The organism is Dethiosulfatarculus sandiegensis, assembly GCF_000931935.2.
Lineage (GTDB): Bacteria > Desulfobacterota > Desulfarculia > Desulfarculales > Desulfarculaceae > Dethiosulfatarculus > Dethiosulfatarculus sandiegensis.
This window is the reverse complement of the sequence record NZ_AZAC01000034.1, coordinates 57,672-288,357: the sequence shown is the minus strand read 5'-3', so window position 1 is coordinate 288,357 and position 230,686 is coordinate 57,672. Positions and strand designations below refer to the sequence as shown.

The following is a 230,686-nucleotide window of genomic DNA, read 5'->3' as shown; positions in this document are numbered from 1 at the left end:
CCAGATCAGGCGTAAGGCCCCCTGCCTGGAGTTGACTTCAGGCTTCGGGCTCATATCCACCGGCACAGGCAGCACCTCGGACTTGGCTTGTATTACTTTCGCGGCGTCTTTCAAGCCAAAATCAGGCACGGAAAACATAAGCTCATCCACAGCCCCCAGGAATTGATCTCTGTGAAAGCGGGAGTTGAAGACGACTATATCCGCAGCCAGGGCGCTGGTTATATTGGAAACGCCCAAAAACAGGTCCTTTTTTTTCTGCTCCTGGTCAACGCCTCCCGGAGCGGGATAGGTGAGCTGATTTTCATGAAAATAAACCAGGCTGGGCAGGCCTGCCAACCAGGGAGCCAACCCCTTAAGCTCCGCCAGGTTAAGCATGGAGGAGCAAATAAGGCCGTCTGCCTCGGGTCTTTTTTTGCCAAGCTCGCCTGCCAGGCAGGCCGCGCCTCCCCGCATGCGCCAGCGGAAAAAACGCCCCGGCATGGCCCAGATCTGCCACCTGGCCCTGACATGCCTGGTAAGCCCGGAGATAAGGGCCTTGTGCGAGGCGGCCAGATATGGCTCCAGAAAAAGCAAACGCGGCCCGTCATGGCCGGACCGCGTTGTGATAAATCCCTTTTCAGGTGGCATTTTTAGCGGATAATGGTTCTGGGCTTGTGATATCCGCCCTTGACCGAGGAGCAGGGAGAAACCATGGATCTTTTACCCATCACGGTTCCGGGATTGGTTACCGTGTTGCAGCCGGTCTCCACCTTGTCTCCCAAAATAGCCCCGAACTTGCGCCGCTTGATCACATAAAGTTCATCCCCCACGGTTATGCGGTAAGGCTTCTCCAGGATCTTCAAGTTGGCCAGCTTGGTGCCAGCGCCAAGGTTGACTTCCCTGCCCAGGATTGAATCCCCCAGGTAGGCGAAATGACCGGCCTTGGCTCCGTCGAGCATGACGGAGTTCTTGATCTCCGTGGTGTGCCCCACCACGCAGGAGCTGCCCACCAGGCAACCGCCGCGCAAATAAGCGCCCTGGCGCACCTCTGTGCCGGGACCGATAAAACTGGGGCCTTTCAGCAATGCACCCGGCTCCACCTTGCAGCCCGGAGCCAGATGGACCCGGTTATCCATAAAGGTCGCTCCCTGGTAAACCACCGCAGCGTCCGTCACTTCCTTATCACCCAAGCGCACCTTCATGGTGAATTTGGTGGGGTCTCCGCCCAAAAGTTCAAATCCCGAATCATGCACCACACCCTCATGAATCACCACAGTATCCGCCAATACCACACCGTTTCTGGTCAAGGCTTCGGGCAAGGAACCGGCCTCTTCCACACAGCGGATAGTATATTCCTTGATATGGTCCAAGGCGTCCCAGACCAGATCGACTCCCTGGAAAAGAGATCTGTGGCTAAGGCCGTCCAATTCAAACAGGTCTTTGGGTGCAATCATGATTATTCCCTACCAAAACCGTCTGATAGCTATACCCGCGCCATGCAGGTGGTCTTTGATTTGCTTTACCGTATATTCACCGTAATGGGTCATGGAGGCGATGAGCGCGGCGTCGGCCGAGCCCTTGGTGAGCACCTCTGCCAGATGCTCGGGCCTGCCCGCCCCGCCGGAGGCGATCACCGGGATCTCAACCGCCCGGCTTATAAGGCTGGTGAGCTCCAGTTCATACCCTTCCTTGGTGCCGTCCGCGTCTATGCTGTTTAAGCAGATCTCGCCTGCTCCCAGCTCCTGGCCCCTCTTGGCCCAGGCCAGGGCATCCAAGCCCATGGGCTTTCTGCCTCCGTGGATCACCACCTCATAACCGCTGGGGATGGTTGCCGAGACCGGCACCTTAAGCACATCCATGCCCAAAACCACGCACTGGTTGCCAAAGGCATTTGCCCCCTGGCTGATGATCTCAGGTGTTTTCACCGCAGCCGAGTTGACGCTTATCTTCTCGGCTCCGGCCAATAAAACGGCCCGCATATCTTCCAGGTTTCTTATGCCGCCGCCCACGGAAAAGGGGATAAATATGGTGCCGGCCACCTTTTCCACAACCTCGAGCATGATATTTCTGTGGTCCGAACTGGCGGTTATGTCATAAAACACCAATTCATCAGCGCCCTGATCATAGTAGAACTTGGCCATCTCCACCGGGTCGCCTATATCCACGTTGCCCTTGAACTTGATGCCTTTGGTGAGTTTGCCGTCCCTTACGTCCAGGCAAGGGATTATGCGCTTTGATAGCACTTTCTAAACCTCCTTGCCGTCCCAGGAAAGAAAATTGGAGAGAATGACAAGCCCGGCCCGACCGGATTTTTCCGCATGAAACTGGACCGCGGCCAGAGAGCCCTTGGCTACCGCCGAGGCAAAGGTAAGGCCGTATTCCGTTGTACCCAGGACGTGTTCCGGATCTTGAGGGACCGGATAATAGGAGTGCACAAAATAGAACTGGTCCTGATTCTGGAGTCCCTTGAAAACCGGATGGGACTTTCGCCAGGTCACCTGGTTCCAGCCCATATGGGGCACCTTGATCGGCTTTTGCTCCTTTGTGAGCAAAGATGAGTCGAAACGTTTCACTTTACCGGGGATCAAACCCAGGCAAGGTGTCTGCCCTTCTTCGCTGTGCTCAAAAATAATCTGGCACCCCACGCAGATACCCAAAACCGGCTTACCCTGATGCACGGCCCGGCCAAGGGCCTTGTCCAGCCCCAGTCTATGCAAGTTCTCCATGGACGCGGCTGCGGCCCCCACTCCTGGAAAAATTATTCTTTCGGCCCGATCCACTTCACCGGGGTCGTCTGTGATGCGGCATGACGCGCCCAGGTGCCTGACCGCCCGTTCCACGCTGGTCAGGTTACCGGCTTTGTAATCCACGATGGCTAACACTTGTATCTCCTATAAAGGACGGCGCGCCCGGCGTTTAAAGCCGGGCCATTTTTTCCCGATCAGCCCATGACCGGAAAACGGGGTGAAGCCGGATAAACCCTATCCGGCTTCACCCTTGATATCAACTGATGCGATTTACAAAAAGTCGCCCGTGACTTTTTTACAATCAAGTTGCCAAAAATAAATTTCAACAACTTACTTGCATTTTTTTAGGGCTGCTTAGCGGGCCGTTCATGACCCGTCGGCAACCAGCCCGCTTTAGTACTGGTAAAAACCTCTGCCGGTTTTGCGGCCCAGCCAGCCTTGATCCACATATTTACGCAAGAGCGGGCAAGGACGATACTTGGTGTCCCCCATACCGGTATGCAGAACCTCCATGATCGCCAGGCAGGTGTCCAGGCCGATCAGGTCCGCCAGGGCCAGGGGGCCCATGGGATGGTTCATGCCGAGCTTCATGACCTGGTCAATATCCTCGGGCTCGCCCACGCCTTCCATTACGCAGTAAACCGCCTCGTTGATCATCGGCATGAGGATGCGGTTGGCGATAAATCCGGGATAGTCGTTGGCAGGCACCGGTATTTTCTTCATCTGTTTGGCAAGATCAAAGGTGAGCTGGTTGGTCTCTTCACTGGTGGCCAGCCCCTTGATAACCTCAACCAGCTTCATCATCGGCACCGGATTCATGAAATGCATGCCGATAACCTTGTCAGGACGCTTGGTGGCGCCTGCTATCTTGGTAATTGAAATGGAGCTGGTGTTACTGGAAAGGATAACGCCCTCAGGGCAGATCTCATCCAACTGGCGGAAGATGTTCAGTTTGAGCTCAACGTTTTCCGTGGCAGCTTCCACCACGAAATCAGCCTTCGCCATATTCGCGATATCGGTGGTGGTGTCAATACGCCCTAAAATCGCCTTTTGGTCGTCGGCTGTGATTTTTTCCTTTTTCACCAAGCGGCTCAAGCTCTTTTCAATTGTGGCCACACCGCGTTGGCAGAACTCCTCCTTGATATCGCTCATGATTACCGAGTAACCGGCAGCGGCAGCCACCTGAGCTATACCGTTTCCCATCTGTCCCGCGCCAACAACACCAATAGTCTTGATATCCATGATTCCTCCCGATCACAGTCTTGTAAGACAACGGCAAAAGCAAGATTCACTTCAGGAATCCCGCGCGAATTCTATTTTATTTAATTATTTATCAAAGGGGCCAAAGGCCCCGACCCGAAAAAACGGGTTAACCTCCCTTGGTGGCGCTGTATAAAAAGGCCTTGGCTTCTTCCAGATCAGGGTTCAGGTCAAGGGCCTTGCGCAGGGCCTTGGCCGCCTGCTCCTTGCTGCCCCCTTCAAAAAGGGCCCTGCCCAGGTTGAACCAAAGGTTCTCGTCGTTTTGGGTGATGGCTAAAGCCTTGCGGTAATGCATAACCGCCTCTTTATACATGCCCAGCTTGCGCAGCTGAATTCCGAAATCATTGAATATGTGTTTATGCCTGGGGCTGGTGACATCGTCTATGTTCACCAGTTTTTTAAAGATGTCCTTGGCTTTTTTAACCTCGCCCGTGGCCATGTAGGTCTGACCCAGGCCATAGTTGGCGCGTACGTTTTTGTCATCGACCTTGAGCGCGTTGCCAAACTCAAACTCGGCGGAGAGAAATTCCTTTTGCCTGAGGTGACGCTCGGCCCGGGCGGTTATTTTTTCGGCCTGGGCCTCTCTCATCACCTGGGCCCTGGGCTGGTAATTCTCCTGGAGCTTGAAGCGGCGATGAAATTCCTTTTCATCCACCTCTTCGCAATAGGTGGTTGGCTGATCATGTATATCCAGAAGCTGCACCTTTATTCGGCCGTCTTCAAGCGGTGTAGCCTGATAAAAATTCTCCATGCTGGCATCCTTGGCAGTATCGCCGGTGCCCACCTTGCTCTTTATGGACTCCAGGTAAATTCCCCCTGGCACTACTTTTAAAACGCCCATGGCGTCAACTCCTCTTTTTCAGGTCCACATGCCCGCATGCCAGTCCCGGAAATAGCGAAATTCCGCGGCCAGCCCCAGAAGCAAACCCAGGTATATGGCGAATTTGGAAAACATCTCCAGGGGAACAAACCCCAGCCAATTGGCAATAATGACAAAACCAAGGCCAAAGGCCAAGCAGAAAGTCTTATATTTACCCAGGCGGTTGGGTTTTACGGCCGGTGGCGGGAAAAGGCTTTTCCCGGCCCTTTTGCGCTGGATCACAACCAGCAAGGGAATGCCTAAGGTGTGAACCTCGGTTAAAAGAAGGCTCAACAAAAGATAAACATTCACCCAACCTTGATGCCAAAGGATAAAAGCCAGAATAAGGGCAAAAATCTTGTCGCCCAAGGGGTCTAAAAAGGCCCCCAATTTGGTGACCTGGCCCCTCTGCCTGGCCAGAGCGCCGTCCAACAGGTCTGAAAATCCGCTTACCAGGCCCAGGAGGATTATAAGCCCCATGCTAAGATCAGTCAGTTCCAGGGCGAGCATGGCAAAGGAAGATAGTATGCGCACATAAGTGAGGTGATTAGGTGTCACCCAGGCTGGAAACATACTGTCCGCCCAGACTCCCAGGGTGTCTTTTTGCATGTGATTTATCTGGTTCATGGTGGGGATCACTCACCCTCTAAAGTCGGCTTGGTTAATCAAAAACAAACAGGCCCTTGCCCGAAAATTTGGATGAAAAACCTTTTACCTATCCGCCTTTTCCTTGTATTGCCAACCTTTTTACAAAAAGACTCAAAATGGAAAGCGCAGCCGGGGTCACTCCGCTTATACGCCCGGCCTGTCCCAGGCTCACCGGACGCACCCGGTCAAGCTTCTCCTGCACCTCCCGGCTCAGGCCGGGCAGGGAAAGATAATCCAGATCCTCGGGCAGGCGAACCGCCTCCCTTTTACTGAACTGTTCCACCCTTTGCCTTTCCCGCTCCACATAACCCTGATAATGGGCCCTGATGGAAAGCTCCTCCTGCACCTGGGGGGAAAGCAGGGGCAGATCCTGCCAGGCCGGATGCAGTCCAGCCACCTTCTCCAGGGAAAGTTCGGGACGCCTCAAAAAATCAGTGCCGTCCATGGGCCTGCGCAAGGGGGCAGTTCCAAGCTCCTTCATCAAAAGGTTATTGGCCTCTGTGGGCATTACCTTTTCCGTGGCAAGCCTCTCCCAGGCATTTTCCAGCTCCGCTTTTTTAGCCTGAAAAATCTGCCAGCGCAGGTCATCGACCAGCCCCATTTCCCTGCCCAGGGCGGTAAGCCGCAAGTCTGCGTTATCCTCTCTGAGGCTCAGGCGGTATTCAGCCCGGGAGGTGAACATGCGGTAAGGCTCCCTGGTGCCCTTGGTGACCAGATCATCTACTAAAACGCCAATATAAGCCTGGGACCGGTCCAGCACAAAGGGTTCCGCGCCAAGGGCCGACCTGGCGGCGCTCAAGCCTGCCACCAGCCCCTGGGCCGCCGCCTCCTCATAGCCGCTGGTGCCGTTTATCTGTCCGGCCAGAAAAAGGCCGGGCAGCAGACGGGATTCCAGGCTGGGGGTCAGGTCCCTGGGGTCTGCGTAATCATATTCTATGGCATAACCCGGCCGGGCGATAAAGGCCCCTTCACAGCCCGGCATGGAGCGCACCATTTGTTTCTGCACAGCCAGAGGCAGGCTGGTGGGGATGCCGTTGGGATACACCAGGTTGCTGTCAAGCCCCTGGGGCTCAAGGAAGATCTGATGGCTTTCCTTGTCCGGAAAACGCACCACCTTGTCTTCAACCGAAGGGCAGTAGCGGGCCCCCACCCCGGTTATCACGCCTGCGTACATGGGGGCCTGGTCCAGATTGGCCCTGATTATCTCGTGGGTCTTGGGCGTGGTTTTGGTGAGCCAGCAATGGACCTGCTTCAAAACAGGCTTGGAATCCAGAAAGCTGAACATGCGGGGATCCGGGTCGCCGGGCTGTTGAACCAGCCCCTCCAGATCAAGGCTTGATATGTCGAGCCGGGGCGTGGTGCCTGTCTTTAAACGCCCCAGGGAGAATCCCAGTTCCTCAAGCTGACGGCTCAAGGCATTGGCCGGGGGATCACCCATGCGCCCCGCCGGAGTCTGGGTCAGCCCCACATGAATGACGCCTCTTAAAAAGGTGCCTGCCGTGAGGATTACATAATCCGACTCAAGGCGCTGGCCATGTCCGGTCACAACTCCGTCCACGCGTCCGTTTTTAAGCAAAAGCCCTTGGACTTCATCATCCATAAGCCACAAGTTGGGCTGATTTATCAGGGCTTTTTGCATATTGCGGGGATAAAGATCCATATCGACCTGGGCCCGGCTGGACCAGACCGCCCTGCCCTTGCCCCGGTTCAAAACCCTGAACTGAATGCCGCTGGCATCGGTGGTAAGCCCCATTTGGCCGCCCAGGGCGTCTATTTCCCGAACCAGGTGACCTTTGGCCAGTCCCCCCACTGCCGGATTACAGCTCAAGGCGGCTATGTGATCCAGGTTAATGGTAAGCAAAAGACAGGACACGCCCATGCGGGCCGCAGCCAGGGCGGCCTCGCAACCGGCGTGACCGCCTCCGGCCACAATAACCTGAAATCTATCCGGCGGTGAATTTGAAGCCATGTCTTCCGTTTCATGAAAAAGCCCGAAAAGATAACCGGGCATGAAAAATGTATAAACCAAAAAGTACGGGCCCCTGAACGGGCCAGTATCGCGAAGAAACTAAAAAATTACCACGCAGATTGACGGTGGGCAAGACAAGGGCCTGATCAGGTGCTATTTACCGGGAGCTTCGGGGCTTTCCTCCGCCCAAAAACCTTTGAGCCATAGCCAGGCCAGGCCCATATATTCATGCAATGCCTCCTGGCTCATGATAAGCCCCTTGGCTCCGGGGACAAACCTCTCAATGCCAAAATCCAGGTCAACTGTGCTGAAATCCGTGGGGCAGGAAACCGGATTAAGCCCTTTTCCCCTGAACAAGGTTATGGCCCTCGGCATGTGGCAGGCTGAGGTGACCAAAAAAAAGGGTTCTTTACCTAGTTTACTTACCAACAATTCAGCCTGCTCCTCGGTGTTCCAGGATTCAGTCTCCAACACCAGGGCATCATCGGGAACCCCCATGAACCGGGCCAGATCCGCCATTCCCCGGGCCACTGAGTTCTTTTTCATCAGGGCCCCGCCGGACAGATACAAATGGGCAGAAGGATTTTGCCTCCACAAGCGCACGCCTTCCATGGTGCGGAATGCGGAAGAGCTGCTCAAACGGTCCGTCACCGGACGCGAGCCTGTACGCCGCGCCCCGCTCAAGACCACTATGGCCTTTATGCCCTTTGCTTTTATTTGCTCGGGTCCGGCATAGGAACCAGCCTCTGACTCCAGCCCCCAAAGCAGCAGCCACCCGGTAATGGGAAGGGAAAAAACCAGCAGGACCAAAAGCCCCAAGCTAATCATAAAGGGTCCCATCCGGGATCTGGGATTCCTCTTCCAGAGAAAGGAGCCCAATAGTCCCAGCCAGAGTGTAACGCCCACAGGATATAGGGAGTGACTTACAATAAGCCTTGCTATAAAGGCCAGCGCGTCCATGTTTATCTTGCACCTGCACCTGAGCCTGCCGGATAAGGCGGCGCACGGAGAGCCGCCGAAAAAGGAGTCGGCAGGGTAAATAAAAAGCAAAAAAAACACCTCTAATTAGGCAGTTGACATCAATATCCCACAAAGAGAAGGGTAATGCCAACCGCAAAAGACGCTTTTCAATTACCGACTTTATAAAGTATGGTTCAAATATGGCGACCAAGGCAAAAATCGGCCGCCTTTTACGATATAAAGCAAAATCAAATAAAAAGGATTTTTCATGCCATTACCGGACCCAGGCCTGAAGCAGGCCCTTTGGGAAGCCGCTGAACAGATGCCGGTGGCGCTTTCCATTATCGACCTTGAGGGAAACCTGGTTTATTACAATGAATATGCAACCAAGATACTTGAGAGAAAACCTTCTCTTTTGGGCAAGAACATAAGGAATTGCCATAAGCTCAAAACCAGCAACCAGAAAATAGATTCTATTCTTAACCAATACCGACAAGGCAGTCTCCAGGAGCACACCTGGAGCGTGGCCAGGGACGGCAAAAGGTTTTCCATAAGGGTGGCTCCCTTGATCCAAAAAGGCGAAACCAAGGGCCTTATCCATACAGCCATGCTCCTGGGCCCGGACTTTGACTGACCTTATCCGACAAATGAGACAATCCACTTAAAAAGGTGAAGAAATGGAGCTCTTGACCCTGGAGAACCTGGCCGCCCTCCTGGCTCTTACCGGCCTGGAGATTGTCCTTGGCATAGACAATATTGTTTTTATTGCCCTGGTGACCAGTCGCCTGCCGCTGAAGAGCCAGGCCTCGGCCAGACGCTGGGGCCTTTTACTGGCCATGGGCACCAGGATTTTGCTTCTCTTGACCTTGAAATGGACCATGAGCCTGGTCGGCCCCTTGTTCTCGCTTTGGAATCATGCCTTTTCGGGCAGGGACCTGATATTGTTTTTTGGCGGCCTTTTTCTGCTGGTCAAATCCACCAGGGAAATACACAAGCTCACGGAGCACAAAGAAGAAGAACATCACCTTAAAGGCAAAAAGGTCTCCTATCTGGGAGTATTGTTTGAAATCGCCCTTTTGGATGTGATTTTTTCCCTGGACTCGGTCGTCACCGCCGTAGGCATGGCCAGGGAAATTCTGATAATGGTGGCGGCGATAGTAATTGCAATTTTTGTAATGATCACCTTTTCCAACCTGATCTGCGATTTTATCGAAAACCACCCCACCTTGAAAATGCTGGCGCTTGCCTTTTTACTCATGGTGGGGGTGATGCTGATTGTGGAGGGCATGGGAAAACATATTGAAAAGGGCTACCTCTATTTCGCCATGGCCTTCTCATTGGGGGTGGAAATCCTGAATATCCGGGCCAAGAAGAAGAAAGGACAAACAACAGAAGCGGTTTAACCGGCTTTCTTAAAGAATTCGCTGAAGGTTTTACAAGTGTCTGTCAGGGACGGCTTTTGCTAAACTTAATTAGAACAAAGCCAAAACCAAGCCTTTTTCAGAACGAGCCGCTATGGATTATCAGTCTGACTCCCGCATAGTAATGACCCTGGACGCAGGCGGCACCAATCTGGTCTTTGCGGCCATGCAGGCGGGCGGGCTGGTTAATGAACCCTTTGCCTTTTCCAGCCGGGGAAAAGACCTGGAACACATTCTCACCTCGATCATAAAGGGCTTTGAAAAGGTGCGCGCAAGCCTTGCCGAATCCCCCTGCGCAATTAGCTTTGCCTTTCCCGGTCCTGCGGAGTTCGGTCCCGGCATTATCGGCGACCTGGAAAACCTGCAGGCCTTCAGGGGCGGCGTGGCCCTGGGCCCCATGTTGAAAGGCCATTTCAACTTGCCTGTTTTCATAAATAACGATGGTGATCTTTTTGCCTTTGGCGAAGCCAGGGCAGGTCTTTTGCCCTGGGTCAACAAGATTTTGGCCCAAAAGAACAGCCCTAAAAGATTTAAAAACCTCCTGGGCGTCACCCTGGGCACGGGTTTCGGGGCGGGCATAGTGCATAAAGGCGAGCTTTTCCGCGGTGACAACTGGGCAAGCGGAGAAATAAACCGCATGAGCAACCACCTGAATCCGCGCTTCACCGTGGAGGAGACAGTCTCGATCAGAGGGGTCAGAAACACCTATGCCCGGCTGACCGGGATCACCCCTGAGCAGGCGCCCTCGCCCAAGGAGATATACCTTGTGGCCAAGGGGCGGGTCCCTGGCGATCAAAAAGCGGCCCGTGAATCATTTAGCGAGTTGGCCCATGTGCTGGCCGACGCCCTGGCCAATGCGGCCACCCTGGTGGATGGGCTGATCGTCATAGGCGGAGGTCTGGGCAGGGCCCATGACCTTTTTCTGGACCAGGTGGTCAGGCAAATGAACCGGCCCTTTGACAGGCCGGGGCAAAAGGATGTTCCCCGGTTGGAATCAAAGGTCTTCAACCTGGAAGACCCGGATCAGCTGACCCGTTTTTGCGAGGGGGATCTCAGGACCATTTCAATTCCTTTCAGCTCCCAAACCATTGCCTATGATCCCCTTAAAAGGCTGGGTGTGGGAGTGACCAGGCTCGGAACCGCCAAGGCGGTGAGCCTGGGCGCTTATATTTACGCGCTTAACCAATTGGACAATAACTAAGCCGGAGGGTTCATGGCCCGGGAGAATAAGGCTAAAACAAGCCCCATGGTCCTGGTGGTGGCCATGGTGGCCGCTTTAAGCGGTCTTTTGTTCGGGTTTGACACCGGAGTTATATCGGGCGCGCTGTTATTTCTGAAAAAGGATTTTCAACTAACCGCTTGGGGTCAGGAAAGCCTGGTCAGCGCTGTTTTGGTGGGGTGTATTCTGGGAGTGGCGGCCAGTGGCAAACTCTGTGACCGCTTGGGCAGGCGCAGGGTTTTGATGGGCTGCGCCGCTGTTTTCCTGGTAGGCTCGGCAACCACGGCCCTGGCCAACAGCCTGGCTTTTCTAACCTGGGGCAGGCTGGTGGTGGGTGTGGGCATTGGTGTTGCCTCTTTTGCGGCCCCGCTTTACATCTCGGAAATTGCCCCGGCCAAAGTCAGGGGCGCCCTTGTCTCCTTAAACCAGCTCATGATCACAATCGGAATTGTGGTCTCCTATTTAACGGATGACCTTTTCGCCGGTCTGGATCAAGGTTGGCGCTACATGTTCCTCATGGGCGCGATCCCGGCCCTGATCCTGGGTGGAGGCATGCTTTTTTTGCCTGCCAGCCCCAGATGGCTGGTCTTCCGCGGGGAAGAAGAAAAGGCCAGGGAAGTGTTGGCCAGGCTTAATCCGGACAAAGCGGCCGAAAAGGAGTTGGAGGCCATAAAGCAAACCGCCCATAACCAGCCCGGTGGAACCTGGTCCGAACTGGGCGAACCCTGGGTCAGGCCCGCCCTCTTGGTGGGGGTGGGAATCATGTTTGTGCAACAGGCCACCGGCATAAACACAGTTATCTATTATGCGCCAACCATATTCCAGATGGCCGGATTCGCATCAGACACAGCGGCGATCACCGCCACCCTGGGAGTGGGCCTGGTTAATGTGCTCTTTACCGTGGTCTCCATACGGCTCATTGACCGGGTGGGACGCAAGCCGCTTTTGTCCTGGGGCCTTATCTGCATGGTCATAAGCCTTTTTGCACTGGGTGGGGCCTTTTGGCTGGCTAAAATCCTGGGGCCTTCCCTGCGTTGGATAGCGGTTGCCAGCCTTTTTATTTACATTGCCGGATTTGCGGTGAGCCTTGGCCCGGTGGCCTGGCTTTTAATAACCGAGATATATCCCCTGAAAATAAGGGGTTTGGCCATGAGCCTGGCCACTTTAAGCAACTGGGTCTTCAACCTGGCCATTGCCATGAGCTTTTTGACTATCACCGAAACCCTGGGCAAGGCCCAGACCTTTTGGCTCTACGCCCTGGTGGGGCTGGGCGGCTGGTTCTTCTGCAGGATGCTGGTGCCGGAGACCAAGGGTTCCAGCCTGGAAGTGATTGAGGCCAATTTAAGGGCCGGGAAGCCACCCAGGGATATGGGCGAGCCCTTGCCCTGATAAAACAGGGCAAGGGCCGGACCCGGCAGTTTAGGGCCTCTTGCACTCGTTAATTATCTCCAGGAGCATTACGCTGGTCTTAACGACTAGGTCAGTGCATTTTTCCAGATCAGGCCGCCCGTTTGTCTCGTGGAGCAGTCCGGCGCAGTTGCAGGTGCCGAACTCGTCAATAAAGCGCCTGCGGAATTCCACCGCCGGTTTCTCCACCCTGTCCCATTTTTCCTTGGCGCTGTCCCTTCCCCATAGATAGCCCAGGGCCAAAAGCCCTCCGCTTACCGCGCCACAGGTCTCTTTCAAGCTTCTGGCCATTCCGCCCCCAAAGGCTGTGGCTGTTCTGGGAGCGGTGCAGCCGTGATCGGGCGCGCAGATATCCAAAACACACTTGGCCACCGTCTCTGCGCAGTTTAGACCCTCTTTCATCATCTGTCTGGCCTGCCCCTCTAGTTGGCTCTGCTCCATTTTATTCTCCCTTTTTTGACTGGTCATGATTTCGCCTGTTTGTTACCCATGTCTTTTATTCATAAATTTTGATATCATCAGCTATCTATCAAAACAAACGATTTATTTCGATGTTATGCATCAGGGTTTCCGATAAAAGGAACGTTCATGGAAATAAGGAACTTAAAGACCTTTGCCACGGTCTGCGAAGTGCAGAGTTTCCAAAAGGCCTCCCAAATCCTGAATTATGCTCAGTCCACAGTCTCCACCCAAATTCAGGCCCTGGAGCAGGAGCTTGGCGCCCGGCTCTTTGACCGCCTGGGCAGGCGGATATTGATCACCGAAGCAGGGGAAAAACTCCTGGACTATGCCCGCAAACTACTGGACCTGGAACAGGAGGCCTATGCCGCCTTAAGCGATGAATCGGAACTTAAGGGATCTTTGGTCATAAGGGTTCCGGAGAGCCTTGTCACCAACCGGCTGGGACCGGTGATAGCCCGATTTCACAAGGCCCATCCCAAAGTTAGGCTTGAATTCATAACCTGTGCCGTGATGAGCCTTAAACGGGACCTGCGCAAAGGATTTGTGGATCTGGCCTTTTTGATCACCAACACTATTGTCACTAAGGATCTGAAGGTCCAGGCCCTGGCCATGGAGCCCCTGGTCCTGGTGGCAGGCCCCGGTCACCCCCTGGCCCAAACAAAAGGCATAAGCCTTAAACAACTAAAAGGCCTGCCCCTGGTTTTGACCAAGGTGGATTGTTCTTACCGCTATTTTCTGGAAGAGCCGCTAAGGAAAACTCCGGGTCCGGAATGCCCGGTGCTGGAAATGCAAAGCATTGCAGGAGCCAAAAAATGCCTGGCTCAAGACGTGGGGCTAAGCCTGATGCCCCTGGCCTCGGTTTCCGCTGAATTGAAAACAGGGGAGCTGGTGCAGCTTGATTGGGAATTAGGGACCCTGGAGACGGCGGTCTTGATGATATGGCACCAGGAGAAATGGCTCTCCCCCGCCCTTAAGAGTTTTATGGAAATGTGCCGACAGGAAATTACTTAAAAGGGATCAAATGGCCACCGTTGACAAGGCGTTTTTGAACGGGCCGGGCAAGACAAACGGCATTCGGCAATTTTTTTCAAAAATCATGAAGCCCGGGAGAACTTCCGGGCTTCATGATCAATTCCGGCCACAACTAAAAACTATCACCGGCTTCGAGTAGTTCAGACCTGGGCTGAACTGTCTTGGCCTTGCCTCCTGACTGCTCCCGGATCAGGGCATCCGCCTTTTTGGAGCCATTGACCATCACCGAAAGGCTGTTGGTCATCTGGTGCATATTCTTGGACTGGGCAGCCAGCTCCTCACTGGCTGCGGCAGATTCTTCCGCGTTTGCCGCCACCTGTTGGGTCACCTGATCCATCTGCAGGGCGGCCTTGTTGATCTGGTCCACGCCATGGGCCTGCTCCTGATTTGCTGCCGCAATCTCGGTCACCAGCTCAGCCACCTTGCCCGCACTCTCTCCCACCTGGGAAAAAGCTTCACCTGCGGACTTGGCCAGATCTGCTCCGCGTTCTATGTTTGACAGGCTCCCTTGGATCAAATCCTGGGTGGTTCTGGCAGCCTCAGCCGCCCGCATGGCCAAGCTGCGCACCTCGTCGGCCACCACGGCAAAACCGGCTCCCGCATCCCCTGCCCTGGCAGCCTCCACCGCCGCGTTCAAGGCCAGCAGATTGGTTTGAAAAGCGATTTCATCAATAGTTTTGATCACCCCGGCAGTCTCGGCGCTGGAAGATGAGACCTTGCCCATTGCTTCGGCCAGATCCTGCATGGAGTGGTCTGCCTGATCAACCACATCCCTGGCATGTCCCATGAGGTGATTTGCCTCATTTGCCTTGTCTGCGTTAAGCTTGGCCGTGGAAGCCATCTCTTCCAGAGAGGAAGATGTTTCTTCCAGGGAGGCCGCCTGTTCCGAAGCTTCTTGAGCCAGGGACTGACTGGAGTCCGAAACCTGCGAAGCAGCGTTGTTTATCTCACCGGCTCCCTGGAAAAGACCTGTGGAAACATGTCTCAGGGTTACGGCCATTTTGCGGACGGTAATCAGGTTCAGGGTTATAACCGCCAGGATGAACAAACCGGCTATGACGCTTATCACCAAAACCATATTTAAAAGCCGTTTCGCAGCCACGGATTCAGCGACAACCTCTATCTCATCCAGTTCAGCCAAAATCCCCCATTTATGGCCCAAAATTTCCACCGGCGCGTAAGAGGAGAGCACCGGGTTCCCCAAATAGTCTGTGATGATGCCCTGACCGGTGTTACCCCTTAAAGCAGCCCTGGCGGCTTCGGTATCCACTTTGCCCTTCCCGGGATTGGCAAATGAGGCGGCTACCGTATGGTTTTGAGGGTCTAAGTACGAATCCGAGCGCATCAGCATATCCGCTCCAACCAGATAGGTCTCGCCGGATTTTCCCATGCCGGTGCGCTCCTGCATAATCTGGTTTATGGCTTTTAAGGAAACCTGCAGGGCAACTATCATCTCCACCTTATCGTCATGCACAAGCGGCTCAGCTAGAAAAGCGGCAGGCTCACCCTTGCTGGGGGCGTAGGGCTTAAAATCGGCCATGGCAAAGGAGTGGCTTTGCTTTACCTGGCGGACAAGCTCTCCCAGATTGGATGAACTGAATTTACCGTTTATAAGATTGGTCTGATAATCAGCCTCTTTGGCCACTGAATAAAAGCAATATCCGTCCGGATTGATTAAAAAGAGGTCATAGTAACCGTAATTTTTTTGATATTGCTCAAAAAACTGATTTCCTTTTAAATCTTCAGGGGAAAACGCCTCGGCCACATCTATCTCGGCCAATAGAGCCCAATTGAGCCCGGATATTTTGAAAGGAGAATAACTGGATAAAACCGGATTGCCATTGTAGTCGATCACTACCTTTTCTGCGGTCTCACCCAGAAGGGCCTGTTTGCTGGCCAGGGTCTTGACCCCGTTCTTTTCCACTGTTCCCAAAAATGAAGCTTCAATGGAACGATTTTTCGGATCCAGAAATGAATTACTCCTTAGCCTGTAATCAGAACCGACCAGATAGGCTTCACCTGTTTTTCCCATGCCTTTTCTATTCATCATAATCTTGTTGATCATCTCAGGAGAAAAGGCAAAGCAAATCACTCCCAAAAGATCTTCTCCCTGTTTCACCGGCGCGGCGGCAAAGGCCACAGGGGTCTCTCCCAAAGGTTTGTAAAGGGAAAAGTCCTCCAGCCAGGCTTCCTTGCTGCCTTGGTAAAAAGCGCGAGCCAAACCGGTTTCAGCCATTTGCCCCTGGGAAAGGTCCTCACCCGGCGCTTTGGCGCTCCCGGTGTTGAATGCCAGCTTTCCCTCGGCAGATATCACATATATTTCCGGCAGGTGATGGCTCTTGGCGTATCTTCCCAGCCAGGATTTCAGTTCCGCGCCTGCTGACTCCGCATAAGTCGAATTTCCAGCATCCCCCAAAGAGGCCCCGGTAATCTTCCGCACTCCTTCCATAACGAAAGGGCTTTCAGCAAGATCCTTAATTTGGGTAAGTTTTTCAGTGAGATATGTTTCAAGCTGTTCTTGCCTGGAAGTGCGCACAATAAGCAATTTTTCAAAAGCGTCCCGCCTCAGCACTCCGGCGGTCTCGACCAGGGAGGCCATATCGTGCTCACGGTCTTGAAAATACTTTTCAATCTGCCTCTTTTTGATGATTTTTACAGAATCCAGTTGGCTGAAACGATCCTCAATAAATGAGTCCTGGGCCGTAGTTACTGAAAAATAGGCCAAAACCGCAAAGGGCGCCAAGGCTGCCAGGGCCAGCAGCACAGTTGAGATAGTTAACTTTTTGGTGATGGATAGAGACATGGGCAGGCCTCCGGGGAATGTTACAATTAAATTAAGTTATCATATGGAAATAATTTAACTATCGAATGTTAGAGCCGTACCCCAAATCTGTCAAACAACCCAACCTCATTAACAGAGTTTGAAATAAACTGGCAAAATAAATAGCCTGCGGTTAAAGTCTGGATTCGACTCAAAAGCCTTTTGCTTAAATTGAGAAACAGCCCATGCCCGGAGCCCCAAATGGAAAAGACCCAGAACCTGACCAAGCAGCCTGTTTCGAAACTGATTCGCGGTCTGGCGATTCCCTATAGCGTGGGCTTTTTCTTCAACACTCTTTTCAACCTGGTTGACACTTATTTCGCGGGCCTGATCTCCACAGAGGCCCTGGCGGCGCTCTCCCTTTCCTTTGGCATGTTTTTTCTGATTATTTCCCTGTGCAACGGTCTGGCAACCGGAGCAACCGCCCTGATTGGATCAGCCCTGGGCGGTGAGATGCCTCATCAAGCCCGGGCCTTTTGCTTACAAGGCATTGTTCTGGGCTGGATTCTCTCTGTTTGCCTCACATTCTTCGGTTTATGGGCATCGCCCTATCTTTTTAAATTCCTGGGCGCAGAAGGCGCTTACCTCGACACCTGTCTGGAATACATGGATGTGATGTTTTACGGGGCCGTTGTCTTTCAGACAGTGCACATGCTTAACGCCGTCCTGACCTCTCAGGGGCTGACCAAACCCTTTCGCAATTTTTTGATCTTCGGCTTTTTCCTGAATGTGGTGTTGGATCCCTGGTTTGTGCTGGGCGGCTTTTTCCTGCCGGCCATGGGGGTGAGAGGTGTGGCCCTGGCCACTGTCTTGATTCACCTGGCAGGCTGTATTTACCTGGGTTTCAGGGCTAAGAACACCGAACTGCTGAACCGCCCCATTAAGATGGAAGAACTCATCCCGAGAATCAAGACCTGCCTGGAGATATGCCGCCAAGGCGTTCCCGCAACCATAAACATGGTCACCATGGGGCTCGGTATTTTTGTGATCAACTACTTTGTGGGGATCTTTGGCAAGGAAGGTGTGGCAGCCTATGGCATTGCCACCCGCATAGAGCAGATAGTCCTTTTGCTGACCATTGGGCTGAATACCGCCACCTTGACCATTGTAGCCCAGAATTACGGCGCCGGGCTGCTGGACAGGGTCAGGCAGACGGTCCGCTCCGCCCTGGCCCACGGCGCGGTGGCCATGGGCGCGGGCGGTGTGTTTGTTTTCTTTATGGCCGCTCCCCTGATGAGGCTTTTCACGGACGACCCCCTGGTGGTGAAGGCCGGGGTCGATTATTTAAGCATCTCGGCCTGGGCCTTGTACGCCTACGTGATCCTATATGTGAACATCTCGGCCATGCAGGGCATTAAAAAGCCGGCCCTGGCCGTATGGATCGGCATCTTCCGCCAGATATTCGCACCGGGCCTGATCTTTTACCTTTGCGCCCATTTTTTCAAAACCGGCCTCATCGGCATCTGGTGGGGAATCTTCGGCGTTACCTGGCTGGCAGCGCTTATGGCCTTTTTTTATGCCAGAGGCAAACTCAAAAAGCTCACGCCGGAACCGGGAAAATCCTAAACAGCCCCGCCGGATTTCAGCCCAAGGCAAACCTGACGGCATCCCTGGCATGTAGTTCGGTTGAGTCCAAAAGCGGCACCTTGGTCTTGTCCTGCTTGATAAGAAGGGGCAACTCAGTGCACCCCAGAACCACGGCCTGAGCCCCTTTGGCAGCAAGCTCCTCCACCATGGCCAGGCATTTTTCCGCGGAATCGTTATTAATTTTCCCCAGGCAAAGCTCCTCGAATATCACCCGGTTTATCTCCCGGCGCTCGGGAGCATCGGGTGCCAGAACCGTAAGTCCGTGCTCTTGTTTCAGCCTGCTCTGGTAGAGATCCTTTTCCATGGTGAAGCTGGTGCCCAAAAGCCCGACTTTCTGAGCGCCGAGCTCCCTGGCCGCCCGGCCCACGCTGTCTGCAATATGCAAGACAGGTATATTCAAAACTTCCGAAACTCTAGGGGCAACCAAATGGGTGGTGTTGCTGGCCAAAAGCATGCAGTCAGCGCCTGCGGCCTCAAGGCGCGAGGCCTGCTCGGCCATCAAATCGCCCAGTTCATCCCATTTGTCTGTGCGCATCAATTCTTCCAAGGGGGCAAAATCAAAGGAATGAAGGTAAATGGAGCCTGAATGCAAACCGCCCAGATTTTCTTTAACCATCTCGTTGATCAGGCGGTAGTACTCAATTGTGGATTCCCAGCTTGTGCCTCCCAATATGCCGATATTCTTCATCATATACTCCTATCTAATCAACGGGCGCGATATAGTGTCCTTTATTTGGAGATGCCCGCTTGGCCTTTTGGCTTACAAAGGTTTAAAATCCTGGTAACAACATATCACTCAGATAGCAAAAACAGGTCAATTTTTCACCTATAAAACCAACCCGGCATTTCACCGAAAGCATGCCACTTACCCGGCTCAGGAGAAAAAAACATGCTGAAAATAGACCTCAGATCAGACACAGTGACAAAACCCAGCGTCCCCATGCGCAGCGCCATGGCCGAGGCTGAAGTGGGTGACGATGTTTTTGGAGAAGACCCCAGTATAAACAGGTTGCAGCAAATCGCCGCCGAGATGCTGGGCAAGGAGGCGGCTCTTTTTACACCCAGCGGCACCATGGCCAACCAGATCTGCCTGAGGCTTTTGACCAGACCCGGCGATGAGGTTATATGCCACCAATGGGCTCATCTTTACCGCTTTGAAGGCTCGGCGGCCCAGACCCTTTCCGGGCTTTCCTTTTTCCCCATACCCCACCCGCGCGGAATTTTATCTCCCGACCTGGTGAAACCCGCAATTCTGGAATCAAACATCCACTATCCCGTTACCAGGGTCCTGGCCCTGGAAAACACCAGCAACAAGGGAAACGGGGCGGTGTATCCCTTGGAAAATGTAAAAGAGCTTGCTCAATTAGCCAGGGAAAACGGGCTATATTTGCATTTGGACGGGGCCCGCATGTTCAACGCTTGCCTGGCGGGGGGCTATTCACCCAAGGAGCTGGCTTCCTCTTTTGACACTATCAGCTTTTGCCTTTCCAAGGGGCTCGGCGCGCCGGTTGGTTCCATGGTTGTCTCCACCCGGGAGAATATAGAAAAAGCCATCCGTATAAGGAAAAGGTTGGGCGGCGGCATGCGCCAAGCCGGTTTTCTGGCTGCCGCGGGCATTTTTGCCCTTGAGAACAATATAGACCGTCTGGCCAGGGATCATGAGCGGGCCCAAAAGCTGGCCCGCGCATTGGCCGAGTTGAAGGGGGTTCTTATCGACCCGTCTGATATTCAAACCAACATTGTGATCTTTGACATAACCCCCAGCGGCCTTTCCCCGGAGCAAGCCTTGAGCAGACTGGGCCAACTGGGGCTCGGTGTGGTTCCTTTTGGAGGCAACCTTTTGCGGGCGGTGTTGCATTTGGAAATCTCAGACCAGGACGTAGAAGAGGCTATTTCCATTTTGCAGGAAGTTTTTCAATAATGGACTATATGAATACAGTGTTGGGAAGGTTTATTTAAGTGAATCGACGAACAGACTGATTGAGCAATCCGTAAAGTATCAAACAAATTGATAATGCGACTTATTCTTCTGAAAAAAATCAACTTTCTCGCCCCCCAAAGAAGATCAGTTCTTTTGGGGGGCGTTTAAAACCCTGGTTTTATAAGGCAGTTAAAATGAAAATTAAATTTCATCCTTTGAAGCGAGACTGTTTCACAGAACTCCATAAAACGTATAGCTACTTATAAATACAATCTTTAAATCAATCCGGCGAATACCCTACTCACCCAATTAAACAAAATGATACTGGTCTTTTCATCCTATGCTTTACGCTTGTACGCGGATCTTTGCTTTGCTATTATTTAGCGCTGATACCAGGAGTTACACCTGGTATTATTTTCATTTAAAGCAAAGCCAACTCGAGCATAACCGGTAGAATAGATTTTATACACGACGAGCAGTTCCGATTTGGCTTCAAGGTGCGGCCATGCTGTAGTTCATACGCCCCATTTCTCCGCGCTCTTGAGACGAACTTACTGTTTTAGCTTATATTTTTTTGAGAATCAGGTTGGACCGACAGCCCGCTTGAGCCCAGAGTGGCGGAGATTTTTTTTTAAATGGACTTAAAACCCAATACAAAACTTTTTAACATGTCTCTTGAAATAGCCAGACAGGTCCTGCCTTTCATGGGCAAGCATTCTATTCCGGCAACACCTGAAAATTACATGATTTTTTATCTTTATTTCGAGGGAAGCCGTCCCTTGGTCAACGAAACGGTGAACGACTTCCTGCATTCTGATGAATCATGGACCGAGGAGACCACCAACCGGGTTTTTGAGCAGCTCTTCAGCCCCCGGGCCAACCTAAGGATGATGAGGCTGAATGAAGAGATAGTCCGCCAGGTGCGGGACACCACCAGAGTAATCATTGAAGAAACCAAGGCTGCCGCTGAACTGGCCCACCGCACCAGTCAGCGAATGGACACCTCCCTCAAAGAAGCCGACCGGATGAACGTGGATTCAGCCATCAGCCAATGGTTTGCCAGCACCCTTAAAGACGTTCGCCTGATTAACGAGGCCAACCGGAACTTGGGAGGCAGTCTGCGTTCCAAGGGCGAGGATTTGGAAGCGGTTACCGCGACCCTGGCCAAGATGGAAACCATGGCCCTGACTGATGAACTGACCCAGCTTGCCAATCGCAGGGCCTGGGATCAGCGTCTGGCCAGCGAATTTGAACGCTATATGTTAAACGGCTCCCCCTGCTCTTTAATGCTTGTGGATGTGGATGATTTTAAAAACATAAACGACAACCACGGCCATATGGTGGGAGATCAGGCGCTCAAGGAAGTCGCCAGACTTATGGTTAACAGTCTCAGGCCCTCTGACTTTTCCGCCCGCTACGGAGGAGACGAGTTCGTTTTTTTACTGACCAGAACGAAGTTGGAAGATGCCTACAAACTGGCTGAGCAGGCCAGAAAAGTCATCCAAAGCGCAAACTTCACCATCAGGGGGAAAAGGCGGCCCATAACGGCTTCCATCGGCATTTCATGCTTCCACACCTCGGATCCCAAAGCAGACGCCGCTTTGGAAAGGGCGGACAAGGCAATGTATCTGGCCAAATCCAGAGGCAAAAACTCTATCTGCAGCGAAAACGATCCGGACTTGGGCAAGATATAACGGCAATTAATTTCCTTATTTATTTCAACTTTCACAATAAGGTCGGAGCATATTTGTTCTTTTTCGTACTACAGGGTGCGTCTTAGCAGACAATTTCCCGAATAACCGCCGAGGGTGCCTCTGATTGCCGTCCGGGGCACAATCCGCTATAGTCTTTTCACTAACAGAGAGGTACAGGGAGGCAATTCAGCAAAAGCTCAATTTGGATCGGGCATTTAAGGTTCTTTGGAATATATTAATACAGTTAGAGAAAACACATTTACTATTGCCAGTTTATAAGTTCTATCAGTTTTAAGACAGTTGTGTTGTTGCTCTAATTTAAACTGGATTTCACATGCAGTTATATGAACAGTTACTGGCCCTTCTCTCAGGAGGACTGTGCCAGATTGACTCCAACCTGAAAATCATCTCAGCCAATCAGGCATTCCGAAACCTTGTCCAGTTGAACGATGAAGCTGTTTTAGGCAATGAAATCTGTTCCTTCTTTGATCTGTCCAGTCAAAAAAAGCTTAGAAACGCAGTTAATTACACCACCCTTGACCAGATTCCGGTCAAAAACCTCCGTCTGATGATGACAGGTGCGAATAACGGAGTGAAACTGGTGGATGTATCCATTTCGCCGCTTACCAGCCTGGGAAACGGCTCCCCGGGCCACATGGTGCTGATGCGTGATGTAACTGATCTGGAACGTTCCAAAAGCGCCATGGAGGAAGTCCAAGGGAAATATCAGGAACTTTTTGAAAACGCTTCGGAACTATTTTTTGTACACGACTTTGAGGGCAAATTTACAGAACTCAACCGGGCCTTTCGCCGTTTTATCGGCACCATTTCAGCCAAAACCGAAGAAATCAAGGTGGTGGACCTTCTGCAGCCGGGGCAGAGAAGTTCTTTTGATAACTATATCAAACAAATAATCTCCACCGGCGAAGCCTGCGGCACCATTGAGTTCGTAACCCGCAAGGGGCAGAAGCGGCTGGTGGAATACACCAACACCCTGATCAAAGACAGGAGAGGACGCTCCGTGGGTGTTCGGGGAGCGGCCAGGGATATAACTCAGCGCAAAATCTCCGAGCAGGCCCTGCGCCACAGCCAGGCGAGCCTGATCAGAAGCCAAAAAATGGCACACATGGGCAACTGGGAATTGGACCTCAACTCAGGGGTGATGACCTGTTCCGAAGAAGTCTTGAACATTCTGGGGCTTCCCAAAGGCAACTCCCCGGGCAACATGGCCGAGTACCTGGATTTGGTCCACCCGAAAGACAGAAGAAAAGTCAGAAGTGACATGGACGAGGCCCTGTGCTGCCAGGGGGCTGTTCACCAGGAACACCGCATAATAAGGCCGGACGGCAAGGAACGCATATTGCACACCATCTTTGAGGGGCTGAAAGGCCCCCACGGCAGGGCCGCCGTACTTTCGGGCGTTTTGCAGGACATCACCCAGCGACGCCTTTCCGAACAAAGGGTCAGACTTTTGGCCAGGGCCTTTGAAAACGCCCTGGACGGCATGATCATCACTAATGAAAATGGGGTGATTCAGATGGTCAACCCCGGTTTCACAGCCATCACGGGTTACTCTGCCCAAGAGGCTATTGGCCGCAATCCGTCCATACTGCGATCCAACCGCACCTCGGCCAAATTGCACAAGGCCATGTGGGAATCGATTCAAAAAACCGGCTTCTGGCAGGGGGAAATTTTCAACCGCCGCAAAAACGGTCAAACCTATCCCCAATGGCTCTCCATAAGGGCGATTAAAAATGAAATCGGCAAGGTAAGTCACTATGTGGGAGCCTTGCACGACTTAACCGAGCTTAAACAGGGCGAGGCAAAAATAGCCCACCAAGCCCTGCATGACGCCTTGACCGGCCTGCCCAACCGCATATTTTTCAACGAACGCCTGGCCGACGCCATGCGTGAAGTCTCCAAGCACAACGGCAAACTGGCCCTGCTTTTTCTGGATCTTGACAACTTTAAAAACATCAACGACAGCCTGGGTCACGCGGTGGGGGACAAACTTTTAAGTGCAACCGCCGAAAGGCTTTTGAGTCTGGTAAGGGATCAGGATACCGTGGCCCGCCTGGGGGGCGACGAGTTCATCATGATCTTGAAGGATCCGGGCAGCAAAGACCAGGCTACGGGCGCAGCCAACCGCATAATCAAGGCCATGAGCCAGCCCTTCTGGATCAACGAACGGGAAATGTACATCACCGCCAGTATTGGCATCACCATTTATCCCGACGACGGCGAAGACTTGGAAGCCCTGGTCTCAAACGCGGATATGGCCATGTACCAGGCCAAGGACGTGGGTAAAAACACCACCCGTATATTTACCAGGGACCTAAACACCCGTATCAAAAGGCGCATGTCTTTAGAGGAAAGCCTACGCAACGCCATTAAAAACGAAGAACTTGAGGTTTATTTCCAACCGAAAGTGGATCTTCGCACCGGTTCCATGGCCGGAGCCGAGGCCTTGGTAAGATGGAATCACCCTGACAAGGGGCTGATCGGTCCGGATGAGTTCATTCCCCTGGCAGAGGAAACCGGGCTTATTATCCCCCTGGGCAGGTGGGTTTTGAGAAACTCCTGCCGGACGGCCAAGGCCTGGATGAACCATGGCCATCAATGCATGCAGATTTCGGTCAATCTTTCGCCCAAGCAGTTCACTCAAAAGGACCTTCCCCAAATGGTCGGAAACACCCTTTCCGATACGGGTCTGCCGCCCTATGCCCTGGAACTTGAGCTCACTGAAAACATGGTGATGCAAAATGTTGACGAAGCAATCAACACCATGCACCGATTGAGCAATCTGGGAATTCAACTTTCCTTGGACGACTTTGGCCGGGGCTACTCCTCGCTTTATTACCTGAAGCGCTTTCCCATGAACGAACTGAAAATCGACCGCTCTTTTGTGGACGACATTCCCAGCGACCCGGACAATGCTTCCATTGTGAACACAATCATCTCCATGGGCAGGAGCCTTAACCTGAGGGTTGTTGCCGAAGGAGTGGAGACCAAAGAACAACTTTCCTTTCTCAAGAAAAATAATTGCGATCAGATGCAGGGATATTTTTTCCAGGCCCCGATTCCCGCCCTGGATCTGCTCAGGCTGTTGCAACGGGGCAAAAGCCTGATTTTTTCTTGAGAAATACTTTGCACGCAAGTAATTTTTTTACCGGTCTGACCGGTGGACAACTTAAAACAACAGCGTTTTTTTTACTTTGACCGAAGTTACAGACCTGAAACAGTGTTCCATTTCTTCTGGGATTTTGATCGCCTTTTTGTTATGGTGCCCTGGAGGCCGAAAACTGAATTCAAGGCAGGCTCAAGCGCTCTTTTTTCGGGCGGAAAAGCTGGGGAATACTTTTATATTTTCTTAACTATTCCCGGCCAAAGGTCTTTTTCCCGCCTTGAAGCCAGACAAGGGTCGTTTTTGTCCGAGCGGGGGCTAAAAAAACAACCATCAGGATGAAAATATGACCTTCCGGCTTAAATCCACACTAAAACCGCTACTCATGTAGCTCTCATTGCCGCTGACTCTCTCCGGTTTGGCTTCGGATCCCAGGGGAGATTTCCCGTTCCCAAAGGAGGATGCACCATGAGAATAGACCTCAACTGTGATATGGGCGAAAGCTTTGGCAACTATAAAATCGGCATGGACGAAGAGGTGATGAAATACATCACCAGCGCCAACATTGCATGCGGATTTCATGCCAGTGATCCCTTAGTCATGGACCGCACGGTGGCCATGGCCAAGGAAAACAATGTGGGTGTGGGCGCGCACCCCGGTTTCCCAGACCTGATGGGTTTTGGCCGCCGCAACATGGACTGCACTCCGGCTGAACTTAAGGCCTACGTCACCTACCAGATCGGTGCGCTGGAGGCCTTTTGCAAGGTGTACGGCGTCAAGATGGCTCACGTTAAACCCCACGGCAACCTCTATCTCACCGCAGTGGAAAAAGAAGATGTGGCCCGGGCCGTGGCGGAAGCCATTGTCAGAGTGAACCCTGAACTGCACTATGTGGCCCTGGCCGGCAAAAAAGGCGCCATGATGACCCAAATAGGCCGGGAAGTGGGGCTCAAGGTGGTGTACGAGGCTTTCCCGGACCGGGCCTACACCAAAGAGGGGACCCTGGTTCCCCGCCGCCAGGAAGGCGCTGTGATCCATGATCCGGAAGTGGTTTCCCAAAGAGCCCTTTTGATGGCCAAAGAAGGCAAGGTCATTTCCATAGACGGTACGGAGATCGACCTTGAAGTGCAGACCCTTTGCGTGCATGGAGACAATGCCACCGCAGTGGAACTGGTCAAGGGTATCAGAGAGACCCTCACCAAAGAAGGTGTGGAAGTAAAACCCATGTTGGATTGATCTTGTTGATCCTGGAGACGATCAAGGCCGGGGCTTATGGACCGCCAAATTGCGAGCCTTTCCTAAGGTGAGCAATTCGAGCCGCTTGCTGAAACCGCGCTTTTGCCAAGCGGCATCTGACCAAATCCGGGATGACTTAATCAGCAAGCTGAGCCGGGCCAGACCGGCCCGGCTTTCACCTAAAAAAGCCGGGAGTCTTAAAAACATGGGACTTTTTGAAAAACCTCTCTTACGCATGATGGGCGACAGGGGATTTCTGGTGGAGTTGGGCGATGAGATCGCCCCTCTTATCAACCGCAAAGTGCGGATGCTCACCTCTGCCCTGGACCAGGATGTTCCCGAAGGTGTTTTGGAGATTGTTCCCACCTACCGCTCCATCCTGATGATCTACGATCCCTTGCTCACCACCCCCGCCAAATTGGAAAAAGAGATCTCAATCCTTTTGGACCGCCTGGACTCCATACAAATCCCGGAGCCCACAGTAGTTCATATTCCGGTATGTTACGGCGGTGAGCACGGCCCCGACCTCGAGCATGTGGCCAAGACCCACGATCTCTCCACCGAAGAGGTCATTCGCATCCATTCCGAGCCTGAATACCTTATCTACATGATCGGCTTTACGCCCGGATTTCCCTTTTTGGGAGGCCTCCCCGAAATCCTCACCACTCCCAGGCTGGAGAGCCCCAGGGTGCTTGTGCCCGCGGGCAGCGTGGGCATTGCCAACAACCAAACCGGTATGTATTCCATTGACAGCCCGGGAGGCTGGCAGTTGATCGGGCGTTCGCCGCTCAAACCTTTCCAGCCGGAAAAGGAAAACCCGTTTTTATACCAGGCAGGGGATTATCTGAAGTTTGACCCCATCCCGCCTGAGGAATATGACCGGATCAGGGCGGAAGTGGAGGCAGGCAAATGAATGTATTTAAAGTAGTGGATCCCGGCCCGCTCTCACTTATTCAAGACCTGGGGCGATTCGGTTACGGTAGATATGGAGTGCCGGTTTCCGGTGCACTGGACCCATTTTCCGCCACTGTGGCCAACCTTTTGGTGGGCAATCCGGCCAATGCCGCGGTTATGGAACTAACCTTCATGGGTCCCAGGCTGGAGGCCCTGGCCCAGACCAAAATGGCGGTGACAGGCGCACAGATGGGAATGACCATAAACGGAGATCCTGCTCCGGACTGGTCTTGCCTTGACATTTCACCGGGTGACAAGCTGGCCTTTAAACCCGCCCAAAAGGGGATACGCTGCTATCTGGCAGTGGCCGGAGGATTTGACGTGCCGGCCATGATGGCCAGCAGATCCACCTATGTCGGGGCTAAACTGGGTGGTTTTGAAGGACGCCCTTTAAAGAAAGGCGACATCCTTTCCGCCGGAGAACCTCTTGGGGCCCCCTCCACCCAAAGCATCCCCCCGGAGCTTCGTCCGGAATTAAACCCCACAATCACCCTGCGGGCCATTTTAGGGCCTCAGGATGATTACTTTGACCAGGGCCTGGAAGTGCTTTTTTCCTCGGAATACAAGGTGACCAGCAAAGCGGACCGCATGGGCTATCGCCTGGAAGGTCCCAAGGTGGAACAGATTCCCGGCAAACCGCAGAGCATCATCAGCGAACCCAGTCTGCCCGGCGCAGTTCAAATTCCGCCGGACGGCCTGCCGATTGTACTTTTGGTGGAACAGACCGTCGGGGGATACACCAAGCCGGTCACGGTTATAACCAGTGATCTGGGTCAGGTGGCCCAGGCCAGGCCCGGTGACACGGTGAAATTTAAAAAGGTGGATCTTAAAGAGGCTCACCAGGCCTATGCAGATTATCAGGCCAAGCTGACTGAGATTGAAGAGCTTCTCAGCTGAGAAAACGTTATAAACAGGAAAAGCGCTTGGGTTAATCCCGAGCGCTTTTTGTTGCCAAAAGCCAAATCGGCCCTTACCCTTGATAAGTTGGATTAAGGGTTTTCTTGACCATGCCCAAGAAACGGTCCACCCGAACCGGTGTGTTAAGCCAACCGGCCACTTTTAAACCGTTCATATTGTCATTGAAATCATCCTGAGTCTTTTTGGAGCCCAAAAAGATGAATTTGGCTCGAGGGTAAATATCCTGCAGGGTCTCCATACTGGCCAGGCCTGCACCGGTCAGGGTGACCATATCGGAGATAACCAAATCCGGGGCAAAGGAGCTGGCTGCCTTAAGAGCCTGTTCCCCTGTCCTGGCTTGGGCCACATGACAACCCATCTCGCCCAGGGTGCGGGTCAAAAGCCCCCTGATCACGACAGAATTATCCAGCACCAGGATCTTTTTATCTTCAAGGCTGTCCTTGGCCTGTTCAAAGGTGACATTAAAAACCAGCCAGCCCATGCTCAGATTCAGGATGATGACAAAGGCCTCTGTATGCAGTTTTTTATGGGTGTGCAACCCCACATCCAACAGTGGTTTCGGCGCTTGGGCGGAGACCTTAACCCCCATCTCCAGCCACCTTTCCATGGTGACCGAGACAACCTCCTGCATGAACTCGGCCAGTATATCCATGGCCTGGTCATGCAGCATGCAGACCGGCGGCAGGCCCCTTTTTTCGGAGATGGCCGAGGCCAAAAGCACAGCGTTGATTTCTTCCTGAAAACCCAAGGTGAATTGACCGGTGAAATCCCTGGCATCATCATGGTAGCTGGTTACCAAGGCCAGGGCATAGCGGTCCAAGAGCCGTTGCTCTCTTTTGGTCACCAGCTCCACCACCTTGGTGTCTGACATTTCCTCAAAGACACTTTTGGCGGATTCCGCCATTATTCCCAGATAATTGGAAAACAAAACCCCTCCCGGAAACATTAACCGCAACTTTTCATATTACTATGAGCGGCATCAAAAGCGCTGCGCCCTTAGATAATCACCCCTGAAATAATACTACTTTTTACAGAGGTATCCATCTAGACCCTCACCTTAAAGGCAAAGACGGATTTTCCGTGGCCTCAAGGCAGGGGAGAATCAGCGCTGATACATATTTTTCCAGGAGGATTGGCGTTTTTTCAGGCAATCCCTGATCGCCGCACGCAAGGTGGCGGCAGCCAGGGCCGCGCAATGGCGATGCTCGCGGGGCAATTTACCCAGAACATCTTCCAGGTCCTTGGCTGTAATACAGCTGGCCTGATCCAGGGTCTTATCCTTGACCAGAGTCGTCAGCACACTTCCGCAGGCCACGGTGTGAGCACAGCCCTCGGGCATGTATCTGGCGTCTTTTATCACATCCCCATCCACCTTTAAAAACAGTTCGATATAGTCGCCACAAGAGCCCTGGGGTTTGGCGTATCCGTCCGGATTGGGAAGCATGCCCACATTCTGGGGAGTCATGGCGTGAATTATAAAGGCTTCGGTGGTGCCCAGTTGTTTAGCAGCCTCGGCCATTACTTCCGGGTCTTTAAGTAATTCTTCATCCACTTTTTGTGCCTCGCGAAGGTTCGGTGAATAGCGCGATCAACTCTGCTATGAACATGGTTTTTGTCCTTTACTCCCGATTTGAAATTTAAGAACCAAAACCAGATAAGTCAAGCCCGTAAGTGGAGATTTTTCCGTCTGCCGATGAACAGCCTTCCTCCATGCGGGTCATGGTACGCCCCTCAATGGAGGCAATGACGGCCAGGTGAATTGAGCGACTGTCTTATAGGCTGGAACTTGACGCAAAACCCGAGTCTTCACCAAAGTGCGTCTGACAAAATCCGAAAAGGGATCCGTCAGCAAACACCCCGCACCGGTTTTAAAGGTGCGGGGTGTCATGTTTTTAAAAAAGCCCGGGCGGAGTTAATCCAGTCGGATCAGTTCAAAGTGCGAATGCTGTAGTAGGCGTCGCCCTTTTGGTGAGTTCTTTCCACCATGCCCTGACTGGCCATCTCCTGCAGGCTCTCCACCACGCTTCCCACATCCGTATCCAGAGAAGCGGCCAGATCGCCGGCCTTCTGGGGTTCTGCGGCACTGGCCAAGAGATTGGCCACCCTGCCCTTGGTGAATTCTTCAACCACAACTTCAAGAAGGTTCTGGTCGTAATCCATGGCATTGTGCTGATCTCCGGGGAAGCCCTCTTCCCAGGGCCTGCGCAGGCTGGCGCCAAGCACCCAACGCACCCTGGCGTTCTTGACCGCCAGGTACATGGCCTGGAGCCGCTCTTCCACCTGGGGTGTGCGGTTGATGGGACCAAGTTCATTTATGCGGGCGGTGTAGGCCTCCACAGTGCGGATGAACTCTTCGGGTTCGTTCATGTCGGCGTGGGCCAGGACAATGCGCCTTCTGTCCAGTCCGGCCAGCTCAAGAAGCTTCCTCATCAGGTTGACCCTGCTCCAGGTGTGGTCCAGGCCAAATGAATGATGACAGGCTTCGGGAGCGCAGCCCACCAGAAGCAGACCGTTCGCACCGGAAATAAAGGCCTTGGCCATTACCGAGGGGTCCAACTGGCCAATGCAGCCGACCCTCAGCATATGCACGCTGGGACCGTAATGCATGCCCTTGACGCCCGCGATATCCGCAGCCGCGAAACCGCCCCACCTGCAACCAAAGGCGGGAATTTCGCCAGGAGCCATGGCCTTGCTCAAGGCCTCGATCCTGGCCTCCCTTTGATCATTGGTGTTGTTCTTCAGACTCAAGGCGCCATAAGGGCAGGCCGCGGCGCAGGTTCCACCGCCGGTGCACTGCATGGGGTCCACCCGCCTGGGGATGTTTCCTCCCATGCCTTCAACCGCCTCAATGCCGCCGCACTCGCAGATTTCGCGGCACAGCCCGCAACCGATGCATTTTTCCGGGTCCACCGAACAGATCATGGCGGGAGCGTAAAGTTCACCGGCATTGGCCTTGCCCACCAGTTCCGCCGCTTCCTCGGCGATCTTGCGTCCCATGCGCAGGGACTCGCGCAGATCACAAGGGGTCAGGGCGCTTCCGGCCAGCTCCGGCTTGACAAACTCACCTCCGCTCAAGTGCAGGCCCAGGGCCTGGGCGGTCTGGGTGGCCTTGGTCCCCACAATACGCACCGGGGAGACAACCAGGGTTTCAAAGTGAAGCTCTTCTTCCAGGTGAGTCACCGGGTCGCAGTAGGTCAGGTTTTTGGCCTGGACCGTGGTGGTGAAACCGGGGCTGTAGGGCTGCCACTTGATGGCGAGTTTTCTGGACAAGACCCTTTCCTGACCGGAGAGAGGCACCCGCATCTCGTGGTTATACAAAATGGTTATATTCGCGGTTGCCGACGCGTCGCGCACCTGCTGAGCCATGGCCCAGGCCGACTTGGCCGAGAGATAGGAGAACTCAGGGGTGCCTGCATCATGGTCATTTACCCAGAAGACCACATCACCGGGCATGACGTGCTGCTCAAGGAGCCTCTCCTGAGCCTCGTTTAAGCTGATCACACTTATGCCGTCATAACCGAACCTGGTATCCGGCCTCCTGAACTCACCGTCCAGACAGGCCAGGACAAGACCGGCCTTGATCATCTTGGCTTCGCCTTCGGCATAGGGCGCAAAGGTGACTTCATATTCACCCACCCTGCCCATGAGCGAGACCACGTCACCGACGGTCTCTTTGCTCACCAGGGGATGATTGTCCACAAACTCGACCAGGCGGCCGTAACGCTCGTGGTACATAACCTCGCCGGGATAACGCTGATGCATGCGGGTGACCATGTCATCATTCTCACCCGGAGGCAAGGCGATCACAGACTCCACATTGCGTTCAGCCAGATACTTGGCCGCGGCAAAACCGGCCACGCCGCCGCCCACGATCAGGACCGGGCCATTGATATCCACCTGCTCCCGCTCCAAGGGAACAAAGGCATCCATACCGGCGACGGCCGCGTTGATCAGCTTGAGGCCTTTTTCAGCCATCTGCTCGCGATCAAGGTCATGGACATTGGCCACATGGTCCCTTAAGTTGACCATGTCTATGGAGCCCTCCACCAGGCCCACCTGAGCCAGCTCACGCTCCATTTTGCCGAGCATGATGCGGGCCGCACAACCGGCGATCACAACCCTGTTCAGGCCCTTTTCAGTGATGACCCGGCGCATGGTTTCCAGACCGGGGGTCATGCAGGGGAAGGGCTCAATGGAGACATGCTCCACCAGGGGGTTTTGCGAAACCTTTTCCTCAAGCCCCTTAAGATCCACTTTGGGATCAATGCGTTGGCCGCATTGGCAGAGGAAGACACCTATCTTTTTGTTATTAGTCATGATCTGTATCCTCCTTTATCGCCCTGACCGAAGCAGTTTAACCTTGGGTTCGCCCCGCACCTTGTCGATGCGGGCGGCCATGGCTCCGGTGGGGCAGACAGTCAGGCAGGAACCGCAGGCCACACAGGCATCGGCAGGCACCATGTAAGGCGCTCCAATGGCCTTGTGCACACCCCGGCCCACAGTGGTGATGGCATCGGCCCCCACCACCTCGGCGCACACCCGCACACAAAGACCGCAAAGAATACACTGTCCTTCAGGGTCTTTTTCGGCAAAGCGGGTGGTGTTAACGCCATACTCCTTGGCCAGCGCTCTGATTTCCTCGCTTGCCGGGCACTCAGAGATAAGCATCTCTAAAATCCAGCGCCTGACATTGGTTACACGCTCACTGTCCGTATATACGTTCAGCCCCTCCTGCACCGGATACATGCAGGAGATGACTACCTTGGACCAATCCCCATCTTTCAGCTCCACCACGCACAACCTACAGGCTCCGCTGGGCTCCACGGCCTCGTGATAGCAAAGAGTGGGTATATGTATTCCATAGTGACGGGCGGTCTCCAGTACGGTCCAACCGGGCTGGGCCTCCACCTCTTGGTCGTTGATCTTGAATTTGACCATGGCAATGCCTCCTTATGGCCTGTCCTACTGGACCAAAACCGCATCAAACTTGCAGGATTCCATACAAATTCCGCAGCGGATGCACTTGTCTTCCATAATGGTGTGCGGTTTCTTTTTCTCACCCGTGACTGCGTCCTGGGGGCAGGCCCTGGAACAGGCCCCGCAGCCCGTGCATTTTTCCGGGTCAATGCTGTAGGTGATGAGGTCCTTGCACACACCGGCCGGGCATTTCTGGTTTTCAATATGCTCCAGGTACTCTTGCCCAAAGTACTGCATGGTTGTAAGAACCGGGTTCGGCGCGCTGCCGCCCAAGGCGCATAAGGAGCCGTCCTGAATGGCCTTGGCCAGGCTTTTCAAGTCTTCCAGGTCCTGGGCCGAGCCTTTTCCCTGGCTGAAATCATCGAGCATCTCGCGCATGCGGGTCACGCCCAAACGGCAGGGGATGCATTTGCCGCAGGATTCCTCTTCCAGAAAACGCAGGAAGTAGCGGGCCACATCGACCATGCAGTCCCTGTCGTCCATAACAATCATGCCGCCGGAGCCCATCATGGAACCGGCCTTGATCAGGGAGTCGAAATCAACCGGCGTATCCTTCATGTCATAGGGCAGGCAGCCGCCTGAAGGTCCGCCGGTCTGCACGGCCTTGAATTTCTTGCCGCCCGGCACGCCGCCGCCGATCTCTTCCACAATTTTCTTGAGAGGCACGCCCATGGGGACTTCCACCAGGCCCACATTGTTGACCTTGCCCACCAGGGAGAAGACCTTGGTGCCGGTGCTGTGGGGCACGCCCACACCGGCGAACCAATCGCCGCCCTTTTCAATGACCCGGGGCACGTTGGCCCAGGTCTCCACGTTATTCAGAACCGTGGGACGGCCCCAGAGGCCCTCTTCCACGCTGCGTACGTATTTGGGCCTGGGCTCTCCGGCCCTGCCCTCAATGGAGGTGAACAAGGCGGTGGACTCGCCGCAGACAAAAGCGCCTGCGCCGCGGTTGATCTGCACGTCAAAGTTGAACCCGGAGCCCAGGATGTTCTCACCCAAAAGGCCCAGTTCCCTTGCCTGTTCCATGGCCAGGGACAAGTGCTTGATGGCCAGCGGGTATTCAGCGCGCACATACATGTAGCCCTGTTCCGCGCCCAAGGCGTATGCACCTATGATAAAGCCCTCCAGGAGCAAATGGGGATCGCCTTCCATGATGTTGCCGTCCATGAAAGCGCCGGGGTCACCCTCGTCTCCGTTGACCACCACATAGACCGGACCGCCTTTTTTCTCCTTGGCGGCCAGAGCGCCCCGCCACTTGCGGCCGGTGGGGAAACCCGCTCCGCCCCGGCCCCTTAAGCCGGACTTTTCAACCTCCTGAACCACCTCTTCAGGGGTCATGGTGAAAAGTGCCTTGGCCAGGGATTTGTAACCGCCCCTGGCCAGGGTGTCGTTTATGTCGGTGGGATCCACGTAGCCGATATCCCTCAGGACCACCCTCTCCTGCATGTTGTAATAGGGGATGTCATCCACTGTGGGGAGAATCTCGTCCGTGTCCGGATCCTTATAGAGCAGGCGTTCGACTTTTTCGCCGTTTACCAGGGTCTGGTTTACGATATCCTCGGCATCCTTGGGGCTGACCTTCTGATAGAAGATCCCGCCGGGCTCAATAATCACCAAAGGGCCCCTGGAACAGCAGCCGTGACAGCCCGTGGCCTTTACCAAAGGCTTTACATTGGCATCCAGCCCTGCGCCTTCAATGGCTTTTTCCAGGGCACTGGCCACATCGGGGCTGTTGTTGGCCAAACAGCCCTTGCCATGACAGACGATGACCTGGGTCTGGTTGGGGTCTATACTTTCTATAATTTCCTGACGAAAGGCTTCCAGTTCCTCGGTGGAAGTAAGGCGCCTTTTCTCAAATTCAGGTGCTGTGCTTGCCTGTGTCATCATGGCCCCCTATTCCTGGGTGAGTTGCTTAAGCATTTTGTTGATCTTCTGGCTGGTCACCGTGGGATGATACTCTTCATCCGCCACCATCACCGGAGCCAGGGCGCAGGCGCCTAAGCAGTTGACCGTCTCAAGGGTGAAGCTTAAGTCTTCGGTTGTGTGTCCGGCCTCTACGCCAAGCCGTCTCTCCAGGTCTTCCACAATACGGCCGCTGCCTTTCAAGTGACAGGCAGTGCCCATGCAGACCCTGATTTCATGCTCACCCTTGGGTTCCAAGCTGAAGGACTGATAGAAAGTCGCCACCGCATAGACCCGGCTCAAAGGCACGCCTGTGTGATCAGCCACCAGCTGCATGGCCTCGGGGGAGACGTAGTTATACTCTGCCTGAATATCCTGAAGTAAAAAAATAAGATACTCAGGTTGACCGGGATAACGATCTATAATCGTATCCACATTTGTTACTGTATCGCTCAAGATCGGCCTCCTTGTTACAGCAGTGAGCTGATCATGGTAACCTGTTACAGCCCAAGGGGCTTTGGTTCTTTCCCTGCTTTATAGCAAAAATCGTGCCTAAGCTAGTAACTATTTGATTTAATTTCCTTTTTAAAAAATTTACCCCACCAAAACCTAATGGTTTTGCTGGGGTAAAACTAAAAATATTTACCGATAATCAGCTATCCAATTTTTATTTATCTAAGTTTAGTGTTTGATATCATGATACAATCTATTCTTTATTATTTTAATCATATTTATATGGTTCATCATTGAAACAATCTGAAACAAATGAAACATTTGAAACATATTGCAACTATTTGAAACCAAATTGAAACATTATTGAAACAGTAGCTTTTCCTTGAAACAAACCTGTATTTAAGCAGGATAAAACAGATGAACTTACACTTAAAGATTGGAATTATAGCAGATTGAGCGCCTTCATGCGGCGCCAGAGCGAGGTGCGGCTGATGCCGAGGTCCCTGGCCGCCTGGGCCCTTCTGCCCCCGGACTTTTCCAGGGCCTTCAGGATATGGGCCCTTTCATGGCTCTTAAGGGAATCATAAGGCGAAATCCCCGGCTCAGGCGCAGGTGAACCTCCAGGCGGCGAAGTCGCGGCCAAGAGCTCATCCAAGGCAGGCAGGTTTCTTTTGAAGATCAAAGGCCCTTTCACGAAGACAAAGGCGTGCTCCAGCACCCTCTCCAGTTCGCGCACATTGCCGGGCCAATGGTAGTTCTGAAAAATATTCAGAACTTTCGGATCAACCCCCCTGACATTCTTGCCATAGAGTCGGTTGAATTTTTTGATAAAGTGATTCACCAGAAGCGGCAGGTCGCCCGCCCGATCCCTGAGGGGCGGCAAATCCATCGGCACGGTGCGCAATCTATAATAGAGGTCATCCCTTAGATCGCCGGTGTAAAGTGCGTCCTTAAGGTCCCGATTGGTGGCGCTTATGATGCGGGCATCCATTACAATCTGCCTGGTTCCCCCCACCCTTTCAAAGACCTGCTGTTCCAGCACCCTCAACAGTTTCACCTGTAGCTGAGGTTTCAACTCGCCGATCTCGTCCAGAAACAGGGTTCCGCCCTTGGCCAGCTCAAACCGGCCCGGCTTGGCATAGGCCGCACCGGTAAAGGCCCCTTTTTCGTGACCAAAAAGCTCTGATTCCAAGAGGCTTTCCGAAAGGGCCGAACAGTTCACCGCCACAAAAGGTCCGTGGCGTCTGGGGGAGTTGTAATGGATGGCCCGGGCAAAGAGCTCCTTGCCGGTGCCGCTCTCCCCGGTCAAGAGCACACTGGCCTGGGAACCGGCCACATCGGGCAACATTTCAAAAAGCCTTTGCATGGGCTCGCTTTGGCCCACAATATCGGAAAGGCTGAGGCGGGATTCGCTATGTCCCTCGGGGAGCATGGAAATCTGCTGAGGCCTCAAGGTCTCCACAGCGCCGACCACATTCCCCACCTTGTCTTTCAGGACACTGGTGTTGACCAAAAGTTCCAGCCGCTTGCCGCTGCTGGTTGTGATGCGCATATCCTGATCAAGCTGGGTGTCGCCGGTCTCAAGGGTCTTGCGCAAGGGGCATCCGGCCTCGCAGAGATCTGAGCGGAAAACCTCCCAGCAATGCCTGCCGAGCACCTGGTCTCTGGTGTGCCCGGTGATCTTTTCCGCTGTGTGATTAAAGGAGGTTATGCGCCAACGGGTGTTGACTGTAAAAACGCCTTCGGCCATGTGGTCGAATAACGCCTGATACCCCATCACCTGACGGTTCATCAAATGTTCCCCCGGAGCGATCCGGCTGGAGCGCATGGGAGTGAATTCACTGTCCCTTAAAGTGATCAAAAGGCCCATAACCTTGTGGTCGGAGCCAAAAGTGGGGCTGACCAGACAGACGGCCGGAAATGTTTCTTTTTTAAAATCAAAGAGTTTTGCCTGGAAATGATTACTGGGCGCGCCTTTTTGCAAGGCCTTTTGCACGGCTTTACTGAAAAAGTCCAGATGATCCGGCGAAACCAGGAGTTCCAACTTGAGACGCCGGCCCATCTCGGGCAGTCCCGCCACCAGCATGCGCCCAGTTGTATTGCAACCCACCAGGTGCAGGCCCTGATCCAGAACCAGGACCGCCTCTCCGCCGGTGCGGGAAAAGGCCTGGTCCGGTTGCATATCAAGTTGGCGGGGCTCTATCATCACGTATCCTGTCCGAAGAATTCCACATCAAGGGGCCAGGGGAGACCCCCACGGATCCAGGTTGTCAGTCTATTTTCAAGAAGGGATCTCATTAGCCCCATATACCTTAATCTACTATTTTTTTTCGGATTTTGCAATGATCCCGGCCCGGACTGAAGGGGACGCCAAGAACAAACGGAGACTATATATGCAGGACAATTGAGAATATTGCAAGTGAATCCGTGGAATTGATTCGGCGCCAATTCCACGGATTCCAAATTTACCAAAACCCGGTATTATTGATCCAGCTTTTCGGCCAAGGCCAAAATCCGATTCCAGATCTCGGTCAATTTCACAGCTGTTTTACCTTCCGGCGCGTATTCGCTGATGATACGGCCCTGAACCAATGCTTCAACAAACTGGGGATCAAAATCAAGACACCCTAAAAAGGCCAGATCCTGCTCATGGCAATAGGTCTCGAACTCCTTGGTTATGTCTGGATTCAAATCCGCCTTATTCACCAACACCGCGGCCGGGATCTTGAAATGGCCGCACAGATCCAAAACCCTGAGCAGGTCATGACGCCCGCTGGGAGTGGGCTCTGTCACTATTACCGCGAAATTGACACCTGAAAGCGAGGCAATAACCGGACATCCAATGCCGGGGGTGCCGTCACACAAAATCAGGTCATGCCCTCTTTCTTCGGCCAGTTCCCTTGCCTCCTGGCGCAAAAGGCTCACCAGGCGGCCCGAGTTCTCGGCCCCGGGAAAGAGCTGGGCGTGGACCATGGGGCCGAACCTGGTTTCGCTGGCATACCAGGTTCCGCAATGGGCTTCGGGGAAGTCTATCGCCTCTTCCGGACACATGGCCACGCAAAGTTTACATCCCTCGCAGGCAATGGGGTCCACATAGGCCGGCTTATCACCTTCCTGGGTTATGGCGTCAAAAGAGCAATACTCCGTGCAGACCCCGCAGGCCACGCAGTCCTCCTGGCGGACCTCGGCTTCATGTCCCGAATAAAAGGCCTCTTCCCTGAAGGGCTTGGGGTCCAAAAGGATGTGCATATCCGGGGCGTCCACATCCAGGTCCACCAGCATCTTGTTCTTGGCCAAAGCCGCCAGGGCCGCTGTGATGGAGGTCTTGCCTGTGCCGCCTTTTCCGCTGATTATCAGAAATTCTTTCATGCGAGGCCCTCCTCTCTGCGCTCCCTTACCATCTGTTCCAGACGACCGTGGGCATTGAGGAGTTTTTCCGTCACATGGGGAGCGGCCTGAATCAGGCGCTCGCCCCTGGAATAGGCCTTGGCGATTTTTTCGTCGTATTCAATACTGGCCAAGATTTCCAGCCCCTCGTTTTGGCAGTACTCATGCACCTTTTCATAGCCCAGTCCGGCCCGGTTGATCACCACGCCCATTGGCTTGTTCAAAGGCTTTATAGCCTCGACCGCCAGGCGGAAATCATGCAGGCCAAAGGGAGTGGGCTCTGTCACCAGAAGCACTGCCTCGGCAGATTGCTGGGCCGTCATCATGGGGCAGGAGGTGCCCGGAGGGGCATCTATTATTATCTGCCGCGAACGGTCCATTTTCTCCATCACCTGGCGCATCAAAGGCGGACTCATGGCCTCGCCTATGCGCAACCTGCCCATCAAAAGGTCCAGGTTTTTTTCGACTCCCGCTTTTCCCCAGCTTATCTCCCCCAATTCCCTGGAGGACTTTTCAATGCATTTTTCAGGGCATACGGTCCAACAGGCTCCGCAGCCATGGCAAAGCGGGGGAAAAGTGATAATGGTTTTGCCCAAAAGCGCAATGGCTTTGAACTGACAGATATCACTACACGCACCGCAACGGGTGCAGGCATCCTCATCAACCTGGGGAACCGGCAGAGAGGCGATGTCCTCTCCCTCAAAATCAGGTTCCAGAAACAGATGGGAGTTGGGGGCCTCTACATCGAGATCCACCAGGGTGACCTTTTCCTTGGCGGCCAGGGCACAGGCCATGGAGACCGCTATTGTGGTCTTGCCTGTGCCCCCCTTGCCGCTGGCAATAGCCAGTATCACTTTCTGCCTCCGCCCATGCCGCGGCCACCGCCGCCGCCCATGCCGCGGCCGCCGCCGCCACCCATGCCGCGGCCGCCACCGCCGCCCATGGGGGCCTGGTTCGTGTGCATCATGCCCTGAGGCTCCTGGGAGGTTTTCAGCTTGCCGTTTTTATAGTCTTCCACAGCCTCGGCCACAGTGCCCCTGGCATCCTGAATAATCGCCACACCGGCGGCTTCCAGGGCGCTCCAGGCCTTGGGCCCCACCACGCCGCTCAAAAGGGCGGTGGCGCCGGCCTTGGAAACCATCTCTGCCGCCTGGATGCCCGCGCCATGGCTCATGCCCCTGGTCTGGGTGTTGTCGAGAACCACAAAATCCATACTGTCAGTGTCCACCACCAGAAAATAGGCGGCCCGGCCGAAACGGGGATCAACCTGGCTCTCCAGTTCCTTGCCTTGACTGCTAACTGCCACTTTACTCATAATTTTTCTCCCTTATGCCGCGTGCTTTTAAGGCGCGCTCCCTTGGGTGGAACACCAAGCCGCGGTTGGTTACAATTTGTTTCTTGCCACCGGAAACCGGTTTCAAGCCTGTGCCCCACTATATAGCCATATTCGTGCCAGGATGATTAAATTTTTTAAAAAATGTATGTTTTCAATAACTTATCTAACTTACTGCAAAAAGCACAATTCAGCTCTTATTTCAATTTGAAATAATTGTGTTTCAGCCTGAAATATAATGAAATGTTTTTCAGACCAGACCGTAATGCTTAAGACGTCGCCAAAGGGTGGTGGTGGAAATCCCCAACTCAGCCGCCGTCCTGCCCCGGCTACCCCGGTTTCTACTAAGGGCCGCCTCGATAGCCTTGCGCTCCTGGTCTGCCAGGCTCACCCCGCCCGACTCGGCCTGGGCCTGTTTTTGAATGGAATTCGGCAAATGGGCGGGCTCAATCTCCCGGCCTGCGGCCAGCACCAGGGCATGCTCTATGGCGTTTTGCAGCTGGCGTACATTGCCCGGCCAGGGATGGTCCAGCAAAAGGGCCAGGGCTTCGCTGGAGACCCGTGAAACCGGCTGTCCCCTTTCCGCGGCCAGGCTTTCCAAAAAGTAGTCCACCAAAATGGGGATATCCTCTTTGCGCTCGTTCAACGGGGGGAGCTCAAGGTTCAGCACGTTAAGCCTATAGTAAAGGTCCGGCCTGAAGTTGCCCTGAGCCATCTCCTCTTCCAGGTTGCGGTTGGTCGCCGCAACCACCCGGGCCGAAGCCGTCAGGGGCAGGTTGGCACCCAGGGGAGTGAACTCGCCGGAATCCAACACGCGCAAAAGCTTTACCTGTACACTTAGGGGAAGCTCTCCCACCTCGTCGAGGAACAGGGTCCCCCCGCCCGCCGCTTCAAAGCGGCCCTTTCTGTCCCGGTCCGCCCCGGTGAAAGAACCTTTTTTGTGGCCGAAAAGCTCACTTTCCAAAAGCGCCTCCGGAATGGAGCCGCAGTTAACCGCCACAAAAGGTCCCTCGTGATAGGGAGAAAGATCGTGTATGGCCCTGGCCACCAGTTCCTTGCCCGTGCCGCTGGGTCCGGTGATTAGCACATTGGAGTGATTCGCCGCCACCTGGGGCAAAACTGCGAAGATGCGCTTCATGGCAGGGGATTTACCCTTGATATCGCAGAAGGTGTACTCGCCGGTGAGCCTTTTTATAAGATGCTTGACTTCGCTCATGTCCCGGAAGGTCTCAACCCCGCCGACTAGTTTTCCGTCCGAGTCCCGCAAGGCCGCCGTGCGGATACGCACCCATATGGGCTTATTCCCGGCGCCTTTCATCTCCACTTCCATTTCCCGGGAGGGCTCGCCGGTTTCCATGGAGCGGAGCATGGGGCAGGCCTCCAGGCAAAGTGGGGCTCCGGCTCCTTTTTGCATGACCTTATGGCATTTTTTACCCAAAGCCTGTTCAGCTGAAATTCCGGTTATCTTTTCCGCGGCCCGGTTAAAGCTGAGAAGGTTCATCTCCGGGTCAACCGTAAAAACCCCTTCGGTAATGGAATCCAGGATCAACTCGGTAAGATCCGCCTTGCCGGGCTCTTTTCGGGTTTTTGAGGTCAAGGTGGGGTGCTCCTTAAAAGTCGGTCAACAGAGGAAATATTCATAATGAATAACTGTATCCGAATGTCTCCAAACTATGGCAGAGCCAAACCGGAAATTCAAGGCGTCCGAAAAAGGTAAAATATGCATAACCCCGCAACAATTCGACTCATCGAAAAAGTCACTCCGGAGTTTCATCACTCCATGGCTATATTTTTACCCGGTTGACATTCATACAATTGTTTGATACAAACGTATGAATTAAATATATCTTTTTCAAAGGAACTAATTTTGCCTGCTCCTGAACACCAAAATGATCAGACAAAAGAAAGACTTCTGGAGGAGGCGGAACGCCTTTTCGCAGAGCATGGCTATGAAGCGGTAAGTGTGCGGGTTATTACCAAGTCCGCCGGCTGTAACCTGGGGGCGGTTAACTACCACTTTGGAAGCAAACAAAACCTTTACAAAGCCGTTTTTATGGAACGTTGGATTCCCAGGGCCAGAAAAATCCATAACCTGTTGGAGGACCTCGAAAAAAAAGGAGACACTCCACCGGATAAAGTCATCTATACAATCACTTCGGCCTATATGGAGCTTTTTTCCTGCAACGAAGCCCTGACCTTGCATCACAAGCTGATTGTCAGGGAGATGATGAATCCTTCCGAAATTTTTGAAATGGTGGCGCAAAAGGCAATGCTCCCCACCCTGGAACTGCTCTTGAAGCTGTTTAAGCCCCACATGCCCGAAAAGCTATTTGAAACAAGGGGCGTTCTTTTTGCACTCAGCATATTTGCCCAGGTGCTTTACTTTAATTTCGCCCGCTTTCCGATCTCTTCCGCCACAGGCAGGGAGTATGACGACGAATTCAAGGACCTACTGGCCAGGCACTTGACTGACTTCAGTCTGCACGGCCTTTTGCATGCCTCGGAAATCAAGGAGAGTACCAATTGAAACCCCGAACCTTATTAACTCTGCTCCTCGTGTTCCTTCTTGGCGCCTCCTATGGCTGTGCCAAGATGGGGCCTGATTTTGCCCCTCCCCGGGCTCCGGACGGCGGCATCAATACCTACCAGCATATCGACGGAAATAAGGGGCCCTATGACAAAAAAGGCAGGTGGTGGGAGACATTCGGCGACCCCAAGTTAAACAGCCTGGTGGAAAAGGCAATCGCGGAAAACTATAACATCAAGAAAGCCGCGGCCAAGGTGCTGGAAGTGAGGGCCTTGTTCACCCAGACCGAAAGCAGCCTTTACCCCTCCTTGGACGCCTCGGGCAAGGCCGCCAGACGCCAGGTTGCGGCTCCGGCCTTGAACCGCAGATATGAAACCTATGACCTTTCTTTAGCCGCTTCCTATGAAGTGGATCTGTGGGGCCGTTTGCAAAGAGCCACCGAAGCGGCCCGGGCAGACCTGCTTCAGGCGGAGGAGAATCGCCTCACCGTGGTTCAGTCCATTGTGGCAGAAGTGGCAAGCGCCTATCTCAACGTGGAGGCCCTGGAGCGTCGGCTGGAAGTGGCAAAACGCAGTATCGAGGCTTTCCGCAGCAGCCTGGAGTTGGTGGAATACCGCTATGAAAGGGGATTGGTAAGCGTTCTGGACCTGCGCCAGGCCAGGCGCTCCCTGGCCCAGAACCTGGCTGTGGTTCCCCAGTTGCGCCTGGAGCTGGGCAAGCAGCAACAAAAACTCTCTATCCTGACCGGATCCTATCCCAAAACGGAAAAGGCCAGAAAACAGCCTGACAATTACTTCCCCAATTTAAAGCCGGTTCCGGCCGGTCTGCCTTCGGAACTTTTGTTGCGTAGGCCGGACTTGCGGGCTACCCTGGCAAGCCTCAAGGCCCTGAATGCCAGGGTGGGGCAGGCAATGGCCGAACGTTTCCCCAAAATCACTCTGACCGGCGGCTTTGGTTACACATCAAACGCCCTGGGGGACCTCTTCCGCCCGGACTCGCAGATCTACAACCTTTCCGGCGGGCTCATGCAATCGCTCTTTGACGCGGGCGCTCTAGAGGCCAGACAAAAAGCAGCCGAGGCACGCTATGAAGAAGGCCTGGCTGATTTTGCCCAAAAATCACTCAACGCCTTTTCCGAGGTGGAAGGTGCGCTTTTGACCAGGAAGGAACTTCTGGAAAAAAGGGAGCTGACCCGCCAATCCCTGGCCGAAGCCAGAGCCACCAGGGATGTGGCCTGGAAAAGATATCAGCACGGGCTTACCGACTATCTTCAGGTCTTAGATGCCCAAAAAACCTATTTCCAGGTGGAGGACAACCTGGTTTTAACTGAACAGGCCATACTCACCAACCGGGTCACCCTGCATAAGGTGCTCGGCGGAGACTGGGGATCGGACCTTAACCCGAACATCCAAAAGGCGGCTGATTAGATTATGCGCAAAACCAGCAAAATTCTGATCCAACTATTATTAGTGCTTATCCTGGTCGGCGCGGGCGCTTTGGGCTTTTATGCGCTCAAGGCCAGCAAAAAGCCGGTGGCCAAAAAAAAGCCCCAGATTTTAGCTCCCCTGGTGCGAGTGGTCAAAGCCGTGCCGCAAACCATGGCCTCCGAGGTGATGGGCGAAGGCACTGTAAGCATGGCCAGGAAAAGCAGCCTTTCCGCGGAAGTCGGCGGCAGGGTGGTTTTTGTCTCCCCAGGCCTGGTGGCGGGCGGGCAATTTAAAAAGGGCATGCCGCTCTTAAGCATCGATCCCAGCAACTACGAAATCCAAGTCACCCTGGCCAAGGCAAAGATAAAAGAGGCGGAAACCCTTCTTAAAACCGCGCGGGAAGAAGCGGTCGTGGCCAAAGAGGAATGGCGCAGGCTTTTGTCTGGCCAAAGACAAAAAGAGCCTTCTCCCCTTGTGCTCAGGGAACCGCAAATGGAAGAGGCGCAGGCCAGGCTTCAAGCTGCCAGGGCATCTTTAGAAAAGGCCCGGCTTGATCTTTCACGATGTATGATCAAGGCCCCCTTTGACGGTATTGTGGAGGCCAAACACGCGGATTTAGGCCAATACCTGAATATGGGGGCCAAGGTGGCGGATCTTTACGGCACAGATTCGGCCGAGATTGTTGTGCCTCTGGAGAACAAGGACCTGGCCTGGATCTCGGTCCCCCACCTGACCCCTAATTCGGAGTCCGGCTCCCCCGCCCTGGTCAGCGCCGCTTTTGCAGGCAAAGAACACACCTGGCAGGGACGGGTGGTCAGGGCCGAGGCTTTGCTGGACCCCGCCACCAGGCTGGTGCCTGTGGTGGTCGAGGTTAAAAAACCCTATGCCAAGCTGCCGCCCTTGGCCTCCGGGCTGTTTGTCACTGTGGCCATCAAGGGAAAAACCCTGAACAATGTCTATTTGATTCCCAGGACAGCCGTCAAGCAAGGCAACATAGCCTGGGTGACCGGGAAAGACGGTGTGTTGCGCTTTAAAAAGCTCACCATAGCCCGTTTCCAGGGCAACCAGGCCGTGGTTTCCCAAGGGCTTGAAAACGGGGATCTGGTCATAACAAGCCATTTGCAGGCGGTGAGTGACGGCATGAAGGTGCGCACTGTACTCAACCAGGAGGAGAAAAACCTATGAATAAGGTCATCTCCTGGTTCGCCGAAAATCATGTGGCGGCAAACCTCTTGATGTTTTTCTTTGTGTTGGGGGGCATACTCACCATCAACACAATAAAAATCGAATTTTTCCCGGAGACCAGCCTGGACAAGGTCTCCATCTCGGTGGTCTATCCCGGAGCTTCCCCCGCTGAGATTGAAGAATCAGTTGTTACAAGAATAGAGGAAAACATAGCCGGGCTCACCGGCATCCGGCGCATTGATTCCCAGGCCTTTGAAGGCATGGGCACCATAACCGTGGAAGCTTTGCAGGGCTGGGACATCCAGAAGCTCACAGACGATGTAAAGGCGGAGGTGGACCGCATAACCACTCTGCCCGAAGAGGCGGAAAAGCCCACTGTGCGTCAGATAATCCAAAAGGCCCAGGTCCTTTGGGTGGCGGTCTATGGAGATGCGCCCGAAGCCACCCTGAAAAGCCTGGCCGAGACCCTGCAGGACGAGCTCACCGACCTGCCCGGAGTGACCCAGGTGGAGCTGTTCGGGGTGCGTAAGGGCGAGATTCAGATAGAGATCAGCGAAAGCACCCTGAGGCGTCATGACCTCACCCTGGGCAAGGTGGGCCAGGCCATTCGCCGGGCCAGTCTGGACCTGCCTGCGGGCAGCATCAAGACCAGGGGCAGCGAGATCATGCTCCGGGCCAAGGGCAGACGCTATCATGCAAAGGATTACGCGGATATACCTATCCTGACCAAGCCGGACGGAAGCCTTCTCACCTTGGGGAGCATCGCCACTTTGGTGGACGGGTTTGAGGATTCAAACCTGATGGCCCGCTTTCAGCGGAAACCGGCCTGTCTTATAGAAGTTTTCAGGGTTGCCGACCAAAGCGCCTTGGATGTGGCCCAAAAAGTGAAAGACTATGTGGAGGTGCGCAAGGCAAGCATGCCCCATGGCACCGGCCTGGATATCTTCGGCGACCGCTCCATAATGCTGAAAAGCAGGTTGAACCTGCTTTTGAAAAATATGGCCATGGGCCTCGTCCTGGTGGCCTGTGTGCTCTGGATATTCCTTGAGGTGCGGCTGGCCTTTTGGGTCACCCTGGGCATTCCCATATCCTTTTTAATTGCCATCTGTTTTTTGCCTCAAATTGAGATCTCCATAAATATGATCTCCTTGTTCGCCTTTATCCTGGTCCTGGGTATTGTGGTGGATGACGCCATTGTGGTGGGCGAAAACGTATTTAAAAAAAGGGAACAGGGGATGCCCCACCTGAAGGCCGCCATCCAGGGAACCCTGGAGGTGGGCCCGCCGGTGATATTCAGCGTGCTTACCACGGTGGCGGCCTTTGCCCCGCTCATGATGGGCACGGGCACCATGGGCAAGGTGATGCGCAATATCCCGGCGGTGGTTATTCTGGTGCTTTTGGGTTCTTTGGTGGAATCTTTGTTCATACTTCCCGCCCACCTGGCCCGCAGTAACAGCCGCAACAAAGTGGGAAAAACCAAGGAAAAAATAACCTCGCGCATACTGCAGAAATTTATTCAGGGTCCCTATAAAAGGTTTTTAAAGTTCTGCCTTGCCTGGCGTTACGCAGTGGTCGCCCTGGGGCTCGGCTTCCTGCTTCTTGCCCTGGGGGTTATGGCCGGCGGCTGGGTCAAGTTCACTCTCTTCCCCAAAGTGGAAAGCGATATGCTGATGGCCCACCTGGCCATGGCACCGGGCACCTCCCAGGAAAGGACCACAGAGGTGGTGACCCATCTCGGCAAGAGCGCGGTAAAGGCCATGGCAGAGGTGGACGCCGAGATGCCGCCCGGTACAGAGCCTGTTTTGAAACACACAGCCTCCCTGGTCGGCTTGAGCATCAACCCCGGCCATGGAGGAGGATTTGAAACCGGCAGCCATCTGGCCACGGTTTTTGCCCAACTGATTGAAGGAGAAAAAAGAAAAGCCCCGGCCCAGATGCTGAACACCCGTTGGCGCGAGGCCTCAGGCAAGATCGCCGGAGCCGAGACCCTGACATTTCAGAGTGAACTTTTTAACGCGGGAAACCCGGTGGAGGTGCACCTTTCGGCTCCCCGGCAAGAAGAGGTTTTGGCAGCCACTGCCTGGCTCAAGGAGCAGCTTGCCGTCTTTAAGGGTGTATTTGATATTACAGACAGCTTTGTGGCCGGAAAAGACGAACTGCAGATGGACCTGAAACCCAGGGGCCGCACCCTGGGGCTCACCCTGGAGGATATATCCCAACAGGTGCGCCATGCCTTTTACGGCGCAGAGGCCTTGCGTCTGCAAAGAAACAAGGACGAAGTCAAGGTGATGGTGCTTTATCCCCTCAGCCAAAGGCGCTCCCTGGCCAACATAGAGGACATGCGCATCAGAACCCCACAGGGAGACGAAGTGCCCTTCCGCCAGGTGGCTGAAGTAAAGATCACCAAAGGCTACAACTCCATTATACGATCCCAGAGGCGCAAGGTGATTATTGTCTCGGCCGATGTGGATGAGACCATAACCAACGCAAATGAGGTGCGCCAGAAACTGGAAGCCGATATCCTGCCCAAAATGAAGGAGCGCTTTCCCAACACCCGCTATGACATGGAAGGCGAAGGCAGGGAGCAAAAGGAATCCATGGAAGACGTGATCCAAGGCTTTATCCTGGCCTTGTTTTTGATCTACGTTCTTTTGGCCGTGCCTTTCAAATCCTTCAGCCAACCCCTTATCGTCATGGCCGCCATTCCCTTTGGCATTGTGGGAGCCTTGGCCGGTCATCTCCTAATGGGCATGAATATGAGTCTGTTGAGCCTTTTTGGCATTGTGGGCCTAAGTGGTGTGGTGGTGAATGATTCACTTTTAATGGTGCACTCGGCCAACCGTATGCGCGACCAGGGAGCTTCTCCCTGGCAAGCGATCATGCAGGCCGGTCCTTTGCGCTTCCGACCCATTCTACTTACTTCCGTGACCACCTTTGCCGGGCTCACTCCCATAATCCTGGAGAAGAGCATGCAGGCCCAGTTTTTGATTCCCATGGCTGTCAGCCTGGGCTTTGGGGTTCTCTTTGCCACCGGCATCACCCTGCTTCTGATCCCTTGCGGGTATCTGATTCAAGACGATATGGTGCGGGGCTTGAAAGCCCTAAGGGGAATCTTCAGCCTGCGGAGCACAAGTAAATAGAGGCCGGGCTCACAAATACAATTTCTACTCCGTTTAAAAAAGCGCCGCCGGGATGCAAAATCCCGGCGGCGCTTTAAGCCAATCTCAAAATCAAGGCTTACGGGTTATTTTTTTTGATTAAAAATTTCAGCGGGTTTTTTTGTGCTGCCGGTAGCTCCGGGATAATCTTCGGCCACATAGGCCTTTTGATTTTCCTTAATCAGATGGTTTGCCTGTTTCATGAAATGGACATAGCGCTTTTTACATTCATAAAACCCATGCCACCAGGCATAGTCAGGGGCCATCATGGCAGCGCCCATGCGCGCCCTTCTGCCCTCGTGGTGCCATAATTCATAAAACTCCACAAAAATGGGCGCCTTGAAAAAGGCGTCCTTGGGCAGAAGCCCCTTTTTCTTAAGTTCGCCCAGTTTGGCTTTGGCGGGCTTGAAATAGGTTTCATTGTAGAGGGCAACCGCACCGTCCATCTGATCATAATGGTTCTTGACCCAGAGTTCACCGTGACACTGCTTGCAGACCTCTTGCATTTTTTTGCGTTCGGTTTTCCAATCCAAAGGAGAGGGGAAAGGCTTAAACTCCTGGGGCCTGATCGTCAGGGGCGCTTGCAGCTCCCAGGAAAGCCTTTCGGTCACATCATGGGTGGTGAGAACCGGGCCCGAACCGGACATATGGCATCCGGCGCAGGTGGGGGTTCGATAGTCCACCCCCGCGGTCCAGGTGCCGGGAGCAGAAGTCCAGTTCCAGGAGGCTCCTTCTGAATGATAGATAGCCCCGTGCTTGGATTCGTTCCATATCTCAAGCTGGGGGTGATCCGGACCAAGGTGGCATTGGCCGCAAGTCTCGGGTTTTCTGGCCTCTGCCACGCTGAAGCGGTGCCTGGTGTGGCAACTGGCGCAGGAGCCAAGGCTGCCGTCAAAATTCACCCTGCCCACCCCGACATTGGGCCAGGTCATGGGGTCCAGCTCCCCGTTTTTCAGCTTAAGCACGGTGCCGTGGCAATGCAGGCACCCGGTTAACCTTTCAAAATCACTGTTCTGGCCGGCATTGAGCCAGGGGTCCAGCTTCCAAATAATCTCAATGGTGTTGGCGTGTTTGCTTTTGGCGTACTGTTTGGCTTCATCAGGGTGACAGCGGGAGCAATCCTTGGGCGTCACCGCCGCGGCTACCGGCGCCCGGTAATCACTCACCCCCCATTTATTATCGCTGCGCTCATACTGCTTGAAATGCCTCTGGCTTATGTCCTTGTCCGCGGGATCTGCGAGGTGACAGTCAATACAGGTGATATTGGCGCTGGCATGCCTGCTGTGGGCCCAGTCCGCAAAAAGGCCGGGACTTTCCTTTTTATGGCACTCAATACAGGCCAGGGCCTTTTGAGAAATGCTCCTCTCGATGCGATAAGCCTTTTCCTTGGCCTGGTTGGGAGCCGCCTGATCCTGGGCCGGGGCCGGATTGACCACGCAAACCAGGATAAAGGCGGCTAAGCCGCCCTTGAAAAACTTCTTGCCCATTCATCCCCTCCCTTAATCTGAAAAGACCTATGTCCTTATTCCGCAGAATAAAAAGGCTTCAAACCGCTTTTCCCTGTTTTTCCCGACCCCCCTTGACGAATTTTTTGTCCGGCCTGCCTGTCAAGAGCCCATTTGGGCGTAGTCGTAAAAAGGTTTGGGCTTATGCACCAAGTTTTCATGACAGTCCAGGCATTTCTTTTCATAGCCCGGCCTGGCATAAAGCACATCCCTGTGGGCCAGCATGGCTCCTCTTTTATTGGGAATGTAAAGCAGGTTTCTGTGGCATTTCAGGCATTGATCGTTTTTTATGCTTTTCCTGGCCTGAATCACCATGGCGCTGCGGTCATAGGGTTCTCCCAGAAAATGCACCACCACATCCTTTATGCCGTGAAAGGTCTTGGCATAAAAAAACTCATAAGTATCGTGGGGCGCGGGCAGATGGCAATCCATGCAATCGGCCACAAAACCTTTTTCATTGGCGGCATGGGAAGAGGTTTTCCATTGGTTATAGGCTGGTTCTATTTCATGGCAGGAGCTGCAGAACTCGGGGGTGGAGGTCCGCACCATGGTGAAATAGGTCATGCTGAAAAGGGGAAACCCCAGCACCACCCCGGCCACCACCAGTAAAAGGGAAAAATAAAGAACCTTCTTTTTGGACTGGGGAGCTTTTTTTTGCTCATGCGCCTTGTCCATGGGCCTTCTTCACTTTTATCTGCGGTTCTGTTACTATCTTGTGGAATTATGGTCGGAGGAAGTTATTAATCAGACTAACAGGTACCTAAATAACAAGTCAAACACCAAATGTTGACCTACCGGCTTCCCTTTTAAGACCCTTTGGCCTGATCCCGGGGATGCAATCAAGGAGGTCCCCATGCCAGGGATTATAAAAGTATCCGAAGCGTCATCCATTGCCATTCACGCCATGGTTCTTTTGGCTGCGGTAGAAAACAAGGTAATGCCGGCCTCGACCATGGCTCAAAACCTGAAAGTTTCCCAAGCCCACCTCGCCAAGGTAATGCAAAAGCTGGCCAGGACCGGATTGGTCAAATCCACTCGTGGCCCGGCCGGAGGATTCAGCCTGTCTAAGCCAAAGGAAAAAACCAACCTCCTTGAAATCTACGAAACCATGGAAGGCCCCCAGCAAAATACCGGTTGTCTTTTGGATGCTGATGTCTGCCCGGGCTCGGCCTGCATCCTGGGCAGGGCCTTGCATGATATCAACCTGAAGGTATTGGAACTGTTTTCCGAGCACACCCTGGCCGACCTGGTGGATTCTCCCTTGGGTCGAAACGTGAAAAACCAAGCAGCCTGAAAGTTTCACAAAATGGCTTTCAAGAAAAACCTGGGAGGACAAGCCGTTATCCACAACACTCCGTAACTACCAACTTAAAATCCAAAAGGTTAAAGAACACTTTTTGAAAGCCTGCTTAGAGCTCTTTAAAAACACAGTCAAATCGCCCAATACGCCCGGACGATCTACGGGTGCGGCTTGGCAGCACTTTGTTTTCTCAGGTAGCCACATCATTTTTTCAAACTTTTCATCTTGAAATCAATTATTTAAGTAAGTCACACTTAAAAAACCAACTAAAAATGTAGTTTTTACTTGACGCTGTTTTATATTTAAGTATATTGGTACTTAAATACCTAATTAATAGTCGAGAAGCGATGAACTCATTTTTACGCATATCAGAGGCAGCCGCCCTGGCCCTACACACCATGGGGCTCTTGGCTACAGACCCGGAGAGGGTCTTTGCCAACAAGGAATTGGCTGCCGGTTTCCAGGCTTCAGAAGCTCACCTGGCCAAGGTGATGCAGCGTCTGACCAAGGCGGGTTTGGTGCATTCCAGGCGAGGCCCCAAAGGCGGATTCTCCCTGGCTACAGATCCCGAACGAACCAGCCTGCTTGAGGTTTACGAGGCGGCGGAAGGCCCCATGGAGATAAGCCATTGCCTGTTTGGGCAGCCGGTCTGCCGCAACGGATGCATAATGGGCGGTTTTCTGGAGGGTATCAGCCGACAAGTGATTGAGTATCTGAAAAAAACCAAACTCTCCGAGATCAGCCCCATATTGAAAAATCAAATCCGGAAGGACACTTAAATGAACCAGGTCAGAAACATAATCGAGATTGACGAGGAACTCTGCAACGGTTGCGGCCAATGCATTTTAGATTGCGCCGAGGGAGCCCTGGAGCTGGTTGAAGGTAAGGCCAAACTGGTGAGAGAAATTTTTTGTGACGGCTTAGGCGCCTGCATAGGCTCCTGCCCCACCGGAGCCCTAACCATAACCCAGCGTCAAGCCGAAGATTTTGACGAAAAGGCAGTGGAAGAGAGGCTCTCGAAACTTAAAAGCAAAGGGCAGGCTCCAGCGCCTGAAATTCCCGAGATTCCGGCCTGTGGCTGCCCCTCCTCGGAGTCCAGGGTTTTGTCTCCGGTCGAGCCTTCCAGGCCTGGCCAGGGAGAAGAGGTCTCGACCCTGGGACATTGGCCTATCAAGTTGCAACTTTTACAACCGGGCGCACCTTTCCTGAAAAACGCAGACCTGATCCTGTTGGCAGACTGCGCGGCAGCCTCCCTGCCTGACCTGCATAGCCGTTTTCTACCGGGAAAGGCCATTGCCCTGGCCTGCCCCAAACTGGACAACCCCCAGGCTCATGTTGAAAAGTTGACCCAGCTCCTGGAAGGCGCACGGCCCCAAAGCGTGACCGTGGTGCATATGGAGGTGCCCTGTTGCAAGGGACTGGAATTTATCTTGCAAAAGGCCCTGGAAAAGACAGATGCCGAACCAAGGCTGGGCAGCATTAAGATCGCCAGGGACGGGTCCATTCTCGAGGCCCTGAACGTGCCTTGGAATCTTTAAGGAAAAGGCGCTTTATGCAGCTTGGTTCAAACAAGGCGGATCAAAACCAAACAGACCTTGCAATGGTGAATATAACGGCCTGCAAGGGGGTGACCGGGTGCTGCCCGCAAACGCTTTTACCGGAGGCGGATTGGGTCAAACTCATGGAAACCTGGTTAAGCTCGGCAAAAGTCCAAGAACGCCTGGCCCAAAGGAACGCCCTGAAGAGCGCCAGAGCACATAAAGGCCTGAAAATTGCCTTGAGCGGCTGCCCTAATGGTTGCGCCAGGCATCAGGTGGCTGATCTGGCCGTGGTGGGGATGATGGCCCCGCTATTTAACGAAGAAGCCTGCATTGCCTGCGGTGTGTGTGTGCCTGAATGCCCGGATCGAGCGCTTGACCTCAAAAACAACCGCCTGATCCGGCAAGATCACAAATGCCAAGGTTGCTTCACCTGCTCCGGCATTTGCCCGGAAGAGGCCTTTAAGCCGGCAATCCGACAGGTTGGAATCCTGGCCGGGGGAAGGCTGGGCAGGCATCCGGCCTGGGCCAGGGAGGTCGCCCGCATAGAGTCACCTGAAAAGGCCATGCAGGTCATCAGCGATCTTTTTGAAAAGTTCCTCAGCACTTCCGAACCAGCCGCCCGCTTTGGCCACTGGTTCCAAGAACAGGGAAAAGGAGGCGCGTGAAATGGGAAACACCATGTGCCCGGGACAGGACACCTCATTTTGGAGGCCTGACGACATATTTGAAGTCCCTTGCGGCAACTGCGGCCATGAGGTGGAGTTTTTCAAGGACGACGCCACCCGCCGTTGCAAAAGCTGCGGGACTTTGGTGAAAAACCCCAAGCTGAACCTGGGCTGCGCCCAATGGTGCGAGCATGCCAAGGATTGCCTGGGATATGACCCCAAGGAAAAGCTGGCCCAGGCGGAATCGGGCGACACCTCGCTGACCGACAAGCTCATCGAGGCTGTCAAGGCGGTGTTTGGCAATGATCAAAAAGAGATCGACCACAGCCTCAAGGTTCTTGATTATGCGCGAGAGCTGATCAAAAAAGAGCCCGCCGACCCCCAGGTGGTGATGGCCGCCGCCATTTTGCACGATATCGGCAAACCCCTGGCCCAGGTCAAGCACGGCTCCGCGGCAGGAGCTTTCCATGAGATGGAAGGCCCTCTGGTTGCTAAGGAAATCCTGCAGGATCTGGGGCTCAAGGCTGAGGTCATTGACCATATATGCCGGATCATTGCCAACCATCATACAGCCAAGGGGATAGATACACCGGAGTTCCGCCTGGTCTGGGATGCAGACTGGCTGGCCAATATTCCAAGGGATTTCAGTGAGCTGACCCCGGAGAAAATGGAAAAACTCATAACCAAGGTTTTTAAGACCAAAACCGCCAGCAAAAAGGCCGAAAGACTTTTCTTATAAAAATCGGAGGGATTATCCATGTTTTGTTATCAATGCGAGCAAACAGCCAGAGGCCAGGGATGCACAGTCAAGGGAGTCTGCGGCAAGGAGCCTTCCACCGCGGCTCTACAGGACCTCTTGACCTATGCTGTTCAAGGTCTGGGAATCGTCGCCCATGAGGCCCGGCAAAAAGGGGTTAATAACAACCAGGCCAACCGGTTTACCTCAGAAGCCCTGTTCAGCACCCTGACCAATGTGGATTTTGATGACAGCCGTTTTGTTCCTCTTATCAAAAAGGCTGTGGAATTGCGCGAAGCTATCCGGGAAAAGGCGGGCTTGGCCCCGGCCGCGGATGGCCCTGCCGCCTTTACTCCGGCCGATGACCTGGAAGGCCTGGTGGCCCAGGGCGAGGCCCATGGGCTTAAACAACAGGATGTGGACCCTGATGTCGAATCCTTGCGTCACCTGATTCTCTTCGGCTTAAGGGGCGTGGCCGCCTATGCCGATCACGCAGCCATCCTGGGTCAGGAAGATGACCAGGTGTATGCCTTTGTTCACGAGGCCCTGGCTTCCATGTGGGACAAAAGCCTGGGGGTGAACGACTATGTGGGCCTGGCCCTTAAGGCCGGTGAGATCAACCTGCGCACCATGGAGCTTCTGGACGCGGGCAACACAGGTGTATATGGTCATCCCGCACCGACCGAGGTGCCTTTGGGGCACAAGGCCGGCAAGGCGATTTTAGTCTCGGGTCACGATCTCAAGGATCTGGCCCAACTTTTGGAGCAGACCAGGGACAAGGGCATATACATCTATACCCACGGTGAAATGCTGCCCACCCACGGATATCCCGAGCTTAAGAAATACGAACATTTCTACGGGCACTATGGCACTGCCTGGCAGAACCAGGGCAAGGAATTCCCCCTTTTCCCGGGTGCCATTCTCATGACCACCAACTGTATTCAAAGGCCCAAGGGAGACACCCCGGACAAGATCTTCACCACCGGCCTGGTGGGTTGGCCCGGCGTGCCCCACATAGCCGAGGAAAACGGCAAAAAGGATTTCACAAAGGTGATCGAAAAGGCCCTTGCCCTGCCCGGCTTCCAGGAAGATGAAAACAAGGATTCGGTCATGGTCGGCTTTGCCAGAAATGCGGTAATGGGCGTGGCCGACAAGGTGATCGAGGCGGTGAAGGCCGGAGCCATCAAGCATTTCTTCCTGGTCGGCGGCTGCGACGGAGCCAAGCCGGGCCGGGATTATTACACCGAGTTTGTGGAAAAGACCCCCAGTGACACGGTTATTCTGACCCTGGCCTGCGGCAAGTTCCGCTTTTTTGACAAAAAGTTGGGCGACATAGGCGGCATCCCCAGGCTCCTGGATGTGGGGCAGTGCAATGACGCCTACTCGGCGATTCAGATCGCCGTGGCGCTCTCCAAGGCCTTTGACTGCGGGGTCAATGACCTACCGCTTTCCATGATCCTTTCCTGGTACGAGCAAAAGGCCTGCGCCATTTTGCTCACCCTGCTTTACCTGGGCATCAAGGATATAAGGTTGGGCCCCTCCCTGCCTGCCTTTGTCAGCCCCAATGTGCTTAAGGTATTGGTTGAGAACTTCAACATCATGCCGATAACCACTCCGGACAAGGATCTGGAGGCTATTTTGGGTTAATTCCTCCCCTAACACATCAAAAAACCGCGGGCCGCCCATGGCCCGCGGTTTTATTGTTCAGCCGACGGAGAAAATATTTTCAGATAAATGCTGTGCAGAAAAGCCAAGCCGGTCAGGCCAAGGCCAAACCAAGTCGCCATTTTAAAGGGGGTTGCCGGGCTATCGGCAAACCAGGCTCCAGCCAGGGAATCAAGCACCAAAGGTGAAAGAAACTGGCCCAGGTAAAGCAGGGAAGTAACCAGGGCCATGGCAGAAACCAGCCGGGCGGGTCCTGCCGAGAGCCTGGTCAGCTGAAAAACCAGAGGTGAGATAAATCCCAGCCCCGCCCCCACCAGGGTCAGTCCACAGAAGATCGCGGCCAGATGAGTTGACTGGCCCAGAACAAACATACCCAGGGCTATCACCCCTGCTCCGGCAGGCATGGAATAGCAGCCGAACAGCTTATGCAGCCTGTGAAAGGAAAGGCCGAGCAAAAATGCGGTCAGATTAAGCCAGGCGCTGGCCGCGCCACTGGTGGCCGGAGAACCCATGCCCTGGTTCTCTATGAACAAAGAAATATTAACCGGCACTACATAAAAAACCATCATGGTCACCAACATGACCAGGGCATAAAAAACAACCGGCAAGGGGAACTTCTGACGCCTCTTTTCGTTGGGGGCTGATCTCCTCTCCGGCTCGGGCAGATAAAAGTGAACCAGAATAATAGCCGCCAGGGCCACCCCATAGGAACCAAAGGAGTAACGCCAGGAAACAGCGGCCAATACGCCGCTCAGAAGCTGGCCGCAGATCCCGCCCACCTGGCTCGAGGCGCTAACCCACCCCATCATGCGCGCAGCCTTATCCGCCTGGTAGAAATCGGAAACCAGGGCATTGGCCAAGGGCATGATTATTCCCACCGAGATTCCCAGAAAAGCTCGGCAAATCAGCAAAAACTCAATTGAGCCTGCCAGCCCCCCGCCCACGCCGGAAACCAGGTAGAGAACCAATCCCAAAAGCAGGGTTTTCTTTTTTCCCCAGGTTCGGGTGAGGCGATTGGTAAAAAACGCAAAAGGAATCACCATCAGGGCGGGAAGGGTAAGCACAAGTTTTATGCTGCTGCCCGAGGCCAGGGGAAAGGCCCGGGCAATACTGGCTATGGCGGGAGCCACAACCGCTCCGGCCATAATGGTGAGCAAGGCCACAGTCAATATGGCCGGGGTGATCATCCTATCCTGGGTTTTCATCCACGAGCTCCTGCATATTGCGGATAACCTGCCGCAGCACATCTTTGCAAACCACCATGTCTGTGGGGTCTATGTTTCGGGCCGCCTGTTTTAAGTTCAGTTTGGCCAAAGCGATCAATTCGGTTTGCAGGGCTCTTCCTTTTTCGGTGAGAACGATGCGTTTCAATCTGCGATCTGCGGGGTCCAATTTTCTCACCACCATTTCCCGCCTTTCCAACCCGTCTATGAGCTTCACCACCGACACCTTGTTTTTACAGGTCCTATTGGCTAGTTCCTGTTGGGTCAGCTTCTCTTGATCCCAGAGAACAATCAGGATTTTCCATTGCTCCACTGTGATTCCCCTGGGCATTAACTTCCGGTTTAAAACAAACCGATAAAACTGGGAGCCCACATCAAGCAGCATCCCCAGGGAATCTTGAATATCGTATTCAACGGTATTGGCCATGGATTCTCATCCCAAAATAGATATAGATTTGACCGTTAACTTTATAACGATTTTCCTAAACCCATCCACCTCCCCCGGGCCTCAAAAACAGATAATTTGCGGATCAGCAGCCCGCCGAACGCTTGAGCCTAAGCTATTTTGGACTTTTGTTCAGATCCGCCTCCTAGGCCAGAAGATCCAGGGCCGCCCTCACAAACAGCTCTGTTCCCAACGGCAGGATCTCCGGCCGGGGTGCAAATCCGGCATTGTGCAAAGGCGCGACCCCGGGGTATCCGGCCCCTAAAAAGAAGAAGCATCCCGGCACTTTTTCCAGGAAATAGGACATATCCTCTCCACCCATGGTGGGTTCGAATTCAAGCACTTGATCCTGGCCCACCACTTGGGCTGCGCATTTCCCAACCAGCTCGGTTATGGCCGCATCATTGATTGTGGGCGGATAACCCGGGCTGAAATCAAAACCATAGGAAGCACCCATGGACTCGCAGACTCCCTTGACCACCTTTTCCAGACGTTCTGGCCAGGACTTCCAGATATCCCGGTCAAAGGTGCGGGTGGTTCCGGCCATTTCCACCTGGTCTGCGATAACGTTAAAGGCGGTTCCGCCCTTAATCTGGCCTATGGTCACCACCGTGGGGCTTAAGGGGCTCATGTGACGGCTTGTGATGCGCTGCAAGGCGGAAATAACCTGGGAAGCGGTATCCACCGGATCTATACAGGTATGGGGCAAGGCGCCGTGTCCGCCCTTGCCTATCACCTTGATATCAAAGCGGTCCATGGCGGCCATCACCGGGCCGGGGGCCACGGAAACAGTGCCGCTTAGCGCTCCGGGCCAGACATGGCAGCCAAGGGCATAATCCACTGGGGGGTCTTTAAGCACGCCCTCTTCCATCATGGGCTTGGCTCCGCCGGGAAACTCCTCGGCAGGCTGGAAAACAAATTTCACCTGACCCTTTATTTTTTCTCTCATGCCCGTAAGAACCCGGGCCGCGCCCAGAGCCATGGCCATATGGCAGTCGTGACCGCAGGCGTGCATCACTCCCTCGTGTGTAGAGGCAAAGGAAAGACCGGTCTCTTCCTTAACAGGCAGGGCATCCATATCCGCCCGGATCATAACGGTCTTGCCCGGGATCTCTCCCTCAACAAGCCCCACAACACCGGTTTTAGCCACTTTTTCCCTTACCAAAAGCCCCATCTCTTTGAGGCAGTCGGCCACATAGGCCGCTGTTTTTTCTTCGGTGAATGCCACCTCGGGAATCTTATGCAATTCTTCACGGTCCTTTTTGATTCGGGCCGCATTATCCTTAATTACTTCTTTCAGTTCAGCCATTTATCACCTCGTGCATGCTGAGTGCCTAAAAAACCGGATTCGCCCAGCCTAGCAGCAGGCAAGGGTAAAAAGCCAGAACAAACCAACTGCTCCCTGGGTTATGAAGCAAATTAAAACCTCAGCAGACCAGCCCTTTCAAAAACAAAAAATCGCCCCGGCCTGATTAAGCCGGGGCGATAACTTACTGAAAAGATCTTGTCTTTATTTATCTGATTACACTTAAAGCCGGCTAGGCAGCCAGGGCCGCCTGATCAGCCTTTTGCCTGGGCCTTTGTAAAACCCACATAAGGCCATAGACCACAATACCCATACTGATCACCAGGTCAGGGCTAATCTCATTTATGCCAACCAGAGAAGCGGAGCCTTCCGGCCTCAGAATCATGAAGGTAATCAACAAAAAGACCACGCCTTCATACCACTTGTTTCTGGCTATGAAATATCCCTGGGTTGCACAGGCAAAGGCGAACATGGCCAGAACTCCCGTTATGAAAATCCAGATCGCCTCCAGCCAGGTATGCACCCCAATCAAGAGCAGACGCTCATTGAAGATAAACATAAAGGGCAAAATGGCCGTGCGGATATCATACATAAAGCCCTGCACGCCGGTTGGGATGGGGTCTGACTTGGCTATGGCAGCAGCGGCATAAGCCGCCAACCCCACCGGTGGGGTGTCGTCCGCCAATATGCCGAAGAAGAACACAAACAAATGAGCGCTGATCAGGTGAACCTCAAGCCCGGCATCCGGAGCCAGCTCGGTTATCACCTTGGCGGTCAAAGAGGCCATGACAATATAGTTGGCCGTGGTGGGAAGCCCCATGCCCAAAAGCAGGCAGGCAACGGCTGTTATGATCAGAAGCAGATACAGGTTTCCGCCTGAGATCACATCCACCACCTCGGTGATGAGTCCGCCGAGCCCCATGGTTACAACGCCCACGATGATGCCCGCGGCACTCACCGCCACACCGATGCCCATCATGTTGCGGCCGCCGGCCACTAAAGATTCCCAGATGGTGACCAGAGCCACCTTAATGCCCCAGACCCAATCCTTGCCTTCTCTCCTGGCCATGACCTGGCACTTGATGACAATCAGGGCAGCCAGGATCAAAATGGCGTTATAAGCGGCCAACTGGGGGCTGTGGCGCAGCCACATAAGCTCGTAGATCAACACGATCAAGGGAATCAGAAAATGTATACCCTCCATTAAAGTCTTTAGAAAGGGTGGCAGATCCACCCGAGGCACCCCGTGCAGGCCCAGTTTACCGGCCTCCAGGTGGGTGATGTAGAAAAGGGCAATGTAACTTATCACCGCAGGCACAAAGGCGGCCTTGACCACCTCTATGTAGGGCAGGTTGCAGTACTCGGCGATGATAAAGGCGGCCGCGCCCATGATGGGCGGCATCAGCTGGCCATTGGTGGAGGCTGCCACCTCCACTGCGGCGGCTTTTTTAGCGGGATAGCCCACGGATTTCATCAAGGGGATGGTAAAGGTGCCTGTGGTGACCACGTTGGCAATGGAAGAGCCCGAGACCATGCCGGTCAAACCCGAGGCCAGAACCGCGGCCTTGGCCGGGCCGCCCTTGAAGGTGCCGAGCATGCTGAAGGCCAGGTCCACAAAATAGCGGCCGCCTCCGGCTTTTTCCATCATGGAGCCCAGAAGCACAAACAAAAACACAATAGTGGCAGACACATCCAAAGGAATCCCGAATATACCCTCGGTGCTGATCGTCTGCTGGGACATGAAACGGGAAAAGCTCACGCCTTTAAAGGCAATCACATCGGGCATATAAGGCCCGAAAAAGGAATATAAAATAAACACGCTGGCCACTATGGTGAGGGCAGGTCCCAGTGACCTTCTGGCCGCCTCCAAAAGCAGCACGATCAAAATCACACCCACCACAATATCCCTGGTGGTAGGCAAACCCTGCCTTGTGGCTATATTTTCATAATCCAGGGCAATGTAAAGGGCGCAAAGGCCCGCCACACCCGCCAATAGAAAATCCAGCCAGGTGATTTTGGTTTTATCGCTTAAAAAAGAAAAAAGCCCCGTTACTTCGCGCTTTTTAAAAAGAGGATAACTCAAATAGACCAGGATGATGGCAAAAGCCAGGTGAATGGCCCGGATATAAACCGCTTCCAGCAGAAGCACCTGCGGCAAAAGCATCTGGTAAATGGACCAGGCAGCGGCAATGACCGGTATCACCCAGGCCTGCCAGCCGGTTGGCACTCGGGAGCCAATTTCCGCCTCCTCCACCAACTTCTGGGCCTGCTTTGCGCCCTGGTCCTCCTGGGTCTCAAGCCCTTCAACCGGTTCCCGGGGGCTCTTGTCAGGCATGGTTGCTCCTTTTTCCTTACCCAGCTCATGAGACAATGGGGCCGCCCACTTAGCTTTGATAAATGTGAGGGCCTTTTGCGGTTAAAGCTCACAGAACCGGCTTATACTGGTTTCGGGACGCTTTTTGCCCAAAGGCAAAACCGCCTCTAGAGAGGGGAACCGGGCCGGAAGGCTATTTTTCAGCCTTCCGGCCCAGGGTCGACTTTATTTCATCAAACCGGCTTCCTTGTAGTACTTCATGGCGCCCGGGTGAATCGGCGCGGACATACCTTCAAGCATCTCCTTTTTGGTCAGGTGCTTGTAGGCCTCGTGCAGTTTTTTGAAGTCTTTAAAGTTTTCAAAGACTTCCTTGGTAATGGCGTAAACCACGTCATCGGGAACATCGGCGCTGGTCACAAAAGTGGCCTTCACCGCAAAGGTGGGGACGTCTTTTTTGTTCAGGGCCTGGGGATAGAACTCAATCGGAATCTTGGCCTTGACGTAGTAGGGGTACTTTTTGATCAGGCTGTTCAGCTTGTCGTCATCCATACCCACAAAACGGGTCTTGATCCTGCCCGCGGTGGCTTCCTTGAACAGGCCTGCCGGGTTGCCCACGGTGTAGATAAAGGCATCCACCCTGCCGTCCTGCAGCATCTTGCCACTCTCGGCCGCCTTGAGGCCCTCGGCCCGGGCGAAGTCCTTATGACTCATGCCGTATTCTTTCAGGATGTCAATGAAGTTCTGCCTCTGGCCGGAACCGGGGTTGCCCACTGCAATGGCCTTGCCCTTGCAGTCGGGCACGCTCTTGATGCCGCTGTTTTCAGAGGCGCACAGGAAAAAGGTCTCGGGGTGAATGGTGAACACGGCCCGCAGTTTCTTCTGGGGTCCCTTGTCTTTCCACTCGGCCAGGCCGTTCCAGGCCTGGTACTGACGGTCGGACTGGACCACGCCGAACTCAAGGTCGCCGGCCATGATCGCGTTGACGTTAAAGACTGATCCACCCGTGGATTCAACCGTCACACGCAAGTTGTACTCTTTGCGCTTTTTGTTGACGATCTTGGAGATAGCGCCGCCGGTGGGATAATAAACCCCGGTGACGCCGCCGGTGCCGATGGTCACATATTTGGTCCGGGCCTGGGCGGACTGGGTGTCCGCAAGCACCAGGCAGGTGGCCGCAAAGGCCATAACCAACATCAATACACCAAACTTTTTCATAGATCTCTCCTCCTAGAAAACGTTGGACCCGTTACCTGTTTACGAGCTCGGCCCTTTCAAGCCGCTCTTTGACTAGCCTTTTCTATGCTCACTCCTTTTTCCGTTTGGAAAAATCATCCAGCGCATCGACGCGCTCCGGCGCGGAAACCGTGGCCAGGCAAGCCTCGACTTCATAGTCCATCAAGGCCTCCATGCTGACCTCCGGAGCCATATCGATACCTTTTTTGATCAGCTTTATGGAAAAAGCCGAATTGGGGGCTATCTTGGCGGCCAGCTCAAAGGCCGCGTCCATGAGTTTGTCATCTGCCACCACCTGATTCACCAGGCCGATACGGGCCGCTTCGGCACCCTTTATGAATTCGCTGGTGAAAAGCAGTTCCTTGGCCTTGCCCGGCCCCACCAAAAGCGGCAAGAGCCGCATGGCCCCGCCGGTCACCGAGCTGGAGACCTTGGCTTCGGGCGAGCCAAAGGTGGCGTTCTCAGCCGCGATCCTTAAATCGCAGGCCAGGGCCAACTCATATCCGCTGCCCAGGGCGTAGCCGTTGACCGCGGCTATGGTTGGCTTTTCAAAACGGATTATGAACCTGGAAATTTCCTGGAGATAGGTGATGTATTCCCGGTACTTGGCCAAGGATCTTCCTTTGGAGTCCTTGAGGTCCGCACCGGTGGAAAAGGCCCTGCCGCAGCCGGTGAGGATGACAACCTTGATGTCACCGTCGTCGCGGGCATTGATAAAGGCCTGGTTCAGCTCTTCCCAGAGCTGCTTATTCATGGCGTTAAGCACCTTGGGTCGATTCAAGGTGATAACCGCGCAGTAATCTTTTTTCTCGTAGATAACAGTTGGTTCGGGCATATCAGGACTCCTTTGCCTCATCCAGAATGATCCTGGCATCAACGATACTCATCCCAGAGGTGTGAACCAAAACCGGGTTGAGGTCGATCTCCTTGATCTCCGGGTTATCCAGGACCAGGGCCGAGAGGCGGTGCAGAAGGTCTTCCACCGCCGCCACATCCTTGGCCGCCTGGCCACGCACTCCCTTAAGCAGGGGATAACCCTTGATGGACCGAACCATGCGACTTACGTCTTCGTCGTAAACAGGAGCCACTCCAAAGGATACGTCTTTCAGCACCTCCACGTAAACCCCTCCCAGGCCAAACATGAGAACCGGCCCGAAATTGGCGTCCTTGATCATGCCGAAAATGCATTCCTGGCCGGATTCGGCCATGGGCGAGAGCATGACTCCCTTTATCTGGTTCCGGTCCGCAACCTTAAGCGCCGCCTCTAAAATGGAGTCAAAGGCCTTGGCCGTCTCTTGTGCGTCTTTTAGGTTTAAAAGAACTCCGCCGGAATCCGACTTGTGAATTATGGCCGGACTTACGATTTTGGCGGCCAAGGGATAAGAGCCCATCTTTTCTGCCAGGGAAAGGGCCTCTTCCTTTGTCCCTGCCAAGGCAAAAGGCGGCATGACAAAGCCGTAGGCCTTTAGAAGTTCATGGGCCTCCGGCTCCAGGAGGTTATTGCGGCCCTCGGCCCAAACTTGGGCAAAAAGTTCTTTTGCCTTTTTCCCGGCCCCGGGGTTTGGGCTGTATTTAACTTCCGCCTCTTTTTTGCACCGGTTGGCGGCCTGATGGGCCAGCGCCGACAGGCACTGGGCCGTACGGTCGCTGGATTCGAGCACCGGGATGCCGCCCTTGCGCAAGGCCTTTACGGCCTCGTAATCCTGCCTGGCAAAGCTGGTGTGCACCAAAAGGGGTTTTTGGTACTTTTTGACCATGGCGGCCATATCCTCGGAGGCCTTGGTCTCCAGCTCCCCGACATGTTCTGCGATTATGTCCTTGAACCCGCCGAAAAATCCCGTGATGTAAACCGAATCCACGGAATCATCCTGCATGACCAGGTCCACGCACTTGGCGATCATGTCCGGATTCTCCTCGGCGGTTCCCCCGTAGTCAATGGGATTGTGGGCAGGCATGCCCGCAAGCAGGTAGGTTTTGATCTGCTCCTGGCGTTCTTCACTCAAAACCGGCACCTCAAGGCCCCAGCGCTCGGCATTGTCCGCGGCAACAGAGTTGTCCCCACCGCCTTCGGAGAGTATGCAGACCCTGTTTCCCCTGGGCACTGGCGCATCCAAGAAGCATTCGGCCAAGTCAAACATCTCGTCCACGTTGTTGACCCTTAAGATGCCCGCCTGTTTAAAGGCGTCTTCCACAATGGCGTCGTCTGCGGCCAAGGCGCCGGTGTGTGAGGCGCTGGCCCTTTGCCCGGCTGTACTGCGCCCCACCTTCAAGGCGATAATGGGCTTTTTCTTAACCGCCCGGCGGCAGACCTTCACCATCTCGTCACCGAACTTGATGCTCTCCAGGTAGAGCATGATGACGTCCGTGTCGTCATCCGAGGCCAGGTAGTCGATGTAATCGTGGAACCGCACCCCAATGGCGTTGCCCGAGCTTATGATGCGGCTGAATCCCCTGCCCCGGCTGTGGGCAAAATGACTCAATGAGTCGATGATGTTGCCGCTTTGGGCCAGAACGGAAAGCTTGCCTTTTTGAAGGCCCGGAATACCCAAAAGGTTCATCCTGCCCGTGGCGGAAAACATCCCCGAGCAGTTGGGCCCGATTATGTTTATGCCGGTTTCTTCGGCCACTTCCATTATTTTGGCTTCAATGGCCTTGCCCTCCGGGCCGGTTTCTCCGAGGCCCGCGGTAATGATAACCGCGCCCTTGGCTCCCTTGGCCGCGGCCTGGGCCACGGCATCGGGAATAAACCTTCCGGGAATCACTATCATGGCCAAGTCGATTTTACCGTCAATCTTATCCAGGGACGGATAGGCTTTTTGATCAAAAAGACGGTCGCGCTTGGGATTAATTAGATAGATATCTCCGGAATAACCTCCCTGGAAAAGGCTTCTGGTTCGCCTTTCCGCGGCTTTTCCCGGAACCTCCGATGCTCCAACCACGGCAATGCCTCCGGGGTTGAAGATTGCACTCAAGGGATGAGCGTTCGCCTGCATCCTTCAAGTCTCCTTGCTTAAAAGCGTGGTGTTGAATTTGGTTGTCCATTTCCCGACAACATGGGCAAAATTCCTTTTGTCAAAGGCACTCGTCGGTTTTTTACCGATAAGCACTCCGCCCGCCTCTTCTAAAGACCGCGAAAACCTTCCCGGCGGTTTGTCGTGGCCCCGACAAATCGGCAAAATATTCCAGTTTGCCGATTTGTCAGCTCAAGACCATTGCTTCTAATTATCTGTGCACTAATATTATTCTAAATATTAGTAGTATTTCGCTCCGGGCAAAACCGCATGAAAGCGGCCTCTTTTAAAAAGTCAATCCCGATCCTTCTCGGATTCGGCGTCCTGAAAATAAACCCCTTTTTGACGCCACATTTTCTCCAGGTTGCCGAGCCTGCGCATGGATTCATCCCCTTCCATATAGGCCAGGGCCGTTACCAATGCATTTAAAAGGCTTAAAGCGGCCACAAAAGACTCCATAAAGGAATCCATGCTGAATGACGCGGGCAAGACATGGTCGGACAAAAGGGCCAAGGGGGAATAGGCGCTGTCTGTAATACTCACTACGGTTACACTGGTTTTTTTGGCTTCTTCCACCGCCTCCAGGGTGAGTTTGGTATAACGGGGAAAAGAAAAGGCAATCAGAACCGAACCGGAATGTAAATTTTTGATATCGGACCAGAAATAGCCTATGCCTGGGCTCATTAAGGTAGGCCTGTGCCCCAGGTTGCGCAGGGCGCTGTAAAAAAAATGGGCCAGGGAATGGGCCGATCTTAAGCCAAGGATATGAATCGACTCGGCCCGGCTCAATACATTCACCACCTCTTCAAAGGCACTAAGGGAGGTGGTTTTAATGGTCTGCTCCAGATTGGTCAGATCGGAATTCATAACAGCGGGCAGGATATCCTTGACTGAACGGATTCTCCCTTTGGTGTCTTCCATGCGGCTCACCGTATCCAGCCGGGAGATCAATTGCTTGCGCAGGTGATCCTTGAGCTGGGTGAGGCCATTGAAGCCAAGCGCCTGGGCCACCCGCACCACAGTGGCGTCGCTGACCCCCAGCTCCCTGCCGACCTGGGCCGCAGTCATGAAAAGCGCCTGTTCGGTATTGGCCAGAAAAAAATCCGTAACCCGTATTTGAGTCCGAGTCAGCCGAACAGGGCCTTTGGCAAAAAGAACATCCGGATGCAGCATGTAAAACCTGAACCATTCTTTTTATTACTTAGATATTTTTTATATGTAATAATTACTACATTGAAAAAAGCCGTGTCAACCAAGCAATAAAAAAATATGTATTTTTCTTATTTTTAAACTATTGTTAATCAGTTAGAAAAAAACAGCAACAAGCGTACAAGTCGGTAATAATAACCCTTTAGATTTAAAGTTTCTGCGCTATAAAAATGAAACGCCGAATCATATAATGAGGTAAGCGTAATCTATATACATTCCAAGACAAATAAAGCTTAACACCAAAGGATCAAAAACCGCCTCGGGTTTCAGATGCAAGTCACCGACGGTTTTAAGTGGTATAATCTGCTCTACCGGTTCACAGTTAAAAATACTTGAGTAACAAAAACCGCGGCTTATGCCGCCGAAAACAAGCGAAACGGAGTTTTAGCATGAAGTTGATCAACTACAAGGATGTGCCTGGAACAGAATACCCCAGTGATCTGGCCAAGGGAGCAGTGGGCCGGGTGGTTATCGGTCAGGCTGACGGCGATACCAGCTTCTGCCTCAGGGTCTTTGAGCTAAGCCCCGAAGGACACAGCGCCCTGCACAGCCATCCTTACGAGCATCAGGTCTTTGTACATGCGGGCAAAGGCGAAGTCTGGAACGGTTCCGAATGGCAGGAAATCGCCCCGGGTTCAGTGATCTTTATTCCCGGCGGCACCGAGCATCAGCTTAGAAACAAAGGCCAGGATCTCCTGGTCTTTGCCTGTGCCATCCCCAAAGGCGCTCCCGAGCTGTAAGCCTTTTCCCATATGCCAAGGCAATAAGCCTGTCTCGGCCGGATAAACGGCCGAGACAGGCTTATTTCATTTTTTTCAACCCCACCGCCGCATCCCTATAAAAAACCACCCCCACCCCCTTTTTCCGCTGTAAAGCAACTTGTCTGTCATCACGGAATTATAGATAATATGAATGGGGGGGGTCAAAAAGGATTCACCCACACGGACTGTTTCCTCACCCCCGCCAAAATTACAAACCAATAACGATTCGAAGCTGATGGAAGAATACGATGTAATAGTAGCCGGCCTGGGACCGGCTGGAGCAGGCGCGGCAACGGAACTGACCAGGGCCGGAGCCAGGGTGCTGGCCCTGGACTCGGGGGCGAAAAAACCCTGCGGCGGATGTATATCAATGAGGTGGTCGTGGCTTTTCGACTGGTTCGGAAAGCCCAAGTGGTTTGAGGATCACCAGGTAAACAGGCTCTGCCTTAACTGGCAGGGGAAAATCCCGGTATTCTGGCAAACTAAAAAATTCGGCGCGGTTTTGGTGGACAGAAATCTTCTGGATAACCACCTGGTTCCAAAAGTTAAGGCCGGGGGAGTTGAGATATTAAACGCCAGGCTAAAATCCCTCAGGCAAGTCAAAAGTAAATACCAGATCCGCACCACCAAGGGAGATTTCCGGTGTTCCTGGCTGGTGGACGCCTCGGGAAGCTCTCTTGCCCTTAAAAAGAAGTTTAATTTAGGGAATGCAAGTTCATTCACCTACAAGGCCCTGGTCTGCGAAACCAAGGCTAGTAAAAAAGTCACTGAATTATTAAGCCGGGGAACGGCCTTGATTGACCTGGGCGCCATTCCCCTTGGTTACGGTTGGATATTTCAAAGGGGAGAAACCGTAAACTTTGGCGTTGCCACCAGAAGGCTGGATAAACTGCCCCCACAAAAAAACCTGCAGACCTGCCTGGCCGCCTTTGCACAAAGCTATGGCCTTGAAACGCCCCAGAGGTTCAGGGGAGCTGTAATACCCTGCCCTGATCGGAAGACGCCTTTACTTAGCCGGGGCAACATCCTTTTAACCGGGGATGCGGCCTCTTTGGCTGATCCTTTTTTGGGAGAAGGAATCGGCCAGGCCATGCTAAGCGGACGCCTTGCCGCAGAGGCGGTGTTGAAAGGCAAGGCCGATTATTACAAGACTTCGATAAAAAAGGGACTTTTAAGGGAACACGCCCATGCCAGGATGCTGGCCGGGCTGATTTACAACCTGCCGGCAAAAGCCCATGGCCTGGCTCGCCGACACCCCGGCAGCCTGGAGACCGGCTTCAAACTTCTACGGGGCGAGATCACCCACAAAACCCTTTGGGGCCATATCCTGGGCAAGATTCTCGGATTCAAACCATCTCTTGACCGCTCGCCGGGGGGCTACTATAGTAAGAGGCTGAATTAATATCCTTAACCGCTGATAAAAGGCGCAAAAAGGGATCACCGGATCAAAAGGTTCGCAATTAGCCCAGGGCAAAAAAAGACTAAAACTCGCCCACGGATTCAGAAGGGCCGCGAATCTTTTAAAGGGGGTTTTATTGACCCAGTTCAGGCAACCAGCCATTTGGTGGCCCATACTGGTATTTGGGGTCTTGATATTCTCTGGTGTAGCCGTATTTCGGGGAGCCCAGGAATATTTGGAAGTAAAGGCCAGACTCAAGCAGATACAGCAGACAAACCAGATGCTGGCCGAAAAAAACAGACTTCTTTACCAGAATGTCATCAGGCTCAGAAACAACCCGCAAGCCCTGGAAAAGGCCTGCCGTGATGAAATGAACATGGTAAGGCCCGGTGAAGTGGTTTATCAAAGGCCCCTGCACCGAGAAGAAAGGGGCGCCCCCTAAGTTTTGCCTGACAACCATTTGATTTATCTGTAGGTATTAGCCCTGTGACCGCTAAAAGAATAGTAATGTGCCCAGATAGCCATTTCCCGGTAAACCGGGCGTGAAAAACGGTCAATAAAAATCGCAGATATGCCTTAAATCCGGTAATAAACAGTATATAAGCCGTCTAGCAAGGGAGAGGCCCTTAATGGCTGACACAAAAGATCAAAAAGGCTCTGAACTCTTCCTCTTGGAAGCCTGGGTGGCGGACAACCCGGGGTCATTGCTTTTTTTAAAACTGGCCGATGCCTATCGCACAACCGGACGCTTGGACGAGGCTGCCCAGGTTCTGCAAAAAGGCCTGGTCATGCACCCGACCCTGATTCAGGCCAGGGGGCTTTTGGCCTCCATTCTGGAAGAGACAGGAGATTCCCAAGGAGCTCTGGCCCAATATATGGCGGCGGCAAATGAAATCGCCGCCCATGCCGATGTATTCAAAAACCTGGGAGAACTCCTGGAAGAACAGGGTTCAGGCGCACAGGCATCCAAGGCTCTGGAAGTCTATGAAGCGTTGGCCCATGGCTTCATAGGCAAAGAGCCTGCCAAAGCCGCGTCCAAGGCCATGAGCACGAATGAGATTCAGGCTGCCAGGGGAAGGCTGAAGGAAGCGGCCCGGGTTTATAAACAAATGCAGACCGAAGAACCTGAGATAAAAGAGCCGCCGGAGGCTGAACCCGCCGGCCGGGATATCTATCAAAAAGGTCTGCTGGACAGCCTGGATGCCTTTAAAAAAGCGGCCCGCAAAAGAGCGGGCGCTTAATCCGGGATTATTTCAAAAACTTTTTTCAATAAGGGAAGAATCGAACAATATGTTTAGTACTGCCGAATTCAGAAAAGGGCTTAAAATTGAAATTGACGGAAAGCCCTTTACCATCGTTGAGTTTCAGCACGTAAAACCCGGCAAGGGCGGCGCTTTTGTACGCACCAAGCTGAAAAACCTTGAGACGGGCCAGGTGCTGGAGCAGACCTTCCGCTCCGGAGCAAAGGTGGACAAACCGGACCTTGAAGAGATGAACGTGCAGTACCTTTATCAGGATGGCGAGCAATACGTCTTCATGGACAACCAAACCTATGATCAAATTTTCATCGCGGGTGAGCATCTCTCTGACGTGATTCCGTTCATGAAGGAAAACACCGACCTGATGGTTCTTTTCCACAACGGCAAACCCATTGGCGCGGAACTGCCCATAACCATGGAGCTGACCGTGACCAGCACAGAGCCCGGTGTCAAAGGCGACACAGCCACCGGTGCCTCCAAACCCGCCACCCTGGAAACAGGCCATGTGGTGCAGGTGCCCCTTTTCATTGAAGAGGGTGAAGTATTGAAGATAGACACCCGCACTGGAGAGTATTTGGAACGTGCCTAACAACTTCGCACCCAATTTTACAGCCACTGGTATTGGCTCTTTACCGCACAGCGATCCGGTTAAGGCTGTTGCCAAAGTCCAGGGCGAACTCAAGGAAATGCCTTACTGGCCGCAGCTTTCCAAACTGGGGCCCTTGGAGGACATGAACCTGCAGTTTGCCTCGGCCTTGAGGCCCTTGGTGGAAGCCGCCACTGAAACCCGCGAGTTAAAGGCCCACCCCGGAATCTCCCGGGAAGAGGCCTTGGCCGGGTTTTACGAAAGGCTTTTCGGGGCTGAGCTTAATGATTTTGTCCTGCATGAGGAAGAGGCCAAGGGGCTTTATTTATTCATGGACCAAATCAGGGCGGCAGGCAGTGAGAACTTCCCCTGGTTGAAGGGTCATGTGACCGGCCCCTTGACCTTATCTGCCTCTGTTATGGGGCGGGATGAAAAGTCCATCCTTTACGACGATGAAATGGCCGAAGCGGTGGCCCGTGGTCTGGGTGCGGCGGCGGCCGCCCAGGCGGATCTTTTGGGTGAGCTTGAAAGGCCCTTGATGGTCTTTATTGACGAGCCTTTCCTCTCCGGCTTTGGCTCCGCCTTCACCCCCATCAGCCGGGAAAAGGTGATCGAGCTTCTGGGTTACACCCTGGAAGAAGCCAGGACCAGGGCAGCCAAGACACCGGTGATGGGCGTGCATTGCTGCGGCAATACCGACTGGGGTATGCTGATCGAGGCCGGGTTTGATGTCATCAACCTGGATTCAGCCGGATATGGCGAAAACCTTCTGCTCTATCCCGAGGCGGTCAAAGGCCTTTTGGAAAAAGGCGGAGCCGTGGCCTGGGGTGCCGTGCCCACCGCGGAGTTCAGGGGTGACGAAACAGGAGAAGGTCTGTGGGCTCATTTAAAGGGTCTTTTAGAGGGGCTTGAAGCCAAGGGAATCGCCAAAGAGGTTTTGGCTTCTCAGGCCTTGGTGACCCCGGCTTGCGGCATGGGCTCTTTGAATGAAGAAAAGGCAGCCCGCATATTGGAGCTGACCGCCGAGGTGAGCCGCTTGGCCAGAGCGGGATACGCCGCCTGATATAAAAAAGACAAGGCTCATTAAAAAGCGCGCCCTGGGTAACCGGGGTGCGCTTTTTTTCCGGCAAAGCCCTTCTCTGCCCGCCATCAGGCAAAAAACTTGGATTATGGCCGGTGGCTCGAATTACTCGCCTTAAGAAAGGACTTGCAATTCGGCGGGCCCTCTCCCCTCTCCCCTCTCCCCGGGGTCCCCAAAATCTCTGATTTTAGGGGTGACTAGAGGTCCCCAAAATCTCTGATTTTAGGGGTGACTAGAGGTCCCCAAAATCTCCGATTCTAGGGGTGGCTAAGGGGTCCCCAAAATCTCCGATTCTAGGGGTGTAATCCTTGGCCCGCATTCAGGCTGTTTGCAACAGCCTGAAAAAAGGCGCTCCGCTTAAAAACGGCGCGCCTTTTTAACACTACCAATTTACAGGCCGTGTAAGGGCCTTTATGCCTTATAATCCCAGGTCGTCTGAAATCTCCCGCATGGCGTTTAGGGCCAAATCTGCAAACTCGGACAAGGGGATGTCCAGCTTTTCACAGAGACGGATATGATCCCTGTTTACGCTTCTGGCAAAGGCGGTTTGCTTCATGCGTTTGGTAATGCTCTTGGGTTTTACGCTGGCGAGTTTTTTATCCGGATAAACCAGGGCGGTTGCCACCACCAGTCCGGTGACGGTCTCTCCGCAGGTAAGCGCCAGATCAAGGTCTGTTTTGCGCTCAACACCCAGGTTTTCCGCATTGTGGGCCTTGATGGCATCCAGCACGTCTTCGGAAAGCCCGTAGGGCTCAAGCATTTCCACCGTTAAAAGACCGTGCTTGTCCATCTGGCCGTCTTTGCCGGCCTTTTCATAATCCAGGTCGTGCAGCACCCCGGCCACTGCCCACTTTTCCTCGTCTTTTCCCAAGCGGCGGGCAAGAGCCCGCAAGACAGCCCCAGAGGCCAGGCTGTGCTTGCGCATACTGGCATCCAAAAGATGGCGCTCCATGAGCGCCCTGGCCTCCAGGTAGTCCATGACTAACCTGCCTTGGCCAGGCGGCGAGTCTTTTTCTTCATCTTGGAGAGACGACGGCGCAGAGCTTCCACCTTTTTATCATCGCCCTCTTCGCGAAGTTTATCCCGCTCGGCTTTCAGTTCGGCCATTTCCTTTTTCAGGGCGCGGATGGCTCCGGCGTCGACCTTTTTGCCGCCCTCATCCTCAATGCCGCGGGATTCCTTGATGGCCGCGATCAACTCGGCCTTGTTCATACCATGAACGCCGACAATACCGCCTTCAGCCAAGGCTACCTCGCGCAGTTCTTTGGCGGTCATTTTCTCCAGGGGTTTTTCATTTTCAGCCATGATCGTTCCTTGTCTTTATCTGTTTTGCTTTTAAGCGCCACGGGTTTTATACATTTAAAAATCGCAGTTTACTCGTTTTCCGCCTTACCTGCAAGGTCTTTCAAAAAAGGCCTGATCATATCAATCGGCAAAGGGAACAGGGTGGTTGAGTTATTTTCAGCCGCAACCTCGCGCAAGGTCTGCAGATACCTCAATTGCAGGGCCTGCGGGTGTTTGGCAATAATCTCCGCCGCCTGGGCCAGACGCTCGGCCGCCTGGAATTCACCTTCCGCATTTATGATCTTGGCCCTTCTCTCACGCTCCGCCTCGGCCTGGGCGGCCATGGCCCTTTGCATTTCAGCCGGAAGATCGATGTGTTTCACCTCCACGGTGCTCACCTTGATGCCCCAGGCGTCTGTGTGGGTGTCGAGTATCTCCTGGAGCTGATTATTTATCTTATCCCTTTCCGAGAGCAACTCGTCCAGCTCCACCTGCCCGCAGACCGAACGCAGGGTGGTCTGGGCCAGCTGGCTGGTGGCATAGAGGTAATCCTCCACCTGCACCACCGCCTTTATGGGCTCCATAACCCGGAAATAGATAACCGCGTTCACCTTTACCGAGACATTGTCCCTGGTTATCACATCCTGCGGAGCCACGTCCATGGCCACGGTGCGCAGGCTCACCTTGACAATGCGGTCAATAAGGGGAATCAGGATGATGAGTCCCGGCCCCTTGGCCTTGATCACCCTGCCCAGGCGAAAAATAACCCCGCGCTCATACTCCCTGAGAACCTTAAGAGCGGCTATGAGGAATAATATGGCCAACACCACAACCGGCGTGAGCCCCCCCAGAAAGCTGGCCACAGCGGCTAAGAATCCTTCCAAAAAGCCCATGATCACTCCTTGTCAGGTGAATTGTTCTTATCTTCAAAGACCACTGAATCATAAGGGACCACCTGAAGGTCCAGGCCCTCATGTCCCACAACCTTCACCACCCGGTCTGGTTCCAGCCCCTCAGTGCCCCTGGCCCGCCAAAGTTCCCCCATAATCCTAACCTTGCCCGGGCTGGTGACAACTCCCTTTTCTCCCACCAGACCCTCCATGCCGGTTATGCTTTTGGTCATCTGGGCCTTGCCGGCCAGATAGGCCAGGGAGGCAAAGAAAACAATGGTTGCGGCTACTGTGGGGATCAAAACAGTAAGGGAAATGCCGACCAGAGCGCCCGCGTCGCCTGTCTCAAACAACATCAGGGAGCCAAGCAAAAGGGATATGGCCCCGGCCACGGAGAGCAGGCCATAGCTGGTTATCTTTATTTCAGCGATAAACAGCACCACGGAAAGGCCGATAAGGGCCATGCCCGCAAAGGAGACCGGCAAGGCGCTCAAGGCGAAAAAGGCCAAGATCAGGCACAAGGCCCCGACCACGCCGGGCAAAATGGTGCCCGGATGGCTCAGCTCAAAATAAAGGCCGCCAAGGCCGATCATTAACAGGATATAGGCCAGGTTGGGATTGGCCAGGGCGGAGAGGATCTTGTCCCTTAATCCCGGTTCATGGACCTTAAGCCCTTTGCCCTTGGTGCTTATGGTGATTTTGCCGAGGCCGGTGGCAACAGTGCGCCCTTCCAGGGCCTTGAGCAGGTCGTCTACATCACGGGCCAGAAGGTCCACCAGCCCTGCCTCTTTGGCCTTTACCGCGTCAAAGCTCCTGGCCTCTGTGACCATCTCCTTGGCCAGTTCAGGGTCCACTCCCTTTCTTTTGGCCAGGCTGGTTATCAAGGCCGCGAGATCGCTCTTGGCCTTCTTGGCCATGGTTCCCTTGATGTCGCTGCCCCCTGCCCCCACCGGGCTGGCCGCGCCGAGGTGCGTGGCCGGCGCCATGGCCGAGACATGGCCCGCCAAGACTATAAAGGCCCCCGCGCTGGTGGCCCTGGCCCCGGCCGGAGCCACAAACACGGCCACCGGAACCCGGGACTTTATTATGGCCTGCACCATGTGACGCATGGAGTCGGCCAGACCGCCCGGAGTATCAATTTGTATCACCACCAGGCAGGCGTTATCCTTTTCCGCCTTGTCAAGGCTCTGGATAAGAAACTGTTCGCTGCCGGGATTAATGGTGTCAGCCAGATTTATAACCCAAACAGGGCCGTCACCGCCCGGGGAAACCGCCAGGGAGGCCAGGCTTCCCAAACCAAGCAGGCACGCCGCCGTAAAAAGGATCAGCCCTAGCTTTTTCATGGTCTTTCCCTTGCGTTAAGGGTGAATGCGGCCAAATGGAAAAACCGACGCCCTTTCCGATCAGGTTAGGTCAAGTGGGTTTCTATGTCCAGCCCGGGTTTCAGGGTATTTAAAACGGTTGAAACAACAATGAAATCTAAAGCGGCTTTTTACGGGCAATTAAAAAAACTATCGGCAAGTCGGGATGCAGGCCTCAACCGTTCTCCGGGTTATTTTAAAAAAGGCCTTTTAACGCTTATGAGATGGGGGGCAATTAATTACACAGCTTTTTAAAAAGCTGTCACAAAAGCCCGGCGATAAATTTGAGATCCTGATAAGCCGCCGCCTTTTTCCGCGGTTCATGCAAAAGATCTCCTGGCTGAAAGGTTACTATGGTCTTTATCCCCTGGTAGTCATGCACCTTGCCGCGCAGCTCTTCCAGGGAAAAATCAACAGACAACAAAATCCGGGCCGCAAAAGCGCCCAAGATCACGATCAAACCCGGATCAACAGCCTTGATCTGCCTGTCAAGGAAACCAAGGCAGGTCTTGGCTGATTCGGCATCAACCTCCATCCCCCGGGGGGGACGGCATTTCACCAGATTGGAGGCGTAAACCTGTTCCAACCCAAGGCCGGGCACTTTAAGCATGTTTGCTATGAGAAGGCCCTCGTCTCCGGCCAGGGGAAGACCATTTTCATCTTCCAGGGCGCCCGGCGGACCGCTTATCAAAAAAATCCGGGCCTTTTCCCGCCCCCTGCCAAAGACCAGGTTTTTCCTGGCCGCGCCCAAGGGGCACCTATTACATTGTCCCATTCCGGCCTCAAGGGACTCAAGCCCCAAGTCATCGCAGCCCTTGGCCAGAAGGGAGTCTAAAAGCAGATCCAAATCCTTTTCCCCGCCTTGAACCAGGCCCAGGCCCAGCCTTTTTCGGCAGGCCAGGTTTTCCCTTAAGGCGGCTATTTCAAGTCTTAGATCCACTTATCAAAAACGTCCTTTTTTCAGCTCGCTCAACTTGTCCAGGATGCGCCAGGCCACATCCGCCTTGCTCATCAAAGGCAGGGCCTGGGGCTCTGCCTCCCTGGTGATGAAATGAACCTGGTTGGTGGTCACGGCGAACCCGGAATCCGGGGCGCTGATATCGTTTGCCACCAGCATATCCAGGTTTTTGCGTTCAAGCTTGCTTCTTCCGTTTTTAATAACGTCTTCGGTTTCGGCTGCGAAACCAATCAATATGCGATCCTTTTTCTCTTTACCCAAAGCGGCGAGAATATCCGGAGTGGAAATAAAGGAACAGGCCTGGCCTGCGCCGTCTTCTTTTTTAACCTTGTAGGTGACACAATCCTTGGGTGCGAAATCACTGACCGCGGCCGCCTTGATGACGGCATGGGCATCAGCCGCTGCTTCAACTGTAGCCTCATACATTTCCTGGGCGGTGGTGACGCGCCGCACGTTCACACCCAAAGGGGCTTCCAATGCGGTGGGACCCAAGACAAGGGTCACGGAAGCCCCCCTGAGCCAGGCCGATCGGGCAATTTCCAGGCCCATCCTACCGGTGCTGGGGTTTGAGATATAGCGCACCGGGTCCATGTGCTCCCTGGTGGGGCCCGCTGTGACTACAATCCTGACTCCCGCCAGATCCTGGGGAGCCAGATTTTTCCTGACCAGCTCGGCTATTTCGTCAGGCTCGGTCATGCGGCCGGGTCCCTCTTCGCCGCAGGCGGTGCGCCCGCTGGCCGGGCCCGCCACCAAAGCCCCCCGCTTCACCAAAACCTCGAGGTTTTTCTTGACCGCTGGGTGGGTATACATTTGGGGATTCATGGCCGGAGCCAAAAGCAAAGGACAACGGGCCGCCAAAAGCACGGTGGTGAGCAGATCATCGGCCATGCCCGCGCCCGCCTTGGCCAGGAAGTTGGCAGTGGCCGGGGCCACCACGATAATATCCGCCCACCTGGCCAGTTCGATGTGGCCTATGGTCACTTCCTGGGCGGGATCAAACATGTTTCCGGCCACAGGGTTTCCGGTGACAGAGGCAAAGGTGAGCGGCCCTACAAAGTTCTCCGCTCCTTTGGTCATAACCACCCTGACCATGAGACCTTCCTTGGTCAGGGTGGAAGCCAGTTGAGCGGCCTTGTAGGCGGCTATTCCTCCGGTCACCCCTAAAAGCACATTGGTGCCTATTGTCTTCCGTGTCATTTATCTTTCACTTTTTGCCGGATAAAGTCCGCCAAAGCAAACCGGCCCTTAGGTTGTCCCGAGCCTTTTTGCCCAAAAATCTCACCAGACCCTTTTCAGAATCACTGCATGGTGGGGGCCACCCATATTTCCAAAGTGGTGTCCAGGGAGCCCTCGGTTATCTGAACCACGCAGGTCTTGCCTTTTTTGGCAAAGAAAAGCGCTGAAGTGGTGGATTTAAAAGACCCCTTCAACACCCAATTATCCCTGGCCATGGCGCTCATGTAAAAATTAATCAGGCTTACGCTGTCCACCCTGTCCTGGAAGGTCAGCACACCGGCCTTGAAATCCCCGACCCTGAAGATCATGGAGCGATCCTGGATCATATTCATACCCGAAGGGACCTGAACATCGTCAAAGTCATAATACTTGGAGACCGGGGCCTTGGCCGATTGAGCGCCTGTGGGCTGTTGATTAAAGCCCGCCATCTGGCAACCGGCCAAAAGAGATGCCAAAAGCAGCAAAGGAAGAATGGTTTTTATTTTTCTCATGACAAATCTCCTGCCAAAAGGTGTGCACCAAAATCCGGTTCAGCGCATCTTTTTATCAATTTTGCCTTAATAACGGGCCAGAACCAACTCGTCCACGGTTTTTCTGGGGGGATACTTAACCTCGCCCATGGGCCAGCCCAGGGCCAGCACGGCCATCATTCTGTACTCTTCCCCCAGGTTCAACAGCTCCCGCACAGATTTTGCGTTTTTAAGGATTTCACCGAGCCAGACCGCGCCCAGGCCTGCGCCATGGGCCATGATCAACATATTCTCCAGGCAGGCCCCAATGGACTGGTGATCCTTGGTCTGGTCATACATGGAAGGCTCGTGAATAAAAACCGGCATTACCACCGGTGCGTCTTTGATGATCCTGCCTGAGGCGGTCAGTTCCGCGATCTTAAGTTTCAGGGCCTGATCCCTTATCACCACAAAACGCCAGGACTGGTTGTTTTTGCCGCTGGGCGCCCAACGTCCGGCCTCGAGGATTTGGCCCAAAAGCTCGTCATCCACGGACCGGTCTGTGAACCGGCGTACGCTGTGACGGGTTTTTATCAGTTCCAACAACTCCTTGGGGTCCAACGCTTTCCTGCCTTTCTTTTGGCTTTTATTCCCGCTCCCCTTGGCGGCCCAACCCCATGGCCAGACCCTGGTGAGACAGGAGAAATATTTTACACCTCACCTCATAAACTCGGCAAAATCGGATTCAACCGGATTCCGCCGAAAATTTGAAAACGATCCCTTCAAAAAAGCCGCTTTGGGGTTTAATCCTTAAAACCAAGCGGATTGTCGGGCGTTTATCATCTTTTCATCGGAGAGTCTAGCTTATGCTTTTATGCCAGTCAAGAAAGCCAAACTCCTTGCCTGAATGGCTCAGCTTGACTAAACTGGGCATGTTTACAAGGCAAATTAAAATTCAAACCAAATAGCGGGCCATGATCAGCATAAAACAAAGCAAAGAAAACTCTTCGTTTTTACGGAGTCTCGATTCCCAGGGCCTTAACGCGGACCCAGCCCGAGGCGAGGCCCCTTCCCCACACCGAAAACCGGGTAAACTTCTCATTGCCCTTATTCTGCTTTTTCTATTTTGCAATTTACCTGGAGCGGCCCTGGCCCAGGGGCAACCGGTTGACGGCGGCTCCATTGTTTTTGGCAGCATAGGCGACGCAACCAGCCTTATTCCGCGCATAACCAGCGACACGGCCAGCAGCGATGTGCAGAGATACCTTTACAACGGGCTGGTTAAATACGATAAGGACCTTAAACTCGTCGGCGATCTGGCGGAGTCCTGGGAGATCAGCCCGGACGGCCTTTCCATAACCTTTCACCTCAAAAAAGGGGTGAAATTCCACGACGGCCATGAATACACCTCCAAAGACGCCATGTTCAGCTATGAATTCATGGTGGACCCCAAGACCCCTACGCCCTATGCAGGGGATTATTTAAAGGTCAAAAAAGCCGAAGCGCCCGATCCCTACACCTTTAAGGTCACCTATGGCGAGGTGTTTGCTCCTGGTCTGGCCTCCTGGGGTATGCCCCAGCTTCCGAGCCATCTGTTAAAGGGAAAGGACATCCGCGAAAGCCCGCTTAACCGAAACCCCATAGGCACGGGCCCCTACCGCTTTGACTCCTGGCAACAGGGCAGCCGCATAACGTTAAAGGTTTTTAAGGACTATTTTGAAGGCAGGGCTCATTTGGATAAAATCACCTTCAGGGTGATTCCCGACATGGCCACCCTGTTCCTGGAACTCAGGGCCGGAGGTATTGACCAGATGGGGCTTACGGCCTTGCAGTACCAACGCCAGACCAATAATGCATTCTTCAAGAAAAACTTTAACAAGTTCAAGTATCTCGCATCTTCCTATGTCTATCTGGCCTACAACCTTAAAGACTCCAAGTTCAAGGATGTAAGGGTGAGGCGGGCCCTTACCCACGCCATAAACAAAAAAGAAATCATAAAAGGTGTGCTTTTAGGCATGGGTCAGCCTGCTGTTTCCCCTTACAAACCGGGCACCTACTGGTACAACCCCAATGTGTCGAAATATAAATACAATCCCAAAAAGGCGCTTCAGCTTCTGGCCGAAGCTGGCTGGAAAGACACGGATAACGACGGCATTTTAGATAAAAACGGCCAGCCTTTTGAATTCACCATCATAACCAACCAGGGCAACCCCTACAGGGCCAACTCGGGCATCATTATCCAGCAACGCCTGGCCGCCATTGGCATAAAAGTGCAGATCAGGGTTATTGAATGGGCCTCTTTTATCAAGGAATTCATTGATAAGGGAAGGTTTGAGGCCACCATACTCGCCTGGACCATTACACCGGACCCGGATCTTTACGATGTATGGCACTCGGAAAACGCCAAACCAGGCGGGCTCAACTTTGTCAGCTACAAATGCCCGGAACTGGACGAGCTGCTCACCCGGGGCAGACTCACCTTTGATCAGGCCGAAAGAAAGGCCATCTACGACAAGGCCCAGGAGATACTGGCCAGAGACCAGCCATATACCTTTTTATACGACACCTATGCCCTGCCTATTGTGAACAGCCGTTTTTACAATATTCATCCTGAACCGGCCGGTATCAGTTACAACTTTATCCGCTGGTTTGTGCCCAAAGACAGGCAGGGCGTAAAACTGCTGCCCTGAGGTGAAGATGAAAACAGCGGCCAAAAACCAAAAAAAGTAGTCAACCATCCAGTCCGAGGAGTTAAATGATCCTTTTCTTTGCCAAACGCCTTTTAGGCATGATACCCATGCTTTTGGGGATCACCTTTATCAGCTTCATGATCATGCATCTGGCCCCCGGCTCGCCCACTGACCTGGCCACTGATCTGAACCCTAAGATGAGCGAAATAGCAAAAGAAAGGCTGACCAAGCTCTACGGCCTGGACAAGCCTGTGCATATCCAATACTGGAACTGGCTTAAGCGCATGGCTGTGCTGGATTTCGGCCGCAGCTTTGCGCCGGACGGCCAGCCGGTGCTGGATAAGATTGTGAGCCGCATTCCCATAACCGTCACCATAAACGCCCTGAGCCTGGTTTTGGTATTGGTGATAGCCATTCCCATAGGGATCTACTCGGCCACCCACCGGGGATCGCCCTTTGACCAAGCCACCACTCTTTTCGTATTTGTGGGGTTTGCCACCCCCTCCTTCTGGCTGGCCCTTTTGGCCATGATCCTTTTTGGGGTGCAACTGGGCTGGCTGCCGATAAGCGGCATTAAATCCATTAATCACGATCAATTGACCTTTATGGGCCAGCTGATGGACTATGCCAGGCATCTGTTTTTGCCGGTTCTGCTCTCGGCCTTTGGCAGCCTGGCCAGCATGAGCCGCTACATGAGGGCCAACATGCTGGAGGTAATCCGCCAGGATTACATCACCACAGCCCGTGCCAAGGGGCTCACCGAAAGGGTGGTGATATATTCTCACGCCCTTAGAAACGCCCTTATGCCGGTGATAACCATCTTAGGGCTCAGCCTGCCCGCCTTGATCGGCGGCTCGGTTATATTCGAGTCCATCTTTGCCATACCGGGCATGGGAAAACTGTTTTACGACGCGGTGATGGCCAGGGACTATCCCCTGGTCATGGGCGGACTGGTGATAGGAGCGGTGCTCACCCTTTTGGGCAACCTTCTGGCTGATGTGAGCTACGCAGCCACAGACCCGAGAGTGAGGACCTCATGAGCGGGACAATCAGCCCTAAAGACGGTTTTGGCAGGCGCTTTGCCTCTAACCGACTGGCCGTGGCCGGGTCCTTTGTGGTGCTGGGGCTGTTTCTGGTGGCCCTGGCCGCTCCCTGGTTTGCGCCCTACCCACCGAACCAGATCAATGTGGACGCCATTTTGCTGCCGCCTTCCGCGGAACACCTTTTCGGCACCGATGAGCTGGGACGCGATGTTTTCAGCCGCATGGTTTACGGCAGCCAGGTAAGCCTGCAGGTCGGTTTTGTCTCGGCCGGCATCGCCACCTTGGTGGGTGTGGTCTTGGGCGCCCTGGCCGGATATTACGGAGGCAAGGTGGAAACCGCGATCATGCGCTTTACCGACATGATGCTTTGCTTCCCCACCTTTTTCCTTATCCTGGCGGTGATCGCGCTTTTGGAGCCCAGCATAGTAAACATCATGGCCGTGATCGGGCTCACAAGTTGGATGGGCGTGGCCAGGCTGGTGCGGGCGGAATTCCTCACCCTGAAAAAACGAGAATATGTGGTTGCGGCCCGCAGCCTGGGGGCGGGGGACTCCCGCATTATTTTCAGGCATATTTTGCCCAATGCCCTTTCCCCGGTTTTGGTGGCCCTGACCCTGGGAGTGGCCGGCGCCATATTGGTGGAAAGCGGCCTTTCCTTCCTGGGTCTGGGAGTTCAGCCGCCCCAGGCGAGCTGGGGCAATATTCTCACCCAGGGCAAGGCCAACATCGAGATCGCCTGGTGGTTATCATTTTTCCCGGGGATTGCCATCCTGGTAACCGTTTTGGGATACAACCTTTTGGGGGAAGGAATAAGGGACGCTCTGGACCCGAGAATCCACTAAAACAGGCTTCATAAAAGAATTCACAGATGACGGCGATAAAATTAAAAATTGCCGTCATCTTAGCTTGCTGACAAAGTCCTCTTGGACTTTGTCAGAGGCCACTTGGCAAAAATGCGATTTTGCCAAGTGGCTAGAATTATTCGTCTTAAGAAAGACTCGCAATTCGGTGGGCCGTCCATGGCCCGCGTTCAGGCTGTTTGTCAGCAGCCTGAGATGACACCGGACCGATTTTTAGCACGCTTCATGGTCGACGGGCTAAAACGCTCTATTTTAAAAATACATAAAAATAAAGAAAGTTGGCGGAGTTCAAATTCTACCAAGTTTGGATTGAAAACGGCAGGGTGATTTTTTAGGGAGCTCTGGCTGATCGATTAAAACTTTACCATCGTTATTTTTTTAGATTGGCATATAATATATTAATAACCTCTATTATAGGAAATATTTATTATAGACTAATTACCGAAGCCAAACATCTTTATGGTTTGTATTGAATAATATCAACTCGCTTTAAAATTTTAATGAAGGTCCCGCAAGATGCGTATCCTGATTGTCGATGACTCACAAAAAGACAGGTTGTTTTTTAAAAATGTCCTGCATGAAGCAGGGTTTGAGGATACGGTCTATGTTGATTCGGCTGACCAGGCCTTCGCCATTCTGAAACTGCGGCAGCCGGAAACCGATCCCCCTGAAATTGACCTTATCCTTATGGATATCGGCATGCCCGGTTTAAATGGTATTGAAGCCTTAAAAAAAATCAGGGCCGTGCACCATTTAAAAGACATCCCGGTTATCATGGTCACCTCGGAACTTAATGATAAAAATCTTATTCAAGCCTTTGAATCCGGTGCGACCGACCTCATCAAAAAGCCCATGAACAAAATTGAACTTTTGGTGCGCATGGGTGCCGCTTTACGCTTAAAACGCGAAACAGACCGCCGAAAGGCCCACGAAAAAGAGCTGCGCAAAGCCAATCAACGCCTGGAGCGCTTAAGCTCTTTAGACGGCCTCACCCAGATCGCCAACCGTCGCAGGTTTGACGAGCACATGGAGCAGGAATGGCGCAGGGCCATACGCACCGGCCAGCCCATGGGGCTGGTAATGGCCGACATAGACCATTTCAAGGCCTTTAACGACACCTATGGCCATCAAGCGGGAGATGACTGCCTCATCCAGGTGGCCCAACGCCTGTATCACCTGCTGAAGCGCCCGGCTGATTTGGTTGCACGTTACGGAGGAGAAGAGTTCGCCATAATCCTGCCTGAAACTGAAATCGCAGGTGCGGGAGACTTGGCCGAACAGATGCGAAGGTCAATCAAAGACCTCAAGATAAAGCACAGTTCCTCGCCGGTTGCCCGGGTGGTGACTATAAGCCTGGGGGTTTCATGCGCCCTGCCCACGGCGAGTATCGAGCCCGAAGAACTCATCTCCCAGGCCGACCGAGCCCTTTACCAAGCCAAAAACCAGGGGCGCAACCAGGTTGTCCTTTGGTCGGGCACTGAACCGGCGGCCTGACCATCTTTGCCGATTGTCTTGTTATCAGCTCCGCTTTATGGCAACATACCCCGAAATCAATATCGATCTAATTAGATACTGCCAGCCAAAGGTGAAGTATGATTGTACGGAATCTCGAGCACAAAGAGGTGCGGGCCACCCGGTACCGGGCTCACGACGGAGGCACCGCCCACATGGTGCTGGATGCCAGATGCCTTGAAACGCTAATGTTTTTGGCTCACGCCGCGGTGCCGGTGGGGGAAAAGCTCTCGGCCCACATAGACCCCATGGAAGAGATTTACATCATACAGACCGGCAAGGGGCTTATGCAGGTTGATCAGGAGACCAGAGAGGTTAACCCCGGCGACGCCATCCACATCCCCATCGGCAGTGTGCATGAACTGACCAATACCGGAGATAAAGAGATGACCATCCTGGTGGTGGCCGGGCTTATTCCAGGTTATCCACGTTGAGATTCGTCTTCCAGGGCCCCCAGGGAGAGTTCCAGGCGGGATTTCATCTCTTTTTGGGCCTGCATAAAGGTTCCGATATCCAATCCCAAGGCAATCACAGACTCGGGCAGGGTTACAAGAGGTCCGTCATAGCCGCGTTCCAGGCTGAAACAAAGTTGCTCTGCCCCCCAGACCAGCCAGGCCTCTGAAGAAGCGTCCTGGGGCGGTTTTTGGTGTAATCTGGCCGCTTCGGTAAATACCCGGGGAAAGCCCCATTTCTTGAGCAACACCTCTCCAAAGCTGCCGTGATGCCGGGCCAGGATCTCGTTGAGTTCCTCTTCGTCTACCAAATCCGGCAGGGTTTGATTTTGCTCCAGTTTATCCACAAACTGTATCAAGGCCAATTTGCCGATATCATGCAGTATGCCCAAGGTAAAGGGATCAACTGTTGAATTGACGCCCAGGCATTCGGAAAGGACCTCGCAACCATGGGCGCAGACAACCGAATGCCGCCAAATCTGCTTTATCTGCTCATCATAGCGTTTGCTTGACATTGCATACATGGACTGGCCGCAGATCAGGTAGACATATTTTCTGGTGGCGGCCATACCCAGGCGTCGTATGGCCTGTTCCACAGTGGTGTTTTCGGAAACACCCCTGTATTGGAGTGAATTTGAAACGCTTATAAGCTTGAGAGAAACACTGGCATCCTGTTTCAAAAGGTCGGCCACCAGAGCGCCGGAAGCCTGTTTGGCCATCAGCTCGCGAAACCTGATAAAAATATCCGGCGGCGAGGGCAGGCTTAATTTACCCTGTTCCAGAAGCTTGAAAAGATGCACCCCCAGATCCACTTTCTGGGCCTGACTTACCTGACTTCTGCAGATCAGATGCCTGGTATGGTCATCGGCGGGGTGAAAAAAACCCAGGCGCTTCATCTTGGCTTCCAGGGTCTTCTTTTCAAAGGGCTTTACAACGTAGTCATCACAACCGGCCTGCACGCATTTTAAAAACGAATCCTGATCCGCCTTGGATGAAATGATAATCACCTTGGTATGGGGCCCGCCTATTTTCTCTTCCGCTGCCCGCAACTCAACCAGCACCTCGAGCCCGGATTTTTCGGGCAAAAGCAGATCCAGGACCACCAAGTCAAACCTGTTTCCAGCCCCGGAAGCGCCTTTGAGAAGTTCCAGTGCCTCAAAACCATTATCCACGGCCCGGCACCAGCCATATGGGCTCAAATAAAAATGTAGGTTTTTACGGCTGACCAGATCGTCGTCAACAACCAGAATCCGCATTAGCACCTCAACCAGAAAACAACTAGATATTCAGTCTTACAGCGCCGCAATCTATATACTATCATCGCCTGATTCTGGGAAGCGCAAAAAACCCGGCAGGAGCATTATGAATTTTTCTTCAGCCGGTATTCTTGCCGGGTTTTTTTTCAATCTAGTCGCGGGCTTCGTAGAAGTCTTCTTATTCTTTTCGTAAAAACAATATATCTCCGGGACAGTCGCAGGAGATGATATCCGCTCCCAGAAGAAAGGCCCTTTTGGCGCGCTTGGCCAAATCTTTAGTGCCCCACAAAAACACGATCACCTGCACACCCGCATCTTTGGCTTCCCTGAAACCGTATTTGGGAAAATTCCATTCCGCGCAAAACAGCGCCTCCGCTCCCAGGGATTGAGCGGCAAAGGTGGGGATGCCCTCTATCTTCCACCAAGTTCCCAGATCAAAGGAAACAAACAGATTCCGGTTTAAATCTTTCAAGGCGCGGGCCTGGATGGTCTTTGCCTCTCCGGAAATGGAAAAAATCACCCGCTTTTGCGCCCCTGCCTGTAAAACCGCCTGTCCCAGAGCCTTGGGGTCGCAGTCTTTCATATCCAGGGCCAGGCGAAAGCCTTTCTTTTTTTTAACAAGGGTCAGGGCCTGTTCCAAACTGGGAATAGCCAGGCCGGTTGCCCTGCCCTTTTTATCCTTGAGCTTAAATTCGCACAACTCGGCATAGGTCTTTTCCTTCACCCTGCCCCGGCCGGTGGTGGTGCGCTCCAAGGTGGGATCGTGCATTAAGACCAGGACATGATCACGGGTGGTGCGCAGATCCACCTCGCAGCCGTCCAGGCCCAGATCCATGGCCGCCTTGATGGCGGCCAATGAATTCTCCGGCTGCTCGTAAGCAAGCCCCCTGTGGGCAAAAACCTCTATACCGTCCTGACCTGCCCGGGCCTCCATCCCCGGCAGGCAGACCAGGGCCAGGAGAAAAATGCCCAAGGCAAAAAGCCGAAAAGTGCTTTTGCGAAAATTCGAAAACATGATTTCATCCAGTATTAGATCGGTTGACAATAAAACCGGCGCAAAACTCTGTCTGCAAGGTTTAGTTTGTATAATCAATTAATTACCCTCACGGGATCAGCTTTATGTTCACCGGCGCATAACAAAATATAACGGATTCTTAAAAACCGTAGAGGATTTGGGTAACGCTTGTTATCAATATAAAATTCAACCTGCTTTCTGATTTGAAAAGCTGTTCCACAAAAGGAGCCGACATGCGCCTGGGTGAATATTATGGAGCCTTGTCACTCATAAGAAAAGACAAAGCCCTGATCGCGGAATTTCTCAAACCACATATGGTCATCTCCACCTGTCTGGCCTCGGGCGGTTTAAGCTCTGAGTACACCCATATTTTTAATCATCAGGCCTGCGAACCGGCAGGAGAGCACAAGGCAATCCCCCAAAATGCCTTTAACGATCCCCTTTTGTTCCGCCATATCATTGCCGAAACCCTTGACCTTATTCCTGAAAAATGCGTGGTTTTAAGCACAGCCGCCAATATGCACAACACAGCGATCATGGCAGAATCCTTCCGAGAGCAAACCGTGGTGGCCGTGGTCACCGCAGGTGTGGAAGGAAACGCGGGCAGGGTCTGTGATCCGGCTACGGTCTTTGAAATAAACGGTTCCTATGAAAAGCTTGCCTCCGTCTCTCCTCCTCCTCACGGGACCATAAACATCATGCTGTTTATGAACCGGGAGGTGACCAAAGGCGCTTTGGTCAGAAGCATTGTCACGGCCACAGAGGCCAAGACAGCCGCTCTGGAGGAGCTTTGCGTGGGGTCCAATTACTCCGATGGACTGGCCACCGGCACGGGCACGGACCAGATAGCCGCATCCTGCCTGCTTGACACAGGCACTCCCCTGCAAGGTACGGGCAAGCATGCCAAATTGGGCGAACTGATAGGCGTGGCCGTTAAAAAAGCCGTTAAAAAAGCACTGGCCCTGCAAAACCACCTCACCCCCAATTCCCTATGCGCAGCCCACCTGCACCTTAAGCGCTTCGGCACAGACAAAACCAAGATGCAACATGGCATTGCCAAATACCTACCTGCCGACAAAAAGGATTTATTCATACACAATTTCGATGAGTTGAATTTAGATCCCCCCACCGTGGCCTTGGTCTGCGCCTTGTGCCACTTGAAAGACAAATTCACCTACAAAATATTGCCCGAGACCTGCAGGCCCGAAATAATCGGCAACCAGGCAGCCCTACTTTGCCTTACTGTAAGCGGTAAAAAAGGAAGCATTGACCAATATGCCAAACGTCTCTCTCCTCTGCCTGAAGACAATGACAATCAATCCTTCCTAGAGGTGATTTACAGGTCCATGGCGCTCGGATTCGCGGAAAAATGGGATTTTTATCTGAAATTTGCCAACTAAGGCCATGTTGCGTAATTTAAAACAGTAAATTCCCCCCAAAGAGCCTCAATTATTTTTCAGAGGGATACTGGGCGGGCATTTTGCGATGAGGCCCTTAAAGATAAAGCCTGGTGAATTCATAAAGCCGCCTGAGTTCAGAGCTGTAAAAAAGGCCGGTGACATAAAGCCAATAAGTCCCTTTTGCCGCCAAGACCAAAAAAGTCACTCCCCCTCCGGCCAGGACCAGGACCCATTGGGCTTGAGTCAAACCTTGCTCCAGATCAAGGCCGGGGCGGTTCTCCGGGCTGAAGCCCCTTCCCTGCAGGGAAAGGGCCAGCACATTGGACCTGCGGTAACAGTTCAACAGGACCGGCCTGATGATCTTGAGCCAGGCAGTGGCCATGCGCCAGGGATTCAGGCTCAAAAGCCTGCCTCCGCGCATACGGCAGGCCAAAATGACCATGGAGAATTCATCAATCAAAACCGGCAGGAACCGCACCGCGGTTACAGTCATGAAACTTATGATAAAAGGGGCCTTCAACCTCAGCATCCCCCTGAACATCTCTCCCGAATCCGTGGTCCAGCAATAGGTCATGCCCAGAACCAGCATAAAGGAAAAACGTAAAGACTGTATTGCACCATATTCCATGCCTTCGGTGTAAAACGAGACCTCGCCCAAAAGGCTGCCCAAAAACGGGGTCTGTTGTTCCACCAGGCAGAAAAGCACGGTTCTGGGTTCCTGATAATAAAAAATAGCCTGGGAAAAAATAGTGCCCCAGGTGATCAATATCACCATAAACCCAAGCGCCTTAACCTTGCCCCAGTCCAGCCGCGCACCCAAGGCCAAAAAAACCGAAAAGGCAAATATCCCCGTCAAAGCCCATACACTGTCCAAAATCATGGAGAAAATGGAGCCATAGGCTAAAAAGGCGATCTTCACCCTTGTATCGAGCCTGAACAGAAAACCGTCTTTTTTTTCCACCTCGGCCAGGCGTTTAATTCCGTACATCAGTCCTCCGCCCAGATCAGCCGGTCACTGAAACGCTTGCCCAAAAATGTGCCTATGGTGGTGTAGATCATGCCGTTAAAGATAAGGTTCAGCCATATGTACCAGTCGGCAAAATAAAGCCTGAACAAAAGCATATGCACATAAAGGGAAGTGGCATTGAGATAGGTGTCGCCCAAGGCCAGGAATAGGGCCAAAAACCCGGTCCCTGCCCAGGTCCACTCAAAGTCGGCGCCTTTCCTGGTCACGCCGGAGAGGTGTAAAGCTCCTTCCTTGACCAGGATGGCGGTCCCCACATACAGAAAATCAGTCAGGTGAAAACCACCGGTGAGCATAACGGACAAGGCATAGCGAACCAGAATCAATAAGGTGGCCACCCCCTTTTGCGGGATCAGGCGCAGCAGGGCAACTAAAAGGGCAAAATAAAGCAGGTCATTGAAAAAGCCCAGCACAAGCACGCTAAATGGGCCCAAAAGCCCCTGGATAAGTGCTCCGAAAACCCTTAGGGGGAGGTTGACTCCCACAAAGCTCAAGGCCCCGAACAAGGCCACTATAACCACCCAGCGGACCTTAAAGGCCCTGATCATCCCCCTGAAGGAAAACACAAGCCATAAAAAGCTGCCCAGGCTCACCAAAAATGCCAGCAGGGTGAAAATAAGGGCGTTTTGATTGGTGGTTGTTATGACCAGATCCAGGTCCAGGCCCGCCATCTTTGCCTGGCTGCCCATGGGGCGGATGCTTAAGCGGCGTTTGTATAGGCCCGGCCTGGGGCGGCTGGTGATAAAGACCGGTATAACCACCCTGTCCGTCTCACCGGGCAAAAGGGTGTGGCTCACGGCCACGGAGTCGTTTTTCAAAGATCCCTTGAATATATCCGGCGGTTTAAAGGCCCGGGGCGTGGCCCGGCCCGCGCCGTCTGTAATGCGGGAGGTGATCAAAAGAGAAACCGTGCTCTGGGTTTTATTTTCCAGCACCAGGGCCTGGTAGGTGTAAGGCGACCAATAGTTTCTGACTTGCGGTTCGACCCCCAGCATGTCGGCGATTTTTCTAACCAAAGGCGGTTTGAAATAGATGGTGTTTTTTTCGGCCCTTTTATCGGGCAAACCAGTGCTGGTGGTCGGTAAAAAGGTTTGTTTCACCTTGATGGATCTGGAAAACTGCTCGGGCTCCATGACTGTAATGAGAACTGAACGCCGGTATTTTTTCACCTTTTCGCCCGACCGGAACTCGACCAGGGCCTCAAGAGGAAAAGTTCCGGTGCGCGGGGCGCGCACCCTGAAGACCAGGGCGAAATTATCCTGTTCTGAATAAAGCCTTTGGTTGAAATCAAGAACCTGTCTGCCCTGACTTTCCGTCCGCCTCACAAAAGGCGGCAGGTCCCGGCTTATAACTTCGAACCCGCCAGGCAAAAACACCTTGGCCTTGGCCAGTCCGGGCTGCTGGTTGTGGCTGGTGAGTATCAGGGCGCAGGTGGTGACTCCGCCTTTGATCATGGCCCCCTTATCCTGGTACTCAGGGTCCACCCCGCCTTTTGCCTCCCATCCGGCCGAACCTGCGAATGGGGCCAAAAAGTTTACCGAAAGGTCTGATTTTCTTTGACCCGGTGATTTTTGGATTAAAACCGCGCTGCCCCAGGGGCCTGTGACCCTGAACCGGTATTCCCGGTCAGGGCTCCAGTCAAACAAGGCCTCAAGCCGATCCCGCCTCACCCGGGCGAACCTTTGGTCCAAAATGGTTTTGCCCTGTTTTTCAGAGATCACAAAACGGCTCACCTTCACCCTTTGGCTCAAAACCAGGCAAGCCCTTTGGGGGCCGAACACCACTTTTTCAATCTCGGGCCGAGGCGGCTTTGGCGAGAAAACGCCAAGAAAAATCGCCAGGCCAAAGGCAACGCCAAAAAGTGCGGCTGATATAAATAGTATTCTTTTCAGCAAGGCCCAGACCCTCAGTGGATTATGTGCACCCGATAGGAGCCATGGACCTTTTTGCCCTCATCCAGGCTCAAGGGCATCTCGGTGACTGCCGCGAAAAGTCCGTTACCGGCTATATCCGCCTGAAAAAAGCAGGGTCCCTCTGTGGCAAAGTGATAGATAAGCTTTTGATTGGATCCCCCTTTTCTCCCTGTATCAAAAAGAACAAAACCAAACTCATTAAGATCCTTGTCTGTTCTGTTCTGGCTTATGGCAATGGCCGCCAGTTTATGATCCGGGCAGGCGAAAATGCCCTGACTGGACCCCCTGGTCTTGTACTGCCATAAAAGCTCCCCAGCAAGCCCATAGGCCCTTAAGTAGCCCGCGCCGGGATGGGGAGCCGGGGCTTTGCCGCGGGAACGGCCGCTGCTAAGGGGTATGGTTGTCCCCGGAGTTACGCAGTAGACCGCCTTATCGGTCATGGCGGTATAGCTCACCGGCGAGGCAACCGGCACATCCCCCACCATTACCGGAGCGCCGGGTTTTCTGACCCAAATGGGCTCCCCGGCCCGGCTTCCGTTGGCCTCGAAGAAAATCACCCTGCCGTCGTTCAGCCCTGCGGTCACATAGTTGCCGTCCGGCGATACGCTCACCCCCTGCCAGGTGGATACCCGATTGTAATAGGGTGCAAGGGGGAGAACTTGATAGTCCCATTTCACCTTGCCGCCTTTACCGTCCAGGCAATAAAGCCTTCCCCTGAAAAAGCCGGTGTGGTCCCGGTCCGGGCCTAAAGTGCTGAAGGACATCAAAGCCAAAGTGCGGGCATTGAAAGAGTTGCCGACCCAGGTTATGCCGTGGGGAAAACAGGTATTCTCCGGCCAGCGCCAGAGGACCCGGCCGGTCTGGCCGTCAAAACGGTAGACCAGGCAGTCATGGAGGTATTCATCGGCCACATACCTTCCATAGGTGCATACCGCCACGGCATCGCCCTTGGGAGTGGCTGCCAGATGATAAATTCCAGGCAGATTGTATATGGCATGGCGCTTATCACTTTCTCTATTACCCTGCCCCACATCATCGGCTGTGCGGTATTTCCAGATTTCCTTGCCGGTAAGGCCTTCCAGACAATATAAAAAACCGTCCGGGCTCTGTTCCCCGGCGTAGAGCAGCAACTTTCCCCGGCATGAGGCCCAGGCCAGGCGCTTTACCATGCCCTCGGCCAACTTCTTTTTATATAAAAGGCGGCCGCTCAAGACCTCAACAACCCTCAGGTAGCCCTCATAGCTTCCTATGGCCAGATAATCCGACCCGGGGGAAAACTTGAGCACCGTATCCAGATTCGAGCCCATGCGGCCGTTTAAAAAATCCACCTTTTCCAGGTCAAGTGTATGCACTAAAAAAGGTGAAGGCTTGACCGGTACGACAAGCTCGGCCTTTCCCCGGCCTTGTGAGGTGCGCCAGGAAACCTCTATTTCCCGCCCCGGCTTCAGGGGCAAAAGCACCAGGCATTTGTCTGGCCCCAGCTTCAGGACCCGCTTGTCTTGATCAGGATCTTGCCAGGAAAAGAGTTTCTCTCCGCCGGAGCTGACCTCCACCCCTTTAAGAACATCGCCCACCAGGGCCAAACCGCCCCTGACCCAAAAAACATCCAGGGAGACCGGTTCCTTTTGACATGAAGCAGCCAAAAACAGGGAGGAAAGCAAAATAAAAACAGATAACCATCTAAAAAAACGCATATGATTCAAACCTTATAATCCAAGGCCAAAACGTTTGGGCAACAGGCACAGGCTTTTTGTCAGGCTTCAAGAAGCTCTGCTCTTGCCTTTAACCTCCTTCATCCGGGCGGCAAAACCGCTCGCAGTAAAGGCAGGCGGTGAAAAACCATATTTAGTGGAAAGCAGGCAAGCCTTGGGCGGTTTCAGGCCGCATTGGGTCAATGCGTCCCGATCCTGTAGAATCTCCCCGCTGGGCCCCTGGGCCACAATCCGCCCCTGATTCAACAAAATCACCCTGGTGCTGAACTCGGCCACGGAGGCCAGATCATGGGAGCAAAAAACCACCGCCTTGACCGAGGCATTGGCCTGAATGGATTTCAAAAGCCCGGTTATGTTCTTTTTATTCTGGCCGGTGGTGGGTTCATCCAAAAGCAGAAGGCCTGGCTGCATGGTTAGCAATGATCCCAAGGCCGCCCTGAGGCGCTGCCCCTTGGAAAGGGCCCAGGGCGGGGTTGCCAATTGATCCGTAAGGCCCATCTCTTGAGCGGTTCGGGTCACCAGTTTTTTGATTTCATCCGAACTTTTTTTCTGGTTTCCGGGGCCAAAGCCAAATTCCTCTTCCACACTGGTTTCAATCAACAGCAGGTCGGGATTTTGAAACAGCATGCCGGTTCGCCCGGCCGGAATGGGGCGATTCTTTTTCAGACGATGATTCTGCCAGAAGACCTGTCCCTTTCCAGGATGGTTCAAACCGGCCATCAGGCTTAAAAGAGTGGATTTGCCTGAGCCGTTCACCCCCATCAGCGCCACCACCTCATTCGGGCAGACCGTAAGCGAGACCCCGGACAAAGCGGCAGGACCGCCTTTGAAGTAACGAAAGCAAACACCTTCCATGCGCAAAAGGGGGACAGATACGCATTGACGGGGAGTTTTAGCAGGCAAGGGCGAATTGGCCGGCCTTTTGGAAGCTATCCCTGCCAGCATGGATTCAAAATCACCTTGCCAGTCAGGGCCCAGAACCATGCCCATGCTTTGGGCCAGGGTCACGGCCTCGGGCACTTCCAGGCCCAATTCCTCCAATCCGGCCGCATGGGCGGGCAGCCGGGCCTTGTCAAAAGCATCCACCAGTCTGCCCTTGTCCATGACCAGAACCCGGTTTACCAGGGTCATGGCCTCTTCTATGCGGTGCTCGACAATGATCAGGGCCATGCCCGCCTTTACCAAATCCTTAAGGCAGTTAAGCACCTCTCGCGCGCCTTTTTGGTCCAGCTGGCTGATAGGCTCGTCCAGGGCCATGACCAAAGGCCGCATGGCCAGTTGCGAGGCAATGGCCAGCCTTTGTTTCTGGCCGCCCGAAAGTCGGTTCACCTGGCTGTTTTTAAGATCAAAAAGCCCCACCTGGCCGAGGGCCTCGTCCACCCTGGCCTTTATCTCTTTTCGCCCAAGGCCCAGGTTTATGGGGCCCAGGGCCACTTCGTCATAGACCGTATTACTGAAAAGCTGATCATCCGGGCTTTGATAGACCAGGCCCACCAGGGGGGCCAGTTGGGGCAAGGTCCACAGGCTGGTCTGTTTACCGGCCAGGCGGACCTTTCCCTTGAACTGCCCGGAACTTTCCAAAGGGATAATGCCGCTTATCACCTTTAAGAGGGTGCTTTTCCCGCAACCCGTGGGACCGGTGAGCAATACCGCCTCTCCGGGAGCCAACTTGAAGCCCACGTCCTTCAAGGCCGGTTGCCCGGAGCCGGGATATTGAAAAGAAACCTGGTTCAGCTCAACTATGAAGCGTTTTTCAGGGCCCATTTGGGATTCCATTTTTCCACCTGTCCCCTGGTGATAACATCCACTTGGGACCCCTGGTGCTCACCCATGATCTCGCCCATGGAGTCTTCCATATCCCCTTCCACGGAAAGGGCCGCTGTCTCCACCAGGGCCAGATGGTCATCGTCGGCCTGCCACAGGCCCCGGGAATGCGCCTCAAGCAGGCGTCGGGTCATCTCTTCCAAGGCATGGGGGTTTTCTTTTCTCAACCACTCATAGTTTTCCTGGTCTTTGATAAGCACCTCCACGCATTGATCAAAAAGCTTTTTATCCACCTGATCGGTGGTGGCGCTCCAGGTATAAAGGGTGCCGACCAGTCCCGTAGCCTTGGCCGCGCCCTGGAACCCGTGTTCCTTCAGGCGCTCAAGCCATTTTTTATTAAGCATCCTGGCCCTGAAACCGGTTTCCAGGCTTTCCTTGAGATCCCGCACCCGGCCGTCGCCTTGGCTGTCGTTATCAGCCCAATAGAGTTTGGGGCGCTTTTTGCCCACTGCCTTGGCGCAGGCGGCCATGCCTCCCTGAAAAGCGGCATAACAGCCCGCATCCATAAGCCCATATTCAGGCGAGGCCTGTTTCATATAGGCCACATCGATCTTGGCCATATGATCGGAAAAGACCTGGTAGGCCTCCACTCCCCGGGCGGAATCGCCGGCACCGTAGGCCACACCGCCCCAGTTGACATAGGCCTCGGCCAGGTCGTTTTCGGTTTCCCAGGCAGAGGCGTCCAACATAAGCCCCACACCTATGCCGTAACTGCCTGCGGGCGAGGAAAACACCCTGTAAGCGGCCAAACGGCGCAACTGGTCGTCACCCAGATCATCACCCAGCCTGTCTTTAAGGTCTTTTATTTTTTCCAGGTTGTTTTTGCGCAGGTAATTCAGCTCAAGGGGCTCGTCCAGATCACCGGCCAGGGTGGCCGCCCGATCCAGATGCTCTATATAATTGGGGAGCATATCCCGCACAATTCCGCTGGTCTGGATAATCACATCCACCCTGGGGCGCGGTATTTTGTCGCCCTCGAATAGAAGCGTCAGCTCTTCCAAGGGCAAGGCTTCCAAGCCTGAAACCCTGCCGTCCGATTCCCAGACCGGAGTAATGCCGTACAAATCGAGAATCTGGCAAAAAACCTCCCCGTCGCTCTTAAAGGCATCGGAACTCCACAGGCTTATTCCCACACTCTGGGGAAAGCGCCCTTCCTCGGACAGGTATCTGGCCAAGAGCTGCCCGGCCAGTTTCCGGCCTCTCTCATAAGCCGCCCTGGTCGGCAGGCGGGTGATGTCCGTGGTGTAAAAATTCCTGCCCGTAGGCAGGGTGTCCAGTTGACCGGCCAAAAGCGAGCCGCCCAACCCGGGCTCAATGTAACCCCCGTCAAGGGCCTTCAGGAACTGACTTGTTTCGCGCACGGATTGGGCCAAATTCCCAGCCTGTTGTTCCACCCACCCGTCTTTCAGCTTAAATTCACCAGACAAAGAAGGATCGCTTATTATCCGCTTGATTGTCTCCTTGGCCGCGTCAAACTCATCTTCCAGGTTCTTTTGATCGCCCAAGGCTGCCAATTCGGCCAAGGAAGGCCTGTCCTTTGCTTCGAGGCGCAGAATGCCGGCCAGCATCAGGGCTGTTTCCTCCAGGTCTGGATTACCCCCCAGCACATGCAGCCCCAGAGGGGCCATCTGATTTTTCATCTCTCTTAAGTGCCGTCCGGCCAGTTCCAGCTTTTGGGGCAAATCCTCGCACTTTTGGTCGACAAAGCCCAACTCCTCCAAAAGCGGAATCAACTCGGCGGCCAGATCCTCTTGCCGGGCTGATTCATCCATCTGCGCGGCCTTTTCATATTGGGACAAAAGGTCCAGAAAAAGCCGGGACTCGTCATCTAGGCCCACCGGACTCAAGGCAGGCCCCAGGTGATCCACAATCACGGCCCTGGCCCTGCGTTTTGCCATCAACCCCTCGCCGCAGACATCCATGATATAGGGGTTGATATTCGGCAGATCCCCCAGGCTTATCTCGCTGAAACAATCCCGGGAAAGGGCGGCCCTTTTGCCGGGCAGATATTCCAAGGCCCCTTCGCCCCCAAAATGAACCACCACATCGCTGGTATCCTGGATGTACTTATAGGTCGCCAGCCAATGGTGAGGCGGGCTGATGGTGGGATCGTGCAGAATCCGGCAGACTTCTCCATCGCATTTGGGTCCGTAGCACCCCCTTTTGGGCTCGATCATCACCTGGATATTGCCGAAACAAAGCCCGGTTATTAAAAGGCAGGGGCCGTCTTCCTGCTCATAAACCATGCCCTCGCCGGGGAACTCATCCCAATCGGCCAGCACCTTATGCCTGGCCCGTTCGGGAAGACCGTTGAAATAGGCCAGATACTCCTCGGCCTTCATGCGGTGGAGGTCTCCGCCCTTGGCCACAATCTCTTCAACCGTGGTCCAGCGAAACTCGCTCAAGGCCTTTTTGGCCATGATCATTTCATGGACCTTTTCACCGCTTGGGTGAGCCCCCCCAAAATCATAGCCTTTTTCCGCCATCAGTGGAAAAACCTCATCCAGGCTCTTGAAAACATCGAGCCCCACAGCCCTTCCGGCGGTGGCCTCCACCCCTTTGCAGGGGCTGTTATGCAGTACAAAGGTCACCCGCTTTTGGGAGTTGGGCATTTTTCTAAGGGCAAGCCATTTTTTTGCCCTGCGGCAGAGGCTCTCCAGGCGTTCCGTCAGGGGTTGATAGGCATTCAATCCATCCGGGCCGGGCTCCTCCACAGAGGCGGCGGAGGGCTCGATAACCCCGGCTATCTCGGGCTGGGCCAGAGAATATATCAGCCCGGTGCTGGAAATCCCCATGGGGTCATCGCGCCATTGTTCAAAGGTCTTACCGTGCATGCGCAAAAGCTGCACCACCGGCACATTCAGATCTAAGAGCAGTTCGGTTTCAGATGGGCCGGAAAGGAAACGCCCGGCCAGAAAATTAAAGATCAGCCCCAGGTCTGGCTTGGCCTGTTCAAGGTAATCCAGCCAAGGATAGCGCTCTTGGGAGGCATTATCGGAAATCATGCCTTCGGTGAAGATGCATAAGGGAATGAAACCCTGTTTTTCCAGGCAATTAATCAAGCAGTCTATATCAGCCGTGTTTTGCTCCACCAAAAGGCCGCGGTAACACAAAACAGCGGCCATGGGGCCGGAGGGGACGCTTGCCTCCTGCCGGTCCCACCAGGCCAGGTAGGCATCCAGGTCTTTAAAAACATCCTCTGCCCGGGGATGGTAAATGCCGTCCGGCTGGATCTCAAGGGGAGGCTCACAGGTAATGTCCGGATGACAAAGGGAGGCCAGATATTTTACGCCCTCGGCATAATTCTCCGGAGAAAGCCGAGCCAGGTATTGGTTGAATCGCGCCGTCTCTTCAGCGCTCAGGCTCGAGAACCCCCGGGGCATCTCGGGGCCCAGCCCCAGACGCACCTTCACCTGGCCATAGGTTTCCAAGATCTCGTCGTAAAAAGGCAAATCTCGATAAATATTCAAGATGATCACATCCAGACCTTTGGGGTCCGGAGCTGTCCGGCCATAGGCGGCCTGGGAGAAGTACTGAAAATCGATCCCCGGGGACTTCAGGATTTCAGCTACCCTGCCCCAGGTGCGGGGCTGAAACATGTGACCGTGAATATATGCAATATGAGGTCCCAACTGAGATCTCCCTTGTAAGAGGTCACGGGCCTGGCGCTCTTCTTCCCCCAAGCCCGTAACCGGTTAAAAATTATTTTTGTTGGCCCGGAGTGTTATCCACCCAGGCTGGAGAGGTCAAAATCCCATTCCAGGCCTATGACGCCGTAGAATCCGGGCTGCTCATAGGTGGTGCCTTCGTTGTATTCCTTGTCAAACAGGTTTTCCGCCCTGCCGAACAAGGCCAACCCGCCCGCCAGCTCGTAACGAACCGCAGCGTCCCAACGCCAGTAGGAATCCATCTCCGTAAAGCCGTTCCAACCCAAACGCTGGTCCACATACATGCCGTGCACGCTTAAGTGCAATTTTTCGTTAAAGTCATAGGCCAGGTTCAGGTTGAACTTGTTGCGGGGAATCTGAACCGTGCGGCTTTCCACACCGCCTTTTTCCGAACGGGAGTCGGTGTAGGTGTAGTTGGCGCTGAGATAAAGGCTGGGCAGGATCTGCCAGCCGGCAACCAGTTCCACGCCCTGGCTCTTGCCCTGATCGCGGTTGACATAGCTGCCGGTCATGGAGCCGGTGGACTCCCAGACCACCACGTCGTCCAGCTCGGTGTACCAGGTCGTGGCCTCCAGGCGGATCTTGCCGTCCATAATCTCCTGCCGCAGACCGCCTTCCACAGTCCAGCCCTTTTCCGGGTTGAGGTCTGTGTTGCCGTATTTGGGATCATAAAGTTGAGCCACCGAAGGGGCCCGGAAGCTGGTGCCGTAGTTGATAAAGGGAGTGGTGCCGCTTGACTTGAAGGTGTAGGCCGCGCCGACCTTGCCCACCAACTGGTTGCCGAACTCGTTGTAGTCGTCGGCCCTTAAGCCGCCGGAGAGGACCAGGGCCTCGTCCAGAAGCATAACCTGGTCATTGGCATAAAGGGAGAAACAGCGCAGGGTGCCGTCGGCTTCGCCGTATTTGCCCCACTTTTCGCCCTTTTGCTCAAGATATTCAACACCCAGCAAAAGGGTGTTTAAGCCGTTGCCGCCGAGTTGGCTGTCTACAATAAAGTTATAGTCAATGTTTGTGTTGGTGTTTTTGTTGTAAGAAGGCTTGCCGTCACCCGAATCATAAACCGGAACCCTCTGGCCTTTTTGGTAGTAGTTCATGTAGTCCAGGGTGAAGTTGTCCACAGGCGCGGCCTGATAGCCCAAAAGCCCGTTATAGGCGTCTTTGTTTTCGTTTTCCTTTTGATACCAGCCCAGGGTCAATTTTTGGCGCAAGGCATCAGATATCTTGTGCTTGAAGTTGACTACGCCGAGGTAGGATTCAGCCTGGTTGTAGTTCTCCGGGTCCGGAGTCTGCAATCCCCAATAGGGGCTGCCATAGGCCTCATCCAGCTGGGCAAAGTTGAATTTGCTCTTGATGTAGAGAAAAGAAGCCTCGGCTGAAAAATTATCGGTAAAGTCATAACTCAGCTTAAGCTGGGGGCTCTGGTTGGTGTAGGTCTCCTCATCCAGGACTCCGTCAGAATCAGTGTAGGCAAAGTTTAGGCTGTACTTCAACTTATCGGCCTGGCCCCTGATTCCGGCGTAACCTTTTTTCCAGGAAAGGGAGCCATATTGGGCACCTGCGCTCAAGTTGGCGCCGGGCAGCCCCCCCTTGGTGGTAAAGGCAAAAAGACCGGCAGTGGAGTCCGAACCGTAAAGCACGGACTGGGGTCCCCTTAAGACCTCAACCCTTTCGATAATAAAGGGATCGATGTGCCCCAGCATATGGCCAACGCCGGGGCTCATGGCGTCGTTGACCTTCATGCCGTCGATCAGAACCATGAAATGCCCGTTGCCAAAGCCCCTTAACTTGGGATAGTTGAACTGCCCCGGACCTCCGGCCTGCTTGAAATCAACGCTGGGCGTAAAGCGCAGGGCCTCGGTCATGTCGGTAAAACCGCCTTCCTTGAGTTGTTTTTCATTGATCACGGTGACTGAATCAGTCAGGTGCTCCACCGACTTTTCAATCTTGGTTGCCGTGACCACCACATCCGAGGCCTTGGTTTTTGCCAAGGCCCAGGCCGACGCATTACCGATTAGTAAAAGCCCGGCCAGGGTGAGACAGGTAATCAGCCTTGTCCGCATTTTCCTCTTCTCCTCTAAACAGTTTCAGCTAAGGTCAAACAAGTGGAACCAAGGGGGCAAGCTTCCCCGAAACGCCGGACGGGCAGTCCCGCCCAAACTAAATCCGTGCATGCCCCGTTTCCAAAAAGCCCTTTGCCATGCGGAGTAAAGGCTGATTTGACCGGTTACCCGTCTTTTGGCATTTAAAAGACGGCATCGGTCCATCGGCCGCAGATATTTTGGGAAAAACCAGGCTCAAAATAAAAATCCCCCAGCCTGAAAACAGGCTGGGGGATTGCACCCTTGTTGAACTTGGTCACCCCAAAAAGCCCCCATGCAAAGACGTCCTGTATTTTCAGGCCGCCAATGCCGGTCTTCCGCCGGCCAGGGACTTTATCAGATCTAAGGCAGGTCTTCTGACTTCCGGCTCTTCCTACTCGCCGCGCCTTCCCCTTGCCCATGGCAAGAGTGGCCGAATGCGGCTTTTGTCCCCGGTTACAGCGGCGGGACCGCGACGGATTCACACCGTCTTCCCTATTAAGTCCTAATCGGACGCCTTTATCTCTTTTTTCTGGATCATACTTATGTTGTTTGGTAGTTATTGTCAAGTTGAATTTAATATAATTATTAATTATAAAAAGTGGCCTTGACACTAAAGGAGCCGGGATGAATTTGGGAGAGTATTACGAGGGCTTAAGGCTCAGCAGAAAAGATAAAACCATAATCGCAAAATTCCTGAAACCTCACATGGCCATATCAACCTGCCGGGCCTCCGGCGGAGTAAGTAAAGATTACACTTGTTTTTATAATCACCAGGCCTGTGAGCCTGCCGGTCACCACAAGGCCATGCCCCAAAGCGCCTATGAAGACCCTGCTGAATACCGTCGCATCATTGCGGAATCCTTGGGGTTGAACCCGGCGGAATGCGCCACCTTGGGAACCGCCGCCAATATGCACAACGCGGCGATATGCGAGGAAAGCTTCAGAGACCAGACCGTGGTGGTGGTGGCCACCGGAGGAGTTGAAGGCAATGCGGGCCGGGCAGGTGACCCGGCCTCGCTTTACGAATCAAACGGAATCCATGAAAACATTGCGCTTAAGGAGCCTCCTGAGCACGGCACCATAAATATCATGATCTTTATCAACAAAGAATTGACCAAAGGCGCGCTGGTAAGGAGCATTGTCACGGCCACAGAAGCCAAGACCGCGGCATTACAGGAACTTTGCGTAGGTTCATTATATTCGGACGGCCTGGCCACAGGCACCGGTACAGACCAGATAGCCGTGGCCTGCCTTTTGGAGACCGGCACCCCTTTAAGCGGTGCGGGCAAGCATTCCAAGCTGGGAGAGCTTATTGGAGTGGCGGTGAAAAAGGCCGTAAAAAAAACCCTGGCCCTGCAAAACCACCTTACTCCCAATGGGCTATGCGCCTCTCACCTGCACCTGAAGCGTTTCGGCACTGAGAAAGAGAAGATGCAACAAGGCATTGCCCAATACCTACCGGACGACAAAAAACAACTTTTTTTAAATAATTTCGATGAACTGGATCAGGACCCACCCACAGTGGCCCTGGTGATGTCCCTTGCCCATCTAAAAGACAAATTCAGTCACCAGATACTGCCTGCCACCTGTTTCCCTGAAATCATGGGCAACCAGGCCGCACTGCTCAGCCTTACCATAAGCGGCAAAAATGAAAGTATTGAAAAATCGAGCGCGCGCCTGGCCCCCCTGCCCAAAGAAAACGACAACCAATCTTTTCTTGAGATGATTTATCGTTCCTTTGCTTTGGGTTTTGCGGAAAAATGGGATTTTTACAAAAATTTTTCCGATTAGTTTACAATTAAATTTCAAGCCGTATTATTCCATTACCGTCCGGATTCATCATGCAAATTCCGGGCGGTTTTTATTTCTTCAACCTGCCTTTAACAAACACTATAGAAATCAAGATGTGGCGTCTTCTATATCTCCCTCTACATCCAGAAAGATATTCATCAGTTCCTGCTTGGTCTCCGGATCAGCCTGCCACATCCCCCGGCTTATGGCTTCTAAAAGTCGCTCGGTTATATTTTGCAGGGCATAGGGATTCACCTCTTTCAGCCAGTCCTGCATCTGTTTGTCAAAGGCATATTTTTGGGCCAGGCCTTCGTACATCCAGTCGTCAATCACCCCGCTGGTGGCGTCCCAATGGAAAGAGGTGTCCACCGTACGGGAGAGATCTCCGGCCCCCTTGTAGCCGTGCCGCATAAGGCCCTGTATCCACTTAGGATTTAAAATACGGCTTCTGAAGACATGTTTGGCCTCTTCCTGGATGGAGCGATTCTTGACCCGGTCCGGGTCTGAGGCGTCACCGGAATAAGCCCTGGGCTGGATTCCGCTGAAGGCCTTGACCGCGCAGACAAACCCTCCGAAATAAGCGTTGAAATCATCCGATGAGAGCATGTCATATTCCCTGGAGTCCTCGTTTTTGACTACCAGGTTGATTTTCTTAAGCCTTCTCTTTAAGTTGTCGCGCCTTTCCAGGCCATAGCCTTTGCTGCTGTAGGCATAGCCGCCATAGTTCACCCACACCTCGCCCAGGTCTTCCGATTTTTCCCAGGCCTTGGAATCGATCGTCTCCGGCAGTCCGGTGCCATAGGTTCCGGGCGGGTCACTGTAAACCCGCAGGCTGGCCTCGCGCCAGGCGTCTTCCGGGCTGAGCCCCTGTTTGGCCAGCTCCTCACTCTCGGCAACCACATTGCGCCTTAAGAAATTGGATTCCAGCGGTTCCCTAAGCCTGCCGGCCATTAAAACGGCCTTATCCAAAAGTTCCATCAAATTGGGGAATGAGTCCCTGAAAAAGCCGGAAGTGCGGAAGGTAATATCCACCCTGGGAAATTCCAACTCTTTCAGCGGGATAACCTCCAGCCCCTCCACCCGGCCGTTTCTGGAATTCCACACCGGTTTTATGCCCATCAGGAAAAGGGCCTCGGCAATATCCTCCCCCTGGGTGCGCATGACAGGGCCGCCCCAAAGCACCATGCCCACATTGTCCGGCGGCGCTCCGGTTTCTTTTTTGTTTCTTTCCACCAGATCCCTGGCCAGATCCACCCCCACTTTCCAGGCCGCGGGGGCCGGTATCTTCATGGGGTCCACGCTGAAAAAGTTGCGGCCGGTGGGCAGGATATCGGACTGTCCCCTGGTGGGAGCGCCGCTGCCGCCGGGAGGCACAAAGGAGCCGTTTAAGGCGGCTATGGTGTTTGTCATCTCGTCTGTGGTGGCCCTTAACCTGGGCAAAAGGGTTTCCCTAAGAAAACCGTAGACCTGTTTCAGATCCGGGCCAACATCTTCGCTAAAAGGCTCCTCACCCTCCACTACACACAAAACTATACGGCGGCATTCATTATGCACCGCTTCCAGGGCCTTGGCGCAGGTGGGGTAGTTCCCTGCGGGATCCGGCCTGCCCCGATTGGCCAGCAAATAATCATAATCATAGCCCCACTCGACGCAGACAGTCTGGCGCAAAGAAGGCACATCCCCGTTATTCAAGCGCACAATCTGGGTGGTCAACTCGGCCAGAGGCCCACCCCGAGGCGGAGTGCCAAAGGTGTGCAGACCGTCTGCGATGGCCGTATCCCCCACTTCGCTTAAATAGGAGTGCAGCCTTTCCATGAAACCGTCAAAATCTTCCCTGGCCTGTTCCCAGGTGGTTTCCAGGTCTTTATCCAGATTGGCCTTTTCCACCTCTTCCCAGATCTGCTTTTGCAATACCGGCAGACGGGTTGGGTTCATGGAAGAGGCCTGGAGATAATCCAGAATGGCGTTATCCACCTGGGCCAGCTCTTCATAGGTGTCGGCATTGGTCATGACCGGGATCAGGTGATCCATGATGGTGCAATAGGACCTTCTTTTGGCCTGGGTGCCCTCTCCTGGATCATTGATGATATAGGGATAAATATTCGGCAGATCCATGATGGCCAGGTCCGGGTAGCAGTCCGGCCCCAGGGCCACACTTTTTCCGGGCAGCCACTCCAGGGAGCCGTGCTTGCCGATATGCATTACTGCGTCGGCCTTAAAGACATCTTTTATCCAGCGGTAGTAGTACAGATAGTGATAACTGGGGGCCAGATAAGGGTCATGGATCTTTTCGGGCTGTTCTATGTATCCCCTCGGCGGTTGAATGCCGATATAGACATTACCGTTTATCACCCCGTTTATAAGCACTTTCTGGTCATGCACAAAAAGTTCGCCAGGGGTTTGGCCCCAGTCTTTGGCCAGATGTTCCCTGGCTTTATCCGGCAAACCTTCATGCCAGGGTTTATGATGCTCCGCCCCGGCCCGGTCGGCCGCCTTTTCCGCCATGGCCTCATAGGTGAGCCAGCGCTGATCACAGGTTAAAGAAGAAGTCATAAGGTCGGCCAGTTCCCGGGAGTCCTCATAGACCTGATCCAGAGTGTAGCCCTCTTCTTTCAGCCTGGCCAACAGATCGCGCACGCTGGCAAAGGAATCCAGGCCATAGGCGCAGCCTATGCGATCGTTTCTGGGCGGGTAGTTATGAAAAATGATCGCTACTTTTTTGTCCTGATTTGACTTCCGGGACAACCTGGCCCAATTAAGGGCCAGCTTCACCATCTTTTCGATCCGTTCGGGAATCGGCTCCATTCTGGAAAGTCCGGCCCCGGTCAAAGGGTCTCTTTGTCCCTTTTCCTTGGTTGCCGCGGGCACGGTTATCAGATTGCCGTCAAACTCGGGCTGGGCAATGGATATGCCCACATCCATGGGAGTCACCGCCTCCACGGTGCTTTGCCAGAAATCCCGGTTGGTCAAAAGATGCATTGCCTGCAGAATCGGCACCCCCAGTTTTTGGAGCTTCTTTTCCTCTCCAGGCCGAATCATGGCCAACGAGAACATCATGGGGCTGATCAAGGCCTGAATAAGGGGGCCCTTGGAATCGCTGAAATAATTATCCACCACCCAGGCGGTGTCTCTTACATCCAGCAGGGGGTCTGGATAACGGCGGTAGAAACAGGAGACCGGCACAGCGCCTTGGGCCTCCAGCTCCTCTATGACGGCGTCCATGGGCTCCAGGTTGCTGTCCAGATAGGAATACTGGCCAAACCAGAGCCCGACAACCGGCTTCCCGCTTTGCCTCAAGGCTTCACTGTCCCAACCCAAGGCTTTCAGATAGGAATCCAGATCCTGTTTAAGCCCCAACCTGGGATGATAAAGCGCCTGACAAGGCTGGGGTTCAGGCTCGGCCGCATCCTGACCGGCCAGGCGTTTGAACAGGTTGAACCAGTTCTCCTGCCCCCCGTATTTCAGGTAAAGCACCATCTCGTCATAGGTTTCTGCGCCAAAATCCGTGGAATACTCTTGAGAAAGCTCCAACTCTTCAGGGTCTGAGGGGTGGATATAAGTCCAAAGCTCCCCGCGGGTATCCATCAGGCGATCAAAAAAAGGACACGAAGCCTTGCCGCCGTGGAGCAACAGGATCAGCCTGTCATATTGAGGCAGAGAAGCCAGAAAGCGGTCCACCTGCAAGCTGTCGAAAAGGTCTTCCCCTGTGCGGGCCGAAATCTCCATTACGCCGGGCCAGGCCTCGACAAACCTGGCAAAGGCCCGGGAAAGGGTTGAAAGCCCTGTACCGGCCGAGCTGAAGACCATTATCCTGGTGGGTTTCATTTTTAAGAGCTCTCCTTAAAAATGGTTCTGCGCAGGGCGCAGTCCAGGCGGCTTTTCATATCCGGCCTGCCGTTATAGGCAATGCGGCGGGAAGGGCAACCGCCCCGGCAAATCAACCTCACCTCGCATTTTCGGCATTCAGGCGGCAGGCACCAGTCTTGGCTCATCTCCACAGGGTCAAGAAGGTTTTGATCATCTAAATTGCCGAGGCGATACTCCTTTCGCCCGGCCAAAGAAGCACAGAGATAAAGATCCCCCGCCGGGTCAACCGCCACGGCCCTGCCCTCTGCGGCCATGCAATAGGGCCTTTGCTCCTTTAAGCAGGCCCTTCTTAAGTTCTGATCGGCTTCCCTGATCTTTAAGGGCGGCCAGCGCCTTTGATTCACAAAATCAAGGGTGCTGAGCATCTTGGGCACGGCCTGGTAGATATCTTCGGACATGGGCTTAAGGTCTGTGGATTCGGCCCGTCCCAGGGGGCGCACCAGATCCAGGTTGATAACCCTTACACTGGGGCGGGAGCCTAAGAACAACAAAAACTTCGGCATCTCGGCCAGGTTATACCTGGTGAGCACCACGGTTATGTTCACCCCCACCTTATTTTGATCCAAAAGATCCAAGGCCTTGAGTACGGCCCGGGAATTGCCCCTGGTGAGGTCGTTTATCTGAGGCAGGCCATCTAGGCTGAGCCCCAACCCCACCCGGTTTTGCCTTAAAAAAGTCAACTTTTCCTGGTCCAGGAGCAGCCCGTTGGTCTGCAGGGCGAACCTGAGCATGGGGCGGACCTTTTTTGCCTCTGTCAAGAGCTCCTTGATAAGTTCGAACTGTAAAAGCGGCTCCCCGCCGGCCAATTCCACGGTCACGGCCTTATCCGGCCGGGTAAGGCGTTTTAGGGCCTTCAGCCCGGTCTCAAGGTCCATATCCCCGCCCCCTGGCCCTGCCTGGGCATAACAATAGGCGCAGGCCAGGTTGCAGCGGCCGGTAAGCGACAGAACTATGAATCCAAAGTCACTCAACTCACGCTATTTTCTTGGATTTAAAGGTGTTCATATTCACAGCCACATCCTCAAAAGGCTGCCTTCTGATGCGATGGGGGAGAACCAGCTCCACGGCCTGATCCACGTCTTCTTCAATGACCCGGGTGCGTTTTTGCCAGGCTGCCAGGGTCTTGGCTGTCTTGAGGGTGATGATGTCTCCCCGGTGTCCGTCTGTACCCACACTGAGACAGATCTCGGCTATGCGCACCATGATCTCGCGACCGGCCTGAACCCGGGGCAAGAGCTCCTTGGCCTCCAGGATATCCTTGACTATGGATTGGGATTCTTCGGTGTAAGACGCGGTAAAGGCGGCGGGGTCCTGTTCAAAGGCCAGGCGGCGCTCCATGACTTCCACCCTGGCGTTGGTGTCTTCAATGCCGGTCACCTGCACGCAAAGTCCAAAGCGGTCCAGAAGCTGGGGCCTTAAATCGCCCTCTTCCGGGTTCATGGTGCCGACTAAGGTGAAGCGGGCCGGATGGGAAAAGGAAACCCCCTCCCTTTCAATGGTGCAGACCCCCATGGCGGCGGAGTCCAATAGCACATCCACCACGTGGTCGTCCAAAAGGTTCACTTCGTCCACATAAAGAATTCCCCGGTGGGAGGCGGCCAAAATGCCGGGCTCGAAATGCTTTTCTCCCTGCTTGAGGGCTTGTTCCAGATCCATGGTTCCCACCACCCTGTCTTCGGTGGCCCCTACGGGAAGCTCCACCACCTGCACCTTGCGGTTGGTTTCCTCAGGCTCCAATCCCTTGAAGCCGCAGGATTCCTGACCACATTCAGAGCAAAGGGAAGAGCTCGCATCCTGGGGCTTCAATTGAAAGGGACAGCCAGTGACCACCGGAATTTCAGGCAGAATCTCGGCCAGGGACCTGGCCGCCGTGGATTTGCCGGTGCCCTTTTCGCCCCGGATCAGAACCCCGCTTAAGGTTGGGTTGATCACATTGAGGATCAGGGCCAATTTCATTTTTTCCTGGCCCACAATAGCTGCAAAGGGATATACGGATCTGTTTTTCATTGATTTTTCCTTTGGGCGATCTCAACTAAATCTTCTGCCTTGAGATCTTCGATTTTAAAGTAATCGGCATTAAGGGCCTGGGAGAGTTTTAATGCCAGCCCCAGGCAGACAATGCCTTGGGGTTCCGTATCCACCACCACGTAACGCACTCTCTCGTCGCGCCCCATTTTGGAGGCCAGGGCCAAGGCCTCTTCATGGGGGGGCTTATCCTGTCCCAGGCCGGTATTGGCCTTGCCGTCTGTAAGCACCAGAACCAAAGGCCTGATATCCGGGTCCTTGGCCAGTTGCAGAGAAACCTGCTTTGCGGCCTCCAGAAGCCCTGCGCTTAAGGGAGTTCGGCCGCCTACCGGCAGGTCCTCCAGCAAACGGGCGGCCAGCTCGATGGAGTTGGTGCAGGGCAGGCTGACATCCGCCTCTTTGCCCCTGAAGGTGACCATGGACACCTTGTCTCTTTTTTGATAGGCATCCAAAAGCAAGGAAAGCACCGCGCCCTTGGTGGCGGTCATTCTGGCCCTGGCGCCCATGGAGCCGCTGGCGTCAACCAGAAACAAAAGGAAATTGCCGACCCTTTTTTCCCGCACCTTAAGGCGGATATCCTGGGAGGCGATCTTGATCAAAGGCCCGTTATCGCTCTTTCTGGAGAGTTGATAAGGGGCCGCGGCCCTTAAGGTGGCGTCCAGGGCCAGGTCAGTTGGGTCACCATACAGGGCGCTTTTTACATAGCGCCCCTGTTTCTGGGCCGTACGGGTAAGGGAACGACGGCCTGAGCCCCTGCGCAGCTTGCGGTCCCTGGGCGGAGACAGCTTCCTCACCTTAAAAGTCTGACCGACTTCAAAGACCTGCTCCACCGGGTCCTTGCCCTGATCGTCAGACTGATCTTCCTTGGGCTCTTCCGGCTCGGGCTCGGGCTGGGGCAGGTCAAAGCCTTCCAGATTATCGTCTTCCCCGCCCTGGTCATCGTCCTGACTCTGGTCTTCATTCTGGGGCTCGGGCTGGTCCGGCTGGTCGGGCTGCTGATCCTCCTCGGGCGGATTCTGATCTTGCTCCTCTTCCCCCTGCTCCGGCTCATTCCGAGGGGGTTCGGGCGGCGGAGGCGGCAGGGCGTCTCTTTTGCGATGGCGCAAGGCCATGGCAGCCACCCGGCTGATATCTTCCTCGCTCACCTCTGTGCGGCCTTCATAGGCAGCCAGGGCCAGGGCCGCCCTTTGCAGGGCCAGATCAGCCCGGTGACCGGCCACATGATTTTCCACGCACAGGCTGCTGATAAAACCCTTAAGCCTCTTGGGCAGGCGGACCTTTGACCAAAGCTTGCGCGCTTTTACCAGAGTGTCAGCGGTCTTCAGCTCCGAATCCTCATATGCCCTTTTGAACTCACCGGGGTCTTGATCAAAAGCCTCCCTGGCCCGCATCAGATCAACCCTAAGGGCAAGGTCTGTTTCTCCGGCCACCTCCACACAGAGTCCAAAGCGGTCCAACAGCTGGGGCCTCAGCTCCCCTTCCTCGGGGTTCATGGTCCCCACCAGCACAAACCTGGAAGGGTGACTAAAGGAGATGCCTTCCCTTTCCAGGGTGTTGACCCCGCTGGCAGCCGCGTCCAAAAGTACGTCCACCAGGTGGTCGTCTAAAAGGTTCACCTCGTCCACATAGATAAAGCCCCGGTTGGCCCGGGCCAGGAGGCCGGGCATAAAGGCCTTTTGCCCGGTTTTGACCGCCTTGCTGAAATCAAGGCCGCCCAAAAGCATATCCTCGGTGGCGTTCAAGGGCAGGTCAACCACAGGCACGGTCTTCTCGGCAAAACCGGCAAGCCCTCCGTTTTGACTCGCCGCCAGGCAATAGTCGCAATAATCCCAGGGCCTGGCCGGATCACAGCCAAAAGGGCAGCCCCTGACGGTTTCCATGGTCGGCAAAAGACCGGCCAGGGCTCTTACGGTGGTTGACTTGGCAGTGCCCTTTTCTCCCCTGGCCAGGACCCCGCCGATGCCGGGGTCAATGGTGTTCAGGATAAGGGCCAGTTTCATCTCTTCCTGGCCCAGGACTGCGGAAAAGGGAAACAGGGGCCGCAGATCGTTATTCGAGGTTTTGGTATTCATAATCACGCCTTGTCAAATACTTGCCTGGCGTACGCTTTTGGTGGCCAGCAAGAAAAACACCCCTCCGTAAAGAACCATGACCAGAGCCGACACCCAGGGAAAGGGTTGACCCAAGGCTGCCGCCCTGATTGCGTGGCTGGCATGGGTCAGGGGCAGAAGCCCCACCAGAAAACCGGCCCACTCGGGCAGACGCTCCAGCGGAAAAAAGGTGCCGCATAAAAAGCTCATCGGCACGATTATGAAACTGGTCAGGGTGGACTGGTCCGCATGGGACCTCACCTTCATGGCCGCCAAAATGGCGCCGCAGGAAAATTGAAAGGAGTTCAGCAAGACGGCCATTATCAATAAAAAGGAGAAGTGAAGTTTCACCCCGGCCAAAAGGGCCACGATGGTGATTACAAGAGGCGCCAAAAGCCCCCGCACCATACCGGCCAGGGCCTCGCCCAGGGTTACGGAGAGATATGAAACCGGCGAGGTCTGGAACTCCTCAAAGGTCATCCAGTAGAACCTGGCCACATTTATATCCGTGGCAATGGAAAAGCTCTGGCTCATGGAGGAAAGGGCGAACAGGCCGGGAACCATGTAGCTCAAGTAGTCCACTCCCTCCACACTGATGCCCTTGCCCATGCCCCAACCAAAGGCCAGCATAAAAAGCATGGGGCTTATGGCGTAACTGGCCAGCATCCTTTTAAGCCTGCGGGAGAGGATTATCATCTCCCGCCAGAAAACCGCATATACCGAATTCATTTGCCACCCCCATGGCCATGGGCCGTTTTAGCCGAATGCCCGCCCCCATGCCCGAAAGAGGAGGCTTCTTTGGCCTGGGCCTTTTCTTCCATCACCCCTCTTCCGGTAAGGGAGATAAACACATCCTCCAAGTTGCTGGCCCTGATCACCGTGTCCTCTTGCCTGGTGGCCGCGTATTCGGCCGCCTGTTTGCGGTCATCAAAAAACCTGGGCAAAAAAGAGGTGTCGGAATAAGACTCGACCACCACCTTGCCGGTGGTGGAGAGAAAGCCCTGGGGCGTATCCTCGGCAATCAGACTGCCCTGGTTTATGATGCCCACCCGATGGCAGAGGGATTCCGCCTCTTCAATATAATGGGTGGTGAGGAATATGGTCACCCCCCGTCGGTGGCTCTGGCTGATAAGCTCCCACATGCGCCTTCTGGTATGGGCGTCCAGCCCCACGGTGGGTTCGTCCAGAAAAAGCACCCTGGGTTCGTGCAACAGCGCCCGGGCGATCATGAGCCTTCTTTTCAGGCCGCCTGAAAGAGACTTGGCCAGCTCCTTTTTCCTGTCCCACAAATCCGTGAACTCAAGCATCTCCCTGATGCGGGATTCTCTTTTGTCCCCGGCCATGCCGTGGAGCATGCCGTGCAGCTTGAGGTTCTCGTATATGGTGAGGTCCGGGTCCAGGTTCAGGTGCTGGGGCACCAGCCCCATGCCCTTTTTGGCCAAAGACGGCTCCTTGACCACATCAAATCCGCTGACCAGGGCCTGGCCTCCTGTTGGTTTGGTCAAGGTGGTGAGTATGCGGCAGGTGGTGGTCTTGCCCGCCCCGTTGGGGCCTAAAAAGCCGTAGATCTGGCCGGTTTCAACCTTGAGGTCCAAACCGGCGACGGCTTTGGTTGAGCCGTAGTTTTTCAGAAGTCCTCTGGTCTCTATGGCAGGGCTTTGCATTACTTGGCCCCCTTTCGGAGGGCGCCTTGCAAAAGAAGCCCGAATTCCCAGTTGCTGTGCAGGTTCTTCACCCTGAGCCGGCTGGTGTCAAGCTCAAGGCTGCAAATCTCACCGTCACAGGTCCTTTCGACCAGCCAGGGCGCATGGCCCTGTTGCATGTTACAGATAAGGCCTCCTTTGGAATGCACACATGCCAGGGCGATCTTGTCCAGGCATTTGACTTCCAGCACCTTGAGCTGCCAGTCGGCCAGATCCCGACTGGAGGCCAGCACCAGGTCACAGCCCCTTTTGGCAAAGCATTCGGCCATTTCGGGATGTAAAAGGTCCTCGCCCCTGGCCAGGCCCAGACGGGCGGGCCCGTAATCCAAGACCAGGGGTTCTGCGCGATCCGGGTCAAGACCCAGACACTCGCCTTCACTTGCAAACCAAAGCTTGTCCGGGGAATCCGGGTCCGGACAGAATACGGCTTTTCCGGAAGAGACGGAGAGATTCTTTAAATCCGCGGGGCTTAAGCCCCGGGAAAGCAGCCAAATCTCCGGCAGGTTGCTTGCATTGACTTCGAGCCTTTCTTTAATATCCGAAAGGCTTATGTCTTGTTTTTCTGACAAGGAAAGGCAGCGGACCGTAAGCCCGCCGGGATCGGGAAGATTAAAAAGCCCGCTCAAATCGCCTATGGAGCTTAAGTCGGCGGCCAGGTAATGATAGGCCTCGGGCCTTCTGGTTTTAAGGCGCTGTTTTCTGATCCCCTGGTCCAGCTTTCCCTGATAAAGGGGCAGATCCACCAGATAGACCTTTGATTCAGAGCTGGCCCTGGCCAGGTATTCCTTACCGTCCGGGCCAAAAACACAGCTGTACGCCTCTTGGAAATCCAGCTTGCGGTCCTTGCCCGCCCTGTTACAGCCCGCCAGGAAAAAACCGTTTTCCAAGGCCCTGGCCTGCCAGAGAACCCTCGTATCTATGCCGCCGTTGGGCCAATTGGCAGGCAACAAAAGCAGGTCTATGTCCTTTAGGGCCATGGTCCTGGGCAGGATGCTGAAATAGCTTTCCGAGCAGATCAAAAGACCCACCCTGCCCCAGGAGGTGTCGCAATAGTCCGCCTGGCCCGGTCCTCCGGCAGCGGCCCATTTGGATTCCGCGCTTATTTTGCGATGCCTGGCAACAATTTCACCTTCAGGCCCCAACAAAAGGACGCTGTTGAAATAAAGCCCTGTGTCGGCATCTTTCTCGGCCAGGCCAAGGGCCAGGTAGACCTGGTAATCCTTGGCCAGGGCGGCAAAGGCCTTTACCGCGGAACTGTTTTCTTCCCTTACCAGATGGCTGATCTCCGGCCGTGAGTCAAAACCATAGCCGCTTAAACCGGTTTCGGTATTGACAATAACCTTTGCTCCGGACTCGGCCGCATTTTTATTCAATTCAAGTAAAGTCTGAAGATTCTCCTGAAACTTATCCCTACTCAGCCTGGCGTGGACCAGGGCAATGGTCAGAGAATCAGCCATGCATGCCTCTCCTAAAGTTCAAGGCCGGCCTTGAGAGCCGCATCCCTTATATGGTCCATGTAAATGGCCGCCCAGGCGGGGTTTTCCCCGAGGCCGATTAAGCTGCAACTCACCTCATAGCCTCTGGACTCCAGAATGGATTTCCAGGAATCAGGCTCGGAGCTGCTCATATCCTCGTGAGCGTGATCGCCCGCAACCAGCATCAGGGGTTTTAAAAGAACCTTTTGCACACCAGCATGTTTCAGTCTCTTTTCCACATAATCCAGAGACATGGAGCCCTCAACCGTACCGATGAAGATCTGGTTCTCCGGATACAACTCGTTCAGGGCGTTTTGCATCTCCATGTAGATCCCGGGAGAGAAATACTCATTGCCGTGCCCCATGTAGACCAGGGCTGCATTTTGCCCGGAGGCGGTCTTCACATCCTCGGCCAGGGCCTTGGCCGCCTTTTCAATGTCTTCCTGATAAGGGTGTTCCGGGCCCGGTTCACCCAGGGCGGGACGCCCCAGAACCAATTTTTCAAAGGGTTGCCATTTGGGTTTAACTGTCTGGATGGAGTTCAACCCCTGGATATAACTTTTGAGGTCGCTGAATTCCTCACCGGCATAGATATGCAGGGGCTGCACCAGGATATTCTTATAGCCCTGGTCCTGAAGGTTGGCTATGGTGGCCAGGGTTCCCTTGACCTCCATCACCTCCGGCGGCACCAAGGGGTTCTCCTTTTGCCATTCAGGGTCGTTTTTCCTTTTCTGCCAGATTTTCCTGAGCATGTTGGAGGTAAAGGCCAAAGCATGCTTTTGCTTGGGAAACTCCTTTTGAGTCATTTCCCAGACCCTTAATATGCCGTTCAAGGCCTGGGGCTGACCCGCCCCGAAAGCCGCCAGAACCAAGGCTGTGGATTCCATTAAAAGCTCCTTTTTTCAGATTTCAATGGCTCTTGCAAGCTCTTCCAGCTTGAGGTGTTGTCTTAAATGTTCGGCCAGCAGGTCGTATTGCCTGTCTTTGAAGCCCGCATAGTCAAAACCGGCTGTAAAGTCTTCATCAGTGCCCGCGGCCCAGGAAAGCAAGGCCGCCCTAAGGGAATCGTTATCCAGAAGGCCGTGCAGGTAGGTGCCGACCACCCGGCCGCTTTGGCTCACCTGCCCCTCTTCCAAATCCAGATCCCGGTCCAGACGGGAAATAATTTTCAAGGCAGGCCTGGAGCGGCCCAAGGGCTCTGTATTTCCCATGTGGATTTCATAGCCGCTTATCACGCCATCCACGGAAAAAGGCAAATCATCAAGGCACAGGGCCCTGGCCCTGGTGGTGGTTTTCTCCCCTTTCATCTCGGTGGATATATCCAAAAGCCCCAAGCCCTTTTCCCGGCTGGGAGGGCCTTCCACACCCATGGGATCGCTGATTTCCTCACCCAGAAGCTGATATCCCCCGCAAAGGCCCAGAATCCTGCCTCCCAGATCGTGAAATTTGGGAATGGCCTGGTAGAGGCCGCTCTTTTTCAGACCGGCCAGGGCGGCCAGGGTGTTTTTAGTGCCCGGCAGGATTAAAAGATCAAGGCCCGCCAATTGGGCGGGGCTATCCACCCAGTGCAGCTCCACCGCCTCTTCCGAGGCCAGCACATCCGCATCCGTGTAATTGCTGATGTGGCTTAAACGCACCACACCCACCCGGATGCTTCCGGCCTTGCTCGTAAGCTCGCCCCGCTCCAGGGCAACCCCGTCTTCCTGGGGCAGCTGAATGTGGTCAAAGTGAGGGACCAGGCCCAGGACCGGCTTGCCGCCTTTTTCTTCTATAAAGCGGATGCCTTCCTGGAAAAGCGCCGGATCACCCCGGAATTTGTTGATCACAATCCCGGCGACCAGTTCCCGTTCCTCGGGCGGGAGCAGATCCAGGGTCCCCAGGACCTGGGCAAAGACACCGCCCGCGTCGATATCCGCCACTATGAGCACCTTGGCCCGGGCTCTAAGCGCCATGGACATATTCACCAGGTCGTTTTTCTTGAGGTTCACCTCTGCGCAGGAACCGGCCCCCTCCAGCACCACCAGTTCATAGGCGTTTTTAAGGCGCTCAAAGGCGGCCATCACCTTGGGCACCAGGCCGGATTTGAGCTTGTAGTAGTTCACTCCCTTGTAATTTCCCAGCACCTGGCCCAAAAGCACCACCTGGGAGCCCACGTCACTGGTGGGTTTCAATAAAATGGGATTCATATCCACATGGGGCGTCACCCCGGCAGCTTCGGCCTGGGTGATCTGAGCCCGGCCCATTTCACCGCCTTCAGGGGTGATGCCCGAGTTAAGGGCCATGTTCTGGGCCTTGAAAGGGGCCACCTTCACCCCCATCTGCCTGAAGATTCGGCAAAGCCCTGCGCATAAAACGCTCTTTCCCACATGGGAGCCGGTGCCGACCACCATCAGCGGCCGATAGGATTTAGTCTTTTGCCCCACGGGCTTTCTCCCTGTCCCAGGCTTCGCCGTATTTGTTTACATATCCCCTCGGCGTAACCATGGAACCCTGGTATACAAAGCTTTGGCTGTTTCCCATGATCACCAGGGTCTGCATATCAACTTGACAATCGGGAGCACCTGACAAAGTGCTCAACTCTATGCTCTGGCCTTCTCTGGCGGCCCGATTCACAATCCCCACCACGCCATCTTCTCCCCTGTGGCGCGCCACAATTGCGCAGGCCCTCTGAAACTGCCAGGGCCTGCCCTTGCTTCTGGGGTTGTAAAGCACGATCACCAGATCAGCCTCGGCCGCCAGATCCAGACGCTTTTCAATCAGCTCCCAGGGCGTCATGCGGTCTGAAAGGCTGATGCAGGCAAAATCATGGGACAAGGGCGCACCCAGACAGGCCCCAGCTGCGGACAAAGCCGTAACCCCGCAGATAATCCGCACCTTAAAGCCGCCGCTGCCGTCCAGGTTGAATCCCTTGGCCCGGGCCGCCTCAAACACCACAGGCGACATGCCGTAGATTCCGGGGTCTCCGCTTGAAATCAACCCCACCTTGCGGCCCTTGGCGGCCTGCTCCAGGGCCAGGGCGGCCCGGTCCAGCTCCTTGGTCATGCCCGAGGCCATGATCTCCTTGCCTTTGAGCAGATCACCGGCCAGCTTGACATAGGTCTTGTAGCCCAGAACCACCTGACAATCGGCCAACGCCTTTTGGGCCTCCACGGTGAGCAGGTCGTGCTCGCCGGGCCCCAGGCCGATCACATAGAGGAGGCCTGGGGGCTCTCCCTCAGGGCCACGGCCACGGTTGCGTTTTTGGTCTTCCGTTTGGTCGCCAAGAGGGTTCCCCTGCCCGAGGCCAGTATTGAGGCCGCTTCGCATACGCTTTTTGCTCCCACATGTTTTTGAGCCATTACAGACGGGTTGGGCGTCTGCACGGCGTTTAATTCATCAATAGTGAAAAACCTGATCCCCAGGCCCAGCTCCCCGGCCAGTCTCCAAAGCCCGACCTCATATTGCTTGAGTTCCACGCTGGCCAGACCGGCCATACAATCAGGAGAAAGTGCATGCTCGCTTAAGGTCTCCCGAAGCAATTCCAGCATCTCCTGAGAGCCGGTGCCTTTGTTGCATCCCACCCCCACAAAAAGACAAGGCGGCCGCATGACCAGCCAATTGGGGGGTATGGGATCAAGGCTTGTGATATCCACCCACACCCTTGGCTCATCCTGGGACTCAAGATCCGCCTCTTTAAAAAGATGGGCATGTTTTTTAAGCGCGGGTTTCAACCAATTAAAGGGATCATGGAGCCCTACCTGCCTGTCTTCCAAAAGAGAGGTGCTCACCTTGGCCAGGGCGGAAAGATTCTCGACATAAAGGCCTTGTTCCCTTGCCACCACCTCCAGGCTGGGCAGCCCGGCGCTGTCCGTGGCCGTGGTGATCACAGCCTGACCGCCAAGCAGCCGGGCGGTCTCCCTGGCCAGGTCGTTGGCCCCTCCCAGATGGCCGGAGACCAGGCTCACGGCAAAGGCCCCCCTATGATCACAGACCACCACAGCCGGATCTTTATCCTTTTTCTCAAGGAGTCCAACCAGGGCCCTCACCACGATGCCGCTGGCGCAAAAGCAGATATGCCCATCATAGGCCTGGAAATTTTCTTCCAGGCAGGCAGAAAAGTTCAGAAATCCCGCTTCGCCGTCTTCTGAACTCGCCAGACGCTCGGGAAGACAGACCCTGGCGGCATTAAGTTTCCCGGCCAGTTCCCTGGCTTTTTGAGCCCCTTTTTGGTTAAGGGCGTATATGGCTGCCCTGCCTTGCCAATCAGCCATGGCTCAACTACCGCCGCCTGTTTTGGCCGGGCGAAAGCCATGGGCAAAGGCCCCGTCATAGAGTTTGGAACGCTCTCCGGAAAGTCCCTTGGCCACAGCCTCCACCCCCGGCCCGGCCAGGATAAGGACCTGGCGCTTAAGGCCGTGCCCTGCCATGTCTCTTTTCAAGGTGCCAGGCGTGGACCAGACTACTTTCTGATCAGGCCAGGAAGAACGGTAGACCAACGCCAGGGGGGCGTCCTTGCCATAAGCCCCGGCCAAATCCACCGACACCTTTTCGGTTAAACTGGCTGAAAGGTAAATGGCCAGGCTGGCCCCGTGGTCGGCCAGGGCGGCCAAATCTTCGGCTTCGGGCACGGGAATGCGGCCCGAAGCCCGAGTGAATATGAGGGTCTGGCAGGCCTCGGGCAGGGTGTATTCCAGGCCCAGCCCGGCTGCCGCGGAAAAGGCCGCCGTAACCCCGGGAATCACCTTCCAGGGGATTTCCTCTTCCATAAGGCGGCCTATCTGTTCCCTTATGGCGCCGTAAAGGCTGGGGTCCCCGGTATGCAGCCGCACCACCCTTTCCCCCTTGGCCCAGGCGGTGGTCATGTATTCCATAACCTCCTCCAGCACCAGACCGCTGGAATCAACCAACCTCACCTTGGGTTGGCACCATTTCAGCATCTCAAGGCTCACCAGGGAGCCGGCGTATATCACCAGGTCGGCCATTTCCAGGGCCTTTTTACCGGCCACGGTTACAAGCTCAGGGTCGCCCGGGCCCGCCCCCACAAAAAGCACCGGATATTCTTCTTTTTCTTTCATTTTTATTCTCCGCAGGGTTTACTTTGACCGGTAATGAGCCAAACCGGATTCAAGGGGACCAACCTCAAATCATGGGCCAGGGGCTCGCCCCGGCTCACCTGAACCTGGATGAGATCCACTTCAAAACCCAAAGAAGTCATGGCCTTTCTAGCTTGGATCATGGAGTCCATAAGAACCGTAGAGGCCACCACCAGGCCGCCGGGCCTTAAGTAGGATGAAACCTGGGCAATAATCCCGGCCAAGTCCTTGCCCGCGCCGCCCACGAAAACCCGGTCCGGCCGGGGCAGGCCGGGTATTATTTCCATTATTTCACCTTCATGCACAGTAAGGCACCCAACCTCAAAACGGGCCTGGTTGGCCTTTATCTGGTCCACCCTGGCGGAATTTTTCTCAACCGCCTCCACCCGTCCTCCGGGCAGCAAAAGGCTGGCCTCGATTCCCACTGATCCAGAACCCGCGCCGAGATCCCAAAGGATTTGACCGGGTTTGAGAGAGAGCTTGGCCAGGGCCACGGCGCGAACCTCTTTTTTGGTGATCATGCCCTTTGCATGCTCGAAAAAGGCCTCATCCAGGCCCAGGGATAGGGGACGGCCAGGTTTTAATCTGCTGAGGATCACCAGATTGAGAGGAGAAAACTCAAGTAAAGAGGCCTGCTCCAGATCCAGTTTGCGAACCTTTTCAGATTCACGCCCCAGGTCTTCCAGAACAGTGATGCCCCAATTCGCAAGCCCTTTTTGCAAAAGCGCCTCGGCGATTCTGTTCGGGGTGTTTTCCCTGTCCGTGAATATTGCCACCTGATCATGGCTGGATAAGAACTGCCAGAGACAGTCCAGGGGCCTGCCGTGCAGGCTTACTATTCCCGCCTGGTCCCAGGAGAGCCTAAGCCTGGCAAAGGCCGCCTGAACCGTGGTCACTCCGGGCATCACCTTTAAATTTACAGAACCGAACCTACCTGTCAGACGCCTCAAGATGCCGTAAAAGCCGGGATCGCCCGAGGCCAGTACAGCCACAGTCCCCTTTTCGGCCCATGCGCCTACCTCGTCGAGCCATTTATCCACACTGCCTTTTAAAACCAGTTTTCCGCCCTTATGCCAGGAGCACTCTTCAAGGTGACGCCTGCCCCCGGCCAGGGTGTCGGCCTCACGCAAGACAGCCAGGCCTTCGGGCAGGAGGTCATGAGGGCTCATGCCCATTCCTACTACATATATAGTGTTCATGAGCTGGATATATCTTTCCCCTCGTAAAGAAGGCTTTGGTCAAAATCTATGATCCGGTACCAAAGATCAGGGCCTGATCCCAAAAAGCCCCTGGCCTGAATCAAGGCCATCTCCCCCACCAGCTCCACCAGATCGAGCCGCTTTTCAGCCCGCAGGATGTCAAGCCCATGCCGGGCTGTGTTGGCCCGGCTGACCTGATTGACCAAATCCTGGGAAACCCCTTTTTCTGCAAAACGCCGGCTCAACCAGGCAAGATCCATCGGCGCTTTATGGGCATGGGTGTATTCCAGGCCCTGGGCCTGTTTGACGGCCTTGCCGAAAAAACAGACCATGCCAACCCGGCTGAAACCCGAAGCGGCCGCTGTTTTAAGGGCAAAGCCGAAAAAATCGGCGATCTGCACAAAGGCCAGGGCGGGCAGATCCGGCTTCAGGTTCATGGCCAGCTTTTCGCTTTTTCCCCCAGTGGTCAAAACCACTTCATCCACCCCCTGAGCCCTGGCCACCTGGCAGGCGCTTTCTATGGTTGCGGTATAGGCCTCATGGCTGAAGGGCCTGACCAGACCGGTGGTTCCTAAAATAGAGATGCCTCCCTTAATGCCAAGCCTGGGGTTAAGGGTGTATCTGGCAAGGTCCCCGCCCTTGGGAACCGAGATCAAAACCTTAATTTTCACGGGCAGGTTCCGATCCGGCCCCTCTGACCATGCCTGGGTGACGGCCTTGGCTATAATGGCCCTGGGGCCGGGATTTATGGCAGGCTCTCCCACGGGAAGAGCCAGACCGGGAAGGGTGACCCGCCCCACTCCGGGGCCGCCGGTTATCTCGACCTGCGCGCCCGGTTCAGCCCCCGGCCTGATCTCCACCTGGGTCAAAATCTCGGCATGGTTGGTTACATCGGGATCATCTCCGGCCTGTTTAACCACCGTAGCCAAGGCCTTTTGGCTGTCCAGAACCAGAACCCCCTTGACAGTCACCCACAGCTGGTTGCCCTCGGGCAGATCCAGGCGAACTTTCTCCGGGGGCTTTCCCTGAATTAGGCTAAGCAGGGCGGCTTTGGCTCCGGCCGCTGCCGCCGCTCCAGTGGAAAAACCGGTTTTCAAGCCTTTTCTTGCCAATTCAAGTCCTTATTCTTCCGGCTTTTTTGCTATCAAAAGAGAGAGATAGGGCATTTTTTCCCCTCTTACCTCGCGGGCGTCGGGCACCAGCCGTTCATCTTCCAGACAGCAATTACTCACCAGGCTTATGTCGCGTTTTTCAGGCAGGCTCTCCAAGGCGTCCATGATCCCTTCAAAAGACCTGTAGGCCTTCATGATCACCAGGTTGTCTCCACATTCTGCCAGCTCTGGAATCTCCTTGGGATCGCTGACCCCTGAAACGACCAAAAGCGACTCCTTATGCTCCACCAGGGGCAGATTCAGCCTGGAGGCGGCAGCCGCATAGGCGGTTATGCCCGGCACGGATTCAAAAGTGATCCCGGGATCGTTCTTTTCTATGGTCTTGATAAGATAGCCGTAGGTGCTGTAGGTAAGGCAGTCTCCTATGGTGATAAAGGCGGCGTCTTTGCCCTTTTGCAGGACCTCAAGCACCGCAAGGGCGTTTTCCTGCCAGGCCTTTTCAAGCACCTCTTTGTCCTTGGTCATGGGGAACTTGAGCCTTACAACCTTGGTTTCTTCGGGCAGATAAGGCAAAGCCGTATTCAAGGCCAGGCTGTAGCCGTTTTTCGGAGAACTGGCCGCAAAAACCGTATCCACCTGCTTCAATATCTCCACAGCGCGCACGGTGACCAGTTTGGGATCGCCCGGGCCCATGCCCAGACCGTAAAGGGTTCCTTTGGTTTGAGTCATTTGTCTATTCTTCTCCCGCTAAAACAGCCAGGGCGTTTATCACGCTGGCCGCCAGGGCTGAACCGCCTTTTCTACCCAAGGCGGTTACATAGGGAATATCCATCTCCGCCAGGGCGTCTTTGGATTCCTTGGCGTTAACAAAGCCCACCGGTATGCCGACCACCAGGGCGGGCTCAATCCTGCCCGCCTTAATATGCTCAATAAGCCTGAGCAGCGCGGTCGGCGCGTTTCCGATCGCAAACACGGCTCCCTGGCCCTTTTCCAGGGCCAAGTCAATACCTGCCAGGGAACGGGTTACGCCTTTTTCGCTTGCGATCACCGCAACCTCGGGGGCCTCCAGAATACAGGTCTTGGTCACCCCAAAGGGCTTCAAGCGTCGGTCGGATATACCGGCCTTGGCCATGCGGGTGTCTGTGAATATGGGTTTGCCCTGCTTAAGGGCCTCAACCCCTTTTTCCACTGCCTTCTGGTGGATGCGGGTGATCCGAACAAAATCAAAATCACCGGTGGTGTGAATCATGCGCCGCACAATGGACCAGGCCTTGGGTTCAAAGCCGTGCTCCCCGGCCTCCTGGTCGATAATGGCGAAACTCCCCTTTTCTATTTCCTCGGGAGGCAGATTCCATTTTTCCTGTTCAGGCAATTTTTCTCTCGCCTTTCATTAAAGACACAAAACCAGGGGCCAGCATGGGGTTGCTGCCGAAATGCAGGTGCACATAGCTGGCCAACACATTTTGTTTGCAATAACCATGAGTATCGGGCCTGGGCCCCTTTCTGGAGCCGACTTCATAGGCGTTTACCAATCCGCCTTCTCCAGGGCTCCCCGCCCTGTTTATTTTTGAAGATGATTCCGAAGTATTGGTCACTTCCGAATAATGGAATTCATGCCCCCTTGCCCTGGTTCCGGCGGGTCCCAGCACGGTATCGGTGGTAAAACGCACCGTACGGTAACCCAAAGAACGCAGCCTGGGCAGCATGGTTGTCTTTATGGGAAGCACCCCGGTCATGGGCCGGGAGTTGCCTTTGGGATCGCTTATCTCTTGGGCCAGATACATCATGCCCCCGCATTCGGCATAAATGGGCATACCCTGAGCCGCCAGGTGGGCAATCTCAGTCTTAAGGCTTTTATTGTCAGCCAGTTCAGTAGAGAAAAGTTCAGGATAGCCGCCGCCAAGGTAAAGGCCGTCAAGCTCGGCAGGCAGGGATTTATCCTGTAAGGGCGAGAAATAGACCAATTCCGCCCCGGCCTCTTCAAGGCGGCGCAGGTTTTCCTGATAATAAAAACAAAAGGCCTTGTCCCAGGCTATGCCCAGGCGCACTTTATCGGAAGAATCAATAGGGGGGGCCTCTGTTTGGGCTGCGGGCAGGTCAAACTCCGGCAGATTTGCCAGAAGAAGATCCAGGTCTACTGCGTTTTCCAGCCAGGAGACCAGGCGTTCTCTCAATTCCTCGGAAAAACCGGTTTCCAGGGCGGTAACCAGACCCAGGTGGCGTTCGGGCATGGCCAGATCCGCCTGGCGGGTAAGCCCACCCAAAAAGGTGAACTCGGGAACCGCCTGCATGGCCTTGCCCAGGATGCGGGCGTGGTTCGGGCTGCCGACCTGGTTTGCCACCAGGCCTGCCCAGGAAAGCTTGGGATCAAATTCGAAAAATCCCTTGGCCAGGGCGGCCAGGCTTCTGGACTGGGCTTTGGCATTGGTCAAAAGCACCACCGGCAAACCCAGCCACTTGGCCATTTGGGCGGTGGAGCCTGCCTCTCCCAGAGGATCAAAGCCGTCATAGAGGCCCATCACCCCTTCCACCACGGTTACCTGGGCGTCCTGGGCACATCGCTTGTAAATGGCTGTGTTCTCCTCTTTGGAAAGCATCCAGCCGTCTAGATTGTGGGAGGTTGTGCCGGTGACCAGGGTGTGATGACCGGGGTCTATAAAATCAGGCCCGACCTTAAAAGCCCGGACCCTTAGCCCCCTTTTGCGAAGAGCGGCCAAAAGAGCCAGGCTGAAGGTGGTCTTGCCCGCGCCGCTTTGAGCGCCGCCTATGACCAGACCTTTGATTTTGGCTAAGCCGGACATAAAAAACCCCAAGTCCCATAGGTGGACCCGGGGACGGCACCCAGCTTACTTGACCCCCAAGCATGGCAGCCACAATATACGTCTTCCGCGATTGCAGCTCCAGAGCATTCGGCAGGTCTTCTGACTCCCGGATCAGCCTAATCACCGCGCCTTCCCGCTACGTTCCGTACACAGCAGTGGCAAAATTGCGGTTTTTGTCCCCGGTTACAGCGGCGGGACCGCGACGGACTCGCACCGTCTTCCCAATTAAGTCCGGTTAAGGACGCCGACATTGGTTAAATCGTCTATGCATTAACAGAAAGCGCTATTGGTGTCAATAAAAGGCTGGGCCAATTTAAGTCATTGTTTTCAGATAATTCTTAGCTTTAAAACCGATAATGGAATAATACTCGGGTAGTTAAATTAATTTTAACTGCGGTCGGGAATGCGAAGGCGTGTAAATAACACGGCTAACACTTATAAGCAGCTCAATTAAGCTAAAAAGGCCGTATTGATTGACCGGGTTGAACGTTCTGGTCAAACTGCCCCTGACCAAGTCCGGGAGGTCTTGGTCAGTAAACTACGATGCACGGTGCTCGGGCGCACCGTGCATCTTGACGTCTTTAAAAACAACTTTTGTCAAGCGGCATCCGACAAAATCCGGGAGGAGTTCGCCGGTAAGCCTCGGGACTAAAAGCAACAACCTTTTCGGTTTTATTTCAAGCCTTTTGTCACATTTTTTATATCCTGAACCCTCTTCTCATCCAAGGGGATCTCCCGAGTTCCCGAGCGGGTGAAATCAATCTTGTTTAACAGGATCTTCCTGACCCGGCGGTTGAACATGGTGTGATAATAAATAATCAGATTATTGGTATCGTTGGCCACAGTGTATTGGGTGCTGGCCGGCAGCTTGGTCTTCCCGCCCGGATCCGAGCCTTCGGCTTGTCCGGCCGCCAAATTAAAACTGTCCATGATCCTGAAAAATTCTTGCACCGTGTCCTCACCGCCCCTGGTGTGGCGGGCGGTGCAGGCAAACACCGTTGCCCTCACAAAACGGGACGGGGAGGTGAAATCGCCGGGCAGACCCAACAGACCGGAACCTCCGGCCAAGGGAGTAATCATAAGTTCCCCCCACTGCTTGGGCTCAAAGGGCTTCACACCCAGCTTCCCGTAGTTGCGCAGATTCGTCAAATGCCAGTCAAAAGTGGGATTATTTGTAATCACCCCAACCGGATTGTCAAAAAATCTCAGCTGACCGTCTTTAAACTCAACAACCAGGCTTTTGCCGCCGGGCTCGACGATCATGAAATGAATCGGATAGGGCATTTTCAGGGCAGGATCCACCACCGGAGCCACCTTTACCTTTTGCAGCCCGGCCCGCACCTCCTTGAGGCTTGCAAAATTGGAAAGGATAAAGGTCAGCACCTGGCTCGGGGCCAGGGATTTATCCGCCTTGGCGGGATCATAGGGGGAGTACTCGGCAAAGCCTTTGTGGAAAAAACCGCCCCCGGCCAGCCCTTTCTCGTTCATACCGGTGTTGACCGCCCTTCCCATCAACAGCACCCCGACAAAGCCGTACTCGCCGCTCCAGGACAATCCCTTTTGGCCGTCCGGAGTCTGCCCCACAAAGGCATGCCCCCTGGGCACGGCTATCATTTTAGGATTAAGGTCGAACTTGCCCCACTCCTGGGTGCGGCCAAAGACCACGGTTCCGTCCTCTCCCTTGAGCTGAAGCCCGGTGCAGGCAAAAGAGATTGCGCTTGAAAACAAAAAAGTTAGAAGTGAGATCGTGCAGATTCCCAACTTGACGGATTTCATCAAAACACCCCTTAATCACATTACTGAATATTCAAGCAGCCATACCTGGGCTTTACAAAATCCCATGAAAAGAACCACCGGGTTTTCCCCCCAAGAAAACCAGACAGCTTCCCGCCTTCTCCAATCAATCGCATTGATTAAGTCGCTTCAGTTTAATACTCCACACCGGCCTGGGATTTTACTCCGCCCTGGAGATGGTGTTTTTGGGCCTGCATCACAGTCACCAGGTCAGCCAACTCAAAAAACTCCTCCGGGCAGTCCCGGCCAGTGAGAATCAAATGCGAATTTTCGGGTTTTCTTTCAATCAGCCCCCTGATATCGCTTTTGGTGAGAAACCCTCGGCGCAGGGCCAGAAAAATTTCATCCAGAACCAGAAGATCCCATTTCCCGGATTCCATTTCTTCTTTAGCCAGTAAAAAGCCCTTTTCCGCAGCCTGCCTGTGGGGTTTCAGATCCTCGTTTCTACGAATCAGGCCCAATCCGGTGGGGCGTATTTCAACATTTTGGCAATCCTCAAAATGAGCAAGCTCACCATAGTTTCTGCCGCCTTTAATAAACTGAATCATAAGGCAGTGATACCCCTGACCGGCTGCGCGGGCCATTGCGCCCAGGGCCGCGGTTGTCTTGCCCTTTCCATGGCCGGTATTGATCATCACCAGGCCTTTTTTAACTTCCATGAAAAAACTCCATCTCAAACAAAAAACTGGTAAAAGGTTCCTCAGGATTCAATAAACCATATGTAACGACTTAATGAAACCCGAAGAAAACGCAAATAAAAATTAATCAACCTTCAGGCAAAGACCGCATTTAAACCCTGAATCAAATCCCGGACTCAACCCTTTCCCAATACCCTGTGGGTGCAAACTTAATTACATACCGTTTTGTTTCGGCCCAGGTTCTTGGCTTGATACAAAGCCCTGTCCGCTTTACTCACCAAATCCCCGGTGTCTTCGCCCTCTTGCCAGGCAGCCACGCCCAGACTGACCGTCACCTTGAACGAAGACAAGGGCTTGGCAGGGGCAAACACCTGGATGGCCGCAGTCTTTCTGATTCTCTCAGCCACCTCGCCTGCAATCTCCAAACTTGTCTCGGGTAAAATAATGCTGAACTCCTCTCCTCCGTAGCGACAGGCAATATCGCCTTCCCTGATGGAGGAGTTCAGAACACTTCCCAGTCTGGCCAAGACCGCATCTCCCTGAGGATGGCCATGTCTGTCGTTTACTTCCTTGAATTTATCCACATCCAGCATGATCAGCGAAAGATCCCCTTTTTCCCGCCTTACCCGGCGCAGGTGAAGTTCAAGCTGGGTCTCAAAATGCCTCTTGTTGAACAAACCGGTCAAGGTATCTGTCAAAGCCTGTATTTTAAAAAAATTCTGACTCTTGCGCAGGCCCTTGACCCTGTCTGCCAGGGAAAGGGAAAGGATGACCGTTTCCAGGGCGGCGGTCACCTGAAAGGCATGCAAGCTCCAGGGACTGATCGGGATTGCTCCTGTAAGGGTCAGGATAAAAAGACCTATTCCCAGGCTTAACAAAAACCAGGCCAATACAAAGAAACGGGCTCCGGCAAAACCGCTGCGCCAAAGATAAATGCCCACCCCGATAGAAAGTAATGGCCCGACTCCTCCCGACATCCCCAGGGCAAAGAGGGGCAAAGGCGGTAAGAACAGATTGCCGATTATTAAAATGATGCTCAGTCCCAGATAAGCCAGGAAAACTTTATCTGCCAAGGGGGCTACTTTTGGGGTCATAAAGAAATGACGGGTGAATTGGGCCCCGCCCACAAAGATCAAGCCCAGGAAAAAAAGATGGGTTCTGGGGCCTGTACCGGCCAGGATTCCATTCAAAAACATAAAATAAAGCGCCATGGCCAGGATATAGAATCCGTACCATAGATAGCTGTTATCCTTAAGCGACACAAACATGGCCAGATTGTAAAGCACCATGGCCAGGACCAGGCCGTAATAAATCCCCACCAACGCAGAACGGCGGCTGTTTAAAACCAAAAAATCCGTTTGGCGAACCAGGGTGGGATGCAGGTTGGTGGGCCCGGCATAATTAACCTTCAGCATGAACCGGGTCTCCTTACCCGGTGTAAGGGGCAAGGCATAAACATTTTTGGGTGCGGGCGGCCTCAAAACAGTTTTTCCGGGGGGATCAAAGACAGGCTTTACTTCTTGCCAGGTGGAATCCGACTTATCCGGGCCGGGTTTGGAGGCGTAGAGACGAACCTGGTCAATAAAAGCCCAATCCAGAACCAGAAGCCAGGCCGTTTGAATCTCTTGCCCATTTACGGGGCTTAAAACCAGACTGAAGCTGAGCCAACAGGAAGCCGGTCCCAGGCCCAGGGAAAGGGTGGGCTTTTCATGGGCCGCAAAAGCTCCCGTTTTTAGCTTTAAAAGAGCCTCTTCCAAAGGAAACGAAGGGGTATTGCCCGGCAGGTATAGAACGGCTTTGGCCAATTCCAGACTAACGGGTGCATCTTGTTTGAGCTCAAGGGCAAAAGAGTTTCGGGCAAGTAATAGCAAAACCAGGGCAAAGCCCAGTAAACAACCTGAGGTAACAGAAGAGCGCTTTAGTGCGGCAATCATTTTCCCAGCAATCAAAAACATGGATGAGCATTTCAAATAAATAGTTACCAGTGCTATATAAAATTACCTATTTTTTATCATATCACCCGAAACTTCTACCCCATAACAGCCGACGCCGCTTAAGCATGCGTTTTTTCAGGATCACAATGACCCGTCGTTTTTTTAAAAGGCAACTTTTTTTTACGAAAAGGGGCATTTTTCTCCATGCACCAGATTACTCCTACCCTTTCCGGGAAAATATGCCCTACTACTCTTGAAGAATCAGCGTTCTTAAGCGAGTATTGGAGTGCTGGATAAACTTGCCCAATGTTTTTGAAACCCCTTGATTACAGGGCTTTGTCGCATGGGTTTACGAAAACTCGGGCTGAAGAGGCTAAAGACTCCGGGGTCTTCGGGGGGGACGCACCTGGTCGGGAATATTCCCTGTTCCATATTCCCTTGATTGCCAAGACTATTAGTGAGAACACCACATGGATCAAAAACACTTAGAGGAACTTCTAACCCAAGTTCAAAAAGGCGGCCTTAGTGTGGAAGAAGCCACCTTGGCTTTGAAAAAGCTGCCTTTCGAGGATCTTGGCTATGCCAAAATAGACAATCACAGAAGCCTCAGGAACGGTGTTCCTGAGGTTATTTATTGTGAGGGTAAAAGTCCGGAGCATATAAGGGGGATAGTGCCCAGACTTGCCGAACACAGCGCAAACGTCCTGGCCACCAGGGCCTCGGAAGAAGTTTACCAAGTAATAAAGGAAGTTTACCCTGCCTGTCGCTATAACAAATCCGCCCGCATTGTGCTCGTCAATCCCCAACCGGTGGTGAAAAAAGGCAGTATCGTTGTGGCGGCGGCCGGAACCAGCGATATTCCGGTGGCCGAGGAAGCCGCAGCCACCGCCGAGGTGATCGGCAATAATGTAAAGCGTATATACGATGTGGGGGTAGCCGGTATACACAGGCTTTTAGAGTATTGCGAAGACCTCTACACCGCCAATGTGGTGGTTGCCGTGGCGGGCATGGAAGGCGCCCTGGCCAGCGTGGTCGGGGGTCTGGTATCCTGTCCAGTGATTGCGGTGCCCACCAGCATAGGCTACGGCACCAGCTTCGGCGGTGTGGCAGCGCTTTTGAGCATGTTGAACAGTTGCGCTTCGGGGCTCTCGGTTGTCAATATAGATAACGGGTTTGGCGCAGGTTATCAGGCCAGCCTGATTAACCAACTCGCAGTCAAAGAGCCCAAGGAAGAAGAGCAGGAGCGGGAAGCTACCGAGATCAACTGGCAGTAGGCTTCGTTTTGGACTTTGCTAAAAATTTTTACCCCAGATCCTAAAACGGGCTCTGGTTTCAGGATGTGAAACAAAATCATGCAAATTATATATTTCGATTGTTTTGCCGGTGTGGCTGGGGACATGATTCTGGGTGCTCTGATCGACGCAGGTCTCAAACTTTCCGACCTTAAGGCGGAGCTGGCCAAACTCGACCTGGGTGACTACCAGATAACCACTGAAGATGTATTAAAAAACGGCATAGGAGGCACCAAGGCTCAGGTAGTGGCCGGTGAAAGCCACGGTCACCATCATCGGGGCCTCAGCGAGATAAAGCAAATGGTGGAAGATTCCGACCTGGCTAAGGGGATCAAGGAAAAATCCCTTAAAGTATTTGATTGCGTAGCCCAGGCGGAAGCTCATATTCATAGAAAATCATTGGAAGAAATTCATTTTCACGAGGTGGGTGCCCTGGATTCCATCATTGATGTGGTGGGCAGCGTAATTGGACTCGACCTTATGGGTATCGAAGCGGTATATGCCTCTGCCCTGAATGTGGGCGGCGGCACCGTAGACTGCGCCCACGGCACCATTCCGGTCCCCGCACCGGCTGTAACCGAAATATTAAAAGGCGTTCCCGTATACTCCACCGGGATCGAAAAAGAACTGGTAACCCCCACCGGAGCCGCCATTTTACGCGCCCTGGCCCGGGAATTCACCCCCGTGCCCGACATGGTTATCGAACAGGTGGGCTACGGCGCCGGCACCGCCGATATAGCCGTACCCAATCTTTTAAGGGTGATCATAGGCCAGGCTGATCCGAACGCAACCCAAAAAAGCGCTCCCATGGGACACGGCCACAACCACCACCATGCTCATGAGCACAGCCACGATCATTGCCACGAACACACACACGGGCACGCTCACGAACACAGCCATGATCACGATCATGCTCACAACCATGACCATGACCACGAACACAACCACGAGCACGAACACACCCACGAGCACGAGCACACCCACGAACACAAACACCCCCATACGCACGAACACACTCACGAGCATGAACATGAGCACCAACACGAGGACTGATCTGGACACCTTTAACCAGCCCCAGCGGCAGTGAGGAGAATCTGCATGCCCCGACGACTGGTATGGGCGATTACAGGAGCCGGAGACCTGCTTGAAGAATGTTTTGATCAGATGACCGTGATAAAGGACCAGGGTGAGTGGGAGATAACCGCGGTATTATCTAAAGCAGCTATAACTGTCCTAAAATTTTATAAAATGAATGACCGATTGGAAGAAATCGCCCAAAGGGTCATGAAGGAAAAAGACGCCAACACCCCCTTTATCGTTGCCGGGCTGCAGACGAAAAAATACCATGCCGTTCTGGCGGCCCCACTGACCGCAAACAGTACGGCCAAAATAGTCCTGGGAATCAGCGACACCCTGGTTACCAATCTCGTGGCCCAGGCCAATAAAGCGGCGGTGCCAATTTACACTCTGCCTGTCGATCAAAAACCAGGAATGATAACCACCATAATGCCCAGCGGAGGTGAATTAAACCTCACCATGCGCCCTGTTGATCTCAAGAATGCGGAAAGCTTAGGCCGCATGCCTGGAATCCGCGTTCTGAACTCCCCGGAACAAATCCCCCTTGTACTTGACCTGCAAGGGAATGCTCAAAAGGGAGAAAGCCGTGTTAAATAAGGAAATTCGCCTGAGATCAATAAGCAGACTCCATTTCGGCTTCCTGGATTTGAATGGTGACCTGGGTAGGAAATACGGCAGTCTGGGACTGGCTTTAACTAATCCGGCCTATACCTTGAGCCTTAAACCACACCATGATCTCAAGGTGGTCAATGGCCCCAAAAGACGAACCGTCGCCTGCCTTGAGGGCCTGGCCAGGCATTTCAGGCAAAAACCGTTATTTAAAGTTGAATTCTCAGAAGAAATTCCCTCCCATACCGGTTTAGGTTCAGGCACACAACTGCATCTGGCCCTGGCCAAGACAGCCACCACCATGTGGGGCCTGAATCTTGACATTAAAGAACTGGCTTCATTGGTCAGCAGGGGACGCAGAAGCGGCGTGGGGGTGTTTGCCTTTGACCAGGGAGGCTTTATCCTGGATGCGGGGCATAATACGGACTGCCTTAACAAGGGGCAGCCGCCTCTTATGCTGATGCGTCTTGAATTTCCAACCGACTGGTGTTTTGTCCTGGCTATTCCCCAAGAATTAAAAGGTTTATCAGGCAGCAAGGAAAACGAAACCCTGGCCACCCTTAAACCCAGCCGCATGATCAGCCAGGATATCTGCCGTTTCACGGTCATGAAACTCCTGCCGAGCCTTATTGAAAGGGATATTAAGGAGTTTGGCTGTGCCTTAACCGAGATTGACCGTCGCACCGGCATGTTTTTCCAAGCTGCCCAGGATGGCATTTACAGTGAATCCGGGGCAGAGGATATTGTGGGCTATATGCTGCAGGCAGGCGCCTATGGCGCAGGTCAAAGCTCCTGGGGGCCCGCCATTTACGGGCTCTCCACCCAGGATGAAGCCCCCATGGTGGCTAAGCGGGTAACTGAATTTTTCAGTAAAAAATTGATCTCAGGCAAGGTTTTTATAGCTCAGCCCGACAACCGGGGCGTACAAATGGATTTTTTGGATTTTAAGTCAAACCAGTTTTAAGCGGGATAAAACAGGCAACCAAAGTCCGGAAGGACTTTGGCGGTAAAAATAAAAAGCGCTTTCCGTTTATTAGCGGAAAGCGCTTTTTTTCTGTTCAGGATCAGGATAAGCCCAGGCGGTTTAAAAGTGCCCGGCTCATACTCTGATAATCCGAATCAGGAGCCACCTTGGCGATTACCCGATGATTTTCCAGGATTCTGGACTTTAACTCCCGATTGTTTTTCAAGCCCACCCGGGTTTCCATGATGAGATTTTCCAGGTAAAGGGTCTGGGCTCTGTTCAGGGGAGGGCTTTTCAATTTGCCGTAAATCCGCTTGGGCCAGGCAACCAGTTTGCCCCTGTCTCCCTGGTCCAAGGTATCGACCAACTCAAGTTCCAACACACAATCGGCATCTTTAAGCACCGGGACAGAAACAGCCTCTGCCTTTACATAGTCAAGTTCGTCCTTGGCATGCAGTGCCTTTTCAAACAGCTTGAGGTCACAGGTAAGATTCAAGGCGAATTCACCGATCGATTGTATATTTTGCCAAGTCTGGGATGACTTAAAGATTACAAGTTCACAAAAGGCCTGATCCTTGGTTGAAAAGCCAACCGGCGCGGCATGGTTAAACCGGCCCTTTTGGCTGGAGGCAATAGCCTCGTAGATCCAGCCGGAATAAAGACCCAGGGTTGTCAGGTCAGGCATTTAATCACCTTTCGCCTGTTTGGAGACGGTAAACACTTTTTTTCCTGACTATTTCTTAAGGATACACCCATTTCATAATGCAGCCAAGTTTGTACTGCGAATCATTATTTCGCCTATTTGCAAAACCATATCTCTCTTTTATTAAAAGGTAATCTCCTTTTGGATTTCCTTAACAAAAAAGGCAAGAAAACAACTAGTTAAAAAACCTGTACTCACCCCCTGGACCGAAGATAACCATGGTGGTAAGGTACCTAATCAAGCAGAAAATAATACCTTTTCCCGCCAGCCTGAATCAGGCTTTGCCATTCGGGAAGACAATATCATTGGTAATGTTTGTAACACTATTCTTATAAAGATATATTTCCAGGCCCAAAAAATAAACCATTCAATATTGCCTGGATGTGAAAGTTGTAAAAATGCGTCTTTTAGTCAGCGTGGCAAATAGCAGCGAGGTCAGGGCCGCTCTTCTGGGCAAGGCCGATATTATTGATGTAAAGAACCCGGCCGAAGGGGCTTTGGGTGCTAATTTCCCCAGAGTTATTAAAGAAATAAGAAAACTCACTCCCAAAGAAATCCCGGTGAGCGCAACCATCGGCGATATGCCGAATCTGCCGGGCACAGCCAGTTTGGCCGCACTGGGCGCGGCCCATTGCGGTGTTGAATATGTAAAGGTGGGGCTTAAGGGAGTGACTGAAGTGGAACAGGCCACCACACTTATGCGGGAGGTGTGCCTGGCGGTTTCGGAACTGCCTGAACCGCCGGAAGTCATAGCCACCGCCTATGCCGACGCCAGCCTCATCCCGGCTCTTTTACCTGAACACCTGCCCGAGGTGGCGGCAAAAGCCGGAGCCCATGGTTGTCTGATAGACACTTTGGGCAAATCTTCCCAGGGATTGGTGGACCTGATGTCTCCTGAAGAGTTAAAAAATTTTGTAGTGTTGTGCAAAAAGGCCGGGTTGCTCTGCGGGTTGGCCGGTTCACTCAGCAAAGACACCCTGCCCTTGGCATGTAAGGCGGGCCCAGATCTGGTGGGGGTCAGGACAGCGGCAATTAACGGCGACAGGGTCAATGGCCTGGTGCAAAAGGAAAAGGTCGAGGAGCTCAAGAGTATTATGCTCTCAGCCGGGTCCCTTTAGCCTTGCCCTGACCAAACAACGCCCTGAGGCGCTCCGGCCTGGCTCCGTTTATGATCCAAAGCCCCAGGGGGTTTTGTTCAAGGAGCCTGGCCAAAATTGGATCGACACCCGGCCAGGACGCCAACTGACTTAAAGTAATTTTTTTAAGCAACCCTTTTCGGTTCGGGTCCGGAAAAGGCCCTTCTTGCGGGTAAAGCCCATCCACGCTCTTTAAGAGCACCAGCTCCCTCACCCCTGCCCTGAGGCCGATCCAGGCGGCAATGGAATCCGAGGTTACCTGCCAAGAGTGGGGCAGAGGGTCTTCGGCCTTGAGCATGGCATAGGGCAACATAACCGGCAGAAGTCCCTCTTCAGCCACTGCGGCAGCCTCTTCCAGGCTGGTCACTGGCCTGCCCCGTTTAATCTTGTCCGCCAACAAAAGCCCGTATTGGTCCATGGCCATTATGGCCATCCAATGGGCGGCATCGTCGCTGAGCCCCAGGCGGCGGTCATAGTCCCGCACCAGGTCGGCGGCCAGGCCTCCGCCGGGCACCACCAGCAAGCGGTGCTCTTCGGCCAGATCACCGAGGGAACGGCATAGGGGCTTAAGACCGCGCCCCTTTCCCAGGCTTCCTCCCACCTTGAGCACGGCCTTGAACTCACAGGATGAAGGTAAAAACAAAGGTTTTAAAAAGGGCTCTTGTTCCAGATGTTTCATCTTAAGCCCTCCTTTTTTATTGCCTCTGCCAAAAGTAGGGCCACATCCCTGGCAGGCAGGGCCTTCACCTCCTGCTCCAGGGGAGTCGCCAGGGGGACTTCAAGGCGCGAGGCCAGATCCCGCAAAACAAAGCTGCCCTGCCCGGCCACGCACCAGGGCAGATCAAAGGGCTTTTTAAGACGCGAAGCCACCAGATGCCAGGCCCGGCTTATGGTCTCAAGCTGTTTCTCATAGAGATACCTGGCCAGGTTGAGGGCCTGATCAAAACTCATGATGTCTCGATCCGCGCAGACCAGCCTGGCCAAACGGGCATGGCATTCTTCAGGCGACCTGCCCCTGCCGTCAGCCGTGGGGCAAGTGTACTCCTCGGGCTCAAGCTTGCCCGCAAGCAGGTGAACATCGGCCATAAGGCAAAACAGCTCGTCCGCCACCCTGACCATACGCCCATCAAAGGGGACTTGCCTCACCAGGGTGTTGGGGTTGCTGCGCAAGGCTCCGGTATAGACCAGCTCGCCCTGAGCCAGGCGGGATGTGTCGTCGGTTCCTTTGTTCAATAACCTTCCTTGTCTTATGGGGATGATATCCGTGGTGGTGCTGCCCATATCCAGGACAAAGCAATCGGGATTCTTTTTGGCCTCATAAAGGCAACTGGCCACCCAGTTATTGGCCGCAAAGTCCAAGGGAGAAAGCAGGGCCTTGGACAACTCCACAAAACGGCCATGGGTGCCTAAAACCCAAATCTCTGTTTCGCCAAAGGCCCGGGCCAAAGCCTCAAGAATAAACCCGACTCCCTGGCTCTTGGTCTGAAAGGCGTCTGAAAGCTCGGCGGTCATGGTAACCGCCATGGCCCTTACCGGCCCCAGTTCCCTCGCCATTTCCCCAAGCAACTCAGGGAGTTTTTCAGGGTTGCGCCAAATCTCAAACCCCTTACTCAGGCTGGTTGCCTTGTCTTCTTCCCCGGTCTGGGGAACCCGGCAGGCCTTGGTGTTCACCCCGCCTATATCCCAGCCCATGATCCAATCATAAGCTTCATGCATAGGGGCTCTCCTTTGTGAAATGCACTTCCCCGCTAAGCCCCATCCTGGGAAGCCCTTTTATCTCTACTGAACAGGCCTGCCACAGGGCCTTTGCAAAATTATCCACAGAAGCGAGGCAAAGCCCCACAACAGAGGTGGTGAGCCTGGGATTGATCTCCATGAACCAGACGCCCTCCTGACCCAACACAACATCCACGCCGCAATAACCCTTTAGTCCGGGGATTGCCTCCACTGCCTTGCCTGCCAGGGAAAAGGCCTCTTCCCGCAGGTGATGGCCAATATTGGCGACGCCTCCCTGATATGAAAAGCCTTTAACGCCTTCTACATTCTGCAAATTGAGGCTAAAGGCCCCGGCCCTGCCTTCTTTGACCCATAGAGACACGCTGGCCGCCTGGCCGGGGATATATTCCTGAATAAGGGCCTTTTCCCCTCCCTGGCAGGCCGCGCCAAAGGCCTGCAAGAGGTTGTCTTCTTTATTAACCAGGCTTAAGCCCGCGCAATCAGAAGCATTCACCGGTTTCAGAATAAGTGGGTAACCCAGTTCTTTTGCCTTTTCCCTTACCTGGTTTTTATCCACCAAAAAGGAAACCGGAGCCTTAAGGCCGAGCTGCTTCACCACCTTAAGGGTCTGCCACTTGTCGCTGCAAACTCCCACTGCCACGGGGGACGAGCCCAACAAAAGGTTTTTACAGCCAAGGGCCAGAGTGCTTAGCTCTTCCAACACCCCATCATCTTCCGGTGCTATTATCAAGGCTGCATCGGTTTGTTGCATAAGGTCGCGGAGGTTGCCGGGATAGTCCTTATGGTGTAGGGTGATTGTCCGGGCGATTTCCTTTTCCGGAGCCTTTAACCGGCTGTCCCGGGTGGTCAAAAACCTGACCTTGCCCCAAAGGTTGAACTGGGCCAGCATGGCGTCGATCATGGAAGCGCCTTCCCGGGCCAAGCCCTGGGGAAAACTTTCTTCAGGCCAGCCGCCGCCGGTTACATATTCATGCAAAAGGACCAGGGGAGTATCTGAACTCATGGACGTGATTCCCGTTATTGATCTAAAAAACGGTCTGCCGGTTCAGGCTGTAAAAGGGGAGCGTAAAACCTATGCCCCGGTGAAAAGCCTGTTAACCCCAAAAAACGATGCCTTTTCCCTGGCCCGGGCCATGCTTGAAGCCACCTGCGCACCATCGATCTACCTGGCGGACCTGGATGCCATCGCAGGGTTGAAAGGCCATGGAAAGCTGATTTCCGATCTGGCGGAGAAGCTCCCGGCCGGATTATGGGTCGACGCCGGCGCGGCAGACCTGCAAAAAGCCCAAACAATCCTGGACCTGGGAGCGCAAAGGGCGATCATCTGTTCAGAGGCCTTGAAATCCCCGGCTGACCTTAACCTGATAACAAGCACTCTGCCCCTTGAGAAAACCCTTTTCAGCCTTGATATAAAAAACAACACCATCATCACCGCGCAGCCCGGACTTTTGGGAAATGATCCCGTAACAGCCCTGCAAGGGCTATGGGAAAAAGGATTTGACTCCTTTATTCTCATGACCCTGGATCAGGTCGGCACAGGCAAGGGCCCGGACTGGCCCCTTTTGGATAAGGTCCGTAAAGCCCTGCCCCAAGCCAGGCTGACAGCAGCCGGCGGTGTCAGGGACTCAGCCGGGCTGAAACGCTTGAGCAACTTGGGGCTGGACGCCGCCCTGGTGGCCACTTGCCTACACAAGGGCTGGGTAACCCAAAAAAGCCTGCGTGAACTTAAACAGATGAACTGAAACCGCGCATTACTCGGGGCAGGTCTTTTCTCACCTCGGGTTCAAGCAAAAACACAAATAAAACCGCCGCCATGATATCTGCTGTTGCACCGGGGTTTTTTTGGTGTTTTGCATCCCGTAAATATATATCAAACTCAAAAAGCGCCTTTTGACCTTCCGGGGTTTCAAAAGGCCTTTTTAAAAGCACGCGTCGGGCCTTTTCAGAAATTGACCCGGCCTTTTTCCCTCCCAATTTACGGGCTATCAGGGTGTCTGGCTCTTTTGCCAATATCTCTAAAAAAACCAACACAATAGCCGGGGAAAGGTCTTTTCCCTCCCGCCACAGCCTCATGAGCCTGGGCAGACCAAGGTCAAAGACCAGCTTAAACCCGTTTACATACTGCCTGGCTATCTGATCCCTGTTCCGGGAAAGCTCCATGGCCTGTAAAAGGGTTATGCCGCTGGGTTCTTTGGCCACGTCCTGATCATCAACCTCACCCAGGCCCGAAGGATTGGCCAGGTTGATGGCCCGGTAGGCCAATAAGGCGTCTTTTTCATCCAAATCAGCCAGGACAAAAGCCAGCTTTTGTTTCAGGTTTTGGCCTTTGTCTATTCCCAGGGCAGCCTTGGCCAGGGGAGCCAATAAAAGCACAATGCCCAAATTTATATTGCTGGCCGCAACCTCCAAAGTGGCCTTGATGGCATCAAGTATAAGCACACCCACTTTTTTATCACCGGCAGAGGCCATAACCGGCCCCAGGGCCAGGGCAGAAGCCATGAACTCCACAAACCCGGCGTCATGAAAATCGTGGTTTGGGTTTACATTACCGGGTTTGGGGGCACAGGCCTCCAGCACGCAGGCCAGTTGGGCGGCCCGCCCCACCTCAAGGGAAGTCGGTGTATTCACGCCTTGCCTGCCATAAGATGATCCAAAAGAAGGTTCGGCACATCCACACCAGTGGCCTTGGCAAGCCCCTTCCATCCCGGTATTCCGTTCACTTCGATCACCTGACACCCGCCGCCCTTCAGCGGCAGTATATCCACTCCGGCATAGATGGTGCCCACGGTTTCACAGGCCAAAAGGCTCATGCGGCTTAGCTCGGAGTCCGGATCATAGGGTGTGGCCGTGGCTCCCTGGGCCATATTGGCCTTCCAGCCCAGCCCGGTTCTCACCATGGCCCCCACAACCTGGCCGCCTATGACGAACACCCTTATATCTTCGTGGCCATGTTCCTGGTATTCTTGCAGAAAATATACAAAGCGCCCCAGTTCCAAGGCCTTGAACACCCTGTGGGCCGTATCCGGCTCCGTGATGCGGACAATGCCCCTGCCTTCCGCCCCAAAGATCGGCTTGACCACCACATCTCCGCCCAATTCCTCAAAAGCGGCCATGGCCTGATCAAAATCCTCGGTGACTATTGTCTTGGGCACCGGCAGCCCCGCATCCTCCAACAGGGAAAGGGTCAGGTATTTATCCACCGTCCGTTCAATGGACTTGGGCGGATTAACCACCGTCACTCCGCGCCTTTCCAAAACCTGGAGCGCATCCATGCGATAGATGATCTGCTCCAAGGACGCCCCGGGAATGGCCCTGACAAAAAGAAAATCAAGATCGTCAAAAGACCTCTCCTCCACGCTCAAGGCCGGGCCATAGCCGTTTCTGGCTGTAAGCCTGGTGGAGGAGTAGCAAGGGGCTTTGATGCCCCTTGCCTTTAAGGCCTCTTGCAAGCGGCGAACATAATAGCTGCCCCGCTTGCCACAAATGGCTGCCTTCATGAAAGGTATTCCTCCATGACCGGCGTCATATCCACCTTGCCCGCCTCAAAGGAACGACCTGATTCCAGGTTGTTCACCATAACCTGAGCCGGGCTGAAGAGCATGGGGTCAATCTTGTAGAAGTCACCGTCATAGCGCTTGAACAGCTGATAAAAGGAAGTGCCGTAATCCGCCGAGGAGGAGGAAGGCAGGTTGGGTAAAAGCTCTTCCAGTTCGCTGTCTTGGGCCTTGACCGTGTACCAGGCTTTTCCGCCGTATAAAACCGCGTCATTGGTGCGGCCAATGGCCCTGAGGTCGTTTTTGGCCACCGGAGCCACCGGGCAGACGCCGAAACCGGCAATGACCTTATCCAGGTCAAATCCCAGCTCAAACATCTTGTGCATGCCGGTCTCCACAATGCGGCCCGCCACCTGCACCGATCCGGCCAGGCTGGCAGTGGGAGCGGTTAAAAGATACAGGTTCTCGGGCGCGACCCCGCATTTCTCCGCCGCCTTGACGCAGGCCCAGTCAGGAGGCAGGGCGCCGGTCTCCAGCACCAGAACCGCCACCTGGGCGTCTTCACGGTAATTCAGCTTGGCGTAGATCTCTTCTCCGGCATAGGCGGCCCTGGCCGGGCCGGAACCCATGGCAAAATAGCTGTCCGCGCCTTCCGGGTCCCGGGCCTTGAATGCCCAGCCCGCATACTGGGCGGCCATGCAGGCCAACTTGGGATGGGCCACGGTCACAGCCACGCCCAAAAGTGATTTGCCGTTTATCTCAAGGTCCGTGAACTCCACCCGGGCCAGACCGGCCAGGCAGACTTCGGCCATTATACGCCCGGCTTCCAAAGAGCCGGGGGTGTTCACGCCCGCGTCTATGATAGTGGCCTTGCTTTCAGTCTTATGTAACTCCACCCCATAACCCGCCGGATCATCCAGCAAAGGGCGCAGGGCATCCAGGGCTCTTTGATTCAGATTATTTAAGGACAAGGATCTCTCCTTTGCTCAGTATGTTCAAATCACCGGTGTAGCGCTCGAAATAGCCGTTTACGGCTTCTTCGGAAACTTCCAGGCCCCAGTCCCTCAGACGTCTGAAAAGCACGCCCAGGATAGTCGGCCTGTAGGTGCAGTCATAGTGATAGGTCGGCAAGAACACCGGCTTGCCGCCCAGGGCCACAATGGAGCCCCTTTTGTTGGCCGCCCCGGCCCGGTCACCCAACTTGCCGAAACAGAAGACCGTACCGGCCAGCATGGCTTGCCCGGCAAAATCGCCAAGATCGCCCTTTACCACGATCACCCCGCGCCTCATGCGGATGGCGGAGTCTGATCCGGCATTGCCCAAAACCACTATGGCGCCCTTGTTTACTCCCTTGGTCTCTCCGGGGTAGGCCGAGCCCAGGAAGTTGCCCGCATCGCCTGTGATCCAGATGCGGCCCTCTTTCATGTGGGCTCCGGCATAATCACCGACAGAGCCGTCCACATAGATCACACCGCCGGTCATATATGCGCCGAGGTGGGGGCCGGTGTCTCCCTTTACCCAAAGAAAACCCCGGGTCATGTTCTGGCCGATGCGCTTTACGTTCCTAAGGTCGCCTTCAATCATGACCTTGTCCGAAGGCTCTCCCGTGATCTCGAAAAAATCGCCGATACAGGCCTTTTGCCTGCCCTGAAAAACCGTCAGATTTTTTATCTCGTCTATGGTTGTATCTGCAAAATTATCGCAATTTATATTCTCCGCCTCCAGGGGCAGGCGGAGATCCAACTTTAACTTCAGAAAAAGCTTTGGTGATATTTCAGCCAGATCCCGGCCAAATACCAATTGCTTATCTTGACGTGCCAAGGGTCACCCCTTTCCTGTTATGGACCAGACCGGGGAACCCCCTATTTTTGGCCCAATATCTCGTGCAGGTGGAACTGGAACTTGCCCAGGGTTCCGCCGTAGTTTCCGGCCGAAATCCTCACCACTCCCGGCTGGCAGGCCGCAAGCACCCCCACCCTGGTGGCCTCGGCCACCGCTTCCTTGCTCAATCCGTCGATAACGATCTCCATCACGGAATTGACCGAATCCGGCAAAGCGGTTTCACAGCGGCTTTTCAAGGTAGGACAGTAATAGGTGTTGGTGGAGGCGAACTGGCCCTTGTAAATAGAGCCGGTCTTGCTGCCGCTTCTCACCACACCGCCGGGAAAGGGCATGACCACGTCCCTGACATTTTTCATTGCCTCAATCGCCTTTTCACTGGCATTTAAGGCAGCCTCCTGGCTCTCGGCCAGGATAAGAAAATTGCCGCCGCCCACGGACTGTTTCACGCCAAAGGCCTCTTCCACCAAAAATTCGCCGTCCATCACAGGCACCCGCCACAAGCGCCTGCCTTCCAGGTACTTGCTGGCCTGATCCCCGTCGCCAAAGTAGCGCAGCTTGCCGCCGACCTTGGTCTTGAAATCATAGTTAAACAGATCATTGAAACAGGCGGAGGTGGGGGAAGTCATGATGCACTGCCCCACCCGGTCCAACAGGCGCTTTTCCATATCCTTTTTGGACATGGTGAAAAACAGCATCTCCACACCGGGGCGTCCGTCCAGGGTCTGCTCCGGTGAAAGGTCATATCCCATGCCCGCTTCACAGCCGCAGGCAATGATCGAGGTGGCAAAGCCGGTCATGGCATTGGCCGCGATTTTTGCCCATTTTTGGTTCAAGGCGGTGACAATGAGCTTGGCGCCTTGCATCTCAAAGGCCTCGGCAAAGGTGTCTTCTATTTCTACTCCGTTGATTTGCATCAACCTCACTCCTTGAAATCCAGGTAACCCCAATCAAGGGGTTTTTCCTGGAGATATTTCTTTCCCAAACGCACGGCCAGGCAGGCCCTTTCCAATTCACGTCCCAGGTAAAAGGCGTGGCCCGCAGACGATACCTCGAGCCGGGCAAAAAGATCCGCCGGGTCGGTCCCTGTCAAAAAGAGGTCCCGATTAAAAACGTAAACCTGGTTGAAGTCTGTGAATATACGGTAGTTGCGGTCTTTTACCTGGCTTTGCATCTGCCTCAGGGCCGCTTCGTCCAATATCTCAAAAGGGCGGTCCTTGAGGCAGACCAGGCTTGAATCCAGGCCCTTGGGCAAAACCCTTTGCTTGTGGGCAAAAAACATCTGCCTTCTGGCCAGGTCCAGCTCCCTGACCGACCCCCTGGCCCACTGAACCACCTCGGTGGTGAGCAGATAGTCTACTTCAAGTTCAGTCATGACTCCGGCCATAAGGGTGTTGATACCGGTGGAGTCCGCCTCGGTAAGTTCGGTCAGGTTGCCCAACCCCATCAGGATAGGAGTATCCGGATGGCGTTTGCGCGTTTTGTGAAAACGGACCAAAGCTTTTGTAAAGCCAAAGCTCAAAGGGTCCAGTATTGGGTCCAGGATGTAGTCAACTCCCTGGTTTTTCAGTATTTCGGCATTTTTTTCCAGTGATTCAAGGCCCTGGCCAAAATCCGGAATCACAACTGTCTTGCAGTTCAGCTCCGGCGCAAGGTCAATATTGCGGGAGTTTACGCTCAAAAGCAGGTCTATGCCGTGCTTGAGCCCCTGGCGGATGGTCTTATGGTCAAAGGTGTCCAGGCTCACTATAAAGCCCTCGGCTTTGAGCATATCGACCACTTCGCCGACCCGGTCAAAAGACCCTTGAGCCGGGCAACCGATATCGACCAGGTCCGCCCCTGAATTACGGTAATAATTGGCTTGGGCCAGAATTTCAGGCAAAGACATCTGAAAGGCGTCGACCATTTCGGCGACTATCTTGACATGATATTCGCCATAGCCTTCCATATCCCTTTCACCGCCGAAGAACACGGGTAGATCCCTCAAATCGCAAGGCCCCTTAACCACATCAACCCCCAGTTTTTGGCTTATGACCTCAGGGTCTCCCTTGCAGGAGCCCGGAATCACGACTTTATCGCAGCCCTCGCTTGTAGAGAGGTGCCGGGAGATAAAAGCGGTGTTCATAAGCGCAGCCACACTGATACCCAAGGTCTTGATCTTGTAGCTGAACTCGGGGGCCATCTTGGCCAGGACCTTTTCCAATGAAGGAGCCGCCAATCGGCCGGTTATGAAAAGAATATCCGTCATCAAAATCTTTGCCTCAGGCCTTGAGCCATTCCTCCATGGTCAATTTGGGTTCCGGAGCCTGGCCTTTCATCTCCACCCGCATGGATCCTAAGGTTCCATAGCGTTCGGCAAAGGCGTTGTGCTGGTGAATTCCCTCGAAATTCTCCTGTCTGGCCAGCACAAAACAGTCGCCAGGCAAATCCGGGTAGCATTCCACAACATTACGCAGCATCTCGCGCACCACGTCCTCCACAAAACGGGGGTTTCTGTGCGCCTTGTTTACCACAAAAAATTCATCCGGCCTTTTTAAGAGCTCATAGGTCTCTGAACTCATTGAAGCTTCCACAATATGGACCAGGTTTTCAGCCCTCACCATACGGTCGGAGCCAATAAAAAGGCCGCCCCTGCCCCTTTGGTTGTGGGAGGCCAGGGGCACCAGCTCCAGGATGCGGTTGGCCTGATCCTGATCAAAGCCGTCATCGATCAACAGGCCTTCCGCATAGGCCCGCACCATATCCTGGGCGCAGGGGCACACGGTCATGCCCTCGGTCTCCACGCCCACAATGCTCTTGGTGCGTTCATCCGTGGCCTGGGCTATGCCGATCAGGGTGTATAGGTCTTCCGAACGCTTACCGGTCACAGGTGCATCCTTGGCCAGGGCTGACTTGGCCCTGATATGGACCTGGGAGCAGACCGCGGCCTGGGACTTCAGCACCTGACCTGCCAGGCGCTTGGCAAGGGATTCAATGCTCGGCGAAGGCTCAAGGGATATCTCTTCCACCAGGGTTTCCAGCACATCACTGAAACGGGACATATGAACCCCGGACTGACCCGGGTCCAGATCCACAAAAATATCTATCTCCGCCTGAAAAAGGTCTATATCCTGCCTGCCGTTTAAACGGATAACCCTGGGCAGGCAGGTGACTCCGGCCCGGCTCAGGCCAATGCGCACCGCAGGTTTGGACTGCTGCACGTCCCGGCCGCTGGCCAACTTGAGCCCCCGAAAAAGCTTCTTAACCCCATCTCCGGGTTTTTTATCCTGCCAACCTCCGGGAATGTCGGGAAGCGTCTCATCCGCGGCCACCTCGGCCAGGGCGGCCCAAAGGGCTTCCTGTTTTTCAAGATCCGGATGGGGAACTTCATAATTGGAGCCGGTCTCCTTAAGATCGTCAAAAAATAAAAGTTCCAGCTTTATAGGGCAGGGTTCGGTATATAGATGGTCCTGCCTGCCCATGCGCCTTTCGATGGAGGTCACAAAACCGGCAAAATCAGATGCGTCCAGATCGGTCTCAAAAACGGCCACAGCCTTGACCGGCTTTGGTCCACCGTTTTGACCCGGCTCAGACACCTCGTAAAAGGATGATACTTTCTTTAGTCTGGCCCGGGCCCGCAGGTATTGCAGGGCCTGCAGGATATTGGCCTGCCTGGAACCCAGCTCCGAACCCATTGCCAGAAACGCCTTATGAGGAAGAGACATTGCGGACTAGCCTCCACAGGCCACGATTTTTGCCTGGGCCAACTCCTCTTGAGTCATGGGGAAGTTGGCAAAATTAATGGTATAACTTTCATCAAACCATTTTTTGATATGCCCGACTATGGCTTTATCATAGGAGGGCTTGATCAACATGGTGCGGCCGGGAACGCTTTTGATCACCTTGCCGTTTCTCACAACCAGCTCGCCCTGTTTAAAAACATAACTGGGGTGAGCGAACATCTCGGCCTTGTCTTCATTTGGCTGATAGATGGTCACGTCTCCATCGGCCCCGGCGCCCAGATGACCCTTGTGAGTGAGCCCCAGTGCCTTGGCTGTGCCTGCCCTGGTTATAACCGCGATCTCATACATCGAGTATTCCCGGTCCAGTTCGGCCGCAATGGAGCGTTTCATTCCCTTTTTATTGAGCTTGGTCATGAACTCGGCCCGGTAATCCTTATCCATCAACAGCTTGATTACCTGGGGGTAATGGGTGAAAGGACCGCCATTGGGATGGTCTGTGGTCAAAAACACCTTCCAAGGGTCTTCCACGCTCAAAAACAGCTCAATACCCGCGCACCACATGGTTGCGTTGATGGGGTTTTTAGCCTTGTATTCCACCGGAACCACGCCGCCGCCGCTTTCATTCTCCACGTCGTCGTTGAGCCACTTGTTTCCCGTGGTCAGGTGCATTTTGTGCTGCAAGGGTCCGTCTGAGGTCATGGTGGTGGCCGGGCCAAAGATAACCTGCCCCACGTCCATGGTTATGCCTTCGGTCTTGTTAAGGATTTCCGCCAACTTCGGAGCGGCTGACTTATGGATGCCGCCCTTGCCCGCTTCATAGCTCAAAAACTGCAAATGGCAGAAATGGGCGTTCATTCCGTTTAAGTATTCAATGGTCTCGGCAGAGGTGCCTGCGCTGGTGGACTGACCCAGGTTGAGGCCGTGAATATGCGGCGGATGGGGCAGGCCCAGTTCATTGGCCGACCAGCAAAGGGTCTCGAGCATTTTTCTGGGGGTGACGCCGTCAAAACCAATCACCTTGTCATCAAGCTCGGCCACATTGCCCGAGTATTTCCAATTTTCCACGCCGCCCGGATTGACCACCTTTATGGCGTAGCCGCCGGTGGCTTCCAGGATCCAGGCGATATAGTCGCGGGCCTTTTCCCTTTCACCTTTTCTTATGCAGTCCATGATGAAATGGTTGTTGCCCATGGTGACAAAGATGCCGTTATCGAGCATCGGCGTGTCGGCCAGCTCCTCATGGGTGTGCCTGGCCACCAGCGGGGCGGTGGCAGCCTCCATCACCGTTGTGTAGCCCATCTCGGAATACATGTAGCCGGTCTGAAAGGTGCTCGGCACTGTGTAGCCGCCGCCTGAACGGAAGCCCACTTCCCGCAACCGCTCATGCCCTCGGTGGTCGTCGGGCCTGAACTTGCGGGCCGAATTAACCTTGGCCCCTACAATATGGGCGTGCACATCCACTCCGCCGGCCATTACCACCAGGCCCTTGGCGTCTATTATCTGGTCAGCCTGGTTGGTGTCTATGGTGGCGGCGTCGACAACCTTGCCGTCTTTGATCCAGATGTCGGCGTGGACTCCATCCAGGTTGTTCGTGGGGTCATAGACCTTGCCGTTTATAATCCCGGTCAACATGACTTCACCGCCTCTATCAAACTTGTAAGCACTTTTTCATCGGTGGGCCTTCTGGCTTCCATGGCGGCCCTGAGACGAATGGGGACATTATCCATGCGGTAACAGGTGCCCGGCGCGTCCACGCCGTAACAGGCCGTGGGGAAATACACCTTGGACACCTTGGCGGTCAAGCTGACCTCGCAATCCAAGGTGATAGTGGGAATCTCAGATAAATACTCGGCCGCGGCCACCGGAAAATGAGCCGCCGGGTCTGAAGCCAGGATCACCGCCGCATCAGCATGTTTGTTTGAAAGCATATCCACGGCTGTGAACTCACCCGGGCAAAACTGGGGTATGCCCTTGGCAAAACTCACGGCAAAGGGGTAGCCGCACTGCCAGGTCATGACCTGGTCCGCTCCGGCCACATTACCGTGGCCGCGCATGGGCAACACGGAAAAACGAGTGTACTTATTGAGTTCCGTAACCAGGCTGAAAAGCTCGCTCACATTGTGCTGTCTGCCCCGGCTCATGGTTATGCCCATGCCCATGAAGGCCACACCATAGCGGCAGGATTTCATGCGTTCGGCCAGTTCCTGCCAAACCTCCAAGGGCTGACCGGCGATCTCCTTTTGGGTGATCTTTTTACCGGCGATCAGAGCCCGCAAAGTGGTGAGGGCCTCATAATCATGCCCAATGGCCACCTGTATGAAGTGATCCGATTTTTGAGCGGTGGGGGTGGGCCTCACATCCACGGTGTATATAGTGCGGTCCTTGCGGCCATTGGGGTTCAGACCCGCCTTGGGCGTCATGGAAAACCTGGCAAAGTGGCGTAGATGGGAGGCAGCCGGGTTGCAGCCCCAGAAAACCAACAAGTCGGCCCGGTTTCTGATCTCACCCAAGGTGCAGGTGGCCTCGCCAACCTCCATCATACCCATTCCGGTGGGCCCGTGACATACCGAAGAAGTGGTATCTATAACCGCGCCCAATTTATCGGCCAGGGCCACGGCCTTTTTCTGGGCCTCAACCGCCATGGAGCTCAGGCCGTAAATCATGGGGCTTTTGGCCTGATTCAATATCTCCGCCGCCTTGGCAATGGCCTCATCGTAACCCGTTTCCTTGCCGTCCACCAAAGGCGGGGCCGGAGAGGGATCGTATTCCTTAAAAATACCGGCACCGTTGGCACAGGCCTTTTTGGCCTTAACCACCCGGCCGTCAGCCACCTCCACGGTGATGTCGTCGCAGAGACATCCGCAAAAAGTGCAGGTCATATTTTCTGTAACGCTATTCATATGCGGACCACCTCCACTTGCATGCTTTTAAAGGGCGGCATGCCGGTGCTCAAAGTCTTGTTATCCACCAGGAAATTGGCCACCTGGCCCATGGGCATGAAAACCACGCTCTGGGGAAGGTCGGCCTGGCTCACCGTAACCACCGCGCTTCCCGCCTGGCTCAGCACCTTTACCTGGTCACCCTTGGCCAGGCCCAGCTCTTCCATATCCGCCTGGCACATCTCAAGGCGGGCGGTGGCTTCCTGGTAAGAATCCTTGGTCTTGCCCTTATGCATGGCCTGGGCCTGTTTAATGGTCCGGCCGGTGATCAGCTTGTATTTTTTAGTATCTGATTTCATCAGCTATCTCCTGCCGCAAGCGCCCCGCCTGGTTGCATAGCTCGCCAAAACACTCGTCCCTGGTTGGGGCATCGGCGAAAACCGTGCAAATGGGCGCCTGGGCTTTTACTTTTTCACGGCCAAAGGGTATATCCTTGCGCCCTTTAGCTTTCCATGCCCTGGTTGAGGGCATGACAAGGTCCTTTCCGGCAAACACCACCGCCTTTCCCACGAATCCTCGTGGTTTTGTCACTTCCGGAGGGCAAAGACGCCCATCCGAGGCCTTTTGGTGCAAGGAAAAGATATTCAGACCCAATTGGGCCTCCAAAAGTTCCATGGAGGCTGTCGGGCGGGGGTTGATCTCTATCAGAAAGGCCCTTATTCCCTGCCTGTGAGAGGTAATTACAAGATCCAGACCAAAGGCCCCCTTAAGTCCCAGATTTCGGGTAAGGATTTGGGCCATCTCCTCCACCTGTTCCCAAAGGGATTCGTTTAGGTCTGAAGGCAAGGCCAGGGGGTGGATATTGCCGCACCAGCGGAACATACCCACACCAAACACCTGCCTGCCTATGAGCTGTTCCGTGATCCCCAGGACCACGGAGTCTGAGCCGTCGGCAAGCACCGCGCATGAGGCCGGTCTTCCCTTGACCAGGGCCTGAGCCACTTCGCCTTTTTGCAAAGGCCCGCCCTGCCAGGGCCTCACTGCCCTGCCGCCGCCTCCGTAGGCTGGCTTGGTCAGCCATTCTCCGGAGGGGTAATTTAATATCTCACCAGGTAACAGGGTCTTGGGGCAGGTGATCTTACTTTTCTCGCATATGCTCCGCAGAAACCGCCAGTCTTTTGATTTGACCAAGGTCTCCGGACTGTTGCCGAAAATAGTCATCTCCCGGGCCAGCCTGGCCACAAGCTGGGGATGATTATCCAAACCGGCTACATAGTACAAGGAGCCGGGCTTTAAGCGCTTAACCGCCTCAAAAAGCCCTTTTCCGGAAAGAGGCAAGCCAAAATCCTTGGCCAGGGAATAATTGGCAACGAGTTCCTTTTGATCCCGATCGCCAAAATAATCCAGGGAGGGTATCTCCCAGCCCGCGTTAACCGCCGACTCGACCAAGGCCCTGGTGCTCACCCCCACGATCAGTGGATCACCTGCGCCCATCTTGCTACAAGGTCTTGGCTATGCCGAAGATCTCCTCTGCGTCCAGGACCAGATCGTTCTGCTCAAAAAGTTTGGCCACGCAGGCACGGTGCAACTTCATCTTGAAGCCGCCGATACCCAGGGCGCCATACAGGAATTTTCCTTCGACTTCCTTGCCGTTCCAATGGGATTTCACACCTTCGATGCCCACCGGTGGGACCGCGTTCACATCGGCCAAGACCTTGAGGGAGTCATTGGCTTTCCACATTTCTTCGCTCACGCACTGCACACCGGCCGCGCCGCAGGTGAGGACCGCAGTGACGCCCTGTAAAACAGCGTTATAATCCTCCGGGGTCGCCGCGGCCTGGGGGGCCACCTTGACACCGAAACGCTCTTCAATGGATGCGCAGGCCTTTTCGGCCTTTTCCAAGCCCCTGGAGGTGAGGACCACGTCCGCGCCTTCCTTGGCCAAAAGGGCTGCGGCCCTTAAGCCCACCGGACCGGTGCCGGCCAAAATGGCGACCTTCTTGCCGCTCAAATCACCGTGGGCCAGCATCTTGGCAACCGCGGCGGTGGCTGTGGTGTTGCAGCCGTTGGCGTCCATCATAAGGGAAACCCTCACCGGACCGAAAAAGGAATCCTTGGCAGCCTTGAGCATGGCCTCACCGGCCTCCACATTGGAGCCACCGATAAAAGCCGCGGAGTTTTTAAGGTCTTCGCCGCCCCTGGTGAACATTTCGCCGTAGATCAGGTTCCGCACGTCTTCGGGCTGAACCCCGCCATACTGCAGAAGGCTGTCAATTCCGGCGTCATAGGCTGTGACTGCATCGAAAACACTGGCAAACTTGTCATTGTCCAGTTGGAGCAGAATTTTTTTCATTTTTGGTCTTCTCCTTCAATATAAACCACCAGATTCCCCAAGGCTGCGTCAGCCCCGGACAGGGCTGCCAGTTCAATCAATGATTTCAGGCTTTTTAAGGAGAGGTTCTCTCCTTTTTCCGTCAAGGCCTCAAGGGTGGGCTTTAGATCATCAAAGTCGGCTTTTACGTGTAGAATCTCCCGGTTGGAACCCCTCACCTGTTTTACCCGTACAGGCGGGGCCATAGGCTCGGTCTGATCAGCCATGCGGACCCGAGCCTTAACCATGGTGTAGGAAAAACTTAAATGCTTATGTTCAATAATCCGGACACCTATGGTGCCCAATTCGCAGGCCAGAAAAGAGGCTAAATCTTCCAGCAAGTCTTCGGGAGCGTCTATAAAATAGATATGTTCCGGACGGCCCTTTTTGGTGATGGCCGGGACCACGTGCACACTACCCGCCCCTTTTTCCATCAATTCCTCAATGATGAAAGGGACTATTTCACAAGAAGTGTCATCCACATTGACCATCATAAGCATTTGGGCCATCCCTAATTAAGCTAATCATCAAGGTTCGGGATTCAGGCGATGCCGCCTGATTTTTTAAAAGCGGCATCGCCTGAAAAGGGATTTCAAAAGCTTACATATCCTTCATCATGCGGACAGCCAGGCGGCCCACTTCAACGGCCTTTTCACCGGCGCCGGGTATGGCGCGGGTGGTGGCTGCGCCTTTCTCAGCCAGCTTGGCGGCTTCCTTGGGATCATGCTTGCCCATGCAAGCGGCAACTGCGGCCGGAATGATGACGTTGATCGGAGCGCAACCAACGTACATCAACTCCTGCACGGCCACGGAAGCGCAGGTCAAAGCCATATTCTTTTCGGCCTGCTTGTTCAAGACGATCTCCGGAGCGGCCTTGTGGCACAGTCCTTCCAACACGAACTTCTCGCCGTTAATCACGATCTCGGCGTCCACATCTGAGTCAAAGCCCCAGAACATGGCGGCAAAGGGATGGTTGCGGCGGGCGCCGCCCTTGACCTTGGTGAACTTGACGGAGATCTCGGCGCCCATGAAAGCACTCAGCACCTTGCCGGAATTCTCTTCCACCAAGACATGACGCTCATCGTCGAAAGTCTTGCAGATGTCTTCCAGGGCCTTGCCTTCGTTCAGAGCCTCGTAGGTGCGCTCGGCCAGCTCATTGTACTTGGCGGTGCGGATGCCGTCGGTAGCCTTGATGATGGTCTGGGTCACGATGCCGCGCTTGACCTGTTGGGCTTTCCTGGCCACGGTGTTGTAGCTGATGGCAGCGTTTATGCCGTCGATGTACTGGGTCAGCTTCAGCTCGCGGATAATATCGGCGGTGGCTTCCACATCACCTTCGTTGTCGATCAGGGCGTTCATGGCCACCACGGCGTCGGAGACGCAGTGGGCCAGAGGCGGGTTCACAGGACCGCCGCCAAAACCGGCGCCGATCATGGGAGCTTCGGCAAAGCAGGCCAGGATCTCGTTCAAGGTCATCATGCCGACCACGGTGGGGGATCCGATGTCCTTCAGGATCATGCCCAGGTCGCCGACCAAAGTAGCGGTGTCATACTCTTTGCCGGTTCCGCGCAGGTGCATCTTCTCGGGCAGGCCGGCGGCCTTCATGGCGCCCTTGCCCACTGCGTAGCAGGTGCCCTGTACGAAGAATTCGCCCTCGGACTCGGCGATCATACCGTCGGGGTTGATCAATTCCAGCACCGCAGCCGCGGCCAGCATGGCGCAGGCAATGGCGTTGGGGATGATTCCGGCGCCGCGGTAGGACTTGACCATGTAGTCCACGGCAGCCTTGGTTCCGTTGTTGGCCAGGTCCAGGTAAGTCATGTCCTCACCCAGGGTGGAGTGGCCGTAAACAGCGCCACCGGCCACGAACGGAGGCACATCAGCGCCGTCCACACGGCATACCTCGCCCCGCTGCATGGCTTCATAAAGGCCCTGCACTGCGGCGAAACCGGAGAGTTTGTTGGTCTGCTTGGAAGTCGGCAGCCCCACCACGCCGGCTCTTTCGGCACCGGCCTTCATACGGGCCATGGCGCCGAGCTTACGGTTGCCGGCAGGCACACCGGCCCTGGACTCGGTTCCGGCGATGTTCAAGAGAGCTGCGGTCATCAAGGCGGCGTTGCTGGGGGTTGCGCCAGCTTCCATGGCGGCCTTGACACCCTCTTCCACTACATGGTCCAAAGGCAGGTCGATCAGGTTGGAGTCTTTAATGCGGATGCTCCTGCCAAGCAGAATTTCCTTGGTCATGGCGTTGGCAGAGGCAAAGGCAGCCAGGTTCAGCATGCCGTGCCCCTTGGTCAATGCTTCGATACGGTCAGCAGTTCCATAGTCCACGTCGGAGGTTACAGCCATCAAGGTTGCTAAAACTTCTTTATTCATCTTAACTTCTCCCGGCCGTTCACAGCCAGTTATTGGGAAATTAATATTCCCGGTTAAAGATTACGTGGTTCGAGTTTTTCCTTTCAGGATCACTTTTTGCGCACCTATCCTGTTGGCACGAACATTTTTCCTCCCCGGAAAAACTAGTTCCCTGAAGGGTTAAAAGCGGCCAGACATTTACATGTCGGGCATTCCAAACCTTTTTATAAATTTATGCGATAACTGAGAGAAGAATTTCGTGACTACCCCTCCTGCCAAAGCTGTAGAGCCAAGCGAGGGGCTTATCTCGGAAGATCCGCCCCAAATCGCTTTGGCGCAATGCGCAGACGGGCAAAGCATGAGCTTTACAATATACATCTGGCGCGGACTTAGCTAGATTTTCGCCTTGAATCCTCAATAACCATGCAGGATTCAAAGTATCAAAGTCAACCCTTTTATCTCAATTTGGGAAGAGACTTTGCCTTGCCAATCCTGTTATTAACAACCGTGTCATATTGCACGATTTTTTCAGCATTTTCATCATCAGCAGCCAACTGGGCCAGGTAGTTATGCATGGCGTCCACCTGGCCGGTCATCTCGGTGGAAACGGCTGCCGCTTCCTCGGCCGAGGCGGCTGTCTTTTGGGTGACGGCATCCACCTCATTGACAGCCTGACCAGCCTGAACCACTCCCAGTGCCTGTTCCTTGCTGGCTTCCGAAATCTCACTCACCAACACACCCAACTTGTTTGCGATCTCCTCGACCGCATACATACCCTCGTCTGTTTCCTTTAACAGCTCGGTGCTTTTTTTGATGTGCTTTGTATTCTCCTGAATCAATTCCTCGGTGCGTTTAGCTGCATCCGAGGCCCGGGACGCCAGCCTTCCCACTTCCTCCGCCACCACGGAAAAGCCCGCCCCCGCTTCTCCGGCCCGGGCGGCCTCCACAGCCGCATTGAGGGAAAGAAGACTGGTCTGAAAGGCTATTTCATTGATGCCTTTTACGATATCAGCCGTCTCATCGCTGCCCTTGGTGACCCTATCCATGGCCTGCTTAAGCTCCCACATGGAAGTTCCGGCCGCTTCTATCTGTTTGGCGGTATCCTGCACCAGGCCGGTTGCAGCGTCGGACTTGTCGGCATTCTGTTTGGCCTGGGATGATATCTCCTCCAGGGCAGAGGATATTTCCTCCATGGCTGCCGCCTGTTGACTGGCTCCGGCTGCCAGTTCCTGACTGGAGTTGCCGATCTCCTGAATTACACCCGAAAGGTTTTTATAGACATTGTTTAGCCCGGCCTGGGCTTGGTTAAATCCGCCCAAAGAATGTTTGACCAGTAAAAACCAGAGACCAGCAGCCAAAATCAGACCGGCCAGGCCAGCCCACACCAAGGGCATCGACAAATTTTCACCGGCGGCTTGTACGGTCATGTAAGCTGCCTGGTATTCGCCACCGGCCAAAGGCATCCAGGCGGCGTTCCATTCTTCAGCTTGTCCCTGGCCTGAACCGGAGCCGTTAAAACCGGCTTCGCTCAAAAGGGAAACGGCGTTTTCCGGAAGTCCGGAGGACTTAAAAAGCAGCTCTCCCTTATTGGAGAACAACACCAGGCCGTCCAGCAACTGAACGGGAAGCGCCCCGGCAAAAAACAAAGCGCCGTTCGAGCCCATCTGAGCAATCCGATAAGCTACAGGCGAACGGTCGGCATCCGCAGTCACTCTCAAGACATCCGTTTTTATTGCGGATGCGTCTTCAAGCAGTGAATCCAGAGCATTGCCTAAAGAGTTTGCCAGGATATCCGGTTTTTGATTTGGTTTGATTATGGCGAGAGCGCTTGATGAATCTGAATTTAGAGTAGAGATGCTTTTTAAGGAAGATTTGATTTGATCGGGATTTTTCAGGAATGCCGCCTGGGCTGCCATTGTCTGGCTTAAAATGGCCTGGGAATTGAGATGTAGTTTAAGGGCTTCCCTTTGGCAGGTGAGCTGCTTTAGAGCTTCATGTTGCCCCCCCGCCTTACCCGTAAAGGTTGATACAGCGGCTATGACAACAACAGGTAGTATCAGCAGCAATGTTCCTTGGGCGATAATTCTGCTCTGAAAAGTCAAGCTGCGCCTTACCTTTCCCCCCAACAAAGTAAAATGGTCCGGCCATTTTTCAAATGCCTCTTAAATTTGGGGCATTGTTATTTCTAGAACCTGTTTATCGACATCCATAGGGTTTAAGCTTCGTGCTTGCCAGGATCTCAACTTTTAATTACCAATGTTCATGTAATTGAGAAGAATATACTAGATACATCCAGGCTTTGACAACTCAAATCCCCAAAAAAAAGGAATCAATATAGCCGTTTGACATTGGAAACAGAAAGTGTTTCGTTTCACTTAATAGCCTATTTTTTGCTTTTCCAACAAAAATTAACGGGTTATTTATCTATAGTATATTACTAGATTTTTAAATGTGTTTATTTTCACAACACTGTATTGTCTGCTGACCTAACCAAGACAATCGCTTTTAATCAATGAAAACATTCTAATTCTCAGAATCTCACATCAAGTTACTCATCAGGTGAAACACTTACGCCACCTAGTCCCAGCTATCAAGTAGACAATATGTTCCAACTAATTAGATATCAATCAAGGCTTTTAGGGGTAACTGCTCATGATTGCTTGATCTAAAAGAAAATTTGCAGAATACTGCCTTACAGGTTTTAAAAAAATTGAGAGCATGGACAGCCTGGACGGCTATAGAGAAAGAGAAAAAAACCAATGCCGCATCCTATGCTTGCACTTTTCTTTTTACTTATCCAGGTATGCGCACCTGCCCCGGCCTCTTATGCCGAGGAGAGTGGGCCGATCATTATCCGCGCCCTGGACGGCGACAGCCTGATAGTGAAGATAGGAGATAGTCACAAGGAAATCAGGTTGTTCGGCATTGACTGCCCTGAGTGGAAACAGCCATACGCAGATCAGGCCAAGGCATGCAGCCAAAGTTTTGCAGGCCAGAGGGTTAAAGTAAAAAGTGTGGGCAAAGACTCCCATGGCCGACTGCTGGCCACGATCATATTACGAAATGGGCAATCACTTAACCGGACCCTTGTAGCCAAAGGCCTGGCCTGGCACTATCGCCGCTATTGTCGTGACCCTGTACTGGCGGATCTGGAGGTAAAGGCCCGCAAGGCCGGACTGGGGCTGTGGCAGGATGCCGATCCAATGCCTCCTTGGGTCTGGAGAAGGCAAAAAAAGCCCGAAACCTACCGAATTAACAAGAAAAATTCATCGAGATCATTATTACATGGAAACAGAAAAAGCCGGGTTTTTCACCGGAAAACATGCAAATACTATAATTGTAAAAACTGCACGGTTATTTTCCGCTCCAGAAAGGAGGCTCTGAGTAAAGGGTATCGACCTTGTAAATTATGTAAGCCCTGATTTTTTGCCAACCCTTTCGGCCTTAAACCTGGGGACAGTATAGTTTAGAATCTATGTCATTTTTGACATAGATAGATATTCTTATGCCAAGAATGACATAGATTAATCGTTCAATATTCAAGCATTTTTATTACCGCATCCGGGCCTGTCCCTGGGCAATGCACCTGTGGGGTGCGGACAGAGATTCCACCTAAAGATAAAAGAAAAATTCCGGCAACAAAGCATCCGGCTTAGGAGACCCGGAAGGAGACTTGGTCTTTTCGCAACTAACAGACCGTCTCTTTTTTTGGCCGACCCAGCCCTTGAAAAGGCATTTCGTTTCACCATCTATACTTTTTCCACCAATATAATGTATTTTATTATATTGCTATAACAGCAGGCTGGCTGCACGGATCTTTTGTTTCTCATTTCTTTCGGCCAAGCCGTTACCAAAGGGAGTTGCCAAAGTTGTCCACCAAAGAGGCCCATCCCCTGCCAACAGACGCTAGACGCCGTATTTATCTGAGTATGCAAGAAAAAGACGTATTTTGGGACTTGCGGAAAAATTATCTGGAGCTGGTTTTTGAAACCAGGGCAACCCACGCAGAACATCTTAAAAAGACAGGGGAATGGCTTTACTATGTCTTTGCCTGCCGTTTACTCTCCCAATTCATTGGTTTTAAAAACGCAACTATAATAGATTGGGGAGGATTTTACGGGCAGGTGACCGCCATACTGACAAGGTTGGGAGCAAGGCGGACCAATAATTATCTACTCGAAAAACCGGCGCATTACGACCTTTTCGTCAAAAAGATAAAAATACCGACCATTTATGGGCAAAAACCCAACGCCCTTAATTTGCCAGACAATTTCTGTGAGGTCTTTATTTCTTCGGGAGTGCTTGAGCATGTACATGAAGATGGTGAAGGCGATGAAGACCTGATCCTTTGGGAAATAAACCGAGTGCTCAAGCCCGGGGGCTGGTTCATTCTTTGGAACCTACCCTCCCTTTTAAGCTGCTCTGAGCTCTTGGCCGCTTCTCTGCGCAAACCGCACCATGACAGGCGCTTTTGGGATAGAGCTGTCTTTCGCAGACTCAAAGGGCACGGATTCAGCATACAGTATATTGACAAGCACAAGCTCTTGCCCGGCAGCCTGATATCCCATTTGGGAAAGATAATCAACCCGCTTCTCCTGGCTCGCGCCGATGATGTCTTGGCTCATCTCTGGCCCTTATCCGCCTTGGCCAGGGACTATTTCATCATGGCCAGAAAGACCTGACGCCTGCAACACACCAATGTTTACTGGTTTTACTTCCCTTTCATCCTCACTCTTTGCTAGTTTAACTAAGGCACATTAAAGCCCGGTTTGAAACCATATCATCAGGTCAGGCTCTTTTCCCCAGCCCGGCCCCATGCAAAGAGAGAAGAAGCACATGAGGAAAAAACTACTTTGGTTAAGCATTATATTGGGAATCTGCCTGATGGCCGGATTTGCCCAGGCAGGTGGACCCAACGTAGCGGTGGTATTGGTTGATGTGCAGGCTGACTTTACAACCGCCCACAAAGGCTCATTGGCTGTGGCGGATAGTGATCAGCCCTATCTTGACAAAGTAACCCAAGCCACCAAGGAACTTCGCAAAAAAGGGCTCCAGGTATTTGCCACCCAGGATTGGCACCCCAAAGACCACATGTCCTTTGCAGCCAATCACCAAGGGAAAAAACCCTTTCAGGCCATCAAACTGGCAGACGGCCGCACTCAGGTGCTGTGGCCCACCCATTGCGTTCAAAACAGCAGCGGTTCGGCTATAGTAATAGAAACAAGCCTCATTGACCAGGTGGTGCAAAAGGGTAAGGACCCTTCATATGATTCCTATTCAGGCTTCAAGGATGACGGGGGCAAGGTCACAGAGCTTAAGGATCTACTGAAAAAACAAGGTGTTGAAACCATCATTGTGTATGGAATAGCCACGGACTATTGTGTCAGGGCCACGGTTGTGGACGGGCTGACCGCGGGGTTCAAGGTGGTGGTTGTCCAGGATCTTTGCCGAGGGGTCGCGCCGGACACCAGCAAAAAGGCCTGGCAGGAGATGGAACAAAAAGGGGCACTGATCTGGGAATCCCTGGACCCGGAAAAGGTCAAAGGACTCTAAAGCAACCCGCCAACGGCTTAAAATACATAATAAACAACCCGGGCCTTGACGCGAGGCCCGGGTTGTCCGGTTTCACTCCAGTTTGGCCAGGGCCTTTTTGGCTGTTGCTTTAAGGCGTTGAAAGCCTTCCGAGTCAGGCTTGATATCCAAAAAGCCAACTGTGAATTTAATCTGCCAGGGCCCTTTCCAGGCCATTAAAACCAAGACATCCCCTTCCCTGACCGCAATTACAGCCTCGTGGCCCAGGTCCTCAACCTTTTTGAAACGGGTTCCGTCTTCCGGAGACAGACCCAGGTAATGGTCCGGGCTGTTGGGGCTTTTTTTAACTTGCAGATTAAGATAGGACATGGTCTCGCCCTTGGGCGCCCAACCGCAGCCCAGCATACTGCCTGCGCCGGGCTCAACCGGCTTGCCTACCAGATAGGCGGCCTCTTCGGTGGTAAGCAAGGAGCAGCCGGAAGGCGGCTTTTTGTTTTCCGCCTCTGTGTCCGGCCCTTGGCAACCTGCCAACATAAGCCCGCAAGACAAAACAAAGGTAATTATCCCAAAGCTGATGTTTCTTTTTTGAGGCATGACCTTTCCCCCTCGCCTTAGGTTTATTTCCCGGGAAAACAAAGGTCCTTACATTATGCGCTTTATTGTGCCTGACAAAGCATCTTTAGCTGAAAAAACCAGAAATTGACCTGATTATCAAATTTGGATTACTATGCAGCCTAGGTTAAGAAAACAGTAGTTTCCACAGGTTTTATTAATTTGGTCTTACTTATTGCTTGTTTTTGAATCATGTTCGGCCAATGATGCCGCCAGAAGCCGCATTCAAGCCAAAGGTGAACGGTAAAAATCATACGGCATCATGGTAAAAAAGATGAAACACCAGGTTTTTCTTATTATTCCGACGATTGTTGGGTTCGTTCATTCAATATGTGCGCATTTTCGGGAGCAAGCTGGCATGCATATAACCAACCGCACTTTGATCTTCTTTTTTTTAGTTTCCTTTTCGCTTTTAACTGCCGCTGGTGCAGGGGCGTCTAGCAAACAAAGCAAATGGAACACCTCCAGGGGCCCTATGACCCTGAATAAAACAGAGGGTTATGTAAAAGGCACCTTTAAGGCGGATCAGAGCGGCAAACTCTATGGGATCATTTCCGGTGACTATTTGAGAGGTGTATGGGAAGACGGCAAAACCGGTTTTTTTGAATTTAAGCTCAAAGACCGGGGTAAAGGCTTTAACGGACATTGGGGCTATCCCGGCCGGCCCTGGTCCGGTTCCTGGAACGGCGCCAAATTAAGCGAAACCAAAGGCGGTCAACAGCTTGCCGCCGCAACAACGGCCAACCGCAGGCGTATTAAACAAGGGCACTTTACTGTTTTGGCCGACGAGGAATGGCTTTTGCATCCGTGGAAAAAAGACGGGACCAGCAAAGGCTGGAGGCTGCGTTATCAGCCTTTGGGCGCGAAACAAAAGAAGTATCCTTTTTCCGTGAGCTTCGCGGTTCAGCATTGGCCTAATTCTACATACGAGGAAATGGTCAAGCGCCAAAGCCACATCCTGCAACATTTAAAAAAATCAAGACAAAAAAAGTTTAGGACCTGGAATATGCCGGTGGCCGGGGAAAACGCCCTGGTCTTTAACTATCAAACGGAAAAAAGTACGGTATTTTTATTATTCCCCCATAAAAACAACACCTTGTATTACATCTACATTTGGGTCAGAGGTAAGGTGGCATCTTTACCCTGGCAGATAAACAATCTGCTTGCCACCCTGGCCCTGCCCGGCCCAAAATCCTCTAGACCCGCAGCCAGGAAACCCGCGCCAGCTTCTCCCAAAAGCGAGAAAAAGCCTGAATCATTGCCGGAATTTGTCGCCACCGACTCTACGGGCGCAGCCGGGCCGGATCATGAGCTGACGCCTTCACCGGTCGAGGGGGCCTGTTATGTAGCTGCTGAAGCGACCTCTGGTCGGCTGCTCACCATGAAGCTGGGCATGCCCCTGGCGGATGTTGAAAAAAAATACCATGTAACTTCCAACGGCACCGAGGGCTTGCGCGTTTTTAAGAGCGACATTCCCTGTCTGGCTTTAATCAAATACACCTTTAACTATAAAAAGGGTTTTCTAAAGGAAAAGGCTTTCCATGCCCTGGATTTCAAGGTGGACAAAACCGCCCCCCAAAAGCCGGTAACCGAAATCCGGGTGAAAATCTCCTGTGACAAGGGGATGGAATTTTCGCGCAAGTTATTTGACTGGTATGCGGAGACCTATGGTCCTCCCACCAAAAAAGTCAACAAAATGGATGCCATGACCAACTTCGGCTCCCATAAGCTCCCTGTTGAGTTCTGGCGTTACTGGCATTTTAAAACCAAAGACGGAAAGCCTCTTTATTTTGAGGTCAAGCGCAACAATCTGTTTGAGTATTACGTCATCACCTTGAGGTACAGAAAATAAAAAGCCTGCAGGCAAGCGGCGGTTCCGGGCATCCGAAACACTACTAAAGGAGACGCCGGGTGGGGTTATACAACTCAAACAAAAAGACTGGTTTATTGCGGAGCAACCACTTGCCGTAAGTGGTTGCTCCGGGTCCGGATATATTGGGACGCCATATCTCCCCATTAAGCAGGAAGAGCGATTTTCTAAAAAAGTCCCGTCAGGATTTCTTTCAAAAACAGGGGGCAAAAATGAACTATTTTCTCAAGTCTGCTATTGGCCTTCTTATGGCTCTTTGCCTTTGCCTGCCTGCCCAGGCCAAAGATTTCTCCCACAACCTTTTAATCATCTTGGACGCCTCCGGCTCAATGATGGGCAGAATCCAGGGCAAAAGCAAGATGCGCATTGCCAACCAGACCCTGCTTGATTTGTGTGGGAAACTGGCCAAGCAAAAAGACCTGGCCCTGGCGGTGCGGGTGTATGGACATCAATCGGACAAAAAGAAAAAAGATTGCCAAGACAGCAAGCTGGAACTTGCCTTTGATCGTCTGGAAGTAAAAAAAGTCAAAAGCCTTTTGGCAAGAGTCAAGCCAAGGGGATACACCCCTTTGGCCTATTCCCTGGCCCAGGCTCCCCAGGATTTTGCCGGGATCAAAAGAGGCAAACGCACCATTGTCCTGATCACCGACGGCCTTGAGACCTGTGGGGGCGATCCTTGCCTGGTGGCAAAAGAGCTGGCCCAAAGCGGGCTCGAAATCAAGCTGCATGTAGTCGGTTTCGGCTTGAAAAATAAGGAAATGAAGCAGCTTGAATGCCTGGTTAAGCCTTCGGGAGGCATGATTCTGCCTGCCAGGAACGCCTCTGAACTTGCCCGGGCCCTTGATACGGTGGTTAAGAAATCCTTGGAACCCAACCTGATTGTGGCGGTGCAAGACTCCAAGGGCAAACCCCGCCTTTGCCATATTGAAATTTTTAAAAGCAAAGCATCCAAAAGCCTGGATCTGCGCCAGGGCCCCACGGCCAGATTCACCCTCACACCAGGTGTCTACGATATTTTGGTAAGGGATTTCAAGACCAGGCAAACCAAACGCATCAAAGGGGTTGAGATTCCCAAGGGGAAAACAGTGGAAAAGACCGTGGTCCTGGGCTCCGGCCGCCTTTTGGTCAAACTTGAAACCACTCAAAACAAACCCATCAAGGGTTATGTGGAGGTGACTCTTTTTGAGGAAGGGAAAAAACTTAACAGCACAGGCAGTTACTTGACAGGCAAGCCGCATGTATTCACCCTGCCGCAAGGCAACTACCGGGTATCGGCCAGGGTTGACAAGATGGGTTATAAGGATGTTAAGGAAAACATCCAGATAAAAACCGGCCAGGAAGAGCAGATAACCTTCCGATTTGGCCAGGCAACCTTACAGGTGGTGCTGGAGGATGCAAACGGAGCCAAACTGCCGGCCTATGTTGAAGTATGGTTCATGAAAAACGGCAATAAAGCCGGATATAAATCCGCTTCCAGTAAAGACGGCACAGCGACATTCACTCTGGTTCCGGGGACCTACAGCCTGAAAACCAGGCGTATGGACACCAAAGTCAAAAAACTTGTTCCGGATTTTAAGATAAGCGACCAGGAAAAACAGATAAAAAAGGTGATCTTTGACTGAGCCTGGCCGGTTTTTTAGGGCCCTGGATTTTCTTTGACAAGCATGGGGTGTTCACGTAGGTAAAATAAGCCCTGGCGGGAATGACACCTATTTGGTTATGAGGAAGACAGGGCCATGGCTCTTTACCGGTTTTTACGCGCAGAGAAGTTTTTTCGAAAAGCCGATACTCCGGCCCCAAGCCGCACAGTGCGACAGGCCTTTTTCATCTCTTGGGTGATAATGAGCCTGGCCGGAATCTTGATCGTGCTCACCCCCTTTGCCGTGGCCCAGGCCCAAATGGACCGGATGCTCCCTCCCTGCCAGTGGCAGGTGCTTTATCACAAGCCCTGCCCCTTCTGCGGAATGACCACGGGGTTTTACCACCTCTGCCGGGGCGAAGGGGCAAAGGCTCTCAAGGCCAACGCCCTTGCCCCCTGGCTGTTTGGCCTTTTCATCTTAAACGGATTAACCTGCCTGACAGTGCTGACTCTCAAACTGTCGGCGTTCCATAAAAAAACAATTTCACGAAAAGGAACTTAAATGCAGCTGTTAAGTCTGATCTGGGGAATATTAGCCATTGTGGGCATGATTGTGGGCTTTATCCCCTGCTTTGGCTCCTTGAACTGGCTCAACATCCCCTTTGCCGGGGTGGGTGTGATCATTGGCGTTCTGGCCTTGAGCAGCGCCGACCAGGAAAACAGATCACCTGCCATGAGCGGCCTTATCTGCTGCGCCCTGGCCTGCCTGTTCGGGCTTTTCCGCCTTATCGCGGGCGGCGGGGTGTTTTGATAAAAGTTGCGGGCCTGTTTCCCCTGTATGCTAATGCCGTTGCAAAGGGGAACAGGCCCGCGTGTGAGGGCAGATGGAAGAAGAACTTTAAAAGTCAACTAATGGCTGTATTGCCGGTTTCGCCTTTTCCGCCTTATTGCAGGCGGCGGAACGTTTTAAAAAGTTGCGGGCCTGTTTCCCTGTATGCAGTATGCCGTTGCTAAGGGGAACAGGCCCGCGTGTGAGGGTGGATGGAAGAAGAAGAAGAACTAAAGATGTCAACCGATGGCTACATTGCCAGTTTCGCCTGTTCTAATGCGCAGGGCGTCTTCCAAAGGCATGACAAAGACAACCCCGTCGCCGATATTCCCAGTCTGTGCGCCTTCCACTATGGCTTTTTTGCAGGGTTCCACAAACTCGTCGTTCACCCCTATTTCCAAGCGCACTTTCTTCAAAAGGTTCACTTCGTGCTGCACCCCTCTGTAGGTCTCGCTATAGCCTTTCTGCCTGCCTGAACCCACGATGTTGGTCACAGAGAGGTTATAGATTTCGGACTTGTAAAGGGCTTTTTTCACATCAACTAATTTCTCGGGCTTTATATATGCAATGATCAGTTTCATTTTTGCTTCTCCAACTCTTAGCGGGTGGTGAAGATCTGGAAGTCTGAGTAGCCTTCCATGCCGTGTTCATCGATATCCAGGCCGCGCAGTTCTTCGGTCCGGGTCACCCTGAGGCCGATGGTGTGATCGACGATAAAGAAGACCACTCCCATGGTAACCAGGGTGAAGGCAGCTACACTCACCACTCCCAAGGCCTGCACACCAAGCTGACCAAGGCCGCCGCCCATGAAGAGCCCGTCTGAAGCCAGGCCCAGGGCTTTCTGTCCCCATAGGCCCACTGCCAAGGTGCCCCAGACACCATTCACGCCGTGCACACTCACCGCACCGACCGGGTCGTCTATGTGAAGCAGGTCAAAGAACCGGGCGCTCAGCACAACCAGCACACCGCCGATGGCCCCTATCAGGATGGAAGCAACCGGGCTGACCACTGCGCAGGGAGCGGTTATGGCCACCAGCCCGGCCAGGGCGCCGTTCATGCAAAAGGTAAGGTCAGGCTTGCCGTAACCGATCCAGACCGCCAGCATGGCCGTCAAGGCTCCGGCTGCGGGAGCCAGGATTGTGTTTACGGAGATAAGGGAAATGGCCTTTGCATTTTCAATACCGCTGGCTGCCAGCTGGGAGCCGGGGTTGAAACCAAACCAGCCAAACCACAGGATAAAGACACCCAAGGCCGCAAGGGGCAGGTTATGGCCGCATATGGCCTGGGCTTTGCCTTCGGCATCGTATTTACCTTCCCTGGGTCCCAACATCCAGGCCCCGATCAGGGCCGCCCAGCCGCCGGTGGAATGCACAATGGTGGAACCGGCAAAGTCAAAGAAGTTCAATCCGGCGAGCCAGCCGCCGCCCCAAGTCCAGTGCCCAATTATAGGATAAATCAGGGCTGTCAGAACGCCTGTGGCAATCAGGTAGCTGATGAATTTAATCCGCTCGGCCACTGCGCCGGAGACGATTGTCGCCGCGGTGGCGCAGAAAACAGCCTGGAATATGAACGAAGCCCAGATGGGGACGTTACTGTCTCCCAAGCCGGAGAGGGCAAAGCCGTTCAGGCCGATAAAACTGTTGCCACTACCGTACATCAGGCCATATCCAAAGAAGAAAAACAATATCACAGCCACCGACATATCCATGAAGTTTTTAGCTATGATATTGATGGTGTTTTTCGCCCTGGTTAAACCAGTTTCCAGAAGGGCAAATCCAGGCTGCATAAAAAACACCAAATAGGCTGCTAAAAGTATCCAAACAGTATCCAGATCATTTATGGTGCTCTCTGCCTCCGCTGCCAAAGCCGGAGTTGCAATCAACAGAAAGGCACCTGTAATCAAGGCGATAAGCCCTGGTTTTGGTTTAGTCATCTTGTTTACTCCTAAGAAGTCTGTATGTTTTTTCTTGGCATACAAAATTAGAATCCAGCCTTAAATCACTCTTGATTCAGGTGTGTTCGCCGTTTTGTTACAAGCTGGTTATTGCCTCTGTTGATTTGAGAATAAGGCAGGATAAGCACCCTCATAATCACCACCCTTTTTCTGGTTAATAATTTTTAATACAACCTGAAAAACCAATTCAATAACTTTTGGATTGGTTTTTTTCTGGTTGCTCAATCATTGGCATTGGTAATTAGCAAGGGGTGTGCCAAACGGAAATATGTACTAATATTTTTTGTAACATACTGTTTTTATTTATTATTTTATTATAAGTAAAAAACCGATTGTGATTTTTAAAAATTAAAAATCACCAATTTGTAGGATACAAAAAAGCTACAAAAGTGAAGTGAAAGCTGAGACAATGCCCGGTCAAGGCAGGGAATTTTTTAGATTAGCGCAATAAATACGATATGTTATAATGCAACCCAGTTGGGGATATACTCCATCTAACCAAAAGATACCAAACGGTATGCATGTAATTATTGTCATACCATATGGTATGTAAAGTATAACTAACATATAGTTAAGTAGGGTAGTATACTTAAATCCACTAGCAAGTAGAGATTTTCACAAGCTTCACCTCCTCTATATCTCTTATATAAGGCAGAAGCGGTTAACCCGGCAAAAGGCCTGCTAAGGGCGATTTATCGGGATATCGCCCAAGAACGGATGAGGTTTTTGTAGTAAATCATGTAGCACCTCCGAAAGACAGCGCCAAAAACAACCCATTGATTATCCTTGATATCTCCAATTCATTTTATTTAGTCAAATAGAATATAAGTCAATATTATACTTATACTACATACATTTCACAAAATACTACAGATAATACTCGAACTTTACAGGGTTATCATTCAATCAATATCCGCAAAAACAAACAGACCTAACTCAAATATTTGGCTGATATCAGAAACAACCCGCCTAAACATTGCCAAACAGGCCTCAGCGCCATACTACAGATAGTCATCTATATAACTACCCGTAAATATGCATAAATTTTATTACACTACCTTACTTGCCCTATATTTTTAATTTTGTTATGGTGATTATCAAGAAAATAAAAATACTTTTAAGTGGAGTTTTTATTGGTGCAACACCTAATCATAAGCAAAGATCCCACCCTTCTTAAAACCACTCAACTATTTTGTTTTAACAAATCACCCGATCATTCAAATCATCCAAGCATATCGATCAAAAAGCGAATCTTATTCAACAACAAACCTAGATTTCTCAATCAAACTTATCTACCAATGGCCCAGATCGACAAAGAATCAGGATTCATATACCCACAACAATGGGAGGATAAAAATGAGAACAAAGTTTGGGTTCATGACGATTTTGCTTTGCCTTTTGCTTTTGGTTCCCTCAAGCGCCATATGCTGCACCACCATATTGGTGGGCAAATCCCTGACCGCAGACGGTTCCGTTCTGCATGGGCACAACGAAGACATGGGCTTTGTGGCCTCGGGCAGGCTCTGGTCTGTAAAGGCTCAAACCCATGACCAAGGCCAGGCCCTTAAGGTGCCCTATGTAAAGATCCCCCAGGTCAAGGAGACCTATCAATACTGGGCTTCTGGCAACACCCTTTCTTCCACCGGCCTGGGAGTGGCCGCGGAAACCAGGCCCTATGATTCCGTGCTGGTGGGCATGAATCAATGGGGCGTTACCATGAGCTGCAACTGGATGTGGTCCAAGGAAAAAAACCTGCCCAATAAAGGCATAAGGCGCTATGCCGTGCGCCAGCTGATTCTGGAAAGGGCCAAGACCGCACGCCAGGCGGTTCAGATTGTGGCCGATTTTATAGATAAATACGGCCAGGCCGATTGGGGCGGACTCACCTATAACCTGGCCGACCCCAAGGAGGCCTGGGTGCTTGAGACCACCAGTCAACACTGGGTGGCCAGAAAGGTAAAGGACAATGAGCTGTGGGTGGTGGCCAACCGCTTTACCATCGGCAAGGAGTTTGACTTAAGCAGCAAGGGGTTGAAGAGCTTTGCTCAAAAAATGGGCTGGTTTGACCCCAAGCGGGGTGATTTCAGTTTTAAGGATTTTTACGGCAGGCCGGACCGCATGAACCAGGCCTATGACAAGGACCGGGAAGCCAGGGCCAAGTCGTTTTTGCAGGGCAAGCAGGGATTTATAACCCCGGAAGACCTTTTCCTTATCCTGCGGGACAGGTATGAAGGCACGCCCAAATACACCAAGCCGTTAAAAGACGAAATCTGGCGCGAAGTCAGCGAAGGCAGGATGATCCCGCGGGCCATAGCCACCAATCTGTGCCAGTCTTCTTCCGTGGCCCAGCTAAGGGGCGATATGCCGGTCCAGGTGGGGTCTGTTATGTGGTATGCCATGGCAGCCCCGCACTACAGCGGATTTTTCCCGGTCTATGCCGGTGCTACAAAAATTCCGGCTGCGTTCAGCAATGTAAACAGCGCCTATTCCCCGGATTCCGCCTGGTGGGCCTTCCGGATGCTGCAAAAAGTGGCGGACACCAACTACAACCTGGCCTACCCCATGCTGCACAACTTCTGGACCGCCAACCATGCCAACATCCTTATCAAGCAGGCCGCCATGGAAGCCAGGGCTGTGGGTCTTTTCAACAAAAAGCAGGATAAAAAAGCCCTTGAGCTGATCAACACCTTTACCTTTAGCCAGGCGACGGATGCCTTTTATCACTGCCAAAGAATGCTGCGGCTTTTGCAGGACGCCAGCGGCAGTGTAGCGGTTTGGTAGGAAAGAGAAAAAAAACTGGAGTAAAATAAAATACAGAAAGTTAAAAACCATTAAACCAGGCCTGGGTATTTACCCTGGCCTGGTTTTTTTTAAATCGTCAAAATCTCACAACTCATTTTTATATCCAAAGTCATTAATGATCAACATTTAAAGGTAAAGTTATGCCTAAAAACCGTATAACCAGAAGATATATTGAATAAAATCAAATAGTTGTTATATTTGAAGCAATAGTTTTACCCCAACCTAAAGAGTGGATTATCATGCAGAATCAGGCTAAATTCAGGACAGATAACATTTCCATAAAAGCAGCTAAGAAAAAAGACAATTGTGGTGTGGCGGCCCATGAATTAGTGGAAGTTGACATTGATGAAACGACATCAAATAAAAAAATAACACTTCAAATAGATTTAAATCCTACCATTGAGGCACGTACAGGGGTTGAAGGATCTATATCATTTACTAACAGCAAAGGCTCTAAAGATTTCAATAGGGCACGCACATATAATCACCAAAGCTACTACGGTTTTTTTTATAGATATAAATTAGAAGAAAAGCCTTTTGGTCTAAGACAAGTAAGAGATCCAATGCTAACAGCAAAAGTAGGTGTCGGAATCAACGCAAATTATGTTCAAGCCAATAACAGGCTAAAAAGACGTAATTTTTCACGCGTTAGGCCAAGAGTTATAAAAGATTTAAGGCTAGAATCAAAAGTAGGTGTCGGTAACAATATAATTTACGTTCAAACCAATAATAATCAAGAAGAACATGAATATTTACCCAAAAGGAAATACGATGAAGCTTTTAAACGTTATAAAGAAAACTTGAAAATCATACAACAGGGTAGAAGCATACCTAATAAGGATTTATATCCCGGCCATGGAATTTTAAAAGAAGCACTAGAATGGACAATAAATAGTTACTCCCAGGAATACAGAAAAGACGTTAGAGAGCTGCTAATTGAAAAATTTAACATCTATTATGAGGGAGGTTATGAAGCCTATCATAAAAATAGAGGCAAAGAGTTCAAAGAATTCTTATCGAAATTTGGTGAAGCCCTTGTCTCTGAGGAAAATATTTTTGTAGCAGCATTAGAATATATTAAAACAAAAGGTGTCGGATGGTTGTCACTACTATATGGTACCTTTCTATCTATTTTACCTGAGATAATGGGTGCCAGCCCTGCAACAATATTTTGGTCAGGAGTCGGAATTGCCATTGCCGGTATTGTAGTTGTATTTTTTTCTTTAGCTTTGATACCGGGATTAATTGTCACGACACTCCTTTTCTTAGGTGGTGCAGCATTTGGTTCTTCAATTAATCATCACGCTCCAGAATTTCATGAGCAAATGATAGAATTTTTTAAAAATTTTCCACAAAACATTCAATTATGTTTAGAAAAGATGGGCGAGATAGCAACTCAACTTCAAGATCCTGATTTTCTATATAATGTCTTTAAGGATCAGTTATTGGCTTTCTGTCAGAACTTAACCAATCAAAATGGAGATTCCTGTTCTAAGGAAGAAGAAGATAAAGCCAATAACAATGAAAACTTTGATTCCTGGGGATATGCAGTCAGGTAATTCCACAAAAACCAACTAGTATTATTTTTTTGATAATCATTGAAAAATTGATCTTCACTAGGGTTTGGACGTGGATAAAATGCAAACCCTAGTAAAGATCAAAGAAACAAACAGGCTATTTTTTAGGGCAACTAGCCGCCGTTTGGATATCATCTTTGTAGATTCACATATCTTTCCTCTTTGTCAAACTACTTTCGCTTCACTAAGACGCTGAATAAAACATTTAGGAGTCCCATTTATCCTTTCCCCAGCCTTATTTTCCCGGCTCTATAAAACTTTTCGTGAATATTCCACTCCAAGACAAAAAGCCATTTCGATGAGTTGCGTAAATCAAATTGATTCCCCTACTGCCTGGGAGAAACAATTTAGATTGGCTGTCCTCTGCCGCAAAATGGATATCCACCCCCTTCACCTGAACTTCACGACACTTACCGCTGAATGAGGTAGAATGGAGGCCGCGGGTGGCTATGGGGCTGTGGTTGATGCTTGATACGGCATTCATGGGCCCCACAGGCTGCCAAGCCTGGCTTCTGGGGCATGGGCTTAATTTGTCATCAGGGGTTGCGAAAAGGCCGTTCCGGCCTTTTTCGCATTGCCAGTCAAATATAGTTGTTAATTTTGTGATTGAGTTGGGTCAATTAGATGCGTTACAGGCCAGATATTGACGGGTTGCGGGCGCTTGCCATTATTCCGGTGTTGTTTTTTCATGCCGGGCTGCCTGGCTTTTCGGGCGGTTATGTTGGGGTGGATATCTTTTTCGTTATCTCCGGTTTTTTGATCGGCGGGATCATACTCGAACAAAAACAGAACCGGTCTTTTTCTTATCTTCATTTTTATGAGCGCAGAGCCAGGCGGCTTTTGCCCACCCTTTTTACGGTAATCGCTTGCACCCTGATAGCCGGTTATTTCTTTTTAATGCCGGAGAACTATGAAGAGCTGTTTGAATCGGCCGCCTATACCACCCTGTTTTCTTCCAACTTTTTCTTTTTAAATAATATCAATTATTTTGCCCAAAACGCCGAGTTCATGCCCCTGCTTCACACCTGGTCTTTGGCTGTTGAGGAGCAGTTTTATATTGTGTGGCCGCTTATTCTGGCCCTTTATCTCAAAATCAGAAACAAATGGAGCGACTTAAGCGGGTTATTGTTTCTGGGCCTTATTCTAAGCGCCTCTTTTGTTTGCTCTGTCTGGTATCTAAGCGATCATGCACAGGCCGTTTTTTATATGCTGCCTTTTCGTTTGTGGGAATTGGGGCTCGGCACCTTGGTTCTCATTATCCTGCGCTCTCATCCCAATATGACCAAGTTCCATCCCGCCGCCTTTTCGATACTCGGCCTTGCCTTGTGCCTGGGCTCTGTTTTTCTGCTGGAAAAGCAAAGCGCCTTTCCGGGGCTTAACGCCCTGCCGGTTTGTTTGGGCGCCGGTTTATTGCTCTTCTTTGGCAGCGCCGCCAAAAATAAAATATCCCAAGGCTTTTCCTGGTCTGTACTGGTTTTTATCGGCAAAATCTCCTATGCCCTTTATCTGTGGCATTGGGTGATCTTCGCCTACTTCAGGATCTATAAAAACAGCCTCAACCTCAGCTCTTTAGACGGCTACAGCCTCATAGGCCTCACCTTTCTGCTGTCTGTGCTTACCTGGTTTTTGGTGGAAAACCCTTTGCGTTTCAAGACCAGCAAAAAACAAATTCTGGCCTTTTCCTTGGGTGTTGGGAGCCTTTTGCTGGCTGTCACCACCTGGGGGGTCATGACCGACGGCGCGTCCTTCAGGATGAAGATGGATATCAGCTATTTGAAATCCAAAAAAGTCATGTGGTATTGGCCCAGCAACATAAAAGAAGTCAAGGGGCTATCCAAGAATGTCTGCTTCTTTGGCGCAGACTGGGAAACAGCCCAAAAGCGCCTTATTCTTTGGGGCGACAGCCATGCCGAGCATTATGCACCCTTAATCGAGGCGGCAATCGACCCGGAAAAGACCTCGGTTCTTTTATGGCATAAAGCGCCCGCTTTTATAGATGATGATAAGGTCCGGCGTTGGCATGACCGCGGCACGCGTTTTTCCAGGCATTGCGGCATCAGAAGGCGATTAATGGAAAACTGGCTAGAAAATCAACCCCATAAAATAGACGGAATCATCCTGGCGGCAGCCTGGTCCAACTATGCCCAAAGCCTTTTCAGTAAGGACCACAAAAAAAGAAGCAGGGCCAAAGGCCAAAAGCTCATGGCTTTGGGGTTGAAATCCCTGTTAAAAAAACTGGCTCCCAAATACCCGGTTATTATTCTCTCAGATCTGCCCAGGCCCGGTAGAATCTTGCTTGCCTGCGCCTATCAAAAAGCCATCCCTTTGCTGCGCGCGCATGACGACAGAATGTGCCGCCCCCTTGACAGGGCCTGGGTGGATAAACGCCAGGGCCCGACCACCAGGATACTTAAAAAGGTGGCAAGCAAGTTCCCGCGTGTCCAGGTCGTTGATGCTGTGGACCGCATGTGCAGCGATGGCAATTGCCCTATTTTTATTGAAGGCCGCCTGCTTTATCAGGACAGCAACCATATCCGAAGGAATTTGAGCAAACGGGAAAAACAGATCCTGGTCAAAAAGCTTGGCCTGGAGGAGGCCTTGGCCTTTAAACCCGGACAAATGCGTTTGGCGGATAGACAGGCAAAAGACCGGCAGGAAGCGAAATAAGGCCATCTGCGCCCAACAGGCTGGTTTTGATGCCCCGGAGCCCCAAAGGACCCGGGGCTTTTATTTGGTCTGTGGATTGGCTGCTAGCCCATAAGATGCGTGGCCATGACCTTTTGCAGGTCATAAATGTTCACTTTTTGGTTAAACTTTTTTTCCAAGGGCTGTTCCGCGCTGCCGATCCAGATCTTTAACTCCGCATCCAGATCAAAATGACCTGCGGTCTCTATGCTGAACTTGGTGATCTTGGAGTAGGGTATGGAAAGGTAACTGGTCTTTTTGCCGGTCATGCCCTGAATATCGACCAGGATCAATCTTTTATTCGTAAAAACAAAGGTATCCCGGATAACCTTGAACCCGACATCAATGGACTCGCCCTCAATAATCAACTGACCGTATTTTTCATTCAGCTCCTTTACGTCAACTACGCCTGCGTTTCCCATAAGCCCTGAAAACAAACCCATGATTCCCCCTTTTGTCTGAAAATGAAATTAATTAACATGCGTTGTTATCCCCCCGTTCAGCCCGATGCTTAAGGCGGCAAAGAGCCGGGTCATCGCCCTTTGTCCTTATCTTGCAGGGATATTTCGACACTCATCTCTAACTGAATTTCTTCTTTATTCGAAAGATCTTCCGGGCGGGATTTTGCAAAATCAAGATTGGTTTGGGAACGTGATTTTTTTTGGATCCGTGCGCTGATCATCCCGACCGCGAAGACTATAGCCATTGCCAACACAGCCAGAACAGACAAATAATCATCCATCAGCCTTCCCCCCCGAGACAGACGTTTCATTTTTATTTATTGAAAAGCAAAAGACAAATAAAGAAATACTACAGACGCCACTAACACCGAGCGAGCAACGATCAACCGACCATTTTTTCAATCGGCTCTTTAGCGTAAACTTCGTCCGCTTTTCCCTTCAGCCCGATTTTCAATGCAATAACGGGCGAATTCATGGCCCCTTCCCAAGACCGGGCCGCAGGCCAAAATACTCAAGATCAAGGCATGGTAAACCGCAAGCCTTGTTAGAGTCAACTAATGATCTGGATGGGGCCTAACAGGTGGGGTTTTGATGTTAATCAGTCCCTCCTCGCCATTGTATGCCAAGGTTTTTTCCAGGCGTAGAATGACTGCCGCGAAGCACCAACCACCGACAGAATTTAAGGATATTGTCAATTTTCTCCTCATATTTCAAGACTCTCAACATCCAATTGATATCCCTTGAGCTTATGTCATTTCACGACATCCACTTCTTGAAGATTACTATTTAACAATAATCTTCAAGCGAAGTCGTGAGATTCAATCATTAAGCTTATGCAACTTGCCTTGAGTAATTCCTAATTGCAACAGGTCTTTCTTGCCTGATGCTTTGTTCCGTTCTAAAATAGGTTTGGCATTATCACATCGCACGTTGATCAACTAATTGAGGTAGTGTGCTTGGAAGAAATCCAAGAGGGGAATTGACAGCCTTGTGCTTGCCGCCACCTAAGTTACAGACACATAAAAAAATTCAAAAAACCGGAAACAAATACATTGATAACACAGAGAAACGATGACAAAACCGTTCGCTTAGTCGATTATCTACTTCGACTGGCGACTCTACGATCGAAGCTGATTCGTAAAATTGATGAATATGAAAAGGTTTTTTGGCTTTCAAGCCTCCCACATGAGCGTGAATGTTTCACTCAGGCATGGGGGCGTGACGAGGAACATGAGCTGGATGAATGGCTGGAAGTACAGAACCGGCGGGAACCTGAACTACCCTCCGTTCCTGCTCTATGCAAAGACTGGGTGGATCAAAAAACGCTACGAAACAAGGGCGACTTGCCCGAACTTCTGTCAGAAATTACTCGGCAAATTCAAAATCCCGATTGGCGCGAAGGGTCGGATCAACCAGAATTTATTCTGCACATTGAACGAATTGAGGATTACCCAACGATTCAGCGTGAATGGGACAGGTATATTAAAGAAAAGTGGCTACCCTGGACGGAATTACATTATGTTTGGGAAAAAGTCAATAAAGCTTATTCATCACTTTTTGCTATTTATCAGGAGCAACTTCGGCTTGGCGAAGAATACGAATTAGTGCTCGGTTTAGGTCTGCTAATTTGGCAGACGCCTACTAAACAGCCTGTCCGGCGTCACTTGGTCGTGGCGGATGCCATTCTTGAATTTGAAGCTCGTTTGGGCAAATTCACAGTTCGGCCCCATACTGAAGGCGCAAAATTGCGGCCTGAACTCGATATGCTAAATATTGAGGATCAACCGGCGCGAGCCGAAGAAGCTGCAAAGAATATGCTCTCCAAAGCGGAAGATGACCCATGGCAAAAGGGACACATTGAAGGTGTGCTTCAGTCCCTGGTGCATTCGATCAACTCGCAAGGCGATTATTACGACTCACTTGAAACGAAAAGTGTCCGTGCTTCCGCAAAGCCAATTGTCGAATATGCTCCCGCATTGATTCTGCGGAAGCGCTCTGCCAAAGGCCTTACTGAGACATTGAAGCGAATCAGGGAGCAAATTGAACAGGGCGAAAATATTCCCGGAGAATTCGCGGACCTTGCCGAGGTTAGCTCGAATAGCGGTCGCGAACCGGCGGATGCGCCACAGGAACTCAACGCTACATTCGATGGGGAAGTCTATTTCCCAAAACCATCGAACGATGAGCAACGCCGCATCGTAGATAAAATTCGCACTGCAAACGGCGTTCTTGTACAGGGACCACCTGGGACTGGAAAGTCTCATACTATTGCGAATCTGATATGTCATCTGCTTGCAACAGGCCAACGAACACTGATCACGGCGAAAACGCCACGTGCACTTCAGGTTCTCGAAGGGCTAGTTCCGGATGAGTTACGGCCTCTCTGTATCAACCTGCTTGGTAGCGGACTTGAGGAACGGCGCTCCTTAGAATCCAGCGTGGGAGGAATTCTTCGCAAGAATGAGGAGTGGAGAGAAGACCACACTGAGCAACAACGTGCGGAACTTGAAGTCCGACTGAGAAAACTCAGGGGAGAAAAGGCCAAGGTCAACCGGCGGCTCCGCGACATCCGAGAATCCGAAATACATACGCAATCTATCGCGGAAGGAGCCTATCGAGGCACAGCGGCCAGAATAGCGGAGGCCGTCAACCGCGACCGAGCATCCTATGATTGGTTTTTGGATGAAATCCCTCTTGAGGAACCATGTCGGATAACCGAAGACAATTTGCACAACATTCTTGAGGCGGTCCGCCGCTTTACACAGGAAAAACGAAGAGAATTGGATCTTGTGTGGCCCGATGCAATGCTTTCTTCGGAAGACTTTGCCGATTTAGTAAGACATGAGGCCCAAGCGATTAAAGAAGCGGAGAACTCAGTAAGCGAGGCCGATGAACGTATCACTGATTTGTTGGTTGTTAACAATCCCGCAATCATTGAAGCAGTCCGTTACGGTCTATCCTCTTTTTCCGATGCTCGGAAAAGATTAACGGCGTCAACACATTCATGGATGAATGATGCCTTACGCGATATTATGGGCGACGACTCGTCCTTGTGGCATGAACTTCTACGTGTGACGAGATACGTAATTACGTCAATTGAAGAACTAGTTACGGGTGCTGACGAGACCAAAATAGAATTCTCTGACACCACCGATATCAGGTCCTTGCACGAAGACGTCCACAAACTGAAACAGCACATGGAGAATGGCGGAAAGCTTGGTTGGGGTGTATTCCGTCCCAAGCCGGTGAAAAAGTGTCTTTATGTCTTAAAAACTGTGAAAGTAAACGGACACCCATGCACTACAATCGAACATTTCTCAACCATTGCTGATGCACTGTATGTCCGTATTGAATGCGAGAAGGCATGGGGATTCTGGGCACAGCTAAGTGACAAGACTCAGGGGCCGTATGCACTACAATTAACCGCCCTCAAATCGCTACGCGTTGCGCTTGAAAACGCCTTAGCGCTTGAAGAACTCATTGCCAATTGCCGAGAAGAGATAGGCCAATGTTCAGGCATGGTTGAACCTGTATGGGCGGACTCATCTCAAGTTGAACAGCTTATTTCCTCGTGTAGCCTTGCATCGGCTCGCATACGTAGGCAACTTGCTGGCAAAGACATCCAGCGTATCGAAATCCCAATTTCTTCGTTGGCAGCCAAGAGCGACACGCACCCGGCAACGAAAGAATTACTATCTGCGATTCGTGACCGCAATGTGGATAGATACACACAAGTCGCAAACAGAATTCAGGATTTGGAGGAAGAACGCCAGCGCCTCCGGAAAGTCGAAAAAGTTCTAAGGGAACTACACGACCAGTTTCCGCACCTTGCAGAAAGCTTAGAGCATACCTGCAATGAACCATATTGGGAGGAAAGAATCCGGCATATTGGCGATGCTTGGCATTGGGCGCAGGCGCGATATTGGATCGCGGATTACATCCACCAGGAAGATGTTCCGGCGCTCGCCAAGCGCGCCAAACAGATCGAAGATGAGATCAACGGTATTATCGCGAAACTTGCGTCGCTTCATGCATGGTCGTTCTGCTTCTCGCGACTCAAAGAAGACCACCGCCGTCACATGGAAGCTTGGCAACAATCCATGCGGAGGCTTGGTAAGGGGACAGGGAAGCACGCTCCTCGCCATCGCCGTGAGGCTCAAGGGCATCTGAATGAATGTCGCGAAGCAGTTCCAGCCTGGGTAATGCCTTTACACCGTGTTTGGGATACGGTGGATCCTACGCCGGGCATGTTTGATGTAATCATTGTCGACGAGGCTTCACAATGCGGCGTTGAAGCTCTTCCTTTGTTTTACCTGAGCAAGAAGATATTGATTGTTGGCGACGACAAACAGATTAGCCCTGATGCCGTGGGATTACCGCGTGGTGCGGTACATCGCCTAATGGAAGAATTCCTTTACGATTTCCACTTCAAATCCTCATTCGATATTGAGAGTAGCTTGTTTGACCACGGGAAACTTCGTTACGGAACCCGTCGGATTACGTTGCGCGAGCACTTCCGTTGCATGCCTGAGATCATTCGCTTCAGCAATGATCTTTGCTACTTAGACACACCTTTGATTCCCTTAAGGCAGTATGGACCCAACCGTTTGCCACCTCTTGAACATGTTTTTGTGAATGGCGGGTATCGTGAAGGCTCGAACAACCGGGCGATTAATCGTCCGGAAGCTGAGGCTATCGTCGAGAGGATCGAAAAAATATGTAGCAACAACCGGTACAATGACAAGACTATGGGCGTGGTGGTGCTTCAAGGTGAAGCCCAAGCGGCTTTGATCGAGAATCAATTACTTGAGCGATTGGGTGCTGAGGAAATGGAGCGGCGACGCTTGGTCTGCGGCAACCCTTACAGCTTTCAGGGCGATGAGCGGGATATCATGTTGCTGTCACTCGTTGCGGCCAGCAACGAAAGGATTGGCCCTCTCACCAAAGCAGCCGATGAACGGCGCTTCAACGTGGCGGCCAGCCGAGCTCGCGACAGAATGATTCTTTTCCATTCTGTAACCTGCGATGACCTTAGTAGTACTTGCCTTAGGCGAAGACTTCTTGCTTTTTTCGAGAATACAACACCTCAACAAATAGCTGGGATTGAAAGGAATGAGCTTGAGCGCCGGGCTGCGCAAGACAATCGGAGTGTTGTGAAGCCCCCACCTCCATTTGAAAGCTGGTTCGAAGTTGATGTTGCATTAGAAATACTCCGAAAAAAATATATTGTATTGTCACAATATGATGTAGCTAGGAAGCGGATCGACCTTGTGGTTGAGGGCGGGCAGGCGAGACTGGCCGTTGAGTGTGATGGTGACAACTGGCATGGGGCTGATCGATACGAAGAAGATATGCAGCGTCAGCGGCAATTAGAGCGTTGCGGATGGGAATTTTTTAGAGTCAGGGAATCATCATTTTACTCAAACAAAATTGACGCCTTGAAGGGCCTTTGGGATGCGTTGGATGAAAAAGGAATTTACCCACAAGATGCTAATACCTTCAAAGAGTCAAGCCCACACGAGCCGCAAGAAGAGCCGACTGAAGAAAGATACCAAGAAAGAGAATCTACTAAGCCCATTAATGAGTTTGAAGCTGAAATCAAAGTCGACGTTGAGGATACGGTAGTTTATATCGATATTAATAATCCCCAGTCAGAAAAGCAGGCATTAATAACTTACCAAAAATCGAATCCAGAATGGGGTTACATTAATATCAACACTCCAATTGCACAAGCGCTTATGGGTGCTACACTGGGTTCCGTAGTTGAAGCGAAGCTGCCTAAGGGAACGGTAGAACTGCTGATTAAAGCAATCAAGAAACCAAGAAACTAATCCGATCTCTTGTTTAACCCCGGAAAGCCAGAGAGCTGAAATTGTTGGGCAGGCCATCACGGAGCAAGTGATAGACCCTAACTTTATGGATGGGCGTACACAGGTAACACCCCAGGAGATCGACGACTGGTGCAGGGCGCACGGGTGGGAGTGTGAGACGTTCAAAATTAACTAACACCGGTTGGTCGGGCATTGGTCGGGATTTTCCCCCTCCCCAAACGTACAAAGGGGTTAGCGTTTATCAACGCTAACCCCTTGAATTTATTATTTGGTAGGCCGGACGGGATTTGAACCCGTGACTTCCACCGTGTGAGGATGGCACTCTCCCGCTGAGTTACCGGCCTATTTTTTCTTGCCTCGGGGGGTTGGCCTTTTGTTGCGGCCTTCAGTTTTCTCCCGCCGTGACGAGCAATTATTTACACTATGTTTGACCTTTGTGCAAGCATGGATTTCCTGAGATTGTAATTTTAATTGCTTGACTTCCTGGGCGGTTAGTTTACGTGCTTCACCTGGCGGCAGGTCGCCCAACTTGACCGGGCCCACGGAAAGACGCACCAGTCTTTTGACCTTAAGGCCCACATAAGAGCACATGCGCCTGATCTGGCGTTTATGGCCTTCGTGCAGGACCACGCTGAGTTTGCTGTTCTTGGAGCTGGCGGATTTAACGTGCACCCTGGCGGGCATGGTCACGCCTTCTTCCAGGGGAACGCCGGTGCGCAGGGTGTTCAGCATCTGGGAGTTAACATACCCGTCCACCCAGACCTTATAAAGCTTGGGCACCTTGTATTTGGCCTGGGTCAAACGATAAGCCAAATCACCGTCATTGGTCATCAGGACCAGGCCCTCGGAGTCCTGGTCCAGGCGGCCCACGGGATAAACCCTGGCCTTGACCTCGGGCGGTAAAAGATCCATCACCGTCTTGCGGCCGTGGGTGTCTTTCACCGTGGTCACAATGTCCACCGGCTTATGCAAAAGCCAGTATTCAAAGGCCTCCGGTTTGGGCAGGGGTTTATTGTCCAAAGTTATGGTCTGCTTTTGGGGGTCGGCCTTAAAGCCCAGCTCGGTTACGGTCTTGCCGTCCACAGCCACCCTGCCCGCCTTGATGATCGCCTCGGCGCTCCTGCGGCTGGCAACTCCGGCCTGGGCCAGTATTTTCTGTAGTCTTTGTTCTGTCATGCATTCCCTCAAACCTGGGGCTCATAAGGCCCTGGTTTGGGTGTATCTGTTTCTTGTGTTTCAGGGAGTTCTTCTCCCTGGTCCGGGTCATCCATATCCGGTTCTTCCGGCTCTTCATGATCCTGCAAGGGCAGTTCCAGCACGCCTTCCGCCTTTTGGGCCACCACAGGCTCAAGGTCGCCCATCAGGGCTTCCATTTCCTCCAAGGTGGGCAAGTCCTTCAAGTCCTTAAGACCGAATATCTCCAAAAAGCGTTTGGTGGTGCCATAGATCAGGGGGCGTCCGGGCAGGTCCTTGCGCCCAGCCACCTTGACCAGATCCTTTTCCATGAGCATACGCAGAACACCGTCCACAGCCACCCCGCGCAGGCGCTCCACCTCTGCCTTTAAAACCGGCTGTTTATAGGCCACTATGGCCAGGGTCTCCAGGGCGGCGGGCGAAAGCCTGGCCTCCGGAGCTCTTTTGGATCTGCGCAGCCAGGAAGCCAGTTCCGGCTTGGTGCGAAAGGCGTAGCCGCCCGCCACCTCCAGCAAGGTAAAGGCCCGGTCCATTTGCTCGTATTCCAGGAGCAGCTCACCCAACGCCTCTTTTATGGGCGTGGTCTCTTCCCGGCCCAGGGACCGAGCCAACTGGGGAATGGTCATGGGCGATTCAGCCACAAACAAAAGCCCTTCGATGATCTGCTTCATCTCTAAGCTCATGCGCTCAAGCCTCCTCGTCTTCCTGTAAGGGTCTATTGAAAATGCGCAGCACGCCCCAGCTCTCCTGTTGAGAATCTCCATCATAGGTGCGTTGCTGATAAACCTTCATAAGCCCCAGCCTGGTAAGCTCCAAAAGAGCCAGAAAGGTTACCACAAGATTGTCCCTGGTGCGCACATCCGCGAAAAGCTCTTCAAAAAGAATGCTTTCAACAGACTTTATCATCTCCAGCAGCTGGGTCATGCGGTCTTCCAGGGAGATTCCCTCATCAGGCAGGGAAAGATCCAGGGCGCGGACCTGCCTTTGCATGAGCCTGTGAAAGGCCTCTATCAGGTCAAAAAGCCCGGCCCGCACCAGGGGCGGCTCCTTGCCCTGGGCCAGGGCCTGGTCCAGCTCCTTCTGGCCGCCGCCCCTGGGGAAGATATCCCTTTGCAGCCTGGGGCGGCTGTCCAGCTCCTGGGCCGCGGCCTTTAGCCGCATATGCTCCTTGAGCTGGGCCACCAGGTCTTCCATGCTACCCTCTTCCTCGTCTTCATCGTCCGAAGGGTCATGGCTCGGTAAAATGCTTTTGCTTTTTATATGGGTGAGAGTGGCTGCCATGACCAGAAAATCTCCGGCCAAGGATATGTTCATCTCTCTCATCAGTTCCAGGTATTCCAGATATTGCCGGGTGATCAGGGCTATGGGGATGTCGTAAATATCCACCTCGTTCTTGCGAATGAGGTGCAGCAAAAGGTCCAAAGGGCCTTCAAATATCTCCAGCTTGACTGAAACACCCATAAGCCTAACCCAGCCAGGGCAGGAGCAGGCCCGCGAACCAATAGGCGGGCTCCACAACTACCCAACGGATAACATTGGGAAATCCCGGTATCCAACCCGGCAGAAAGATCATAGCCAGAATAATCAGAAAACCATAGCGGCTTATCTGTTGATATTTGTAAGCCGCCTGGGGCGAAAGCAGGCCGGTCAATATGCCCGAGCCGTCCAAAGGCGGCAGGGGTATGAGGTTGAACAGGGCCAGGGTGAGGTTAAGAATCACAGCCGAATTCAAAAAATAAACCACATACTCCAGGGTGTAGCCCCAGTGCTCGGCGGAAAACAGACCCACGCGAACCAGGCCGTTGAACAATAGCGCCAACAGCACGGCCAAAAGAATATTGGAGGCAGGCCCGGCCGCTGAGATAAGCATGCCGTCCTGAAGCGGGTTTCTCAAGTTTCTGTAATCCACGGGCACGGGTTTGGCCCAGCCTATGCCCGAACCGGCCAGGGCGGTTACAAAAAAGGCCAAGGTGCCTAGAGGATCCAGGTGTTTAAGGGGGTTTAGGGTCATTCTGCCCATGAGCCTGGCTGTGGGGTCTCCCCTTTTATTGGCCACAAAGGCGTGGGCAGCCTCGTGCACGGTGAGGGCCAGCAGAATCGGCGGGGCCAACAGGGCCACCTTGAGTAAAAATCCCTGAATAGTATCCATTTAAACCGTCTTCTCCAGATAGGAGCCAAACTCGCTTTTAACCAGGGCGAGTTCATCTTCTTTGGTTGTAACTTCCCCGTCCAGACGGGCGGCCAGCACCCTTTCCAAAATCTCCTTGAAAAGCGGGCCGGGGTCAAACCCCATCCCGGCCAAGTCATCGCCGGTCAAAAGGGGCTTTACCTTGGTCATGTTGCCAAGATAGCGGCTCACCGCCTTTTTGGCCCATTCCTGCCTGGCCTTGGCCATTATGTAAAGTTGGTAAGCGGGCTTAAGCTTATGCAAAAGGTCATAGACCTTGGAGGGGCTCAGTTGATTGCGTTGCAAGCGGTTCAGCACCTTAAGGGTCTGGGCCCGCATCTCCTTGATCTCCCGCCTCAACCTGGGGGCCAGGGCCAGCCGGGCGCAGAGCTGTTCCATCTCCGCCTCGTCCAGGGGATCGGCCAGGGCCAGAAAATAGACCAGCCAGGGCCTGGTGGGCAGAGTAAGAAATGATAGCTTATACCAGGCCATGACCTGTTCCACACTATCCAATATGGCCTCGAGCTTGTCCGAGAGCTTAAGTTTGGGGTGATACACTTCCAAAAGGTTCAACTCGCCCAAGCGGCGCATGCAGTCGGTGGCCTTTTCCTCCAAAAGCATGTTCTCCAGCTCGTGAAAAAGCCGGTCTCCGGTGAGCAGCTTGAAGGCGTCTATTTTGAGGGCGTTTTTTATCAAACCTTCGGTGAACTTGCCAATGCGGAAATTAAAGCGTTGCTCAAAGCGCACCGCCCTGAAAACCCGGGTGGGGTCTTCCACAAAGGAAAGGTTGTGCAACACCCGGATAACCTTTCCCTTAAGGTCCCTCAAGCCGTCGAAAAAGTCCAGGATCAGGCCAAAGTCCTTGGGGTTCAAGCTCACCGCCAGGGTGTTTATGGTGAAATCCCGGCGGTAAAGATCCATTTTAAGGCTGGAGAGTTCGATCACCGGCAGGGCGGCCGGGGATTTGTAATACTCCATGCGGGCTGTGGCGACATCTATTATTAGACCATCGTCAAAGATGAGCTTGGCGGTCTGAAATTTCTTATGGGTGCGCACCCGCACCTTGCCGAGGCGTCTGGCCAGTTTTTTGGCCAGGTCCATGCCGTTGCCCTCAACCACCAGGTCGAGGTCCAGGTTGGGGGAGCGCAAAAACAGGTCCCGCACACTGCCGCCGACCAGATACACCTTGTACCCGGCCTCCTGGGCTGTGAGGCCCACGGTTTTAAGCACCTCCAAGATCTCCCTGGGAATGCGCTCGCGCATAAGCCCCTTGACCTGCTTGCGCCTCAGCTTGCCCTGGTCCTGGCCCGGCTCGGGCTGGTACTCCGGGATATGGGGGTTTTCTATGAGGTGATTCAAAAGGTCGGTGCGGGTGATCACCCCGGCCAGGCGTCCCTGAACCATGATGGGGACCAGGCGCTGGCTGTAGCCCATCACCGCCTCCTCCACCTGGTCCAGGCCCACGTCACCATCCAGGGGCTCCACATTGCGCTCCATGTATTCACTGACCTCGATCTTGCCCAGGCCGTGGTGCAAGGCCCGGTCCAGGATCTCGGTTCCGATCAATCCCATGATCTCATTGCCCCTGGCCACCACCAGCACGTTGAGCCCATAGCGGGAAAGTTTTTGATGGGCCTCTTCCACGGTGGTTACCGGGGTCACGGTGATAACCGGCGCGGTCATGAGGTCCCTGGCCTTGACCGCCGCGTTGATATGCACGTGCAACAAGGCGGCCAGGCGCTCCCTGGCCTCGACCAGGGTCATCTCCCGCAAGGTGGCGCTGGCCGCAGTGGGGTGGCCTCCCCCGCCCATGGCCTTGGCTATGCGCCCCACGTCTATCTGGGCAATGCGGGAACGGGCCATGAGGTAAAGCCTGCCCTCCATGCGGGCCACCACAAAGAGGGCGTCTAAGTTCTCCATATCCATGAACTTATGAACCAAAACCGCGAACTCGGGGATATAGCGTTCGCAGGATACCTCGCTCACCACCACTTCCGCCCCGCTGGCCTTGAACTTCACTGCGGCCTTGATCATATCGTTAAGAGCCCCCACCTCTTCCGGGGTGAGCTCCCTGGTGATCAGGTTGGAGACCACGTTCAAGTTGGCCCCTTTTTGCAAGAGCCAGCTCGCCGCCTCGAAATCCCGGGGCGTGGTGGAGGAAAAAGTGAAGTTGCCGGTGTCTTCGTATATGCCCAGGGCCAGGATGGTGGCCTCGTCATCGGTTAGGTCGGCCCCCTTTTTTTGCAATATCTCGGTCAGCACGGTCACTGCCGCGCCGACCGGCTCCACCACCTGGTAGTCGGTCTTGACGTCGTCTTCACTGTCCGGATGATGGTCATAGGCATGCACCGTAAGGCCCGGCACCTCCAAGAGCTGGCTCAGGGTGCCTATGCGGTCGGCCTGCCTGGTGTCAACCAAAACCAGCCTGGCTATCCTATCCAGGGGAACGTTTTTGACCTTTACGAAGTTATAGAGATAGCAGGTGGACTCCACAAAAAAGTTGCGCAGGTTGCGCTCCTGGGAGCCGGGCAGAACCAAAAGGGCGTCCGGATACAGTTTGGCCGCAGCCAGCATGCTGGCCAAGGCGTCATAGTCTGCATTCACATGGGTCGTGATCAAGGTGAGATCACGTTTTCGGCTATGAAGCGCTGTGGCTTTCTGGGTCATAACGATCGAACCGCCTTCAACCTCTGGGGTGATACCGTTTATGCACTTCTATTATGCGTTTTCTGCTTACGTGGGTATAGATCTCAGTTGTGCTGATATCCGAATGCCCCAACATCATCTGTACACTGCGCAGGTCCGCCCCGCCCTCCAAAAGGTGGGTGGCAAAGGTGTGGCGCAGGGTGTGCGGGGTCACCTTGCCGGGTATGCCTGCTGCCAGGACATGTTTCTTGATAATCTTCCAGGCGCCCATGCGGCTTAGGGCGCCGCCCCTGGCGTTCAGGAAAACCTCCTCTTTGAGCCCGCTTTTCATAAGCTGCTTTCTGGGGCCGTTCATATAGGATTTGAGGTGTTCCATGGCTGTCTGGTTCAAGGGCGCCAAGCGCTCCTTGCCGCCCTTGCCCCTTACCAAAAGGCAGCCGACCTGAAACTGCACCTGCCCCACCCCCAAGGTGATCAGCTCGCTTATACGCAGCCCGGCCGCATACATGGTCTCGAGCATGGCCCGGTCCCTGCGCCCCAGGTTGTTGGTCAAATCCGGGGAGGCCAGGAGTTTTTCCATTTCATTGGGGCTCAAAAACCTGGGCAGGCCGGAAGGCAGCTTGGGCCCCGAAACCTTGGCCAGGGGGTCTTTATCCACCATTTTGTTTTCGGCCAGAAACCGGAAAAGCCCCCTTACGGCAGAGAGGCGTCTGGCCCTGGTGCGGGCAGCCAGGCCCCGACGGGAAAGCCGGGCCAGCCAGCTTACAATATGCAGGGAATCAACCCCGTACCAGCCGGGGACCTCATGCTCCACAAGAAAGTCGGTAAAAGAACGCAGATCGTCACTATAGGCGGATACAGTGTTTTCGGCCAGGCCCCTTTCCGCGGCCAAGTGGGCGAGATAAAGGTCCAGATCATAAAACAGGCCCGGCCAGGGCTGATTAGTCTCTTGGCTCATAAACCAGGCCGCTCCCCTAAGTAAAAAGCGAAAATTCCGTCAAACCGCCTGCCCGGATCATCTGCCCCGGCAGGCGGTTTCTTTGAGCCGGGATCACCCCCCAAGCACGGGAATGCCCTTTCAACCGATCAGTCAAGATCATAAAAGCAATCAAGGTTGTTCAAAAGGCGGCATCCTTGTTCTGTCATCTCAACCATCTGTTCCAGGCGAACTCCGCCCCAGCCGGGGATGTAAATTCCCGGCTCAACCGTGAAAATCATGCCCGGCAAAAGCAGGTCCGGCGAGTTGGGGCCCACAGAGGGGAACTCATGGACCATGGTCCCCACCCCGTGCCCCAGGGAATGGCCGAACTTGTCGCCGTAACCGGCCTCGGTTATGACCTGCCTGGCAATGCTGTCGGCCTGTTTGCCGGTCATGCCGCAAAAAATGGAATCGATCGCGGCAACCTGGGCCTTACGCACTGTAGCATAGACCTCCTTGAAGAGATCACCGGCCTTTTCCCAGCCGCCCGCCGCAACCGTGCGGGAAATATCGCTGTTATAACCTTTGAGCCTGGCGCCCACGTCAAACAGGACCGGCTCGCCCTCCTTGATGACCCGGTCGCCGGGTACGGCATGGGGCTCTGCGCCGTTGGGACCGGCCGCCACAATGGGGTCAAAGGCAGGGCCTTCCGCGCCCAGATCCTCTGAGGCCCTGGTTATCTTCAAGGCCAGCTCCCTTTCGGTCATGCCGGTTACATCCTGGGCCAGGATCTCGCCCAATACGCTTTCAATCAAAACCAGGGCGGCCTCTATACTGCGGACCTCACCAGGCTCTTTGCGACGCCGCAAAAATGAGACCATGCCAAGGGTGGGAATAAACTCGCAGCCTTCCAGGGCCTGTTCCAGCTTGGCCTTTTGCTCCACCAAAAGGCCTTCCGCCTCAAAGGCAAGTTTTTTAAGCCTCAACTCAGGCGCCAGGTGGGCCAACTCCCAGGCCAGGCCCCGGGCGTAGATTCGGCAATTAAAATACTTTGCCTGCTCGCGCGCGCTCAGTTCATAGCGCATATCTGTAAAGATAAAGGCATCGGAAGCGGTTATGAGCAGGGCTCCCGAGGACTCGCCAAATTGACCGTCTTCTGCCGTGAAACCCGAGAGATAACGCCGATTAGCCGGCAGGGTTACCAATATTCCGTCCAATTCCTTGGACTTGAGCAGCATGCGGAGGGCGGCCAGACGTTTTTTTATCATTGACCAAACCTTATGTGGTGTATGTGGAAAAAACCTTATTTATTCAACCGTTAATGGCTTGTTATAACACCCGCCCAGATGTGTGGCAAGGCCGCCGGACAAACCGGGCTTGCCTGCAAAGGGACTTTTAAGGTAAGTATCCGACAGGCAAAACCGGCTCATGAAGACCGGGCTTAAGTTGAACACAGCAAAATACCGAGTTAAATTCAGGTGAATCATGACTTTCACTCCCCCTGCCGGACTTGTCACGGCCTTAAGCGCGGAGATTGTAAAAGAGCTCCTGGGCGTCACAAAAAAAAGCCCTGTCCCTAAAGTGGCTGAGGCCGCCATGCTCGAGCCGCCCGAGGATGGACTTTTGCCCGAAGATATTCCCGCTCCGGTGGTCCGGGCCCTGGAAAACCTGGCCCGCGACCTGGTGGAAACCTTGCTTTCCCTTTCCGGCAGGGAGCTTAGCACCGGGGATATGGAAGGCATATTGCACAAGGCGGCCTTTGCACACCTGAAAAGCATCGGCGCAAAAGAACGGATTTTCACCGCCCGCCTGGCCTCCCTGGCCCCCAAATTGGTTAATCTGCCCAGGCTGGCCGCCTGGGCCGGACAGGGAGTCAAGCTGTCGCCATTGCAGGCAACTTCAGCCCGGTCCGGGAGAGAACTGGTTGTGGGGCCTTCAGAGGAATTCAAGCAGGTGCTGAAAAACCTGGAGCAGGTGGCGGGAACTGATCTGCCGGTTCTTCTGACCGGTGAAACCGGGGTGGGAAAAGAGATGCTGGCCCAAAGGCTGCACCAGCTCAGCCCCAGAAAAAGCCGCCCTTTTGTTCCCTTGAACTGCGCCGCCCTTTCGCCCAATCTTTTGGAAAGCGAACTTTTCGGACACGAAAAAGGAGCCTTCACCGGGGCCGGAGCGGCCAGGGCCGGATATTTTGATTCTGCCCAAGGCGGCACTCTTTTTCTTGATGAAATAGCGGAAAGCACCAAAGACTTTCAGGTAAGGCTTTTAAGGGTCTTGGAAGACGGGCTGATAACCCCGGTGGGCAAAACCAAAGCCAGGAAGATTGATTTCCGCCTGGTCTGCGCCACTCACCTTGACTTGGCGAAGGAGGCGGAAGAGGGGCGCTTTCACCAGGGCCTTTTGCACAGGATCATGGTGATCCCGTTAAATCTGCCCCCTTTGCGCCAAAGGCCCGAAGACCTGCCCTGCCTGATTGATCATTTTATGGAGCAGGCCTGTTTTCTGATCAAACGCACCAGAAGGCTTCACCCAAAAACCCGGGAAAAACTGCTGAGCTATTCCTGGCCTGGCAATGTCAGGCAACTCAAAAACGTATTGCAGCGGCTGGTTGCCCTGTCCTCTGATTTTGAGATAAAAGAAGACCTGTTGCCGCCGGAAATAAACCGGCCCGTGCCCGGGGATCTGGCAGGGCTGATAACCGGCACAACCAAGGTGCCGAAAAACCGGGTGCAAGGCATCTGCCGGGTTTTGCAGGAAAAGGGGTCCGACCCCTTTTCCAACCAGGATCTGCGCAAGGAACTTAATTGTTCAGACACAACCGCCAAGAACATCCTGCGCGCTTTGGCTGATGCTGGTATTGTAGAAGTCACCGGTAAACAGGGTGGACGCCGTTACCATCTTTTAGAAAAATAGCCTGAAACCAATACCAAGGCTGATCCGGGTCGGGGCCAAGGGGCCGGACACGGAACAGGCCGCATTATTTGGGAGACAATAAAGTGGAATTTACGGGCCGCATGGCAGTGGTGGGCGGTGGCAACATGGGTACAGCCCTTTTAAAGGGAATTCTGGAGACAGCCACCGCCAGGGCCGATCAGATTGTTGTGGCGGAAAAGGCAGAGGAAAAGGCCGAAAAGCTGGCCAAGGAGCTGGGCGTCAGGACAGTGAACAGGCCGGAGCATATCGGCGAGGTGGATCTGGTTCTGTTCGCGGTCAAGCCCCAGGACCTTGATAAAGCAGCCGCCAGCCTGAAAAAAAGGCTCGAGAAAAAGGCGCTTTTCATAAGCATAGCCGCCGGGGTGACGATTGAAAGGCTGACCGGGTTACTGCCCGCTCACACAGCCGTGGTCAGGGCCATGCCCAATACTCCGGCCCTGGTCGGCATGGGGGCCACCGCCCTGGCAGCCGGGCCCGATGTAACTGACGGGCAAAAAAAACTGGCCCAGGGGATCTTTGAGGCGGTTGGACTGGCCGTTTGGGTAAAGGAAAAAAACATGGACGCTGTGACGGGGCTCTCCGGCTCCGGACCGGCCTATGTGTTCATGTTCATAGAGGCGTTGAGCGATGCGGGCGTTTTCCAGGGATTGCCCAGAGAAACCAGCCTTATGCTCGCGGCCCAAACTGTAGCCGGTGCGGCAAAATTACTGCAAATGAGCGATAAGCATCCCGCTGAGCTGAAAGATATGGTAACGTCGCCTGGAGGCACCACCATAAACGGAGTGCATGCACTTGAAAGCCGGGGGCTGAGAGGGGCCTTGATGGATGCAGTGGCCCGCGCCACCCAAAGAAGCAAGGAGCTGGGCTCCTGATTTACCTAACCCGGGCAGGGAGTCCCTAAAAAGGCGCGGCCTAAGGGAGCACGAGCGGGGGGGACCTGCGGAACTTATTTGAATTGCTCTTAATTATGCCCTTTATATAAGGAGATATCTAAGGGAAAACCTGCTTTTCCAATTCACTGCGAAAAAAGACCGCTCTTTTATATTTATGAAAACGAGGTCATCGCAAAACCGCATGCAAGAATTTTGCCTTTACGTTAAAAGCAGGCCTGGATATACTCTTTCGGCGAGGGTGCACAAGGAAATCAAAACCATTGCGACGTTTGCGCTTGATATTTTTACTGGCCCTGACCGCTATATTGGTGGGCACAGTGGCTGCGTATTTGCTGAATCCACCGGTGGAGCTGCCGCTTGTGGACACCCAAAACGCGCCCCAAATGGATGCGGACGGCAAGCCCAGGGTGCAGGGCCTTTCCTACACGCAGGTGACCGATGGGGTCAGAAAATGGCGACTGTCTGCGGACAGGGCCAAAATGGACCGGAAAACCGGGGTGATAACCCTTTTCAATGTCAATGTAACTTTCTTCAAGGAAAAAGGCGGCTGGATCAAAATCAAATCCGACCGAGCCGACTATGACCAGAAGAATCAGGTGGTCGGGCTTAAAGGCAAGGTCCGGGGCCGTACTTCAGACGGTTTGACCTTGAGAACAGAGGCCATGACCTATTTTGACAAAGAAAAACTGGTTGATACGGATTATCCCGTCACTGTGGCGGGGAAAAGGTTCAAAATTAATTCCAGGGGCATGAAGGTTTTTGTTCCCGAAGAAAGAGTTGTCTTTAAAAAAGAGGTGGACTCCACCTTTATTCCCGTGGGCAGTGGACCGCCCCGCGGAGCAACAATAGAGAATCCTAATTGATATCCAAAACCCTTTTTTAACGGGAGGACTGGCAATGAGGCTTTGGCCCATCCCGGCCGCGTTATTGATCCTTGCTCTGGCGGTTTCACCAGCCGGAGCCTTCAGCAAACCAGAAGCCAGCGATGAACCGGTGCACGTTGTGGCCGATCAGCTCGAGGTGGACGATACATCGCGTATAGCCACCTTCACAGGAACGGTCAAGGCAACCCAGGGGGATGTCAACATAGACAGTGACGTGCTGGAGGTCTATTACGAAAAGGACGAGGAAGAAGACGCCAAAACCGAGACCGAAAAACCTGCCACGGGCGGCATGGCCGAAGACGCCAGCAAGGTGCGCAAGGTTGTGGCTATCGGCCATGTGAAAATCAGGCAGGGAGACAGGCTTGCCGTGGGCCGCAAGGCCACCTACTGGGCCGGAGGCCGCAAAATGCTTCTGGAAGGCCAAGCCACTGTCTGGAAGGGTAAAAACCAGGTTTCCGGCGAAAAAATCACCGTATTCATGGATCAGGACCGGGCCGTTGTGCACGGCAAACCCGGCAAAAGGGTCAGCGTGACCATTACTCCCGGAGCCAAGAAGAAAAAGAAGTAAAAGTGCACAAACTAACCCTTGATAAGCTTGTCAAAATCTATGGGGGCCGCCGAGTGGTGGACCAGGTTTCGCTAAGCGTGCAGGACAATGAAATTGTAGGCCTTTTAGGGCCCAACGGAGCGGGAAAAACAACCAGCTTCTATATGACCGTGGGCCTTATCACTCCCAATGAGGGTTCGGTGCGCTTAGACGGCGAGGATATAACCGAGTTCCCCACCTACCAGAGGGCCAGGAGGGGAATCAGCTACCTGCCGCAGGAGCCCAGCATCTTTCGCAAACTCACAGTGGAAGAAAACATAAGGGCTATCCTGGAGACCCTGGACTTAAGCGAAGAAGAAGAAGAGGCCCGCATGGAAAGCCTGCTGGATGAGCTGAAGGTGTCTCATCTGCGCAAAAACCAGGCTTATTCACTTTCCGGCGGTGAGCGCCGCAGGGTGGAGATAACCAGGCTCCTTGTCACCGAGCCCACCTTCATTCTCCTGGACGAGCCCTTTGCCGGAATTGACCCCCTGGCTGTGGCGGATCTGCAGAATATCATCCGCCAGTTAAAGGACAGAGGCATAGGGGTTTTGATAAGTGACCACAATGTCAGAGAAACGCTGACTGTCTGCGACAGGGCGTATATACTTAATGAAGGAAACGTTTTAGAAGAAGGAGATCCGGAGACCATCGCCAACAGCGAAGTGGCGCGCCGGATTTACCTGGGTCAGAACTTCTCATTATAGCTTGAGGAACCATGGGTCTGGAGATCAAACAAACTCTTAAACTCAGCCAGCAGCTGGTAATGACGCCGCAGTTGCAGCAGGCCATAAAACTGTTGCAGCTCTCGCGCCTGGAGCTGGCCGAGACCATCAACCAGGAACTCATGGAAAACCCCATGCTGGACCTCAACGAGGAGTCCCAGGTCGACCAGCAGAATTCCAAAGCCTCTGAATCAACCGATAACACGGAGCAGGCCGCAGAGGTGGAGACGCCTTCCCTGGATGAAGTCAAGGTGGAAGAAAAGGTCAAGGATGATTTTGACTGGGAAAACTACCTGGGCGAATATTCCTCGGCTCCGAATAGGGGCTCCGGCGAAGGAGGAATGGCCGAATCCCGGGAAACGCCTTCCTTTGAAAATGTGCTTTCCCGGGCGGTGTCTCTCAGGGACAGTCTGCTCTGGCAGCTGCGCATGTCCGCCCTTAACGACGGCCAGATGGAGCTGGGCGCCGAAATAATCGGCAACCTGGACGCGGACGGTTACCTGAAAAGCTCCCTGGAGGCCATTGCCGAGCTCAAAGGCGTCTCTGTGGAAGAAATGGAAGCAGTGCTCAAGGTGGTGCAGCAGTTTGACCCCCTGGGCGTTGCCTCCCGCGATATCCAGGAATGCCTCATCACCCAGGCCGTGGAGCTCTTCCCTGCCGAAGACTTGGTGCACGAAATTCTGGAAAGCCACCTGGACATGGTGGAAAAGGGCAAGTTCAAGCCCCTGGCGAAAAAACTCAAGGTGAGCCTGGATGAAGTGGCCAGGGCCATTGGGCTGATCCGCAAACTGGAGCCCAAACCGGGCCGGGCCATAGACGACGACCCGCCCCACTACATAACGCCGGATATATATGTTTACAAAATGGACGGCGAGTATGTGATCGTGCTCAATGAAGACGGTCTGCCGAAACTCAAGGTAAACAACTTTTACAAGGATTCTTTGGGTAAAGAGGCCTCCAGCGAGGCCAAGGAATATGTGCAAACCAAGCTGCGCAGCGCTCTTTGGCTGATCCGCTCCATTCACCAGCGCCAGAGGACCATCTACAAGGTCACCGAATCCATAGTAAAACACCAAAAAGTTTTTTTAGACAGCGGCATAACCAATTTAAAGCCCCTGGTATTGAGGGATGTGGCCGAAGATGTGGGCATGCATGAATCCACCATCAGCCGAGTGACCACCAACAAATACGTCCACACTCCGCAAGGTGTTTACGAACTTAAATTTTTCTTTAATTCGGGCATCAACCGGGTGCATGGCCAAGCCGTGGCCAGCGAGGCGGTAAAGGAAAGAATTGCGCAGATCGTGGGCGATGAAGATCAAGGCAAACCTCTATCCGATCAGACTATAGCAGAATTGCTTAAGAAAGAAAATATTGATATTGCAAGGCGAACAGTGGCTAAATATAGAGAGATGCTTGGCATTTTGCCATCCAGCCGAAGAAGGCGCATCATCTGAACCAAGGGCTTTGCCACCTGGGCCGGCTAAAAGGCCGTTGACAACCCCGCCGGTCGGGGATAATGAATTATTCTCGTATTGGTGGCAATGTCCCATACATCGAGGAGGTTATCCTGATGCAAATCCAAGTCACTTTTCGTCACACCGAACCTTCGGAAGCACTAAAGGAATACGCCCAGGAGAAGGTCGAAAAACTGAAAAAGTACCTTGACGGCCCCGTCGAGGCGGTCATCACCTTTACGGTGGAAAAACACCGTCACGAGGCGGATGTGACCATCTTGGCCTCAGGCCTCAAAATACACGGAAGTGAAACCACGGGGGATCTTTTCAGCTCCATGGACTTGGTCCTCGACAAAATCGAAAAACAGGTCAAGCGCTACCGGGAAAAGCTGAAGAATCTTGGCAAAGGCGGCCGCAAAGGTTCGGAACGACCCTTCAAGGTGGATGTTTTCGAGGCCGAAAGCGTTGTGGATCCGGAGCCCAGAATCATAGAAACAACCAAACTCACAGCCAAACCCATGGACGTGGATGAAGCGGCCATGCAGCTGGATCTGTCGGAAGATGAGTTTTTGGTTTTTATAAATGCCCGAAACGAGATGCTCAATGTTATTTACCGCAGAGCCGATGGTAATTTTGGTTTGATTGAGCCTCAATAACGTTGGCTAACAAACTGGCAAGTGAATGAGACTAACTGACGTACTCCAACAAAACCAAGTAATCGCCGACCTTAAGGGGACAGGCAAAAGGGCGGTCATGGAAGAACTGTGTCAGGTTCTTCAAGAGGCCGACCCGAAACTGAACCCGGAACGTCTAATGGAAGTGCTCATAGAGCGCGAGCGCCTGGGTTCCACTGGAATCGGCGACGGGATAGCCATTCCTCACGGCAAACTGGAGAACTTAAGCCATCTTCTTTTGGCTTTTGGACGATCCAAAGCCGGGGTGGAGTTTGACTCTCTGGATGGCAAACCCGCTCATCTGTTCTTCCTGGTGGTGGCCCCTGACAAGTCCGCCGGCATCCACCTCAAGGCCCTGGCCAGAATTTCGCGGCTTTTAAAAAGCGGCTCCGTGCGCAAGGACTTGGTTGAAGCCAAGGGCGCGCCTGAGATATTCGAGGTCATAAAGGCCCAGGACGAAGATTTCTAAAAACCCGCCGCCCCGGTTGCATCAGCCGGGGCGGCGGGGAAAACAACCTGATCGCCGCATAGCAAAGACACTGGTTTTTCTCTTTTTTTAGAGGCCGTTTGACAATAGTGACCAGTGTTTTTTTAAGATTGAAGCCGTCGGAAATATTTTCCGGCGGCCTTTTCAGTAAAGTGCGTAACCTGATTCAGGCAATTACAACTGTCTGTTAAAGGTTTTATGAGGCGGGGCCAAGGCTGCTGGCGAACTTTCCTTTTGCCGGGCCCTGATAAAGGCTGTTTAAGGGTTTCTTTTGATCCACCTCCAAAGAGGCTTGATCATGACTTCCCTTAAGATGTGTTTACGCCTTTTTACCCGCCCAAACCGCCGCAACCGGTTTTATACCGGGCGCGTTTAGGGCGCATAGCCGTTTTTATAACGAATCTCCTCGGATTTGTTTAAAGATGAAGAGCATGTTCCCTGCTGAACCAATGCTGACGGGCGGTCTGAATGAAAGACATTTTGCAAACGGACATTAAAAGTAATTCCAGATTTGTGGTTATAACCGGCCTTTCCGGTTCCGGTAAATCCACGGTTCTCAAGGTTCTGGAAGATATGGGGTTTTATGCGGTGGATAATCTGCCCGTGGAACTCCTTTCGTCTTTTGTCAAGCTGCCTTTGGAGCATGTGGTGGAGCCTTTCAAGGCGGCCATGGTGATGGATGTAAGGGCCAGGGGCTTTGTGGAAAACTTTCCGGCCACTTTAAAGGACTTGGCCGCACAGGGTTTTTGCCTGGAGGTGCTTTTTTTGGAAGCATCCAATGATGTGCTCTTGCGCCGCTACTCGGAAACCAGAAGGCAGCATCCTCTGGCCAAAGATGAAGCGTCCATGGAAGAGGTGGTCCGCAGGGAACGAAAAATGCTGGCCGAGATCCGTCGGCAATCCACTCAGATTATCGACACCAGCGGTTTTTCAATTCACCAGCTCAGGGACGAGGTTCACTCGCTTTTCAAGCGCATGGCGCCCCCGGCGAAACTGCAGCTCAATCTGTTGACCTTTGGTTATAAAAACGGCCTGCCGGCTGAAGCGGACCTGGTGATCGATGTTCGCTTCCTGGCCAATCCCTTTTACGTGGAAAAACTGCGTGAACTTGACGGCCGTAATAATCGGGTGGTAAATTTTATATTTCAGCAAACTATAGCAATAGACTTCCTGGCGCGCTTAAAGGACCTCTTGGAACTGATTATCCCTGAATACCAGCGCCAGGGAAAAAGCCAGATTACAGTAGCCATAGGTTGCACCGGTGGCCGCCACCGCTCAGTGGCAGTGGCCCATTGGTTGGCGGAAAACCTGGAAAACGAAAACCGACGCGTCACCCTGCGTCACAGGGACATCCAACTGGGGTAAAAAATAATTGATTGGTCTTATCATCATTTCTCATGCCCGCCTTGCTTCAGAATTACTGAGCGCGGCGGAGTTTATTTTGGGGAAAATCAAAAATGTCGAAGCCATAGACATTTTGGCCACAACCGACCCTGACAGCCTGGAGCAGAGGCTGGCGCGCAGCGTAAAAAAGCTCAAGGACCCGGACGGAGTCCTGATCCTCACCGATATGTTCGGCGGCACCCCCAACAATGTCTCCTGCGCCTTATTAGAGAAAGACAAGGTGGAAGTGGTGACCGGAGTCAACCTGCCGATGATGATTGAGGCGGCCACCACCCGGGAAGACAACACCCTGGAAATACTCGCCGTCAAGGTATCTGAGAAAGGACAAAATGCCATTAACGCCGCCGGAGCGCTTTTAGTTCCATGACCCGGCCTTCAACCAGCCCCAGGCTGGCCGTTTTGCCCATGCTGCCGGGGCACATCAAGGAAATCACAGCCATTGAGGCGGCCTCCTTTGCCTCGCCCTGGCCCGGCTATTTTTTCCAGGCCGGTATATTGCACAAACAGGCTCACCCGCTGGTTTGCCTCACCCTTCCCGGTAAAGCCCTGGCAGGCTACCTTTGCCTGTGGCTGCAAGACCATGAAATCCAAATCCAAAACCTGGCGGTTCACCCCGCGTTTCGGGGCCGGGGAGTGGGCAGGCATCTGTTGCAGAAAGGGCTGGACCTGTCTCTTGAACTGGGGGCCAGGGAGGCGGTTTTAGAGGTGCGCCCCAGCAACCTGGCTGCCCGTCGACTTTACCGCTCCTTAAATTTCTCTGAAATCGGCAGAAAACCGGGCTATTACACAAATGACGGCGAAGACGCTCTGATTCTTTTTTTGGACCTGAAAAATACATTTCAGCCAAGCACTGTTGACTAAAGCAAACTTTTTCAAACCTACTTGCCCTTTACCCCATAAAAGCACTTGACCGTCAGCAATAAGCCCCTAGAATGTCTTCAGTACGTTGATATGACAACCTTGGATGATTCAAACGGCCCGGCGCTTTTTTGGTTGCGCCCAGGGCCTTAGATCGTTTTAAGGATGTCTTATTCTTGCACCATGCTAAACCGGCAGGCTCTTTTCAGATGCCGGTATCTGCGGAGGAACTACGAGATGGCAGTTAAGGTTGGGATCAACGGTTTCGGACGTGTGGGCCGCCTGCTTGCGCGAATTCTGGGTCCTGGGCACGAAGAACTGGAATTGGTCTGCATAAACGGTCGGGCAGACACCTATCAATTGGCCCACTTACTGAAATACGACTCAGTGCATCGTACTTTTCAGGCCGAAGTTGAACACGATGAAGACCAGCTGATCATAGACGGTCACCCGGTCGCAATCACCAGAGCCCCCTCCCCTGACCAGATTCCCTGGGAAAAATACGATGTGGATATAGTGCTTGAGGCCACCGGTAAATTCAAGGACCGCGCCTCTTGCCAGGGACACATGGAACACGGCGCCAAAAAGGTCTTGATCGCAGCACCAGGCAAGGGCGTTGATCACACCTTTGTCATGGGTGTCAACCAACAGGAATATGACCCGCAAAACCACCACATCATCAGTAACGCATCCTGCACCACCAACTGTCTGGCCCCGGTGGCAAAGGTGCTGAACGATGTCTTTACCCTCGAACACGGGCTCATGACGACTATTCACGCCTACACCATGAGCCAGCGCATGTTGGACGGCTCTCACAAGGATATGCGCAGGGCCAGGGCCGCCGCGCTTTCCATGATCCCCACCTCCACCGGCGCGGCCAAGGCGGTGACCCAGGTTATCCCTGAACTTGAAGGCAAACTGGACGGCTTTGCCATAAGGGTGCCCACCGCGGACGTTTCCCTGGTGGATATCACCTGCCGTTTGGGCAACCAAGTGGATGCCGAGGAAGTCAACGACGCCCTGCGTCAGGCTGCCGAAGGCCCCATGGCCGGAGTCCTCAAGGTAAGCGATGAGCCCCTGGTTTCCATTGACTACACCACCTGCCCTTATTCATCTATTGTCGACGCTGCTTTGACCCAGGTTATGGATGGCCGCATGGTCAAGGTCCTTTCGTGGTATGATAATGAAATGGGTTTTGCCAGCCGCCTTGTCAACTTGGCCGAAATGGTGGCGAAAAGCCTGTAACCTTTTAAGGTCAGGCAACTATCGCCGACAATGCCTTTGCTTTTAAAATAAATTTAAGGAGCCCTGTAACGGGCTCCTATCAGCTTGCTGGAAAAAGTTTTTTTCAGACCTTTATTATGAGCCGGTCTTGGAATATCCATATTGGGCCAACCGGCTTATATGAACCTTTATAAGCAGACTTTTGTTGAATGCGGTTTTACGCAGCCCCTTCGAGAAGCGTATACTACCTTTGGAGACAGACAGACAAAAGCCTTTTCAGGGCCATTGCCGTCAGAATCATTGACGGCAGTCATTTGGTTAATAAAAAAGGCCTGAAAAACCCTTTGCTTGTTAATTATCAGGGTCCGTCATGGCCCGAACCGGGGGCCGTGCTAAGAAGGCTCCTCAGACGATAAAACAAGGCGGGTTAAAACAGGTTTGGCAACAACCGTTTTAATCGGGAAAAGCCATTACAATATACTGGGCCCGTTTCCGCCCCTGACGGGGCCTTAAAACGGGGAAGGATTTTTAATCAAGGAGCTTGACTGGCCGTGCGCTATATTAATGAGATTGATCTTGCAGGCAAGGTCGTCTTCATCCGAGTGGACTTCAACGTACCCCTGGATGAAAACCAGAACATAACGGACGACAACCGCATAAGGGCTGCTCTGCCCACCATTAACTACTGCCTGGACGAAAACGCCAAGGTTATCGTGGCGTCCCACATGGGTAGACCCAAGGGAAAAGTGGTCAAGGAGCTCTCCATGGCCCCTGTGGCCCGCCGATTGGGCCGCCTGTTGAAAAAACAGGTTCATCTGGGCCCCCCGGAATTAGTCAATGATGAAACCCGCAAGATGGTGCAGGAACTTAAGACCGGCAAGGTTCTGATGCTGGAAAACCTGCGCTACGAGCCGGGCGAGACCCAGGACGACCCGGAATTCTCCAAGGCCCTGGCGAGCCTTTGCGATATATACGTGGACGACGCCTTTGCCGTGGCTCACAGGCCTCACGCCTCGGTTGAGGGCATCACCAAGTTCGCGCCTGTAAGTGTCGCCGGTTTCACCATGAAAAAGGAAATGGAATATTTCCGTCGCGCAATGGTTGATCCGGCTCGCCCCCTGGCGGCCGTGGTCGGCGGCGCCAAGGCCATCACCAAGCTTGAGGCCCTGGAAAACCTGCTTGAGCATGTGGACAAAATGATTGTGGGCGGAGCCATGGCCAACACCTTTTTAAAGGGTGTGGGTTATGAGGTCGGCAAAAGCCGCTATGAAGAAGAGTTGGTCTCGGTTTCCCAATGCCTTATGCTCAAGGCCAAGGAAATGGGAGTCAAACTCTATATTCCAGTGGACTGCGTGGTGGCAGACCGTTTCGACCCCAAGGCCGAGACCATGGTGACCACAGTGCAGGAAATTCCCAAGGAATGGATGGTCATGGATATAGGCCCGGCCACCAGCCAGCTTTACCGCACCGCCTTGCGAGACTGCAAAACCATTATTTGGAACGGCCCCATGGGAGCCTTTGAGATGGATGCATTCAGCCGGGGCACCTATAACATGGTCTCCACTGTGGCCCAAAGCTATGCCATGACGATCATTGGCGGCGGCGACACAGACGTAGCCGTGAGCCGGGTGGGTGAAACAGACAATATCAGCTATATCTCAACCGGCGGCGGCGCCTTCCTGGCCATGCTCACAGGCGACACCCTGCCCGCAGTGGCGGCGCTCGGCGGCTCCACAGGCATGGAAGGCAGAATCATAGGTGATTCCTGCTTTACCAAGCGTGGCTGACGCTTGCTGCTTTAAGAAAAAGGCTTACGAATTACGAGCATTCCGTAATATGAGTAATTCGAACCGGAAAAAAATGTTTTCATCAATCGGAACCCGGCAAATTTCGGAAAGGACTTTACCGGCAAGCTGAGTTACCCATATGAAAAAGCAAGGCCCGGCTGCCGCATTAACGGTCCGGGCCTCACCCCCCTTTCCCAGGGCAGCTTTTCAGCCGCGATTAAAAGCCCGGGCTAAAGGGGTATATGTAAAACGCTAAGGAGGAGGTTATGGCTCGCACCTTGATGATCGCAGGCAACTGGAAGATGCACAAAACCATCGCGGAATCGGTTCAGCTTGCCCAGGAGATCAAGCTGGGGGCAAACGGTCAGACCAAGGCTGAAGTGCTTGTGGCCCCAACCTTCTGCGCCTTGCATCCCGTGGCCCAGGTCCTTGACGGGACAAATATTCTCCTGGCCGGTCAAAACCTGTTCTGGGAAGAACAAGGGGCCTATACCGGTGAGATCAGCGGATCCATGCTAAGGGCCGCCGGAGCCAGCCATGTGCTGGTGGGACACTCCGAAAGGCGGCAGTATTTCCACGAAACCGACCAAACGGTGAACAAAAGAATCAAGGCTGCCTACCAGGCGGGCCTGACTCCGATTTTGTGCGTGGGCGAGACCCTTCTGGAGAGAGAGCAAGGCCGCACCGAAACAGTGCTTGAAACCCAGCTCGGCCAGGGACTTATGGATATAACGCCTGAGCATGCCCAGAGGCTGATTCTGGCCTATGAGCCTGTGTGGGCCATTGGCACCGGCAAGACAGCCTCAGAGGAGCAGGCCAACCAGGCCCACGCCTTTATACGGGCATGGGTGGCTGCTTTTTTTGACAGGCAAACAGCCGATGAAATGAGGATTCTCTATGGCGGCAGCGTAAAACCTGAGAATGCAAAGGGGCTTTTGTCCCAGTCGGAAGTTGATGGAGCCCTTATTGGTGGGGCTTCGCTAAAATCTGAAAATTTTCTTGGTATAATGCGTGCCATCTGAGGCGTTTTACGGTATATATAAGCGCGTTGACCAATGAAGGTCAGCGGTTAAACTCAATTGGGAATGGTTAATGTCCACGCTAGTAATTGTTCTGCATGTTATCGCTTGTTTGGGTCTGATTCTTATCGTTTTGCTTCAGACCGGAAAGGGTGCCAATGTGGGAGCGGCCTTTGGCGGCTCATCACAGACCGTGTTCGGTTCCTCTGGCGCTGTAACTTTCCTGGCAAAGATAACGACCCTGGTGGCGGTGTTATTCATGCTGACATCCTTAAGCTTGGCATTTTTCGCCCAGAATCGTGGACCTGAGTCTGTTATGCAGAATGTGGCGCCTACGACTCAGCAAAGTGACGCTGCTCCGGCGGCTCCCAGCCAAGCGCCCGCTGAAAAATAGAACGAAAGTGCCGTCGTGGTGGAATTGGTAGACACGCCGTCTTGAGGGGGCGGTGGGGCGACCCGTGCCGGTTCAAATCCGGCCGACGGCACCACAAAATACAAATAGTTTTAAGGGGTTGCCTTCGGGCAGCCCCTCTTTTTTGGTTGCCCCATAGTTGTCCTATTAACTAACCCCATACACCCCCCCAACCCGGACTCCCATTAGTGCCCTCTCTTTTTTAACTTAAGAACAATCTTTAAAAAAGATAAAAATTGCAAATTGTAAACCTAATCTCTTAGCTTAAAAATTTTATATCTATAGTTAAAGAGTATTACTAAAGACCACTTCATGAACATACCTAAAGCTTAATCAGGTAATCTAAAAAAGTGTATCTTAATGGCCCCCTCTATTCTTCTTGACCCTCCAGGAAGATTCATTTAATTTTACTTTGGTGCCTGGCGTGGAGTCAGTTGCCTTGCCCTTGACAGGGCTTTTCAGCTGGCGCATTCCGTCAGGCACTTTTTTTTCATTGCCATCTACACCAGACAGTAAACGGCCTTATCTTAACAAGGCAGGCTCCAGTGTAGGCTCGGTAGCGTCGGAAGATAGCCCTTTCGAATCACGGGAGGGGTCCCTTCTGCCCAGCCGACCAAAAACGGCTGCACTCCCGCTTCCGCCCTGGCCCTGGATATTTCGGTGTCAGTGGCCAGCATGCGGTCAAACACGCCCCGGATGTCGTCATTAAGCTCCACATCCAGGCTGCGGACAGACTTGTATAGGTCAACCAGCCAGCGCCTGAAGGTTTCAAACACCCCGCGCAAGCCCGGTGCAGGGGCCTTGCCCTCCCTGACATAGGCCTCAAAGGCCCGGGCCAGGGTCTCTTCCTGCTCGATGCTCCATGGACCTTTTGGATCAGCCCCCACAAAGGCGGCCATGGCCTGCCAGTCCTTTTGGACCCGCTCCGGCGCGTCAGGCATCAGGGCCAACTCTTCAAGTGACCTGCGGAATACGTGCCCCAGCTCATGCACCAGGGTGGAGGGATTGGCGGATTTGAAAAGCTGGATCATTGCCCGGCCGTCAGGCAGAAAATGGGCCGCACCGCGATTGCCCTGAGGCAAGGAACCGGGCAGTATGGGCTTGACAATGTCCTTTTCGGTGAGTAATTTGGAATTAGAAAGGTTCGGCGAGAGCATCACCTTGGGCAATTGGAGCCCCCCGGTTCTCTGCACTTGCTGGGCCTTTCCTGCGTTTACATAAAGCAACCTACCGTCATGAACCTGTCTGGCAAAGAACTTTTCAGGGCTGGCATCCTTGCTGTACATTGAGGCAAGGTTATTGACTTCAATACGTTTATGTCTTTTATTGAGATGCACGGCCGCCACTATTGGACCAGCGCCGCACCATGCCTCGGTCAAAACCAAGAAATTACCGGGTTTAGTCTCTGAATCAAAAACAGCCGCTGGGTCGGCAATAAGTCGAGGTAAATCCTCCATAATGGCCTGGGGGATCGTATGCTTGTCATACATGTCCTTGGCTAAGGCGCGCTGGTCCATAACCAAGGGTAAATCCTTGGCCCCAAGTTTTTGCAAAACATCCGGGGTCTTGCCGACCCTTAACAAAACGTTGTTTTTTAATCTTTTCCCCAGAAAATCCCGCACCTGGCTTTTCCAGGCGGCCATTTCCCGGGCAAGGCGTCTGCCCGCCTTTTGGGCCTGGTTCATGATCGGGTTTTGACTAAAAGGCGAAGGCTTGCCCTGGTGAGCGGATTGAAAGAGGGTGTCAATATACGGTTCCCCTTGGTTATCCTTGACACCCTCCAATAATTTACGTAGTCTTATAGATGTGCCTGGCGTGGAGTCAGTTGCCTTGCTCTTAGAGCTTTTCAGCTGGCGAGTTCCGTCAGGCACTTCCTTTTCCAACTTCATGTCATAGGCGCTAAAGATCTCTTCCAAACTGGCGGAAAAACTATTTTCATATTCTTTGATTGTTATTTTCGCGGTGTATACTTTTTCCTTTAATTGGAACCCGGCAAAGAAGCGATGAACCTGCTTAAGTCCCTTTTCGTTTTTAGTATCCGCATGAGTTTCAACTAAAACGGCATTTTCTATTAATAAAGGCAGGTTAGCAACTGCCTCCACACTGACGATGGGTTTTACAGAAACACGTAAAATAGAACTGATTGCGTGTCCACGTTCCCCCCGCTTAGGTTGATGTTCCAACCTGTGTTGTTATTGATATAATTTCCTATTACGGCTTTTTTCAGGTCTTTGCGCCCTTGCCCCTTGGTAAATTCATAAGCCTTACGCCCCTCAAATTGAGGCTTAACCTGAACCACCCGAACCGGCTGTTCCAAATCCACACCCGGATTAAGCGGCTGCCCCAAAGACTCCACCCGCCCGAACTGTTGATAAAAGGCATCGTCGGCGCTAAGTGTGCCGAACATGCTTTCCCGGCCTTTTGCATCCCGACCGGCGGCCTTGGCCAGGGCCTTCAACTTTTCCCTGAACGCATTGGGCTTGTTTCCCACCAGGGCCAGGGCCAGCGCCTTTGCCCTGGCTCCATGGCTGTGTTCCTGCTCCATGCCGGGCAGGGTCTGCTGGGCAATGTATTGCCTGAGCTGGTCAACCGCCTTGGGGCCGGCCTCGGCCGCCAAAACCATATCCACGGCCTGCAAGAGGTCTTGGCTCAGGTCCCAGGCCCCGCCCCGCGCCTTGAGCCTGCCCAGGTGGTCCAGGTTCCGGCCCAGCACATTCAAGAGCCAGGGCGGCGACACCTGCAAAAGCCCGAAGTCGGGCAGCACTGCCCCCAAAAGGCTGCTCTCGACCAAAAGCTTGCCCTGTTGGGTTATCCGGCCGCGCCCGGGGTCCCCAAAATCTTTGATTTTAGGGGTGGTTTTGGAGTCCCAGTAAACATTGGCATTGGTCTTTTGAATCACCCCGTCTTTTTGCAGGGCGTTAAGTATCTGCCCGGCCTGCTTGGGGTTGTCCAAAAGGGCCCTTAAGGTCTGGTCCTTGTCCTGCAGAAGCTTGGCTATCTTATCCAGGGTTTTCCGGCTTATATTCTTACCCCGGCTGACAGCCTTGGCCGCCTGGGCCGGGTCCAGGTCAAAATTGGGTTTTTTCTTGTAGCTAGCGAACAGGTTTGTTATTTTGACTGAAGAGGAGGAGCTGTTGGGGCCGGTACGTCCCGGGGTGTTTACACTCTGGGCTTGGGCTGCGTTGGGGCCGCCGCCAACACCGGTTAAGCTCCTCCTATTTTTTCCAGCCTGAGCCAGCCAATTCAAAGCTCCCGTAGATGTTCCCTTAAACAGACTGAGAACCTCAAAATAGCCTCCATGCTTCTTACGGGGGGCGCCCAAGACCACAAATGTTTCCCCGTCCACCTCGGCAACGAAGGCCTTACTTTCTTTTGGCCATTTATGGTGTTTGGCAAGCTCCGCAACTTCACTCGCCCCGGAAATGATCTCCGGCAACCTCTGCCAATCTTCCATGGTCACATCCGGGTGACGGGAGCGCGATTTGCGAATCCTGTCCTCCCCCACCTTGACCGGCAACCCCAGCAGCGGAGACTCGCCGTAATCCCAAAACTCCTGGTGAGAATTGGCCTCATTCAAGGCGTCTTCATGGAATTTCTCAAAGGGCTTTTCACTCCGCCGCATGGCAGCCTGTCCCAGGACATGCATGCTCCCGGCGGCATAATCCAGAGATCCAGGCCCCACCACCCCGGCCAGATGCTTGTTCCAGTACTCACTGGGGCTAATGCCCAGATACCGGCTCATGCTCCTGGCCCAATGCCCGGCAATCAGGGCCGCTCCCGCTGCCTCCTTGGGGCTCGCGCCTGCGGCCACCGCCTGCCTGGCCCATGATTCCATCTCAACCTGAGGCAGGGGAAGGTTCGCACCGGTAAGCTCCTTGATAAAGTTGTCGTTTTATCTTTGGGTTTGAAAAGCAGATAAGCCAAAATTACGTGTCCGCCGTGAGCTTAAATTCCTCAGCCTGAGAGGTACCGGCGAACATCTTTTTTGTCATGGATTTAAGGAAGTTTCACTGCTTTGGCCCGACTCAACGTCTAGGGTTTTACAAGGGTGCGGCGTGCCCTCCCAAAGCAGTATTTTTTTTGGTGACCCGTCTTTTGGCCAAATCCCCCCTCTGGCCTACTGCGAAGCCAGCCATACCAAGCTGAACACTTCCTGTTTGGATGCGCCAAACCTGATTGACAATCTCTTTTTCGGTGAGTAATTTGGAATTAGAAAGGTTCGGCGAGTGCATCTTCCTGGGCAATTGGAGCCCAGTGTCCCGCTGCGTTTGCCGGGCCTTTCCTGCGTTTACATAGACGAGGGGCCAATCAAAAAAACAATCCCAGCGGGGCAAACATCTCTCAGCGCCCCTATATGGCGGGTTTTCACCTCTTCTCATCCTTTACTTGCCGAGTATGGTTTGCTAACATTCCCGGCCGATAGTTCCCCACAGCGATTGCCCATTCCAAAAACAGGGGAGGATTGCCATGCGAGTGGAAGAGGCTATTATTTCTCGTCAGAGTTGCCGCGATTTCAGCGACAGGGAAGTTCCCCAAGAAGACCTTGAAAAACTGATGAGCCTCACCTGCCAGGCCCCCAGCGCCATTAACCTGCAACCCTGGCAGTTCACCGTTGTACGGGGAGCAGAGGTCGCAAGGCTCAGTAAAAAGCTGCTCAAGGCTCATTCCGAAAGGGGGGCGGGCTGCAAGCCGGACAACCAAAGGACCCTGCCCCAGGTTTATCTGGATCGCCAGAAAGATTTGGATAAAGGCATGAAACCGCTTTTGGCAGAGGCAGGGGCGGAGTTCGCCACCTTTATCAATCATGGCTCCTTAAGCTTCTATGGGGCCCAAAGCGTGGTTATCGCCACCTTGCACACCATATTCAGCCAAGGGCGATCCCTGGATGTGGGGATTGCCGCAGGTTGGCTGCTCCTGGCCGCCGAGGAGATGGGCCTTGCCAGCTGCCCCATTGGCCTGGTCTGCGCTTATGAAGATGTGATAGGGGATTTTTTGAACATTCAGCCCGATCGCCAGGTGGTCCTGGCCCTGGCCGTGGGCTATGCCAATGAAAATTCACCGCTGAACCGCTTTAAAACGCCCAGGGCGCCCATGAAACAAGTGGTCCGATGGTATTGACGACCCACGCATTTTTTAATGTTTTGAGAAGAGATTGTAAAAGGCGGGAGAGTGTGCGACGGCCATGGAAAACAACTGACACCGAGACCCGAATAATAAATTAACTTACTTATATTACGTGATATTCTACCTGTCAGCCTGCCATTGCGGGACACTTGGCCAGAATAAAACAATTTAAAAAGGCTGAGTTGGTCATATTTAAACCATCTCAGCCTTAAAATTCTTTATATCTGTTATTTAAAATAAAAAAGCCAAACAGCGCCAAAGCATCTCCCCGGCCCGCTGATTCTTTTTCGGGCGCGCTTTCAGCGTACACCCAATCTTTGCTCGATATGGGACATCTCCTTTTGCAGTTTGGGATCATTCGCTATTTTACGGTCAATTTGGTTAACGCCATACATCACAGTGGCGTGGTCGCGATTAAAGCTGCGGCCAATAGTGGCATAGGAGGCGCTGGTGTGTTTGCGGCACAGATACATGGCCATATTGCGCGGCACAGTCACTACCTTGCGCCTGCTGCGGCTGGTCAGGGTCGAGATCTCCATGCCGTATATCCTGGCCACCATATCTCTGATGGTCTCAACATTAACCTTTTTCTTGCGGTGGGTCATCTTGCCCACAATTTCAACCGCCAGACCCAAGTCCATGGGACGGTTGGTAAGGCTGCCCTGAGCCATGATCCCCACCAGTGAGGATTGCAAACGGCGTATATCCTCGGGGATTTCCTGAGCCAGATACTCCAGCACCTCAGGATCCACCACCATTCCCTCTTCATGGGCCTGGTGGGCCAGAATATTCACCCTGGTGCGATGATCGGGAGGTTCGATATTAATAGTCATGCCGGAAGAGATGCGGCTCTCCAGATTCCTTTTAATGCCTTTTATCTCATTTGGCACCTGGCAGGAGGTCAGGATTATGCGCTTGCCCGCATCCAAAAGGGCATCCAGGGTGAAACCCAACTCGTCTTGGGTCTTTTCCTTGCCGGCCAAAAAGGGGATTTCTTCCAAAAGGAGAATGTCGCATTCGCGCCTGAAATGTTCCTTAAAGGCATCCATGTTCTTGCGGCGTAAAGCGGAGATCATCTGATTGGCAAAATCCTCGGCGGTCAGATAGGCCACTCTGGCGTTGGGCTGAGTCTCCATTACATAGTGCCCCACCGACTGGGTGAGGTGGCTTTTGCCCAATCCCGTGTCAGAGACCAAGAGCAGGGTGTTGCTGAAAAAACGTTTTTCTCCCGCCAAGGCCTTGGCGGCCGCAAAGGCCAGTTCGTTTCCTCCTCCAGCCACAAAGCGATCAAACTTGAATCGGTTGTTCAAAAGCGGCATGCCCCGCTTGATGCTGGGCAGGTTCATTTGGCGGTTGGACTGGTTTTCTCCCCGGCTGTTGGAAGGCACTGCCACCTTGCAGTTCAGCTTAACCTGCTCACCTTGATTCTCCAGAAAATTGTTCACCATTGGTAAATAGGTTTCACGTAAACGCTTCAGATGAAACCTGCTGGGACAAAGCAAAGTGAGGTTATCGTTCGCCCCCATCTGGGCGGCCAACGGCTTTATCCACAGATCAAAGTCGTCCCGCTCCAGCCGGTTCTGCAAATCCTCAATAATATGATTCCAAAGTCTATTTTCGGACAAAAGACTATCCTTCATCCAGGCATTATTGCCCAGAGTTAAAAACTCAACACAGATTACGCAAGAGCAAGTCAGACAGGCTGGGACTTCGAGATTCAGTATTACCGGCAGACCTGAAATTGGTCAAACATAACTCTGCCCAACCGCCTGCGAGCCGGCATGCCGCTTACCCACAACTCTATCATTTGGTAATTATTAGCTTTTACTGTTACGGATTTGTTACGCCCACTAGGCATGCACTCAACCGTAGTTTGTCTAACTGTCCGTCGCCTCTACGAATTCAAAGTTTGTCACAACTGTGGCTTTCTTTACCCACAATTGCGATCTCTTGCTTTCTCAAAATTGCTGCTATTTATTGCAGATTTCGCCTTTTTTCATACCAAAGGGTTGCTCTCTCCAGATAACTCATTTGAATCACGAGATATTGTAACTCGTCGGGGATTTCATTTTTTTTAAGCGCCTTGCCGCAAAATCAAATCCAGGCACCTAACATAGGCTAACATCTGTCTGAATTTAGATTTTACTTTATCTTCTTTGCTCCCGGTTGATCATGTCTTCCCAGGTAAAAACCAAGGAATACAAGAATTAACGGCACTAAGTATGCCGTTTTTTCACATATGTGTATATTTTGTCCACACCAGCCTGAGAAGCCTTTCATCAAGGGTCAAAAGCCTGCTTCCCGAGTTTTTCGGCCAGAGGGCCGCCAAACCACGGAGCCTATCGCTCAAACAGCCAAACAAAAAAAGCCGGCCCAAAGATTGTCTTTGGCCTGGCCTGATCAGGAAAAATTCACCTGCGTATAACGCAAGTAGGGTTGTATGGCTGCTTCGAGCCTAAGCTCAAGTCAGTTGATACCGTAATGAAAGCAGATTAGCGTTTTTTAAGAAAGCCTGTCTTTGACTGGTTATTTAATCTTCGATTTCCTCGGCTAGGACAGGCATACTAAAACCGGCCAAAGGTTTTTTCAACCCTTTGACAACACTTTTATTAACAACCTGTTACACCCCCGGCAAAGCAGGTTTAAGCAACGTGGCCTTTTCCTTCGAAAAAAATGCTTTTCCGGCGCCTTCAGCCAATAAAAAAAATTGAACAAAACAGAACATACGCCTGCATAATCATAGGTTTTAAACTGTTTTTCCCCTGTACTAGTCGCTTTTTCCACTTGATTTTACATATATACACCAGTTTTCAACCGATTATCCACAGGTCTTGCTCCTTTTTTCCACTAATTACAGCACCATATTTTTCACTCACCTTGATTTATTAACTGCTTTTCAACAGGATTTATTTTTATTTTCCACCAAATATTTCATAACACCAACAGAGGCTCTCTCATATTTATCATTTAGAAACAAATAGTTATACGATTTATTAACTTTTCAGCTTAGCTACTCAATCTTATTTTAACCCTTACCTGAACCTTAACCGTCACTTTTCAACCACTTAACAGCCAACATTCCCTGCAAGGTCTTGACATGCCCGATCCATTTCTATCAGCCTGGAAATAGAGGGATCTGGCATATTTCAGGAGGTTTTTCATGGCCAAACAAAAAATCCTGGTTCCATATGACTTTTCACCTTTGGACCGCATGGCTCTGGATTTCCTGGTCCAGACCTTTGGGCAAAGGGAAGAGGTTGAGGTGACCCTTTTTCATGTCTATGCCCCCCTGCCCCAGGTGAACACCACCACGGGAAACGTAACCTCACGGTTGAAAACCGGAATGAATTTCCTAAGCAGGGAGCTGACCAGAAAAGAAGAAGAGTTAAAAAACATTGTGAAATACCTGGCGGAGAACGGCTTTGAAGAGGATGCCGTGAAGGTAGTTTTCAGGCCGCGCGGTAAAGATGTTGCCGATGAAATACTGGAAACGATTTACAAAGGCTTTTTCAACATAGTTATCCTGACTCAACGCAAGGACAGGGTAACCCGCTTTTTTGTGCGCAACATTCAATCCAGGGTGCTGGCAGGACTGCGCGGTGCAACAGCCTGCCTGGTTACCTGATATTTTGCCAAGACCACCCTCTGACGCCGGTTAAAAGCCAAGGACCTTGAAAGTGCAAAAGGGGAAATACCTTTGGGATGCCTCAAGCCTGATTGAAAAATGAGTGATCTTGGCCGGTAAAGGCCCGGACTTAGAGGCCCGGGGACAAAAACGACTAGCAGACAAGGGGTTTAATATGTCAGCACAAGACAGGATTGATCATGAAAGTTTGAGAGTGATCTGCCAGGCCTTAGGTGGTGCATCCAGTCTGGAGGTACTGGCCGACAACATGAACGGATTATTGACCTCGACTCTGGGCATCAAGGGCTCAACCCTTTTTGTCCTCAATCCCAACACCAGGGAACTTGAACTTTTGGCCAGTTTTGGCCTGAGCAACCAATTTTTGAATAAAGGGCCTGTGATTGCGGACAAAAGCCTGGCCCAGGCCATGGAAGGACAGTCTGTAATCATACCGGACACCACGGTTGAAAAGGATCTGCAATACCCGGAAGAAACCCACGCAGAAGGAATCAAGGCCATTGTTTCCTTGCCCATGTTGGGGTCTGGAGAGGTCTTGGGGGTCCTCAGGCTATATCACGACCAGGTCTGGGAGGTCAGTCAGCATGACCATGATATTCTTCTGCTCCTGGCTGAAAACATAGGCCTGGCTATGCGCTATACCCGGGTCTTGAATGCCTTGCAGTCCATATGGGATATAGTAAGCAGTCTACCGGACGGTTGGGAAAGGTTTTGATTGCAGGTGGGAACAGGCGTTTTCGAACGTCTGATCACACCGCAACCACAGGTGGAAAGCATTTGGGCCTGTTATAAAAAGACCTTAACGGCCTTATTTCTTGCCGCCGGCGGTTATCAAAGAATCAACCGTTTCATCCACTGCCTTGTAAATCTCAAGGTCTGTACCAAAGATATCTACTATAGAGCGATGGTCAATCAACTTTTCGATGATAAAGGCGGTGACGTAAAGCGAGACTCGGTTGGGCCTGGGCACCAATTCACGAACTGGGGCGATATCATATTGAATATCAAAATCTTCGGCCACCAGCAGTTTTTGCAGGCATTGAGCCAGCTGGCTCTCAAGTTCGGTCTGGTTGGTGGTTTCGACCAGCTCGTCGTTCACCAATTTCATGGCCAAACGTCTGGCCAATTCACCGGCACAGTCATTCAACTGGGACAGCTGACGCCGCCATAGGGAAGCCCTTGAATTCTCCAGACGAGAAATAAGGCTGTCTTCCCTGTAGTTAGTACTGAAGCCTCCTGCGCCCATGGTTATTCCTTCCTTTTATATCGCCTTGGCTTTGGTGGGCGTTTAAGGGACGGGCAGCGGAGCTAAGTCTGCCGGGAACAACCAGACATTCAAAACCTTAAAGTTGTCACCCAAGCAATAACCTCGTCCTCAGGTTTTCACGAAAAACTGCGTCAATGGTTTTTGTTTTATCAATTCTTTTTTCAGCCCTATATTCTATGGCTGAAACCGATTAACACTGTTAGGGTTTAATATCACCAGGCCGGTCATTTGGCAATCATAAGTTAAAACTGTTTTGCATTGCTCACAATTTTGTTGCAAAAACCGGACAAAAAAACCCCTTTTATTGAATTGTACATTATTTTAGGCTGCATCTCTTGTCGCGCGGCCTTTCTCCTGCGAAAAACAAAATCTTTTGTCAAGCCATGTGGCTTCACTGGTTGCACAAAAATAACTTACTGTAATAATTGCACTATCCTACATGACTATTTCGTTTTCCATATAAATGCGAGAACCCAAAATGCCAATTGACCCATTTGAAATCCACTGCCCTTCCTGGTTGGATGATGAAGCGCTTTTTATTGAAACCAGTGGTGAAATGCCGGAAGTGGCCCTGGCGGAATCACTGGCCAACCTGCCGGCCTTATCCACCGATGAGAAGTCAGCCCTTGGCTCTGCCGTGGCCAGGGCATATCTGGATATGCTTTTCAGAGACTTGAACCCAAAAAACATCGGCAACGCGAGTTTCAGAGGCCCTGCCAGGGCTTTGGTAAACTTAGGCAGACTAAAAGGCTTTTTAAGACGCCAAAGCTGGAATCTTCCGGAAGAACGATTCCGGAAACTTAAAAGCGCCTGGGAAACCTATCTGGAGACTGAAGAAAAAGCCCTTAAAGCAAAGCGGCCCTATGCCACTTTCTCAGGGCAAACCGCACGGGATCTTATCAAGATTTTTGGTGCGGCCGGAAAGTGGAACGGCCTATTAAAGACCATGGACAACTTGCCTGTACCGGATCATCTGGGCCTGCGCGCCTTGACCAGGCTTGGTAAAAAACCGGCGGAACTAAAAAGAAAATCACAGAAAAACGGCAGACTGGTCATAGAAACTCTGGATCAGGATGGGGGAATCCAGGCCAGGGCGGCGCTTAATCTGGAAAACCCCAACGAAAACATTGTCATGGAAAACATGGCTCGCGGCGAACTTGTCTGGAAACTTGCTCCCGGCCGCCCCCTGTAAAAATACCCGGGCAAATTGAATAGACCCCCATGTGTGGGGGGTTACGATGCCTGGACCTATTCAAATAAAAACCCCGGCCCTTATAAAAAAGGCCGGGGTTTTTTTATCAGATCAGGCTCCTGCTATCTGGAATGAATAGCCAATTCCTTCAGCAACTTTTTGGGAACTTGAAAGCCCATTTTCATGGCTTTTTGGGCATGATCATTGGCCGTGTCCCACTCCTGTTTCAGAGCATAGGCCGCGGCCAGGTTGTTGTGGGCCACCGCCAGGGCGGGATCCACCACCAGCGCCTTGTTGTATTCATCAATAGCCTTGTCCACAAAGTTGTGGGTGGCGTACAAATTACCCAGATTGAGGTGGGCCGGAGCATAATTGGAATTCAGCTCCAGGGCCTTGCGATAGGATGCCTCGGCCTCTTTGGGGCGGTTTGTCCTGGCCAAGGCAAGCCCCAGATCGTTAAAGGCCTCGTCCTTGTAAGGATCAATGGCAATGGCCCTTCTGAGGTACTTTTCAGCCTCTTTGTTGTCACCAGCAAGCAAAAAGGTGGAACCTGTCTGGTATAGGGCCTCGGCTGATTCGGGATTCTTTTCTAAAGCCCTTTTGAAGTATTCAATAGAACCATCCAAGTTTCCGGCCTCCCTGGTTACGGTGCCCAGGGAGATAAGCGCCTTGGTTGAATTGGGGTTAAGCTGAATCACTGTTTTGAGCAGCTTAAGGGCGTTTTCACCGTCACCCATAGCCGCCGCCATATTGGCCTCAAATAAATAGGCCTGCCAGAAATCCGTATCTTCCCTTGCCGCTTTTCTGAACAGGTCGCGGGCCTTGTCCACCCTACCCTCGAGCATGGCCATGAATCCTTCTGCAAACTCCTTACCGGCGGAGACCTTGACTTCTTTTTTCACCACCTGTTGGGCGATATGCAGGAAAAAAGCAGCGCTGTCATCTTTGGGGTTCTCTCCCAGCGCGGCAGAGAACTGTTCCGCTGCTTCTTTGGCCTGTCCCACTTGCAGGGATTCCAACCCGGCCATGGTCATATTACGGGCTGTCAACTGAGGAGTCTCGGGCAGGGGAGGCAACGGTTTTTCCGGGGCCTTTTGCTTGGCAGGCTTAGCTCCCTGCTTTGGCGCAGGCACGGATTTGGGCTTGGCCACCTCTTTCTTACGGGAGTCGAACAGCATTAAAATGGTATAGCCTTCTTCAGTAGGTATAACCTTGCTGGGTTTACCTGCGACCAGGCCCTCAAGCGCGGCTTTATACTCACTACGCAGCCTTTTCACGGGAACCTTGCCTAAACGGCCTCCCCGGGCGGCAGCCGGACCGACCGAATATTCTTTGGCCAGAGGCTCGAACTTGTCACCAGCCAAAAGCCTGGCTTTAAGCTTTTGGGCCAGCTCACTGTCCTTAACCGTAATAAGCCCCAGATCCACTCTCTCGGGCAAGGCCCAGGCACTGCCCACCAGGCCCAAACTTATTACCAGAAAAGCCATTAAGCATAAAAATCGCCGAAGCATGTATAGACTCCTTATGTTGTACAAACCAGCCTCTGACCAGGAGGATATAAGAATTATCCGGGCCTTTGGCAGGAGATTCCAAAGCCAAGCAATTTGCCAAACTCGGCAATAAAGGATTCTTTACCCAGTTTGGGTCAAAAAAACCTGACCGGCCTTCCCTCACTGCCAGGCACCCGGCTCATTTATTTTTTTGTCGTGGCCCATCTTGGGAGCCGCTTTGCGCCAAACTCCTAATTAACCTTTAGCAAAGGCAATTGTCAATTACCAAGGCGGGCTGACAGCTAAGGATTGGGATCTAAAAGGCATTAAAACCAATAGTCCCAGGTTACCTTAAAAAATGCACCATGGTCGGTTATTGTAATGGTCTTTCAACCAAAAGGCTGCCCTAAAACCGGCGGGCGAGAAAATTAAAAACTGCAACCGGACCCCAAGCATTAATCCACAAGCATTTATCAGCCCAATATTTTAGAAGAAAAAATGGCGTTCAGAAAAGAAAGCTGGGCAATTTACAAGGTAATCGACCTCAACTGTTATGACCTTATCGCAGCTAGGCCACACACAAATCGAGTTTCTTCCCCTCGGTCATAAGCGTGGTCAGATCTTTTTGAGGGATGGGACGGCAAAACAAAAAACCCTGCATCTGGTCACAGCGGTTAATCTTTAAAAATTGTAGTTGCTCTTTTGTCTCCACACCTTCGGCCACCACTTTCAGACTCAGGTTGCCGCTCATATCTATAATGGTGTTGACTATGGCCGCCCCGGCCTGATCAAGGGTGATATCCCGCACAAAGGAGCGGTCTATTTTAAGGGTGTGCATGGGAAACCGTTTAAGATAATACAAAGAGGAATAGCCCCGGCCAAAGTCATCCAAAGAAAGCCGCACCCCTAATTTACAAAGTCGGCTCATGGTTAGGATGGCGTCTTCCACGTTTTGCATGACCACGCTTTCGGTCACCTCCAGTTCCAAGCAAGACGGGTCAAGCCCGGTCTGGGTCAATATGGACCTGATCTGACTCACCAGGTTGGGCTGCTGAAACTGCCGGGGCGAAAGGTTAACCGAAACCAAAAGCCCTCTAAATCCCTGATCATGCCAGGATCTGGCTTGAGAACAGGCCTGAGCCAGAACCCACTCGCCAATGGGAACGATAAGTCCGCTGGACTCGGCCAGAGGAATGAACTCATCAGGCCCCAAAAGGCCCTTGCCGGGGTGTTCCCACCTTAAAAGGGCCTCGGCCCCCACCATGCTGCCGGTGTTCAAGTCAACCTGGGGTTGGTAGTAAACCCTGAACTCGCCTTTTTCCAGGGCCTGACGCAAAGAAGCCTCCATGGAAACCCTTTGCATGACCTTTTGATTCATTTCCCTGGTAAAAAGCCGGTAGGTGTTGCGCCCCTGGTCCTTGGCCTGATACATGGCCAGGTCCGCATTGGACAAAAGCGTCTGGGGATCCTTGCCGTCAGTGGGGTAAATGGTGATGCCTATGCTGCCGTTTATAAACAGCTTATTTTCCTCGATCTCAAAGGGCTCGGCCAAGGAGTGTAAAACCCTTTGCGCCACCTTTTTCGCCTGCACGCCCTTTTCATTGCCCAAAAGCAGCATGATGAATTCATCGCCGCCCAACCGGGCCACGGTATCTTCGCCCCTGACCCAGCGGTTGATTCTCTCCGCAACCTTTTTCAGTAAAAGATCACCCACATGGTGTCCCAGGCTGTCATTGATATCCTTGAAATTATCCAGATCCAGAAACATCACCGCCAGGAACAATCCCTTGCGATTGGCATGGGCTATGGCCATCTGCAGGCGATCATAAAACAAAAGGCGGTTGGGCAGGCCGGTGAGAGCGTCATGATACGCCTGGTATGCTATCTTGCGCTCATTGCGCTTGACTTCGGTTATATCATGAAAAACCCCCACATAATGGGAGACGCGATCCTTATGGTCCTTGATGGCCGTTACAGTGAGCCAGGCGGGATAAAGATGGGAATCCTTGCGTTTGTTCCAGATCTCCCCCTGCCAATAACCTTCGCTCAAAAGCGAATCCCACATACGCTGAAAATAATCCGCCGGATGACGGCCGGAACTCAATATACTGGGTTTTGCCCCTACAACCTCGTTAGGCTCATATCCGGTAATAGCGGTAAAGGCTTGATTGACCAGCACAATGGAGGCTTTCTCATCGGTGACCATTATGCCTTCAATGGTGTTCTCCACCACCCTGGCCAAGAGCCTTATCCTTTGTTCGGATTTCTTAAGCTCGGTAATATCCTGGACAGCTCCGGCCAAGGCCAGGGGCTCGTTGCTCTTGTTCAGAATCAACTCCGCCACCTGGCTCACCACCCCCTGAGAGCCGTCCGGTTTTATGATTCTATGCTCCAGGGATATACCTTCTTTGAACCCCGCTATGTTGCGCAGGATATTCTTCACCTTTTTTCGGTCTTTTGGGTGTACTGATTTCAAAAAGTCATCTGTGGTAAAGGGTCTGTCCGGATCCTCTACACCATAAATCCTGAAAACCCCCTCGGAGCATTGGAAAGTGCTTGTTTTAAGATCAAGCTCCCAGGTGGCCAGACCTGCCATTTTCTGAGCCCTGGCCAAGTTGGCCTGGCTTTTTCGCAAAAGGTGCAGGGCCTCTTCCCGCACGGTTATATCTTTGAGCATTCCCACTACACCGAGCAAACGGCCTTGGGAATCAAGGTTTGGGGCCCCGCTTAAGTCCAATATTCGGTCATGCCCGTCTTTATGGCGCAAGGTGCAGTTAACGTGAACCGTTTCCGCCTCCCGGCCTATGCGCTCAAAGATTTTCTTGAAACGCCTGTCTTGGCCAGGCGGGGAAAAGTCCGAAAAAAAGCGGCCTGCAACTTCCTCGGGTTCATGCCCCAGAATTCTTTTCCAGGCTGGATTTACATAGGAAAAAGAACCGTCATTGTACAGGGTGTATATAATATCCGGAGCATTTTCGCTGAGGCAGCGGAAACGCTCCTCACTGTCTTCCAGGGCCTTTTCCGTAAGGCACCGGCTGGTGATATCCATCAGGGCCCCGTCTATCCATTGCAGGCTGCCCTGACACTCCAATGAGGCGGTGCAGGATGCGTAAAAAAGCTTCCCATCCCTGTTCCTCAATTTAAGGACATAGTCCTCCACCCGGCCGTATTTTTTCAGGGTGGCAAGAAAAGCATCCCTGTCTTCCGGTGAATGATAAAAGGAAAGGATATTGTGCCCCATAATCTCAATGGGCTCGCTGAACCCGAAAATATGGGCAAACGCCGGATTGACATTTAAAAACCGACCGGTTGGATCAACAGTTGAACGATAGACGCCCACTCCCAGGTTATTCAGGAGATTGTCAAAACTGCCCTCACACGGCAGTGGCCTGTCCAGGCAAAGGCCCACTGCTGCATAACCGACCAGGCGGTTGTCCGAACCCTTCACCGGGCTTATGTTCAACTCGACCAGGGCAAGACCGCCATCTGCCTTGAGAAGATGAATCTTGTGCGACTGCCCAGCCAGTATTTGCACAAGTAAACCGAAATCAGCGAGGCAATCCTCTTCACCATAATCAGGAGACGAATTTTCCCCCTTGCCGTCAAAAGACCCCATCACAAAAAGCGGCGGGGCCTTTCGTCCTATCAGGTCTTTGGCTTTGTAGCCCAGGATATTTTCAGCTCCCGGGCTGAAAAGGGTTACTATATTGTCGGTATCCACAGCCATAACCACAGCACCCTTGGATGCGGACAAGACAGATGAAAACCAAGCCCCGGCCCCGGTCCTGCCTTTATCAATGATACGCAACCGTTCTATGGAGGCATCAAGGTCTTTGACCAGGTTGAAGCTGTCTTTAAGACTCGTTTTCATTACCTTGTTCTCCATGGATGCTTTAGGTAGGCTGAAAAGACAAGCCAAACAGCCCAACTCTTAAACTAAAATGCCAAAGTAATAAAAAATAGTCAAGTTAACAAATAATAAAAATCATCAATTCAAGGAACGGGTAAAAAATAAACATCCTTATATTATTAAGAGAATTAGCAATTAGACAAAACAGGCTATTCCAAAGCACATAACTCTTACTGACTTCATTTAAATTGCAAACCTTCCAAACAACCATACGAAAAGACTCATATCTTATTTTGCTATTCTAAAAAAAGAGTTTTTAAAAAACGGAATACAGGGGATTTAAAATGACAAGGCCTGGGTAACTGAGTCTTTTTACTGAAAAACAGTAAAGAGTAAGTGGATAAAACAGAGTTCAAGGGCAGGCCCGGAGACAAAAGTAAAACCATTTAGAGAAGGCAATTACTTTATTTTAGAAAATAAAAAAGCCGGCGCTTAGTAGTCTTGCCGGGTCAATCCCTAAGACCAGGCCCTGAACCAAGGGCCCGGCTTTCGGTGAATTCACCCCCATTTTATGGCTATTTCCTTTTTATGGAAAAATCATCAAATATATTAGGTAACTAGCAAGGTATTGAAAAACGTCCTGCTACTAAGGTTAGAAATTAATTGTAATATACAATAATCCACTTTCACCCCCTGGTCATACTTTTTACACGCATATAAACACCAGGTACTGTTCAGCTTAACCGGTAAACAGGCAACCCTGTTATCAGGTTTTAATAAGTTTTTTGTAAAAGTTTTTCAGTGTATTAAAAATTGACCTTCTAGTCAAAAGGCATTTTTCCCAAACTATGCCCCGGGCAGACCCTACCGTAAATAAAGCAAAAACCAAAGACAGGCGAGACCTTTATGCTGACTCGCTAAAAAACGAAACCAAGGCAGGAAAAAGAACATTTCCAAATCAGTCGCTCCAGGCAATTGCCTTCACTACAAAACGCATCAGCACTTATGGAATTGGGTATTGGTTTTGGTTTATAAGCCTCTATGCTGAAATTTTAAACTTTCACCAAAGAGTGAGCCCATTCAAACAGGATTTGACTTAAACCAAACCGCTGAGCTAAGGTGAATCTCGCATTATCAGGGTATGACCGGGACGAAGTGGGGGCCTTGATGGGAAAACACGCCTTGCACGCGCCCTTTTAAAAAACAGGGACACCACCGGCTCACCCTGGGCCGGGATCAAAGAACCTTTTGAAGGTAAAAAATCAACTAAAGCAACTGATTTGTTCCTGTAATTCTTTTCGCTGTTTTTTTCGGAACCTCTTAACATGGCAAGCGGCTCAACTACCGAACAACCAATAAACACGCCCCTTTGTTCCAAAACCAAGGGCCGCCCCCCAAGAAAAACCCTGCCCGACTTATTTCAAACCAGCCTTTCGCCCTTGACAGCCATGGCCTTGAGCATGCTCGCGGGCGTTTGTCTGGCAGCCTGGTCAAATCTGCCGGGGCCGGGGATTTTTTTCTGGATTCCGCTTTTTGTCCTTTTTACGTGGCTGCTAAAAACAGCCGGTCAAAAAGGGTCTGTTCCGGTAATCTGGCTTTGCCTTTTCAGTTTTCTATTGGGAGGCGGTCTTTTTCTGACCCAACACATCAAAAAACAACCCAAAAACCATATAGCGAAAAACCTGGCATGTGGGTCGCATCTGCTTACCGGAAGGGTTGTAAAGGCTCCGGAGGCGGCTTCCCGGGGCCACAGGATTTTGCTGGAGGCCTCTTCCTATCAAAACAAGAAGGTCACAGGCCTGATCAGGCTGAGCCTGCCGCCAAGAATTGAGCCGCCCCTGGTGGGGCAGATGATAAGCGCGCGTTTAAAATTGTGGCCCATAACCTCATTTGCCAATCCGGGCTCCTTTGACTACCAGGCCCATATGGCTGAAAAAGGCATTTTAGTAAGAGGGTATGCCGGAAAAAGATCTGAATTCACCCTCCTGGGAAAGCCCGCGCACTCTGATCCCTTATTACGCCTGGAAAGCCTACGCCAAAAAGTTGGCAGGCTGTTTGACGGATTACCTGCCGGAGATGCAAGGGAGATAATGCGCGCCTTGGTCCTGGGGCAGAAAAGCGGGCTCAGTACAAAAACCAAACAAGACTTCAGCCGCACGGGTACTGCCCATATGCTGGCCATAAGCGGTCTGCACATGGGCATGGTCTGGGGATTTTTCTTCCTTTTGTTCAGGCTCGGCCTGCCCCTGGTTCCGGGCCTGGCCCTGAAGGTGCCCGCGCCAAAACCCGCCGCCCTGGCAGCCCTTTTGCCTTGTATTTTTTATGCGTTTCTGGCGGGGGCCTCCACCCCCACCCTGCGCTCCCTTTTGATGGCCGCCTGCCTGGTGACCGGTCTTTGTTTAAACCGGCCCTACACCCCTCAATCGGCTCTGGCCCTGGCCGGCATATTGATAATGGCCATCTGGCCGCAAGCGCCTTTCAGCACCTCTTTCCAACTTTCCTTTATTGCGGTTGCTTTGATCATATTGTCCGCGGCGCGTTTTTTATCCGGCACAAAACCCCATACGCTCAGGCAATGGTGCAAGGAAGCCTTTAAAAGTTGGCTCTTTCTAAGCTGCCTGTTCGGGTTGGGACTGATGCCGCTCATCATGTACAGATTTCACCTGGTCAGTTTTTTGTTTTTACCGGCCAATCTGTTTGTCTATCCCTTACTGGGGCTGTTCACCCTGCCCTTGGCTTTATCCGGGGCCTGGCTGGGCCTGCTCGCACCTCAGGCGGGACTATTTTTGCTTGAGCTTGGACTTTGGCCCTGCCAACTGGCTCTGGACTGGCTCCACACTCTAAGCGGGGTTCCGGGAGCAGTGCAATTTGTGGCCGGGCCTGCGCCCGGAGCGGTTGTCCTATTTTATATTGCAGTCTTCAGCTTCTTGATTTTCAAAACCCGGTTGGCCCTTTGGACCACCGGAACAGCCCTTTTGCTGGCCCTCTTCTTGTGGCCGGTCATGCCTTTGGATAAACTAAATAAAGGAGAACTCGAGGCCTGGGTGCTCGATGTGGGACAAGGCTCATCTGCCGTAATCCGCCTGCCCCAAGGCCAGGTCTTAGTGGTTGATTCAGGGGGGTGGCCAGGCAGCGATTTCGACTTTGGCCGTAATGTGGTGGGGCCTTTTCTCTGGTCTCAGGGGATTGACCAGGTGTACGCCCTGATCTGCTCTCACCGGCATGTGGACCATTACCAGGGATTGGCCTTTCTGGCCAACTGCTTTGAACCCAAGGAAATCTGGACCAATGGAGCCCCCGCAAACCGGGATGCCTATGGTGACCTTTTGCTGTACGCCCGAAAACAGGGCATACCCCTGCGTACGGCAGGCTCCCTGCCTCGCAGTCAATACCTTGGCGGCGCCCGGCTCCAGATTCTCTGGCCCCCTGCCGGGCCGCTGCCCAAAAACCTTGATCAAAACAACCGCTCCATCTGCCTGGGCCTTGGCCTGGGTGATTGTTGGCTATGGCTGCCGGGCGACATAGGGCCCAAGGTTGAGAGAGTTATCGCTTCCCAGGTCCCAAAAGATTACAACCATATCCTGGTTGCGCCCCACCATGGGGCTAAAAATTCCTGCACTGTAAAATTACTGAAAAAAATGAAACCCAAGGCTGTAATATTTTCAGCTGGTTGCGGCAACAAGTTCGGCATGCCCAATCCAAGGGCCATAAGCAGGACCCAAAGGCACGAGGCGAAAATCCTGACCACCATTGCCCACGGGGCGATCGGCCTCAAGACAGGCGGCCTTAAATGGCGCATCTCCCAGCATCTGAAACAAATACGCCCCTGCCCCTGATCATATATTCCCCTTAGGCAAAAAAGACCGACAATCTTTTGCCGCCCTGATCTGTCCAATATTCTCATCTTTTAGGAACTATCTGTAAATTAAGGTTTTTTCCGCTCACAGCCAATCTGGCACTCTTGTTGCTAGTTAGCAGGGGAAAACCAACCCCTCCTTTGCAGTGGGAGCTGTCATGGAAGATAAAGCGCTGAAACAAGAGTCCTATGAACCGGAAATTTATTGCCTGGTTTGCCAGCGAATGGAATGGGACGAAGAAAACCGGCGGTGCGCCAATTTTAACGGGCCGGATTGCCCCTTGGCCATTCGTCAGGTTCTGGCGGATTTCGAACAAAACTGTGTGGTGCTTTAGAGATCATAAGCTCCAGCTTGGCGAATGAGGATATCAATTTTTTCCCCGAGGAAGGAAAAGCCATGAGCGGTATGGAAATCAGCTTAATGACCATTCCCCTTTTTGGTCTGGTACTGGCCGTTTTTTTAGAAATCAAACGTGAACGCAAGGAAAAGCAACAATGGCAAAGCTTGCTTGAACGCTTGGAAAAATCAGTGGCATAAAAAAACGGCTGTCCCGGAACAGCGCCGGGACAGCAAAAACTTTCGCCGCAGGTTTTCCCCCTGGTGAAACCCCGGGTCCGCATCCGGCTGGTGGGTGTGGTTCAAGCCCCGGATCAATCCTTGGTCAGACCGCTGAACAAGGCAAGGGTGCGCTTTTGGATCTCTCGCAATTCATTAAATTGCCTGCGCAGGTCATCCACCTCCTGGCGGAGATCTTCTATCTCGCGGCTGGATTCTTTTTGCGACGGGCCCTTGAACCCGCCCTCTAAAACCTCCTTGCGGGCTTGCCTTAAACTGAGTCCATCTTCTTTAAGCAGACGATGAACAACGAGTAATCTCTCCACCGCCTCTTCAGTAAACAGCCTGCGCCGACCGGAGCCGCGTTTCAATTCCAAAAACTCCTCAAACTGCTGGTCATAGTAGCGTATCGTGGAGGCAGGAAGCCCCGTATTTAAAGAAACTTGCTTAATACCTAGATATTTTTCCTTTTCCTGGGAGGATTCAGCCATCTTCTCTCCTTACCCAAATGTAAACAGGACAGCATCCGGCGGGGCATTATTTTAGAGGCTTTCCCACACAGGCCTTGAAATTAATCAGGAGCCAAAGGGTGGTCACCTTTTATTGATTATGCTTATACAAGCGTAAAAAACGCTATCCTAAAAATGTTTATACCTCGTGCGGGCACAAGCTTGTCCTCTTTTGTTTAAAGGACGTCCGTCCCAATCAAATTATTACCCGGTTTCCATAAGCGCGAGTATCTATTTTGTAAAAAGTCGCACCCTCCGAACCAGGGCCTTATGACCTTCAAACAGAGCATACCCAGAAGGCCTGCCTGGTGCGCCGGGTTGAATCGGCTTGCAAAACCAAATTCGGGACGGCTTTCGCTTAAAAAAAGCGAAAAAACCTCTTTACTCTCTATTTAAGACGGACCGGTATATGCCAATGAAAAACCATTGGTGAACAGATGAATCACTTGTCACGAAATGCGCCCTTGGTTTTATGTATAGCATTTGAGCCCCATGGCGGACAAGAAAAGGTTCGTGTGTTATAGTCGATACCCATGGCACACCTAACATCAAAACGCTCACGTACCCTGGCCAAATGGGAAATCGGAGCCCTGGTTTTTCTGGTTGTGCTTTGCCTGGCCCTGGCAGTGGCCGGACACGGCCGGAAACAAAGGGATGCGTACAAAGATTTTCTGCGCCGCGCCAAGATGATTGAGCAGGCGGTGTTGTCATTTGCCAAAGATCACCAGGGAGATTTTCCGCCTGACGGCTGGTTCACCAACCGCCCCCCCGGCCTGGACAACACCTATATATATTGGGACCCCAACTGGAACATAGACTATGAAGTGGTCCCCAACGGCAAAGGCGGTTTTGTGGTGGGGCTGGAATTTTACGGTTCTGCCGATTCAAAGCGTTATTACGGGCTTTGCCGCCTCAGCAGAGTGCGGGAAAAATACGGTCGGGGCCAACCCATACCCAGGCAGGTGAACCGCATCTGGGTGATTGAGGAAAATGCCCGCATCACAGGAACGCCACCCAAGTCCAAGGAAGGCTGATTTGGACGGCCGCCTCTTATCTCAACGTATAAATCTGGTTAGGCCCTGGCTCAAAAAAAAATTCGGCGGACCTGTATCAAAGGTGAGTTTGGACGCCCACCTGGGCTGCCCCAACAGAGACGGCGCCCTGGGCACTAAAGGCTGCATCTTTTGCCCGCCCGCAGGCGCGGGCAAGGGCGAGCACCAGGCCACTTTGGAAGAGCAGCTTAAAAAAGGCATAACAAAACTCCATCAAAGCGCCCTATATCGCAAAAAGCCCATTCCCCATATACTGGCCTATTTTCAGGCCTACACCTCAACCCATGCGGCCTGCGATCATCTGAAAACCATTTACAATCAGGCTCTTTCCCATGAGGAAATCGAGGGCCTCATAATCTCCACCAGGCCGGATTGCCTGGGTGAGCCCCGCTGGCAGCTCTTAAGGGAGCTAAGGCAGAAAAAAAGCCTTTTGTGGCTGGAGCTGGGGCTGCAAAGCGCCGATGACAAGACTCTGCAAGCCATTTCAAGGGGCCATGATCTTAACTGTTTTCATGAAGCGGTCGAAAAGGCCCGTTCATTGGAAATCCCGGTGGTGGCCCATGTAATCCTGGGCCTGCCCGGAGAGACCAGGGAGCAGACCACGAAAACCGCGGACTACCTGGCCCAAATAAACATTTGGGGAGTCAAAATGCACAACCTCATGGTCTTGGAACACACCGCCCTGGCCCGGGAGTGGCAAAACGGAGGCTTCATCCCCTGGACCAGGGAGCAATGGGTGCAGGCGGCGGTTCTTTTTCTGGCCCATCTAAGCCCACAGACATTGGTTCACCGCCTCTCCGCAGACCCGGGGCCTGATCTGCTCTTGGCGCCGGACTGGGTGCGTAACAAGGATAAAAACCTAAACAGCTTGGGGCAGGAGATGGCTCGTCAAGATATCCGCCAGGGAGATAAATGCCTGGTCAGAGCTCAGATTTTTTAAGCCTGATTTCCCTTTACCCTTAAAGCCTGTTCCAAGCGCTTAAACGTATCAAGGTGCGGCTTTCCACCCCAAACCCACTTTTTTGACGGTACTAAAAGAAAAAGGCCCCATGCTGGAACAGGTAAAGGGCGCGGCCTCAAAAAGGCCGAAAAAACAATAATAATCACCAGATAAATTCTTCATCCTCCCCGGGGGCCTTGCATTTTTTATTGACATGCGCTCTAATTACCTATAGGTTGCTGGATTAACAAGTAATATAAGGACCAACTTTGATGAGGTCGAAGGTCATGTCGAACCCACTGCCACCAAAAAACAAACCATCAACCAAATTTGCGTCCAGACTTGTCTCCGCTTTCCACGGCATTATTATCCCCGCCAACATCGCCATTATCTAGCCCCTGCAAGGGGCCTACCCCATAAAGGGGCCAATCCAATAACAATCCATCCGAGCTTCTTTAAAAAGTTACCGGCGTGCGCACCGTTACATCCCGGCTTTTTAAAAAAGGCTTGAGAGTTCTTTAGCCCTGATCTGTATAACAGGGCAATGCCTTGGAAATTAAGGAGGATATGGTGAACACTCCCAACCAAATCCAGGTTTTCGACACTACATTGCGTGACGGCGAACAAATGCCCCATGTGGCCTTTTCCGCGGAAGACAAACTGGCGGTGGCCAGGCTCTTGGACCAGATGGGAGTCAATGTTATCGAGGCGGGCTTTCCGGCCAACTCACGCCAGGAAATAGAAGCGGTCCGCCGGGTGGCGGGAGAGGTGAAGGCCCTGGTCTGCGGCATTGCCCGAGTGGTGAGGCAGGATCTTGAAGCCGCAGTCAGCGCCAAGGTGGGAATGATCGATGTATTTTGCTCCACCAGCCCCATTCAAATGGAAAAATCCATGCGCACCACCCCGAAAAAAGTGTTGGGCCAAAGTGTGGATGCGGTTCGCTTTGTAAAGGACCAGGGGTTGTCATGTATGTTCACGCCCATGGACGCCACCAGGACGGATCCGGCCTTTTTAAACGAAATCGCGGCAAGGGTCAGCGAGGCGGGAGCCGATTGGATCGGCCTGACCGACACCGTGGGGGTGGGGGATCCCTTTTCCGTGGCCCGGATGGTGGAATCCGTACGTAATGCGGTGGACACGCCCATCTCCATCCATTGTCACGACGACTTTGGCCTGGCCACGGCCAACACCCTGGCCGCGGTTCGATCAGGGGCAAGCATGGTGCAGGTCTGTGTAAACGGCTTGGGCGAAAGAGCGGGCAACGCTTCTTTGGAAGAAGTGGCCATGGCCTTGAAATGCCTTTTGCAAACCGATTGCGGTATTGACACCAGGCTGTTGAAAAAGGTCTCCAAACTGGTGGAAAGGGTTTCCGGGCTTCCGGTTCCGCCCAACAAACCTGTGGTCGGTGAAAATGCCTTTACCCATGAAAGCGGCATCCATGCCGCAGGGGTGATGCGCGACGGCAGCACCTTTGAGCCCGGCGTCATGACCCCTGAAATGGTGGGGCAAAACCGCAAACTGGTGCTCGGCAAACACACCGGCAAACATGGTGTGGCCCAGGCCCTGGCGGAAGCGGGCCTCAACCCCGGTGAATCGGAGCTCAAGGAGATCATGCAGCGGGTGAAAAGCCTGGCCGACAAGGGCAAGCAAATCTTGAACACGGATCTGTTCGCTATCGCGGACACGGTCATGCAGAAACTGCCCAAGGAAAACAGAAGCATCACCTTGGACCAGCTTGTGGTCACCACAGGAGACAAAATCTTGCCCACCGCCAGCCTCAGGGCCAAGGTCAGGGGCGAGGTTAAAGTGGAGGCCCAAGTCGGCCTGGGCCCGGTGGATGCGGCCTTCAGGGCGGTTCGCAAGATGCTTGAAGGCGAGATCAAGGTGGAGATTGCCAAATTCCATGTGAACGCCATAACCGGCGGCAGCCGGGCCACAGTGCGGGTTTCGGTCACTGTGGAGGATGAGGAAGGCAGGCAGGCCCAAGCCCAGGCGGCTCATGTGGATATAGTCATGGCCTCGGTGGACGCCCTTTTAACCGCCACCAACCACCTGCTCACCAGGCAAGTTAAGGAAGCGGAAGAGGCCGCCTGAAAACCTGTTTAATAAAAAAAAAGGCCGGACTGTTAACGCAACAACAGGCCGGCCTTTTTACGTATTTGCTCAGGTTAATCTCAATTTCGATCAGGCAGGTTGCGCACGCTGTAAACCACCAGAAGCGGAATCAGACTTAAGACGACCAGTACATTGGTGATGCCGAAAAGGTCTGAGAGGTACCCCACCACAGGTGTGAGCATGCCGCCCACCCCAAAGGCCAGCCCCATCATAAGGCTGGAAACCAGCGATTTTCCCTTGGGAGCCACATGCTGGGCCAGGCTTACGGCCAAAGGCAGGGTTGCCATCACAAAAAACCCGGAAACAAAAGAGCCTACGTAAACCCAGGGCCCGGGCAGATATAAAAAGGCCAGCAACGCCGGGGCGCTCAGGCCAAAGGAAGCGTAAAACATCGGCCTGTCTCCCATGCGGTCGGCCAGGTGCCCGCTTATAAGTCCACTGGCCGCACCGGCAACCGTAAACAGGGACACGATCCCGCCCACAGCGGTTATGCTGTATCCCCTCTCATCCATCAGCATGGGCATAAAGGTCATGAACGACTGACTTACCAGGGTGCGGATAACAACCATGATCCAGATAAGCAAAATAGGGCGCCAGACATGGCCAAAGGCATCTTTCATCGCGCCCCAAAAGCCCATATTGGCCAGGCCCTCGGTCTCAGGCGTGGGGACCACAATAAAGAGAATAATAAAGAGCACGATTCCGGGCAGCATGGTAAAGGGTAAATTTTCCAGGCCCAGGGTTTCCACATACCAGCTTATGCCGACCGGTCCGATGCCAAAGGCGAGCGTCCCGCCAAAAATGAAAATGGCCATGCCCATGCCGGACTTTTTACCGGAATAATCAGAGACCATGGCCGCTGCCGTGGGATGGAACATGGAAGAGCCAACGGAACTGATGGAAAGGCTCAACATAACCAGCAGATAGGACGGCAAGATCCCGATAAGGGGAGTAAAGATCACGGCCAAAAGCGGTCCGCCCAGCACAAAGAACTTGGTGCGGTAGCGATCGGCCAGATACCCGACTGTGGGCTGAATCACAAAGGAAAGTACCCTTACCACCCCTGTAAGCAGGCCCACCTGAGTCAAAGTCAGGGTAAGCTTATCTGCCAGGGCAGGTAAAAGCGGATTAATAAATGAACTGTAAAGATCCCCGCTGAAATGCACCAAAAACAGGGCAAACAGCACCTTATAATCAGTCTTTGATTTATCTATGGCAGCCACAATCGGTCATCCAGATCAAGTCAAAAAAGGGTTCAGGAGCAGAAGCTTTTAAGGCTTAACGACTACAAAAGCCGGGCTCTGCCCGGCCGGATAATCCGTGAATTCAATTCAATTGAACGCTATTCATTATATTGAAACGGATAGAATGGATTATACCATCGTGTTTTGGTTTTCATAGTCAAACCCCAAAACAACTATATTTTCCGTATATTGAAAATCAGGATAATAGAGTTATTTTTTCTGTAATCTAAAGCCGTTGAAAACAAGAGGCTATACAAGCACCCGCAAAATGAGCGAGAATGGTGAAAAGATAAAAAAGCCCTTGAAAAACAGATCCGGTTAGGAGGCGAATTGGCCAACATTCTCGTTGTTGATGATGACAAAAAAATTTGCGATCTTCTGGAAGCTGAGCTGAGACGACTGGGGCACGAAACCCAATCCGCCGGAACCTCTCAACAGGCCCTGGATTTGGCGGGAGCGGACAACTTTGATGTGGTCTACCTTGATGTCCAACTTCCCGGGCGCAGCGGCCTTGAGATAATCCCTGAAATCAGACAGACCCCAGGCGAACCCGAAGTCATAATCATGACAGGCTACGGCAGTCCGGATGGAGCTGAACTGGCGGTAAAAAACGGAGCCTGGGACTATATTCAAAAACCGGCCCCCAGAAATCAGCTAATTTTAGCATTAATGCGGGCGCTGCAATTCAGGGAGCAGTCCAGAGCGGCCAAACACCCCGCCCTGTTAAAGCGAAACCTGATAATCGGTGAAAGCCATCGCATAAACCAGTGCTTAAGCCTGGTGGCCCAGGCAGCGGCCACCGAGGCCAGTGTGCTTATCACCGGTGAAACCGGCACAGGCAAGGAGCTTTTTGCCAGGGCGATTCATGAAAACAGCCGCCGCAACTCAGAGCCCTTTGTAGTGGTGGATTGTGCGGCGCTGCCGGACACCCTGGCCGAAAGCGTGCTGTTCGGTCATGAGAAAGGGGCCTTTACCGGCGCGGAAAAGCCCAGAAGCGGGCTGATAAGAAGGGCCAACAAAGGTACTCTTTTTCTGGACGAAATGGGAGAGCTGCCGATTGAATTGCAAAAAAGTTTTTTAAGGGTCTTGCAGGAGCACCGTTTTCACCCCCTGGGAAGCGACCGTGAAGTGGAAAGTGATTTCAGGGTGGTGGTGGCCACCAACCGAAATATGGAAGACATGGTGCAAAAAGGCGAGTTCCGCCAGGACCTGTATTTCCGGCTCAAGGCCTTCGAAATTCATCTGCCTGCCCTGCGGCACCGGCCGGAGGACATCAAACCCATGGTCATTTTCCACACCAACCGCCTGTGTGAACATTACGGCATCCCCACCAGGGGCTTTTCCCCTGATTTTTTCGAAGCCCTTGCCCTTTACGACTGGCCCGGCAATGTACGGGAGTTGGTGAATACCCTGGAATGGGTATTGGCCCGAACAGTAAACGAACCCACCCTTTTTGCCCGGCATCTACCTATTGAAATCAGGGCAAAGGCGGCCCGGGTTACCGTGGAGGCCAATCGGGAAATTGAGCTTGAAACAGAACAAGAGCCAGCACGGCCCGAGGATATCCCCTCTTTCAAGGAATACCGCAAGCAAAAAGTGGAAGCCGCTGAAACGGGTTATCTGAAACTCCTTTTAAAACAAACAGCAGGTGACATCCAGCAGGCCATGGCTGTTTCGGAGTTATCAAAGGCCAGGCTCTATGAACTTCTGAAAAAACACGGGTTAAGCGCCAAACAGAGCCAGGGCTGATCCTATTTCAAAATCCGCAGCCAACGAGGCTTAGCCAAACAGGGGGGGGGAGAAAGACGCCCTTAATCCCGATTCTATAATGCCTTTTTCTGTCTTTTCCGGAATACCCTGTCCGGATTTTTCAGATCATCCCCGCATTTCTTTAAAACAGACTTCATCTTAGTAGCTATCCATTTGTTTTAATTAATTTTTTTTTGCGCTCAGTTTGGCACGCCTTCTGCAGAGCAACAATTTTAGAAAATACCGTTTGTACTCCAAGCGAGATTTACTGAAGGAAGCAATACGAGATGAATCTCTTAATATATGCAAAAGACGGGAAAAAGGGCTCCGAGATAAAGGCTTCTCTGGAGGATTCGCGACCGGATTGGAATAAAGAATACTATTCCGATTTGGAGGACCTCAAAACAAGCCTTAAAAAACCTTTAATATCAAGCAACGTTGTTATCCTGATGCTGGTGGACCAGGCAGAAGACTTAAACAGTCTTTTGGAGTTTAAGGAAACCTTAAGCAGATTTGACTCCGTGCTGGTCTTAAACGATGACAACGAAAACATAAGGGCTAAAAGTTATGCCCTGGCCTCCAGGTTGGTGCTCACATCCGATGTGGCCGCTAACCACATCCTTGCGGCCCTGGATAAAATAACCGACCGGGCCGTGCAGAGGACGGCAGGCAACTGGGGGTAATTACATACCAGCAGGTTGCAAATATCGCTTGTTTTTCAGGGTTGCGCAAAATTGCGGGCCATTACTCGGGGCCCCGGAAATGCAAGAGCATTTCGGGGTGTCTCCCTGTCGGACTTTTCTCATTTTCAGGGATGGCTCTGAAGGCAACGGGATATCTCCCCTCTCTTAGGCAGGATATTATTATTTTCCCCGCCCAGAGCGGTTTATTACTCATCCAGCCCCTGCCAAAACTCCTTGAGCAATTTTAGATACTGCTGCGGCCTGTGTTCATAGGTATTGTGTCCACAACCCGGCAACACCGCCAATTGGCCCGCGGGCAGCCCCCTGTAAAGGGCAAGACCCTGTTCCACCTGGAAAAGTTTGCTCCGATCAGGAAAAATCACTAGGGAAGCCGCTTTCACCTTGGCCAAGGCCGGGCGCAGGTCAAAATAGTCCACTCCATAAGCCCCCCCGCAAATGCAGGCGTGTTCGTAGAATTCCCTGCCCCACTCCTCGCCGTGCCATTTAACCAGCTTCTCCTGAAAAGAAGGCTCCAGATCTGAAAACCGGGCGGGAAACTTACCCGTGCTGAAGGTCCGCATATCTGTCTCTGAAAAACATTGGGTGCTGGAAAAGGAAAGAGATGCCGTTTTATGGGGATAGGCCCCTGCATAGTCCACTGCCACCACCCCGCCCTCGCATTGTCCCACCAGATGAAATCGCTCAATTCCCAAGAACCTGACCAGGCCTTCCAATTCCCTCACCATGGCGGGCCTGAAATCACTGCTCAGGTAAAAATTCCAGTAATCCGCTCCCGGACGGGAGAGTCCGTAACCATATCTGTCATAACAGATTACCCGGTAGCCCCATTTAACCACCTCTGAAACCATGTGGTCCCACATGCCGGAAGCGGCAAAACCGTGATGCAGAAAAATAACAACCTCACCCTGTCCCTGATCCTGGTAATGAATCTCCCTGCCTGCGATCTCAATAAAAGGCACTGAAAACCTCCAGTGGAACTGTATCTGTCAGCGGCAACACAACGGCCTTTATATTGAACTTAAGCCATGGTATTTGTCAATAAACCCGCCTTCAAAAGGCCATTATCGACAGCTCCCAAGACCACCCCCATGCTATGATATAAATATCGACCCGTCCTGAGGGTAAAGACGCATCCAATTTTGGGGCTGACTCTGCCATCAAGGGGGTGAGGCGTTGCTCCGAGATGAAAAAGCCATAAACATCTGGATCATAAGCGATGCCACCGGCATCACCGGTCAAAGGGTTATCCTGGCTGTGAT

189 protein-coding genes, 2 tRNA genes and 2 riboswitches (2 of these 193 only partly in view) are annotated in these 230,686 nt (G+C 53.0%); of the genes, 81 read left to right on the top strand and 110 right to left on the bottom strand.

Annotated elements, in window-relative coordinates; all coding sequences use genetic code 11:
• From X474_RS18800 to X474_RS18760, 9 genes are all read right to left on the bottom strand, one after another.
• Positions 1 to 573, bottom strand: the 5' portion of a protein-coding gene (locus X474_RS18800; RefSeq protein WP_197282185.1) for a tRNA-queuosine alpha-mannosyltransferase domain-containing protein. Its footprint begins 501 nt before the window's first position; the window shows 573 of its 1,074 coding nt (coding positions 1–573); it begins with the start codon at positions 571 to 573; its stop codon lies off the left edge, out of view.
• Positions 574 to 629: 56 nt separating this feature from the next.
• Entirely contained in the window at positions 630 to 1,433 is an 804-nt protein-coding gene (locus X474_RS18795) for an LbetaH domain-containing protein (protein ID WP_044351048.1), read from the bottom strand.
• A gap of 9 nt (positions 1,434 to 1,442) precedes the next feature.
• Positions 1,443 to 2,222 carry an imidazole glycerol phosphate synthase subunit HisF gene (hisF, locus tag X474_RS18790; protein WP_044351046.1) on the bottom strand — a complete coding sequence of 260 codons (780 nt, stop codon included), beginning with the start codon at positions 2,220 to 2,222 and terminating at the stop codon, positions 1,443 to 1,445.
• 3 nt (positions 2,223 to 2,225) lie between these two features.
• Positions 2,226 to 2,861: an imidazole glycerol phosphate synthase subunit HisH gene (gene hisH, locus X474_RS18785; RefSeq protein ID WP_044351044.1), complete on the bottom strand. Its 636-nt coding sequence runs from the start codon at positions 2,859 to 2,861 to the stop codon at positions 2,226 to 2,228.
• A 258-nt stretch (positions 2,862 to 3,119) separates the two neighbouring features.
• The gene (locus X474_RS18780; protein WP_044351043.1) at positions 3,120 to 3,968 is read right to left on the bottom strand and encodes a 3-hydroxybutyryl-CoA dehydrogenase; all 849 of its coding nucleotides are present in this window, start codon (positions 3,966 to 3,968) and stop codon (positions 3,120 to 3,122) included.
• A 127-nt stretch (positions 3,969 to 4,095) separates the two neighbouring features.
• Complete coding sequence (locus X474_RS18775; RefSeq protein WP_044351041.1) at positions 4,096 to 4,827, bottom strand: tetratricopeptide repeat protein; 732 nt, start codon at positions 4,825 to 4,827, stop codon at positions 4,096 to 4,098.
• Between the two features lie 18 nt (positions 4,828 to 4,845).
• On the bottom strand, positions 4,846 to 5,472 hold the full coding sequence (locus X474_RS18770; protein WP_052515400.1) for a CDP-alcohol phosphatidyltransferase family protein: 627 nt from the start codon (positions 5,470 to 5,472) through the stop codon (positions 4,846 to 4,848).
• 88 nt (positions 5,473 to 5,560) lie between these two features.
• Entirely contained in the window at positions 5,561 to 7,522 is a 1,962-nt protein-coding gene (gene mnmG / locus X474_RS18765; RefSeq protein ID WP_231688350.1) for a tRNA uridine-5-carboxymethylaminomethyl(34) synthesis enzyme MnmG, read from the bottom strand.
• Between the two features lie 93 nt (positions 7,523 to 7,615).
• Complete coding sequence (locus X474_RS18760; RefSeq protein ID WP_056009668.1) at positions 7,616 to 8,512, bottom strand: YdcF family protein; 897 nt, start codon at positions 8,510 to 8,512, stop codon at positions 7,616 to 7,618.
• A 178-nt stretch (positions 8,513 to 8,690) separates the two neighbouring features.
• Here X474_RS18760 and X474_RS18755 point away from each other — a divergent pair, with 178 nt between their 5' ends.
• From X474_RS18755 to X474_RS18740, 4 genes are all read left to right on the top strand, one after another.
• Positions 8,691 to 9,056, top strand: coding sequence for a PAS domain-containing protein (locus X474_RS18755; protein WP_044351040.1), 366 nt, complete (start codon positions 8,691 to 8,693; stop codon positions 9,054 to 9,056).
• Between the two features lie 43 nt (positions 9,057 to 9,099).
• Positions 9,100 to 9,825, top strand: a complete 726-nt coding sequence (locus X474_RS18750; protein ID WP_044351039.1) for a TerC family protein — start codon at positions 9,100 to 9,102, stop codon at positions 9,823 to 9,825.
• Positions 9,826 to 9,937: 112 nt separating this feature from the next.
• Positions 9,938 to 11,044 (top strand): ROK family protein, encoded by a 1,107-nt coding sequence (locus tag X474_RS18745; protein ID WP_044351038.1) that lies wholly within the window; start codon positions 9,938 to 9,940, stop codon positions 11,042 to 11,044.
• Between the two features lie 12 nt (positions 11,045 to 11,056).
• Positions 11,057 to 12,451 (top strand): sugar porter family MFS transporter, encoded by a 1,395-nt coding sequence (locus tag X474_RS18740; protein WP_044351036.1) that lies wholly within the window; start codon positions 11,057 to 11,059, stop codon positions 12,449 to 12,451.
• Positions 12,452 to 12,481: 30 nt separating this feature from the next.
• Here the strand turns inward: X474_RS18740 and X474_RS18735 are convergent, their stop codons facing one another.
• Positions 12,482 to 12,937 (bottom strand): C-GCAxxG-C-C family protein, encoded by a 456-nt coding sequence (locus X474_RS18735; protein WP_052515398.1) that lies wholly within the window; start codon positions 12,935 to 12,937, stop codon positions 12,482 to 12,484.
• 120 nt (positions 12,938 to 13,057) lie between these two features.
• On the opposite strand from X474_RS18735, the gene X474_RS18730 reads away from it, so the two are divergent.
• A complete protein-coding gene (locus tag X474_RS18730) occupies positions 13,058 to 13,942 on the top strand; it encodes a LysR family transcriptional regulator (RefSeq protein WP_044351035.1) in 885 nt (294 codons plus the stop codon).
• Between the two features lie 133 nt (positions 13,943 to 14,075).
• On the opposite strand, the gene X474_RS18725 is transcribed toward X474_RS18730, so the two are convergent.
• Positions 14,076 to 16,766 carry a methyl-accepting chemotaxis protein gene (locus X474_RS18725; protein WP_044351033.1) on the bottom strand — a complete coding sequence of 897 codons (2,691 nt, stop codon included), beginning with the start codon at positions 16,764 to 16,766 and terminating at the stop codon, positions 14,076 to 14,078.
• 219 nt (positions 16,767 to 16,985) lie between these two features.
• Here X474_RS18725 and X474_RS18720 point away from each other — a divergent pair, with 219 nt between their 5' ends.
• On the top strand, positions 16,986 to 18,350 hold the full coding sequence (locus tag X474_RS18720) for an MATE family efflux transporter (RefSeq protein ID WP_044351031.1): 1,365 nt from the start codon (positions 16,986 to 16,988) through the stop codon (positions 18,348 to 18,350).
• A gap of 16 nt (positions 18,351 to 18,366) precedes the next feature.
• Here X474_RS18720 and X474_RS18715 read toward each other — a convergent pair whose 3' ends face one another.
• Positions 18,367 to 19,059 (bottom strand): aspartate/glutamate racemase family protein, encoded by a 693-nt coding sequence (locus X474_RS18715; protein WP_044351030.1) that lies wholly within the window; start codon positions 19,057 to 19,059, stop codon positions 18,367 to 18,369.
• A 201-nt stretch (positions 19,060 to 19,260) separates the two neighbouring features.
• On the opposite strand from X474_RS18715, the gene X474_RS18710 reads away from it, so the two are divergent.
• The 6 genes from X474_RS18710 to X474_RS18675 all read left to right on the top strand — a co-directional run bounded on the left by X474_RS18710 (position 19,261) and on the right by X474_RS18675 (position 28,197).
• Positions 19,261 to 20,292, top strand: a complete 1,032-nt coding sequence (locus X474_RS18710; protein WP_044351028.1) for a threonine aldolase family protein — start codon at positions 19,261 to 19,263, stop codon at positions 20,290 to 20,292.
• A 635-nt stretch (positions 20,293 to 20,927) separates the two neighbouring features.
• Entirely contained in the window at positions 20,928 to 21,986 is a 1,059-nt protein-coding gene (locus X474_RS18705) for a GGDEF domain-containing protein (protein ID WP_044351027.1), read from the top strand.
• Between the two features lie 334 nt (positions 21,987 to 22,320).
• Positions 22,321 to 25,125, top strand: coding sequence for a bifunctional diguanylate cyclase/phosphodiesterase (locus X474_RS18700; protein WP_052515397.1), 2,805 nt, complete (start codon positions 22,321 to 22,323; stop codon positions 25,123 to 25,125).
• Between the two features lie 453 nt (positions 25,126 to 25,578).
• Complete coding sequence (locus tag X474_RS18690) at positions 25,579 to 26,346, top strand: LamB/YcsF family protein (RefSeq protein WP_044351024.1); 768 nt, start codon at positions 25,579 to 25,581, stop codon at positions 26,344 to 26,346.
• 205 nt (positions 26,347 to 26,551) lie between these two features.
• A complete protein-coding gene (pxpB, locus tag X474_RS18680; RefSeq protein ID WP_082464495.1) occupies positions 26,552 to 27,259 on the top strand; it encodes a 5-oxoprolinase subunit PxpB in 708 nt (235 codons plus the stop codon).
• Positions 27,256 to 28,197, top strand: a complete 942-nt coding sequence (locus tag X474_RS18675) for a 5-oxoprolinase subunit C family protein (RefSeq protein WP_044351022.1) — start codon at positions 27,256 to 27,258, stop codon at positions 28,195 to 28,197. The genes pxpB and X474_RS18675 overlap by 4 nt, the downstream gene beginning before the upstream one ends.
• A gap of 73 nt (positions 28,198 to 28,270) precedes the next feature.
• On the opposite strand, the gene X474_RS18670 is transcribed toward X474_RS18675, so the two are convergent.
• The 11 genes from X474_RS18670 to X474_RS18620 all read right to left on the bottom strand — a co-directional run bounded on the left by X474_RS18670 (position 28,271) and on the right by X474_RS18620 (position 41,870).
• Positions 28,271 to 29,146 carry a response regulator gene (locus X474_RS18670; protein ID WP_044351021.1) on the bottom strand — a complete coding sequence of 292 codons (876 nt, stop codon included), beginning with the start codon at positions 29,144 to 29,146 and terminating at the stop codon, positions 28,271 to 28,273.
• Positions 29,147 to 29,320: 174 nt separating this feature from the next.
• Complete coding sequence (locus X474_RS18665) at positions 29,321 to 29,770, bottom strand: iron-sulfur cluster assembly scaffold protein (RefSeq protein ID WP_052515396.1); 450 nt, start codon at positions 29,768 to 29,770, stop codon at positions 29,321 to 29,323.
• Positions 29,771 to 30,144: 374 nt separating this feature from the next.
• Positions 30,145 to 32,535 (bottom strand): hydrogenase iron-sulfur subunit, encoded by a 2,391-nt coding sequence (locus X474_RS18660; protein ID WP_044351020.1) that lies wholly within the window; start codon positions 32,533 to 32,535, stop codon positions 30,145 to 30,147.
• A 15-nt stretch (positions 32,536 to 32,550) separates the two neighbouring features.
• Positions 32,551 to 33,156: a 2Fe-2S iron-sulfur cluster-binding protein gene (locus tag X474_RS18655; RefSeq protein WP_044351019.1), complete on the bottom strand. Its 606-nt coding sequence runs from the start codon at positions 33,154 to 33,156 to the stop codon at positions 32,551 to 32,553.
• Positions 33,157 to 33,180: 24 nt separating this feature from the next.
• Positions 33,181 to 35,082, bottom strand: coding sequence for an NADH-quinone oxidoreductase subunit NuoF (locus X474_RS18650; protein ID WP_044351138.1), 1,902 nt, complete (start codon positions 35,080 to 35,082; stop codon positions 33,181 to 33,183).
• A gap of 9 nt (positions 35,083 to 35,091) precedes the next feature.
• Positions 35,092 to 35,556 carry an NADH-quinone oxidoreductase subunit NuoE family protein gene (locus X474_RS18645; RefSeq protein WP_044351017.1) on the bottom strand — a complete coding sequence of 155 codons (465 nt, stop codon included), beginning with the start codon at positions 35,554 to 35,556 and terminating at the stop codon, positions 35,092 to 35,094.
• A gap of 439 nt (positions 35,557 to 35,995) precedes the next feature.
• Entirely contained in the window at positions 35,996 to 37,759 is a 1,764-nt protein-coding gene (locus X474_RS18640) for a sigma-54-dependent Fis family transcriptional regulator (protein ID WP_052515395.1), read from the bottom strand.
• Positions 37,760 to 38,034: 275 nt separating this feature from the next.
• Complete coding sequence (locus tag X474_RS18635) at positions 38,035 to 38,922, bottom strand: ATP-binding protein (protein WP_044351016.1); 888 nt, start codon at positions 38,920 to 38,922, stop codon at positions 38,035 to 38,037.
• Complete coding sequence (locus X474_RS18630; RefSeq protein WP_044351014.1) at positions 38,919 to 39,794, bottom strand: ATP-binding protein; 876 nt, start codon at positions 39,792 to 39,794, stop codon at positions 38,919 to 38,921. The genes X474_RS18635 and X474_RS18630 overlap by 4 nt, the downstream gene beginning before the upstream one ends.
• The gene (locus tag X474_RS18625; protein ID WP_044351013.1) at positions 39,791 to 40,255 is read right to left on the bottom strand and encodes a NifB/NifX family molybdenum-iron cluster-binding protein; all 465 of its coding nucleotides are present in this window, start codon (positions 40,253 to 40,255) and stop codon (positions 39,791 to 39,793) included. Before X474_RS18625 ends, X474_RS18630 begins: the two co-directional genes overlap by 4 nt.
• A gap of 268 nt (positions 40,256 to 40,523) precedes the next feature.
• On the bottom strand, positions 40,524 to 41,870 hold the full coding sequence (locus tag X474_RS18620; protein ID WP_044351012.1) for a sigma-54 interaction domain-containing protein: 1,347 nt from the start codon (positions 41,868 to 41,870) through the stop codon (positions 40,524 to 40,526).
• A gap of 270 nt (positions 41,871 to 42,140) precedes the next feature.
• On the opposite strand from X474_RS18620, the gene X474_RS27080 reads away from it, so the two are divergent.
• The 4 genes from X474_RS27080 to X474_RS18600 are packed head-to-tail and all read left to right on the top strand — an operon-like array spanning position 42,141 to position 48,552.
• Positions 42,141 to 42,800, top strand: a complete 660-nt coding sequence (locus X474_RS27080; RefSeq protein WP_052515394.1) for a TetR/AcrR family transcriptional regulator — start codon at positions 42,141 to 42,143, stop codon at positions 42,798 to 42,800.
• Complete coding sequence (locus X474_RS18610) at positions 42,797 to 44,227, top strand: efflux transporter outer membrane subunit (protein ID WP_044351010.1); 1,431 nt, start codon at positions 42,797 to 42,799, stop codon at positions 44,225 to 44,227. The genes X474_RS27080 and X474_RS18610 overlap by 4 nt, the downstream gene beginning before the upstream one ends.
• A 3-nt stretch (positions 44,228 to 44,230) precedes the next feature.
• Positions 44,231 to 45,412 carry an efflux RND transporter periplasmic adaptor subunit gene (locus tag X474_RS18605; protein ID WP_044351009.1) on the top strand — a complete coding sequence of 394 codons (1,182 nt, stop codon included), beginning with the start codon at positions 44,231 to 44,233 and terminating at the stop codon, positions 45,410 to 45,412.
• Positions 45,409 to 48,552, top strand: coding sequence for an efflux RND transporter permease subunit (locus X474_RS18600; RefSeq protein ID WP_044351007.1), 3,144 nt, complete (start codon positions 45,409 to 45,411; stop codon positions 48,550 to 48,552). Before X474_RS18605 ends, X474_RS18600 begins: the two co-directional genes overlap by 4 nt.
• 104 nt (positions 48,553 to 48,656) lie before the next feature.
• Here the strand turns inward: X474_RS18600 and X474_RS18595 are convergent, their stop codons facing one another.
• Entirely contained in the window at positions 48,657 to 50,057 is a 1,401-nt protein-coding gene (locus X474_RS18595; RefSeq protein WP_052515393.1) for a multiheme c-type cytochrome, read from the bottom strand.
• 120 nt (positions 50,058 to 50,177) lie between these two features.
• Positions 50,178 to 50,750 (bottom strand): cytochrome c3 family protein, encoded by a 573-nt coding sequence (locus tag X474_RS18590; protein WP_044351005.1) that lies wholly within the window; start codon positions 50,748 to 50,750, stop codon positions 50,178 to 50,180.
• 178 nt (positions 50,751 to 50,928) lie between these two features.
• Here X474_RS18590 and X474_RS18585 point away from each other — a divergent pair, with 178 nt between their 5' ends.
• The 6 genes from X474_RS18585 to hcp all read left to right on the top strand — a co-directional run bounded on the left by X474_RS18585 (position 50,929) and on the right by hcp (position 55,964).
• On the top strand, positions 50,929 to 51,369 hold the full coding sequence (locus X474_RS18585) for an RrF2 family transcriptional regulator (protein ID WP_044351004.1): 441 nt from the start codon (positions 50,929 to 50,931) through the stop codon (positions 51,367 to 51,369).
• Positions 51,370 to 51,722: 353 nt separating this feature from the next.
• Positions 51,723 to 52,154 (top strand): RrF2 family transcriptional regulator, encoded by a 432-nt coding sequence (locus tag X474_RS18580; RefSeq protein WP_044351003.1) that lies wholly within the window; start codon positions 51,723 to 51,725, stop codon positions 52,152 to 52,154.
• Positions 52,155 to 52,913 carry an ATP-binding protein gene (locus X474_RS18575; protein ID WP_044351001.1) on the top strand — a complete coding sequence of 253 codons (759 nt, stop codon included), beginning with the start codon at positions 52,155 to 52,157 and terminating at the stop codon, positions 52,911 to 52,913.
• 14 nt (positions 52,914 to 52,927) lie between these two features.
• Positions 52,928 to 53,581, top strand: coding sequence for a 4Fe-4S binding protein (locus X474_RS18570; protein WP_044350999.1), 654 nt, complete (start codon positions 52,928 to 52,930; stop codon positions 53,579 to 53,581).
• A 1-nt stretch (position 53,582) separates the two neighbouring features.
• Complete coding sequence (locus X474_RS18565; protein ID WP_044350998.1) at positions 53,583 to 54,320, top strand: HD domain-containing protein; 738 nt, start codon at positions 53,583 to 53,585, stop codon at positions 54,318 to 54,320.
• Positions 54,321 to 54,338: 18 nt separating this feature from the next.
• Positions 54,339 to 55,964, top strand: a complete 1,626-nt coding sequence (hcp, locus tag X474_RS18560) for a hydroxylamine reductase (RefSeq protein ID WP_044350997.1) — start codon at positions 54,339 to 54,341, stop codon at positions 55,962 to 55,964.
• A gap of 50 nt (positions 55,965 to 56,014) precedes the next feature.
• Here the strand turns inward: hcp and X474_RS18555 are convergent, their stop codons facing one another.
• The 8 genes from X474_RS18555 to X474_RS18520 form a co-directional block, all read right to left on the bottom strand.
• On the bottom strand, positions 56,015 to 57,187 hold the full coding sequence (locus tag X474_RS18555; RefSeq protein WP_044350995.1) for an MFS transporter: 1,173 nt from the start codon (positions 57,185 to 57,187) through the stop codon (positions 56,015 to 56,017).
• Complete coding sequence (locus tag X474_RS18550) at positions 57,171 to 57,632, bottom strand: MarR family winged helix-turn-helix transcriptional regulator (RefSeq protein ID WP_052515392.1); 462 nt, start codon at positions 57,630 to 57,632, stop codon at positions 57,171 to 57,173. The genes X474_RS18555 and X474_RS18550 overlap by 17 nt, the downstream gene beginning before the upstream one ends.
• Positions 57,633 to 57,795: 163 nt before the next feature.
• The gene (locus tag X474_RS18545; protein WP_044350994.1) at positions 57,796 to 58,959 is read right to left on the bottom strand and encodes a M20 metallopeptidase family protein; all 1,164 of its coding nucleotides are present in this window, start codon (positions 58,957 to 58,959) and stop codon (positions 57,796 to 57,798) included.
• A gap of 229 nt (positions 58,960 to 59,188) precedes the next feature.
• Positions 59,189 to 61,291 carry a TRAP transporter permease gene (locus X474_RS18540; RefSeq protein ID WP_044350993.1) on the bottom strand — a complete coding sequence of 701 codons (2,103 nt, stop codon included), beginning with the start codon at positions 61,289 to 61,291 and terminating at the stop codon, positions 59,189 to 59,191.
• 204 nt (positions 61,292 to 61,495) lie between these two features.
• Complete coding sequence (locus tag X474_RS18535; RefSeq protein ID WP_052515391.1) at positions 61,496 to 62,485, bottom strand: TAXI family TRAP transporter solute-binding subunit; 990 nt, start codon at positions 62,483 to 62,485, stop codon at positions 61,496 to 61,498.
• 88 nt (positions 62,486 to 62,573) lie between these two features.
• Positions 62,574 to 63,338 carry an enoyl-CoA hydratase/isomerase family protein gene (locus tag X474_RS18530; protein WP_044350992.1) on the bottom strand — a complete coding sequence of 255 codons (765 nt, stop codon included), beginning with the start codon at positions 63,336 to 63,338 and terminating at the stop codon, positions 62,574 to 62,576.
• A gap of 1 nt (position 63,339) precedes the next feature.
• On the bottom strand, positions 63,340 to 65,496 hold the full coding sequence (locus tag X474_RS18525) for an acetate--CoA ligase family protein (protein ID WP_044350991.1): 2,157 nt from the start codon (positions 65,494 to 65,496) through the stop codon (positions 63,340 to 63,342).
• Positions 65,497 to 65,808: 312 nt separating this feature from the next.
• Positions 65,809 to 66,687, bottom strand: a complete 879-nt coding sequence (locus X474_RS18520) for a MurR/RpiR family transcriptional regulator (RefSeq protein ID WP_044350990.1) — start codon at positions 66,685 to 66,687, stop codon at positions 65,809 to 65,811.
• A gap of 425 nt (positions 66,688 to 67,112) precedes the next feature.
• Between X474_RS18520 and X474_RS18515 the strand changes: the two genes are divergently transcribed.
• The 6 genes from X474_RS18515 (at position 67,113) to X474_RS18490 (ending at position 71,791) form a co-directional block, all read left to right on the top strand.
• Positions 67,113 to 67,463: a cupin domain-containing protein gene (locus tag X474_RS18515; RefSeq protein WP_044350988.1), complete on the top strand. Its 351-nt coding sequence runs from the start codon at positions 67,113 to 67,115 to the stop codon at positions 67,461 to 67,463.
• A gap of 256 nt (positions 67,464 to 67,719) precedes the next feature.
• Entirely contained in the window at positions 67,720 to 68,886 is a 1,167-nt protein-coding gene (locus X474_RS18510; protein ID WP_197282184.1) for a geranylgeranyl reductase family protein, read from the top strand.
• A gap of 133 nt (positions 68,887 to 69,019) precedes the next feature.
• Positions 69,020 to 69,325: an FtsB family cell division protein gene (locus tag X474_RS18505; RefSeq protein ID WP_052515390.1), complete on the top strand. Its 306-nt coding sequence runs from the start codon at positions 69,020 to 69,022 to the stop codon at positions 69,323 to 69,325.
• A gap of 187 nt (positions 69,326 to 69,512) precedes the next feature.
• On the top strand, positions 69,513 to 70,124 hold the full coding sequence (locus tag X474_RS18500) for a tetratricopeptide repeat protein (protein WP_044350986.1): 612 nt from the start codon (positions 69,513 to 69,515) through the stop codon (positions 70,122 to 70,124).
• A gap of 49 nt (positions 70,125 to 70,173) precedes the next feature.
• Positions 70,174 to 70,731, top strand: coding sequence for an elongation factor P (efp, locus tag X474_RS18495; RefSeq protein ID WP_044351128.1), 558 nt, complete (start codon positions 70,174 to 70,176; stop codon positions 70,729 to 70,731).
• Positions 70,724 to 71,791, top strand: a complete 1,068-nt coding sequence (locus X474_RS18490) for a uroporphyrinogen decarboxylase/cobalamine-independent methonine synthase family protein (RefSeq protein ID WP_044350985.1) — start codon at positions 70,724 to 70,726, stop codon at positions 71,789 to 71,791. Before efp ends, X474_RS18490 begins: the two co-directional genes overlap by 8 nt.
• A gap of 436 nt (positions 71,792 to 72,227) precedes the next feature.
• Here the strand turns inward: X474_RS18490 and X474_RS18485 are convergent, their stop codons facing one another.
• From X474_RS18485 to X474_RS18445, 8 genes are all read right to left on the bottom strand, one after another.
• The gene (locus X474_RS18485; protein ID WP_044350984.1) at positions 72,228 to 72,788 is read right to left on the bottom strand and encodes an HDIG domain-containing metalloprotein; all 561 of its coding nucleotides are present in this window, start codon (positions 72,786 to 72,788) and stop codon (positions 72,228 to 72,230) included.
• A 2-nt stretch (positions 72,789 to 72,790) separates the two neighbouring features.
• Positions 72,791 to 73,114: a Rho termination factor N-terminal domain-containing protein gene (locus X474_RS18480; protein ID WP_044350983.1), complete on the bottom strand. Its 324-nt coding sequence runs from the start codon at positions 73,112 to 73,114 to the stop codon at positions 72,791 to 72,793.
• A 68-nt stretch (positions 73,115 to 73,182) separates the two neighbouring features.
• Entirely contained in the window at positions 73,183 to 73,986 is an 804-nt protein-coding gene (locus X474_RS18475) for a slipin family protein (protein WP_044350981.1), read from the bottom strand.
• Positions 73,987 to 73,988: 2 nt separating this feature from the next.
• The gene (locus tag X474_RS18470; protein WP_044350980.1) at positions 73,989 to 75,326 is read right to left on the bottom strand and encodes an NfeD family protein; all 1,338 of its coding nucleotides are present in this window, start codon (positions 75,324 to 75,326) and stop codon (positions 73,989 to 73,991) included.
• 280 nt (positions 75,327 to 75,606) lie between these two features.
• Positions 75,607 to 76,284, bottom strand: a complete 678-nt coding sequence (locus X474_RS18460) for a uracil-DNA glycosylase (protein WP_052515389.1) — start codon at positions 76,282 to 76,284, stop codon at positions 75,607 to 75,609.
• Between the two features lie 3 nt (positions 76,285 to 76,287).
• Positions 76,288 to 77,499: a bifunctional phosphopantothenoylcysteine decarboxylase/phosphopantothenate--cysteine ligase CoaBC gene (gene coaBC, locus X474_RS18455; RefSeq protein ID WP_044350976.1), complete on the bottom strand. Its 1,212-nt coding sequence runs from the start codon at positions 77,497 to 77,499 to the stop codon at positions 76,288 to 76,290.
• A 101-nt stretch (positions 77,500 to 77,600) separates the two neighbouring features.
• Positions 77,601 to 78,029 carry a hypothetical protein gene (locus X474_RS18450; protein ID WP_052515388.1) on the bottom strand — a complete coding sequence of 143 codons (429 nt, stop codon included), beginning with the start codon at positions 78,027 to 78,029 and terminating at the stop codon, positions 77,601 to 77,603.
• Between the two features lie 66 nt (positions 78,030 to 78,095).
• Complete coding sequence (locus X474_RS18445) at positions 78,096 to 78,590, bottom strand: nitroreductase family protein (RefSeq protein ID WP_231688348.1); 495 nt, start codon at positions 78,588 to 78,590, stop codon at positions 78,096 to 78,098.
• Positions 78,591 to 78,961: 371 nt separating this feature from the next.
• Between X474_RS18445 and X474_RS18435 the strand changes: the two genes are divergently transcribed.
• The 5 genes from X474_RS18435 (at position 78,962) to X474_RS18415 (ending at position 84,526) form a co-directional block, all read left to right on the top strand.
• Complete coding sequence (locus X474_RS18435) at positions 78,962 to 80,677, top strand: peptide-binding protein (RefSeq protein ID WP_082464491.1); 1,716 nt, start codon at positions 78,962 to 78,964, stop codon at positions 80,675 to 80,677.
• 65 nt (positions 80,678 to 80,742) lie between these two features.
• On the top strand, positions 80,743 to 81,717 hold the full coding sequence (locus X474_RS18430; protein ID WP_044350972.1) for an ABC transporter permease: 975 nt from the start codon (positions 80,743 to 80,745) through the stop codon (positions 81,715 to 81,717).
• A complete protein-coding gene (locus X474_RS18425; protein WP_044350971.1) occupies positions 81,714 to 82,562 on the top strand; it encodes an ABC transporter permease in 849 nt (282 codons plus the stop codon). Before X474_RS18430 ends, X474_RS18425 begins: the two co-directional genes overlap by 4 nt.
• A gap of 534 nt (positions 82,563 to 83,096) precedes the next feature.
• A complete protein-coding gene (locus X474_RS18420; RefSeq protein WP_044350969.1) occupies positions 83,097 to 84,074 on the top strand; it encodes a GGDEF domain-containing response regulator in 978 nt (325 codons plus the stop codon).
• 98 nt (positions 84,075 to 84,172) lie between these two features.
• A complete protein-coding gene (locus X474_RS18415) occupies positions 84,173 to 84,526 on the top strand; it encodes a cupin domain-containing protein (protein ID WP_044350967.1) in 354 nt (117 codons plus the stop codon).
• Here the strand turns inward: X474_RS18415 and X474_RS18410 are convergent.
• Both X474_RS18410 and X474_RS18405 read right to left on the bottom strand, forming a co-directional pair.
• Positions 84,514 to 85,800 (bottom strand): HDOD domain-containing protein, encoded by a 1,287-nt coding sequence (locus tag X474_RS18410; RefSeq protein WP_044350966.1) that lies wholly within the window; start codon positions 85,798 to 85,800, stop codon positions 84,514 to 84,516. The genes X474_RS18415 and X474_RS18410 overlap by 13 nt on opposite strands.
• A gap of 178 nt (positions 85,801 to 85,978) precedes the next feature.
• Complete coding sequence (locus tag X474_RS18405) at positions 85,979 to 86,815, bottom strand: glycerophosphodiester phosphodiesterase (RefSeq protein WP_052515387.1); 837 nt, start codon at positions 86,813 to 86,815, stop codon at positions 85,979 to 85,981.
• A gap of 233 nt (positions 86,816 to 87,048) precedes the next feature.
• Between X474_RS18405 and X474_RS18400 the strand changes: the two genes are divergently transcribed.
• Positions 87,049 to 88,215 (top strand): adenosylcobinamide amidohydrolase, encoded by a 1,167-nt coding sequence (locus X474_RS18400; protein WP_044350965.1) that lies wholly within the window; start codon positions 87,049 to 87,051, stop codon positions 88,213 to 88,215.
• Positions 88,216 to 88,309: 94 nt separating this feature from the next.
• On the opposite strand, the gene X474_RS18395 is transcribed toward X474_RS18400, so the two are convergent.
• From X474_RS18395 to X474_RS18370, 6 genes are all read right to left on the bottom strand, one after another.
• A complete protein-coding gene (locus X474_RS18395) occupies positions 88,310 to 89,203 on the bottom strand; it encodes an energy-coupling factor transporter transmembrane component T family protein (RefSeq protein WP_044350964.1) in 894 nt (297 codons plus the stop codon).
• Positions 89,203 to 91,134 carry a hypothetical protein gene (locus tag X474_RS18390; protein ID WP_044350962.1) on the bottom strand — a complete coding sequence of 644 codons (1,932 nt, stop codon included), beginning with the start codon at positions 91,132 to 91,134 and terminating at the stop codon, positions 89,203 to 89,205. Before X474_RS18390 ends, X474_RS18395 begins: the two co-directional genes overlap by 1 nt.
• 11 nt (positions 91,135 to 91,145) lie before the next feature.
• The gene (locus X474_RS18385; protein WP_044350961.1) at positions 91,146 to 92,846 is read right to left on the bottom strand and encodes an outer membrane protein assembly factor BamB family protein; all 1,701 of its coding nucleotides are present in this window, start codon (positions 92,844 to 92,846) and stop codon (positions 91,146 to 91,148) included.
• Between the two features lie 66 nt (positions 92,847 to 92,912).
• The gene (locus X474_RS26295) at positions 92,913 to 94,640 is read right to left on the bottom strand and encodes an ABC transporter ATP-binding protein (RefSeq protein ID WP_156360831.1); all 1,728 of its coding nucleotides are present in this window, start codon (positions 94,638 to 94,640) and stop codon (positions 92,913 to 92,915) included.
• Positions 94,604 to 98,320 (bottom strand): cobaltochelatase subunit CobN, encoded by a 3,717-nt coding sequence (locus X474_RS18375; RefSeq protein WP_052515385.1) that lies wholly within the window; start codon positions 98,318 to 98,320, stop codon positions 94,604 to 94,606. Before X474_RS18375 ends, X474_RS26295 begins: the two co-directional genes overlap by 37 nt.
• Positions 98,321 to 98,412: 92 nt before the next feature.
• Positions 98,413 to 100,416, bottom strand: a complete 2,004-nt coding sequence (locus tag X474_RS18370) for a TonB-dependent receptor plug domain-containing protein (protein ID WP_044350958.1) — start codon at positions 100,414 to 100,416, stop codon at positions 98,413 to 98,415.
• Between the two features lie 369 nt (positions 100,417 to 100,785).
• A riboswitch (cobalamin riboswitch) is annotated at positions 100,786 to 100,970 on the bottom strand.
• Between the two features lie 91 nt (positions 100,971 to 101,061).
• Between X474_RS18370 and X474_RS18360 the strand changes: the two genes are divergently transcribed.
• Complete coding sequence (locus X474_RS18360) at positions 101,062 to 102,228, top strand: adenosylcobinamide amidohydrolase (RefSeq protein ID WP_044350954.1); 1,167 nt, start codon at positions 101,062 to 101,064, stop codon at positions 102,226 to 102,228.
• A gap of 108 nt (positions 102,229 to 102,336) precedes the next feature.
• Here the strand turns inward: X474_RS18360 and cobN are convergent, their stop codons facing one another.
• From cobN to X474_RS18260, 20 genes are all read right to left on the bottom strand, one after another.
• Positions 102,337 to 106,053: a cobaltochelatase subunit CobN gene (gene cobN / locus X474_RS18355; RefSeq protein WP_044350951.1), complete on the bottom strand. Its 3,717-nt coding sequence runs from the start codon at positions 106,051 to 106,053 to the stop codon at positions 102,337 to 102,339.
• Between the two features lie 2 nt (positions 106,054 to 106,055).
• A complete protein-coding gene (locus X474_RS18350; RefSeq protein ID WP_044350949.1) occupies positions 106,056 to 107,066 on the bottom strand; it encodes a radical SAM/SPASM domain-containing protein in 1,011 nt (336 codons plus the stop codon).
• Position 107,067: 1 nt separating this feature from the next.
• Entirely contained in the window at positions 107,068 to 108,102 is a 1,035-nt protein-coding gene (locus tag X474_RS18345) for a magnesium chelatase ATPase subunit I (protein ID WP_044350948.1), read from the bottom strand.
• The gene (locus X474_RS18340) at positions 108,099 to 110,192 is read right to left on the bottom strand and encodes a putative cobaltochelatase (protein WP_044350947.1); all 2,094 of its coding nucleotides are present in this window, start codon (positions 110,190 to 110,192) and stop codon (positions 108,099 to 108,101) included. The genes X474_RS18345 and X474_RS18340 overlap by 4 nt, the downstream gene beginning before the upstream one ends.
• Before the next feature lie 12 nt (positions 110,193 to 110,204).
• Positions 110,205 to 110,939, bottom strand: a complete 735-nt coding sequence (locus X474_RS18335) for an ABC transporter permease (protein WP_044350946.1) — start codon at positions 110,937 to 110,939, stop codon at positions 110,205 to 110,207.
• Positions 110,936 to 111,874, bottom strand: coding sequence for an ABC transporter ATP-binding protein (locus X474_RS18330; protein ID WP_082464489.1), 939 nt, complete (start codon positions 111,872 to 111,874; stop codon positions 110,936 to 110,938). Before X474_RS18330 ends, X474_RS18335 begins: the two co-directional genes overlap by 4 nt.
• A complete protein-coding gene (locus tag X474_RS18325) occupies positions 111,874 to 113,370 on the bottom strand; it encodes a carbon-nitrogen hydrolase family protein (protein WP_052515384.1) in 1,497 nt (498 codons plus the stop codon). The genes X474_RS18330 and X474_RS18325 overlap by 1 nt, the downstream gene beginning before the upstream one ends.
• An 11-nt stretch (positions 113,371 to 113,381) precedes the next feature.
• Positions 113,382 to 114,275, bottom strand: a complete 894-nt coding sequence (locus X474_RS18320) for a sirohydrochlorin cobaltochelatase (RefSeq protein WP_052515383.1) — start codon at positions 114,273 to 114,275, stop codon at positions 113,382 to 113,384.
• A gap of 15 nt (positions 114,276 to 114,290) precedes the next feature.
• Positions 114,291 to 115,811, bottom strand: coding sequence for a cobyric acid synthase (locus X474_RS26290; protein ID WP_231688347.1), 1,521 nt, complete (start codon positions 115,809 to 115,811; stop codon positions 114,291 to 114,293).
• The gene (gene cobJ, locus X474_RS26285; RefSeq protein WP_044350944.1) at positions 115,795 to 116,577 is read right to left on the bottom strand and encodes a precorrin-3B C(17)-methyltransferase; all 783 of its coding nucleotides are present in this window, start codon (positions 116,575 to 116,577) and stop codon (positions 115,795 to 115,797) included. The genes X474_RS26290 and cobJ overlap by 17 nt, the downstream gene beginning before the upstream one ends.
• Positions 116,574 to 117,638: a cobalt-precorrin 5A hydrolase gene (locus X474_RS26280; RefSeq protein WP_044350942.1), complete on the bottom strand. Its 1,065-nt coding sequence runs from the start codon at positions 117,636 to 117,638 to the stop codon at positions 116,574 to 116,576. Before X474_RS26280 ends, cobJ begins: the two co-directional genes overlap by 4 nt.
• A 3-nt stretch (positions 117,639 to 117,641) precedes the next feature.
• Positions 117,642 to 118,442, bottom strand: a complete 801-nt coding sequence (gene cobM, locus X474_RS18300) for a precorrin-4 C(11)-methyltransferase (protein ID WP_044350940.1) — start codon at positions 118,440 to 118,442, stop codon at positions 117,642 to 117,644.
• Positions 118,443 to 118,444: 2 nt separating this feature from the next.
• On the bottom strand, positions 118,445 to 119,659 hold the full coding sequence (locus tag X474_RS18295) for a bifunctional cobalt-precorrin-7 (C(5))-methyltransferase/cobalt-precorrin-6B (C(15))-methyltransferase (RefSeq protein ID WP_044350938.1): 1,215 nt from the start codon (positions 119,657 to 119,659) through the stop codon (positions 118,445 to 118,447).
• Positions 119,656 to 120,771, bottom strand: coding sequence for a cobalt-precorrin-5B (C(1))-methyltransferase CbiD (gene cbiD, locus X474_RS18290; protein ID WP_044350936.1), 1,116 nt, complete (start codon positions 120,769 to 120,771; stop codon positions 119,656 to 119,658). The genes X474_RS18295 and cbiD overlap by 4 nt, the downstream gene beginning before the upstream one ends.
• A gap of 9 nt (positions 120,772 to 120,780) precedes the next feature.
• Complete coding sequence (cobI, locus tag X474_RS18285) at positions 120,781 to 121,500, bottom strand: precorrin-2 C(20)-methyltransferase (RefSeq protein WP_044350935.1); 720 nt, start codon at positions 121,498 to 121,500, stop codon at positions 120,781 to 120,783.
• Between the two features lie 4 nt (positions 121,501 to 121,504).
• On the bottom strand, positions 121,505 to 122,143 hold the full coding sequence (locus tag X474_RS18280; protein WP_197282183.1) for a precorrin-8X methylmutase: 639 nt from the start codon (positions 122,141 to 122,143) through the stop codon (positions 121,505 to 121,507).
• On the bottom strand, positions 122,136 to 123,572 hold the full coding sequence (locus tag X474_RS18275) for a cobyrinic acid a,c-diamide synthase CobB (RefSeq protein WP_044350934.1): 1,437 nt from the start codon (positions 123,570 to 123,572) through the stop codon (positions 122,136 to 122,138). The genes X474_RS18280 and X474_RS18275 overlap by 8 nt, the downstream gene beginning before the upstream one ends.
• Positions 123,573 to 123,665: 93 nt before the next feature.
• Positions 123,666 to 123,857, bottom strand: a riboswitch (cobalamin riboswitch).
• Between the two features lie 408 nt (positions 123,858 to 124,265).
• A complete protein-coding gene (locus tag X474_RS18270) occupies positions 124,266 to 125,369 on the bottom strand; it encodes a linear amide C-N hydrolase (protein ID WP_044350933.1) in 1,104 nt (367 codons plus the stop codon).
• 152 nt (positions 125,370 to 125,521) lie between these two features.
• A complete protein-coding gene (locus X474_RS18265) occupies positions 125,522 to 126,046 on the bottom strand; it encodes a cob(I)yrinic acid a,c-diamide adenosyltransferase (protein ID WP_044350931.1) in 525 nt (174 codons plus the stop codon).
• 188 nt (positions 126,047 to 126,234) lie between these two features.
• On the bottom strand, positions 126,235 to 127,959 hold the full coding sequence (locus tag X474_RS18260) for a sensor domain-containing diguanylate cyclase (protein ID WP_044350930.1): 1,725 nt from the start codon (positions 127,957 to 127,959) through the stop codon (positions 126,235 to 126,237).
• A gap of 470 nt (positions 127,960 to 128,429) precedes the next feature.
• Here X474_RS18260 and larB point away from each other — a divergent pair, with 470 nt between their 5' ends.
• From larB to X474_RS18240, 4 genes are all read left to right on the top strand, one after another.
• A complete protein-coding gene (larB, locus tag X474_RS18255; RefSeq protein WP_044350928.1) occupies positions 128,430 to 129,233 on the top strand; it encodes a nickel pincer cofactor biosynthesis protein LarB in 804 nt (267 codons plus the stop codon).
• Positions 129,234 to 129,311: 78 nt separating this feature from the next.
• Positions 129,312 to 130,304 carry a nickel pincer cofactor biosynthesis protein LarC gene (larC, locus tag X474_RS18250; protein ID WP_044350926.1) on the top strand — a complete coding sequence of 331 codons (993 nt, stop codon included), beginning with the start codon at positions 129,312 to 129,314 and terminating at the stop codon, positions 130,302 to 130,304.
• A gap of 45 nt (positions 130,305 to 130,349) precedes the next feature.
• Positions 130,350 to 130,925 (top strand): flavoprotein, encoded by a 576-nt coding sequence (locus X474_RS18245; protein ID WP_044350924.1) that lies wholly within the window; start codon positions 130,350 to 130,352, stop codon positions 130,923 to 130,925.
• Entirely contained in the window at positions 130,915 to 131,901 is a 987-nt protein-coding gene (locus X474_RS18240; protein ID WP_044350923.1) for a beta-ribofuranosylaminobenzene 5'-phosphate synthase family protein, read from the top strand. The genes X474_RS18245 and X474_RS18240 overlap by 11 nt, the downstream gene beginning before the upstream one ends.
• Before the next feature lie 100 nt (positions 131,902 to 132,001).
• Here X474_RS18240 and X474_RS18235 read toward each other — a convergent pair whose 3' ends face one another.
• On the bottom strand, positions 132,002 to 132,586 hold the full coding sequence (locus tag X474_RS18235) for a DUF447 domain-containing protein (protein WP_044350921.1): 585 nt from the start codon (positions 132,584 to 132,586) through the stop codon (positions 132,002 to 132,004).
• A 416-nt stretch (positions 132,587 to 133,002) separates the two neighbouring features.
• Here X474_RS18235 and X474_RS18230 point away from each other — a divergent pair, with 416 nt between their 5' ends.
• Positions 133,003 to 133,722: a (5-formylfuran-3-yl)methyl phosphate synthase gene (locus X474_RS18230; RefSeq protein WP_044350920.1), complete on the top strand. Its 720-nt coding sequence runs from the start codon at positions 133,003 to 133,005 to the stop codon at positions 133,720 to 133,722.
• Here X474_RS18230 and X474_RS18225 read toward each other — a convergent pair.
• From X474_RS18225 to X474_RS18215, 3 genes are read right to left on the bottom strand one after another with little or no spacing between them, the layout of a single operon-like run.
• Positions 133,697 to 134,419, bottom strand: coding sequence for an amino acid kinase family protein (locus X474_RS18225; RefSeq protein ID WP_052515381.1), 723 nt, complete (start codon positions 134,417 to 134,419; stop codon positions 133,697 to 133,699). The genes X474_RS18230 and X474_RS18225 overlap by 26 nt on opposite strands.
• Positions 134,416 to 135,456, bottom strand: coding sequence for a hydantoinase/oxoprolinase family protein (locus tag X474_RS18220; protein WP_044350919.1), 1,041 nt, complete (start codon positions 135,454 to 135,456; stop codon positions 134,416 to 134,418). The genes X474_RS18225 and X474_RS18220 overlap by 4 nt, the downstream gene beginning before the upstream one ends.
• Positions 135,449 to 136,480 (bottom strand): ATP-grasp domain-containing protein, encoded by a 1,032-nt coding sequence (locus tag X474_RS18215; protein ID WP_044350917.1) that lies wholly within the window; start codon positions 136,478 to 136,480, stop codon positions 135,449 to 135,451. Before X474_RS18215 ends, X474_RS18220 begins: the two co-directional genes overlap by 8 nt.
• Between X474_RS18215 and X474_RS18210 the strand changes: the two genes are divergently transcribed.
• Positions 136,479 to 137,219: a HisA/HisF-related TIM barrel protein gene (locus tag X474_RS18210; protein WP_044350915.1), complete on the top strand. Its 741-nt coding sequence runs from the start codon at positions 136,479 to 136,481 to the stop codon at positions 137,217 to 137,219. The two genes, X474_RS18215 and X474_RS18210, sit on opposite strands and share 2 nt — an antisense overlap.
• On the opposite strand, the gene X474_RS18205 is transcribed toward X474_RS18210, so the two are convergent.
• From X474_RS18205 to X474_RS18135, 15 genes are all read right to left on the bottom strand, one after another.
• A complete protein-coding gene (locus tag X474_RS18205) occupies positions 137,203 to 138,105 on the bottom strand; it encodes a triphosphoribosyl-dephospho-CoA synthase (protein ID WP_044350913.1) in 903 nt (300 codons plus the stop codon). The two genes, X474_RS18210 and X474_RS18205, sit on opposite strands and share 17 nt — an antisense overlap.
• Complete coding sequence (locus tag X474_RS18200) at positions 138,102 to 138,974, bottom strand: ATP-grasp domain-containing protein (RefSeq protein WP_044350911.1); 873 nt, start codon at positions 138,972 to 138,974, stop codon at positions 138,102 to 138,104. The genes X474_RS18205 and X474_RS18200 overlap by 4 nt, the downstream gene beginning before the upstream one ends.
• Positions 138,971 to 139,942, bottom strand: a complete 972-nt coding sequence (mch, locus tag X474_RS18195; RefSeq protein ID WP_044350910.1) for a methenyltetrahydromethanopterin cyclohydrolase — start codon at positions 139,940 to 139,942, stop codon at positions 138,971 to 138,973. The genes X474_RS18200 and mch overlap by 4 nt, the downstream gene beginning before the upstream one ends.
• On the bottom strand, positions 139,929 to 140,792 hold the full coding sequence (locus X474_RS18190; protein WP_082464485.1) for a formylmethanofuran dehydrogenase subunit C: 864 nt from the start codon (positions 140,790 to 140,792) through the stop codon (positions 139,929 to 139,931). Before X474_RS18190 ends, mch begins: the two co-directional genes overlap by 14 nt.
• Before the next feature lie 41 nt (positions 140,793 to 140,833).
• Positions 140,834 to 141,727 (bottom strand): formylmethanofuran--tetrahydromethanopterin N-formyltransferase, encoded by an 894-nt coding sequence (gene fhcD, locus X474_RS18185; RefSeq protein WP_044350909.1) that lies wholly within the window; start codon positions 141,725 to 141,727, stop codon positions 140,834 to 140,836.
• A 5-nt stretch (positions 141,728 to 141,732) separates the two neighbouring features.
• Complete coding sequence (locus X474_RS18180) at positions 141,733 to 143,058, bottom strand: DUF6513 domain-containing protein (protein ID WP_044350908.1); 1,326 nt, start codon at positions 143,056 to 143,058, stop codon at positions 141,733 to 141,735.
• Positions 143,059 to 143,071: 13 nt separating this feature from the next.
• Complete coding sequence (mptA, locus tag X474_RS18175) at positions 143,072 to 144,514, bottom strand: GTP cyclohydrolase MptA (RefSeq protein ID WP_044350907.1); 1,443 nt, start codon at positions 144,512 to 144,514, stop codon at positions 143,072 to 143,074.
• 6 nt (positions 144,515 to 144,520) lie between these two features.
• Positions 144,521 to 146,164 (bottom strand): formylmethanofuran dehydrogenase subunit A, encoded by a 1,644-nt coding sequence (locus X474_RS18170; protein ID WP_044350905.1) that lies wholly within the window; start codon positions 146,162 to 146,164, stop codon positions 144,521 to 144,523.
• On the bottom strand, positions 146,158 to 147,432 hold the full coding sequence (locus X474_RS18165; RefSeq protein ID WP_044350903.1) for a formylmethanofuran dehydrogenase subunit B: 1,275 nt from the start codon (positions 147,430 to 147,432) through the stop codon (positions 146,158 to 146,160). The genes X474_RS18170 and X474_RS18165 overlap by 7 nt, the downstream gene beginning before the upstream one ends.
• The gene (locus X474_RS18160; protein ID WP_044350901.1) at positions 147,429 to 147,770 is read right to left on the bottom strand and encodes a molybdopterin dinucleotide binding domain-containing protein; all 342 of its coding nucleotides are present in this window, start codon (positions 147,768 to 147,770) and stop codon (positions 147,429 to 147,431) included. Before X474_RS18160 ends, X474_RS18165 begins: the two co-directional genes overlap by 4 nt.
• Positions 147,754 to 148,905: an ATP-grasp domain-containing protein gene (locus X474_RS18155; protein ID WP_044350900.1), complete on the bottom strand. Its 1,152-nt coding sequence runs from the start codon at positions 148,903 to 148,905 to the stop codon at positions 147,754 to 147,756. Before X474_RS18155 ends, X474_RS18160 begins: the two co-directional genes overlap by 17 nt.
• Positions 148,906 to 148,909: 4 nt before the next feature.
• Entirely contained in the window at positions 148,910 to 149,764 is an 855-nt protein-coding gene (locus tag X474_RS18150) for an NADP-dependent methylenetetrahydromethanopterin/methylenetetrahydrofolate dehydrogenase (protein WP_044350899.1), read from the bottom strand.
• Positions 149,761 to 150,282, bottom strand: a complete 522-nt coding sequence (gene larC2 / locus X474_RS18145; RefSeq protein ID WP_052515380.1) for a nickel pincer cofactor biosynthesis protein LarC2 — start codon at positions 150,280 to 150,282, stop codon at positions 149,761 to 149,763. Before larC2 ends, X474_RS18150 begins: the two co-directional genes overlap by 4 nt.
• A gap of 100 nt (positions 150,283 to 150,382) precedes the next feature.
• Complete coding sequence (locus tag X474_RS18140) at positions 150,383 to 152,158, bottom strand: hypothetical protein (RefSeq protein WP_044350897.1); 1,776 nt, start codon at positions 152,156 to 152,158, stop codon at positions 150,383 to 150,385.
• A 434-nt stretch (positions 152,159 to 152,592) separates the two neighbouring features.
• Complete coding sequence (locus X474_RS18135; RefSeq protein ID WP_056009659.1) at positions 152,593 to 154,203, bottom strand: methyl-accepting chemotaxis protein; 1,611 nt, start codon at positions 154,201 to 154,203, stop codon at positions 152,593 to 152,595.
• Between the two features lie 693 nt (positions 154,204 to 154,896).
• Here X474_RS18135 and X474_RS18130 point away from each other — a divergent pair.
• The 3 genes from X474_RS18130 to pncA all read left to right on the top strand — a co-directional run bounded on the left by X474_RS18130 (position 154,897) and on the right by pncA (position 157,690).
• The gene (locus tag X474_RS18130; RefSeq protein WP_082464483.1) at positions 154,897 to 155,559 is read left to right on the top strand and encodes a thermonuclease family protein; all 663 of its coding nucleotides are present in this window, start codon (positions 154,897 to 154,899) and stop codon (positions 155,557 to 155,559) included.
• A gap of 447 nt (positions 155,560 to 156,006) precedes the next feature.
• A complete protein-coding gene (locus tag X474_RS18125) occupies positions 156,007 to 156,819 on the top strand; it encodes a class I SAM-dependent methyltransferase (protein WP_044350895.1) in 813 nt (270 codons plus the stop codon).
• A 154-nt stretch (positions 156,820 to 156,973) separates the two neighbouring features.
• Positions 156,974 to 157,690, top strand: a complete 717-nt coding sequence (pncA, locus tag X474_RS18120; RefSeq protein ID WP_082464482.1) for a bifunctional nicotinamidase/pyrazinamidase — start codon at positions 156,974 to 156,976, stop codon at positions 157,688 to 157,690.
• 72 nt (positions 157,691 to 157,762) lie between these two features.
• On the opposite strand, the gene X474_RS18115 is transcribed toward pncA, so the two are convergent.
• Positions 157,763 to 158,263, bottom strand: coding sequence for a hypothetical protein (locus tag X474_RS18115; protein WP_044350894.1), 501 nt, complete (start codon positions 158,261 to 158,263; stop codon positions 157,763 to 157,765).
• A gap of 493 nt (positions 158,264 to 158,756) precedes the next feature.
• Between X474_RS18115 and X474_RS18110 the strand changes: the two genes are divergently transcribed.
• The 4 genes from X474_RS18110 to X474_RS18095 all read left to right on the top strand — a co-directional run bounded on the left by X474_RS18110 (position 158,757) and on the right by X474_RS18095 (position 162,541).
• On the top strand, positions 158,757 to 160,133 hold the full coding sequence (locus X474_RS18110) for a hypothetical protein (protein WP_156360828.1): 1,377 nt from the start codon (positions 158,757 to 158,759) through the stop codon (positions 160,131 to 160,133).
• A gap of 230 nt (positions 160,134 to 160,363) precedes the next feature.
• Entirely contained in the window at positions 160,364 to 161,773 is a 1,410-nt protein-coding gene (locus tag X474_RS18105; RefSeq protein WP_044350891.1) for a VWA domain-containing protein, read from the top strand.
• Between the two features lie 114 nt (positions 161,774 to 161,887).
• Complete coding sequence (locus tag X474_RS18100; RefSeq protein ID WP_044350890.1) at positions 161,888 to 162,292, top strand: DUF2752 domain-containing protein; 405 nt, start codon at positions 161,888 to 161,890, stop codon at positions 162,290 to 162,292.
• Positions 162,293 to 162,541, top strand: a complete 249-nt coding sequence (locus tag X474_RS18095; protein ID WP_044350889.1) for a hypothetical protein — start codon at positions 162,293 to 162,295, stop codon at positions 162,539 to 162,541.
• Between the two features lie 257 nt (positions 162,542 to 162,798).
• Here the strand turns inward: X474_RS18095 and X474_RS18090 are convergent, their stop codons facing one another.
• Together X474_RS18090 and X474_RS18085 are read right to left on the bottom strand one after the other, a co-directional pair.
• Positions 162,799 to 163,140 (bottom strand): P-II family nitrogen regulator, encoded by a 342-nt coding sequence (locus tag X474_RS18090; protein WP_044350887.1) that lies wholly within the window; start codon positions 163,138 to 163,140, stop codon positions 162,799 to 162,801.
• 17 nt (positions 163,141 to 163,157) lie between these two features.
• The gene (locus X474_RS18085; RefSeq protein ID WP_044350886.1) at positions 163,158 to 164,492 is read right to left on the bottom strand and encodes an ammonium transporter; all 1,335 of its coding nucleotides are present in this window, start codon (positions 164,490 to 164,492) and stop codon (positions 163,158 to 163,160) included.
• 1,377 nt (positions 164,493 to 165,869) lie between these two features.
• Between X474_RS18085 and X474_RS18080 the strand changes: the two genes are divergently transcribed.
• The 3 genes from X474_RS18080 (at position 165,870) to X474_RS18070 (ending at position 171,559) form a co-directional block, all read left to right on the top strand.
• Positions 165,870 to 167,294: a C69 family dipeptidase gene (locus tag X474_RS18080; RefSeq protein ID WP_052515377.1), complete on the top strand. Its 1,425-nt coding sequence runs from the start codon at positions 165,870 to 165,872 to the stop codon at positions 167,292 to 167,294.
• Positions 167,295 to 167,554: 260 nt separating this feature from the next.
• On the top strand, positions 167,555 to 168,874 hold the full coding sequence (locus tag X474_RS18075; protein WP_044350885.1) for a DUF456 domain-containing protein: 1,320 nt from the start codon (positions 167,555 to 167,557) through the stop codon (positions 168,872 to 168,874).
• 642 nt (positions 168,875 to 169,516) lie between these two features.
• Positions 169,517 to 171,559: an acyltransferase family protein gene (locus tag X474_RS18070; protein WP_044350884.1), complete on the top strand. Its 2,043-nt coding sequence runs from the start codon at positions 169,517 to 169,519 to the stop codon at positions 171,557 to 171,559.
• An 83-nt stretch (positions 171,560 to 171,642) separates the two neighbouring features.
• Here the strand turns inward: X474_RS18070 and X474_RS18065 are convergent, their stop codons facing one another.
• Both X474_RS18065 and X474_RS18060 read right to left on the bottom strand, forming a co-directional pair.
• On the bottom strand, positions 171,643 to 172,020 hold the full coding sequence (locus X474_RS18065) for a PH domain-containing protein (RefSeq protein WP_044350883.1): 378 nt from the start codon (positions 172,018 to 172,020) through the stop codon (positions 171,643 to 171,645).
• 89 nt (positions 172,021 to 172,109) lie between these two features.
• On the bottom strand, positions 172,110 to 172,319 hold the full coding sequence (locus X474_RS18060) for a hypothetical protein (RefSeq protein ID WP_044350882.1): 210 nt from the start codon (positions 172,317 to 172,319) through the stop codon (positions 172,110 to 172,112).
• Positions 172,320 to 173,090: 771 nt separating this feature from the next.
• On the opposite strand from X474_RS18060, the gene X474_RS18055 reads away from it, so the two are divergent.
• A complete protein-coding gene (locus X474_RS18055; RefSeq protein WP_052515376.1) occupies positions 173,091 to 177,869 on the top strand; it encodes a PDDEXK-like endonuclease domain-containing protein in 4,779 nt (1,592 codons plus the stop codon).
• Between the two features lie 269 nt (positions 177,870 to 178,138).
• Here the strand turns inward: X474_RS18055 and X474_RS18050 are convergent.
• The 8 genes from X474_RS18050 to X474_RS18015 form a co-directional block, all read right to left on the bottom strand.
• Positions 178,139 to 178,213, bottom strand: a tRNA-Val gene (locus X474_RS18050).
• On the bottom strand, positions 178,212 to 179,045 hold the full coding sequence (locus tag X474_RS18045) for a pseudouridine synthase (RefSeq protein WP_082464481.1): 834 nt from the start codon (positions 179,043 to 179,045) through the stop codon (positions 178,212 to 178,214). Before X474_RS18045 ends, X474_RS18050 begins: the two co-directional genes overlap by 2 nt.
• 8 nt (positions 179,046 to 179,053) lie before the next feature.
• Positions 179,054 to 179,746: an SMC-Scp complex subunit ScpB gene (scpB, locus tag X474_RS18040; RefSeq protein ID WP_082464480.1), complete on the bottom strand. Its 693-nt coding sequence runs from the start codon at positions 179,744 to 179,746 to the stop codon at positions 179,054 to 179,056.
• A 4-nt stretch (positions 179,747 to 179,750) separates the two neighbouring features.
• Entirely contained in the window at positions 179,751 to 180,524 is a 774-nt protein-coding gene (locus tag X474_RS18035) for a segregation and condensation protein A (RefSeq protein ID WP_044350879.1), read from the bottom strand.
• A gap of 4 nt (positions 180,525 to 180,528) precedes the next feature.
• Positions 180,529 to 181,212, bottom strand: a complete 684-nt coding sequence (locus X474_RS18030) for a site-2 protease family protein (protein WP_044350877.1) — start codon at positions 181,210 to 181,212, stop codon at positions 180,529 to 180,531.
• Complete coding sequence (locus tag X474_RS18025; RefSeq protein ID WP_044350876.1) at positions 181,213 to 183,897, bottom strand: CBS domain-containing protein; 2,685 nt, start codon at positions 183,895 to 183,897, stop codon at positions 181,213 to 181,215.
• A 16-nt stretch (positions 183,898 to 183,913) separates the two neighbouring features.
• Positions 183,914 to 184,834, bottom strand: a complete 921-nt coding sequence (xerD, locus tag X474_RS18020) for a site-specific tyrosine recombinase XerD (protein WP_044350874.1) — start codon at positions 184,832 to 184,834, stop codon at positions 183,914 to 183,916.
• Positions 184,835 to 184,962: 128 nt separating this feature from the next.
• Positions 184,963 to 186,063, bottom strand: a complete 1,101-nt coding sequence (locus tag X474_RS18015; RefSeq protein ID WP_044350872.1) for an aminopeptidase P family protein — start codon at positions 186,061 to 186,063, stop codon at positions 184,963 to 184,965.
• A 217-nt stretch (positions 186,064 to 186,280) separates the two neighbouring features.
• Between X474_RS18015 and X474_RS18005 the strand changes: the two genes are divergently transcribed.
• From X474_RS18005 to X474_RS17930, 16 genes are all read left to right on the top strand, one after another.
• Positions 186,281 to 187,705, top strand: coding sequence for a sigma 54-interacting transcriptional regulator (locus X474_RS18005; RefSeq protein ID WP_052515375.1), 1,425 nt, complete (start codon positions 186,281 to 186,283; stop codon positions 187,703 to 187,705).
• An 83-nt stretch (positions 187,706 to 187,788) separates the two neighbouring features.
• The gene (proC, locus tag X474_RS18000; RefSeq protein WP_197282182.1) at positions 187,789 to 188,598 is read left to right on the top strand and encodes a pyrroline-5-carboxylate reductase; all 810 of its coding nucleotides are present in this window, start codon (positions 187,789 to 187,791) and stop codon (positions 188,596 to 188,598) included.
• 281 nt (positions 188,599 to 188,879) lie between these two features.
• Positions 188,880 to 189,482: an LPS export ABC transporter periplasmic protein LptC gene (gene lptC / locus X474_RS17995; RefSeq protein ID WP_197282181.1), complete on the top strand. Its 603-nt coding sequence runs from the start codon at positions 188,880 to 188,882 to the stop codon at positions 189,480 to 189,482.
• A 34-nt stretch (positions 189,483 to 189,516) separates the two neighbouring features.
• Complete coding sequence (locus X474_RS17990; RefSeq protein ID WP_052515374.1) at positions 189,517 to 190,071, top strand: LptA/OstA family protein; 555 nt, start codon at positions 189,517 to 189,519, stop codon at positions 190,069 to 190,071.
• A 2-nt stretch (positions 190,072 to 190,073) separates the two neighbouring features.
• A complete protein-coding gene (gene lptB, locus X474_RS17985; protein WP_044350867.1) occupies positions 190,074 to 190,796 on the top strand; it encodes an LPS export ABC transporter ATP-binding protein in 723 nt (240 codons plus the stop codon).
• Between the two features lie 11 nt (positions 190,797 to 190,807).
• Positions 190,808 to 192,271 carry an RNA polymerase factor sigma-54 gene (rpoN, locus tag X474_RS17980; protein WP_044350866.1) on the top strand — a complete coding sequence of 488 codons (1,464 nt, stop codon included), beginning with the start codon at positions 190,808 to 190,810 and terminating at the stop codon, positions 192,269 to 192,271.
• 116 nt (positions 192,272 to 192,387) lie between these two features.
• On the top strand, positions 192,388 to 192,927 hold the full coding sequence (hpf, locus tag X474_RS17975; protein WP_044350865.1) for a ribosome hibernation-promoting factor, HPF/YfiA family: 540 nt from the start codon (positions 192,388 to 192,390) through the stop codon (positions 192,925 to 192,927).
• A gap of 25 nt (positions 192,928 to 192,952) precedes the next feature.
• Positions 192,953 to 193,414, top strand: a complete 462-nt coding sequence (locus X474_RS17970) for a PTS sugar transporter subunit IIA (protein WP_044350864.1) — start codon at positions 192,953 to 192,955, stop codon at positions 193,412 to 193,414.
• A gap of 486 nt (positions 193,415 to 193,900) precedes the next feature.
• Positions 193,901 to 194,797 (top strand): RNase adapter RapZ, encoded by an 897-nt coding sequence (rapZ, locus tag X474_RS17965; RefSeq protein ID WP_044350863.1) that lies wholly within the window; start codon positions 193,901 to 193,903, stop codon positions 194,795 to 194,797.
• A gap of 7 nt (positions 194,798 to 194,804) precedes the next feature.
• The gene (locus tag X474_RS17960) at positions 194,805 to 195,203 is read left to right on the top strand and encodes a PTS sugar transporter subunit IIA (RefSeq protein ID WP_044350861.1); all 399 of its coding nucleotides are present in this window, start codon (positions 194,805 to 194,807) and stop codon (positions 195,201 to 195,203) included.
• On the top strand, positions 195,200 to 195,697 hold the full coding sequence (rimI, locus tag X474_RS17955; RefSeq protein WP_044350860.1) for a ribosomal protein S18-alanine N-acetyltransferase: 498 nt from the start codon (positions 195,200 to 195,202) through the stop codon (positions 195,695 to 195,697). The genes X474_RS17960 and rimI overlap by 4 nt, the downstream gene beginning before the upstream one ends.
• A gap of 234 nt (positions 195,698 to 195,931) precedes the next feature.
• The gene (gene gap / locus X474_RS17950) at positions 195,932 to 196,939 is read left to right on the top strand and encodes a type I glyceraldehyde-3-phosphate dehydrogenase (protein ID WP_044350858.1); all 1,008 of its coding nucleotides are present in this window, start codon (positions 195,932 to 195,934) and stop codon (positions 196,937 to 196,939) included.
• A 524-nt stretch (positions 196,940 to 197,463) separates the two neighbouring features.
• On the top strand, positions 197,464 to 198,705 hold the full coding sequence (locus X474_RS17945; RefSeq protein WP_082464478.1) for a phosphoglycerate kinase: 1,242 nt from the start codon (positions 197,464 to 197,466) through the stop codon (positions 198,703 to 198,705).
• Positions 198,706 to 198,971: 266 nt separating this feature from the next.
• Positions 198,972 to 199,727, top strand: coding sequence for a triose-phosphate isomerase (gene tpiA, locus X474_RS17940; RefSeq protein WP_044350857.1), 756 nt, complete (start codon positions 198,972 to 198,974; stop codon positions 199,725 to 199,727).
• A gap of 70 nt (positions 199,728 to 199,797) precedes the next feature.
• The gene (gene secG / locus X474_RS17935; RefSeq protein WP_044350856.1) at positions 199,798 to 200,118 is read left to right on the top strand and encodes a preprotein translocase subunit SecG; all 321 of its coding nucleotides are present in this window, start codon (positions 199,798 to 199,800) and stop codon (positions 200,116 to 200,118) included.
• 9 nt (positions 200,119 to 200,127) lie between these two features.
• Positions 200,128 to 200,212, top strand: a tRNA-Leu gene (locus tag X474_RS17930).
• A gap of 451 nt (positions 200,213 to 200,663) precedes the next feature.
• Here X474_RS17930 and X474_RS17925 read toward each other — a convergent pair.
• Together X474_RS17925 and X474_RS17920 are read right to left on the bottom strand one after the other, a co-directional pair.
• Positions 200,664 to 202,238, bottom strand: coding sequence for a MuF-C-terminal domain-containing protein (locus X474_RS17925; RefSeq protein ID WP_044350854.1), 1,575 nt, complete (start codon positions 202,236 to 202,238; stop codon positions 200,664 to 200,666).
• Between the two features lie 14 nt (positions 202,239 to 202,252).
• Positions 202,253 to 203,971 (bottom strand): hypothetical protein, encoded by a 1,719-nt coding sequence (locus X474_RS17920; protein ID WP_044350853.1) that lies wholly within the window; start codon positions 203,969 to 203,971, stop codon positions 202,253 to 202,255.
• Between the two features lie 632 nt (positions 203,972 to 204,603).
• Here X474_RS17920 and X474_RS17910 point away from each other — a divergent pair.
• Positions 204,604 to 205,254: a nitroreductase gene (locus X474_RS17910; RefSeq protein WP_044350851.1), complete on the top strand. Its 651-nt coding sequence runs from the start codon at positions 204,604 to 204,606 to the stop codon at positions 205,252 to 205,254.
• A 305-nt stretch (positions 205,255 to 205,559) separates the two neighbouring features.
• On the opposite strand, the gene dnaA is transcribed toward X474_RS17910, so the two are convergent.
• On the bottom strand, positions 205,560 to 206,885 hold the full coding sequence (gene dnaA / locus X474_RS17905; RefSeq protein ID WP_044350849.1) for a chromosomal replication initiator protein DnaA: 1,326 nt from the start codon (positions 206,883 to 206,885) through the stop codon (positions 205,560 to 205,562).
• A gap of 1,535 nt (positions 206,886 to 208,420) precedes the next feature.
• Here dnaA and X474_RS17900 point away from each other — a divergent pair.
• Entirely contained in the window at positions 208,421 to 208,885 is a 465-nt protein-coding gene (locus X474_RS17900; protein ID WP_044350847.1) for a universal stress protein, read from the top strand.
• A 175-nt stretch (positions 208,886 to 209,060) separates the two neighbouring features.
• Entirely contained in the window at positions 209,061 to 209,618 is a 558-nt protein-coding gene (locus X474_RS17895) for a GAF domain-containing protein (protein WP_044350846.1), read from the top strand.
• A gap of 93 nt (positions 209,619 to 209,711) precedes the next feature.
• On the opposite strand, the gene X474_RS17890 is transcribed toward X474_RS17895, so the two are convergent.
• Complete coding sequence (locus X474_RS17890) at positions 209,712 to 210,149, bottom strand: hypothetical protein (protein WP_044350845.1); 438 nt, start codon at positions 210,147 to 210,149, stop codon at positions 209,712 to 209,714.
• 499 nt (positions 210,150 to 210,648) lie between these two features.
• Between X474_RS17890 and X474_RS17885 the strand changes: the two genes are divergently transcribed.
• Positions 210,649 to 211,362, top strand: a complete 714-nt coding sequence (locus X474_RS17885; protein WP_044350844.1) for a hypothetical protein — start codon at positions 210,649 to 210,651, stop codon at positions 211,360 to 211,362.
• A gap of 122 nt (positions 211,363 to 211,484) precedes the next feature.
• On the opposite strand, the gene X474_RS17880 is transcribed toward X474_RS17885, so the two are convergent.
• Together X474_RS17880 and X474_RS17875 are read right to left on the bottom strand one after the other, a co-directional pair.
• Complete coding sequence (locus X474_RS17880; protein ID WP_082464476.1) at positions 211,485 to 212,873, bottom strand: tetratricopeptide repeat protein; 1,389 nt, start codon at positions 212,871 to 212,873, stop codon at positions 211,485 to 211,487.
• A 547-nt stretch (positions 212,874 to 213,420) separates the two neighbouring features.
• Complete coding sequence (locus X474_RS17875) at positions 213,421 to 216,723, bottom strand: sensor domain-containing protein (RefSeq protein WP_052515372.1); 3,303 nt, start codon at positions 216,721 to 216,723, stop codon at positions 213,421 to 213,423.
• A 1,304-nt stretch (positions 216,724 to 218,027) separates the two neighbouring features.
• On the opposite strand from X474_RS17875, the gene X474_RS17865 reads away from it, so the two are divergent.
• The 3 genes from X474_RS17865 to X474_RS26270 all read left to right on the top strand — a co-directional run bounded on the left by X474_RS17865 (position 218,028) and on the right by X474_RS26270 (position 221,096).
• Entirely contained in the window at positions 218,028 to 220,538 is a 2,511-nt protein-coding gene (locus tag X474_RS17865) for a DNA internalization-related competence protein ComEC/Rec2 (RefSeq protein ID WP_044350840.1), read from the top strand.
• Between the two features lie 178 nt (positions 220,539 to 220,716).
• Positions 220,717 to 220,893: a hypothetical protein gene (locus tag X474_RS26275; RefSeq protein WP_156360827.1), complete on the top strand. Its 177-nt coding sequence runs from the start codon at positions 220,717 to 220,719 to the stop codon at positions 220,891 to 220,893.
• 62 nt (positions 220,894 to 220,955) lie between these two features.
• Positions 220,956 to 221,096, top strand: a complete 141-nt coding sequence (locus X474_RS26270; RefSeq protein ID WP_156360826.1) for a hypothetical protein — start codon at positions 220,956 to 220,958, stop codon at positions 221,094 to 221,096.
• A gap of 113 nt (positions 221,097 to 221,209) precedes the next feature.
• Here the strand turns inward: X474_RS26270 and X474_RS17860 are convergent, their stop codons facing one another.
• Complete coding sequence (locus tag X474_RS17860; protein ID WP_044350839.1) at positions 221,210 to 221,605, bottom strand: MerR family transcriptional regulator; 396 nt, start codon at positions 221,603 to 221,605, stop codon at positions 221,210 to 221,212.
• A gap of 551 nt (positions 221,606 to 222,156) precedes the next feature.
• Here X474_RS17860 and X474_RS17855 point away from each other — a divergent pair.
• From X474_RS17855 to X474_RS17845, 3 genes are all read left to right on the top strand, one after another.
• Complete coding sequence (locus X474_RS17855; protein WP_044350838.1) at positions 222,157 to 222,657, top strand: hypothetical protein; 501 nt, start codon at positions 222,157 to 222,159, stop codon at positions 222,655 to 222,657.
• Between the two features lies 1 nt (position 222,658).
• Positions 222,659 to 223,615 carry a tRNA modification radical SAM protein MnmL/YtqA gene (mnmL, locus tag X474_RS17850; RefSeq protein WP_052515371.1) on the top strand — a complete coding sequence of 319 codons (957 nt, stop codon included), beginning with the start codon at positions 222,659 to 222,661 and terminating at the stop codon, positions 223,613 to 223,615.
• A 549-nt stretch (positions 223,616 to 224,164) separates the two neighbouring features.
• On the top strand, positions 224,165 to 225,709 hold the full coding sequence (locus X474_RS17845; protein WP_197282180.1) for a 2-isopropylmalate synthase: 1,545 nt from the start codon (positions 224,165 to 224,167) through the stop codon (positions 225,707 to 225,709).
• An 80-nt stretch (positions 225,710 to 225,789) separates the two neighbouring features.
• Here X474_RS17845 and X474_RS17840 read toward each other — a convergent pair whose 3' ends face one another.
• Complete coding sequence (locus X474_RS17840) at positions 225,790 to 226,953, bottom strand: MFS transporter (RefSeq protein ID WP_197282179.1); 1,164 nt, start codon at positions 226,951 to 226,953, stop codon at positions 225,790 to 225,792.
• 351 nt (positions 226,954 to 227,304) lie between these two features.
• On the opposite strand from X474_RS17840, the gene X474_RS17835 reads away from it, so the two are divergent.
• Entirely contained in the window at positions 227,305 to 228,723 is a 1,419-nt protein-coding gene (locus tag X474_RS17835) for a sigma-54-dependent transcriptional regulator (protein WP_044350835.1), read from the top strand.
• A 287-nt stretch (positions 228,724 to 229,010) separates the two neighbouring features.
• The gene (locus tag X474_RS17830; protein ID WP_044350834.1) at positions 229,011 to 229,406 is read left to right on the top strand and encodes a hypothetical protein; all 396 of its coding nucleotides are present in this window, start codon (positions 229,011 to 229,013) and stop codon (positions 229,404 to 229,406) included.
• Positions 229,407 to 229,612: 206 nt separating this feature from the next.
• On the opposite strand, the gene X474_RS17825 is transcribed toward X474_RS17830, so the two are convergent.
• Positions 229,613 to 230,386 (bottom strand): alpha/beta fold hydrolase, encoded by a 774-nt coding sequence (locus X474_RS17825; protein ID WP_044350833.1) that lies wholly within the window; start codon positions 230,384 to 230,386, stop codon positions 229,613 to 229,615.
• Positions 230,387 to 230,600: 214 nt separating this feature from the next.
• Here X474_RS17825 and ppsR point away from each other — a divergent pair, with 214 nt between their 5' ends.
• A protein-coding gene (gene ppsR / locus X474_RS17820; protein WP_044350831.1) for a pyruvate, phosphate dikinase/phosphoenolpyruvate synthase regulator crosses the window boundary here: on the top strand, positions 230,601 to 230,686 show its 5' end (the start). It continues 751 nt past the right edge of the window; the window shows 86 of its 837 coding nt (coding positions 1–86); the start codon lies at positions 230,601 to 230,603; its stop codon lies off the right edge, out of view.

Coding starts and splice junctions, on each gene's coding strand:
- X474_RS18395 (WP_044350964.1), bottom strand. CDS start 89,203: ATGTACGGAATTAAACGCCTGGCCGAGGTGGAAAAAAAAGACGGTTTT.
- hpf (WP_044350865.1), top strand. CDS start 192,388: ATGCAAATCCAAGTCACTTTTCGTCACACCGAACCTTCGGAAGCACTA.
- X474_RS18580 (WP_044351003.1), top strand. CDS start 51,723: ATGAACTCATTTTTACGCATATCAGAGGCAGCCGCCCTGGCCCTACAC.
- X474_RS18410 (WP_044350966.1), bottom strand. CDS start 85,800: ATGCGGATTCTGGTTGTTGACGACGATCTGGTCAGCCGTAAAAACCTA.
- X474_RS18325 (WP_052515384.1), bottom strand. CDS start 113,370: ATGGCTGATTCTCTGACCATTGCCCTGGTCCACGCCAGGCTGAGTAGG.
- X474_RS18130 (WP_082464483.1), top strand. CDS start 154,897: ATGCCGCATCCTATGCTTGCACTTTTCTTTTTACTTATCCAGGTATGC.
- X474_RS18780 (WP_044351043.1), bottom strand. CDS start 3,968: ATGGATATCAAGACTATTGGTGTTGTTGGCGCGGGACAGATGGGAAAC.
- X474_RS18030 (WP_044350877.1), bottom strand. CDS start 181,212: ATGGATACTATTCAGGGATTTTTACTCAAGGTGGCCCTGTTGGCCCCG.
- X474_RS18705 (WP_044351027.1), top strand. CDS start 20,928: ATGGACTTAAAACCCAATACAAAACTTTTTAACATGTCTCTTGAAATA.
- X474_RS18265 (WP_044350931.1), bottom strand. CDS start 126,046: ATGGAAGTTAAAAAAGGCCTGGTGATGATCAATACCGGCCATGGAAAG.
- X474_RS18340 (WP_044350947.1), bottom strand. CDS start 110,192: ATGAATACCAAAACCTCGAATAACGATCTGCGGCCCCTGTTTCCCTTT.
- X474_RS18090 (WP_044350887.1), bottom strand. CDS start 163,140: ATGAAACTGATCATTGCATATATAAAGCCCGAGAAATTAGTTGATGTG.
- larB (WP_044350928.1), top strand. CDS start 128,430: ATGGATCAAAAACACTTAGAGGAACTTCTAACCCAAGTTCAAAAAGGC.
- X474_RS18650 (WP_044351138.1), bottom strand. CDS start 35,082: ATGACACAGGCAAGCACAGCACCTGAATTTGAGAAAAGGCGCCTTACT.
- mptA (WP_044350907.1), bottom strand. CDS start 144,514: ATGTCTCTTCCTCATAAGGCGTTTCTGGCAATGGGTTCGGAGCTGGGT.
- X474_RS18370 (WP_044350958.1), bottom strand. CDS start 100,416: ATGCGGACAAGGCTGATTACCTGTCTCACCCTGGCCGGGCTTTTACTA.
- fhcD (WP_044350909.1), bottom strand. CDS start 141,727: ATGCAAATCAACGGAGTAGAAATAGAAGACACCTTTGCCGAGGCCTTT.
- X474_RS17970 (WP_044350864.1), top strand. CDS start 192,953: ATGAGACTAACTGACGTACTCCAACAAAACCAAGTAATCGCCGACCTT.
- scpB (WP_082464480.1), bottom strand. CDS start 179,746: ATGAGCTTAGAGATGAAGCAGATCATCGAAGGGCTTTTGTTTGTGGCT.
- X474_RS18065 (WP_044350883.1), bottom strand. CDS start 172,020: ATGGGTTTGTTTTCAGGGCTTATGGGAAACGCAGGCGTAGTTGACGTA.
- X474_RS17990 (WP_052515374.1), top strand. CDS start 189,517: ATGAGGCTTTGGCCCATCCCGGCCGCGTTATTGATCCTTGCTCTGGCG.
- X474_RS17830 (WP_044350834.1), top strand. CDS start 229,011: ATGAATCTCTTAATATATGCAAAAGACGGGAAAAAGGGCTCCGAGATA.
- X474_RS18520 (WP_044350990.1), bottom strand. CDS start 66,687: ATGCTGCATCCGGATGTTCTTTTTGCCAAAGGCCCTGTTCGGCTGACT.
- X474_RS18210 (WP_044350915.1), top strand. CDS start 136,479: ATGGACGTGATTCCCGTTATTGATCTAAAAAACGGTCTGCCGGTTCAG.
- X474_RS18715 (WP_044351030.1), bottom strand. CDS start 19,059: ATGAAGAATATCGGCATATTGGGAGGCACAAGCTGGGAATCCACAATT.
- cobI (WP_044350935.1), bottom strand. CDS start 121,500: ATGACTCAAACCAAAGGAACCCTTTACGGTCTGGGCATGGGCCCGGGC.
- X474_RS18270 (WP_044350933.1), bottom strand. CDS start 125,369: ATGAAATCCGTCAAGTTGGGAATCTGCACGATCTCACTTCTAACTTTT.
- X474_RS18500 (WP_044350986.1), top strand. CDS start 69,513: ATGGCTGACACAAAAGATCAAAAAGGCTCTGAACTCTTCCTCTTGGAA.
- X474_RS18235 (WP_044350921.1), bottom strand. CDS start 132,586: ATGCCTGACCTGACAACCCTGGGTCTTTATTCCGGCTGGATCTACGAG.
- X474_RS18045 (WP_082464481.1), bottom strand. CDS start 179,045: ATGACAGAACAAAGACTACAGAAAATACTGGCCCAGGCCGGAGTTGCC.
- X474_RS18345 (WP_044350948.1), bottom strand. CDS start 108,102: ATGAAAAACAGATCCGTATATCCCTTTGCAGCTATTGTGGGCCAGGAA.
- X474_RS18450 (WP_052515388.1), bottom strand. CDS start 78,029: ATGAGAAAAATAAAAACCATTCTTCCTTTGCTGCTTTTGGCATCTCTT.
- X474_RS18085 (WP_044350886.1), bottom strand. CDS start 164,492: ATGACTAAACCAAAACCAGGGCTTATCGCCTTGATTACAGGTGCCTTT.
- X474_RS17910 (WP_044350851.1), top strand. CDS start 204,604: ATGCGAGTGGAAGAGGCTATTATTTCTCGTCAGAGTTGCCGCGATTTC.
- X474_RS18600 (WP_044351007.1), top strand. CDS start 45,409: ATGAATAAGGTCATCTCCTGGTTCGCCGAAAATCATGTGGCGGCAAAC.
- X474_RS18430 (WP_044350972.1), top strand. CDS start 80,743: ATGATCCTTTTCTTTGCCAAACGCCTTTTAGGCATGATACCCATGCTT.
- X474_RS18540 (WP_044350993.1), bottom strand. CDS start 61,291: ATGCCTGACAAGAGCCCCCGGGAACCGGTTGAAGGGCTTGAGACCCAG.
- X474_RS18295 (WP_044350938.1), bottom strand. CDS start 119,659: ATGAACACTATATATGTAGTAGGAATGGGCATGAGCCCTCATGACCTC.
- X474_RS18155 (WP_044350900.1), bottom strand. CDS start 148,905: ATGGGCGCAGGTGATCCACTGATCGTGGGGGTGAGCACCAGGGCCTTG.
- X474_RS18360 (WP_044350954.1), top strand. CDS start 101,062: ATGAATTTGGGAGAGTATTACGAGGGCTTAAGGCTCAGCAGAAAAGAT.
- X474_RS18225 (WP_052515381.1), bottom strand. CDS start 134,419: ATGAAACATCTGGAACAAGAGCCCTTTTTAAAACCTTTGTTTTTACCT.
- X474_RS26275 (WP_156360827.1), top strand. CDS start 220,717: ATGGAAGATAAAGCGCTGAAACAAGAGTCCTATGAACCGGAAATTTAT.
- X474_RS18795 (WP_044351048.1), bottom strand. CDS start 1,433: ATGATTGCACCCAAAGACCTGTTTGAATTGGACGGCCTTAGCCACAGA.
- X474_RS18015 (WP_044350872.1), bottom strand. CDS start 186,063: ATGATAAAAAAACGTCTGGCCGCCCTCCGCATGCTGCTCAAGTCCAAG.
- X474_RS18400 (WP_044350965.1), top strand. CDS start 87,049: ATGCGCCTGGGTGAATATTATGGAGCCTTGTCACTCATAAGAAAAGAC.
- X474_RS18525 (WP_044350991.1), bottom strand. CDS start 65,496: ATGCAGGCGAACGCTCATCCCTTGAGTGCAATCTTCAACCCCGGAGGC.
- X474_RS18595 (WP_052515393.1), bottom strand. CDS start 50,057: ATGGGCAAGAAGTTTTTCAAGGGCGGCTTAGCCGCCTTTATCCTGGTT.
- X474_RS18720 (WP_044351031.1), top strand. CDS start 16,986: ATGGAAAAGACCCAGAACCTGACCAAGCAGCCTGTTTCGAAACTGATT.
- X474_RS18770 (WP_052515400.1), bottom strand. CDS start 5,472: ATGAACCAGATAAATCACATGCAAAAAGACACCCTGGGAGTCTGGGCG.
- X474_RS18320 (WP_052515383.1), bottom strand. CDS start 114,275: ATGGAATCCACAGCCTTGGTTCTGGCGGCTTTCGGGGCGGGTCAGCCC.
- X474_RS17885 (WP_044350844.1), top strand. CDS start 210,649: ATGCCAATTGACCCATTTGAAATCCACTGCCCTTCCTGGTTGGATGAT.
- X474_RS18150 (WP_044350899.1), bottom strand. CDS start 149,764: ATGAAAAAAATTCTGCTCCAACTGGACAATGACAAGTTTGCCAGTGTT.
- X474_RS18745 (WP_044351038.1), top strand. CDS start 9,938: ATGGATTATCAGTCTGACTCCCGCATAGTAATGACCCTGGACGCAGGC.
- efp (WP_044351128.1), top strand. CDS start 70,174: ATGTTTAGTACTGCCGAATTCAGAAAAGGGCTTAAAATTGAAATTGAC.
- X474_RS18335 (WP_044350946.1), bottom strand. CDS start 110,939: ATGAATTCGGTATATGCGGTTTTCTGGCGGGAGATGATAATCCTCTCC.
- hcp (WP_044350997.1), top strand. CDS start 54,339: ATGTTTTGTTATCAATGCGAGCAAACAGCCAGAGGCCAGGGATGCACA.
- X474_RS18215 (WP_044350917.1), bottom strand. CDS start 136,480: ATGAGTTCAGATACTCCCCTGGTCCTTTTGCATGAATATGTAACCGGC.
- rimI (WP_044350860.1), top strand. CDS start 195,200: ATGACCCGGCCTTCAACCAGCCCCAGGCTGGCCGTTTTGCCCATGCTG.
- X474_RS18475 (WP_044350981.1), bottom strand. CDS start 73,986: ATGGGCTTTTTGGAAGGATTCTTAGCCGCTGTGGCCAGCTTTCTGGGG.
- X474_RS18435 (WP_082464491.1), top strand. CDS start 78,962: ATGATCAGCATAAAACAAAGCAAAGAAAACTCTTCGTTTTTACGGAGT.
- X474_RS18585 (WP_044351004.1), top strand. CDS start 50,929: ATGCCAGGGATTATAAAAGTATCCGAAGCGTCATCCATTGCCATTCAC.
- X474_RS26280 (WP_044350942.1), bottom strand. CDS start 117,638: ATGGCTGATTGGCAAGGCAGGGCAGCCATATACGCCCTTAACCAAAAA.
- X474_RS18725 (WP_044351033.1), bottom strand. CDS start 16,766: ATGTCTCTATCCATCACCAAAAAGTTAACTATCTCAACTGTGCTGCTG.
- X474_RS17880 (WP_082464476.1), bottom strand. CDS start 212,873: ATGCTTCGGCGATTTTTATGCTTAATGGCTTTTCTGGTAATAAGTTTG.
- X474_RS18750 (WP_044351039.1), top strand. CDS start 9,100: ATGGAGCTCTTGACCCTGGAGAACCTGGCCGCCCTCCTGGCTCTTACC.
- X474_RS18415 (WP_044350967.1), top strand. CDS start 84,173: ATGATTGTACGGAATCTCGAGCACAAAGAGGTGCGGGCCACCCGGTAC.
- X474_RS18515 (WP_044350988.1), top strand. CDS start 67,113: ATGAAGTTGATCAACTACAAGGATGTGCCTGGAACAGAATACCCCAGT.
- X474_RS17860 (WP_044350839.1), bottom strand. CDS start 221,605: ATGGCTGAATCCTCCCAGGAAAAGGAAAAATATCTAGGTATTAAGCAA.
- X474_RS17900 (WP_044350847.1), top strand. CDS start 208,421: ATGGCCAAACAAAAAATCCTGGTTCCATATGACTTTTCACCTTTGGAC.
- X474_RS18260 (WP_044350930.1), bottom strand. CDS start 127,959: ATGATTGCCGCACTAAAGCGCTCTTCTGTTACCTCAGGTTGTTTACTG.
- X474_RS18755 (WP_044351040.1), top strand. CDS start 8,691: ATGCCATTACCGGACCCAGGCCTGAAGCAGGCCCTTTGGGAAGCCGCT.
- cobM (WP_044350940.1), bottom strand. CDS start 118,442: ATGAAAGAAAAAGAAGAATATCCGGTGCTTTTTGTGGGGGCGGGCCCG.
- larC (WP_044350926.1), top strand. CDS start 129,312: ATGCAAATTATATATTTCGATTGTTTTGCCGGTGTGGCTGGGGACATG.
- X474_RS18480 (WP_044350983.1), bottom strand. CDS start 73,114: ATGGCTGAAAATGAAAAACCCCTGGAGAAAATGACCGCCAAAGAACTG.
- X474_RS18035 (WP_044350879.1), bottom strand. CDS start 180,524: ATGGGTGTTTCAGTCAAGCTGGAGATATTTGAAGGCCCTTTGGACCTT.
- X474_RS18385 (WP_044350961.1), bottom strand. CDS start 92,846: ATGCGTTTTTTTAGATGGTTATCTGTTTTTATTTTGCTTTCCTCCCTG.
- X474_RS18245 (WP_044350924.1), top strand. CDS start 130,350: ATGCCCCGACGACTGGTATGGGCGATTACAGGAGCCGGAGACCTGCTT.
- X474_RS18275 (WP_044350934.1), bottom strand. CDS start 123,572: ATGTCCGGCTTAGCCAAAATCAAAGGTCTGGTCATAGGCGGCGCTCAA.
- X474_RS18140 (WP_044350897.1), bottom strand. CDS start 152,158: ATGAATAAAGAAGTTTTAGCAACCTTGATGGCTGTAACCTCCGACGTG.
- X474_RS18080 (WP_052515377.1), top strand. CDS start 165,870: ATGAGAACAAAGTTTGGGTTCATGACGATTTTGCTTTGCCTTTTGCTT.
- X474_RS18590 (WP_044351005.1), bottom strand. CDS start 50,750: ATGGACAAGGCGCATGAGCAAAAAAAAGCTCCCCAGTCCAAAAAGAAG.
- X474_RS18060 (WP_044350882.1), bottom strand. CDS start 172,319: ATGGATGATTATTTGTCTGTTCTGGCTGTGTTGGCAATGGCTATAGTC.
- X474_RS18165 (WP_044350903.1), bottom strand. CDS start 147,432: ATGAATAGCGTTACAGAAAATATGACCTGCACTTTTTGCGGATGTCTC.
- X474_RS18635 (WP_044351016.1), bottom strand. CDS start 38,922: ATGAAAGAATTTCTGATAATCAGCGGAAAAGGCGGCACAGGCAAGACC.
- X474_RS17890 (WP_044350845.1), bottom strand. CDS start 210,149: ATGGGCGCAGGAGGCTTCAGTACTAACTACAGGGAAGACAGCCTTATT.
- cobN (WP_044350951.1), bottom strand. CDS start 106,053: ATGAAACCCACCAGGATAATGGTCTTCAGCTCGGCCGGTACAGGGCTT.
- X474_RS26270 (WP_156360826.1), top strand. CDS start 220,956: ATGAGCGGTATGGAAATCAGCTTAATGACCATTCCCCTTTTTGGTCTG.
- rpoN (WP_044350866.1), top strand. CDS start 190,808: ATGGGTCTGGAGATCAAACAAACTCTTAAACTCAGCCAGCAGCTGGTA.
- pxpB (WP_082464495.1), top strand. CDS start 26,552: ATGGGACTTTTTGAAAAACCTCTCTTACGCATGATGGGCGACAGGGGA.
- X474_RS18180 (WP_044350908.1), bottom strand. CDS start 143,058: ATGACGGATATTCTTTTCATAACCGGCCGATTGGCGGCTCCTTCATTG.
- X474_RS18530 (WP_044350992.1), bottom strand. CDS start 63,338: ATGCCCGAACCAACTGTTATCTACGAGAAAAAAGATTACTGCGCGGTT.
- X474_RS17920 (WP_044350853.1), bottom strand. CDS start 203,971: ATGGAATCATGGGCCAGGCAGGCGGTGGCCGCAGGCGCGAGCCCCAAG.
- X474_RS18470 (WP_044350980.1), bottom strand. CDS start 75,326: ATGAAAAAGCTAGGGCTGATCCTTTTTACGGCGGCGTGCCTGCTTGGT.
- tpiA (WP_044350857.1), top strand. CDS start 198,972: ATGGCTCGCACCTTGATGATCGCAGGCAACTGGAAGATGCACAAAACC.
- X474_RS18510 (WP_197282184.1), top strand. CDS start 67,720: ATGGAAGAATACGATGTAATAGTAGCCGGCCTGGGACCGGCTGGAGCA.
- X474_RS26295 (WP_156360831.1), bottom strand. CDS start 94,640: ATGGAATCCCAAATGGGCCCTGAAAAACGCTTCATAGTTGAGCTGAAC.
- larC2 (WP_052515380.1), bottom strand. CDS start 150,282: ATGCTTATGATGGTCAATGTGGATGACACTTCTTGTGAAATAGTCCCT.
- xerD (WP_044350874.1), bottom strand. CDS start 184,834: ATGAGCCAAGAGACTAATCAGCCCTGGCCGGGCCTGTTTTATGATCTG.
- X474_RS18740 (WP_044351036.1), top strand. CDS start 11,057: ATGGCCCGGGAGAATAAGGCTAAAACAAGCCCCATGGTCCTGGTGGTG.
- X474_RS18005 (WP_052515375.1), top strand. CDS start 186,281: ATGACTTTCACTCCCCCTGCCGGACTTGTCACGGCCTTAAGCGCGGAG.
- rapZ (WP_044350863.1), top strand. CDS start 193,901: ATGAAAGACATTTTGCAAACGGACATTAAAAGTAATTCCAGATTTGTG.
- X474_RS18700 (WP_052515397.1), top strand. CDS start 22,321: ATGCAGTTATATGAACAGTTACTGGCCCTTCTCTCAGGAGGACTGTGC.
- X474_RS18575 (WP_044351001.1), top strand. CDS start 52,155: ATGAACCAGGTCAGAAACATAATCGAGATTGACGAGGAACTCTGCAAC.
- X474_RS17895 (WP_044350846.1), top strand. CDS start 209,061: ATGTCAGCACAAGACAGGATTGATCATGAAAGTTTGAGAGTGATCTGC.
- X474_RS18070 (WP_044350884.1), top strand. CDS start 169,517: ATGCGTTACAGGCCAGATATTGACGGGTTGCGGGCGCTTGCCATTATT.
- X474_RS18420 (WP_044350969.1), top strand. CDS start 83,097: ATGCGTATCCTGATTGTCGATGACTCACAAAAAGACAGGTTGTTTTTT.
- X474_RS18330 (WP_082464489.1), bottom strand. CDS start 111,874: ATGCAAAGCCCTGCCATAGAGACCAGAGGACTTCTGAAAAACTACGGC.
- X474_RS18200 (WP_044350911.1), bottom strand. CDS start 138,974: ATGAAGGCAGCCATTTGTGGCAAGCGGGGCAGCTATTATGTTCGCCGC.
- X474_RS18100 (WP_044350890.1), top strand. CDS start 161,888: ATGGCTCTTTACCGGTTTTTACGCGCAGAGAAGTTTTTTCGAAAAGCC.
- X474_RS18710 (WP_044351028.1), top strand. CDS start 19,261: ATGCTGAAAATAGACCTCAGATCAGACACAGTGACAAAACCCAGCGTC.
- X474_RS18425 (WP_044350971.1), top strand. CDS start 81,714: ATGAGCGGGACAATCAGCCCTAAAGACGGTTTTGGCAGGCGCTTTGCC.
- gap (WP_044350858.1), top strand. CDS start 195,932: ATGGCAGTTAAGGTTGGGATCAACGGTTTCGGACGTGTGGGCCGCCTG.
- X474_RS17875 (WP_052515372.1), bottom strand. CDS start 216,723: ATGAAAACGAGTCTTAAAGACAGCTTCAACCTGGTCAAAGACCTTGAT.
- X474_RS18570 (WP_044350999.1), top strand. CDS start 52,928: ATGCAGCTTGGTTCAAACAAGGCGGATCAAAACCAAACAGACCTTGCA.
- X474_RS18775 (WP_044351041.1), bottom strand. CDS start 4,827: ATGGGCGTTTTAAAAGTAGTGCCAGGGGGAATTTACCTGGAGTCCATA.
- X474_RS18690 (WP_044351024.1), top strand. CDS start 25,579: ATGAGAATAGACCTCAACTGTGATATGGGCGAAAGCTTTGGCAACTAT.
- X474_RS18220 (WP_044350919.1), bottom strand. CDS start 135,456: ATGCATGAAGCTTATGATTGGATCATGGGCTGGGATATAGGCGGGGTG.
- X474_RS18675 (WP_044351022.1), top strand. CDS start 27,256: ATGAATGTATTTAAAGTAGTGGATCCCGGCCCGCTCTCACTTATTCAA.
- X474_RS18405 (WP_052515387.1), bottom strand. CDS start 86,815: ATGTTTTCGAATTTTCGCAAAAGCACTTTTCGGCTTTTTGCCTTGGGC.
- X474_RS18025 (WP_044350876.1), bottom strand. CDS start 183,897: ATGACCCAGAAAGCCACAGCGCTTCATAGCCGAAAACGTGATCTCACC.
- X474_RS18625 (WP_044351013.1), bottom strand. CDS start 40,255: ATGAGTAAAGTGGCAGTTAGCAGTCAAGGCAAGGAACTGGAGAGCCAG.
- coaBC (WP_044350976.1), bottom strand. CDS start 77,499: ATGACACGGAAGACAATAGGCACCAATGTGCTTTTAGGGGTGACCGGA.
- X474_RS18095 (WP_044350889.1), top strand. CDS start 162,293: ATGCAGCTGTTAAGTCTGATCTGGGGAATATTAGCCATTGTGGGCATG.
- X474_RS18555 (WP_044350995.1), bottom strand. CDS start 57,187: ATGAAAACCCAGGATAGGATGATCACCCCGGCCATATTGACTGTGGCC.
- X474_RS18075 (WP_044350885.1), top strand. CDS start 167,555: ATGCAGAATCAGGCTAAATTCAGGACAGATAACATTTCCATAAAAGCA.
- X474_RS18115 (WP_044350894.1), bottom strand. CDS start 158,263: ATGCCTCAAAAAAGAAACATCAGCTTTGGGATAATTACCTTTGTTTTG.
- X474_RS18160 (WP_044350901.1), bottom strand. CDS start 147,770: ATGAAATCAGATACTAAAAAATACAAGCTGATCACCGGCCGGACCATT.
- X474_RS18660 (WP_044351020.1), bottom strand. CDS start 32,535: ATGACTAATAACAAAAAGATAGGTGTCTTCCTCTGCCAATGCGGCCAA.
- X474_RS18640 (WP_052515395.1), bottom strand. CDS start 37,759: ATGATAGAGCCCCGCCAACTTGATATGCAACCGGACCAGGCCTTTTCC.
- pncA (WP_082464482.1), top strand. CDS start 156,974: ATGAGGAAAAAACTACTTTGGTTAAGCATTATATTGGGAATCTGCCTG.
- X474_RS17855 (WP_044350838.1), top strand. CDS start 222,157: ATGGCACACCTAACATCAAAACGCTCACGTACCCTGGCCAAATGGGAA.
- X474_RS18170 (WP_044350905.1), bottom strand. CDS start 146,164: ATGTTGACCGGGATTATAAACGGCAAGGTCTATGACCCCACGAACAAC.
- X474_RS18535 (WP_052515391.1), bottom strand. CDS start 62,485: ATGAAAAAGTTTGGTGTATTGATGTTGGTTATGGCCTTTGCGGCCACC.
- secG (WP_044350856.1), top strand. CDS start 199,798: ATGTCCACGCTAGTAATTGTTCTGCATGTTATCGCTTGTTTGGGTCTG.
- X474_RS18550 (WP_052515392.1), bottom strand. CDS start 57,632: ATGGCCAATACCGTTGAATACGATATTCAAGATTCCCTGGGGATGCTG.
- X474_RS18545 (WP_044350994.1), bottom strand. CDS start 58,959: ATGGCTGAACTGAAAGAAGTAATTAAGGATAATGCGGCCCGAATCAAA.
- X474_RS18655 (WP_044351019.1), bottom strand. CDS start 33,156: ATGGTCAAATTCAAGATCAACGACCAAGAGGTGGAGGCCCAGCCCGGT.
- X474_RS18730 (WP_044351035.1), top strand. CDS start 13,058: ATGGAAATAAGGAACTTAAAGACCTTTGCCACGGTCTGCGAAGTGCAG.
- X474_RS18605 (WP_044351009.1), top strand. CDS start 44,231: ATGCGCAAAACCAGCAAAATTCTGATCCAACTATTATTAGTGCTTATC.
- X474_RS18230 (WP_044350920.1), top strand. CDS start 133,003: ATGCGTCTTTTAGTCAGCGTGGCAAATAGCAGCGAGGTCAGGGCCGCT.
- X474_RS18105 (WP_044350891.1), top strand. CDS start 160,364: ATGAACTATTTTCTCAAGTCTGCTATTGGCCTTCTTATGGCTCTTTGC.
- X474_RS17865 (WP_044350840.1), top strand. CDS start 218,028: ATGGCAAGCGGCTCAACTACCGAACAACCAATAAACACGCCCCTTTGT.
- X474_RS18485 (WP_044350984.1), bottom strand. CDS start 72,788: ATGGACTACCTGGAGGCCAGGGCGCTCATGGAGCGCCATCTTTTGGAT.
- X474_RS18110 (WP_156360828.1), top strand. CDS start 158,757: ATGACCCTGAATAAAACAGAGGGTTATGTAAAAGGCACCTTTAAGGCG.
- X474_RS18565 (WP_044350998.1), top strand. CDS start 53,583: ATGGGAAACACCATGTGCCCGGGACAGGACACCTCATTTTGGAGGCCT.
- X474_RS18735 (WP_052515398.1), bottom strand. CDS start 12,937: ATGACCAGTCAAAAAAGGGAGAATAAAATGGAGCAGAGCCAACTAGAG.